The organism is Desulfosarcina sp. BuS5 (assembly GCF_028752835.1).
Taxonomy (GTDB): domain Bacteria; phylum Desulfobacterota; class Desulfobacteria; order Desulfobacterales; family BuS5; genus BuS5.
Genome location: NZ_CP087952.1, coordinates 2,709,430 through 2,907,500, shown reverse-complemented (window position 1 = coordinate 2,907,500; position 198,071 = coordinate 2,709,430). Strand labels below are relative to the sequence as shown.

General features: G+C 40.6%; 184 protein-coding genes, 1 tRNA gene, 4 pseudogenes and 3 riboswitches (1 of these 192 running past the window's edge). Of the genes and pseudogenes, 86 read left to right on the top strand and 103 right to left on the bottom strand.

Annotated elements, in window-relative coordinates:
* The first annotated feature begins 202 nt into the window (after nucleotides 1-202).
* The 3 genes from BuS5_RS14245 to BuS5_RS14235 are packed head-to-tail and all read left to right on the top strand — an operon-like array spanning nucleotide 203 to nucleotide 4,728.
* A complete protein-coding gene (locus BuS5_RS14245; RefSeq protein WP_027353123.1) occupies nucleotides 203-2,887 on the top strand; it encodes a valine--tRNA ligase in 2,685 nt (894 codons plus the stop codon).
* Nucleotides 2,874-3,734, top strand: coding sequence for a carboxylating nicotinate-nucleotide diphosphorylase (gene nadC, locus BuS5_RS14240; RefSeq protein WP_027353124.1), 861 nt, complete (start codon nucleotides 2,874-2,876; stop codon nucleotides 3,732-3,734). The genes BuS5_RS14245 and nadC overlap by 14 nt, the downstream gene beginning before the upstream one ends.
* A 19-nt stretch (nucleotides 3,735-3,753) precedes the next feature.
* On the top strand, nucleotides 3,754-4,728 hold the full coding sequence (locus tag BuS5_RS14235) for a rhomboid family intramembrane serine protease (protein ID WP_027353125.1): 975 nt from the start codon (nucleotides 3,754-3,756) through the stop codon (nucleotides 4,726-4,728).
* On the opposite strand, the gene BuS5_RS14230 is transcribed toward BuS5_RS14235, so the two are convergent.
* Complete coding sequence (locus BuS5_RS14230; RefSeq protein ID WP_027353126.1) at nucleotides 4,725-5,648, bottom strand: GGDEF domain-containing response regulator; 924 nt, start codon at nucleotides 5,646-5,648, stop codon at nucleotides 4,725-4,727. The two genes, BuS5_RS14235 and BuS5_RS14230, sit on opposite strands and share 4 nt — an antisense overlap.
* Nucleotides 5,649-5,923: 275 nt before the next feature.
* On the opposite strand from BuS5_RS14230, the gene lepA reads away from it, so the two are divergent.
* From lepA to BuS5_RS14210, 4 genes are all read left to right on the top strand, one after another.
* Nucleotides 5,924-7,720, top strand: coding sequence for a translation elongation factor 4 (gene lepA / locus BuS5_RS14225; RefSeq protein ID WP_027353127.1), 1,797 nt, complete (start codon nucleotides 5,924-5,926; stop codon nucleotides 7,718-7,720).
* A 19-nt stretch (nucleotides 7,721-7,739) separates the two neighbouring features.
* The gene (locus BuS5_RS14220; protein WP_027353128.1) at nucleotides 7,740-9,029 is read left to right on the top strand and encodes a 3-isopropylmalate dehydratase large subunit; all 1,290 of its coding nucleotides are present in this window, start codon (nucleotides 7,740-7,742) and stop codon (nucleotides 9,027-9,029) included.
* A gap of 13 nt (nucleotides 9,030-9,042) precedes the next feature.
* On the top strand, nucleotides 9,043-9,567 hold the full coding sequence (gene leuD / locus BuS5_RS14215) for a 3-isopropylmalate dehydratase small subunit (protein WP_027353129.1): 525 nt from the start codon (nucleotides 9,043-9,045) through the stop codon (nucleotides 9,565-9,567).
* A gap of 953 nt (nucleotides 9,568-10,520) precedes the next feature.
* A complete protein-coding gene (locus BuS5_RS14210; RefSeq protein ID WP_274427757.1) occupies nucleotides 10,521-11,219 on the top strand; it encodes a hypothetical protein in 699 nt (232 codons plus the stop codon).
* Between the two features lie 494 nt (nucleotides 11,220-11,713).
* Here the strand turns inward: BuS5_RS14210 and BuS5_RS14205 are convergent, their stop codons facing one another.
* The 3 genes from BuS5_RS14205 to BuS5_RS14195 form a co-directional block, all read right to left on the bottom strand.
* Nucleotides 11,714-13,564: an IS1634 family transposase gene (locus tag BuS5_RS14205; RefSeq protein WP_274427756.1), complete on the bottom strand. Its 1,851-nt coding sequence runs from the start codon at nucleotides 13,562-13,564 to the stop codon at nucleotides 11,714-11,716.
* A gap of 728 nt (nucleotides 13,565-14,292) precedes the next feature.
* The gene (locus tag BuS5_RS14200; RefSeq protein WP_027355171.1) at nucleotides 14,293-14,643 is read right to left on the bottom strand and encodes a winged helix-turn-helix domain-containing protein; all 351 of its coding nucleotides are present in this window, start codon (nucleotides 14,641-14,643) and stop codon (nucleotides 14,293-14,295) included.
* A 29-nt stretch (nucleotides 14,644-14,672) separates the two neighbouring features.
* Nucleotides 14,673-15,302 carry a DUF3786 domain-containing protein gene (locus BuS5_RS14195; protein WP_027355170.1) on the bottom strand — a complete coding sequence of 210 codons (630 nt, stop codon included), beginning with the start codon at nucleotides 15,300-15,302 and terminating at the stop codon, nucleotides 14,673-14,675.
* A gap of 176 nt (nucleotides 15,303-15,478) precedes the next feature.
* Here BuS5_RS14195 and BuS5_RS14190 point away from each other — a divergent pair, with 176 nt between their 5' ends.
* Nucleotides 15,479-16,633 (top strand): IS4 family transposase, encoded by a 1,155-nt coding sequence (locus BuS5_RS14190; RefSeq protein ID WP_036019371.1) that lies wholly within the window; start codon nucleotides 15,479-15,481, stop codon nucleotides 16,631-16,633.
* A gap of 34 nt (nucleotides 16,634-16,667) precedes the next feature.
* On the opposite strand, the gene BuS5_RS14185 is transcribed toward BuS5_RS14190, so the two are convergent.
* From BuS5_RS14185 to BuS5_RS14115, 15 genes are all read right to left on the bottom strand, one after another.
* The gene (locus tag BuS5_RS14185) at nucleotides 16,668-16,853 is read right to left on the bottom strand and encodes a hypothetical protein (protein WP_035265680.1); all 186 of its coding nucleotides are present in this window, start codon (nucleotides 16,851-16,853) and stop codon (nucleotides 16,668-16,670) included.
* Nucleotides 16,843-17,331 (bottom strand): type II toxin-antitoxin system VapC family toxin, encoded by a 489-nt coding sequence (locus tag BuS5_RS14180; protein WP_027354330.1) that lies wholly within the window; start codon nucleotides 17,329-17,331, stop codon nucleotides 16,843-16,845. Before BuS5_RS14180 ends, BuS5_RS14185 begins: the two co-directional genes overlap by 11 nt.
* A gap of 323 nt (nucleotides 17,332-17,654) precedes the next feature.
* A complete protein-coding gene (locus tag BuS5_RS14175; RefSeq protein WP_274427755.1) occupies nucleotides 17,655-19,712 on the bottom strand; it encodes a hypothetical protein in 2,058 nt (685 codons plus the stop codon).
* Between the two features lie 1,712 nt (nucleotides 19,713-21,424).
* Nucleotides 21,425-21,500 (bottom strand) — tRNA-Ala (locus tag BuS5_RS14170).
* A gap of 156 nt (nucleotides 21,501-21,656) precedes the next feature.
* Nucleotides 21,657-22,508, bottom strand: coding sequence for an AmmeMemoRadiSam system protein B (gene amrB, locus BuS5_RS14165; protein WP_027354328.1), 852 nt, complete (start codon nucleotides 22,506-22,508; stop codon nucleotides 21,657-21,659).
* Between the two features lie 68 nt (nucleotides 22,509-22,576).
* Nucleotides 22,577-23,449, bottom strand: a complete 873-nt coding sequence (gene sucD / locus BuS5_RS14160; RefSeq protein WP_027354327.1) for a succinate--CoA ligase subunit alpha — start codon at nucleotides 23,447-23,449, stop codon at nucleotides 22,577-22,579.
* A 2-nt stretch (nucleotides 23,450-23,451) separates the two neighbouring features.
* A complete protein-coding gene (gene sucC, locus BuS5_RS14155) occupies nucleotides 23,452-24,627 on the bottom strand; it encodes an ADP-forming succinate--CoA ligase subunit beta (RefSeq protein WP_027354326.1) in 1,176 nt (391 codons plus the stop codon).
* Nucleotides 24,628-24,649: 22 nt separating this feature from the next.
* Nucleotides 24,650-26,662 carry a pyruvate carboxylase subunit B gene (locus tag BuS5_RS14150; RefSeq protein ID WP_027354325.1) on the bottom strand — a complete coding sequence of 671 codons (2,013 nt, stop codon included), beginning with the start codon at nucleotides 26,660-26,662 and terminating at the stop codon, nucleotides 24,650-24,652.
* A 64-nt stretch (nucleotides 26,663-26,726) separates the two neighbouring features.
* Complete coding sequence (locus tag BuS5_RS14145; RefSeq protein WP_035265679.1) at nucleotides 26,727-26,933, bottom strand: hypothetical protein; 207 nt, start codon at nucleotides 26,931-26,933, stop codon at nucleotides 26,727-26,729.
* A gap of 201 nt (nucleotides 26,934-27,134) precedes the next feature.
* On the bottom strand, nucleotides 27,135-28,688 hold the full coding sequence (locus BuS5_RS14140) for an acyl-CoA carboxylase subunit beta (protein ID WP_027354324.1): 1,554 nt from the start codon (nucleotides 28,686-28,688) through the stop codon (nucleotides 27,135-27,137).
* A gap of 21 nt (nucleotides 28,689-28,709) precedes the next feature.
* Nucleotides 28,710-29,693: a methylmalonyl Co-A mutase-associated GTPase MeaB gene (gene meaB, locus BuS5_RS14135; protein ID WP_027354323.1), complete on the bottom strand. Its 984-nt coding sequence runs from the start codon at nucleotides 29,691-29,693 to the stop codon at nucleotides 28,710-28,712.
* Complete coding sequence (gene scpA / locus BuS5_RS14130) at nucleotides 29,690-31,819, bottom strand: methylmalonyl-CoA mutase (RefSeq protein ID WP_027354322.1); 2,130 nt, start codon at nucleotides 31,817-31,819, stop codon at nucleotides 29,690-29,692. The genes meaB and scpA overlap by 4 nt, the downstream gene beginning before the upstream one ends.
* 151 nt (nucleotides 31,820-31,970) lie before the next feature.
* On the bottom strand, nucleotides 31,971-32,375 hold the full coding sequence (gene mce / locus BuS5_RS14125; protein ID WP_027354321.1) for a methylmalonyl-CoA epimerase: 405 nt from the start codon (nucleotides 32,373-32,375) through the stop codon (nucleotides 31,971-31,973).
* Nucleotides 32,376-32,447: 72 nt separating this feature from the next.
* Entirely contained in the window at nucleotides 32,448-33,632 is a 1,185-nt protein-coding gene (locus BuS5_RS14120) for a pyridoxal phosphate-dependent aminotransferase (RefSeq protein WP_027354320.1), read from the bottom strand.
* 143 nt (nucleotides 33,633-33,775) lie between these two features.
* On the bottom strand, nucleotides 33,776-33,988 hold the full coding sequence (locus BuS5_RS14115; protein WP_027354319.1) for a hypothetical protein: 213 nt from the start codon (nucleotides 33,986-33,988) through the stop codon (nucleotides 33,776-33,778).
* 302 nt (nucleotides 33,989-34,290) lie between these two features.
* Between BuS5_RS14115 and BuS5_RS14110 the strand changes: the two genes are divergently transcribed.
* From BuS5_RS14110 to BuS5_RS14090, 5 genes are all read left to right on the top strand, one after another.
* Nucleotides 34,291-35,709, top strand: a complete 1,419-nt coding sequence (locus BuS5_RS14110; RefSeq protein WP_051374886.1) for a hypothetical protein — start codon at nucleotides 34,291-34,293, stop codon at nucleotides 35,707-35,709.
* Between the two features lie 91 nt (nucleotides 35,710-35,800).
* Nucleotides 35,801-36,634: an HAD family hydrolase gene (locus tag BuS5_RS14105; RefSeq protein WP_051374884.1), complete on the top strand. Its 834-nt coding sequence runs from the start codon at nucleotides 35,801-35,803 to the stop codon at nucleotides 36,632-36,634.
* Nucleotides 36,609-37,244, top strand: a complete 636-nt coding sequence (locus BuS5_RS14100; RefSeq protein ID WP_027354318.1) for a paraquat-inducible protein A — start codon at nucleotides 36,609-36,611, stop codon at nucleotides 37,242-37,244. Before BuS5_RS14105 ends, BuS5_RS14100 begins: the two co-directional genes overlap by 26 nt.
* A gap of 5 nt (nucleotides 37,245-37,249) precedes the next feature.
* The gene (locus tag BuS5_RS14095) at nucleotides 37,250-37,876 is read left to right on the top strand and encodes a paraquat-inducible protein A (RefSeq protein ID WP_051374888.1); all 627 of its coding nucleotides are present in this window, start codon (nucleotides 37,250-37,252) and stop codon (nucleotides 37,874-37,876) included.
* A 16-nt stretch (nucleotides 37,877-37,892) separates the two neighbouring features.
* Nucleotides 37,893-40,559 (top strand): MlaD family protein, encoded by a 2,667-nt coding sequence (locus tag BuS5_RS14090; protein ID WP_027354316.1) that lies wholly within the window; start codon nucleotides 37,893-37,895, stop codon nucleotides 40,557-40,559.
* A gap of 696 nt (nucleotides 40,560-41,255) precedes the next feature.
* Here BuS5_RS14090 and BuS5_RS14085 read toward each other — a convergent pair.
* The 4 genes from BuS5_RS14085 to BuS5_RS14070 all read right to left on the bottom strand — a co-directional run bounded on the left by BuS5_RS14085 (nucleotide 41,256) and on the right by BuS5_RS14070 (nucleotide 44,819).
* Nucleotides 41,256-42,572: a transposase gene (locus BuS5_RS14085; protein ID WP_274427662.1), complete on the bottom strand. Its 1,317-nt coding sequence runs from the start codon at nucleotides 42,570-42,572 to the stop codon at nucleotides 41,256-41,258.
* A gap of 110 nt (nucleotides 42,573-42,682) precedes the next feature.
* Nucleotides 42,683-43,843 (bottom strand): EAL domain-containing protein, encoded by a 1,161-nt coding sequence (locus tag BuS5_RS14080; protein ID WP_051375237.1) that lies wholly within the window; start codon nucleotides 43,841-43,843, stop codon nucleotides 42,683-42,685.
* 54 nt (nucleotides 43,844-43,897) lie between these two features.
* Nucleotides 43,898-44,392, bottom strand: coding sequence for a PaaI family thioesterase (locus BuS5_RS14075; RefSeq protein WP_035266759.1), 495 nt, complete (start codon nucleotides 44,390-44,392; stop codon nucleotides 43,898-43,900).
* 121 nt (nucleotides 44,393-44,513) lie between these two features.
* Nucleotides 44,514-44,819, bottom strand: coding sequence for a hypothetical protein (locus BuS5_RS14070; RefSeq protein ID WP_274427754.1), 306 nt, complete (start codon nucleotides 44,817-44,819; stop codon nucleotides 44,514-44,516).
* Nucleotides 44,820-44,994: 175 nt separating this feature from the next.
* Between BuS5_RS14070 and BuS5_RS14065 the strand changes: the two genes are divergently transcribed.
* Nucleotides 44,995-46,114 (top strand): IS3 family transposase gene (locus tag BuS5_RS14065; RefSeq protein WP_245266731.1). Its coding sequence is split into 2 segments (ribosomal slippage): nucleotides 44,995-45,267 and nucleotides 45,269-46,114, totalling 1,119 coding nucleotides; the frame shifts between segments, so codons are not numbered across the junction.
* 234 nt (nucleotides 46,115-46,348) lie between these two features.
* Nucleotides 46,349-46,546 carry a hypothetical protein gene (locus BuS5_RS14060; protein WP_274427654.1) on the top strand — a complete coding sequence of 66 codons (198 nt, stop codon included), beginning with the start codon at nucleotides 46,349-46,351 and terminating at the stop codon, nucleotides 46,544-46,546.
* Nucleotides 46,547-47,009: 463 nt separating this feature from the next.
* On the opposite strand, the gene BuS5_RS14055 is transcribed toward BuS5_RS14060, so the two are convergent.
* The 28 genes and pseudogenes from BuS5_RS14055 to BuS5_RS13920 all read right to left on the bottom strand — a co-directional run.
* Nucleotides 47,010-47,177, bottom strand: coding sequence for a hypothetical protein (locus tag BuS5_RS14055; protein ID WP_157487482.1), 168 nt, complete (start codon nucleotides 47,175-47,177; stop codon nucleotides 47,010-47,012).
* A gap of 283 nt (nucleotides 47,178-47,460) precedes the next feature.
* Nucleotides 47,461-48,054 carry a transglycosylase SLT domain-containing protein gene (locus BuS5_RS14050; RefSeq protein ID WP_035266488.1) on the bottom strand — a complete coding sequence of 198 codons (594 nt, stop codon included), beginning with the start codon at nucleotides 48,052-48,054 and terminating at the stop codon, nucleotides 47,461-47,463.
* Nucleotides 48,055-48,146: 92 nt separating this feature from the next.
* Nucleotides 48,147-49,322, bottom strand: a complete 1,176-nt coding sequence (locus BuS5_RS14045) for an NAD(P)/FAD-dependent oxidoreductase (RefSeq protein WP_027354994.1) — start codon at nucleotides 49,320-49,322, stop codon at nucleotides 48,147-48,149.
* Between the two features lies 1 nt (nucleotide 49,323).
* Entirely contained in the window at nucleotides 49,324-50,574 is a 1,251-nt protein-coding gene (locus BuS5_RS14040; protein WP_027354993.1) for an IMP cyclohydrolase, read from the bottom strand.
* Between the two features lie 72 nt (nucleotides 50,575-50,646).
* Entirely contained in the window at nucleotides 50,647-51,324 is a 678-nt protein-coding gene (locus BuS5_RS14035) for a hypothetical protein (RefSeq protein ID WP_027354992.1), read from the bottom strand.
* 5 nt (nucleotides 51,325-51,329) lie between these two features.
* The gene (locus tag BuS5_RS14030) at nucleotides 51,330-51,800 is read right to left on the bottom strand and encodes an HD-GYP domain-containing protein (RefSeq protein ID WP_084446273.1); all 471 of its coding nucleotides are present in this window, start codon (nucleotides 51,798-51,800) and stop codon (nucleotides 51,330-51,332) included.
* 336 nt (nucleotides 51,801-52,136) lie between these two features.
* Complete coding sequence (locus BuS5_RS14025) at nucleotides 52,137-53,081, bottom strand: IS1 family transposase (protein ID WP_274427753.1); 945 nt, start codon at nucleotides 53,079-53,081, stop codon at nucleotides 52,137-52,139.
* A gap of 279 nt (nucleotides 53,082-53,360) precedes the next feature.
* Nucleotides 53,361-53,993, bottom strand: coding sequence for an HD domain-containing protein (locus BuS5_RS14020; protein ID WP_035265848.1), 633 nt, complete (start codon nucleotides 53,991-53,993; stop codon nucleotides 53,361-53,363).
* 7 nt (nucleotides 53,994-54,000) lie between these two features.
* The gene (locus tag BuS5_RS14015) at nucleotides 54,001-54,963 is read right to left on the bottom strand and encodes a dihydroorotate dehydrogenase (protein ID WP_027354481.1); all 963 of its coding nucleotides are present in this window, start codon (nucleotides 54,961-54,963) and stop codon (nucleotides 54,001-54,003) included.
* A 528-nt stretch (nucleotides 54,964-55,491) separates the two neighbouring features.
* Complete coding sequence (locus tag BuS5_RS14010; protein ID WP_027354482.1) at nucleotides 55,492-56,487, bottom strand: methyltransferase; 996 nt, start codon at nucleotides 56,485-56,487, stop codon at nucleotides 55,492-55,494.
* Nucleotides 56,488-57,040: 553 nt separating this feature from the next.
* The gene (locus BuS5_RS14005) at nucleotides 57,041-57,310 is read right to left on the bottom strand and encodes a type II toxin-antitoxin system YafQ family toxin (RefSeq protein ID WP_027354483.1); all 270 of its coding nucleotides are present in this window, start codon (nucleotides 57,308-57,310) and stop codon (nucleotides 57,041-57,043) included.
* Nucleotides 57,307-57,567 (bottom strand): type II toxin-antitoxin system RelB/DinJ family antitoxin, encoded by a 261-nt coding sequence (locus tag BuS5_RS14000; protein WP_274427752.1) that lies wholly within the window; start codon nucleotides 57,565-57,567, stop codon nucleotides 57,307-57,309. Before BuS5_RS14000 ends, BuS5_RS14005 begins: the two co-directional genes overlap by 4 nt.
* Before the next feature lie 482 nt (nucleotides 57,568-58,049).
* On the bottom strand, nucleotides 58,050-58,961 hold the full coding sequence (locus BuS5_RS13995; protein WP_027354485.1) for a sugar phosphate isomerase/epimerase family protein: 912 nt from the start codon (nucleotides 58,959-58,961) through the stop codon (nucleotides 58,050-58,052).
* Nucleotides 58,955-60,109 (bottom strand): alpha-D-ribose 1-methylphosphonate 5-triphosphate diphosphatase, encoded by a 1,155-nt coding sequence (locus BuS5_RS13990; RefSeq protein ID WP_027354486.1) that lies wholly within the window; start codon nucleotides 60,107-60,109, stop codon nucleotides 58,955-58,957. Before BuS5_RS13990 ends, BuS5_RS13995 begins: the two co-directional genes overlap by 7 nt.
* Nucleotides 60,106-60,810 (bottom strand): phosphonate C-P lyase system protein PhnL, encoded by a 705-nt coding sequence (gene phnL / locus BuS5_RS13985; protein WP_027354487.1) that lies wholly within the window; start codon nucleotides 60,808-60,810, stop codon nucleotides 60,106-60,108. The genes BuS5_RS13990 and phnL overlap by 4 nt, the downstream gene beginning before the upstream one ends.
* Before the next feature lie 13 nt (nucleotides 60,811-60,823).
* Nucleotides 60,824-61,702: an ATP-binding cassette domain-containing protein gene (locus tag BuS5_RS13980; RefSeq protein ID WP_035265850.1), complete on the bottom strand. Its 879-nt coding sequence runs from the start codon at nucleotides 61,700-61,702 to the stop codon at nucleotides 60,824-60,826.
* A complete protein-coding gene (locus BuS5_RS13975) occupies nucleotides 61,702-62,589 on the bottom strand; it encodes an alpha-D-ribose 1-methylphosphonate 5-phosphate C-P-lyase PhnJ (RefSeq protein WP_084446135.1) in 888 nt (295 codons plus the stop codon). The genes BuS5_RS13980 and BuS5_RS13975 overlap by 1 nt, the downstream gene beginning before the upstream one ends.
* Nucleotides 62,579-63,685, bottom strand: coding sequence for a carbon-phosphorus lyase complex subunit PhnI (locus BuS5_RS13970; protein ID WP_027354490.1), 1,107 nt, complete (start codon nucleotides 63,683-63,685; stop codon nucleotides 62,579-62,581). Before BuS5_RS13970 ends, BuS5_RS13975 begins: the two co-directional genes overlap by 11 nt.
* Nucleotides 63,686-64,261 (bottom strand): phosphonate C-P lyase system protein PhnH, encoded by a 576-nt coding sequence (gene phnH, locus BuS5_RS13965; RefSeq protein WP_198012282.1) that lies wholly within the window; start codon nucleotides 64,259-64,261, stop codon nucleotides 63,686-63,688.
* A 76-nt stretch (nucleotides 64,262-64,337) separates the two neighbouring features.
* A complete protein-coding gene (locus tag BuS5_RS13960) occupies nucleotides 64,338-64,739 on the bottom strand; it encodes a phosphonate C-P lyase system protein PhnG (RefSeq protein ID WP_027354492.1) in 402 nt (133 codons plus the stop codon).
* A complete protein-coding gene (phnE, locus tag BuS5_RS13955) occupies nucleotides 64,736-65,521 on the bottom strand; it encodes a phosphonate ABC transporter, permease protein PhnE (protein ID WP_027354493.1) in 786 nt (261 codons plus the stop codon). Before phnE (BuS5_RS13955) ends, BuS5_RS13960 begins: the two co-directional genes overlap by 4 nt.
* Nucleotides 65,518-66,378, bottom strand: coding sequence for a phosphonate ABC transporter, permease protein PhnE (gene phnE / locus BuS5_RS13950; RefSeq protein ID WP_051374983.1), 861 nt, complete (start codon nucleotides 66,376-66,378; stop codon nucleotides 65,518-65,520). The genes phnE (BuS5_RS13955) and phnE (BuS5_RS13950) overlap by 4 nt, the downstream gene beginning before the upstream one ends.
* Complete coding sequence (gene phnC, locus BuS5_RS13945; protein ID WP_027354495.1) at nucleotides 66,308-67,102, bottom strand: phosphonate ABC transporter ATP-binding protein; 795 nt, start codon at nucleotides 67,100-67,102, stop codon at nucleotides 66,308-66,310. The genes phnE (BuS5_RS13950) and phnC overlap by 71 nt, the downstream gene beginning before the upstream one ends.
* A complete protein-coding gene (gene pstS / locus BuS5_RS13940) occupies nucleotides 67,059-68,135 on the bottom strand; it encodes a phosphate ABC transporter substrate-binding protein PstS (protein ID WP_274427751.1) in 1,077 nt (358 codons plus the stop codon). The genes phnC and pstS overlap by 44 nt, the downstream gene beginning before the upstream one ends.
* A gap of 148 nt (nucleotides 68,136-68,283) precedes the next feature.
* Nucleotides 68,284-69,156: a phosphonate ABC transporter substrate-binding protein gene (phnD, locus tag BuS5_RS13935; protein ID WP_027354496.1), complete on the bottom strand. Its 873-nt coding sequence runs from the start codon at nucleotides 69,154-69,156 to the stop codon at nucleotides 68,284-68,286.
* Nucleotides 69,157-69,285: 129 nt separating this feature from the next.
* Complete coding sequence (locus tag BuS5_RS13930) at nucleotides 69,286-69,783, bottom strand: transposase (protein ID WP_051374986.1); 498 nt, start codon at nucleotides 69,781-69,783, stop codon at nucleotides 69,286-69,288.
* A gap of 703 nt (nucleotides 69,784-70,486) precedes the next feature.
* Nucleotides 70,487-70,660 (bottom strand): annotated as a pseudogene (locus BuS5_RS13925) (hypothetical protein); the annotation flags it as partial.
* Between the two features lie 464 nt (nucleotides 70,661-71,124).
* Nucleotides 71,125-72,084: pseudogene (locus BuS5_RS13920) on the bottom strand (IS4 family transposase); the annotation flags it as partial.
* A 687-nt stretch (nucleotides 72,085-72,771) separates the two neighbouring features.
* On the opposite strand from BuS5_RS13920, the gene ltrA (BuS5_RS13915) reads away from it, so the two are divergent.
* Entirely contained in the window at nucleotides 72,772-74,145 is a 1,374-nt protein-coding gene (gene ltrA, locus BuS5_RS13915; RefSeq protein ID WP_036019348.1) for a group II intron reverse transcriptase/maturase, read from the top strand.
* 145 nt (nucleotides 74,146-74,290) lie between these two features.
* Here the strand turns inward: ltrA (BuS5_RS13915) and BuS5_RS20545 are convergent, their stop codons facing one another.
* From BuS5_RS20545 to BuS5_RS13890, 5 genes are all read right to left on the bottom strand, one after another.
* Entirely contained in the window at nucleotides 74,291-74,548 is a 258-nt protein-coding gene (locus BuS5_RS20545; protein ID WP_443112699.1) for a hypothetical protein, read from the bottom strand.
* Nucleotides 74,549-74,719: 171 nt separating this feature from the next.
* The gene (locus tag BuS5_RS13905; protein WP_027355080.1) at nucleotides 74,720-75,586 is read right to left on the bottom strand and encodes a hypothetical protein; all 867 of its coding nucleotides are present in this window, start codon (nucleotides 75,584-75,586) and stop codon (nucleotides 74,720-74,722) included.
* Nucleotides 75,587-75,643: 57 nt separating this feature from the next.
* Nucleotides 75,644-76,273: a VPLPA-CTERM sorting domain-containing protein gene (locus tag BuS5_RS13900; protein WP_027355079.1), complete on the bottom strand. Its 630-nt coding sequence runs from the start codon at nucleotides 76,271-76,273 to the stop codon at nucleotides 75,644-75,646.
* 35 nt (nucleotides 76,274-76,308) lie between these two features.
* The gene (locus BuS5_RS13895) at nucleotides 76,309-77,079 is read right to left on the bottom strand and encodes a hypothetical protein (protein WP_027355078.1); all 771 of its coding nucleotides are present in this window, start codon (nucleotides 77,077-77,079) and stop codon (nucleotides 76,309-76,311) included.
* Between the two features lie 12 nt (nucleotides 77,080-77,091).
* Nucleotides 77,092-77,412 (bottom strand): DUF4465 domain-containing protein, encoded by a 321-nt coding sequence (locus BuS5_RS13890; RefSeq protein ID WP_027355077.1) that lies wholly within the window; start codon nucleotides 77,410-77,412, stop codon nucleotides 77,092-77,094.
* A gap of 966 nt (nucleotides 77,413-78,378) precedes the next feature.
* On the opposite strand from BuS5_RS13890, the gene ltrA (BuS5_RS13885) reads away from it, so the two are divergent.
* Entirely contained in the window at nucleotides 78,379-79,752 is a 1,374-nt protein-coding gene (ltrA, locus tag BuS5_RS13885) for a group II intron reverse transcriptase/maturase (protein WP_036019348.1), read from the top strand.
* Between the two features lie 434 nt (nucleotides 79,753-80,186).
* A riboswitch (cobalamin riboswitch) is annotated at nucleotides 80,187-80,392 on the bottom strand.
* Nucleotides 80,393-81,114: 722 nt separating this feature from the next.
* Here the strand turns inward: ltrA (BuS5_RS13885) and BuS5_RS13880 are convergent.
* The 3 genes from BuS5_RS13880 to BuS5_RS13870 form a co-directional block, all read right to left on the bottom strand.
* Nucleotides 81,115-81,459, bottom strand: a complete 345-nt coding sequence (locus BuS5_RS13880) for a DUF4926 domain-containing protein (RefSeq protein WP_027355058.1) — start codon at nucleotides 81,457-81,459, stop codon at nucleotides 81,115-81,117.
* Nucleotides 81,456-81,680, bottom strand: coding sequence for a DUF6883 domain-containing protein (locus BuS5_RS13875; RefSeq protein ID WP_198012339.1), 225 nt, complete (start codon nucleotides 81,678-81,680; stop codon nucleotides 81,456-81,458). Before BuS5_RS13875 ends, BuS5_RS13880 begins: the two co-directional genes overlap by 4 nt.
* A 455-nt stretch (nucleotides 81,681-82,135) precedes the next feature.
* Nucleotides 82,136-82,837, bottom strand: coding sequence for a PEP-CTERM sorting domain-containing protein (locus tag BuS5_RS13870; RefSeq protein WP_027355060.1), 702 nt, complete (start codon nucleotides 82,835-82,837; stop codon nucleotides 82,136-82,138).
* 141 nt (nucleotides 82,838-82,978) lie between these two features.
* On the opposite strand from BuS5_RS13870, the gene BuS5_RS13865 reads away from it, so the two are divergent.
* Nucleotides 82,979-84,133: an IS4 family transposase gene (locus BuS5_RS13865; protein ID WP_036019371.1), complete on the top strand. Its 1,155-nt coding sequence runs from the start codon at nucleotides 82,979-82,981 to the stop codon at nucleotides 84,131-84,133.
* A gap of 149 nt (nucleotides 84,134-84,282) precedes the next feature.
* Here the strand turns inward: BuS5_RS13865 and BuS5_RS13860 are convergent, their stop codons facing one another.
* The gene (locus BuS5_RS13860; RefSeq protein ID WP_027355165.1) at nucleotides 84,283-84,642 is read right to left on the bottom strand and encodes a helix-turn-helix domain-containing protein; all 360 of its coding nucleotides are present in this window, start codon (nucleotides 84,640-84,642) and stop codon (nucleotides 84,283-84,285) included.
* A gap of 704 nt (nucleotides 84,643-85,346) precedes the next feature.
* Nucleotides 85,347-85,526: riboswitch (cobalamin riboswitch) on the bottom strand.
* A 227-nt stretch (nucleotides 85,527-85,753) separates the two neighbouring features.
* Here BuS5_RS13860 and BuS5_RS13855 point away from each other — a divergent pair.
* Entirely contained in the window at nucleotides 85,754-86,908 is a 1,155-nt protein-coding gene (locus BuS5_RS13855; RefSeq protein WP_036019371.1) for an IS4 family transposase, read from the top strand.
* Between the two features lie 97 nt (nucleotides 86,909-87,005).
* Here the strand turns inward: BuS5_RS13855 and BuS5_RS13850 are convergent, their stop codons facing one another.
* From BuS5_RS13850 to BuS5_RS13840, 3 genes are all read right to left on the bottom strand, one after another.
* Complete coding sequence (locus tag BuS5_RS13850) at nucleotides 87,006-90,134, bottom strand: PAS domain S-box protein (protein WP_051375167.1); 3,129 nt, start codon at nucleotides 90,132-90,134, stop codon at nucleotides 87,006-87,008.
* 471 nt (nucleotides 90,135-90,605) lie between these two features.
* On the bottom strand, nucleotides 90,606-91,247 hold the full coding sequence (locus BuS5_RS13845) for a response regulator (protein WP_027354990.1): 642 nt from the start codon (nucleotides 91,245-91,247) through the stop codon (nucleotides 90,606-90,608).
* Nucleotides 91,244-91,789 carry an ATP-binding protein gene (locus tag BuS5_RS13840; protein WP_027354991.1) on the bottom strand — a complete coding sequence of 182 codons (546 nt, stop codon included), beginning with the start codon at nucleotides 91,787-91,789 and terminating at the stop codon, nucleotides 91,244-91,246. Before BuS5_RS13840 ends, BuS5_RS13845 begins: the two co-directional genes overlap by 4 nt.
* Nucleotides 91,790-92,703: 914 nt before the next feature.
* Here BuS5_RS13840 and ltrA (BuS5_RS13835) point away from each other — a divergent pair.
* The 8 genes from ltrA (BuS5_RS13835) to BuS5_RS20540 all read left to right on the top strand — a co-directional run bounded on the left by ltrA (BuS5_RS13835) (nucleotide 92,704) and on the right by BuS5_RS20540 (nucleotide 99,260).
* Nucleotides 92,704-94,077, top strand: a complete 1,374-nt coding sequence (ltrA, locus tag BuS5_RS13835; protein ID WP_036019348.1) for a group II intron reverse transcriptase/maturase — start codon at nucleotides 92,704-92,706, stop codon at nucleotides 94,075-94,077.
* 160 nt (nucleotides 94,078-94,237) lie between these two features.
* A complete protein-coding gene (locus BuS5_RS13830) occupies nucleotides 94,238-95,494 on the top strand; it encodes a hypothetical protein (RefSeq protein WP_274427750.1) in 1,257 nt (418 codons plus the stop codon).
* A 364-nt stretch (nucleotides 95,495-95,858) separates the two neighbouring features.
* Complete coding sequence (locus BuS5_RS13825; RefSeq protein ID WP_027354208.1) at nucleotides 95,859-96,698, top strand: ATP-binding protein; 840 nt, start codon at nucleotides 95,859-95,861, stop codon at nucleotides 96,696-96,698.
* Between the two features lie 12 nt (nucleotides 96,699-96,710).
* Nucleotides 96,711-97,574, top strand: coding sequence for an ATP-binding protein (locus BuS5_RS13820; protein WP_027354209.1), 864 nt, complete (start codon nucleotides 96,711-96,713; stop codon nucleotides 97,572-97,574).
* 32 nt (nucleotides 97,575-97,606) lie between these two features.
* Nucleotides 97,607-97,969: a NifB/NifX family molybdenum-iron cluster-binding protein gene (locus tag BuS5_RS13815; RefSeq protein WP_027354210.1), complete on the top strand. Its 363-nt coding sequence runs from the start codon at nucleotides 97,607-97,609 to the stop codon at nucleotides 97,967-97,969.
* A gap of 351 nt (nucleotides 97,970-98,320) precedes the next feature.
* Entirely contained in the window at nucleotides 98,321-98,554 is a 234-nt protein-coding gene (locus tag BuS5_RS13810) for a hypothetical protein (RefSeq protein WP_027354211.1), read from the top strand.
* Nucleotides 98,551-98,910 carry a type II toxin-antitoxin system PemK/MazF family toxin gene (locus tag BuS5_RS13805; protein WP_027354212.1) on the top strand — a complete coding sequence of 120 codons (360 nt, stop codon included), beginning with the start codon at nucleotides 98,551-98,553 and terminating at the stop codon, nucleotides 98,908-98,910. The genes BuS5_RS13810 and BuS5_RS13805 overlap by 4 nt, the downstream gene beginning before the upstream one ends.
* Nucleotides 98,911-98,921: 11 nt before the next feature.
* Nucleotides 98,922-99,260 carry a transposase gene (locus BuS5_RS20540; protein ID WP_027354213.1) on the top strand — a complete coding sequence of 113 codons (339 nt, stop codon included), beginning with the start codon at nucleotides 98,922-98,924 and terminating at the stop codon, nucleotides 99,258-99,260.
* Between the two features lie 341 nt (nucleotides 99,261-99,601).
* Here the strand turns inward: BuS5_RS20540 and BuS5_RS13800 are convergent, their stop codons facing one another.
* From BuS5_RS13800 to BuS5_RS13750, 11 genes are all read right to left on the bottom strand, one after another.
* The gene (locus BuS5_RS13800) at nucleotides 99,602-101,056 is read right to left on the bottom strand and encodes a lytic transglycosylase F (protein ID WP_051374846.1); all 1,455 of its coding nucleotides are present in this window, start codon (nucleotides 101,054-101,056) and stop codon (nucleotides 99,602-99,604) included.
* Between the two features lie 63 nt (nucleotides 101,057-101,119).
* A complete protein-coding gene (locus tag BuS5_RS13795; protein ID WP_027354214.1) occupies nucleotides 101,120-101,644 on the bottom strand; it encodes a cysteine hydrolase family protein in 525 nt (174 codons plus the stop codon).
* Complete coding sequence (locus BuS5_RS13790; protein WP_027354215.1) at nucleotides 101,644-103,083, bottom strand: UDP-N-acetylmuramate--L-alanine ligase; 1,440 nt, start codon at nucleotides 103,081-103,083, stop codon at nucleotides 101,644-101,646. The genes BuS5_RS13795 and BuS5_RS13790 overlap by 1 nt, the downstream gene beginning before the upstream one ends.
* Before the next feature lie 118 nt (nucleotides 103,084-103,201).
* Nucleotides 103,202-103,861: a RadC family protein gene (gene radC / locus BuS5_RS13785; RefSeq protein WP_027354216.1), complete on the bottom strand. Its 660-nt coding sequence runs from the start codon at nucleotides 103,859-103,861 to the stop codon at nucleotides 103,202-103,204.
* A gap of 39 nt (nucleotides 103,862-103,900) precedes the next feature.
* Entirely contained in the window at nucleotides 103,901-104,143 is a 243-nt protein-coding gene (locus BuS5_RS13780; RefSeq protein ID WP_027354217.1) for a hypothetical protein, read from the bottom strand.
* A 226-nt stretch (nucleotides 104,144-104,369) separates the two neighbouring features.
* Nucleotides 104,370-105,716 carry a DNA recombination protein RmuC gene (gene rmuC, locus BuS5_RS13775; RefSeq protein WP_051374848.1) on the bottom strand — a complete coding sequence of 449 codons (1,347 nt, stop codon included), beginning with the start codon at nucleotides 105,714-105,716 and terminating at the stop codon, nucleotides 104,370-104,372.
* Nucleotides 105,717-105,987: 271 nt separating this feature from the next.
* A complete protein-coding gene (locus BuS5_RS13770; RefSeq protein WP_027354218.1) occupies nucleotides 105,988-106,464 on the bottom strand; it encodes an acyltransferase in 477 nt (158 codons plus the stop codon).
* Between the two features lie 573 nt (nucleotides 106,465-107,037).
* A riboswitch (cobalamin riboswitch) is annotated at nucleotides 107,038-107,217 on the bottom strand.
* 59 nt (nucleotides 107,218-107,276) lie between these two features.
* Nucleotides 107,277-108,764 carry a glycosyltransferase family 9 protein gene (locus BuS5_RS13765; RefSeq protein ID WP_027354220.1) on the bottom strand — a complete coding sequence of 496 codons (1,488 nt, stop codon included), beginning with the start codon at nucleotides 108,762-108,764 and terminating at the stop codon, nucleotides 107,277-107,279.
* A gap of 20 nt (nucleotides 108,765-108,784) precedes the next feature.
* On the bottom strand, nucleotides 108,785-109,825 hold the full coding sequence (gene waaF / locus BuS5_RS13760; RefSeq protein ID WP_035265614.1) for a lipopolysaccharide heptosyltransferase II: 1,041 nt from the start codon (nucleotides 109,823-109,825) through the stop codon (nucleotides 108,785-108,787).
* 257 nt (nucleotides 109,826-110,082) lie between these two features.
* Nucleotides 110,083-110,268, bottom strand: a complete 186-nt coding sequence (locus tag BuS5_RS13755) for an aldehyde dehydrogenase family protein (protein ID WP_027354222.1) — start codon at nucleotides 110,266-110,268, stop codon at nucleotides 110,083-110,085.
* Entirely contained in the window at nucleotides 110,244-110,393 is a 150-nt protein-coding gene (locus BuS5_RS13750; protein ID WP_157487406.1) for a hypothetical protein, read from the bottom strand. Before BuS5_RS13750 ends, BuS5_RS13755 begins: the two co-directional genes overlap by 25 nt.
* Before the next feature lie 336 nt (nucleotides 110,394-110,729).
* Here BuS5_RS13750 and BuS5_RS13745 point away from each other — a divergent pair, with 336 nt between their 5' ends.
* From BuS5_RS13745 to BuS5_RS13735, 3 genes are read left to right on the top strand one after another with little or no spacing between them, the layout of a single operon-like run.
* Nucleotides 110,730-111,200, top strand: a complete 471-nt coding sequence (locus BuS5_RS13745; RefSeq protein ID WP_027354223.1) for a universal stress protein — start codon at nucleotides 110,730-110,732, stop codon at nucleotides 111,198-111,200.
* Between the two features lie 5 nt (nucleotides 111,201-111,205).
* The gene (locus tag BuS5_RS13740) at nucleotides 111,206-112,012 is read left to right on the top strand and encodes an inositol monophosphatase family protein (protein WP_051374850.1); all 807 of its coding nucleotides are present in this window, start codon (nucleotides 111,206-111,208) and stop codon (nucleotides 112,010-112,012) included.
* A complete protein-coding gene (locus BuS5_RS13735; protein ID WP_198012269.1) occupies nucleotides 112,009-113,475 on the top strand; it encodes a M48 family metalloprotease in 1,467 nt (488 codons plus the stop codon). The genes BuS5_RS13740 and BuS5_RS13735 overlap by 4 nt, the downstream gene beginning before the upstream one ends.
* Nucleotides 113,476-113,491: 16 nt before the next feature.
* On the opposite strand, the gene BuS5_RS13730 is transcribed toward BuS5_RS13735, so the two are convergent.
* Nucleotides 113,492-113,776, bottom strand: coding sequence for a hypothetical protein (locus BuS5_RS13730; protein ID WP_027354225.1), 285 nt, complete (start codon nucleotides 113,774-113,776; stop codon nucleotides 113,492-113,494).
* On the opposite strand from BuS5_RS13730, the gene BuS5_RS13725 reads away from it, so the two are divergent.
* The 8 genes from BuS5_RS13725 (at nucleotide 113,763) to BuS5_RS20535 (ending at nucleotide 121,053) form a co-directional block, all read left to right on the top strand.
* Entirely contained in the window at nucleotides 113,763-114,056 is a 294-nt protein-coding gene (locus BuS5_RS13725) for a transposase (RefSeq protein WP_157487407.1), read from the top strand. The genes BuS5_RS13730 and BuS5_RS13725 overlap by 14 nt on opposite strands.
* Nucleotides 114,057-114,898: 842 nt before the next feature.
* Nucleotides 114,899-115,126, top strand: coding sequence for an AbrB/MazE/SpoVT family DNA-binding domain-containing protein (locus BuS5_RS13720; RefSeq protein ID WP_027354226.1), 228 nt, complete (start codon nucleotides 114,899-114,901; stop codon nucleotides 115,124-115,126).
* Nucleotides 115,116-115,451: a type II toxin-antitoxin system PemK/MazF family toxin gene (locus tag BuS5_RS13715; RefSeq protein ID WP_035265615.1), complete on the top strand. Its 336-nt coding sequence runs from the start codon at nucleotides 115,116-115,118 to the stop codon at nucleotides 115,449-115,451. Before BuS5_RS13720 ends, BuS5_RS13715 begins: the two co-directional genes overlap by 11 nt.
* 39 nt (nucleotides 115,452-115,490) lie before the next feature.
* Nucleotides 115,491-116,567: an ATP-binding protein gene (locus BuS5_RS13710; RefSeq protein WP_274427749.1), complete on the top strand. Its 1,077-nt coding sequence runs from the start codon at nucleotides 115,491-115,493 to the stop codon at nucleotides 116,565-116,567.
* Between the two features lie 52 nt (nucleotides 116,568-116,619).
* A complete protein-coding gene (locus tag BuS5_RS13705) occupies nucleotides 116,620-117,717 on the top strand; it encodes an ATP-binding protein (RefSeq protein WP_274427748.1) in 1,098 nt (365 codons plus the stop codon).
* A 17-nt stretch (nucleotides 117,718-117,734) separates the two neighbouring features.
* Complete coding sequence (locus BuS5_RS13700; RefSeq protein WP_035265617.1) at nucleotides 117,735-119,282, top strand: ATP-binding protein; 1,548 nt, start codon at nucleotides 117,735-117,737, stop codon at nucleotides 119,280-119,282.
* A gap of 343 nt (nucleotides 119,283-119,625) precedes the next feature.
* On the top strand, nucleotides 119,626-120,780 hold the full coding sequence (locus tag BuS5_RS13695; RefSeq protein WP_035265628.1) for an RNA-binding domain-containing protein: 1,155 nt from the start codon (nucleotides 119,626-119,628) through the stop codon (nucleotides 120,778-120,780).
* A gap of 69 nt (nucleotides 120,781-120,849) precedes the next feature.
* Entirely contained in the window at nucleotides 120,850-121,053 is a 204-nt protein-coding gene (locus tag BuS5_RS20535; protein ID WP_027354231.1) for an adenylyl-sulfate kinase, read from the top strand.
* Between the two features lie 189 nt (nucleotides 121,054-121,242).
* Here the strand turns inward: BuS5_RS20535 and BuS5_RS13690 are convergent, their stop codons facing one another.
* Nucleotides 121,243-121,653 (bottom strand): hypothetical protein, encoded by a 411-nt coding sequence (locus BuS5_RS13690; RefSeq protein ID WP_035265618.1) that lies wholly within the window; start codon nucleotides 121,651-121,653, stop codon nucleotides 121,243-121,245.
* A 371-nt stretch (nucleotides 121,654-122,024) separates the two neighbouring features.
* On the opposite strand from BuS5_RS13690, the gene BuS5_RS13685 reads away from it, so the two are divergent.
* The 10 genes from BuS5_RS13685 (at nucleotide 122,025) to BuS5_RS13640 (ending at nucleotide 130,216) form a co-directional block, all read left to right on the top strand.
* Nucleotides 122,025-123,386 (top strand): transposase, encoded by a 1,362-nt coding sequence (locus BuS5_RS13685; protein WP_274427745.1) that lies wholly within the window; start codon nucleotides 122,025-122,027, stop codon nucleotides 123,384-123,386.
* 49 nt (nucleotides 123,387-123,435) lie between these two features.
* Nucleotides 123,436-124,800: a putative transposase gene (locus tag BuS5_RS13680; RefSeq protein ID WP_274427744.1), complete on the top strand. Its 1,365-nt coding sequence runs from the start codon at nucleotides 123,436-123,438 to the stop codon at nucleotides 124,798-124,800.
* 158 nt (nucleotides 124,801-124,958) lie between these two features.
* Nucleotides 124,959-125,213 (top strand): type II toxin-antitoxin system HicA family toxin, encoded by a 255-nt coding sequence (locus tag BuS5_RS13675; RefSeq protein WP_027355119.1) that lies wholly within the window; start codon nucleotides 124,959-124,961, stop codon nucleotides 125,211-125,213.
* Nucleotides 125,213-125,425: a type II toxin-antitoxin system HicB family antitoxin gene (locus BuS5_RS13670; RefSeq protein ID WP_027355118.1), complete on the top strand. Its 213-nt coding sequence runs from the start codon at nucleotides 125,213-125,215 to the stop codon at nucleotides 125,423-125,425. Before BuS5_RS13675 ends, BuS5_RS13670 begins: the two co-directional genes overlap by 1 nt.
* 213 nt (nucleotides 125,426-125,638) lie before the next feature.
* Nucleotides 125,639-125,872 carry a ribbon-helix-helix domain-containing protein gene (locus BuS5_RS13665; protein ID WP_027355117.1) on the top strand — a complete coding sequence of 78 codons (234 nt, stop codon included), beginning with the start codon at nucleotides 125,639-125,641 and terminating at the stop codon, nucleotides 125,870-125,872.
* Nucleotides 125,869-126,180, top strand: a complete 312-nt coding sequence (locus tag BuS5_RS13660) for a type II toxin-antitoxin system PemK/MazF family toxin (RefSeq protein ID WP_051375223.1) — start codon at nucleotides 125,869-125,871, stop codon at nucleotides 126,178-126,180. Before BuS5_RS13665 ends, BuS5_RS13660 begins: the two co-directional genes overlap by 4 nt.
* A 76-nt stretch (nucleotides 126,181-126,256) precedes the next feature.
* Nucleotides 126,257-126,889 (top strand): FAD-dependent thymidylate synthase, encoded by a 633-nt coding sequence (gene thyX, locus BuS5_RS13655; RefSeq protein WP_027355115.1) that lies wholly within the window; start codon nucleotides 126,257-126,259, stop codon nucleotides 126,887-126,889.
* 434 nt (nucleotides 126,890-127,323) lie between these two features.
* A protein-coding gene (locus BuS5_RS13650; RefSeq protein ID WP_245266731.1) for an IS3 family transposase occupies nucleotides 127,324-128,443 on the top strand; the annotation gives its coding sequence in 2 pieces (ribosomal slippage) (nucleotides 127,324-127,596 and nucleotides 127,598-128,443; 1,119 coding nt in all).
* Nucleotides 128,444-128,677: 234 nt separating this feature from the next.
* On the top strand, nucleotides 128,678-128,875 hold the full coding sequence (locus BuS5_RS13645; protein ID WP_274427654.1) for a hypothetical protein: 198 nt from the start codon (nucleotides 128,678-128,680) through the stop codon (nucleotides 128,873-128,875).
* Nucleotides 128,876-129,238: 363 nt separating this feature from the next.
* Entirely contained in the window at nucleotides 129,239-130,216 is a 978-nt protein-coding gene (locus tag BuS5_RS13640) for a putative transposase (protein ID WP_274427743.1), read from the top strand.
* A gap of 131 nt (nucleotides 130,217-130,347) precedes the next feature.
* Here the strand turns inward: BuS5_RS13640 and tsaB are convergent, their stop codons facing one another.
* On the bottom strand, nucleotides 130,348-131,046 hold the full coding sequence (gene tsaB, locus BuS5_RS13635; protein WP_027355031.1) for a tRNA (adenosine(37)-N6)-threonylcarbamoyltransferase complex dimerization subunit type 1 TsaB: 699 nt from the start codon (nucleotides 131,044-131,046) through the stop codon (nucleotides 130,348-130,350).
* A 3-nt stretch (nucleotides 131,047-131,049) separates the two neighbouring features.
* Complete coding sequence (gene lon / locus BuS5_RS13630; protein WP_027355032.1) at nucleotides 131,050-133,461, bottom strand: endopeptidase La; 2,412 nt, start codon at nucleotides 133,459-133,461, stop codon at nucleotides 131,050-131,052.
* A 551-nt stretch (nucleotides 133,462-134,012) separates the two neighbouring features.
* On the opposite strand from lon, the gene BuS5_RS13625 reads away from it, so the two are divergent.
* The 4 genes from BuS5_RS13625 (at nucleotide 134,013) to BuS5_RS13610 (ending at nucleotide 138,773) form a co-directional block, all read left to right on the top strand.
* Entirely contained in the window at nucleotides 134,013-134,501 is a 489-nt protein-coding gene (locus BuS5_RS13625; protein WP_274427742.1) for a hypothetical protein, read from the top strand.
* Between the two features lie 207 nt (nucleotides 134,502-134,708).
* Nucleotides 134,709-136,784 (top strand): putative transposase, encoded by a 2,076-nt coding sequence (locus BuS5_RS13620; protein ID WP_274427741.1) that lies wholly within the window; start codon nucleotides 134,709-134,711, stop codon nucleotides 136,782-136,784.
* A gap of 125 nt (nucleotides 136,785-136,909) precedes the next feature.
* Nucleotides 136,910-137,389: a hypothetical protein gene (locus tag BuS5_RS13615; RefSeq protein ID WP_274427740.1), complete on the top strand. Its 480-nt coding sequence runs from the start codon at nucleotides 136,910-136,912 to the stop codon at nucleotides 137,387-137,389.
* A 301-nt stretch (nucleotides 137,390-137,690) separates the two neighbouring features.
* Entirely contained in the window at nucleotides 137,691-138,773 is a 1,083-nt protein-coding gene (locus BuS5_RS13610; protein ID WP_027355138.1) for an SLC13 family permease, read from the top strand.
* Between the two features lie 104 nt (nucleotides 138,774-138,877).
* On the opposite strand, the pseudogene BuS5_RS13605 reads toward BuS5_RS13610, so the two are convergent.
* The 3 genes and pseudogenes from BuS5_RS13605 to BuS5_RS13595 all read right to left on the bottom strand — a co-directional run.
* A pseudogene (locus tag BuS5_RS13605) lies at nucleotides 138,878-139,141 on the bottom strand (group II intron maturase-specific domain-containing protein); the annotation flags it as partial.
* Nucleotides 139,142-139,557: 416 nt separating this feature from the next.
* The gene (locus BuS5_RS13600; RefSeq protein WP_274427739.1) at nucleotides 139,558-139,878 is read right to left on the bottom strand and encodes a group II intron maturase-specific domain-containing protein; all 321 of its coding nucleotides are present in this window, start codon (nucleotides 139,876-139,878) and stop codon (nucleotides 139,558-139,560) included.
* A gap of 453 nt (nucleotides 139,879-140,331) precedes the next feature.
* Nucleotides 140,332-141,090, bottom strand: coding sequence for a reverse transcriptase domain-containing protein (locus BuS5_RS13595; RefSeq protein ID WP_274427738.1), 759 nt, complete (start codon nucleotides 141,088-141,090; stop codon nucleotides 140,332-140,334).
* 618 nt (nucleotides 141,091-141,708) lie between these two features.
* Between BuS5_RS13595 and BuS5_RS13590 the strand changes: the two genes are divergently transcribed.
* Both BuS5_RS13590 and BuS5_RS13585 read left to right on the top strand, forming a co-directional pair.
* Complete coding sequence (locus tag BuS5_RS13590; protein WP_027354958.1) at nucleotides 141,709-141,909, top strand: hypothetical protein; 201 nt, start codon at nucleotides 141,709-141,711, stop codon at nucleotides 141,907-141,909.
* On the top strand, nucleotides 141,906-142,160 hold the full coding sequence (locus BuS5_RS13585; RefSeq protein ID WP_027354959.1) for a hypothetical protein: 255 nt from the start codon (nucleotides 141,906-141,908) through the stop codon (nucleotides 142,158-142,160). The genes BuS5_RS13590 and BuS5_RS13585 overlap by 4 nt, the downstream gene beginning before the upstream one ends.
* Before the next feature lie 22 nt (nucleotides 142,161-142,182).
* On the opposite strand, the gene BuS5_RS13580 is transcribed toward BuS5_RS13585, so the two are convergent.
* Complete coding sequence (locus BuS5_RS13580; protein ID WP_274427737.1) at nucleotides 142,183-142,779, bottom strand: tyrosine-type recombinase/integrase; 597 nt, start codon at nucleotides 142,777-142,779, stop codon at nucleotides 142,183-142,185.
* A gap of 9 nt (nucleotides 142,780-142,788) precedes the next feature.
* On the bottom strand, nucleotides 142,789-143,064 hold the full coding sequence (locus BuS5_RS13575; protein WP_274427736.1) for a hypothetical protein: 276 nt from the start codon (nucleotides 143,062-143,064) through the stop codon (nucleotides 142,789-142,791).
* 310 nt (nucleotides 143,065-143,374) lie between these two features.
* Between BuS5_RS13575 and BuS5_RS13570 the strand changes: the two genes are divergently transcribed.
* The 4 genes from BuS5_RS13570 to BuS5_RS13555 all read left to right on the top strand — a co-directional run bounded on the left by BuS5_RS13570 (nucleotide 143,375) and on the right by BuS5_RS13555 (nucleotide 148,268).
* Nucleotides 143,375-144,175 (top strand): type IV toxin-antitoxin system AbiEi family antitoxin domain-containing protein, encoded by an 801-nt coding sequence (locus BuS5_RS13570; RefSeq protein ID WP_274427735.1) that lies wholly within the window; start codon nucleotides 143,375-143,377, stop codon nucleotides 144,173-144,175.
* A complete protein-coding gene (locus BuS5_RS13565) occupies nucleotides 144,118-145,146 on the top strand; it encodes a nucleotidyl transferase AbiEii/AbiGii toxin family protein (protein ID WP_084446268.1) in 1,029 nt (342 codons plus the stop codon). Before BuS5_RS13570 ends, BuS5_RS13565 begins: the two co-directional genes overlap by 58 nt.
* Nucleotides 145,147-145,325: 179 nt before the next feature.
* Complete coding sequence (locus BuS5_RS13560) at nucleotides 145,326-146,864, top strand: Fic family protein (RefSeq protein ID WP_027354964.1); 1,539 nt, start codon at nucleotides 145,326-145,328, stop codon at nucleotides 146,862-146,864.
* Nucleotides 146,865-147,605: 741 nt separating this feature from the next.
* A complete protein-coding gene (locus tag BuS5_RS13555; protein ID WP_274427734.1) occupies nucleotides 147,606-148,268 on the top strand; it encodes a hypothetical protein in 663 nt (220 codons plus the stop codon).
* A gap of 133 nt (nucleotides 148,269-148,401) precedes the next feature.
* On the opposite strand, the gene BuS5_RS13550 is transcribed toward BuS5_RS13555, so the two are convergent.
* A complete protein-coding gene (locus BuS5_RS13550; protein ID WP_274427715.1) occupies nucleotides 148,402-149,772 on the bottom strand; it encodes a hypothetical protein in 1,371 nt (456 codons plus the stop codon).
* A gap of 405 nt (nucleotides 149,773-150,177) precedes the next feature.
* On the opposite strand from BuS5_RS13550, the gene BuS5_RS13545 reads away from it, so the two are divergent.
* From BuS5_RS13545 to BuS5_RS13535, 3 genes are all read left to right on the top strand, one after another.
* On the top strand, nucleotides 150,178-150,483 hold the full coding sequence (locus BuS5_RS13545) for a hypothetical protein (protein ID WP_274427706.1): 306 nt from the start codon (nucleotides 150,178-150,180) through the stop codon (nucleotides 150,481-150,483).
* A 309-nt stretch (nucleotides 150,484-150,792) separates the two neighbouring features.
* Nucleotides 150,793-151,800 (top strand): putative transposase, encoded by a 1,008-nt coding sequence (locus tag BuS5_RS13540; protein ID WP_274427733.1) that lies wholly within the window; start codon nucleotides 150,793-150,795, stop codon nucleotides 151,798-151,800.
* 157 nt (nucleotides 151,801-151,957) lie between these two features.
* Nucleotides 151,958-152,659 carry a hypothetical protein gene (locus tag BuS5_RS13535; RefSeq protein ID WP_274427732.1) on the top strand — a complete coding sequence of 234 codons (702 nt, stop codon included), beginning with the start codon at nucleotides 151,958-151,960 and terminating at the stop codon, nucleotides 152,657-152,659.
* Nucleotides 152,660-152,830: 171 nt separating this feature from the next.
* On the opposite strand, the gene BuS5_RS13530 is transcribed toward BuS5_RS13535, so the two are convergent.
* From BuS5_RS13530 to BuS5_RS13520, 3 genes are all read right to left on the bottom strand, one after another.
* On the bottom strand, nucleotides 152,831-153,157 hold the full coding sequence (locus BuS5_RS13530; protein WP_027355181.1) for a zinc ribbon domain-containing protein: 327 nt from the start codon (nucleotides 153,155-153,157) through the stop codon (nucleotides 152,831-152,833).
* Between the two features lie 33 nt (nucleotides 153,158-153,190).
* On the bottom strand, nucleotides 153,191-153,640 hold the full coding sequence (locus BuS5_RS13525; protein WP_027355182.1) for a hypothetical protein: 450 nt from the start codon (nucleotides 153,638-153,640) through the stop codon (nucleotides 153,191-153,193).
* Nucleotides 153,641-154,513: 873 nt separating this feature from the next.
* Nucleotides 154,514-155,587, bottom strand: coding sequence for a hypothetical protein (locus tag BuS5_RS13520; protein ID WP_274427731.1), 1,074 nt, complete (start codon nucleotides 155,585-155,587; stop codon nucleotides 154,514-154,516).
* A gap of 405 nt (nucleotides 155,588-155,992) precedes the next feature.
* Here BuS5_RS13520 and BuS5_RS13515 point away from each other — a divergent pair, with 405 nt between their 5' ends.
* Complete coding sequence (locus BuS5_RS13515) at nucleotides 155,993-156,298, top strand: hypothetical protein (protein ID WP_274427730.1); 306 nt, start codon at nucleotides 155,993-155,995, stop codon at nucleotides 156,296-156,298.
* Nucleotides 156,299-156,544: 246 nt separating this feature from the next.
* On the opposite strand, the gene BuS5_RS13510 is transcribed toward BuS5_RS13515, so the two are convergent.
* Nucleotides 156,545-157,120 carry a hypothetical protein gene (locus BuS5_RS13510; RefSeq protein WP_027354040.1) on the bottom strand — a complete coding sequence of 192 codons (576 nt, stop codon included), beginning with the start codon at nucleotides 157,118-157,120 and terminating at the stop codon, nucleotides 156,545-156,547.
* A 119-nt stretch (nucleotides 157,121-157,239) separates the two neighbouring features.
* On the opposite strand from BuS5_RS13510, the pseudogene BuS5_RS13505 reads away from it, so the two are divergent.
* Nucleotides 157,240-157,544 (top strand): annotated as a pseudogene (locus BuS5_RS13505) (IS4 family transposase); the annotation flags it as partial.
* A 193-nt stretch (nucleotides 157,545-157,737) separates the two neighbouring features.
* Here BuS5_RS13505 and BuS5_RS13500 read toward each other — a convergent pair.
* Nucleotides 157,738-158,079 (bottom strand): hypothetical protein, encoded by a 342-nt coding sequence (locus BuS5_RS13500; RefSeq protein WP_051374799.1) that lies wholly within the window; start codon nucleotides 158,077-158,079, stop codon nucleotides 157,738-157,740.
* A gap of 188 nt (nucleotides 158,080-158,267) precedes the next feature.
* On the opposite strand from BuS5_RS13500, the gene BuS5_RS13495 reads away from it, so the two are divergent.
* The 8 genes from BuS5_RS13495 to recD2 all read left to right on the top strand — a co-directional run bounded on the left by BuS5_RS13495 (nucleotide 158,268) and on the right by recD2 (nucleotide 166,121).
* Complete coding sequence (locus BuS5_RS13495) at nucleotides 158,268-159,524, top strand: multiheme c-type cytochrome (protein WP_027354041.1); 1,257 nt, start codon at nucleotides 158,268-158,270, stop codon at nucleotides 159,522-159,524.
* A gap of 77 nt (nucleotides 159,525-159,601) precedes the next feature.
* On the top strand, nucleotides 159,602-160,969 hold the full coding sequence (nhaA, locus tag BuS5_RS13490; RefSeq protein WP_051374800.1) for a Na+/H+ antiporter NhaA: 1,368 nt from the start codon (nucleotides 159,602-159,604) through the stop codon (nucleotides 160,967-160,969).
* Between the two features lie 149 nt (nucleotides 160,970-161,118).
* A complete protein-coding gene (locus BuS5_RS13485; protein WP_232223059.1) occupies nucleotides 161,119-161,325 on the top strand; it encodes a ferredoxin in 207 nt (68 codons plus the stop codon).
* A 187-nt stretch (nucleotides 161,326-161,512) separates the two neighbouring features.
* Nucleotides 161,513-161,767 (top strand): glutaredoxin family protein, encoded by a 255-nt coding sequence (locus BuS5_RS13480; RefSeq protein WP_027354044.1) that lies wholly within the window; start codon nucleotides 161,513-161,515, stop codon nucleotides 161,765-161,767.
* Between the two features lie 66 nt (nucleotides 161,768-161,833).
* Nucleotides 161,834-162,514 carry a flavin reductase gene (locus BuS5_RS13475; RefSeq protein ID WP_027354045.1) on the top strand — a complete coding sequence of 227 codons (681 nt, stop codon included), beginning with the start codon at nucleotides 161,834-161,836 and terminating at the stop codon, nucleotides 162,512-162,514.
* Nucleotides 162,515-162,797: 283 nt separating this feature from the next.
* The gene (locus BuS5_RS13465; protein WP_027354046.1) at nucleotides 162,798-163,337 is read left to right on the top strand and encodes a DUF4124 domain-containing protein; all 540 of its coding nucleotides are present in this window, start codon (nucleotides 162,798-162,800) and stop codon (nucleotides 163,335-163,337) included.
* Nucleotides 163,315-163,923 carry a D-glycero-beta-D-manno-heptose 1,7-bisphosphate 7-phosphatase gene (gene gmhB, locus BuS5_RS13460; protein WP_051374801.1) on the top strand — a complete coding sequence of 203 codons (609 nt, stop codon included), beginning with the start codon at nucleotides 163,315-163,317 and terminating at the stop codon, nucleotides 163,921-163,923. Before BuS5_RS13465 ends, gmhB begins: the two co-directional genes overlap by 23 nt.
* Nucleotides 163,920-166,121 carry an SF1B family DNA helicase RecD2 gene (recD2, locus tag BuS5_RS13455; RefSeq protein ID WP_084445980.1) on the top strand — a complete coding sequence of 734 codons (2,202 nt, stop codon included), beginning with the start codon at nucleotides 163,920-163,922 and terminating at the stop codon, nucleotides 166,119-166,121. The genes gmhB and recD2 overlap by 4 nt, the downstream gene beginning before the upstream one ends.
* Here the strand turns inward: recD2 and BuS5_RS13450 are convergent.
* From BuS5_RS13450 to BuS5_RS13420, 7 genes are all read right to left on the bottom strand, one after another.
* A complete protein-coding gene (locus tag BuS5_RS13450; protein ID WP_027354049.1) occupies nucleotides 166,083-166,643 on the bottom strand; it encodes a 2-oxoacid:acceptor oxidoreductase family protein in 561 nt (186 codons plus the stop codon). The genes recD2 and BuS5_RS13450 overlap by 39 nt on opposite strands.
* A 2-nt stretch (nucleotides 166,644-166,645) precedes the next feature.
* Nucleotides 166,646-167,449: a 2-oxoacid:ferredoxin oxidoreductase subunit beta gene (locus BuS5_RS13445; RefSeq protein WP_027354050.1), complete on the bottom strand. Its 804-nt coding sequence runs from the start codon at nucleotides 167,447-167,449 to the stop codon at nucleotides 166,646-166,648.
* Nucleotides 167,450-167,452: 3 nt separating this feature from the next.
* Entirely contained in the window at nucleotides 167,453-168,601 is a 1,149-nt protein-coding gene (locus tag BuS5_RS13440) for a 2-oxoacid:acceptor oxidoreductase subunit alpha (protein ID WP_027354051.1), read from the bottom strand.
* Nucleotides 168,570-168,809: a 4Fe-4S dicluster domain-containing protein gene (locus BuS5_RS13435; protein WP_027354052.1), complete on the bottom strand. Its 240-nt coding sequence runs from the start codon at nucleotides 168,807-168,809 to the stop codon at nucleotides 168,570-168,572. Before BuS5_RS13435 ends, BuS5_RS13440 begins: the two co-directional genes overlap by 32 nt.
* Nucleotides 168,810-168,977: 168 nt before the next feature.
* On the bottom strand, nucleotides 168,978-169,886 hold the full coding sequence (locus BuS5_RS13430) for a DUF4338 domain-containing protein (protein WP_035265501.1): 909 nt from the start codon (nucleotides 169,884-169,886) through the stop codon (nucleotides 168,978-168,980).
* Between the two features lie 144 nt (nucleotides 169,887-170,030).
* The gene (locus tag BuS5_RS13425; protein ID WP_051374802.1) at nucleotides 170,031-170,864 is read right to left on the bottom strand and encodes a tRNA1(Val) (adenine(37)-N6)-methyltransferase; all 834 of its coding nucleotides are present in this window, start codon (nucleotides 170,862-170,864) and stop codon (nucleotides 170,031-170,033) included.
* The gene (locus BuS5_RS13420) at nucleotides 170,865-171,161 is read right to left on the bottom strand and encodes a DUF721 domain-containing protein (RefSeq protein ID WP_051374803.1); all 297 of its coding nucleotides are present in this window, start codon (nucleotides 171,159-171,161) and stop codon (nucleotides 170,865-170,867) included.
* A gap of 232 nt (nucleotides 171,162-171,393) precedes the next feature.
* On the opposite strand from BuS5_RS13420, the gene BuS5_RS13415 reads away from it, so the two are divergent.
* Complete coding sequence (locus BuS5_RS13415) at nucleotides 171,394-172,641, top strand: M48 family metallopeptidase (RefSeq protein ID WP_035265503.1); 1,248 nt, start codon at nucleotides 171,394-171,396, stop codon at nucleotides 172,639-172,641.
* An 83-nt stretch (nucleotides 172,642-172,724) separates the two neighbouring features.
* Here BuS5_RS13415 and glnA read toward each other — a convergent pair whose 3' ends face one another.
* Nucleotides 172,725-174,137, bottom strand: a complete 1,413-nt coding sequence (gene glnA, locus BuS5_RS13410; protein WP_027354054.1) for a type I glutamate--ammonia ligase — start codon at nucleotides 174,135-174,137, stop codon at nucleotides 172,725-172,727.
* Nucleotides 174,138-174,761: 624 nt separating this feature from the next.
* Between glnA and glnD the strand changes: the two genes are divergently transcribed.
* The 13 genes from glnD (at nucleotide 174,762) to BuS5_RS13345 (ending at nucleotide 191,009) form a co-directional block, all read left to right on the top strand.
* Nucleotides 174,762-177,374: a [protein-PII] uridylyltransferase gene (gene glnD, locus BuS5_RS13405; RefSeq protein ID WP_027354055.1), complete on the top strand. Its 2,613-nt coding sequence runs from the start codon at nucleotides 174,762-174,764 to the stop codon at nucleotides 177,372-177,374.
* 280 nt (nucleotides 177,375-177,654) lie between these two features.
* Nucleotides 177,655-178,923, top strand: a complete 1,269-nt coding sequence (locus tag BuS5_RS13400) for an ammonium transporter (protein WP_027354056.1) — start codon at nucleotides 177,655-177,657, stop codon at nucleotides 178,921-178,923.
* Between the two features lie 43 nt (nucleotides 178,924-178,966).
* The gene (locus BuS5_RS13395; RefSeq protein ID WP_027354057.1) at nucleotides 178,967-179,305 is read left to right on the top strand and encodes a P-II family nitrogen regulator; all 339 of its coding nucleotides are present in this window, start codon (nucleotides 178,967-178,969) and stop codon (nucleotides 179,303-179,305) included.
* Between the two features lie 19 nt (nucleotides 179,306-179,324).
* A complete protein-coding gene (locus tag BuS5_RS13390; protein WP_084445983.1) occupies nucleotides 179,325-179,867 on the top strand; it encodes an ammonium transporter in 543 nt (180 codons plus the stop codon).
* Between the two features lie 447 nt (nucleotides 179,868-180,314).
* Nucleotides 180,315-181,181, top strand: a complete 867-nt coding sequence (lpxC, locus tag BuS5_RS13385; RefSeq protein WP_027354059.1) for a UDP-3-O-acyl-N-acetylglucosamine deacetylase — start codon at nucleotides 180,315-180,317, stop codon at nucleotides 181,179-181,181.
* Nucleotides 181,182-181,266: 85 nt separating this feature from the next.
* Nucleotides 181,267-181,836: a DUF4390 domain-containing protein gene (locus BuS5_RS13380; protein WP_035265505.1), complete on the top strand. Its 570-nt coding sequence runs from the start codon at nucleotides 181,267-181,269 to the stop codon at nucleotides 181,834-181,836.
* A 67-nt stretch (nucleotides 181,837-181,903) separates the two neighbouring features.
* Complete coding sequence (locus tag BuS5_RS13375) at nucleotides 181,904-184,138, top strand: sensor histidine kinase (protein ID WP_035265519.1); 2,235 nt, start codon at nucleotides 181,904-181,906, stop codon at nucleotides 184,136-184,138.
* 29 nt (nucleotides 184,139-184,167) lie between these two features.
* Entirely contained in the window at nucleotides 184,168-185,334 is a 1,167-nt protein-coding gene (locus tag BuS5_RS13370; protein ID WP_084445986.1) for a sigma-54-dependent transcriptional regulator, read from the top strand.
* 167 nt (nucleotides 185,335-185,501) lie between these two features.
* Entirely contained in the window at nucleotides 185,502-186,059 is a 558-nt protein-coding gene (gene rsmD, locus BuS5_RS13365) for a 16S rRNA (guanine(966)-N(2))-methyltransferase RsmD (protein WP_027354062.1), read from the top strand.
* Between the two features lie 16 nt (nucleotides 186,060-186,075).
* Nucleotides 186,076-186,567, top strand: coding sequence for a pantetheine-phosphate adenylyltransferase (coaD, locus tag BuS5_RS13360; protein WP_027354063.1), 492 nt, complete (start codon nucleotides 186,076-186,078; stop codon nucleotides 186,565-186,567).
* 4 nt (nucleotides 186,568-186,571) lie between these two features.
* On the top strand, nucleotides 186,572-187,408 hold the full coding sequence (locus BuS5_RS13355; protein WP_027354064.1) for a ribonucleotide reductase N-terminal alpha domain-containing protein: 837 nt from the start codon (nucleotides 186,572-186,574) through the stop codon (nucleotides 187,406-187,408).
* Nucleotides 187,409-188,100: 692 nt separating this feature from the next.
* Nucleotides 188,101-189,474: a group II intron reverse transcriptase/maturase gene (gene ltrA / locus BuS5_RS13350; protein ID WP_036019348.1), complete on the top strand. Its 1,374-nt coding sequence runs from the start codon at nucleotides 188,101-188,103 to the stop codon at nucleotides 189,472-189,474.
* Between the two features lie 89 nt (nucleotides 189,475-189,563).
* On the top strand, nucleotides 189,564-191,009 hold the full coding sequence (locus BuS5_RS13345; RefSeq protein WP_051375144.1) for a TSCPD domain-containing protein: 1,446 nt from the start codon (nucleotides 189,564-189,566) through the stop codon (nucleotides 191,007-191,009).
* Between the two features lie 3 nt (nucleotides 191,010-191,012).
* Here BuS5_RS13345 and BuS5_RS13340 read toward each other — a convergent pair whose 3' ends face one another.
* Complete coding sequence (locus BuS5_RS13340) at nucleotides 191,013-191,672, bottom strand: protein-L-isoaspartate(D-aspartate) O-methyltransferase (RefSeq protein WP_027354905.1); 660 nt, start codon at nucleotides 191,670-191,672, stop codon at nucleotides 191,013-191,015.
* 84 nt (nucleotides 191,673-191,756) lie between these two features.
* On the opposite strand from BuS5_RS13340, the gene BuS5_RS13335 reads away from it, so the two are divergent.
* Nucleotides 191,757-192,755 (top strand): potassium channel family protein, encoded by a 999-nt coding sequence (locus BuS5_RS13335; protein ID WP_027354904.1) that lies wholly within the window; start codon nucleotides 191,757-191,759, stop codon nucleotides 192,753-192,755.
* Nucleotides 192,756-193,097: 342 nt separating this feature from the next.
* On the opposite strand, the gene BuS5_RS13330 is transcribed toward BuS5_RS13335, so the two are convergent.
* The 5 genes from BuS5_RS13330 to BuS5_RS13310 form a co-directional block, all read right to left on the bottom strand.
* Nucleotides 193,098-195,203: an RnfABCDGE type electron transport complex subunit B gene (locus BuS5_RS13330; RefSeq protein WP_027354903.1), complete on the bottom strand. Its 2,106-nt coding sequence runs from the start codon at nucleotides 195,201-195,203 to the stop codon at nucleotides 193,098-193,100.
* Between the two features lie 23 nt (nucleotides 195,204-195,226).
* Complete coding sequence (locus BuS5_RS13325) at nucleotides 195,227-195,751, bottom strand: adenine phosphoribosyltransferase (protein WP_232223115.1); 525 nt, start codon at nucleotides 195,749-195,751, stop codon at nucleotides 195,227-195,229.
* 4 nt (nucleotides 195,752-195,755) lie between these two features.
* The gene (gene mtnP / locus BuS5_RS13320) at nucleotides 195,756-196,502 is read right to left on the bottom strand and encodes an S-methyl-5'-thioadenosine phosphorylase (protein ID WP_027354901.1); all 747 of its coding nucleotides are present in this window, start codon (nucleotides 196,500-196,502) and stop codon (nucleotides 195,756-195,758) included.
* 161 nt (nucleotides 196,503-196,663) lie between these two features.
* A complete protein-coding gene (locus BuS5_RS13315; RefSeq protein ID WP_274427729.1) occupies nucleotides 196,664-196,951 on the bottom strand; it encodes a hypothetical protein in 288 nt (95 codons plus the stop codon).
* A 123-nt stretch (nucleotides 196,952-197,074) separates the two neighbouring features.
* A protein-coding gene (locus BuS5_RS13310; protein WP_274427728.1) for an IS1 family transposase crosses the window boundary here: on the bottom strand, nucleotides 197,075-198,071 show its 3' portion. It continues 23 nt past the right edge of the window; the window shows 997 of its 1,020 coding nt (coding positions 24-1,020); its start codon lies beyond the right edge, outside the window — the gene reads right to left on this strand; its stop codon occupies nucleotides 197,075-197,077.

Sequence of the window (198,071 nt, the reverse complement as noted above, 5' to 3'; positions counted from 1 at the left end):
TCACTGCATTATCGTTCAAAACCTTCAGTCGACGGACTATCAGCACGCCTCTCTCAGGTTTGTAACTATATCCTTGTGCCAAATTTTAAAATCGGGTAATTGTTTGAACAATCTATATTAAACTTTTCTCCTTCCTTGTCGTTGTATAAAATGAATATTTTACAAAACCCCTCATTTAAATCTATAGATTCGGGAGAATTCCATGAGTTCTGATTTATTGAATAAAGCTTATGAACCGCATGACGTGGAGAAACGCTGGTATGATTTTTGGGAAAAAGAAAAGCTTTTTGAGGCTTTTGAAAAAAAATTAAAACCTTCATATTCCATAGTCATTCCTCCGCCTAATGTTACAGGTGTCCTTCATATGGGCCATGCTTTGAATATAACAATGCAGGATATTTTATGCAGGTACAGAAGATTGTGTGGTGACAATGTATTATGGATGCCTGGAACGGATCATGCCGGAATTGCTACTCAAAATGTAGTTGAAAAAATGTTACAATCCAAAGGATTAAGCCGTGAACAGCTTGGCAGGGAAAAGTTTATTGAGGCTGTATGGGAATGGCGAAAGGAATCCGGCGGAGCTATTATAAACCAGCTCAAAAGGCTTGGCGCTTCCTGTGACTGGGATCGCGAACGCTTCACCATGGATGAGGGTCTATCTCGTGCGGTGCGAAAAGTTTTTGTACAGCTTTATGAAGAAGGGCTTATTTATAAAGATAATTATATCATCAACTGGTGCCCCAGGTGCGGTACGGCTATTTCCGATCTTGAGGTGGAACACGAAGAGATCAAAGGTTCCCTTTATCATATACTTTATCCTTTTCCAAAAAAATCTGGAGGACTTATAGTTGCAACCACAAGACCTGAGACTATGTTCGGTGATACAGCAGTTGCAATCAATCCGGATGATGAAAGATATACGAATATTCCATCAGATGATGTTATTCTTCCTTTAACAGGAAGACATATACCGGTAATACGAGATACATATGTCGGTATATCGTTTGGCACAGGTGCCTTAAAGATAACCCCTGCCCATGATCCTAATGATTTTGCCATCGGAAGCCGCCATAACCTCCCTTCGATTAAAGTGATCGATGATAATGGCTCAATGACTTCCGAAACAGGACGCTTTGCTGGTATGGACCGTTTTGAATGCCGGGACGCAGTTATTAAAGCTCTTGTGGACGAAGGTTTTATGAAAAAGATAGAGCCTTATAAACATGCTGTCGGACATTGCTACAGATGCAAAACTGTCGTAGAACCTAATCTTTCCAAACAGTGGTTTGTCAAGATAAAGCCTATGGCTGAGAAAGCGATTTCTGCAGTCAGGCTCGGGGAGACCAGAATTATTCCTGATGTATGGACAAAGACATATTTTGATTGGATGGAGAACATCAAAGACTGGTGTATTTCCAGACAGATCTGGTGGGGGCACCAGATACCGGCCTGGACATGCGATAAATGCAGTCATGTTATTGTTGCTACCGATGTGCCTTTAAAATGCCCTGGATGCGGACATGACACCCTTACACAAGAGACAGACGTTCTCGATACCTGGTTCAGTTCCGCCTTGTGGCCTTTTTCCACAATGGGCTGGCCTGATGAGACGGAACTTTTGCACAAGTTCTATCCTACTTCGGTTCTGGTGACAGGATTTGATATTCTCTTTTTCTGGGTTGCCAGGATGATGATGATGGGCATTCATTTCAGAAAAGAGGTTCCTTTTAAAGATGTATACGTGCATGCCCTTGTCAGGGATGAAAACGGAAAAAAGATGAGCAAATCAAAGGGAAATGTGATTGACCCTTTAACAGTAATAGAAGAATATGGTACTGACGCATTCCGTTTTACTCTTGCCGCTTTTGCCGCACAGGGCAGAGACATAAAAATGTCTGAAAAACGTGTGGAAGGATATCGCCACTTTATAAATAAGATTTGGAATGCATCACGTTTTGTTATGATGCATATAAAAGATAGCAATTTTGATAAAATTGAGTTTAATCTTAAAAATTTATCACTTTCCCTTCCCGATAGATGGATAATATCAAGATTGAAAAAAGTGATTCATGAGGTGGCCGGATCATTGGATGAGTACAAATTCAACGATGCGGCGGGCTGTTTATACAGGTTTGTCTGGCATGAGTTTTGTGACTGGTATCTGGAAGCTGTCAAACCCGCCCTTTATGGAAATCAGGGCGAGGAACAGCTTACGGCTGCAATGAGTGTGCTTTGGCGTGTTCTGCATGATACGCTTTTACTCCTTCATCCTTTTATACCATTTGTTACTGAGGAGCTATGGCACAGGTTACCCGGCACGTCGGGTTCGATTATGGCAGCTTCATTTCCATCCAATGATTCTGATGATTACGGTATCGTCAATGATTCTGAGTCCGAATCCAAAATGAATCTGATTACGGAAATTATAACCGGAATCAGAAATATCAGGGGGGAGATGAATATTGCGCCCTCATTTTCTCTTTCAGCCATGGTACAATCGGTTGAACAGGATATTGTTGATACTGTAAATAGTTATAGTGATATTATAATTGATCTTGCCGGTTTGAAAACTCTTTCTGCTTCAGATTTTGTTGAACGCCCGAGCACATCGGTAACATCTGTGGTAAAAGGGGCAACTATATTTATTCCGCTTGATGGAGTGGTTGATTTTAAGAAAGAGATTGAACGCCTGGAAAAAGAGCTTAATAAGCAGACAAAAGAACTAATAACTGTTGTAAAGAAGCTTGGAAATGATGACTTCCTTACCAAGGCTCCGCCTCATATTGTAGACAAGGTAAGAGAAAAAGAACAAGTCCTTCGTGAAAAACAGGAGAAGATTGAGAAGAATCTTTATAGAATCAAAGGGATTCATGATGACAAGTAGTAACAGGTTTTATCATACACTCGATCATCTTATTGAAATATCATTACAGGAAGATATCGGCACAGGAGATATCACCACAGAAAACCTGATTGATCCTGACATAAAAGGCCGTGGGGTTTTGATAGCCAGGGAATCCCTGGTAATTGCCGGTATTGATGTGGCGAAAAGGGTGTTTGAAATTCTGGATTCTGACGTTGAAACTGAATCCAGGTTTAATGACGGTGATTCAGTTGTCGCTCAAGAGGTAGTCCTGTCAGTCGAAGGGAGTTTGCAAACACTGCTGATGGGTGAACGTACGTCTTTAAATTTTCTCCAGCGGCTTTCGGGAATTGCCACATATGTAAGGTCTTATTTGAAAGAGCTGGCCGATAAAGATGTTTGCCTTGTGGACACAAGAAAGACAACGCCCGGGTGGCGCGTACTTGAGAAATATGCAGTCCGTATCGGCGGAGCGAATAATCATCGCATGGGATTATTCGACGGTGTTTTGATTAAGGATAATCATATTGCAGTTTGCGGTGGTGTTAAAAAAGCTGTCGACCGAATCAGAAACCGTATCTCGCATCTCATGAAAATTGAGGTCGAGGTTTCTAATCTCTCCCAGGTAAATGAAGCTTTGGATGCCGGTGCTGATGTTATTATGTTGGATAATATGGATATCCCACAGATCAAGGCTGCGGTTAAAATAATAAACGGAAAGGCAAAAGTGGAAGTATCCGGAGGGGTTACAAAGGAAAACCTGGTAATGCTTGCCAATGCCGGAGTCGACATAATATCTTCAGGTGCGCTTACCCATTCCGCTGGATGTGTGGATATAAGCATGAGAATAGAGGCGGTTAATAGTTAATAGGTAACCGCTACAAAATATGATACCTATTAGAGATACAATATCTTCGAAAAACTATCCGGTTGTTAATAATGTCCTGATAGGGGTTAATCTTTTTGTTTATTTGGCAGGGCTCTTCCATGGCTCCGGGTTAAGCCGTTTTGATTATATATATGGCCTTGTTCCGGCCCGTTATTCCATTCCTCAAATAGCATCCTATTTTTCCTTTGGACAGCAGGCCTTATCATTGGTTTCATTTATGTTTCTCCATGGTGGTTTTTGGCATCTGCTCGGTAATATGTGGACCCTTTATATTTTCGGAAATAATGTTGAAGATCGGCTTGGTCCTTTGCGATATCTCCTCTTTTATCTTATTTGCGGTATGGCATCAGGTATGGCACATTTGATTTTTAATTTACATTCCAATATTCCTGTTATTGGAGCCAGCGGAGCAATCGCCGGAGTAATGGGCGCATATCTGCTTCTCCATCCATACTCTAAAATATTAACATTAATTCCTATAATTTTTATTCCATGGTTCGTGGAGATCCCGGCATTTTTTTTTTTAGGATTCTGGTTTCTTATGCAATTTTTACAAGCAACCGGTGGAGATTCGGCTGCCAGCGGCATAGCATGGTGGGCACATGTGGGTGGTTTTTTGTTTGGGATGCTTTTCTTAAAAGTTTTTCTTTGTTTGCCAGGTGCCGGCGATACCCATGGAATATCCCGGATTACAGCCAGGAAAAAAACTAATAAGCTGCAGGTGATTCGACCTGTCGGTTTTGAAAACGATCCAACCCTTTATGGAACGATTATCATTACACCTTATGAAGCGATTTCCGGAGCATATAAAATGGTCAATATTTCCTGGGGGTTTTACAAAAAATTATTTCGGGTAGTTGTTCCATCCGGAATAAAAGACGGGGGGGTGTTGCGTCTAAAAGGAGAAGGGAAAAAAAATACAGACGGTAAGGCGGGTGATCTTCTTCTTAAGGTGACTATCCAGGAATATTAAATTTGATTATCCGCTTGATCCGACAAGAGGGCGGTAACCAGATTTTTACCATGTTGCTTGGAAATATACATTGCTCTATCGGCTCGTTGTACAAAGGAGGAGACTGTCTCCTGGGGGCTGTATTGGGTAACTCCGACACTTATTGTGATTGAAACCGGTTTTCCGGGTACAGGGAATAATTGTACTGATTTTATTGCAGTCCTTATCCGCTGGCCGACAGTTTCAGCCTCTGCGATGTTGGTTTCAGGCAGGATGATAGTAAACTCTTCTCCACCGTATCTGTATGCCGAGTCCATGGTTCTTAGCAGTGATTTTATTGTACGGCCCATTGTAGCAAGCACTTTGTCACCCTCAAGATGCCCGTATGAATCGTTGTACTGTTTGAAATTGTCAATGTCGAGCAGCAGCAGCCCAAGCGGATGATTGTAACGTTTTGACCTATCAATCTCCAGTTCTATGGCATAATAAAAATGTCTCGAATTATGCAGCTTTGTGAGGCCATCCGTTATTGCAAGTTTTTGCAGTTTTTCAAGGATATGGTTACGGTGTTTTCTAAGTTGTCGCTCTCTTAATACCCTTTTTAACCTGAGCAGCAGTTCTTCTAAACGTACAGGTTTGAATACAAAATCACTGGCGCCTTTTTTTACAGCCTCTTCATAGGAATAATTTTCGCTGTAGCCGGTTATTACAATTATATCAGATGCGTACCTTTTTTTTATTGTATCTGTGAGTGCAAGCCCATCCATCCCGGGCATTTTAATATCTGTTATGACAACATCATATTTTTTATTTTTTAGCAAGTTAATCGCTTCTTCAGCATCTGCCGCCGTTGAGGAAATATATCCGGACAGGTCTATGTATTCACTTAGTTGCTGTCTTATATTAGCGTCGTCATCAACAATTAAAATATATTCGGCCATACTGTATGTTTTTTACTATAGTTGTCAGGCGTGTTGACAGGGTTAAAAATAATCTGCTACAAATAAATTTTCACATAAATAATTTCACTGCCTTATCGTTCGTCGGAGTAGGGGTTCAAGATTTTGCCCCCCTACCCCCTGACCTTGTGAAATTCAATTAGTTTGATAATAGATAGTTTTATAAAGGTATAGCTTTATATAAAGATAATGAAGCGTTGTGTCAAATTAGTTTAAGCTTAATATTCAATTTTATTTTCATGAAGTTAGCAAATTAAATGAAAAACATAAGAAATTTCAGTATTATTGCGCATATTGACCACGGAAAATCGACGCTCTCGGACCGCCTTATACAGGCAACTGATATTGTATCAGACCGGGATTTTAAGGATCAGATCCTGGATACAATGGATATTGAGCGTGAACGTGGAATTACAATAAAAAGTCAATCCGTATGTCTTCCCTATCAAGCAGAAGACGGAAAAATTTATTCATTAAATCTTATAGATACTCCAGGGCATGTCGATTTTACTTATGAGGTATCGAGAGCGCTTGCTTCGTGTGAGGGCGCTCTGCTTTTAGTAGACGCCAGCCAGGGTGTTGAAGCTCAGACACTGGCCAACCTTTATCTTGCGCTGGAACATGATCTTGAGATTATACCCGTGATCAACAAGATAGACCTTCCATCAGCAGATATTGAACGGGTGAAAAGTCAGATTGAAGAGGATCTGGGGCTCGATCCTGAAGCCGCCTTACTGGTGTCTGCCAAAGAAGGTACAGGGGTTTATGATATCCTGGAGGGAGTGGTCAAAAATCTTTTACCCCCGTCAGGAGATTCTGATGCGCCTTTAAAAGCATTGATTTTTGATTCACACTACGATCCTTTTCGCGGCACCATAGTTCATGTGCGTGTTTTTCAAGGGAAAATTAAATCCGGAGATATAATCACATTCATGTCCAATCGTGCGGAACATAAAGTTGAGGAGGTCGGACTGTTCCGATTGGAAAGAATCCCGCAAAAAGAACTTTCGGCCGGTCAGGTGGGATATATTATAGCCGGAATAAAGACTGTAAGCGACACCAGGTGCGGAGACACTGTCACCTTAAAGAAAAATCCGTGCGCAGCTCCGATGGAAGGGTTTAAGGAGACGAAACCGGTTGTTTTTTCCTCAATATACCCTGTGGCATCCGATGGATATGCGGATCTTGTCATGGCTCTTGAAAAACTGAAGCTGAATGATGCCGCACTTGTTTATGAAAAAGATTCTTCAGCAGCGCTAGGGTTCGGTTTCAGATGCGGTTTTCTGGGGTTGCTGCATCTTGAGGTCGTTCAGGAGAGGCTGGAAAGGGAGTATGGTCTTTCTCTTATACTGACTGCGCCGACTGTGCAGTACAAGCTTATAATGACAAACGGATCTGAAATGATAATCGATAATCCTGCTCTTTATCCGGAACCTGCTTCCATAGAATATGCCGAAGAACCTTTTATACGAGCGGCTATTATAATTCCTGACAGATATATGGGTGCAGTCATGCAGCTTTGCATAGACCGCCGGGGTATTAATAAAAATTATCAGTATCTTACCAACAACAGGCTGGAAATGATATTCGAACTTCCGCTGGCTGAAGTTATTTATGATTTTTATGATAAACTCAAATCAATAACCCAGGGATACGGGTCATTTGACTATGATATCATAGATTACAGAAAAGCAGATTTTGTAAAGGTGGATATACTGATAAACTCGGAGCGGGTAGATGCATTATCTAATATAATACACAGGGACAGGGCTGTTGAGCGCGCAAGAGTCATATGTGAAAAATTGCGGGATGAAATACCCAAACAGATGTTCAAAATACCGATTCAGGGGGCGATCGGAGGCAAAATAATTGCCCGCAAGACTATTTCAGCCTTCAGAAAGGATGTCACCGCCAAGTGCTATGGAGGTGATATTACACGTAAAAGAAAGCTGCTTGAGAAACAGAAAAAAGGTAAAAAAAAGATGAAGATGGTGGGCCAGGTTATGATCCCGCAATCTGCATTTCTATCAGTTTTAAAAACCGATAATGATTAAGGAACTAAGGGGACAAATAATGGGAAAAACAGTGGCAGAGAAGATTTTTGCTTCTCATATTATTGATAACCCTTCGGGAGATATCAATGTTATCAGGCTGGATGCTGTATTCTGTCATGAGATAACAACTCCAGGCGCTATTAATGATCTTGTTGCAAGGGGAAAGGATAAGGTGTTTGATCCTTCAAAAATAAAAGCAGTGATTGATCATGTCTCACCTGCTAAGGATTCCAAAACAGCCTTGCAGGGTAAAATTCTTAGAGATTGGGCCAAGCGCCATAAAATCGCAGATTTTTTTGATATCGGCAGAAATGGTGTCTGCCATGCGATTTTTCCTGAAAAGGGATTCGCCCGCCCCGGATACACCATAATAATGGGCGATTCGCATACATGCACTCATGGCGCATTTTGTGCTTTTGCGGCGGGTGTGGGCACTACGGATCTTGAAGTTGGCATCCTGAAAGGCGTTTGCGCCTTTCATTACCCGAAAACTATTAAAATAAATATGACAGGAAGCCTGGGAAAAGGGGTTTATGCAAAGGACGCTATACTCTCAGTAATAAGCATGCTGGGAGTAAACGGGGCCACAAACAGGGTGGTTGAGTTTGCAGGACCCGTTATCGACTCTATGAGTATGGAATCGAGGATGACTTTTTGCAATATGGCGGTTGAGGCCGGCGCAACATGTGGAATATGTTATCCTGACATGACAACCGTTGAATACCTATGGGAGTTTATACAGGATGAGTTCAATTCAAAAGAGGCGGCGCTTGAAAAATATATTGAATTTGCAGCGGATCCGGATGCGGAATACGAACGAATCATCGATCATGATGTAAGTAACCTGGAGCCGCAAGTGACATTTGGTTATAAACCTGACTTGGTTAAAAACGTTCAGGAAATGGAGGGAGAAAAAGTAGATCAGGTCTACATAGGATCATGTACTAACGGAAGAATTGAAGATCTTCGTATAGTAGCTGAAGTAATGAAAGATAATCGGATCAGCGATTCCGTACGATGTATTATTTCTCCTGCCACTCCACTGATATATCAACAGGCCATGGAAGAAGGTCTCATGAAAATATTTATGGATGCCGGAGCATGTATTACAAATCCGACTTGTGGAGCCTGCCTTGGAATGAGCAACGGAGTGCTTGCCGAAGGAGAGGTCTGCGCCTCAACGACCAACCGGAATTTCAATGGTCGAATGGGCAAAGGGGGCATGGTCCATTTAATGAGCCCGGCAACTGCTGCTGCATCAGCCATTGCAGGCAGGATTACAAATTCAAGGCTTTATGCCGCAGAATAATCAGGGGAACGTAATGAAAAATTTTAACGGGAAAGCGCTTTTTCTAGACAGATCGGACATTAATACCGATGAAATTATACCTGCAAAATATTTAACTGAAATATCAAAAGAGAGCTTAAAAGCGTATCTTTTGGAGGATCTTAAACTGGAAGGGTTTGATCCGGCGACTGATCTTGCAGAAAAGAGTGTAATAATAACCAGGGATAATTTCGGATGCGGCTCTTCACGCGAGCATGCTCCCTGGGCTCTTGAGGCTAACGGTATCAACCTTGTTATTGCTGAAAATTTTGCCAGAATTTTTAAACAGAACATGTTTAACTGCGGTATGCTTGCAGTTGAACTGCCATCGGAAACAATAGAGAAAATATTCAAGATGTTCGCAGACAAAGAGAGTATTGTTGAAATCGATTTAAAGAGAAACGCTATCGTTATCAAAGGAGACGGTCAGCAGGAGGAATTCATTTTTTCCATATCCGATTTTGACCGGACACTGGTTGATACAGGTGGATGGGTTGAATATGCGGACTCTAAATATTGACAGAATAAATAAAAAAAATATTATTCTGTTATTCGGCATGATTAGAGACAGGCACGAGTCGAATTAATACTTTATTTTCAAAATTCTGAGGTTCCTTGTTCTGCGGTTCGATATTCAAAATATGTGATCGAAGGACAATCCTCGAAAAGCGTAAACAGGTAAATGAAGGATGCCGGAAATTACGGTTTACCTATGTTAGTACCTTAATCCTGAAGTTCGTGTTTTTTTTTGCCAGAAAATTTATTTTGAAGGGCTGAAAACGTTGGACTCTTTAGCCGGGAATAAAAACGTAGGAGTTTAGAGGAGTTTAGGGACGCCCTTTATATTTACAGTTTTAGGCTTAAGGATCGATGAGATCATAGCCCTTTTATTGTACTACAGACCTCGTACTTTTATCAATATTAATTAGACGCTATGACATCTAATAATCTGAATATATTTATAATTAAAGCTATAGTGTAAAGCTGTATAAAAATTGGACACGGCAATTTTCATGCCATCGTTTTGTTTAAATTAATTCAATAAGTTAGTGGTAAAATTTATAAAAACATTGTCGAACTCAAATACCGGTGCTCTCCCGCTACTACATTGATTATAAACCGAGCATGTTTAATGTTTTAATTGAAAGTTAATATAGCTTTTTGTTACATACTGTTTATTTTTAATTCTGATTTGATGCTTATTTTTAAAACAAGCAAGGACTCATTTCTGCTTCTTGCTACCCAGTTTGGGAGGAAAAGATTATGAGAAAATCATCAGATTGGAATCAACCTTGCCCGAACAAAAATTGTAAGTGCTATGGGCAAGTAAACCAAAGAAATATTAGTTCTATCAGTACTTATATGACAAAAAGTGGTAAAAGGCGTATTTTTAAATGTTCTATCTGTGGCGAAAGATTTTCCGAAACACGTGACACTGCTTTTTTCGATTTAAAAACTGAATAAGAAAAGGTAATGATGACATTGAAGATGATCCTGGTAAATGTTGGAATAAGTGGAATCGCTTTCGTTCTTGGTATTAAAGAGGATACCGTTTTGTTCTGGTTGGATAAAGCATATAAAAACGCAGATGCAATTAACAAAGCGCTTCTCAAGGAACTTCCTGTAACTCATGTGGAATTGGATGAAATGTGGAGCTTTGTCAGGCGAAAAGTAAGTAAAAAATCTGAGAATACGAAACCTGAGAGCAGTCAAGAAGCAGAAGATGGTCGACAATGGATCTGGATCGGTTATGCTCCGCAATTCCGTCTTATTCTGGCTATGGTTGTTGGCCCCAAGACATTTGAAACCGCTCTTTCGCTCATTGCAATGACTGCTGGCATAGTATTGGGAGTTCCCTGCTTCTTTAGCGACGGGTTTAGCTGCTACTTCAATGCTCTGCTTGAATACTACCATGAAATAAAAATCTTCCCAAAAACCGGACAAAGGGGACGTCCGAAAGAGCCTGTTAAAAAGCCTCATTCTGAGTTGGTATATGGCCAGATGGTAAAAGAGAAAAAAAATGGAAAACTCCTCAAGATCACTTACCGCATCAGGTGTGGAGCAGAACGACTTGCTAAACTGGGGTTCAAAATAGGCACCAGTTTCCTTGAAAGATTGAACCTTACCATCAGGCAATCTCTCTCCTCTGAAACGAAAGACTCTTGGCTATAGCAAAAATAGAGAGAACCTTAAAAAACAAACTGTTTTCGTAACCGTTCACGGTTACAAGCGGCATAATTTCCTGTTTATAAATTGAATTTCAGGCCATCAGCGTAAGGCGGGACAGCTACTTTGGTGGATTCGTCGCTTACGCTCCTTAATCCACCCTACGGTTCAAGAGCAACGTAAGTTTGTAGGGTGGATTAAGAGAAGCGAATCCACCGAAACCCGCTGTATTTTTCAACCGTTAACTGTGAACCTATAACCGTGAACGGTTACCTGTTTTCTTTCAAGCATTTTATAACTTTGCTCGTCCACATATGAGTCTCCGGGAAAGGATTTGTGATTCTGAAGAACGTTTTCAAAAAAAATGGAATCAAAAAACTCCAGGTATGGCAGCCGGAATTACTGACCACGTTTGGACGTTTAGAGAACTCTTAACCCATCTTTTTGAATAAAAAAAACAAACACTATAATTACAGTAGGTTACTTTTTTAAAATCTTAGTTATGGCACTACTTTTATTTTTTTGATAGTTGTTTTCATCGTTCTGCCAGGGAGAGAGCTTAACCCTAAAGCAGAATATATTTTCTGTTGTCGTGATTCCGGTCGTGTGCTTTTTCTTACATGCACAACATTATCATTTCGGCACTGCATGGAAACTGTTACTCGATTTTGGCCTGCAAGTTGTTTTCTCAAATCAGACCAGCTACTGTTTATCCCCGTCTTTTTCAATCGGTAACGAATACTATGTATCAAATGGTAAGCGATGACACTGATAAAAATATGACCTGTCACCCGTTTTGTGATTTGGTGAAAAACCGGCCGCATCCCAAGCTCGGATTTCAGTGAACGAAAAACAGCCTCCAAATCCGTTAACATTGTATATGTACGCCATAGCGTAGCTTCATCAAATTCCATATGGGTTGTTCTGAGACAATATACTCCCGGCAAACTATCTTTTGTGTCCGCAAGCGTTTGGCGTGTCCAAAGGATCTTAACAGCGTTGCCATTTTTTTCGTTTTTAGATACTTCTATTTTATAATGCTTTGCAGCCTTGGAATATTGCTGTTTCAGACGACCTATTTTTTCCAGGACTTTATCGTATTTTTTTAGACATCCTTTTTTATGCAAGCCTGACTCAAGTTTGCTGACAGCCTTTTCAAAGCGAATGGTAAAGCGATCATTAATAGCCTGTTCTTTTTTTTCCCGCTTTGTAGAGTGACAATACAACAAAACCTCATCATTTTCTGAGTCAATAATTTTTTGCACTTTTACTGTGCAGTCATTGTCTTGTTTTACCACAACTGCTTCATCTTCATTAAATTCGCGATGATGTTTTCGGCTAACTACAATATATGGATAACTGTTTTCCCTGAGCCATTTAATATTATCTTCAGTGGCAATTCCGGCATCCATTACTATAGTCGCTTTTGAGGGCTTAAACAGCTCTTGGGATAAATTCTTTCTTTCCAAACCAACAATCATTTTTTTTAATGTTGACGGTTCACTTACATTACCCTCAAATACTTTGCTGCGCTTGGGAAAGCCACTGCTGTCCAGCACCAAAGCCAAAGTTACCAGTGGACAATCAGAACGTTTCTCTTTGGAATGTCCGCGTTTCCCCAGCTTGTTTGCTTTACTGCTGCCTTCAAAATAAGTGTTGGTAAGATCATAAAGGGTTATTGTCTCTTGAAATTCAAATAAATTCTTTTCTTGTAAGTATAGATGATTTTCTATGGCTTCCTTATTATTGAGAAGCTGATCAGAGATTTTATACATTTTGTATAGATTAATTTTGTTGAAATCATAATCAATTAATTCACCCAAGCCTGAAACATTCTGGAGCCAGTAATGAGTTGCCAGTTCACTACCTGGTTGACACATACGACCTATTATTGTACCGGTTGCTGCTGCGAGCTGAGGGCCATTGAATCCCAGGGCTTTTAGTTCTTCACCAAGTTTTAAAAAAACAAACGCTTCCAGCGCCACATGTTCACAGCTTACACTGCGTGGCCTGAACATTTCCAGGCTGTCTACATCTACCTCGCGATAATCCGGCTTATTATTTTCAGCTTTATTTTTGTGTTGCGCGTGAATAATCCGGGCTGCATAATTTTGAGCAAGCTCCTCTATTTCTTCAGAAATTTTGAAAAAACTCTGCTGGCCACTGATAATCTCCTGAATGCGTGAAGATAATTCTGGCCATTGATCCCGTGGCAGAGAAAAAGCCGTACCGAGATTAATTAATGTGTGCTGGCTGACTCCCTTTGCAGTTCGTTCGGATTGAACCAATCTATAGGTGTAATATTGTTTGCCATCTTTTCGACTTTTTATTGTGGTTCTTCTAATATACATGTTGCCCAATATAGGCGGATATCAATAAAAAGTCAAGTTATTTTTTTATTTTATGGCACTACACTGGTAAAGCCAGAGCAAATTATTTTTAACCTATTAAAATCATTCAAATTAAATTTTTGAAAATTCTAAAATGAGGCTTATTTTGAGCATTTGCCCATAAAACTCAAAAAGATGGGTTAACTGTAAAAATTGCTACTGATTTATAATCAATGTAGTAGCGGGAGAGCACCGACATTTCTAAATTCATTGAAAAGCTAATTACCGCAATCTTATTATTAACCAAGGAACTGATTTTATTTATACAACATTGATAACTTACTAATAATATTAATAATTTTAAGATTACCTTAAAATCAATGGTACCCCTACGCTTTTTTTAGGGGAGTGTGTTTCATATAAAAACATGCAACAACCTAACCGAACACTACTGAAAAAAAGTGTCTGATTGTTGCAATTTTCGAATTTTTTCAAGTCTTGCTGAAATAATACGCCATCCGTTTACCGAAAAAAATATTTTGGCTTAAAAACGATGCTCAAGTGGAGTGTTTTACATTATAGAATATGATTCGATCTTAAAACCGCTCAATTTAGGTAACTACCAGCTAAAGTATTAACTTTTTGATGCGTCTTGCAGCTAAGCTGGAATCTTTGGCAATTTTTGTTCAACTTATTATGTTTTCGATCCTGAAATGAATTTTAAAACAAATATGGAAATAATGATCTGCTTACCACAGGCAAATTAATTTCTTTCCATTTTCCATTTTGGCCTTTAGCTTTTCCATATGTCTTAGTGCAGCTAATTCTCTTTGCAGATCGTTTAATTTCAAATTAAGCTTTTCTGCAAGATCCTCTGCCTCAATCCCGCCTGTTTCCTCTAATATCTTCAGGATTTTTTCCTGGGTTTCATTTAAAAAGTTTTCTTTATCGGAAAAAGATTTTGCAGTATAAACTGCCCATGGATCACAGATTTTTGCAGGAGAAAGTGCATCCATGTAACAGTCTTCACATAATATCTGACCATGATATTCATATTTGTCGTCGTTTATAATTGTATTTCCACATTTTTCACATTTCATTGTTTTACCTCCTCATATTGTCCATGAACTCATATAAGTGTCCCTTTTGAATTGTCAGTAATCTCAATTAAAAGTTCATAAAGAGACCACCCAATTATAGCGAGACATTCCATATCAAGGTACTTTTCCGCCCTTTTTTCAAAAAGCAGGGAAGTCTGGGCGGGGAATTCATCATCTTCATCGTTAAAAAGCATTAGAATGGGAACCTTTGGCAGGGCATCAAATTTCATTGAAAGCTCATAGGTAAGATCAATATCAGGAGAACAGCCGCCAAGTATTTTGCCTGCTTTTTCAAGCATTCCAAGCCTTCCTGAGAATTTTTTTGCTATTGGCACTTGTGAATTATTGATAAATCCACCGACAAAGGGAGCTGCATCCCTGAAATCTTTATAAGATACCCAATCCTTTTGTGCTGGATCATTTTCAGGGCACAAAAGCATATATTTACACAGCACCACGCTTATTGCATGGGATGGCCTTTTGCCTGAAGGATTTTTAATTCCCTTTGGAGAGACCCTGTAAGAAGACCCGAAAAAATCTATAACAGCTTCATCATTATCGACTTCAATGCCAAGCTGATCTTTGATGGATTTAAAGTCAAGACCGGCAATTTCTGCTAAATAATTTTCATAAATTTTATCAAAGGTTGTTTTATTCATTTTTCCTTAATAAATCCTGTTTATCCATTGCTTTTTCAGTAGTGTCCGGTTAGGTTTTTGCATGTTATATGGGATAAAAAAATTAGAAAAATGTTCATTTTTTACTTGACAAACCAAATAAAAATTTTTTATCGTTTTGTTATAAAATATAATTATAACAAGAAGTTAAGACAAAAATGGACATATTCAATATCCCAAAAAAGAATTTTAATCCCCAATCTCATGCTCGATTTCTCAAACCTTTGCAAAAGATTTTTCCTGACACGCCACAGCTTAAATCCCGAGGTCACAGGCCATTGAAAATGACTTTTGAAGATCAGCTTCACGCACTGATATTTTTCCATCTACAAGAACATGAATCAGCTCGTGATCTTATTCAACACCTTAAAGAAGACGATTTTGCCAAAGAATGTGTCGCTCCAGATGGAGGGATCAGTCGTAGCAGTTTTTCCGAAATTATCAATTCTCGAGGGCTTGAACAGCTTGAATATGTTTTTCAAGCTCTTTGCAGCCAGGCACAAAATGCTTTACCATCAAATTATTCAGATCTCGGTGAACTCGTTTCCATTGATGGATCTTTAATTGATGCAGTTCTGTCCATGTACTGGGCTGATTACAGAAAAGGCGCTAAAAAAGCAAAAGGCCATTTCGGCTTTGATGTCAATCGCAAGATTCCTATAAAAATTCATCTGACAAATGGAAATGGCGCTGAACGCCCCTTTGTCAGGTCTATCCTTACAAAAGGCCAAACAGGAATCATGGATCGGGGGTATCAATCACATAAGGATTTTGATCTTCTTCAGGATGAAAAAAAACATTTTGTTTGCCGCATCAAAGCGAAAACAACAAGAACTATTATCAAAGAGCAGCCTGTTGATCCCGACAGCTATATTTTTTATGATGCTGTGGTTCTTCTTGGCACTCCTGGGGTAAACCAGACCAGAAAGCCGGTTCGACTGGTTGGTTATAAAATTGCCGGTGTCAAATATTTTGTGGCAACTGATCGTTATGATCTTACAGCCGAGCAGGTTGCAACCGTTTATAAGCTTAGATGGGATATCGAAACTTTTTTCAAATGGTGGAAGAAACATTTAAAAGTGTACCACTTGATTGCTCACAGTAGATATGGCCTGATGGTTCAAATCCTTGCGGGGTTAATAACCTACCTGCTTATGGCCATATACTGCCATGAACAGTTTAATGAACCTGTATCAATAAAGAGGATTCGTCAGCTTAGAAATACCATCCAGAACGAATTACGTACTGACGAAAAAAACGTATGGTCTAATAATCTGATTATCAAAGAGCAAATGCTATATGCAAAAACTTAACCGGACACTACTGGTTTTCAGAGACACTTTTTAATCACCTGCATTGTTTTGTAGGGACTACCCGATTGTTCGATATCCTTCTATCGATAATTTTGTAATGCGATTTTTTTTGCCGATTCTTAAGATCAAAGATGATCCGTTTAAGATCATATTCATGTTTCTCCACATAAGCATCCCTATTGCGCCATACTTCGGATATTATCTCGTCTTTATAAATCATTAGATACCTCTATCAACAATTCTAATGGTGTGCAGATTTCAGGGCAAATGTAACCAAAATCCGCGCAAACTTTTCGTATAACAGGCTTCTTTGTCGCATTGTTAATGTGCCTGCAATTCCAAGTTAAAAAATAATCCATTTTTTGCACCGCTGCAACAGCAATATGGATTGCATCGGCTTTTGCAGTAGCTGGCACAGCACGATTTTCAATTAATTTGCTCGCAAGGTCCTCTACCTCATCGTCTATCAAGAGTTCATGAATATCCTTCAACGAATACAATCGACGTTCAGCAGCCTCAGGGTTGCCTGATGAAGCCTCGGCAACAACAAGTTCTGATGTATAAAGATCATAATTCTGTCGGCACTCATCCCACCATTGAGCTGTAATTTGCTGCCATCCAGCTACTATCAAATCCCGGCTTGGCCGGCCGGTTAAATAACTTGGAATCGAAGTTTCGATGTAGACACAACTTTTCATTTGCTTTACACACCTGTATTTTAGGTTGAAATTAAAGGCTACTATAGTACTCCTCATATGACTTGATACCATCTCTAATAATATATAGGTCAAAGAGTATCAAGTCATATTAGGAGTACTATAACTTAAAGTGGGACACTTCTCGCCATTTTGGCTCTATGGCAATTCCAAAATCAAGCAAAAATTGAGGAGTTGCTAACTGGTTGAATTTATAGGCTGTCCCGCCTTAGTTGGTAGCCAAATCGAACGTCGCTAATCAGCCGCGCGGTTTTTTGCGTCGGCTGAATTAGCCTTGTTGGATTTTTTTTCTAATCGATTCACAATTATCCGAAAAACTGATCAACCTTTTTTTCAACGTTGCCAACATAGGCTCGGAATATTTGCATTTCCTCCTTGGAAACATTGTTAGCATGTGCATCTTTACGCATTGTATTGATTTTGTTTAAATTGCCGATAATTTCATTTTTATCTGGGCCAAGGATATTTTTAAAGCAGTCCCAATATTTTGAAATCATCTTTGGTAGATCAGAAAACAGTATTTTAGATTTGTTACCATCAAACAGCTCTGAAAAAGAAAGGGAGTTGTTTTTTGTCTTACGTGGTTTTCCTAACAAATCTAAAACCTTTCTATGAGCAATGGAAGAACCGAAATGAGCCTGAAGTTGCATCCGGCAAAGCGAACGAAGCCTTGGTTCTAAAACATTTCTTCTTTCGGATATCTCCGCCCACATTTCGCTTTGAGTTTGATTTAACTTTTTATACTTTTGCTTTGATGAAAGGAAATCACGGATTGTTTCAATTCGGAAGGTGTAGTTTCCTTCATTTTGTTCTACAATGCCATAACCTATTAAATGATTAGTATATAAAGGTGAAAGGTCAGCAAACTCTTTAAAGGTTTCAATGTCATCAAGAGAAAGATACTTTAACATTTCATATTCATCATTGAAATGATCATGCAGAACGTTCAGGATCATTTCCATAAAGTGGCTATAGTCCCGAATGAATGTTTTTTTTGCTTTTTCATAAACACTTTTATCAATCCGCACTGGGCGTTCATTTTTAGATATTTTGTTGATGACGCTGCAAACGTGTCTAATTAAATATGGATGCCCACCGAAATCCTCAGTGAGCTTCCCGTAGAGAATTTCATCAAATTTCATGCCCATTATTTTTCCTAATCTACGAACCATCTCTCTTGTTTGTGGAACATCAAATCGAGGTATATATTCAAGCGGAATTTGGCCATAAATTGGATTGTCTTTCCCATGGATACTTTCCGTTTCGACGCAAAGAGGATTTGTGCCTACAATTAAATAGGAAAAAGTTTTTGGCAGTTTCTGAAACAATGAACGTAACGTTTGCCAAAAAAATATAAAATCAAGTTCCGTTGTCCAATGTTCAGAAGGTGATACTCCAGGAGTTATATTTTCAATCTCATCAAAGATTAGAAGAATATTTTTTTCACCTAATTCCTTTGACATTTTTAGTATTATATCCTCAAATATTATAGGGGCTTTAGCTTCGGAATAATTATCCTCTGGCTGTAGCCGAACACTCAGTTTGTGCTGCTTTTTTATTTCTGTAAGTACATAGTTCAGAGCTTTGTTCCACCGGCAGCGATGGAAAGCAGGATTCTGACAGTCTATAAAAACTGATACTCCATTAATTTTATTCAGAGCCCTCTGGATGCCAAAGAGCACAGATGTTTTCCCGGTTTTTCGAAGGCCAAATAACCCTGAAACTTGATTGGATCGATGTCTAGTTACAAAACTGTGAACTAAATCATGTCTACCAAAAAAATATAAATCTTTTTTTAAGGGTGCTTCTGATGCAAAAAGATCCCTTGAAAAAAAATGCTTTTTAAACCTATTCCTGAAAAAAAATGAATCATCGATTTTTTCAATTAATTCTTGGTATGCGAAAGGTACTACTATTTGTGCTTCTTGATCATTTTTTAGTAATTCTGAAAGTTTATATCCAACATCGTCATCTTTGCTGACGATAACGCTACATATACGTTCTATCCTGAGGTTTTGGTGGCGGTTAATCGCGAGAGGGATGGCATCTAATGATCTGGGTTCAAATGGCACATAAGGGCTAAAAGTTAAAACAATTTCACGGTCAAGATTAAACATTTCTTTATACATATCTGTTGGTTTCACGAGAATATATCGATATACACTTTTTCCGACTACTAATTCCTTTCCAATACTTGTAATATAAAATTCTTTACCCAACCGCTCGATAATCAATTCTTCGTCATTTGTATAATATTCAGGAATTAATGCATTCGCATATAGGCCGCATTTTTTTACGCATATATGAAATAATAAAACCTGTATAAAATATATATTTAGTACACATATTACGTTTATTAGCAAACTTTTACACCTATTATGATATTAAAGTAAATATGATGCAAAATAAACAATAAACATAGATTCCGTCATGGTCCAAAAGCAAAATTAATTGAATGCCTAGAAGAGGCATTAATTTTTAAGTCAAAAAAGCGGCAATAATTATGCCAAATTAATAAAAAATATTATTTGCTTATTTATTTAAAGGGGGGGGTATCCACTTTACCCCTTATGTTATCATGGATGTATGGATACTCAAGATTCACATCCTGTTGGCGGAATTGATTATCCACGAACATTGCAAGAATTTGATGAATGGTTTGCAAGCGAAAAGGCCTGTCTTGGCTATTTGGAAACGGGTGCAATATGAAAAAGTTATTTTACCTTCGTTCCCAGGCTCTGCCTTACGCACCAAAAGTCACTAAAATATAATACTTTTTATGGGAAGAAGCAGATATAAATAAAATTATTGAGAGCGGTAAAACATATTTCATAACAAGTAGTGTTATAAACCGGCTTTTTTTGTTTGCCCTGCCCGCGCCAGCCGGAATTGTCATTGATTCGTTGAATTTTCTGCAGCAACAGCAAAGAATCAAAATTCATGCCTAGGTTTTAATGGAGATTCATTTTCATCTTGTTGTAACATCTACAAATATATCCAGTGAAATGAGAAAAAATAAATCATATACAGCAAGATCTATTGTCGCTTGACAGAAAGTCAATGGACCGAAATTTTTCTTGGAGCAGTTAAAGTTTTATAAAAAAAGCATAAAAATGCTGATTGGAACTATAGATTTTCAGATAATTACCTGATTTTAAAATTTGACACAAGGCCAGAGGGAGGTAGGGGGTCAAAATCTTGAACCCCTACTTCGATGACCGATAACGCAGTGAAATTATTTCTGTGGAAATCTATATCAGACCTCGTACTTTTATCAATATTAATTAGACGCTATAACATCTAATAATCTGAATATATTTATAATTAAAGCTATAGTATAAAGCTGTATAAAAATTGGACATTGCAATTTTCATGCCATCGTTTTGTTTAAATTAATTCAATAAGTTAGTGGTAAAATTTATAAAAACATTGTCGAACTCAAATACCGAGGTCTATATATAGAGTATATGTAATCGTTCATGGTTACAAGCGGCATAATTTCCTGTTTATAAATTGAATTTCAGGCCATCAGCGTAAGGCGGGACAGCTACTTTGGTGGATTCGTCGCTTACGCTCCTTAATCCACCCTACGGTTCAAGAGCAACGTAAGTTTGTAGGGTGGATTAAGCGAAGCGAATCCATCGAAACCCGCTGTATTTTTCAACCGTTAACTGTGAACCTATAACCGTGAACGGTTACGAGTATATTTACTATAATCCTGTTAAACGAGGGTATGTTGACAAACCTGGGCATTGGAGATATTCCAGCGGCTGTGGCTATATCGGGTTAAAAGGATTGGTGGCAGTAAAACCGCTGATCTAAAAAAGGCAGAGCCTTGTGGTATGCATTCCCCGGCAGAGCTTGGGAATGAGGGAAAAAATAATGCATTTTAAAAACAAATTGGCATCCTTAAAAAGCCCGGATATTTTAAAGCCGATTCTGGAAAGCAGATAAATGGACAAACGTCAGAATCAATCTTTGTGTCCTGTTGGCATTTATCCTGACTTGGGTTTAAAAACGGTTATATCGGGCTTTAAGACTGGTGTGTTTTATGAGGATTTTTGTTCAAGATTTGTGGTGGAGCTGAGGGGGCTCGAACCCCTGGCCTCATGACTGCCAGTCATGCGCTCTCCCAGCTGAGCTACAGCCCCAATCAATTTAAGGAAGTGACTATCAGAGAGGATAGTATGTGTCAATATCTATTTGTACTACTGCCATTGAATTTTTGGAATTTAAAAGAACTTTACACTTTTTTTTAAACAAACCCATCTGTGTTTATCTGTGTGCATTTGTGTCCCATTGCTGTTTTAAAAAAGAATTCCGGCATACCCTACAAAACTGTCGTCCGGTCTTTTGTCATAACTGGTAGCATATGCTGCCAGTTCGGTTTTTTTAACGCCGAGTTGGCGTGCAGCAGAAATAGTTGCGGCTACGGCTCCTGAGCAGCATGCATTGTGATTTTTTTTAGCCTCATTTAGTATTTTTTCCGGGTTCATTGACAGAACAGCGTCGATAAAGATGCGATCATTTTTATTGCGCACCCAGTCTATGGCATCGGGCCCGGTGCCTTTTGGCAAAAAATCGTAGTTGTACCCATAGTGGGTCAGATCTGTAGAGCCGATCAGTTTTACTGAAAGGCCGAGCTTTTGCGCGCTTTTAACAACCTCTCTTCCTATCTCAATGGAACTTTTTGTGGGTGGTACGCCTATGGGAAGAATTTTTACTTTATTAAAAAAGTATTTAATAAAAGGAAGCTGGAGCTCGATTGTATTATCCTGGGAAAAATCAGTCGCTGTTTCTATTTTAAAGGAAAATTTCTTCTCAAGTTTTTTGGCAAGTTCCGCTTCAATCTCTATTTCGCCGAAAGGTGTTTCCCATGTTCCGCCGCTCATAATATAACAGGGAGAGCCAGGGTGCAGGTGCATCCCGAAAATAACAAAAAGATCGGGATGCTTGTCCGCGGAAAGCGCCTGAATCACGCCGCATGCTATGCTGCCGGAAAAATACCATCCTGCATGGGGCACTATTCCGCCCTTTAATTTAATGGCAGAAGTATACTTTACTTTTGCTTCTTTCAGAAATTTATTTATCTCTTTTTCACATTCGGAAGCAGTCTCGGGATACCAGCTTCCGGCAAAAATTGCTTTTCTGGCAGACATGACAGCACCATTTTAGAAATGGGGGATGGTTCCGCAGGAGCGACCACAAGGGGCGCTCCTACTATTTGTTATTTAAATACTTCTGTGCATATTTCGCCCAGAGTGCCCAGATTTTTGCAAACATGGACGCCACAGGCATTAAATGCATCTATTTTAGCCCCTGCCGTGCCTGTTCCGCCGCTGATAATCGCTCCGGCATGTCCCATGCGGCGCCCTGGAGGAGCCGTTAATCCCGCTATGAAACCTACAACAGGTTTAGACATGTTGTTTTTGACGAATTCAGCAGCTTCCTCTTCAGCGGTTCCACCGATTTCACCTACCATGACAACACCTTTGGTCTCATCATCTTTTTCAAAAGCATCGAGTACATCAATGAAATTGGTGCCGTTAATTGGATCTCCGCCTATTCCTATGCATGTTGTTTGACCTATTCCCTGCAGGGTCAACTGATGCACAACCTCGTAGGTAAGGGTTCCGGAACGTGAAAGAACTCCTATAGGTCCGCCGGGTTTGTGCATCGGCCCGGGCATTATTCCTATTTTGCACTCACCCGGAGTAATGATTCCGGGGCAATTAGGTCCTATAAGGCGTGAACTTTTTGTGCCAAGGAAATTTTTGACCTTCATCATGTCCATTATCGGAATGCCTTCTGTAATGGCTATAATAAGGTCGATTCCGGCATCAGCAGCTTCCATAATGGCATCACCTGCAAAAGGCGGCGGTACAAAAATCATGCTGCAATTTGCGCCGGTAGAGGCTATTGCATCTTTAACAGTATTGAAAACAGGGATGTCATCCATTTTCTGGCCGGCTTTACCGGGGGTGACGCCTGCAACTACGTTGGTGCCGTAGATTACGCACTGCTGAGTGTGAAACATCCCTTCCCGGCCTGTTATTCCCTGGACTACCAGACGAGTATCTTTGTTAACGAATATGCTCACTTTTAGTTACCTCCTTTTGCGATCTCAGCTATTTTTTGAGCTGCATCCTTTAAATCGATCGCTGTAATAAGAGTAAGACCAGATTCGTCTAATATTTTTCGGCCCTTCTCAACGTTTGTTCCTTCCATGCGCACAACCACCGGGACGCTAAGCCCCGTCTTTTTTGCCGCCTGCACAACACCTTCAGCCAGCACGTCACATCTCAGGATACCTCCGAAGATATTTATCAGAATCCCTTTTACATTCTTGTCGCTTAAAATAATTTTGAATCCGTTTTCGACCATTTCGGCATCGGCTCCGCCCCCTACGTCAAGAAAATTTGCCGGTTCAGCGCCTGCAATTTTGATAATATCCATGGTTGCCATGGCGAGACCGGCGCCGTTTACCATATTTCCTATATTCCCGCTGCCGCCGAGATTAATATAGTTAAGGTTGTAGTTTGATGCTTCAACTTCAAGGGGATCCTCTTCGTCAAGATCTCTGTATTCAACAACATCTTTATGGCGGAAGAGGCTGTTGCCGTCTACATCCAGCTTTGCGTCGAGAGCTATAACATTATCATCCGCAGTGATCACAAGCGGATTTATTTCAACCAGGGAACAGTCGTAAGTTACAAATAGTTTATATAATTTATTGAGCATGGCGCTGAACTGCTTCATCACGGGAGGCGTCATGTTCAGCCCAAAAGCCGCTTCGCGGCAATGGTAGGCCTGTATGCCCTGAAGGGGATCGATGTAAACCTTGATTATCTTCTCCGGGGTGCTGGCAGCCACTTCTTCAATGTCCATGCCCCCGGCTTCGCTTGCCATTATAACTATCTTGGCGGTATCACGGTCAGGGATGAAACTGAGATACAGCTCCTTGGCAATATTAAGCCCCTGTTCAACAAGAACCTTTTTGACAAGTTTACCTTCCGGCCCTGTCTGGTGGGTAACAAGAGTCATGCCTATTATTTCATCGGCAAGTTTTCCGACCTCTTCATTAGACTGGGCAAGTTTAACTCCCCCTCCTTTCCCGCGGCCGCCGGCATGAATCTGTGCTTTGACAATAACAGGATAACCACCCAGCGTTTCGGCTGTTGTCATTGCTTCATCCGGGCTGAAAGCCACATTGCCTTTGGGTACGGCAATATCGAACTTTCTAAACAACTCCTTTGCCTGGTACTCATGAATTTTCATAGATATAATATCTCCTTTAATATTATTTTATTACACAAAGCATATCGCCTTTTGCAACATTATCGCCGGTTTCACAGTTTATAGATGCAAGTGTACCGCTTATCGGAGAGGGTAGAGCGTTTTCCATCTTCATAGCTTCCAGTATTAGCACAGTCTCTCCTTTTTCCACTGAATCGCCTACCTGTTTTTCAAAGCCTATGACAAGGCCGGGCATCGGAGCCTCTAATGGAGTCCCATCAACAGTCACTGCTTCAGGCTCTTCTGCTTCAGGAGCGGCCGCTGGCGCAGCCGCCGGAGCAACCGCTGGCGCAGCCGCCGGCGCAGCCGGAGCAGCAGCAGCCGGCATAGGAGGGGGAAAAGCCTGCATTTGAGGCGGATAACTTACTACCGGGGCTCCACCTGGTTCATCGACTTTAACCTCAAAGTATTCATCCTCTACAAAAACATTGAATGTCCGCGTATCTTTACCTTGCGGAGGAGCTGGTTTTTCAATCTTTTCAACCAGTTTTCCGGCTTTGGCTTTGGCGATAAGTTCCTCTTCTGCCTTGACCTGTTCCATTGTCCTTGGTTTTACTTCCTCCGGAGGCTCCTCTTTGCCATATTTCCATTCCAGAAATTTTTTGCCTGTTACAGGATAAATAGCGTAAAGAATTTCATCGTCAATATCTTTTGCAAGACCTTTTACATCTTCCTTTGCTTTAGCGAGTTCAGGTTCTATTACCTCAGCCGGCCTGCAGGTAATAGGCTTTTCTCCCCTTGGGTATCCTTTAAGCGCTTTTTTCTGAACCTTGGTGTCTATCGGGACCGCGGTTTTGCCGTAAAGCCCGTAGCAGAGATCTTTTACCTGGCCGGTTATCATTTTGTAACGTTCTTTTTCATCATCAAAGAGAACATTATTGACTGTCTGGATACCGACTATCTGGCTGGTTGGCGTGACAAGGGGTATCTGTCCCAGTTCTTTGCGTACTCTAGGTAATTCCTCAAAAACAGCATCTATTTTGTCGAGAGCGTCCATTTCACGCAACTGATTTACCAGGTTGGAAAGCATGCCGCCTGGTGTCTGGTGGAGCAGCACATTAATGTCTATGATGGAAAGTTTGGTTTCATCCAGCAGGTGCCTGTATTTCGGCACAACATCTCTTTCGAGGATTTCATTGATCTTTGCCAGTTGTTTGATGTTAAAACCGGTGTCCCTGTTTGTGCCCAGGAGTGTCATTACCAGGGGTTCTATAGCCGGATGTGAGGTGCGATAAGCATAGGGGCACATACAAGTGTCAAGGATATCCACGCCCGCCTCTATAGCCTTGAGCTGGGACATGGAGGCCATACCGGATGTGAAGTGGCTGTGAAGATGAATCGGTACGGATATACTCTTCTTTAGCGCTGCTATAATTGCATAAGCGTCATAAGGAGCGATAATGCCGGCCATATCCTTGATGCAGACGCTGTCCGCTCCCATCTTTTCCAGATCTTTGCCTTTTTTAATGTAATAATCGAGGTTATAAACATCTCCGCCAAGCCTTGGTTCGGTCATTGAATAGCATATACAGCCCTGGAAGTGTTTTCCGCATTTTTTTATAATCGGAACTACTGTTTCAAAATTTCGGTAATCATTCAACGCGTCAAAGGTTCTGAAAATATCCATACCGTTTGTTGCAGCTCGTTCAACAAAGGCCTCAGCGACATCATCGGCATAGTTTCTGTAGCCAACCAGGTTTTGTGCCCTGAGAAGCATTGAAAAAGGGGTTTTCTTGATATATCTTTTTAAAGTCCGTATTCTTTCCCATGGATCTTCATTTAAGAAACGGTGCATTGTATCGAATGTGGCGCCGCCCCAGGTTTCCAGAGCCCAGAAACCTACCTCGTCCATAAGCTCGGCAACAGGAATCATATCTTCAGTCCGACCTCTTGTGGCAAACAGGGACTGGTGCCCGTCACGGAAAGTCAGATCCATAATTTTTACCGGGTTTTTTGCTTTTGGTCTGTCTTTGTTGTATTCAATTTTTGTTGTTTTCAGCTGACTATGATCGTCCATATTTAAGTTCTCCCTTTAAAATAATAAAGATATTCTGCAAGTATAGACTTTAAGATAATAATTTTTATCTTAACCTGTGCAAAGCTTTCAACTGCATAAGGTTGCGTAACTGCATCTGCGCATGCCGGCCGCTTATACCCCACGATCTAATGGGAGCCGGAGCCGGGTCAGGTTGAGCGAATACGCCGTACATGGAACCACCTTCTTCCCCGGTCTTAATATAATTAACTACCGCGGCAAGAGCAGCGGCAATTTTTTTTTTGTTTTTCATGTTATCTCCGTTGGATCAAAAATTAATCATATGTCGATAGAAAGCGCCGCCGGATTACATCGTTCCTGAACGAAAACTGCTAATTTTCCCAATTTCTGCGTCAGTCAAAAATTTTAATCCTCAAAATACTTAATGTATTCCTGCGGTTAAAATTTTTGCCTTCCTTGAACTTGAAAAAAATTTCTAGTTTTCGATCGGGCACTACATAGGAATATTGCCGTGTTTTTTAGGCGGCCTCATCTCGCGTTTGGTGCACATGATTTCTAACGCGTCTATGAGGCGGGTTCTGGTTTCAGCCGGCTCGATTACCGCATCTACATGCCCGCTATTAGCAGCGCAGTAGGGATTGGAAAAAAGATCCTCGTACTCCTTGATTTTCTCTTTGCGTTTTGCAACCGGATCATCTGCTGCTTTAATCTCTTTGGCATGGATAACATTTGCCGCTCCTTCGGCCCCCATTACGGCTATCTGGGCACTGGGCCAGGCAAAGACCATGTCCGCCCCCTGGTGTTTGGAACACATGGCAAGATAAGAGCCGCCGTAATCCTTGCGTGTCACCAGCAGAAGTTTGGGTACTGTAGCTTCGGAATAACACCATAGCAGCTTTGCGCCGTGACGGATAATTCCTCCATATTCCTGATCGCTTCCCGGCAGATAACCAGGTACATCCGCAATTGTAAGCAAAGGGATATTAAAAGCGTCACAAAAGCGTATGAACCGTGTAGCCTTGTCCGAAGCATTAACATCGAGGCATCCTGCCAGAAATTTGGGCTGGTTGGCGATAATACCAATGCTTCTGCCGTTGAGCCTGGCAAAACAGACTATTATATTTTTGGCATAGTGCTTATGGGGTTCAAAAAATTCACCGTTATCTACAATCGAAGCAATCACATCTTTCATCTCATAGGTTTTGTTGGGATTATCAGGAATTATAGTATTCAGTTTCGGATCGGTCCGTTTGGGATCATCTCCTGTATCGACAACAGGAGGGTCGTCCATGTTGCTTGAAGGAAGATATGAGAGCAGTTTCTTGATCTGTTCTATGGCATCTTTGTCATCTTCGCAAGCAAACTGTGCTACTCCGCTCTTGGTATTGTGGGTCATGGCTCCGCCCAGATCCTCAAAGGATATATCTTCACCGGTTACTGTTTTGATAACCGCAGGGCCGGTAATGAACATGTAGCTTGTTTTCTTGACCATAAAGACATAGTCGGTCATGGCGGGAGAATATACGGCGCCCCCTGCGGTTGGGCCCATGACTGCCGAAATCTGCGGAATTGTGCCCGACGCGGCCGAGTTACGGAAGAAAATGTCGCCGTAACCGGAAAGAGAATCGACTCCTTCCTGAATTCTTGCTCCCCCGGAATCATTAATACCGACAAAAGGGACACCGGCTTTTAAAGCCAGATCCATAACTTTGCAGATCTTTTTTGCATGCATTTCACCAAGGCTTCCGGCTCTTGAGGTAAAATCCTGGGAATATGCAAAAATCGGCCTTCCATTTACAAGGCCATGCCCGGTTATGACGCCTTCGGCGGGGATATCGACATTCTCCATCCCGAAATTTGTGCAGTGGTGCTTGACAAACATATCGATCTCACGGAATGTGCCGGGATCGAAAAGAGAATCTAGCCTCTCCCTTGCAGTCAGCTTTCCTTGTTTATGGTGCTTTGCAACTGCTTTTTCACCGCCCATTTGCATGATCGCTTTTTCAAGTTCTTTAAATTTCTTAATTTTATCTTCCACTATACCCATTATCTTATTTCCTTTCCTTAGTTAGTGCCCATTCACCAAAGATAGCAACCTGTCTGCAGCAACAGTCGGTGCCAGCGAGCCATTCCCCACGCCCATTTTTATCCCGGGTAAGGCTTTTTTTACTTCAGGATTTTTATGAAATTTTTCTTTAAGTCCCTCCTCAATCAGGGACCGCATCCAGTCAATAGACTGTTTCTTACGATTTGCTTGAAATTCACCTGTAGCGGTAAACTTTTTGCGGTGTTCTAAAACGGTACCCCAGATTTCGTCTATGCCGGTCATTTCAATGGCGCTGCAATTCAATACCGGAGGCGACCATGTTAACGAGGCCGGCCTTAAAAGGTGAAGGGCTGTTTCATACTCTTTTCTGGCCATCCTGGCTTTTTGCACATTGTCCCCATCTGTCTTATTAATGGCCAACGCGTCGGCTATCTCCAAAACGCCTTTTTTCATACCCTGGAGTTCATCGCCTGCTCCTGCAATCATAAGAACCAGAAAAAAATCGACCATGGAAGCTACTGTTGTTTCAGACTGACCCACCCCGACTGTTTCAACAATAATTACATCAAAACCGGCCGCTTCACAGACCAGCATCGTTTCCCTGGTTTTTCTGGCGACTCCTCCAAGGGTTCCTCCGGAAGGTGAGGGTCTGATGAATGCATTGGCAGCAACCGAAAGCTTTTCCATACGGGTCTTGTCGGCCAGAATACTTCCTCCGCCCCTTGTGCTGGAAGGATCCACCGCAAGCACGGCAACGCTGAGGCCTTTTTTCAGCAAAAGCATGCCGAGACTTTCTATGAATGTACTTTTTCCGGCGCCCGGCACCCCTGTGATACCAAGCCGAACGGCTTTCCCTGTATGCGGAAGGAGTTTGTTGATTATGTTCCTTGCCAGCTCCTGATGAGCCGGCAGGGAACTTTCAATCAGTGTAATGGTTTTTGCAAGTAGGCGATTGTTCCGGTCGATGACTCCATGAATATAATCCTGGGAATCTTTGGGTGTCATCCGGTATTCTCAATAGCATTGAGGACATGATTAACAGACTCCGTAATTGCGGTGCCCGGGCCGAATATGCCGACTGCACCGGCATTATAGAGGAAATCATAATCCCCCGGAGGGATAACCCCGCCTACAACGACCTTGATATTCTCTGCATTTTCGTTTTTAAGAGCTTCAATAAGCTGTGGTATAAGAGTCTTGTGGCCTGCCGCCAGGCTTGAAGATCCCACAATATGCACATCGTTCTCCACGGCCATTTTGGCGGCTTCTTCGGGAGTTTGGAACATGGGGCTTATATCCACATCAAAGCCAAGGTCCGCATAGGCTGTTGCAATAACCTTTATTCCCCGGTCATGTCCGTCCTGTCCCATTTTGGTAACCAGTATTCTCGGCCTTCTTCCCTCTCTTTCCATAAATTGTTTTGTTCTTTTTTGTATGGAGGCAATTGTCTCATCATCCCCATACTCGGAAGCATAAGCTCCTGATATACACTGTGTTGTTGCCACATATCTTCCGAAAACTTTTTCCATGGCATCCGAGATTTCGCCAACGGTCGCGCGCGCCCTTGCAGCTTCAATGCAAACTTCAAGCAGGTTGCCGTCCGACCCGGCGCAATTTGTAATCGCTTCCAGGAGATTTTCAACATTTTTGGAATTCCGTTTCGCTTTTATTTCCTTGAGCATGGCGATCTGCTCTTCGCGAACTGTGTTCGAGACCTCAAGCACATCCAGGGAATCCTCTTTTTCCAGTTTATATTTGTTGACCCCTACGATAACATCCTTGCCCATATCGATTCTGGCCTGTTTGCGGGCCGCAGACTCTTCGATTCTCATTTTGGGCATTCCCGACTCAATCGCCTTGGCCATTCCGCCGAGTTCTTCGATTTCAGACATGATCTTTCTGACTTCTTCGATGATCCCGTTTGTAAGAGCTTCTACATAATAAGAACCTCCCATGGGATCGACAACATGACATATCTGTGATTCTTCCTGTACGATGATCTGTGTATTTCTGGCTATTCTGGCTGAAAAATCGGTTGGGAGACCGACCGCTTCATCAAATGAGTTGGTATGCAATGACTGGGTCCCGCCAAGGGTGGCGGACATACATTCAAGTGTTGTGCGTATGATGTTATTGTATGGATCCTGTTCAGTAAGGCTCCAGCCAGAGGTCTGGCAGTGGGTTCTCAGCATGGCTGATTTAGGGTTTTTGGGGTTGAATTTTGATATGATCTCATGCCACAGGAAGCGGGCGGCTCTTAACATGGCGATGTCCATGAAAAAATTCATTCCTATTCCGAAGAAGAATGAAAGACGCGGGGCAAAAGTATCAATATCAAGCCCGGCGCCTATGGCGGCCCGGGCATATTCAAGTCCGTCGGCCAGGGTGAAGGCCGTTTGTAGCACCGAATTGGCTCCGGCCTCCATCATGTGATAACCGCTTATGCTTACCGTATTATATTTAGGCATGTTTTTTGAACAGTACCCTATAATATCCGAAACAATCCGCATTGAAGGTATGGGTGGATATATATATGTGTTGCGTGTAAGGTATTCTTTCAGGATATCGTTTTGTATGGTTCCGGCCAGTTTTTCCTGACCCACGCCCTGTTCTTCAGCCGCCACGATATAACCGGCAAGGATCGGTAGAACCGCCCCGTTCATGGTCATGGAGACTGACATTTTGTCAAGTGGAATCTGGTCGAAAAGAATCTTCATATCCTCAATTGAATCGACAGCGACTCCTGCTTTGCCGATATCACCTACCACCCTGGGATGGTCTGAATCGTATCCCCTGTGGGTTGCCAGATCAAATGCTATGGAAAGGCCCTTTTGTCCGGCCGCCAGATTTCTCCTGTAAAACTCGTTTGACTCCCTGGCCGTGGAAAAACCGGCATACTGACGTATCGTCCAGGGTCTGCCCGCATACATGGTGGCTTTGGGCCCCCGGGTATACGGCGGCATGCCGGGGAGACTGTTCACACATTCAAGCTCTTCAATATCTTCCGCTGTATAAATGGGCTTTACCTTAATTCCCTCCGGGGTGTCCCAGTCAAGGGATTCAAGAGATTTGCCTCTTAATTCTTTTTCAGCTGTTTCCAGCCATTTCTGTTTGTCTTTATGTTCCGACATAATAAGGTGCTCCAATAACAATGAAAAAATATAATTTTATAATATGTTAGCATGTTACAGATTTATTATAAATATTATATAACAAAATATTTTAATATAAAATTCTGTAAGAGTCAATAAATTTGTATGTTTGAAAAACTGCACTTAGGGATTAATCCCTTTCGCACAGTTCAACCAAAACTCCGTTTGTGGCTTTGGGGTGTAAAAATGCCATTCTGGCGCCGCCGGCCCCGATTCTCGCTTTCTGATCTATAAGTTTTATACCTTTTTCTTTAAGTTCGTCCAGAGCTGCGTCAATATTTTTGACTCGGAAAGCAACATGTTGTATGCCTACTCCCTTTTTTTCTATATATTTTGCTATCGGCCCGTCCGGGGAGGTGGACTCCAGTAGTTCCACTTCACTTTCGCCGATTGGGAGAAAGGCGGTGAGCACTTTCTGTGTTTCAACTATTTCTGTGGCTTCGATATCGAGTCCAAGCACGTCAGTCCAGAAGTTTTTACCTTCCTCTATGCTATTTACGGCAATTCCGAGATGATCGATTTTTTCTATTTTCATTTTACTACTGCTCCTTAGTTTATAGTTGTTAACCGTTATGCCACTTTATAAGTTCCTATTCCGATTATTTTTTTATCTGTTGATTTTTTCAATTGCTCTTCTGAATCCGGGCATGGAATTGATAATTGTTTTATCATCCACGCAAAAGGCTATTCTGAAGTGACCGGGTCCTTCAAAGCCGCTGCCCGGGACTGTAAGAATTCTCTCTTTCTGAAGTTCGGTAATGAATTCAACATCATCAGGAATGGGCGTTTTGGGGAAAAGGTAAAACGCTCCCGGGGGGGGTATAAAGTCGTATCCGCAGTCGGCAAGCCCTTCGCATAGAAGTTTTCTTTTTCCGGCATATTCTGAGATGTCGACGCTGATTCCCTGTATTTCCGCAACCACTCGCTGCATAAGAGCGGGCGCATTTACAAAGCCGAGGATCCTGTTTGCCAGGGTCATTCCCTCAACAAGATCCATATTATGATCAGCATCCGGATTAACAGCAATAAAGCCTATGCGCTCACCGGGTATGGAAATATCTTTTGAATATGAAGTGACCATTATGCTGTTGTTGCAGCATTTAAAAATAGAGGGGACTTTAAAATCATCATATACGATCTTTCTGTATGGTTCATCTGAAATAAGATAAATGTTGGTGTTCATCTTTTTTTCGGCCTCTTTTAAAAGAGTTCCGAGCTCAGCAAGGCTTGCTTCCGAATATATTTGACCGGTGGGATTGTTCGGAGAATTAATTATAACAGCCCTTGTTTTTTTTGTAATTGCATCAGCTATGGCGTTTACATTCAGGGTAAAATCCTGATTTGTCGGCGCCGTTTTAAGTATACCTCCATGGTTGCTTGCATAAAAACCGTACTCGACAAAATATGGGGCAGGGGTGATTACCTCATCTCCGGCATCAAGTATCGCTTTCAGTATAACATTCAGAGCTCCGGCAGCTCCGCAGGTCATTATAATATCATCTCCGGTGATGTTTATTTGGTGCTCTTTTGATATGAATGCGGCAATTGAATTTCTAACATGGGGATATCCTGCATTGGGCATATAAGCGTGATCACCATGGCCGGAAATATGCACAATGTTTTTTAGCCTTTCCAGGAATTCTTCCGGGGGATCCAGATTTGGATTGCCCAGGCTGAAATCGTAAACATTTTCCGGCCCATGTATTTTTTTCAGACGGGCTCCCTCTTCGAACATTTTTCGTATCCATGAAGATTGATGCAGAATAGCCTTAATATTTTTTGAAATTGTCATTGATTTTTTTTTCTTTATGTTTTTATAGGTGACATTTTTGATAAGATAAATTATAAAAATATAGACTTACCCTTTAAACCCCAAACAAAACAAGCCCGCTAATAATTAACGAGCTTGTTATGAAAACAAATAATATCAAGTGGTTATTTAGAGATGCCTTCAGCAATATCTTCAATATCTTTAAAGTAGGAGGTGGATAAATTTTCAAAACTTCTAATAACTGTTTTAAACAACTCTTCCCTTTCCTTGAGTTCAGGCTCTTTCTGGTTTACAATACAGAAACTGTTTTTTGCAGTATAATAAGCATTTAAAAGGTTTGATACTATGTTCATTGTCATTAAACGTTTTTCATCCATTCGCTTACCTCCTGAGTTAAAGGTCAATTAAATTAACATATATTTTAATACAATTGTTATGGTATTGGTTTGCGGTTGTCAAGCCAAATATTAATTGTAAAACATCAGGGTTGATTGTAAAATAGAAAAAATGTTTTAAAAAATAAACCGATTTGTATTTATCTGTGTCCCATTGTTGTTTTAAAAGTGTCAACGACAAATGAAAGACGCCAAAAAATACATAAAATTGTATACTGGTTAGCCGGAAAAACGAGAGAATTACTCTTTTGAGCAAGTCTCAATCTATCGTCAGGTGGTGAGTTGTGAAGAAGATAGTTTTTATACATTATCATTTAAGAACAGGAGGTGTGACAACCGTTTTAAGGCAGCAGATAGAAGCCCTTAAAGATGTATGCCAAATGCTGCTTTTAACTGGTGAGCCGCCTGAAATATCATTTTCTGTTGAGGTAGTCCATATCCCTGGGTTAGGTTATTTTGACGGGTCGTCGGATCAGGGTTTTAAGCCCGAAGAGGTCGCGGAATCTGTTATTAGGGCTGTTAAATACAAGTTTAAGGGCAAGTGTGATCTAATCCATGTTCATAATCCGGTTCTTGCCAAAAACGTTAATTTTTTAAGTATATTAAGGCATCTGCAGAAGAAAGGCATAAGACTCTTTCTCCATGTACATGATTTTGCCGAAGACGGCAGACCTTTATTTTATTATAAGAAAGACGAGTATCCGGCGGATTCTCATTATGGTGTGATTAATTCGCGTGATTATGAAATATTGTCAGGGGCCGGCTTGAAAAAAGAGGGACTTCATTTAATCCCCAATATTGTCGACTGCTTTGGGGGTTGCCTTCCTGAAGTTGCAGCAAGCAATATTGCGCTATATCCCGTGCGGGGCATCAGGAGAAAAAATATCGGAGAGGCGATACTCCTGTCGATATTCTTTAAACATAATGAAAACCTCGCTGTTACACTTCCTCCTGCCAGCCCTTTGGATGTTGAGAGCTATTCAGGCTGGAAGGATTTTGTAAGAGAAAACAGGTTGAATGTGCAGTTCGAAGCCGGGTTGCAAAAGAGTTTTCCGGAACTGGTGCAGTCGGCAAGATTTATCATAACAACCAGCATCACCGAAGGTTTCGGCTTTTCTTTTCTTGAACCATGGATGTCAAAAAAAGTCGTGTGGGGAAGAAAGCTGCCTGGCATATGTGATGGTTTTGAGGATAACGGGATAGATCTGGGACATCTTTACACCAAACTGCTTGTTCCTGTAAACTGGATCGGCAGAAAAAATCTGTACCGAAGGTTCAAGGCGGCCATGATGAAAAATATCAACATATACAAGAGCAGGATATATAGTGAAAAGGTGGCGGAATCCTGTGAAAAAATAGTTGAAAACGAGAATATAGATTTCGGGTTGCTTGATGAATCTTTTCAAAAAGATATAATACGTCGTGTTTTGACGGACAGGAAGGATGCGGAGAGATTATTGCTGTTGAATCCTTATATGGCCATTCCGGGAGATTTGCCTGATGATAAGCGGCTTTTAAAGAACAATCTGAAGGTGGTTAAAGAGCGCTATAATATTGCAGCATATAAAGAAAATCTTTTGAAGATATATTCGACTGTTGTAAAAAGCAGGGTGCGTCAGAGGATAAATAGGGATTTTCTTCTCAAAAGTTTTTTAAACCCTGAAGAATTAAGCCTTTTAAAATGGGGTGACTATGTTGAATAAAGAGACGGTATTAAATTATATATCACCGCTCTTACCCGTACCCACATATTTAACCCCGAGCGGAAGGATAGAGCATAAAATTCGTTGCTTCATGTTTGATATTTACGGCACCCTTTTTATCAGCGGGGCAGGGGATATAAGTATTTCACAGGAAAAACCGGTAAAGATGCCGGGGCTTGAGCGGATGCTGAATCAATTTGGAATAGAAAAAAAACCGGAAGCCCTTCGCAAAGATCTTTTCCGTGAAATTGAAAAAAGACATGCAGAATCAAGAAGCAAGGGCGTCGATTATCCTGAGGTTGAGGTAGACCGTGTCTGGATGAATGTTCTGATGAATATTTTGGGGAAGAGTAATCATGGGGAGGATCAACAATCCAAGACCAGGCAATCCAAGATCAGGCAATTCGCGGAATTGTTTGAGCTTATAGTCAATCCTGTATATCCGATGCCTGACCTGGGAGAACTCCTTACAGCATGTAAAGATTCCGGAATTCTGATGGGTATTATTTCGAACGCCCAGTTTTATACACCCTACCTGTTTAACCGGTTTTTCGATTCCGATCCGGAAGGTCTGGGATTTCACCCCGACCTCACCATATACTCATACAGATTCGGATGTGCAAAACCTTCACTATGTCTTTTTCAAACTGCTGCCGCAAGGCTTAAAAGTATGGGAATTGCCGAAGAGTCGGTTCTTTATGTGGGTAATGATATGCTGAATGATATAATGCCAGCAAAAAAAACTGGTTTTAAAACAGCCCTGTTTGCGGGGGATAAAAGATCTCTGAGGCTAAGAAAAGATGAGCCGTTATGCAAAAATATAAAAGCGGATCTTGTGATTACGGATCTTGCTCAATTAATTGATTATATATGCTATCCAAATGATCTAATCAAATTCTATGGAAACCCTAAGCCAAAAGATTGATATATCCGGATTGATCGCCTGCAACGGCTGTGATCTGCTGCTTGAACAGGTTGAAGTTGAGCCGGGGCTTGCTCTATTCTGTCCAAGATGCGGAAAAAAACTTCAGACCCCCAAAAAGAATTCCGTTGACAAAACACTTGCTCTCAGCATTACTGCTCTTCTGCTTTATATGCCGGCCGCTTTCATGCCTCTGATGACTCTCGACACCCTGGGATTTAAAGAGAGCGGCTCCATCGTTGACGGGGTTGTACGGCTTTATGATAAGGGCTATCTATTTGTATCTCTGCTGGTCTTATTGACAAGCCTCCTGTTTCCGCTGATCAAGCTTTCACTCCTTTTTGTTGTTTCCCTGAGCCTTAAGTTGAAGCGCTATCCGGACACTCTTCCTTTGCTGATGCGATCTTTTCACTACCTCGATGAATGGGGGATGCTTGAAGTATATCTGATAGGTATTCTGGTGACACTTATCAAAATGTATCATCTGGCGAATATCCATTATGATCTCGGCTTTTTTTGCTTTGTCGGCCTTTTGTTTGCCACCCTCTGTTCTTCGACAGCCATGGATGAACACCTTTTTTGGGATCTTATTGAGAGAAAAGGGGAAATTTGAAATTTATGGCCAATACCAATCGTCATATTACCGCCCTGGAAGCTGGACTTGCTCTGTGCCGTGATTGCGGCAAACTTCTTCCAATCAATGGGCAGCATGGGGTAAAATCCGGGTTCTGCCCGAGATGCGGGGCAAGGATACATCTCCGGAAGCCTGACAGTATGGTTCGAACCTGGGCGCTGATAGTTACTGCGGCTCTTCTCGCTTTTCCTGCTAATCTGCTTCCTGTTATGCGGGTTGATTATCTTGGAGTGCCTGAGGAATCCACCATAATGGACGGGATCATATATTTTTTTCAAGAAGGCTCTTATGCTATCGGTATAATCATCCTGACCGCCAGTATTCTGGTGCCTCTTTTCAAGATAATAGGGATTAGCCTGATACTCCTTTCAATTCATTTTAAATGGAAAACATGGCTCAGACATACGGCTTTGATGTTCAGGGTGATCGAATTTGTCGGGCGCTGGTCAATGATTGATATTTTTGTTATATCGCTTCTCCAGGTACTTGTTAATTTCGGTTATTTAACATCTGTCGAGGTTGCGCCCGCTGCTACCTATTTTGCCGGTGTGGTGCTGGCCACCATGTTTGCTGCGATCACCCTTGACCCGCGTTTAATGTGGGATGCATAAAAATTAAGGAAACTATATGGAAACTCCCATTATAAAAAGAAAAGGAATATCCCCGATCTGGATTCTGCCGCTTATAGCCCTTATTATTGGGGGGTGGCTGCTTTACAAAAGTGTCCGGGACGCCGGCATCACTATTATAGTTCACTTTGAAGATGCTGAAGGCGTTGCTCCCGGCAAGACCAGAGTGATGTACAAGGGGATTCCGGTAGGCACTGTCCGGGAAACAAAAGTCGATCCTGATATGGAAGGAATCAGTCTTTATATTGAGATGGACAGAGGTACCAAAGACGGCCTGGTGGAAGATACCCGATTTTGGCTTGTAAAACCGCAGATCTCAGCGGGTAGAATAAGCGGTCTGCAGACGATTCTTTCCGGCAGCCATATCGAGGCGAGGCGCGGAGTTTCCCAAATTGCATCCAGAGAGTTCAAAGGCCTGTCCGATCCTCCTCCCGTTAGTGGAAATGCTCCTGGCCTGCATATAAAACTGAAGGCTGACGCTCTACATTCCATCCAGAAAGGATCACAAATTTATTATAAAAATATTTCTGTAGGTTCAGTGCAGGAATATGTTTTAAAAAGCGATGAGAGTGTTCTGATTGATGCTTATATCGAACCGGAATATGCTGGTCTTGTTAAAACGGAAACCAGGTTTTGGAATGCCAGCGGTATAACGCTGAAAGGTGATTTTTCCGGATTTAATCTGCACCTGGAGAGTCTGGCCACCTTGATATATGGAGGGATAGGTTTATATACACCGGAATCAAAGATGGACAGCCCATCAGCCCAAAACGGCCGGATTTTTACTTTGTATCCGGATTTTGACGATGCCGGTTTCGGACTTGATATGTCCCTTCAGCTCCCTTCGGCCGAGAGCCTCAGGGCTGGTGTTACCAAGGTGATGTATCGGGGGTTTGAGGTGGGGCAGGTAGCAGAGCTGAAGTTTAATCAAGATGAAAAATGTACTGTTACCGCCGATATTATCATCAATCCCAATGCGGAGTTTATACTAAGGAAAAAAACCAGATTCTGGGTGGTCAGGCCGAGGTTATCAATCAACAAGATTGAAAACCTGGAGACCCTCGTCAGCGGAGCCTATATAGCCTTAGAGGTCGGTAGAGGTGAATTCTGTAATGATTTTACAATACAGGAGCAGCCGGATTCAGAGGAAGCTCTGATGCCGGGCAGCCGGTTTGTACTGGTGTCTGAAAATGCAAAATCTTTTTCACGCGGCGCCCCGGTTCTTTATAAGGAAATGCATGTAGGTGAGATTACTGGTTTTAACCTTGCTCCGGATGGTAATCATGTTCTGGCAGAAATTTTTATTTATGAAAAATACGTTCAGCTTGTCAAATCCAATTCAATATTTTGGAAAATAGGAGGAATAGACGTAAATGCCGGTCTGGACGGGATCAGTGTTAAAACCGGGACAGTAATATCCCTGCTTGCCGGGGGCCTGGCATTTGCCAACCCAACGACCGGGCATAAGGCTGCCTCGGCAGCACATGAAAAAGATTCTTTTATTCTTTATGAAAGTTACCAGGAAGCCATAGATGCCGTTCCTGCCTTGCAGCAGCAAGGATTGATCGTGCACTTGCAAACGTCAACCCTTAAATCAGTTCCGCCCGGTTCACCGGTTCTCTATAAACAGATCGAAGTGGGTAAAATCACAGGGTTCCATCTTGAAAAAAATGGACATAGCATTATTTTTTCTGCTTTTATTCAAAAAAAATATGCTCATCTTCTTAGAACAACATGCAGGTTCTACAATGCAAGCGGGATAGATATTGAAGCCGGATTCTCAGGCGTTCGCCTGAGGACAGGTTCGTTGAAGAGCATCATGGCAGGAGGTGTAGTTTTTTGGGCGCCGTCTGAAGGGAAAAAGGTTAAGGCGGGCCACAGCTTTAAACTTTATGATGATTACCAGACCGCGCTTGACGCGGACAAAACAGAAGTGGTTATCAGGTTTGCCGAACCTCAAGGTCTTAAAAAGGACGTTGAAATAAGGTATCAGGGTATAACAGTAGGTAAAGTAAAAAAGGTACGATACGGCCATGGAATGGAATCGGTTATTGCCGAGGCCCTCGTAGAGAGTGACGCGGCATCCCTTTTTCGTAAGAATACCCGTATCTGGCTTGTAACCCCTGAGTTCAGCCTGTCAGGAGCGAAGCATCTCGACACTCTGATAAATGGCCCGTATATTGCCATAAATCCCGGACGTGGAAGTCGATGTCTGGATCTTGAAGCTCTGGATGGGCCTCCTCTAATGGAAGAGGTCGAGGAAGGATTAAATATTATTCTCGAAACACCCAGACTTGGTTCTCTGGAAAAAGGTTCTCATCTTTATTACCGTCAGGTTCAGGTAGGAAGTGTAACCGGTTACAAACTCTCCCCCACCGCCCGGAAAGTGTGGGTATATGTAAACATCCGCACACCTTACGATGCCCTTGTCCGGAAAAATACCAGGTTCTGGAATGTGAGCGGAGTCAGGGTAGATGCAGGTATCTTTTCAGGAGTGGATATTGATACCGAATCACTTGAGTCGATCATCGCGGGAGGGATTGCCATGGCAACCCCTGAAAACGACAAGGCCGGCAGTCCGGTTTTGGGGGGACACCACTTTATTCTCCATGAAAAAGCGCATAAAAAATGGCTCGCCTGGAAACCTGAGATTCATCTGAAGTAGGGGGCACAATCTAAATTGAGCGATTTTTTACTCGAGCGCACTTAAGGGACGCGCACTTAGGGGGGACGTCCAACGGAAAATGTCTGTGATTTCCAAAACATGCTTACCCAATATGTTCACCTCCTTGACCTTGAAAAGCTTGCATCCAGGGTGTGTGATCTTATGCAGGTTGAGCCAGCCGAACTTTGTGGGAGGTTGGCCTTTTACATTTACAGTTTTGAAATGATGGTTATTGGGGGAAACTGGTGGGCGCTGGTGAAATGTTCACATTTACGGTTCTCATTGGCCTGGGTGAGTCAATCAGTAAAGCGAGGAGAAACAATAGTACAACGATTCTGAAGCCTAAAACTGTAAATATGGAAATATAAAGGGCGTCCCTAAACTCCTCTACCAACATAACAACCGGATAAAATTGTGGTTCGCTTCGTTCTCACAATCTATCTTTATTCGTTAGGTTTTTTCAATCCAACGGAGTCAGGTAACTATATAGTATCCGCTGAATTTCGATAATAACATAGTATATCAGCATTGTTCATATATTAATCATAGAGAATTTTAATCTAAAATTTTAAGCTCATTTGTGGTATTTTAATTGAATTTTGGTAAAAAACGGCAAATTGTTAACACCTATAGACGCACCTCTCCTATCCGCATATTTTTTAAAATCAACTATTTTTGATAAAATCCTTGTTCGGCTTATGCCAGCCCGAGTTTCATCAGTTTTTTTTCTTCAATCTTTTCTCCCATTAGAAGCTGAATAAACTTTTTAAGATTATAAGCGGTTTGACAAAGCAATGACCATATACGGTCTCCTTCAAATCCTCTATAAAGACTGCATCCAAAACCTCTAATATTTTTTGCAATAGCTATGAAACCTTCTGTTGCTGAACGGGCTTTACAGCAAAAACTCTGTTTTTCTTCGGATACATCTTTTTTACGCCCCAAAAAAACGTTACTGATATTGTCTGCAATTTTAAAATTACCATTGCTTCTGTAACCAAGGTCGGTAATAATATTTTCCGGTTCGCCTTTCATCCGTTTTTTGAACTGTTCGAGTGTTCCAGCAAAAAGCGTTTTATCATTTGGATTACCGATAAAATTTTCAATGGTAATCATGAATCCTTCCCTATTGAAAGTCATTTCCATTGTTGTGCCGAATTCACACTTCGGATGCTCTTTTCCTTTTACAATCGGGCGGGCATCCGGTTCATCAATGGATACAATCCGGTTTTTTATCTGTTTTTTACCTTCGAGTTTTTCTAAGGTTTGTGCTTCAAGAATAGTAAGAATAGCAAACATATTGTCAGCTTTTATTTGTTTTTTCTTTGTGGTCTTTAATGATTCAACTTTTTTATCAAATATTTTTAGAGCAGGAATAAATAATATATTAAATTTGAGTAACCATTCCAAACGGTTTTGTTTTTTGTTCAAAAAAAATTCTCGCCATAATTTTTTTACTTCATTATTGTCCCACCACAAGGAGATTTGATGCAAAACGGCAAATTGTTTCATTTTGTCAAAAGCTTTAAAAATTAAATGTACATCATTTGGATAGATAACGTTATTTTTCAATACGCTTGAATCTATCATAGCATTATCACCCTGTATTATCCCAGCTTTGCGTAGAACCTCAAAAACTTCTTTTTCTATAATTTCAACACCTTCTTCACCTATACGTTTTCGAAATACACATATAGAACTCGGATCCAGGCATGTTTGCAATTCCTCATTTGTGATGTTACAAAAATATTGAATATAGTGGTTTTCTTTTATATGCTTAACCATTTGCCTATCACTTAATTGATAGTATTTTATACAAATCAAAATCGCTGTCATCATCCTGAGAGATTTTCCAAAAGCACCCTGACTGGTGTTATAAAATTTACACAACTTTGTAATCATTTTTTGCCATGGAATTATCCCACGGATAATAACCAATTCCTGAACTGGATTGGTTATATTTGCTTTCACCCATTCATCAGAAAGAACTTCTTCAAAAGTATTTTTTATCATCAGAATACCTCCTATCCTTTTTAGAGTGCTTAAAATACCATTTAGCTGCAATTTAAAAAATGGCATATACTGCTATGGATAGCAAAGCATTTCTTTCATAAAAAAGAAATTCAGCAGATACTATATACAAGAGAGTTCTCACACTCCTGTAGTTTATTGATGAAGTCTTGATGAAATCTGTTAAAATTAATTAATATATCAGCATAATATTGTGTGGTTTCAACACGTTGTTTAAAAATTTCAATAATTTTTTGTGCCTCATCATGAATGCTTAGGTGCAGTTTTTCTAGTTCTTTTACAGATTGGTCAGAAAGACTTTCCGTTAGAAATGTTTTACCCTCTTTATAAAACCATTCTCCAAACATACATTGGTGAGGGGATGGTATTGGTGGAGGAAAAGATATATAGCTTATTTTTTGTAATCTTGACATAACATAGTAAACAAAATCTCTATACCATAAGATATGATCTATAGAGATCATGTGAAGTTTACCCGCTGTACTCCCTGGATAACGAATATCTCTTTTGAGAAAGTCTATAAATTCATCAAGTGGTAACGGTTTACTTATCAAATAGCCTTGTATTATAGTACATCCCATATACTGTAACAGATTATATTGCTGCTTATTATCTACTCCTTCCGCAACAATATCGATTTTCAACAAGTGCGCCATCCTGATAGCTGTTTTAGTGATGAATTTTTTTTTATTGTCGCTTGTGATACCATTTATAAGATTATAATCTAATTTAAGAGTTGAAAATGGGTAATTTGACAAAACGTTTAGTGACGAATAACCTGTCCCAAAATCATCCATAGCAACCCCAACACCAATATCAACGATTCTATTCAGATTGTTCTTAACTGATGGTTTCGACTTGATTAGTTTTGATTCTGTTATTTCTAATTCCAGGCTGCTTGGAGTTAACCTTTTTTCTTTAAGCGCATCAATAATCTCTTGCGACAGCTTGTCAGTCTCCAAGTCATCCGCAGTAACATTAAATGAAACACACAATGGTTTTATTTCGTGAATAAGCTTAATACTACGTTCTAATTTTTTGAATAACTGTAGTGTGATTTCTTTGATTAGACCACTTTCTTCAGCAAGAGGAATAAAAGCACCCGGGGGTATGACTTTTCCATCCGGTTTTATCCATCTAATAAGAGCCTCTGCACCAACAATGTCACCTGTGATTGCTGACACTTTTGGCTGATAAAAATAGTCAAGCTCGTTTTTTTCTAGTGCTTTTTTGATATCTTTTTTTGCTATCATGCGCCTGACCCATTACCCATTTGATTTCAATTTAAGCTATAGATTGTAAGATAATTACCCGATTTTAAAATTTGACATAAGGTCAAAAGTAGGAAGGCGCACGCCAACAACTTCGCCACACGCACAAAGTTGATCTTTTGAAAACAGTTCAACCTGGGCAGTTGATGAACGACCGCACTCTTTTGTTACCCAGCCTCGCAGGGCAAGTTCTCCCATTGGAGTCGGTTTCAGATATTCAATTGTCAATTTTCTGGTTACATACATCACATTCGGTCTGTCTATTACTTCAGGTTTATAATGCAAGATATAATAACCGATGGAAGCCCATATTCCATGACAATCAATTATGGTTGCGATAATACCTCCGTTTACGATTCCTGGAAAAGCAATATGGTATGGCTCGGGCGTAAACCGGCTCACGGCTATATCACCTTCCATGTAACTCTTAAGGTGGAGACCGTGCGGATTATCAGCTCCACACCCAAAACAATCACGACCCGGGGTTTCTCCCGGAATAATGTCCTGCATCGGTTTTTTTAAGCTTATCATAATATATTTCCTTGTATGAGGGGCTTGAAGTCTGAGGTGAGTCCACATAGTCTGGGGTGTCCAAAAACTCAGTTTTGTGGCTACTTTTTTTGCTCAACTTTTGGCCCTATCATGAGTGCGATTAATATCTTGGCACATTGTTGGGGTCATGAAATGCAGCATTAAAATTATCTTCCCCAACCAAATCCCGGCATTCTTTGCACTCCTGCCATATCCCTGAATGGCTGTTATTGTAATGAAAATGACAGAGACTCTCGTGCTCGTGATGATATTGGCAATAATCTCCACCTTTTATAGATGCAAAAGAAGTGTCACAGCAAATCCATTGATCACAACATTTTGTTTTTATTAAAGAAACAGAATCGTTTCCACAAAAGCTACAATGTTTGCCAGGGATTATTTTTGCTTGCAATCTATCATATGTCATTCAGGCACCTTCAATATTTTCAGTAAAATTTGCGTAGACCATAACAAAATGCCGTCAATAATTCAAAATATATTTGTTAGCGGCGGTGTAAAAATGTATAATACTCCCCAAAAACTGGACAGTTGTTTAAGGTGTAAAATGAGTATATCCTGATCAACAAAAAGGAGGCTCATCAATGGGTAAAATTCGAAAAAATTACAGTGCATCATTCAAAGCTAAAGTAGCGCTTGAAACGGTTAAAAAGGAAAAGACGATTTCTCAACTATCTAGTGAATATGGAGTTCATTCAAATCAAATAAATCAATGGCGAAAGCGTCTATTAGAAGAATTGCCCGATATATTTTCAAAAAAGCGTCAAAAAAAAGAAAAAGACGCTGAAGAATTCCAGGCGGAGCTTTACCAGCAAATCGGCCAATTAAAGGTCGAATTGGACTGGCTAAAAAAAAAATCTAACCTTCTCAATTGATATAAAGCGTCAATACATTGAGCCGAATCATTCTTTGATACCGGTAATGCGCCAGTGTGATCTTTTGGGAATAAACAGATCAACCTATTACTATCAATCCTGCAAAGATGAGAGCTATAACCTGGCTCTCATGCGATTGATAGACGAAGAATATACCCGATATCCGTTCTACGGTGTTGAAAAAATGACGGCCGTATTAAAGCGACAAGGGCACACTGTTAATCCTAAACGAATAAGACGTTTGATGCGGCTTATGGGACTTGAAGCTATATATCCAAAACCAAATTTGAGCAAAGCATCAAAAGAGCATAAAATTTATCCATACTTGCTGCGAGGCGTTTCCATTGAGCAAGTTGACCAGGTGTGGTCAACGGATATTACCTATATCCGTTTGAATTCAGGTTTTATCTATCTTGTAGCAGTGATAGACTGGTTTAGTCGGTATGTCCTGAGCTACGAATTTTCAACCACATTGGATAAGGATTTTTGTATAAAAGCCTTACAGGGTGCCTTAAAAATTGCAAAACCTAAGATTTTTAACACGGATCAAGGCAGTCAGTTTACCAGTGATGCCTTTACCGGCGTTTTAAAAAAAGCCGATGTGAAGATCAGCATGGACGGCCGGGGCCGTGCTCTGGATAACATTTTCGTAGAGCGCCTTTGGCGTACCGTGAAATATGAACGTGTTTATCTTCACAATTATGAGACCGTCAGGGAGGCTATTCAAAACATTGGAGAATATTTTGGCTTTTACAATAATGAACGACTCCATCAATCTTTGGATTACCAGACCCCGGCAGAGATATATTTTAAAACTTTTCCAGGGTAATTTCAGAACCACTTTGTATAATTAATTAGAATACCATTAAGTCGTATTGATATTATAAAAAATGTTTCCTGCTGCAAACAAGATAAAAGCGTACTATCCAACACATAATCAGTTGGTAGTAGAGTTTATTTGAATATTGCATAACGCTAATCAAATATATAGCGTATTTTTAGGATGATTTTTTGAATAGCGTTACACTTAATTCAACATGCTATATGTTTTGGAGGTAAAAAAATGAGAGGAGGAAAACGTGCAGGGGCTGGTCGAAAAAAGAAACCAGACCATTTGAAACGAGAGCTTGTGACAATTAGATTACCACAGTGGATGATTTCACAGCTCAAGAGGAATGGTCAAATTGGTTATTTAATTGAGAGTCAATTGGCGAAAAAAGATTTTTTGAATTTGCCGGATGATTACGAAATTGATAGTTAAGATCGGACAAATTAAAGGAAGTAACAGGCAAGATTTATCAGCAATGGTGATCAATGTGAGGTTGTAAAAATAATATATTTTGGTGAATGCCCTATTCAACGTGCGGCATAAGTTATAAACATATTAATATTGAATTTTAACAGTATGTTAATGAGATACAAAAAAGTTATAAACATTTTATCAATAAGTTATGAACATTTTAGAATGGTATTATTATTTATTAAATCAATTAGTTAAGTTGTTTATGAACATTTTTATGATAAACAGAAACATATTTTTTTTATTTACTATTATTTTTTTAATTTTCAGGATTATTTATAGCTCAAAAGCGCACCTTAAAAAACCTTGTTTTTTGTCTTGACAATGGGGAGTACCTTATTATGCCATCGGGAAAACATATGAGCGGAAGAACTATAGGTAGATTGGGGCCAACACCTTCTCTATCACGTAAATATTGTCCTTGCTAAGTGCTTTTGGCAAGTTCATCATCAAAAACTTGAACATCGAGTTTAAGTTCATCAACATTAAAGGGAACAAGCGGGCTTAACCGATGATAGTGCCTTCCTTCATGAATCCAGCACAGTGCGTGTCCCTCAGTAAGCTTTTTGAATTGAGGTGCATCATCACTCAAAAGGATGTTAACAACCGGTAGGTTAAGGGTGTTTTTAAAATTGAAGTTTTTGAGCCATTAGTATGTTTTAGCTGTTAGCTTTTAAAATCAAACGGATAGTTCCTTGAGCCAATAGCTAACGGCTAAATGCTAGCAGCTTTTCGAAAATCTTCGTTTCTTGCATAATGTTTAAATATCCGAAATAGTATCTGTTTTTAGTTTTCGTTCAAGCACTAATTAGTTATTTTTTATAGTTTGTGAAGAATATCAAATATTTTATATGTTTATTCTTATGATGGCTCAACTATCCCTTTTTAAAGATATAATAATATTTCATGACCCTTTTTACATAATTTTCGGTCTCTTTTATGGGAGGTATATCATTATATCTGTTTACCCTTTCAGGTCCTGCATTATAAGCGGCTATTGCCAAAGGAAGCTTTCCGTTAAAACGTAAGAGTAGTTTTTTAAAATAACGCGTGCCTCCCATAACATTTTCCCAGGGGTCAAAAGGATCATCAATCTTGAACTCCTTCAGGTTATTCGGCATTATCTGCATAAGACCCAGGGCTCCCGCCCTTGAAACAGCCATTTTGTCAAAGTTTGATTCCGCCTTGATTATGGCTTTAAGCAATGGAAAGGGGATGTCATGTTTTTTTGATGCTTCCGTTATAAGGTGATCATACTTGTCGGTTGAATGATGTTTGTTTGATTTGCGGGGATACTCTTTAATAAAAAGTTTATAGGATGATGATGTTGGAACATTTGTAAAATGAAGCACTCCATCTCTGTCCGTAAACATAAAAATATCCGCTGCGGCAGGGATGGACAGAACGGATATAATCATGAGAACGCAAAGAGATACGGCGCAGATTATTTTTTTATTGTTACGATGCATATATCCGTCTGTTTCCGAGGGTGCAATATGAAAAAGTTATTCGATTATAAGCATTAATTTGTGTAACTTTTTTGTATATATTACCCTGGCTTTTACCACCCATAATGTCCGGCTCGTGACAATTCAAAAGCTTTCAGCATGCTGATGCCGCCATTTCCAATCAGTCCCGGATTTTTGCAAATCATTCGAAGACCTGTTGATATTTTTTTATTTAAAGTAAAATTTTTTATTTTATCGGGTAGATATTTTGTAAATAGGTTTAACTCCTGCTCGGAAAAATTATAGAACGCTGAACGTCCCTTTAGAATCCTTTTATAATCAGGGAACTTCTTTTTCCAAAATATTTGATATCCGGATAACCGCTCTTTGCTCAAGTCATTAGATTTCAAGGCATTCCCCGCAATTTTCGAAGCAATGCAACCTGATTTCAAAGCAAAATGTGTGCCACCTTCAAAGAGTGGACTTGTGAAACCTGCAGCATCTCCAATAATTAGCAGCCCGGTCGAGAATGTTACAAGCAGCGGTCCGGAAGAAGGGATTTTTCCTCCAAATGTTTTTCGGATCTTTATAATATTAAATTTTTTCCGGCTTATGAAATCATCCAGATTTTTTTTAAGGTCCCCGGTTTTTGTAGAGATCAGACCGACATTGGATGAATTGCCGCTCTTGGGAATAACCCATAGGTACCCTCCGGGAGCAAGTCCGGGCCATAGATAGAACTCTATGAATCCGTCTGTAGAGACCCCCTCTATTTCATACTGAATGCCGGTAATTGTAATCAATTTCCGGTTTATTTTCAGCAGATTGCTGCATATGGAATTTACCCCGGAAGCATCAATCACAAGCCTTGCCCGGACAGTTTCTCCGGAATCAGATCTGATTATCCAGATATTATTTGTTCGTTCAAGATCCTTTACGTTAAAATGGAGACAAAGCTCGGCGCCGGCATTACATGCAGTTTCAGCCAGCCATTGTTCGAATCGATCCTTGAAAAGAACATAACCGGGTTCATAAAGTTTTTTTGCGGAATGATTGGGAAAGATTACCTTTACGCCTTTAACACGCCTGGAGATAGTATGATCGGGGATTTTTAGACCTGTGTTTTCAGCGGCAAAAGATGAGAGGCATTCACCGCAGTGCACAGGGATGCCGACAACGGATTTTTTCTCCAGGATGACGGTGGACAGGCCCTTGCCGGCACAGCCCATGGCGGCTCTGCCGCCGCCTGGGCCTGCTCCGATAACCGCCACATCATAGATTTGATCCATGCTAGTGTTTAAAACTCCTTTGACCGGTATAAACCATGGTGGCATCGACTTCGTTGCATGCTTCTATGGACTGATAGTCATTCCCTGAGCCTCCCGGCTGAATAACCGAAGATATGCCTTCCTTTATACCGACGTCAATACCGTCCCTGAAAGGGAAGAAAGCGTCACTGACCATAGCCGCGCCTTTAAGTCCCCCGTTTTCTTCTTCGGCCCTTGCGTCGGCTTCATCTTTTTTATCTTTATCTTTCAGCTCGTTATAGCCTATTCCATATGTTTCATAAGAGTATCTGTCTGCAAGCTTTCGATAGGCCTTGTCCCGTGCGATTTCAGCTACACCGACCCGATCCTGTTCACCGGTGCCTATGCCCACGGTTGCCAGATCCTTCACGTAAATAACCGAATTTGATGTGATTCCCGATTCCACAAGCCAGCCAAAGAGCATATCTTCATATTCTTTTGCCGTAGGTTCCCTGTTGATTCTGTATATTTTGCCTTTATATTCGGTTTCAGCCGGTTTCAGATCTTCCTGTGACCTGGCTTCTGGAACAAAAGACCATTGGGCTATAATTCCACCGTCGATGAGACTTTTGAATTCCACACATCTTTGCCCCACAAAGGTTTGCAGACGTTCGATATTACGCACCCTGATAATTCTAAGGTTCTTTTTTTTTTCAAAAATATTCATCACACCATCTTCAAAATCAGGAGCGACCACAACCTCGGCAAACTGTTTGCATATTGCTTCAGCCGTGGCCTTGTTAACGGCCCGGTTTAAAGCGATGCATCCTCCAAAAGCAGCAATCCTGTCGGCCATGTGCGCTTTATGGTAGGCATTTTCCAGGGAATCGGACATTGCAACGCCGCAGGGGTTGTTATGCTTTACAATAACGGCAACAGGTTTATCCGTAAAATATCTTAGTATGTTAAGGGAGTTGTCAGTATCGGTCAGATTGGTTTTCCCGGGATGTTTTCCGGATTGCAAAAGTTCTATATCAGAAGCAAGATATTTTCCCGGCTGTATTGTTTCCGTATCACCCAAAACCAGGTTTCCGTTTACAAGCTTGTAAAGAGCGGCTTCCTGCCCCGGGTTCTCACCGTATCGCAGACCTTTTTGCACGGCATCTATGGTCCAGACAACCTTTTCATAAAATAGAGTCTGTCTGTTATCTCCATCAATGAAACTGATCTCCATGTTCGGAGAAAAGTTGTCGTCCATTATTGTTCGGTACATTTTTTTTAAATCTTCGGTCATTTTTTAACTCCAGTTATCAATAAACGCTATTGAGTGTCAGTCCATAAATAGCCATTTATGGGTGGACACTATTTATAAGCTATAACATTGCTTAACATTATCAAAAGATTGAGAGCCAAGATATTCGGCAATAGCGCCGTCATAAACAGCAGTATGCTTAAAAGCCTTTTTTGCCAGGTAAAAACGCTGCTCAAGGGACAGGGAACCCTCATTTTCCTTAATAAATGAAATAATACTGCTGTAATCCGCAGGATCGACCACCGGTGCAACCCTGAGATAATTCTTGGCTGCGGCTCTGATCATGCATGGACCTCCAATATCAATATTTCCTCTTGCCTCCTCCACAACCACCCCCTGCTTCTCTATGGTCTGCTTGAAAGGGTAAAGATTTACCACCACCATATCTATGTTCACTGCGCCGGTACGCGACATATCTTCCTGGTGGGAAGAGTTGTAGGTTTCGGTCAGAAGTCCCAGGTAGATTTTAAAGTCCAGGGTCTTTACAAGTCCGCCCTGGGTCTCCTGCTGTCCGGTATAGTCCGAAACCTGGGTGAGACAAGATCCTGCCCCGGAACCGAGTATTTCCTTAATCCGGCTGTATGTGCCCCCGGTGGAGAGGAATCTTATTTCAGGATTAATTCCGATTAATTCAGGTATAAGTTGATCCAGCCCTTTTTTATCGGAAACACTTATCAGGATATGTTTTATTTTTATAAGATCATCAATTTTTTCAACGACATTTATGCTCATAACAACTACCTTTCCTTTAAAGTGGATAAATATCCATTGATATCCACTTCAGCGATTTGCTCCGGGTCCAAGTATTTTGCTGCGTACTCTTTATATACGCCGCTCTGCAAAAACAAGTCAAACAACTCTTCATCAATATGCCGGTCATTGCGCATGAAGCTCATGATTCGCAGTGACTCGTTCAGCGTTTTAGCTTTTTTGTAAGGACGATCAGATGCCGTGAGCGCCTCGAAAATATCGGCAATAGCCATGATCCTTGCAGGAAAGGACATCTCATTTCGGGTGAGCTTCCGGGGATACCCTTTTCCATCCATAGTCTCGTGGTGAGCGCCGGCGATTTCAAATATATTTGCCATGTAAGAGGGCAGGGGTAGCTTTCCTAACATAATAATGGTTTGTGCGATGTGCTCGTTGATCTTGAACCGCTCCTCTGCTGAAAGTGTCCCTTTACGGGTAGTCCCTACAAAACAATGCAGGTTCGAAAAATCAGCTACTTACAAGGTATTGGGACTGTAATGAGATATCTCCAGTTTAGTGGAAAATTCGTAAGTCCCATCTGCATTGCCGGTGTATTATGGTTATACTTTTTGGCATCCTTCAAATTTAGTTTACACTTTAGTCAAAAACCCTGAAGGTGTTAGACATACCAGCCCAGGGCGTTGCCCTGGGCTGGTATGTAGCGCCCTTTCAGGGCTAAAATGCTTACTCTATCAAATTCATTATAAGGGAAGTCCCTTATCAGTAAATAGTTAATACAATCAAATATCGTTTTCAAAAAGTGTAAACTACTTTTTATGGTTTATGAAGGATGCCTACTTTTTTATAAATTTCTCGTTTTCATTATTAATTCGTATTCGTAAGCTCTTATGAAATTGTATGTAATTATAGTTGAATAAGTTAATCCAGATTACATTACTAAAATTCAGCTTGTTCTTGCAATACCCCAGGGTTTTTCTCTGAAGATAGGAGATATGTTGCCTCAGGGTAAGGTTCAGTCTCTCAATAAATGAGGTGTTTTGGCTTTTTCCGGGGAAATCTTTTACAGTACCTTTTACAAAATATTTTTTAACTGTTACAAGCCGACGCTTTATTCGGCGCTTAACAATTTGCAGGTAAGCATAAGGAATTTCAGACATAATGTTTTCGAGCGCATTTTTGTAAGCCGCTAATTTATCTGTAGCGACCTTTAATATATTATCTTTTCCCCATTTGCCCAACTTTTTAATGCCCTTTACTAAACGGTTTGCAGTGTAAGTTGTTCTTGAACCCAACTCGAAACCGATCCAGAATTTTGTTGTGGATTCAAGAGCGATAAAAACCCATAATTGTTGACTTTTATTTTTAAGGTAAGACCATAGTTCATCCATCTGGAGAAATACAATGGTAAGCCCGATAGTAAAACAAAGAAATAGGTGAAATTGCTGGCCTTTTTGCCCAATAGCTTTTTGCCATTGTTCAATTGTCCTTCGATCTTTTTGAAGTACATCGGCAATTGCATCAGTGCCAAGGCCGTAAAAGTTTAGCTTTGCCGTTTGCTCATATTCTTTAAAACTGCCATGCTTTCCAAAAAGATCGGAATATCCTGTTTCTGAGAATCTATGTTTGCCACCATTGCAGTAAAACATTTGTCTTGGCTCAAAATCGGATTTTGTTATGTAAACTCCATCCTTGGCGATTTTGTTCTCGGTTGATTGATAATATTTGCAGCTTTTCCCGGGACAAAAAAGTGTTAGGGCTGTATTTGCTGTATTTTGCATGGTTGCGATCCTTTGAATAGAGTTTTAACCATGCTTCTACAAAATATATTGCTTTTGGTCTATAACAATCTTAATTTTTAGTAAAAATCTTTTTTATTCATGTTTTCAGAGACACTTTTTAATCACCTGCATTGTTTTGTAGGGACTACCAGAATATCAGATTCACTTAGTCAATGTTTAATAAAGAGCCCTAATGGGATTCCCTATCCATTGATTGTGAAATGTGCATACCTATCAAGCGAGCAATAACCACAGCCAGATAAATTTGGCCGATAACGGCTACCTTTTCCCTTCATACTCCTTTAAAAACTGTTCGAAAAAATTTTCCATAAACCGGTGTCGGGCTATGGCAATCCTCATCCCTGTTTGTGTCAGCATTCTATCTTTAATTTTGCATAGTTTTACTTTAAACTCCCTGTATCCGGTATCGTCAATTGAATATGGTTTTACATCATCAACCGCAATATCCGGACTGTGCAGTCTGGCGCCTAGTTCCCCGGCAAACAGGAACACCCTGGCTACGCCTACTGCTCCGATGGCGTCTATTTTGTCCGCATCGAAAAGCACCCTGGCTTCTATTGTAGCCGGCGCAACGGTTCCCCTGAAACGGTGTGATTTAATTGAATGGATTATATTTTTTTTCCGGTCATCTGAAATAGGCAGAATATTTATAATGGGCCGAGCCATGGCAGCTCCTTTTTCCGCATGGCATACCGCGCCATTAGAGGAATCCTGCAGGGCTCTTCCGATATCGTGGAGATAAGCGGCGCTTAAGAGAACGTCCATGTCCGCCCCCTCGACCCCCCCGATACGTTTGCATAAACCTGCAACACGCAGGGTATGATCCCAGTCATGGCTCCCCCTTGCTCCCTGAAATTTTTTTTTGGCTGCGTGTATTATAGTATCCAGCATCTATAATTTATCCGTCCTGATGCGCAATTCCCGTCAATTCCGATATTGGAACACCCTTTTGTTTAACAAATTCTTTTATTCCCTTGTAAATATCCGGAAAAAGATCGGGATTGACAAACCAGGCCGTGCCTATCCCAACGGCGCTGGCGCCGGCCATAATATATTCGATTACATCCTCCCATCTTGAAATTCCTCCTATGCCGATAATAGGTATCTGCCTGCTACTGCATTCAGAAATTTTTGAAAAACATTCATAAACCATATACAGGCCTACGGGTTTTATGGCGGGCCCCGAAAGACCGCCTGTTTTGTTGCCCAGCAAAGGCCTGGCAGTGTAAATGTCTATAGCTGTTCCACGAAGCGTGTTTATCATGGCAAGAATATCAGTGCCTCCGTTAATTGCGGCGCGCGCTGGTATTGTTATGTCTGTGATATTCGGGGTCAGTTTTGTAATAACAGAAATCCTGTCATCTACATTTTTTTTTACTATATTTACTATCCGCTCAACTATTGCGGGGTCGGTTCCGAATGCGATCCCGCCTTTTTTAATATTCGGGCAGGAAAGATTGACTTCTATCGCGGAAATTATTTGATTAATATCGTTATCACAAAGATAGGAAGAGAGAACGCCGAATTCTTCAATGGAGTCCGCCGATATATTAACTATTACAGGTAGCTCAAAACTAAGCAACCCTGAAAGTTCGGTTTTTACAAAAAACTCCGCCCCTTCGTTCGGGAGGCCGATTGCGTTGAGAATGCCGGAATCGGTCTCCACAATCCTGAATTCAGGATTCCCTTCTTTAGCCTTAAGGGTAACCCCTTTTGTAATAAATGCGCCCAGGGAAGAGCGGACTTCAGGGCTGTTTTCCAGGACATCAATCTCATTCCCATGCCCTGATGTTCCGGACGCAGTCATTAAGGGGGTTTTCAGTTTTAAATTATTCAAAGAGACTTGAAGCATGTTTTCCATGATTTTTCCCAGCAGGTTTTTCCCGGGTCGAACATAGGTCTATCAGTACAGAAGCGCGAGTATTCTTCCCGGTTATTCCTTTGAATCGCCAGGATGCAGGATTTTCGAGGTTCCCAAGAGGCGCCGGCATCTTTACCCGTTTGCCTTTATTGATATCTTTTAGCTAATTGGGACCTGTGCCGCCTGGAATAAAGGATAAGAATTTATTTTCAGATAATTAATGTAGATGAAAAGCTATAAATCCAATAAGGATTCAAATACCTGATACCCATAGGACTGTCAAGTCGGATATTTACATGGAATCGACTGGGAATAAAGGCTGTTGAGTATAGAGCACCTGTTTGCCCGAAAGTGTTTATTCTTAAAAATAAGCCTGGTATAGATTGTCAGATAATTACCTGATTTTAAAATTTAGCACAAGGCCAGAGGGAGGAAGGCGTATTGTAATACTCCGACGACCGATAACGCAGTGAAATTATTTATGTGACAATCTATAGTAGTACCTTGAAAGGGCCGATCCTCAGTTTCTTAAACCATACCAGAAATAATTCCTGAATCATTGAACCCCTGGAAGGGCACACGTCGAAGCTCCCGCACGCCTGCACTTGAAAGCATATCCATAATCTGCTTTTCGGAATAGGACCGACCGGAAGGCGTATTCAGAAGCATGTTCAGGGAAAATAGCGCGGGGAAGACCGGGCCATCCATGGTGTCGTTCAATATGAAATCGTGGACAAGGATTATACCCCCAGGTTCCATGACGGAAACGGCCTTTTGCAGTATGGTTCGGCAGGATTCCGGACCTTCTGCATGGAGGATGTGCGAAAGCCAGACTACGTCATAGGATCCTTCAATCTTGTCCAGGAGATAATTGCCCTCAACGAATCGTATTCTATCGGTCAAATTGAATTCGAGAATAGTTTTTTCGGCAAAGGGTCTAGTTGGTGGCAGGTCGTAAATCGAGGCTTTAAGTTGTAGATATTTCATACAGAAATGAATGGCGTATGTCCCTGGGCCGCCACCTATATCGAGAAGGTGATTGCAATTGGATAAATCGATTTTTTCAGCTACCTTGGGCGCTACGTTACTGGCCACGTTGAACATACCCATCAGGAAGTTTTCAAGCTGTTCTTTGTCATTCAAAAATTCCCGGTCTTTGACGGGGAGACCGCTCCGGACCGCACGGGAAAGCTTAACCCAGACATCTGTGAGATGCTTATGGTGCATAATAATGTAACCGATGTACTGTCGAGAGTCTTTGGACAGAAAAGATTTACTGAAAGGAGTGTTGAAGTATTTCCTGCCGGTTTTTGAAATGAGTTTCAATGCGGAAAGGGCGTTCAGGAGCATGGACAAGCCCCGTTCGTCCGCATTGATTATTCTTACGATCTCTTCGATGTCGTACTGTCGGTCACCCAGAATCGTGAACAGATCGAGTTCTATTGCTGAATGAAGAGTAGATGCAGCCCAATAACTTCCGGACGTTTCAAGGGCCATGGCCGGGGTCCACTCGTTTGTATCCATATATCCTCCTGATAAGTTGACCGTGAGCTCCGCTACGCTACGCACACGGTCAACTTATCGCCGGCTGTCGAGTTCCTCGAACGTCCTTGACAGGTTCCGCTCACGCTCCACCTATCAAGGGCGTTCGAGCCGACTGCGATTCTCGACACTGAATGAAAAAAAACCGCCTTTTTCATTCAGTGCCTGCGATTCTCGCGGCTCAACAGCCGGCGTTATTTTTATATCTTATTGGTTATACCTTATAGTTCCGTTTTGTAAGCGGGGCATGGAAGGTTGGGGACGCCCTTTATATTTACAGTTTTGAAATGATGGTTATTGGGGGAAACTGGTGGGCGCTGGTGAAATGTTCACATTTACGGTTCTCATTGGCCTGGGTGAGTCAATCATTAAAGCGAGGAGAGACAATAGTACAACAAAAGGGCTATAATCTCATCGATTTTTCAGCCTAAAACTGTAAATATGGAAAGATAAAGGGCGTCCCAAACTCTCCTCTAAACTCTCCCTTAACCCTTTACCCGCCGCTGGTTAGCTCGTTGTTCGCTACCGTCATTTATCACTTTTTGAATAGCTCAGAATGGGAACCAGTTCTTTCTAAATACAAATCATCGTCTGTGATTTGATAGATGAAGATCCAGTCTGGTTCAATGTGGCAATCGCGGTGGTTTTTCCAGTTTCCAGATAATTGGTGGTCTTTATACTTTGGTTCCAACAATTGACCTGCAACCAATTTTTTGATGACAACCCTTAATTTATCAAGATCTTTATTTTGTTTTTTGATCCTTTTATAGTCTTTTTTAAATTGAGTTGTGTAATGTAGGTTCAACTATCAAGCTCCTGAAATAATGCATCAACAGAGTCAACTTTATGAAGTTCATTTCCATTTTCAGCGTCTCTAAGTGTTTTAGCTGTAACCTCATTCGGAATTTTTATTTCAAAAGGAATTCCTTTATGTAACGTTATTTGTGAAAGGTACATTGAAATAGCCTCTGACATTGATATATTTAATGTTTTTAATATCATTTGGGCATTTTGTTTTATCTCGGGATCTACACGGGTTTGAATTGTTGCTGTTTTTGCCATAGCTTTCTCCTACTTATGGGGCTATATGTATTGACAATACCATTACAATAAATATACATCTTATTTTTAAAATTTCAAGAACTTTTTTATTGCGTTGTAATATCAAAAAGTTGGGCCGTATTTGGGGACATCCATTGGAATATTGGTTGCCCCAACAGAAAAAAATCTTTGAGGGGCTGGGGATATCGCTTAAAGAATTGCCCAGGCGGTTGGAAATGAGCTCTCCGTCCTGAAGGTGGAGGTTGGGGACGCCCTTTATATTTACAGTTTTGAAATGATGGTTATTGGGGGAAACTGGTGGGCGCTGGTGAAATGTTCACATTTACGGTTCTCATTGGCCTGGGAGAGACAATAGTACAACAAAAGGGCTATAATCTCATCGATTCTTCAGCCTAAAACTGTAAATATGGAAATGTAAAGGGCGTCCCTAAACTCCCCTTTACTGAAGATAATACAACCTGTTTAAAGTGCCTAATCATTCCTTAACCCATTATTCTTCTTATGTTATCCGCCGACTCTTCAATATCATAAAAATATCTGCTGCGAAGCTCCATTATGAGCGCCCCTTTGTAGGAATCGATATACGTTGAAAGTATTTCCCTGATCGGAATATTTCCCCATCCAACCGGCATGTGAGAATCTCCCCGTCCAAAAGGGAGCTGAAATGTTTGAATCTTTTCATAATGATAAACAGCTCCTCCAAAATTATCATGAATATGTGTATGTGAAATAAGATTTTTTATGCCGGAAACTTCCTTAACAGGATCGAAATGATAAAAATTTGCCGCCATATTAAGATGACCGATATCGAGTATGATTTTGACATTTTTTTTATTTATTCTTTCTACCTGTTCCTTTAAAGGGGTAATTTTTTCCGCATAACAATAAGGGCTGTGGAAAAGATAAGGTCTTGCATTTTCAAGACAAATTATTACTTCAGGATATTCATCAGAAAGCTTTTCCAATGCCTCGGCTTCAATTTTCAGAAGTCTTTTTTTTTCATCAGCCGGCAAATTACGTATTTTATTAATCGGAAATTTTTCTTCAGGAATAAATCTGCCTGAATGGTAAACAAGTATTTCAGATCCGATTTCTGCTGCAAATTCAAGGCTTGCCCGAAATACATCAAGATGCAGAGTAAAATTTTCCCTATCCATAAGATTAAGAGGATTTGGGGAATGTATAGTATATCTGAAATCAAAATCACTTAATATTTCTTTGATTTTCCCAACTTTTTTTCTGTTCAGCCTGCCGTTCATAACAGCATCAAGGCCATGAACAGGCAGCTCAACATAATCAAGGCCGATACTTGCAAAATGTTCAAGGTCATTTTTAAATTTATTCAGATTTCCGTCTACTCTTACATCATCTATTTTGCTTCCTATATTTAACATGTTGAAAAAACCTCCTTACCTGAGACAAATGTTTTTAAAATTCGAGGTATCTCGCCCAGTGCATCAACCAGAAGAATATCTGCTTCTTTTCCCTTATCCAGTGATCCTGTATGATTTATAATCCCTGCAGCCCTAGCAGGATTGATAGATACCATGTTAACAGCCTCATGCAGGGGAAGAATATTTAATTTAAAGATGGTGAAAACCGCATGAAGAAGTGTCATGGGTGCGTAATCAGAAGCAAGAATATCTCCATATCCCGCCATAATAGCTTTTCTTGCATTAAGGTTCTGTGTCTGGGATATTCCTCTTAAAACATTGGGAGCGCCTAAACAGACATGAAACCCTTTATCCAGTGCAGCTTTAGCTGTTTTCTGATTTACCGGAAATTCCGATATGGTTATGCCCATTATTTTTAACCGATCTATTTTGTCAGTTGTATCATCATCATGGGACGCCATGGTAATTTTCAGAGACCGGCAAAGATTTGCAAGATAATCCATATTAGATTTCTTTTTATCTTCGTTTGCAATTTTTTTATCAATAATTTTTATAATTTCAGCTTCATTTTTTTTGTAAACATTCCCGAAGTAGGCTTTAAAAGAGGCTTTTTTTTTGAATTGCCCCTGACCGGGAGTATGATCCATAAAAGATAGAAGATTAATTTTTTTTGCTTTTAAACTATCCTCAAGATAGGCAACTGCTTTATGATCGGTTATTTCAAATCTTGCATGAACCCTTACATTTATGCACATCAGGGCTTTAAGACGATTTATTTCATTAATAACGTTTGCAGCCATTTTATTGGAACGAACCCCTATTTCACCCTCTGCAAAGGAGATAGCATGAAATATAGTAGTCACCCCGCAAGATGCAAGTTTTTTATCCAGTTCAAGCAAAGCGATATTTATCGGAAAATAAGTATTGGGTCTTGGTTCAATTTCTTTTTCCAGGGCATCACTGTGAAGATCTATAAAACCTGGTAAAAGATAAGCTCCTTTAGCATTAATTCTGTGCATGTTTGATTCTATTCTGCCCTTAATAATTCTGGAAATAATTCCATTTTCGACCTTACATGAGCCTTTTTCCACTATTCCGGCCGGAGTCGAAATCGAGGCATTTTCAATAATAAAATTTTTGTTTTTCATAAACCAGCCTCTGCTGTAACGTTGTAAACTTTATCTGTAATTAAATTCATAATTTTTGTGTCATGAAAAATGCCGATTATAGCTGTTCCCTCCTTTTTAAGCTCCTCAAGAACCTCTATGACTGCGGCAATAGATACTTCATCAAGAGATGCTGTCGGTTCATCAAGTAAAAGAAGTCTCGGCTTTTTAATAACACCCATGGCAATATTTACTCTCTGCTGTTCTCCTCCACTGAAAGTACAAGGGTACGCATCAAAGAGATGAGAAGGTATTTTCAACATTTCCAGTATTTCGGCTGCTCTTTTCCTGGCATCTTTTTGTGAAACACCATTTTGCAAAAGGTTTGAGGCAACTATATCAACAGCCCGTATTCTGGGAATAATATTTAAAAATTGCGAAACATAGCCAATCTCGTTTCTTCTTAAGGATAAAATTTGATGATGAGCCAGCACAGTAAGATCAACTTTACCGTATTTTTTCGATTTGTACCATATTGTACCTTTTGTAGGAATATATGTTTGGTATATACACTTTAAAATAGAACTCTTTCCGGAACCGCTCGGGCCTGACAAACCCAGTGATTCACCTTCTTCAAGATCAAATGTAATTTTACTGCATCCTTGAATAGTCTTCTCTTCAAGTATATGGATGTTAAATATCTTGGATAAGTTGAGGACATTCAATATTTTATTTTGATTCATATTTAACTGTTCCTTATAATTGAGATCTGACAAGAAGTTGTGTATAGGCATGCTGCGGATCTTCAAGGATCTGATCTGTCAAACCTTCCTCTACAATCGTCCCATATCTCATAACGATTGTCCTGGTGGTAAGAAGTCTGATAACACCAAGATCATGGGAAACTACGATAATAGACATACAAAACTCCATCTGAAGATTTCTTAAAAGGTCAAGCACCCTTGCCTGTACCGAAAGATCAAGGCCGGTAGTAACTTCATCAAGATACAGCACAATGGGATTATTAGACAGGGCTTTGGCAATCTGGACTCTTTGCTGCATTCCTCCGCTGAAATTTTTTGGGGGCTCATCCATTCGGGAAACAGGAATTTCTGTTTTATCCAAAAGCTCGGAAGCTCTTTTTCTCATTTCAGAAATATTTCTGTGGCCACTGTTAAGAAGTTGCTTAACAATATTTCCGCCTGAACTTATATCCATTATTAAACCAAGATGAGGGTTTTGATATACAATACTCATAATTGCATTTTTTACCTGCCTTTTTTGAAATGGATTGAGATTAAGAAGGTTTTTGCCGCAAACTTCTTTTATAACTCTTCTGCTGTTTTTGCTGATTGCAGTTTTATGATTGCTGTTATTGATATATATTTCTCCGTTTGATGCTTTTTGATCAAAACATAAAAGCCTTAGCAATGTACTTTTGCCTGATCCGCTTTCTCCTACAATTCCAAGAATTTCATCAGGAAAAAGGTCAAAGGAAACATTGCATACAGCAGCCACTGTTCCGCATTCAGAACATATATTACTTTTTATATTAGAATCATCAGAATCAAGACATGCAATACAGCCATTGCCAAAAAATTTTGTCAGTTTCCTGACCTTTAAAACAGGTTCCATTATCTGCACCTTTTGTTACAATATCCGGTATCTGAGCAGAGATATGTCCTTTTGCCGGTTTCATCATCAATAATTTCATCAAGAAATGTTTCTCTGCTTCCACATTTATTACAAAAAGCCCCCTTAAAGTCTTCTACCCTGAATTGATAATCATCAAATTCCAGCGGTTTAACCTCTGTATATGGAGGTACTGCATATATTCTTTTTTCTCTTCCTGCCCCAAAAAGAAAAAGTGTTTCCGACATATTTAATTTAGGTATATCCCACCTTGGGATAGGGCTTGGATCCATAATATATCTTTTGTTAATCATTACAGGATATCTTGCTCCTATGGTTATTTCTCTGTATTTAACAATATCTTCATAAAGATACAGCCACATGCGGCTGTAGTCGGCTTCAGCATGCATTTTTCTCGTTTCTGTTTCTGAAGGTTCTATTGTTCTTAGGGCTTCAGGGTAAGGTACCTGTAAAATAAGAATCTGGTCTTTTGTCATTCTTTCTTCAGGAATTCTGTGCCTGCTTTGTATAATGGTTGCTGTTTTGGTGTTAGTGGTAATTTTTACCCCTGTTACCCGATTTATAAAATTTTTTATATTGACTGCATTCACACTTTCATCACAGCCCTGATCAATCACCTTGAGCAGATCATCGCTGCCGATTAAAGACAGGGTTATCTGTATCCCACCTGTACCCCATCCTTTGGCAATTGGAAGTTCTCTTGAACCAAACGGAACCTGATATCCAGGAATTGCCACAGCTTTTAAAATCTTGCGTCTGATTTCTTTTTTGACATCTTCACCGATAAAGGCATAATTATATCCTTTTAGTCCTTTTTCTTTTTCAGGGGTATTTTCATTTTGCCTGTTTATCCAGACATTAAGTTTCATTCTTGATTTCCTCCTCAATACTTTTTAAATCCCTGGATTTTCTGAGCCGGTCAAGATCAGATTGAAACGTAATATAATGTGGCAGCTTGTAATGAGTGCAAAACCCCATTGATTCTATGCCGTCAATATGCGAAAGAACAAATTCCTGATCTTCGGAAATCATTCTGGGTTCTATTGTATTCATGGCTCTATCTAAAACAGCCATGGAGATTGCCTTTACTTCATTATGTCCAAAACAAAGCCCATAGCCGAGAGTAAATTTTGGCAGTCCGTCTTTTTCAACAAATTTTGCAATAACCTCTGCTTCCGTTACTTTGATTTCCCCTACGAGATATGGTTTGCCTGTATGGGGATGTTTAATTTCTACAGGAAGATATCCGACTCTTAATTCTCCAATCGTAGGATGAATATCTCCATAACCTCTCATATTGGAATAGGCTAAAAGTAAAAGTCCGCCGGTTTCCCCTCTTGCCATGGTCTGAAGGGCAGCACTCCTTTTAGCTGGAAAAGAGATAGGCTGCCTTGTAATATCATCTATATCTTCTTTTTTGCTGTTTCCCTTTTTAGCGGCAATAAGTCCCTCTTTTCGTAATATTTCAACAACTTTGGGAAATGATTTGGGAACAGGGTCTACAAAAGGAAGATCCTGAAAAATATTTTTGATATACTCTGTTCTTAATTTTTTTGAATCTTTTAAAAGATTAAAATCAAGAAGCCTGAGCGTATAATCACTTGTAGGTCCAAGTACCTGTCCCCCAGGTATCTCTTTAAAAGCAGCAGATATCCGTCTTATAACCCTCATTTTCTTTGTTGTTTTCGGCAGTGTAAAACCGTTCATCGGCAAGGTTGTTCTATATGCCCTAAGCATAAATGATGCCTCCAGGCTATCTCCTGCTGTCTGTTTTATGGCAAGGGCTGCAAGATCCGGAGCGTATAAGGCTCCTTCTCCCATAACCCGATCTACACAAAAATAAAGTTGTTTTTTAATTTGTTCAATCTCAATCGGATTTGATTCATTTTTAATTCTTTCAAAAGCAAGAAATTTATTTGCGTTTTTAATTGCTTCTTCTCCACCTTTTACACCCACATAACCCATTTATTTCACCTCTATTTCTGTTGATCTTGGAATGCATGCTACATTGCCATTAAAATCGGCAAAAATAGAATCCACACCCAAAGGAAATTCCGAATTTAGTTTTTTAATAAAAAAAAATTCTTTTTCCGATATCCCTTTTATATGTAATATGATTTTATTTTTTATCCCTGGACCTTTTAACTCAATATTTACTTCGGCGTCATCGCTGTTATTTAATCCCTTAACTAAATAAATCAGCGTGGATCCTTTATCAGGATATTCAAGTGGTCCTCTTTTTGCCTTTTGTATCAGGCCATTGCTGCAGCCTGACAAAATAATAATAAAATCAGCATTATTTAAATCTGAAACATGGGCTCCTGTTTGCATTTTGATCTCTTTTTCAAGCTTTTTGTTTTGGTCATTCAATGCACAAAAACTGACTTCATGATCAAGAAGAAGTTCTAAAATCGAAAATAAAGACCTGTGAGAGTTATTTTTATTATTTGTATCAAAAAAGGTTGTTATATATGGAAGCATATATAATTGGCCAGGATGACTCATTGCATTTAAAATTACTTTAAAATTTTTTTGCATCATAATTTTTTTATCCATATCCATTTAAAAACTACAGCAGTAAAAAAATGAGCAAAATATACTGCCATGAGATTTTTTATTACATTATTTCAAAATTTACCTTTGTAGATGCTGCAAGAAGATTTTCTCTGTTTTGTTTTGCCTTAAGTTTTTTTTCAGCATCTAAAAGAAAAAGGTTTATTTTTTCAGCATCAGAACTTTCCCCCTTTTTTAGTATTGCGTCCACTCCGGCCACAGCAAGCGCCCTCTCCGGGTCATCACCCATAACCATGGCATATCCATCGTTTCCATGATAATCAACCTCGGTTTCAGTAATAAGGATTTCTCCAAGATTAAATAAAACCCCGAACGAATCTTCAACCCGCATCATAATAAGTTTTGCTTTTGGGGGATTGATAATAGTTAAATCATTTGATGGAAGCATTTCAAAAAGGCATTTTATTTGCCTGGCACCAAGATGTATTAATATATCTGTTTTCATTTTATTTTTTTCCTTAACCATCCGGAAAAATGGTCTATTAAAAAAATGGTTAATAATATAAACAAAATAATGCATGCAGACTGATTATAGTCAAACAACCTGAGTCTGCAATACAGCTCCATTCCGATGCCGCCGGCGCCTACCAGTCCGAGTACGGAAGAAATGCGTACATTACGATCAAAAATATAAAGGGTGTAGCCAATGGTCTCCCTCATTATATTGGGCCATCCGGCAAACATGACCTGCTGCTGAAAATCTGCCCCAACAGCAGAAAGGGCTTCATAAACTCCGGCTGGCACCCGATCCAGACTTTCGGAAAAAAATTTGCCAAGAAATCCGCCTGTGTGAAGACCAATAGCAAGTATTCCCGGCAGAGGACCTAGCCCGAATGAATTGACAAAAATAAGAGCAAGTAAAAGATCCGGCATGGCCCGCATAAAATTTAAAAGTTCCCGTGATACATGATAAACTACTCTATTTGGTCTTAAAGCCTTGGAAGCAAAGGGAGCTATAATAAATCCCGTAACAAAAGCCATAACGGTTCCCCAATAAGCAATTGCAATGGTTTGAAACATTAAGACTGCATATTGCTGCCATTCTGAAAAATCCGGCTTTCCATAACGACTGCAATACTCCGAAATATCCTTATAACTCCATATCAGAGTCTGAAAATTAAGCTCCAGATCACGAATAATAAAAAAAAGGATAAGTAAAGTTAAAATTCCCCAGATCCACTTGTAAGTTGCAGGCCGCTCCGGAAGTTTTAAATGACTTGATATCATGATTTACGCTCCTTTGTTTTGCCGTGAATTACTTTTGCTCGCAGATAAACTGAAACCCGGTCCAAAAAAGTCACAAGTAAATAAAAGCTTAATGCAATAAGAATAATGCGGTTATAGTTGAAAAGACGCATTGACATCAGCATTTCATAACCAATACCGCCAGCGCCAACCAAACCGAGAATAGCAGCAGCACGGAGATTGTGATCCAGCATATAAAGCAGAGAACTAATAAAATCAGGCATAGCCTGAGGTAGCACAGCATACCAGGTTACCTGCAGATTACTTGCTCCATGAGCCTGCACACCTTCAACAGCCTGCTTGCCGACCACTTCCATGCTTTCAGCAAAAAACTTACCCATAAAGCCTATGGTTACAAAAGCAAGAGCCATAACACCAGGCAATGCACCCAATCCCAGAGCAGAGACAAAAATCATAGCCCATACAAGCTCCGGCAGCGCTCGTATAGCGCTTAATAGATTACGGGCAAAACCGGATATAAACGGATGTGGTGAAGTATTGCGGGCAGCCAGAATTCCTATAGGGAAACTGATCAGCAATGCAATGGCTGTAGCAAGAATTGTCATCTCAATCGTTTCTAGCATTTTTTTCAGAAGTGTGGTCAAAAAAGGCCAATCAGGTTCTACTAATAAATTACGTGTAAAATCCCAAAAAGGACCAATAGAATAAAATATTCGTAAAATACTGAATTCTACGCTTGAGGAAGATAAAATCAGTATTGAAAAAACAGTTGTAATAATTAACACAATTGAGATAGCGGGTCTGCCGTTAGAGGTTGGCCACTGCCAGCCTTTTTGTGTTGTTTGCTCTCTTGTAAGTATGGTTTTGGGTTTTGCCATTATAAATCCCTGAAATAATATTTTCGGTTAATTGATCCGGTTTTTCATTAAAAACTATTTTCCCCTGATACAATCCGATCACCCGATCTGAAAACTGCCTGGCCAGACTAAGCTGATGCAAATTGGCTACAACCGTTATTCCATCTTTTACTGATATTTCTTTTAAAATTTTCATAATTTGTAATCCTGCTACAGGATCAAGACTGGCTACCGGTTCGTCTGCAAGGATAATTCTGGGCTTCTGGGCAAGCGCACGTGCTACTCCCACTCGCTGCCGCTGTCCACCTGAAAGTTTATCAACCCTGATCCAGGTTTTATCTATAAGGCCGACACGCTTAATGGCCATGGCAGCCACCTGAATATCCGTTTTGGGAAAAAAGTAGAAAAGGCTTGGGAGGCAACGCAATCTGCCAAGACAACCGCTTAGCACATTGGTCATAACGCTTAATTGTTCAACAATATTAAAATGCTGAAAAACCATTCCTACCCGCCTGCGAATTTTTTTTACATTTGATTCAGAAATCTCAAGACCATCTACTATAACCTTTCCCTCTGAAATTTTTTCCAGACCGTTGATCAGCCTTATTAATGTTGTTTTCCCGGCACCGCTTGCTCCTATTACAGATACAAATTCACCTTCCTGAATGCTAAGATTAATTTTTTCAAGCGCTTTGCACCCATTAGGATATGTTTTGCCGGAATCGTATAATTCTATGATTGACATTAAGACTACTCCTGAATAGCGTTTTAAGACCCAAAAGGTCTGTATCTTGCAGTAAATAAGATTTTATTTTTTGAATAAACTGATTTGATATATTACCTTCAATAGGCAGATAGTGTAATTGCCTGGTGATTTTTTTTCCTTTTTCTCCATAACACCATGTTAAAAAATCGATTAAAGCTTTAGCTTTTTTTTCGCTTTTTAATGTTTTATGAAGCAGTATGTAAGTGTAGCCGGTAATTGGCCAGCATTCTTCCCCTTTAAGATTTATTAGGGAAAAAGTATCTGTTTCAGACTGATTTTCAGCACTTTTTACAGCCGCAGCATAAAATGTCTGAATAGAAGGATTAACTGACCGGCCGGAACGATTAATAAGGCTTGCGCAGGCAATCCCCGCTTTTTTGGCATAGGTGTACTCCACAAACCCTATTGCCCCTTGTGTTTCTATTACCTTGCGAAGTACTCCTTCGTTTTTTGAAGCGCCTGTGCCTGTCGGCCATATAATACGATCGCCAGAGCCGGGGCCGGTTTTCCATGTGGAAGATACAGAATTGAGATATTGAGTAAAAAGCCAGGCAGTCCCCGATCCATCTGAACGAAATACCACGGCAATACTTCGTTCAGGCAAACGCAGATTTGGGTTTAGCTTTTTAATCTCAGGATCATCCCATTTCGTAATTCTGCCCATAAAAATATTAACCAAAACCGGCCCTGAAAAGACCATCTCTTTATTTATAATTCCTGGCATATTTATCACTACAGCCACCCCGCCAATCAATACCGGGATCTGAATCAAATCTTCCTGCTCTAACTCTTCAGCAGATAGAGTTATATCTGAGGCTCCAAAATCGACCTTGCCAGATTTGACAAAACGTATACCTTCACTGGATCCTACTGATTTGTAGCGAACTATCACAGGGTTCCTGCTGCTGTACTCAGCAGACCACGCCCGATATACAGGGGCAGGGAAAGATGCACCTGCTCCTGTGATCCTGTTTGAAGCCTCATGCACCTGACAGCCTGAAATAATCGGCAAAAAAAATGCTAATATAAAAAATAAAAATCTGGTCATGATAAACATAGAGAGCCTTTTATTTCCCATTATAAAGATTTCAGGTTAAAATTATCGGCCGCATGATTTATTCCTCTGCGGCGGATAATTTAATTTATTCAACAGGCTGTTTTTACTTCAGAATATCTTTTTTGCGCAAATTCAATTGCTTAGCCAAATCCCGAATAATTTCATAATCCGGAGGTGCTGCTGCATCATATCGAATCAATTCACCATAACCGGTTACTTTTATTTCATAATGAGCATAAAGAACAGCGTCACGAATTTTACGTTTTAAGTCTTTATCAATATCTTTGCGATAAGCCAGTGGTGAACCTGGCAGTGGATCGGAAAACAGCAAAATGCGATTTGTTTTATCGGTAATCAAACCTTTTTTTATCATTTTATTGTAAGTAATCTCATTGGTTGCACCTGCATCAATAGTTTTGTTTTTTACTGCCATCACAACTGCATCATGCGACCCGGCATAGGTAAATTTACCAAAAAAATTCCGCGGCATCTTGCCGGTCTCTTTTTTTATCAAATAAGCAGGCACAAGACCGCCGGAGGTCGAAGCAGGATCCACAAAAGCAACGCTTTTTCCTTTTAAATCATTTAATGTTTTTATTGTTGAATCAGCCGGCACAATAAAACAACTGCGATAACTAGATTTTCCTGTTGACTTGCGCACACCAACGGCAAACGCCTCAGCGCCTGCCTCCTCTTCTGCCAGAAAATAGGAAAGAGGGCCAAACCAGGCAATATCAATACGTTTTTTGCGCATGGCTTCTATTACACCGGTATAATCCGTAGCCGTAAAAACTTTGATAGGCATGCCAATCCTTTTTTCCAGATAGATCCGCATCGGTTCAAATTGCCGCACCATCTCTTCGTTGTTTTCAACCGGTATCAACCCCATCACAAGTGTGCGTGCCATGGTTACGGTACTTAATCCTAAAATTACAATTAATGTCAGGGTGACAGTCAAAATTAATTTAGCTCTCATTTTATTTCTCCTTTTTTAAATTTATGTTCATCATTTTTATAATGTTATGTTCAACTGAACGCGAACCGAACGAAATCGTGTTACAGCATATTCTACCGGCTGATCATCTTTAACACTTACGTTTATGCTTTATTGAGTACAACATTGCGGTTGTTCTTGTTTTTTGCTTTTCGTTGCTACCGGCTTTTTTTGCTTTGGCTTTGGAAGCATCTGTTCTATCAACATTGGCCATGAAGTTCGTTTTTTGACATCCAGCAATGAAAGTGTTTGGAAGGCAATCCCAGGAACTGCACGTGAGTAGATGGAAGAGAAAAACCTGCCAAGACCAAAGGTTTTCTTGCCTGACTTGGTTACGGTTGTGGCATCACCAGCAATAAGAATGATTCTTGATTTTTTTAAAAATGTTTTTGCTATCGCCCAGTTGAGTGAACACCAAGGGATATTTTTTGAAAAAAAACGTTGTACCGTACGATAGCTCCCCCCTTTCTCAGTCCAGCGACTGATGCTCAGCATGGTAATCCTACCTGTCATCATCAGCAAGGCTTGACTGATAATCAGAAAATGACGGTAAGTGTTTGCGTCAAGTAAGGGGTGCATACAAGTTAAAAGCGTGGTAATTTCATTCATGAGCAGTTCTTCCTTATAATATGCTTTGTAATGATCGCATATCATGACACAACAATTGCTCATTTTTCATCCCCAACTAAATTTTAGTTTGGCGAAGGTATTGAATATCGATCAACAATATAATTCATATATACATCTCCATGTGTTAAAAATAATATAAAAGCTGAAAGTTAGCGTTTGATTAGCTTTATGTTAAAAAAAAGTTAAAACTGATGAGGATGCAGCTCGATTCTATTGTTTTGCCTCAGACGGAATTGGAGTTTTCCTTAAAACATATTATAGATACATGCAGATGAATTGATACTTGACAAAGCCATTTATAAAGCTAAATGCGCAAGAATCAGACTGAAAAGTGGTATCAATTCAGTTGCATATATCTATAGTTGAAATACATGGAGGAAAACGAAATGGCAAAAAAACGAAAGGATTACACGCCAGTGTTGATTACCACATAATCCTGGCATAAATTTTCTGATTATTTTGAACAACTTCAAAAATTATCACATTAAAAGGGTGTTGCAAAGATTGCTATTATCGGTAGTTAAAACAAATAGTTACGCCATAATGGAAAAATGGGGTTTTTCTGGGTTAACTAATTGATTTTATTATCAAAGTTTTTTTACTTTGCAACACCCTTATTAAATTACCCTTTTCAGGGAATTAAATTTTACCCGTCATATCTGTAATTAATCTTGAACGATGTTCAGGTAGATTCAACCAACCGTTTTGCCCGTTGAATGGTCCTTTTTAAATAAGCCTCTTTTCTTTTGATGCCGGTATGATTTTTCCAGTCGATTCTTTGATCCAGTAACCTGCTTCGGACATCATTTTCACTTGCTCCCCTTCTAAATAGAGCCATGGAATAGGCAAAATCCGTAGCAGATTCGTCGCCATGGAAGGTTGGGGACGCCCTTTATATTTACAGTTTTGAAATGATGGTTATTGGGGGAAACTGGTGGGCGCTGGTGAAATGTTCACATTAACGGTTCTCATTGGCCTGGGTGAGTCAATCAGTAAAGCGAGGAGAGACAATAGTACAACAAAAGGGCTATAATCTCATCAATTCTTCAGCCTAAAACTGTAAATATGGAAATGTAAAGGGCGTCCCTAAACTCTCCCCTAAACTCTCCCCGTAGGGGCAATCCCTTGTGGTTGCCCGATACTGCTTCGGTCTTCAATGCCTTCTCTGTCCTTAACCCTGAACCTGTGAATGGTTACTAAAATTTATAGTTTAGGTGATGCTATACCAAAATAGCAATATAGTCCAAGTTTTCTGTTAATCCTTATGATATAGAAAATCTAAATCATGCTGAATTATTAAATAAACCCAGTAGTGTCCGGTTAAGTTTTTGCATATAGCATTTGCTCTTTGATAATCAGATTATTAGACCATACGTTTTTTTCGTCAGTACGTAATTCGTTCTGGATGGTATTTCTAAGCTGACGAATCCTCTTTATTGATACAGGTTCATTAAACTGTTCATGGCAGTATATGGCCATAAGCAGGTAGGTTATTAACCCCGCAAGGATTTGAACCATCAGGCCATATCTACTGTGAGCAATCAAGTGGTACACTTTTAAATGTTTCTTCCACCATTTGAAAAAAGTTTCGATATCCCATCTAAGCTTATAAACGGTTGCAACCTGCTCGGCTGTAAGATCATAACGATCAGTTGCCACAAAATATTTGACACCGGCAATTTTATAACCAACCAGTCGAACCGGCTTTCTGGTCTGGTTTACCCCAGGAGTGCCAAGAAGAACCACAGCATCATAAAAAATATAGCTGTCGGGATCAACAGGCTGCTCTTTGATAATAGTTCTTGTTGTTTTCGCTTTGATGCGGCAAACAAAATGTTTTTTTTCATCCTGAAGAAGATCAAAATCCTTATGTGATTGATACCCCCGATCCATGATTCCTGTTTGGCCTTTTGTAAGGATAGACCTGACAAAGGGGCGTTCAGCGCCATTTCCATTTGTCAGATGAATTTTTATAGGAATCTTGCGATTGACATCAAAGCCGAAATGGCCTTTTGCTTTTTTAGCGCCTTTTCTGTAATCAGCCCAGTACATGGACAGAACTGCATCAATTAAAGATCCATCAATGAAAACGAGTTCACCGAGATCTGAATAATTTGATGGTAAAGCATTTTGTGCCTGGCTGCAAAGAGCTTGAAAAACATATTCAAGCTGTTCAAGCCCTCGAGAATTGATAATTTCGGAAAAACTGCTACGACTGATCCCTCCTCGTGCCAAGATAAATCCGAATCGTTGGGATAAGACACAAGGTCTTTGAAACTCGATATTGTTACCAAGTGGGTGCTCGGGAAACGGTTTGTTTCCTTCATCTCTGCAGGGCTTGCTCTGGCATTGATGTTAAGATAGTCCCACCTGACTAAAGACTAACCAGCAGGTCAGTAGCGAAGTCCACAGGTAAACCCGGTAACGGGAGTCTGGAGCTGGACGGAGCAAGATTGCAGGCTCTGTATTGAGCCCCGAAAAATGTATGGTTGTGGTCATTGTGATAATCCTGCTTGCAGGAAAAAGCCGACGCTTTGGAGACAGCGGAAGGCAGCAGTCCTGAATATGCTAAGGCAAGTATTCAGGACACCACCGGGGTCTTAGACCAGGGCATGTACTCAAAGGGGTAGCTCGGGAACTTGGGAGACCCGGATGTTTCCTTGGGTAAAAAGAACGGTAACAGGAAATCCAGCGCAAGCGAAATCCCGGCGTTGCATAGGAATGTCCCGCCTTGCAACGAGTCTGCCATTGGCAGAAACACAAACATTAAAAGATGGGCGATACAAGGTATCAGGGGAGGATAGCGAAGAGCGAACGAACCTGAGATAAACATTCGGAAGTCTTAGCAGATCATAGTACCGATGATTAAGAATTGAACTATCTTGATCGGAAAGGTGGGGAAGTGATGCCCAAGCGACCCACTGCAGGGAAGGTGAAGCAGGGTATAACGTTTTTTTGGCAGGAATTATGGGAGATACACAGATGTCACAAACCATATCAACAAAAAGCCGAGAAATTGCAAGAACGGTCGCTTGCAATTCCAGACCGATAGAATGGGGACAACCACCGGTGTTAACAGGTGGGTCATCCCTTATCAAAATCGAGCTGCTTGCTCAAAGTAATCCTGAACTGGTATTTACATCAGTAGTCCATCGGATAGACTTTGATTTACTGAAACAATCCTTTCGTAAAATTCGGAAAAGCAAATCTGCAGGAGTGGACAAGGTTACGGCAAAGGAGTATGCCGAAAATCTTGATCAAAACCTCTATAATCTGTATGAACGACTGCGGAGAGGACAGTACGTTGCGTCTCCTGTAAAGCGTATCTGGATAGACAAGGAAGGAGGGAAAAAGCGTCCAATTGGCATACCTGTACTTGAGGATAAAATTGTCCAGAAAGCAGCAGCAGCCATATTGAATGTCATATTTGACAGGAATTTTTACAATTTTTCCCATGCATTCAGAAAAGGTCGGAGCCAACACATGGCAATCAAAGATTTACGTGAGCAATGCTTGAAGCAGAATATCAGCTGGATAGTAAGCGCAGATATTACAGGACTATTTGACAATATTAATCACGAGTTACTTAAAGACATGATACGTCGGAGAGTAAGTGACGGCGGAATGATTCGCCTGATAGGGAAGTGGTTGAATGCAGGCGTAATGGAGGAAGGCAACCTGACGTACTCTGAAACGGGCACTCCACAGGGAGGAGTAATTTCCCCTGTGCTCAGTAATATCTTTCTTCATTATGTTTTAGATGACTGGTACGTGAAAGAAGTGATCCCCCGGATGAAAGGGAGATGCTCCATCATACGCTGGGCGGATGATTTCATCCTCGGGTTCGAGTATGAAAAAGACGCATTGCGTGTCATGGATGTATTACCCAGGCGGTTCGAACAGTTCGAGCTGTCACTTCACCCGGAAAAGACAAAACTGATTCGATTTTCCAAACGCATTAGCGGAAAGGGAAACGGGACGTTTGATTTTTTAGGGTTTACATTTTACTGGTCAAAATCATTAAAAGGGTACATGGTAATAAAGAAAAAGACGGCAAGAAAGCGTTCAAGCCGTTTTATGAAGAGAATATGGATATGGTGCAAGGATAACCGTCATAAGCCAATGGCCGAGCAGTATGAGATTCTTTGCAGTAAACTGCGAGGTTTTTACCAGTACTTTGGAGTAATAAGTAACTACAAAGTGCTGGAAGTTGTGTTTGAATATACTGAGAAAGCATGGCGTCGATGGTTAAGCCGAAGAAGTCACAAGGGCGAAGTAATGTTCGAGGACTTGCGCACAACATACCCACTGCCATTACCCAGAATAGTCCATAATATTTGATGCCGTAAGGGCTGCAAAGTTATACGCCAAACGGGGTGTCGCCTGTTTGGTTGATAATCCGGTAAAAAGGATTTGAACCGAGGAACCGTATGAGGGAAATCTTCACGTACGGGTCTGTAGGGGGGGCGTCGGGTAACCGATGCTCCTACCTGGAATCTGGAGCGACACATTCTTTGGCAAAATCGTCTTCTTTAAGGTGTTGAATAAGATCACGAGCTGATTCATGTTCTTGTAGATGGAAAAATATCAGTGCGTGAAGCTGATCTTCAAAAGTCATTTTCAATGGCTTGTGACCTCGGGATTTAAGCTGTGGCGTGTCAGGAAAAATCTTTTGCAAAGGTTTGAGAAATCGAGCATGAGATTGGGGATTAAAATTCTTTTTTGGGATATTGAATATGTCCATTTTTGTCTTAACTCCTTGTTATAATTATATTTTATAACAAAACAACAAAAATTTTTATTTGGTTTGTCAAGTAAAAAATGAACATTTTTCTAATTTTTTTATCCCATATAACATGCAAAAACCTAACCGGACACTACTGTGGGAAAATAATAATTATTACTTAAACAAATATTATTTCAGGAAAAAATATTTCCGGCTGCCTATCAGGCCAATCATGCCTGAAACAAGCAGCCATACAGCGCCGGGAATCGGAACTGCCGCAACATCGGAAAAGGCATCAATTTCGCCGCCTGAAAATCCTGAAACACCTTCTACTTTAATATATTCAATCCACTCATAACCGGATTCCGCCAGATCAAATCCGGTGCCGCCGGCAGAACCGGCATACAGGGCCATTGCATCGACTGAAGCACCGGCAGTCATATCAGCAAGGGTTAAGCTTGGATCGACCGGCAGGGCAAAATCATTTTCCACCTCGTCTGTCCAGCCGTTGCCGGTTGAATCCCACAGAGCCTGATCCCATTCCCACGGATTGGTTGGATAAAGGGCGTCGCCATAGGGTCCATCATTATAAGTGTACCAGTCAGTGCCGTCCTGGCTAACGGAAATTTTTAGAGGTTCGGCAAAAAGTCCGCTGGCTAAACCAAAACTTCCGTGGTCGGTAGTATCAGAGACATATCCACCGCCGCCGATGTAAAAAGCATTGCCATAAGCGATAAAATCAAGGCCGTAAGGGTTGTTCGGGTCATCCATAACCTGGTGATCAAATTTTACAACAGCCCAGTCGCCTTCATCAAAGGTGGTAATATACCCATCGCCCCAGGACGGTTCAACGATACTTATGTGGTCAGTGCCGGATGGCCATCCTTGACAGTATTGAGCCGGTTTCCCCAGGAGATCATTCGGGTCATTGTAGGGCCCTGAGCCGTCAAGACTGGCTGAATTACCAACCAGTGTTGTGGCAAAAATATCGGCATAAGCATTTCCGGCCATCAACAGGACAGCTATCATGCATAGTGTAAATTTTATTAACTTCATAATCATTTCTCCTTAATATTTTTCCTTAATTTATAATTGAAAACTCAAAATTCAAAATTAAATCCTGCTCCGTCGCCTGATTCCGACCAGACCGAGAATGCCCGAACCAAGCAGCCAGACCGCGGCGGGAACCGGAACAGCCGGAATATCCAACTGGTCATCAGCATAATCAGGCAAAGAACCAAAATACATGATGGCATTGATCCCTTCGTATTGGCCGTCAACAAGAAGCTCTACATCAGTTCCACCGCTATTAAAATCCCACTCGGAGTCTCCCCAGGTACCCCATCGTGCATTGGAATCGCTTGTACTGGCAAGATTCCAACTGCCTTCCTCAATGTGCATATGAACCTCGTTGTCGTCGACGTCGTCATAAGCGATATTCATTACAAAGCCGCCGCCGTAGCCGGTGGAGACGGCCAGGATGCCTGCATTGTGAAAATCATCGAGCATCTCCGATTCGTATTTGGCGCCATCCCAGCGGTATCCGAATGCGTGGGACTCAGATACGGTGTCCACGCCATTGTCCAAACGGTTCCAGTCGACAACCAGGATCGTTTCATTTGATCCAGTACCCATCCATGTTTCAACATCCACCAGGGTTCCATTGAAATCGTAGGTTGCCGCATGTGCTGCCGTACCGATCATTAACAGGCAAAAAATACTAAAAATTTTTACGGTTTTCATTCCACTATTCCTCCTTATTCTTTTAAGTTGCAATTTTACGGCTTATACTTTTTTTGAAGCCCCAGCATACAGAGTAACCCGCTGCCTATCAGCCAGATTGCGCCCGGTATCGGCACGGCATTCATAACGCCTATGGCATCAAGGTCAACGCCTGCGCTGCCGCTCGTGGGATACGGGTCATAAATTACGTCCCCGGAGGTGTCAAGATATGTTCCGTCACCTATAATATCGAGAATTTTTACATAGCCTATGTTGTTAAGATCAAGCCCTGTAATTCCATCGAGTTCGGCCAGATCAAACGGGGTGCCGTAACCCTGTTTATATTTACTCGCAAGGCCGGTTATGTCGGTAGGGTCAACGCCTCCAAAACCACCTACCGGACCCGATGTAAGAGAATCATTATCAAACCTGAAAAAATCTGTTCCGTTTGATGAAACCTCAACATAACCAAGTTCCAGAAAAGTGTCGTTAAACGAGTTTTCAAATACGGCAAAATCATAGCCCGCGCCGTTGCTGATGGCGCTGCCGAATGTCATGGTGATTTCACCGCCCCGGCCTAAAGAGACTATATCGAAAGATGTCCCCACAGCTTTGCCGATAGCTTTTTCAGGTGTTTGCCATGTTAAATCAACATTAGTCCCAACAACATAATTTTCCCAGCCGGTTGCCCAGGATACAAAAGATGTATCATCCATATGAATGGCAGTAGAGCCTGTCTGGCCTGCGGCCGGTGCATACGGCCCCGCGAATGCGGTTCCGGCTGTAAAAACAAGAATAAGCAGTACAAAAAAGAATTTGGTTTTCATTTCAAAGCCTCCTTAAAATTTTTTCCTCTTAAAGCCGACAATGGCCAGCATGGCGGAACCAAGCAGCCGGATTGCCGCCGGAACCGGCACGGCATTCAGATTGTCCATGGCAAAATAAGCCGGCATGTTCATGCCGTACGCGCCTACATCGGATGATGAAAGGGAAAATTCAAGACCGATAACATCTCCAAGGCTGGTCAGATCTATCCATGTCCAGCCGTCCAATATGTAATCATCAGCACTGTCGGCAAAACGGAAATCCGCCAGGAAAAAATCGACTGTTCCGGATCGACTGTTCCGGATCGACTGTTTCGGTATAATTTGCCTTTGCATCTATATCCTGTTTTGCAAATCAGTTCAGTTTTTCACCTCCTTTTTTTATAAAGCATGTTTTAAATCAGGCCCGCAAAGCAGGCCTTGGTTAAAAGTAACCGTTCGCACTTCCAAACTTATCTGTGTTTATCTGTGTGCATCTGTGTCCCATTATTTCATCACTTGTAACAAAACAAAAAGCCGGGCCGCTGAAATATAATGAAATTTCGGCAACCCGGCTTCTCCTCGTGCCAAGATAAATCCGAATCGTTGGGATAAGACACAAGGTCTTTGAAACTCGATATTGTTACCAAGTGGGTGCTCGGGAAACGGTTTGTTTCCTTCATCTCTGCAGGGCTTGCTCTGGCATTGATGTTAAGATAGTCCCACCTGACTAAAGACTAACCAGCAGGTCAGTAGCGAAGTCCACAGGTAAACCCGGTAACGGGAGTCTGGAGCTGGACGGAGCAAGATTGCAGGCTCTGTATTGAGCCCCGAAAAATGTATGGTTGTGGTCATTGTGATAATCCTGCTTGCAGGAAAAAGCCGACGCTTTGGAGACAGCGGAAGGCAGCAGTCCTGAATATGCTAAGGCAAGTATTCAGGACACCACCGGGGTCTTAGACCAGGGCATGTACTCAAAGGGGTAGCTCGGGAACTTGGGAGACCCGGATGTTTCCTTGGGTAAAAAGAACGGTAACAGGAAATCCAGCGCAAGCGAAATCCCGGCGTTGCATAGGAATGTCCCGCCTTGCAACGAGTCTGCCATTGGCAGAAACACAAACATTAAAAGATGGGCGATACAAGGTATCAGGGGAGGATAGCGAAGAGCGAACGAACCTGAGATAAACATTCGGAAGTCTTAGCAGATCATAGTACCGATGATTAAGAATTGAACTATCTTGATCGGAAAGGTGGGGAAGTGATGCCCAAGCGACCCACTGCAGGGAAGGTGAAGCAGGGTATAACGTTTTTTTGGCAGGAATTATGGGAGATACACAGATGTCACAAACCATATCAACAAAAAGCCGAGAAATTGCAAGAACGGTCGCTTGCAATTCCAGACCGATAGAATGGGGACAACCACCGGTGTTAACAGGTGGGTCATCCCTTATCAAAATCGAGCTGCTTGCTCAAAGTAATCCTGAACTGGTATTTACATCAGTAGTCCATCGGATAGACTTTGATTTACTGAAACAATCCTTTCGTAAAATTCGGAAAAGCAAATCTGCAGGAGTGGACAAGGTTACGGCAAAGGAGTATGCCGAAAATCTTGATCAAAACCTCTATAATCTGTATGAACGACTGCGGAGAGGACAGTACGTTGCGTCTCCTGTAAAGCGTATCTGGATAGACAAGGAAGGAGGGAAAAAGCGTCCAATTGGCATACCTGTACTTGAGGATAAAATTGTCCAGAAAGCAGCAGCAGCCATATTGAATGTCATATTTGACAGGAATTTTTACAATTTTTCCCATGCATTCAGAAAAGGTCGGAGCCAACACATGGCAATCAAAGATTTACGTGAGCAATGCTTGAAGCAGAATATCAGCTGGATAGTAAGCGCAGATATTACAGGACTATTTGACAATATTAATCACGAGTTACTTAAAGACATGATACGTCGGAGAGTAAGTGACGGCGGAATGATTCGCCTGATAGGGAAGTGGTTGAATGCAGGCGTAATGGAGGAAGGCAACCTGACGTACTCTGAAACGGGCACTCCACAGGGAGGAGTAATTTCCCCTGTGCTCAGTAATATCTTTCTTCATTATGTTTTAGATGACTGGTACGTGAAAGAAGTGATCCCCCGGATGAAAGGGAGATGCTCCATCATACGCTGGGCGGATGATTTCATCCTCGGGTTCGAGTATGAAAAAGACGCATTGCGTGTCATGGATGTATTACCCAGGCGGTTCGAACAGTTCGAGCTGTCACTTCACCCGGAAAAGACAAAACTGATTCGATTTTCCAAACGCATTAGCGGAAAGGGAAACGGGACGTTTGATTTTTTAGGGTTTACATTTTACTGGTCAAAATCATTAAAAGGGTACATGGTAATAAAGAAAAAGACGGCAAGAAAGCGTTCAAGCCGTTTTATGAAGAGAATATGGATATGGTGCAAGGATAACCGTCATAAGCCAATGGCCGAGCAGTATGAGATTCTTTGCAGTAAACTGCGAGGTTTTTACCAGTACTTTGGAGTAATAAGTAACTACAAAGTGCTGGAAGTTGTGTTTGAATATACTGAGAAAGCATGGCGTCGATGGTTAAGCCGAAGAAGTCACAAGGGCGAAGTAATGTTCGAGGACTTGCGCACAACATACCCACTGCCATTACCCAGAATAGTCCATAATATTTGATGCCGTAAGGGCTGCAAAGTTATACGCCAAACGGGGTGTCGCCTGTTTGGTTGATAATCCGGTAAAAAGGATTTGAACCGAGGAACCGTATGAGGGAAATCTTCACGTACGGGTCTGTAGGGGGGGCGTCGGGTAACCGATGCTCCTACCTGGAAAAATGAGACCCTGGGCATTCCTGAGTCCGCCTCACGGCGGGTTGGGCTTTATCGATTTCAATACTGCAAATTTTTAATGGGAGGGATGTCAGGAAAAACGGTAAGAATCGATACCCTGGGCGGGCGCTGTTATATAAGGTATCTTTTCCTGCCGCTCCATCCCTCGCCGGAGTTTGTGGCAGTTACAGGTTTTAAGATAAAGATTTTGGGTGCGTTATCGGTCGTCGGAGTATTATAATACGCCTTCCTTCCTCCGGCCTTCCCAAAATTATTATCTTAAAGCCTGTGAGATACAGATCAGATATCCTGACTTTCCCGGTCCGGCCGCCTTCCCATCCGTAATATAAGGATAGTGGCTTAAAATGGACGGACTCTGATTCCGTTTTACACGGAACCGGGATTTACAGTTGCGGGGCAGCAACGGATTTTCACCGTTTTCCCTTTTCTGCATCAACAATTTTTATTCACAATACATCAACAAAAAATAAAATACTTGGACTATATTGCTATTTTTTTAATTATTTTTTAAATTTAAGTCACCATACACCAATAAAAAATGAAATACTTGGACTATATTGCTATTTTTTTTTTTTTATTTTTTTTATCTTCAGGCAGAGTCCGGGAACGAAGGTTCCCATCTTTCAGGGTGGGAACCCCCATATGGTATGCATTCCCTCGCTGGAGCAATGGGAACTAAAAAAACTGATAAGCTGTGAAGAATGTCTGAACTGTGATTTGTATGATTAAATGATGAGCTATGATTTGGAAAAAACAGGAAATACGAAATGGGGACAAAATAACTTCCACAAGTAGGCGCGTAGTTGTGGACGTTATTTTTTTGCCGAACCCTTAGGACTCACTCAAAAATAACTTCACATTTTGGCATCTCAGCTTCAGGCTGTATTTGCACGATCCTCATTACGCAAAGTCCTCGAAATAGCTTGCTATTCCTGCGGCTTTGCTCAATCGGATCGTACAACTTCAACCTAAATCTGAGCGCCAATTCTGTAAATTTATTTTTGAGCGAACCCTTAGGATCGCAAATGAAATAACTTGAACAATATTATTTGTCTTTTGGCCCATCTGCTGTGTTGCATTAAAAGCCGAATACTTCGAGTATTCAACCTTTAATGCGCCTTGCAGATGAACCAAAATCCTTCATAATCTTTGTCCAATTTATTTAACCTCCGATCCTTAGCCCTCGTTTCTATGTAGCTATGTTTTCATAACTGGCGGACTGACAACTCCGTACAAACAGAAAACGTGCAAAATCCAGAACTTCTTTTGCCGCATCATCGGGCAAACCGGCAACCAGTACCGAAGCTTGTTCCGCAATTGGAATCCATTGCCGGGTTTCCGCCCGCCATACAACGATAAAGTGTTTTGTATGCATGGCTAAGAAATCAAGAGTTTCTCCCTCATCATCGGCAAATTCGATTTCGTAAGCATCATTGCCGTGACAATGAACAACCGCCCCCCGCACTCCGGCACGCAGGTTTTTTTCAGGGATGTCTATTATAATTTCGACTATATCTCCTATATCCGGTCTCATATTTTTTTCCTTACATAAAGTGTTACGAGATGAGCTTCCCTGATTTCGGAAGTTACGATCCATCCTGTTTTTACGACAGCGCACCGACCTTCCATTCCTTTGACGGTAATATCCGCCGTATAACGTTTTCCGAATTTATCCTCGCTGTGAAAAGTGACTTCGGCATGCATGGCTCCGCCTTCAAGTTGACGAAGCAGAGATGTGTAATTTTTTTGGGTCATAGCGGATTATTATGGAGATTCTATTTATTGAGCATATACTAATTCAACTTATGCCATTAGGTATGTATTAGCTGTTCATCATGGATTACCACACTAATCCGTTATGAACCTGTTTTAAGAAGCTGGATTAAGAAACCAGTTGGGGCAATCCTGTGCCAAAGGCTGCTGTGTCGATATATAGATTTCCACATAAATAATTTCACTGCGTTATCGGTCGTCGAAGTAGGGGTTCAAGATTTTGAACCCCTACCCCCCCTGGCCTTGTGCCAAATTTTAAAATCAGGTAATTATCTGAAAATCTATAGTAGGTTTGGACGCAGAAATGATACCTGGGCATGTAAACACCAAGAGAAGCAGGGAAGAGGGTGGGCAAAGACAATTTTATCCCCTTCCAGGGGTTATTTCAAAACCGGACCCTCCGGATCCGGTTTTTTATTTGCATTATAAATCAAAAACTAAATTTTTCTTCTCAGTACGATAAGACCGATTAAACCAGAGCCGAGAAGCCATAGCGCGCCCGGGACAGGAACTATGTCATATTGACGCACACCAAACTGCTTGCACCATTGATCCTCTTCCAGGCCGTTTATCTCCATTGTAAAGTCAAAAGTCACCCATTCATTTAAATCGACATAGTTTTCAAACGTTGGATCATAAAAATCCAATAAACCATCACTGAATTCCCAATTAGGAAAAACATCGCTCCCAGCGGAGGTTATATTGATATTTTCATCAATCCCATTGAAGTCGGAATCATAAAATTCGAATCCATATCCGACAATTCCCGGATCTTTATCAAGCTTACTTTTTACTTTAAATGTCCAATCTATGGTAAGGGTTCCGTCAGCCGGCGGCCAAAAGAGAGTTGTGACTCGTGAATCAAAAAAATTACCCTTTTTATTAACTGTAAGCGTGGCACAATCCTTTATAGGGGCATAATGGGGTTTATTTGCCAGTTTTGGCACGGTGGTAAGAGGCACCTCTCCTGGTTCAGCCAGTCTTTCCCATACTTTTAAACTAGATAGCCCTGTAGGCCATTGAAAAGTTATTCTATTTTTATCAAATCGATCAAGGTCCCTTATTGTGGTTAAGCTGTAATCTCCAAATGCCGGCCCTACCTGCATCATAAAAAAAACGAGAACAATACTGAGACCCACTCAGTAGTGTCCGGTTAGGTTTTTGCATGTTATATGGGATAAAAAAATTAGAAAAATGTTCATTTTTTACTTGACAAACCAAATAAAAATTTTTTATCGTTTTGTTATAAAATATAATTATAACAAGGAGTTAAGACAAAAATGGACATATTCAATATCCCAAAAAAGAATTTTAATCCCCAATCTCATGCTCGATTTCTCAAACCTTTGCAAAAGATTTTTCCTGACACGCCACAGCTTAAATCCCGAGGTCACAGGCCATTGAAAATGACTTTTGAAGATCAGCTTCACGCACTGATATTTTTCCATCTACAAGAACATGAATCAGCTCGTGATCTTATTCAACACCTTAAAGAAGACGATTTTGCCAAAGAATGTGTCGCTCCAGATGGAGGGATCAGTCGTAGCAGTTTTTCCGAAATTATCAATTCTCGAGGGCTTGAACAGCTTGAATATGTTTTTCAAGCTCTTTGCAGCCAGGCACAAAATGCTTTACCATCAAATTATTCAGATCTCGGTGAACTCGTTTCCATTGATGGATCTTTAATTGATGCAGTTCTGTCCATGTACTGGGCTGATTACAGAAAAGGCGCTAAAAAAGCAAAAGGCCATTTCGGCTTTGATGTCAATCGCAAGATTCCTATAAAAATTCATCTGACAAATGGAAATGGCGCTGAACGCCCCTTTGTCAGGTCTATCCTTACAAAAGGCCAAACAGGAATCATGGATCGGGGGTATCAATCACATAAGGATTTTGATCTTCTTCAGGATGAAAAAAAACATTTTGTTTGCCGCATCAAAGCGAAAACAACAAGAACTATTATCAAAGAGCAGCCTGTTGATCCCGACAGCTATATTTTTTATGATGCTGTGGTTCTTCTTGGCACTCCTGGGGTAAACCAGACCAGAAAGCCGGTTCGACTGGTTGGTTATAAAATTGCCGGTGTCAAATATTTTGTGGCAACTGATCGTTATGATCTTACAGCCGAGCAGGTTGCAACCGTTTATAAGCTTAGATGGGATATCGAAACTTTTTTCAAATGGTGGAAGAAACATTTAAAAGTGTACCACTTGATTGCTCACAGTAGATATGGCCTGATGGTTCAAATCCTTGCGGGGTTAATAACCTACCTGCTTATGGCCATATACTGCCATGAACAGTTTAATGAACCTGTATCAATAAAGAGGATTCGTCAGCTTAGAAATACCATCCAGAACGAATTACGTACTGACGAAAAAAACGTATGGTCTAATAATCTGATTATCAAAGAGCAAATGCTATATGCAAAAACTTAACCGGACACTACTGAGCTAATACATACCTAAGGCGGGCTAAACGCCCGCAACCCAACTCTATGGGTGTTGAGTATTGAGAATAAAGATACGATCTTGCTTTCCTCATCACCCACTACTCAACACGCAACTCTTAGTGGGGGTGGGGATCATTATTTCGATAATAACCTGGAATCCATGATGAGCCTTTTTTTAAAGCAAGACGGGCTGGTTCCCTCGATTTTTTTGAAAACCCTGTTGAAGTATGAGACATCGTTAAACCTGATGGAAAAACAGACATCTGTTATGCTTATTTTTTGTTGCAGGAACATGTTTTTTGCTTTTTCAATTCTTTTGTGATTGTGATAATTTTTGAAGGTTGTGCCGGTAACCGACTTGAAGGTTCTTGCAAAATAAAATTTACTCATGCCGCTCTCTCTGGCAACTTCGTCAAGTGATAATGGCATTATGCAATGAGTATCGATAAAATTAACGGCTTTTGCGATATTAATTTGTTTAACGTGTGTTTGCATTGTGTGCTCCTACTTCGTTCACCCCTTAATTTTTTGTCGCTTGTAACAAAAAAAAGCCGGGTTGCTGAAATATGCAGAAATTTCGGCAACCCGGCTTTTTTTGATAATGAGCTTTCGGGTATTCCTGTTTCACCTAAGGGGCTCACTAAAAAATAACTAATTCGGTATTTTATTTTTGAGTGAGCCTCCAATGGTTATTCGGGCTTTATCGATTTCAATACTATATTATTTTTTAATTAATTTTAGGGCGTGCTGGTTGCAGCTTTGGAGGTAACAGCCTCTATATAGATTGTCAGATAATAAATTTCACAAGGCCAGGGGGAGGAAGGCGTATTGTAATACTCCAACGACCGATAACGCAGTGAAATTATTTATGTAACAATCTATACCTATGAAAAAACCGGGCGAAGAGAATGTATCGGTTAGTTGCCCGGTTTTTTCGGTAGGAGATCCGGTGGCATTCCGGCTCGCCTTGCGGTGAAAGATGCTTTGAGGGATGTCAAGAAAAAGTTTTTGTCATTTATGCTGAGGCGGATAAAATATATTGCTATGTGTAAGCATAGTGAACAAGCACCCCATCCCTCGTTAAACGTTCGGCAGGGCAGTTTGTTTTCTCCAAAAAAAAATCCCTGAACCGAAATTAATCGATTCAGGGATTACCCTTTTTTATCCTTGAATTTTTTTGCTAACCCTTGGCCACGAGGTTTGCATCTGTTACCCAGGTAGGTCTTCTGGCTTACGGATCAACCTACTAATTGCGCCTTCCCAACAATTTGTTAGTGGCATTGTGCAATTTTCGTCCCCGATTACAGCGACGGGCTCGCCCTCGATTTTAACGAGGTTCCCTTTTATGCTTTATGAGCACCTGAATAAATATTTTTTATTTTTATAAAAATAAAATGATGAAAAAGTAAAGTCAATCTCAGTAGTGTCCGGTTAGGTTTTTGCATGTTATATGGGATAAAAAAATTCAGTAGTGTCCGGTTAGGTTTTTGCATGTTATATGGGATAAAAAAATTAGAAAAATGTTCATTTTTTACTTGACAAACCAAATAAAAATTTTTTATCGTTTTGTTATAAAATATAATTATAACAAGGAGTTAAGACAAAAATGGACATATTCAATATCCCAAAAAAGAATTTTAATCCCCAATCTCATGCTCGATTTCTCAAACCTTTGCAAAAGATTTTTCCTGACACGCCACAGCTTAAATCCCGAGGTCACAGGCCATTGAAAATGACTTTTGAAGATCAGCTTCACGCACTGATATTTTTCCATCTACAAGAACATGAATCAGCTCGTGATCTTATTCAACACCTTAAAGAAGACGATTTTGCCAAAGAATGTGTCGCTCCAGATGGAGGGATCAGTCGTAGCAGTTTTTCCGAAATTATCAATTCTCGAGGGCTTGAACAGCTTGAATATGTTTTTCAAGCTCTTTGCAGCCAGGCACAAAATGCTTTACCATCAAATTATTCAGATCTCGGTGAACTCGTTTCCATTGATGGATCTTTAATTGATGCAGTTCTGTCCATGTACTGGGCTGATTACAGAAAAGGCGCTAAAAAAGCAAAAGGCCATTTCGGCTTTGATGTCAATCGCAAGATTCCTATAAAAATTCATCTGACAAATGGAAATGGCGCTGAACGCCCCTTTGTCAGGTCTATCCTTACAAAAGGCCAAACAGGAATCATGGATCGGGGGTATCAATCACATAAGGATTTTGATCTTCTTCAGGATGAAAAAAAACATTTTGTTTGCCGCATCAAAGCGAAAACAACAAGAACTATTATCAAAGAGCAGCCTGTTGATCCCGACAGCTATATTTTTTATGATGCTGTGGTTCTTCTTGGCACTCCTGGGGTAAACCAGACCAGAAAGCCGGTTCGACTGGTTGGTTATAAAATTGCCGGTGTCAAATATTTTGTGGCAACTGATCGTTATGATCTTACAGCCGAGCAGGTTGCAACCGTTTATAAGCTTAGATGGGATATCGAAACTTTTTTCAAATGGTGGAAGAAACATTTAAAAGTGTACCACTTGATTGCTCACAGTAGATATGGCCTGATGGTTCAAATCCTTGCGGGGTTAATAACCTACCTGCTTATGGCCATATACTGCCATGAACAGTTTAATGAACCTGTATCAATAAAGAGGATTCGTCAGCTTAGAAATACCATCCAGAACGAATTACGTACTGACGAAAAAAACGTATGGTCTAATAATCTGATTATCAAAGAGCAAATGCTATATGCAAAAACTTAACCGGACACTACTGAGTCAATCTTTTTGTTTATTTTTTTTTTATTACGGAATTAAACTTTTTTCAGAAAACTTGTTTTTTTATTTTTTAGTCAATATTCTATTCAGACGTTGTAGCTGATAGGTCAGTTATTTCGTCCCCGTTCCCTAAAACCTCCTGGAGAATTTTATTAAGTTCCTGCATCTGGTACGGTTTTACAATCGCACCGCAAAAGCCATAGTCCGAATAATTTGCCATTATTGGATCATTAGAGTAGCCGCTGGAAACAAAGATTTTCGCCCCAGGATTAATGGATAGAATTTTTTTAACAGCTTCCTCACCTCCCATACCACCGGGAACTGTAAGATCCATAATAATAAGATCGGCCTGTATCCCTGCGTCCAGATCTTTTCGATACATATCAACGGCTTCTGCTCCATCGGTTGCCAGTTCAATTTCATAACCTAATCTGGTAAGCATGGCCTTTGCTATTTCCCGTATCATCTCATCATCGTCCATGATCATTATTTTTCCCTGCCTTTGTGCTATATGTCCGGTTTTTTTTATAGGAGGAGCAGAGATTTGATTTTTGGACGCAGAAAGATATATTGAAAAGAGAGTCCCTTTCTCCGGCTTTGATTCGACAGTGATATAGCCTCCATGCTGCGTGATAATTGAATGGCAGATTGCAAGCCCTAGTCCGTTTCCAGTTTGTTTGGTTGAAAAATAGGGGTCGAAAATTTTGTCAATTATTTTGTTGGGGATACCTGCCCCGTGGTCTTTGATAGTGACTACTATATAACTGTCTCCATGTAGGAATGGGAAATTCTGATGGTGATTAAGTACATTTTCGCATCGGATATCAATAACACCACCCTGGGGCATCGCATGGGCGGCATTAATGATAATATTTTGAATCACCTGGCTGATCTGTCCGGGATCTATATCAACGGGCAAGAGATCAGGTGCAAACCAGGTATCACATCGGACATTACTGCCCCTTAATACAAATGAAGAAGAGTCGGTGATAATTTCGGCAATTGAAGTAGTTTTTAGTACCGGCTCACCCCCTTTGGCAAAAGTCAACAGTTGCTGGGTAAGATCTTTGGCCCGCAGAGATGCTTTTCCCGCTTCAGACAACAGGGCGTAGGTCGACTCATGGGGATCTGTGTAGTTAAGGGCCAGATTAATATTGCCAAGTATAGCGGACAGTATATTGTTAAAATCGTGTGCAATACCGCCGGCCAGAACCCCAAGGGATTCCAGTTTTCTGGCTTTAAGCGCTTCCTGCTCCAACCTTTGTTTTTCCGTTACATCTCTGAAAACAAGAACAACTCCTATTGTATTGCTTTTGGCGTCAAGAATCGGCGCACCGCTGTCAGCAATGCTTCGCTCCTCACCATCCCTTGCAATCATAATTGTATGATTGGCAAGCCCGATTACCTGACCGCTGCTTATAACTTTTGTAACTGGATTCTCACAAACCTTCCTGGTATGTTCATTTATAATGTGAAAGACCTCATCCAAAGGCCGCCCGGCAGCCTCTTTGTTGCTCCAGCCGGTAAGGTTCTCGGCAACCTTGTTCAACAGGACAATATTCCCGGAGATATCAGTGGTGATTACGCCGTCGCCAATGCTTCGCAAGGTGACTGCCAACTGTTCTTTTTCTTCAGCCAGCGCCTTTTCCGCTTGTCTGCGGTCGTTGATATCCCTGACCACTGCAATAACATAACGCTGGCCGCTGAACTCGGTGTATCTCAGGGCCACCTCCACCCAAAAAAGAGTATTGTTTTTTTTTCTGGCCAGCCAGTCAAAAGTCTGGTGGTTTTGCAATACGGTGCTTTTGACTTTTTTCACGGCCTCTTCCGTGGTATAGGGGGGGGCTCCGGCACTGACACTTCCAGCATCTATCAGGAGCGCTTCCTCATAGCTATAACCATACATTTCAAGCATCCCTTGATTGACATCAAGAATTTTACCTGTGTCGGCATCATGTATAAAAATAGCGTCGCTGGGGGCATTATATATTTCCCGATATCGTTCTTCTCCGGCCTGAAACTGTTGGTTGGCTGCCCGCAGGTCATCAATGTTTTGTTCCAGCGCATTTCTTGTTTTAATCAATTTTCTCGTCATTTTGTTAAAGGCAGCAGCAAGAAGACCGATCTCGTCTTTATCTGATTCTTCGGCCTGCTCTCTAAAGTTGTCATCGGCAATATTGTTCGCTACCCTGGTAAGTCTGACGATGGGCCTGGTAACGCTTTTGGCAAAACAGAATGATAAAAATAGTATTAACGATACTCCACCCGTAAGTATACAAAAGAACATAGCGTTCATCTTGGCAAGTGGTGCAAAAGCCTCTTCTTTGTCTATTTTGACTACTATTCCCCAGTTCATGTCTTCGATGTATCTGGTGGCGGCAAGAACAGGAACCTGACGATAATCGGTTTTATCTGTCAGCAGCATACCTTTACCTGAAAAAGCCTGATTTATTGGTATATGAATATTGTCCTTGGTAATCGTCAAGCGGAGCGCTGCCTGCCGGTCAAACCGGGTTGGCATGACAAAAACAGTGTCACCATTTTTGTTTTTTGCAGCCAAAATGGTCTCGCCAGTCTCTCCTAACCCAGTGTAATCACTGATAGCTGTGATCATATTGTCAACTTTGGCATCGATGAAAATCACTCCCAAAAATTTGTTTTCCAGGTAGAGTGGTCCGGCTATCTTTAGGGAAATATTTTGGTCCGCATCAAGATAAAACAGATCGACCCTATTACCCTCCCTGGCACTGGCAAAAAAATCTTCATTGCAATTTTCTCCCTCTATCCTGGATGGACCGCTTGAGGCAACCAATACCCCATCCGGAGAGTGAACGCAGATATATTTGAAATCAGTGATGGATGCCTGGGCATCACGAAGTATTTTGTTCATTTTGAGCTGATGTTGTTTGCCAGCACTTGTCAGGAATTGATCAAGAGAGAGGCGCATCTGGGTTCGGCTGGCTACAAGCCTTAGCCTTTCAGAGTTCTGCTCGACAATATCCTTTATCCTGTGTTGTTGGATGGAAGCTACGGACTCAAGATGATTTAAAATATTATGTGACAGCAGCTTCTTTACACTGATGTAGAAAATAATATTGGTAATGATCAGTAATGGAAGAGACAGCGTAAGTAAGGCGAGTATTAATTTGTTATGGATTGTCATTGGAAAAATTGATGAGGCCTTTTTTTTGGAAGAAATTTCTTTTGCCATGGTCGCTATCCTTGACGCTGAATGTCTGGCATGAAATGCGCGTTTCAGCGCGTCGGTTCCATGTCCTGGTTCAAGTAAGCCGCTGCAATGAAGTTTTAGTATCTTAATATTTATATATTAAGGGAAAAATAGAACATTTTTAGAGCTATAGAGTGTCACATAAATAATTTCACCGGGTTATCGGTCGTAGGAGTAGGGCTCAAGATGTTGAACCCCTCATTCTTCATCTGGCCATGTGCCAAATTGCAAACAAATTGTAAGCAAATTTTACAATAGGGTAATTATCTGACAATCTATGCCTCCTTTTGAGGGTTCCCATTTTTGGCGTAGTCTCAAGAAGGAGGTATTCATGAAAAATTATCAAAGTCAATCACATGTAACGTTGAAATGCAAGTATAACAGAGTTTGGTGTCCAAAATATCGGCAAAAAAAGCTGTATGGAAAATTGCGGGGTTGTCTTGGGGAAATAGCTTATGGGGTTTCCTTGCTAAAAACCCACTTTTCAACCATTCCCAGGACTAAATTTCGTTTGATCGGCTTAGTCGTATAATCGTTCATGCCCGCTTCAATACACATTTCCCTGTCATTCTGCATGGCATTGGCGGTCATGGCCACAATCGGGATATGTTCCGGCCGGGCTGATATTTGATTACCGGCACCTTTCGAATTCGATTTATTATTTCCCCCGGCAATATTTGCTTCCCAATTGCGAATCTCCACTGTTGCGTCAAGCCCATCCATTTCAGGCATCTGCATATCCATGAAAATAAGATCATATTTATCCGGAGAAGCAGTAAATTTATCCACAGCCTGGCGGCCGTCGTGCGCCACCTCCACCTGGCAGCCTGCCTTGGTCAGCATCATTTTGGCCAGTCTCTGATTCACCGGGTTATCTTCCGCCAGCAGGATAGACGCAGAATGCTTTATCTCTTCCCGGGCGAAATACTCGGTTATTATCTTATCTTCTTTATCCTTTTCTTCCTTTGATCCCAAAGATCCTGCCAGCATCTGGTACAGTTTTTTCCGGCGGACGGGTTTGCTTAAAAAACCGTCAAAACCGGCTTTTTCACATTTTTCAGCATTTCGTTCCATAAGAGAGGAAAGGGCAATCATGGGCAGCTTTTTAATAGCAGATTGTTGATTGCGGATATTATAAAATTGCGAATTATCCTGGCTACTTCATACCCGTTCATTTCCGTCATATTAATATCAGATATGCAAAGATCAAACGGTTTTCCGTTTTCCAGGCTCTTTTCCAGGGTGGCAAGTACGTTTCGGCCATTTGTCAGAGCTACCACCTGCATGCCGGCCGATTCTAAATAGTGAGTTAATATTTCAAGATTTTTGAGGTTATCATCAATGATGAGCAGACTTTTACCGGCAAGCGGCATTGGAGTAGTTCTTTTCGATTCTCTGCCTTCAACTTTTTTAAGCCAGGCCGTAAAGTAAAAGGTACTCCCTTTATGCTCCTCGCTTTCCACCCGGATATCTCCAGACATCAGGCCGGCGATCTGTTTACAGATCGACAACCCCAAGCCTGTACCGCCGTATTTCCTGGTAGTAGAACCATCCGCCTGTTGAAAGGTCTCAAAAATCGTATCGATCTTATCTTCCGGTATTCCTATACCGGTATCGATGATCTTTGCAAGCAACATAATTTTTTCTGATTATATCGGATTTAGGGGAGCCTGATAATGAGTAGCGTAACTGGTTGTGATTAAAACATAAACATGCATAACATGTTGATATTACAAAAGATATTTTTGACTAGATTTTTTTTCAATAATTTTATATGGTTAGAGACAAATCCACTCCAAAGGAGGTCTCTTCGTGCCAAGATAAATCCGAATCGTTGGGATAAGACACAAGGTCTTTGAAACTCGATATTGTTACCAAGTGGGTGCTCGGGAAACGGTTTGTTTCCTTCATCTCTGCAGGGCTTGCTCTGGCATTGATGTTAAGATAGTCCCACCTGACTAAAGACTAACCAGCAGGTCAGTAGCGAAGTCCACAGGTAAACCCGGTAACGGGAGTCTGGAGCTGGACGGAGCAAGATTGCAGGCTCTGTATTGAGCCCCGAAAAATGTATGGTTGTGGTCATTGTGATAATCCTGCTTGCAGGAAAAAGCCGACGCTTTGGAGACAGCGGAAGGCAGCAGTCCTGAATATGCTAAGGCAAGTATTCAGGACACCACCGGGGTCTTAGACCAGGGCATGTACTCAAAGGGGTAGCTCGGGAACTTGGGAGACCCGGATGTTTCCTTGGGTAAAAAGAACGGTAACAGGAAATCCAGCGCAAGCGAAATCCCGGCGTTGCATAGGAATGTCCCGCCTTGCAACGAGTCTGCCATTGGCAGAAACACAAACATTAAAAGATGGGCGATACAAGGTATCAGGGGAGGATAGCGAAGAGCGAACGAACCTGAGATAAACATTCGGAAGTCTTAGCAGATCATAGTACCGATGATTAAGAATTGAACTATCTTGATCGGAAAGGTGGGGAAGTGATGCCCAAGCGACCCACTGCAGGGAAGGTGAAGCAGGGTATAACGTTTTTTTGGCAGGAATTATGGGAGATACACAGATGTCACAAACCATATCAACAAAAAGCCGAGAAATTGCAAGAACGGTCGCTTGCAATTCCAGACCGATAGAATGGGGACAACCACCGGTGTTAACAGGTGGGTCATCCCTTATCAAAATCGAGCTGCTTGCTCAAAGTAATCCTGAACTGGTATTTACATCAGTAGTCCATCGGATAGACTTTGATTTACTGAAACAATCCTTTCGTAAAATTCGGAAAAGCAAATCTGCAGGAGTGGACAAGGTTACGGCAAAGGAGTATGCCGAAAATCTTGATCAAAACCTCTATAATCTGTATGAACGACTGCGGAGAGGACAGTACGTTGCGTCTCCTGTAAAGCGTATCTGGATAGACAAGGAAGGAGGGAAAAAGCGTCCAATTGGCATACCTGTACTTGAGGATAAAATTGTCCAGAAAGCAGCAGCAGCCATATTGAATGTCATATTTGACAGGAATTTTTACAATTTTTCCCATGCATTCAGAAAAGGTCGGAGCCAACACATGGCAATCAAAGATTTACGTGAGCAATGCTTGAAGCAGAATATCAGCTGGATAGTAAGCGCAGATATTACAGGACTATTTGACAATATTAATCACGAGTTACTTAAAGACATGATACGTCGGAGAGTAAGTGACGGCGGAATGATTCGCCTGATAGGGAAGTGGTTGAATGCAGGCGTAATGGAGGAAGGCAACCTGACGTACTCTGAAACGGGCACTCCACAGGGAGGAGTAATTTCCCCTGTGCTCAGTAATATCTTTCTTCATTATGTTTTAGATGACTGGTACGTGAAAGAAGTGATCCCCCGGATGAAAGGGAGATGCTCCATCATACGCTGGGCGGATGATTTCATCCTCGGGTTCGAGTATGAAAAAGACGCATTGCGTGTCATGGATGTATTACCCAGGCGGTTCGAACAGTTCGAGCTGTCACTTCACCCGGAAAAGACAAAACTGATTCGATTTTCCAAACGCATTAGCGGAAAGGGAAACGGGACGTTTGATTTTTTAGGGTTTACATTTTACTGGTCAAAATCATTAAAAGGGTACATGGTAATAAAGAAAAAGACGGCAAGAAAGCGTTCAAGCCGTTTTATGAAGAGAATATGGATATGGTGCAAGGATAACCGTCATAAGCCAATGGCCGAGCAGTATGAGATTCTTTGCAGTAAACTGCGAGGTTTTTACCAGTACTTTGGAGTAATAAGTAACTACAAAGTGCTGGAAGTTGTGTTTGAATATACTGAGAAAGCATGGCGTCGATGGTTAAGCCGAAGAAGTCACAAGGGCGAAGTAATGTTCGAGGACTTGCGCACAACATACCCACTGCCATTACCCAGAATAGTCCATAATATTTGATGCCGTAAGGGCTGCAAAGTTATACGCCAAACGGGGTGTCGCCTGTTTGGTTGATAATCCGGTAAAAAGGATTTGAACCGAGGAACCGTATGAGGGAAATCTTCACGTACGGGTCTGTAGGGGGGGCGTCGGGTAACCGATGCTCCTACCTGGAAACCATATGGGAAAAGCAGATACAGGATCCACTACCCAGAATAATAAAACCATATGTTTGCCCTTTTTGCAAGAGGTCTATAACGATAACATCCGAAACGCTGCTGGTTTTCGCAAATGCATTGACGAGTACATTGCGTCGAATAATGAGTTGTTCCCCCCTGAAATCACCGGGGGATACCGGATGAAAGATTCTTACTATTCAAAAAAGCAGTCCATTATGGTCCGTCGGATTGAAATTGCGGGCACCGCCTATACGATACGCCCCTCGTTTGTAACGCCATATATGGCAGGAATGACAGATGAAGTCGAAAAACCCCTTTTCCTGAGAAAATTCAATGTTCCTTTCTGGGCATTGAGTTATGTTTTCGGCAGAGATCCGATGTACTGGTATCGGTTGGAACAGGCTCTGGGACGCAACAGCATTGTCGGAACAACCGTCAGAGACGCTGACGATATCCCCGATCATTTGGCAGCCGATGAGAAACATACCTGGATCCTGGGTGATAAGGTTTATGTTGCCACCACGGTTGGCGACGAATGTATTCTTGGTGCATCCATAGCCGGCGATGCTGGAGAGCAATCTTTGCGTAATGCTTACCAAGTATTCAAAGATGAAGCGCAATGCTTAAAACCGGACTACACACCCACCACAGTCAACATGGATGGGTGGCAGGCCACGCGAAACGCCTGGAAATTTCTGTTCACCTCTGTCGTTATCATATGTTGCTTTTTGCATATTTTCATCAAGATACGCGACAGGGCCAAAAAGAAGTACAAAGACATTTTCACTGAAGCCCCCTCAAAACTTTGGGACTGTTATCATGCCGAGAACAAGCGGTCATTTTCACAACGAGTCAGAAGACTTGTAGAGTGGTGCAAGAAAAAGGAGATGCCAGCCGTTATTTCAAAGCCCATCGCAAAGTTACGCAAGAATATTGCTGAATATAAAGTGGCTTATGAACACCCGAATGCCCATAGAACCAGTAATATGGTCGACCGGCTGATGCAAAGAATGGATCGTCACCTGTTCAGCGTCCAATATTTTCATGGTTCCATGGCCTCAGCCGAACTGAGCATCAGAGGTTGGGTTCTTATCCAGAATTTTGCGCCCTATAATCCACGTACCGTAGAAAAACTACATGGGCTAAAAAGTCCGGCTGAACGGTTAAACAAGTTCAGGTACCACGATAATTGGCTGCACAACCTTTATGTTTCGGCTTCTTTGAGGGGCTATGGTAGGCCTCCCCTAAATCCGTTATAATGAGAATAAATTGGATAAAGATTATGAAGGATTTTGGTTCATCTGCAAGGCGCATTAAAGGTTGAATATTCGAAGTATTCGGCCTTTAATGCAACACAGCAGATGGGCCAAAAGACAAATAATATTGTTCAAATTATTTAATTTGCGATCCTAAGCTTTTACGGCGGCAATCGCCGTAATGGTTAAGGAACGAGGAGGAAATAAAAAAAACTTTTCAAACCCAAAATTCAAATGCAATCAGTATGCCAAAAATATAGCGGCTTAAAGTATAAAAACTACTTGACGAACAAGGGATTGCTGTTTAAATTCATTATAAGCATATACTCATAACAATTTTATAACCAATTTTCCGGGAGAGATAAAAATGATTATAACTATAGCCAGCGGCAAAGGAGGCACCGGAAAAACAACGGTTGCAACCAATCTTGCCATATCCCTGGCTGACAAAGTTCAACTTCTTGACTGTGATGTTGAAGAACCGAATGTTCACATTTTTTTACGAACTGAGCCGGTATCAAAAGAAACCGTCCGCACAATGGTCCCCGAGGTCGATTCCAGGCTTTGCACACATTGCGGTGAATGTGAAAAAATTTGCCGATTTTCAGCCATAACCCTGATTGGCGAGACCATTATGACTTTTCCGGAAATGTGTCATAGTTGCAAAGGCTGCCTGATGGTTTGCCCTGAAGGAGCAATTAAGGAATCATCCAGGGAACTTGGAGAAATTTTAATTGAAAATTCGGAGGGTGTTGAACTTGTATATGGGAGGCTGCGCGTTGGAGAAGCCATGTCGCCGCCACTGATCGAAAAAGTAAAGGAGTATATTAACAAGGAGATGATTGCAATTATCGATGCTCCTCCTGGAACATCCTGCCCTGTAATTGCGGCGCTGAAAAATTCCGATTTCGTTTTACTTGTAACAGAACCGACGCCCTTTGGCTTAAATGATCTGGCACTGGCGGTAGAGGCCGTTCGTACCATGGAACTGCCGTTTGGAATAATTATTAACCGATGCGATTCAGGTAATGACGGGGTTCTCCAATATGCAAAAAAAGAAAATATACAGATAATGATGGAAATTCCGGATCGCCGTGAAATAGCTGAAAATTACTCCAAAGGCGTGCCGATGGTAAACGGTATGCCTGAAATGAAAGAATTTTTTAAGGGACTTTATTCAAAAATAGAAAACCGGATTCGGCATTAAGGAAACTCAACCATGAAAGAACTTACAATAATAAGCGGTAAAGGCGGTACAGGTAAAACAAGCATAGTGGCGTCTTTTGCCTCCATTGCAAAAAATACAATTCTTGTTGACGGGGATGTGGATGCTGCGGATCTGCATCTGGTGCTGCCTCCTGAAATAAAAAAGGAAGAGGATTTCAAAGGCGGACATATTGCAAAGATTAACCCTGATATTTGTACAAGCTGTGGTGAATGCACGGACCGATGTCAGTTCCATGCGATCAGCGATGATTTTGTTGTAGATCAGATTGCATGCGAAGGATGCGGGGTTTGCGTACATTTCTGTCCGGTTGAGGCTATCGATTTTCCCCAGAGAACCTGCGGTAGATGGTTTGTTTCAGACACAGCATGCGGCCCCATGGTTCATGCCAGATTGGGTATTGCCGAAGAAAATTCCGGCCTGCTTGTCAGTCTGCTGCGCCGGGAAGCAAAAGAAATAGCAGAACAAAAGGGTCTTGAAACAATTATTGTCGACGGTCCTCCCGGTATAGGCTGCCCTGTTATTGCGTCGGTAACAGGGACAAGCGCTGTTCTAATAATAACGGAGCCTACCCTCTCGGGAATACATGACATGGAAAGAGTGGGGGAACTCACAGCCTTTTTTAAGATTCCAGCCATGGTATGTGTTAACAAATATGATATTAACCCTGAAATAGCGGATCAGATCAAAAAATACGCTGATGAAAATAAGATAAAATATATAGGTTCTATTCCGTACGACAGTGATGTTACTGCCGCAATGGTTGCTCAAAAAAGCCTGGTCGATTTTTCAGAAGGAAAAGGGGCCCAGGCAATGCTAAAAGTATGGCATGAAGTAGAGAACTTCATGGATCTGTAGTATGCAATATTATTTATAAAAAAGGAGAAGCTATGAAAATTGCAGTCACATCCACAGGTAAAGACTTAAACTCGGATCTTGACCCCCGTTTTGGAAGAGCCGCATATTTTGTTATTGTAGATTCCGAAACGCTTGAATTTGAAGAAGTAGAAAATACGCAAAATTTAAACCTTCCACAGGGAGCCGGAATACAGGCAGGAAAAATAATAGTAAACAGCAAGGCCGAGGTATTGATAACAGGAAATTGCGGTCCTAAAGCATTTAATGTGCTTAATCAGGCTGGCGTTAGGATTGTAACCGGAGCAAAAGGGAATGTCATAAACGCTGTTCAGCAGTACAAAAACAATGAGCTTAAAATATCTCAAGAGGCCAATGTTGAAGGTCACTGGGTGTAAGAAAAGCCATTGCAAGGTTCATAATGCGCACCCTGCAATGGCTTAAAATTGCGAACTTATTTTTGCGCAAAAAATGGGGTCAAGTCTATGTTTGACCCTTGATGATAAAAGAGAAGAGTTAAACATTGATTTTGTCTTATCAAAAGAGAGTTTCGAGGCTTAAAAATATAACTGGAAAACTAAAAACATACATTTAAAAAGCAGATCAATATTAATAAGGGTCAAACGTGACCCCATAACTTCCATGACCTCCCTCTCAATTAACAAATTTTCCATTGACTTCCATTGTTTTAGTGCCTACAATTGGTACGTAATATAGGGTTCAATATTTGGCATTATAAAGGAGGCCGTATGCAACAGGCGAAATTTAGTGTTAAAGAGGCACAAGCACATTTTATAAATAATTTTAAAGCTTATGGGTTTAAGGATAAAAGTTCTTTGGTTCGAACGGCTATTGACCATTTTAAAAATAAATTGGAACTTGAAAATCTAAAAAAATCCGCTGAATTATATTCTGAAATTTATTCTGAAAATGATAATTTAAAAGAATTGACTGAAACAGCCCTATCTGGATGGCCAGAATGACAACATTGAAAAGAGGTATGATTATTGATGTAAATCTTGATCCGACGCAAGGTTCAGAAACGGGGAAAGTCAGACCATGCATAATTGTAACCAATGATGTTTATAATGAAAGAGTCCCTGTTATTCAAGTTGTTCCAATTACTGAATGGAGTGCAAAAAAAATTCGAATAAAAACCAATGTTGAACTTTATCCTTCACAAGATAATGGCCTATCAAAAAAATCCGTAGCAGATTGTTTGCAAACACGTCCTATTGATCATCGTCATAGGATGGTAAGAATTCGTGGAAAATTGTCCCATTCTAAGATACGGGAAATAAATCAAGCTTTAATAATTATTTTTGAACTTAATTTGTAGCTGTAATCGCCATGGAATTCGGGGGACACCATACCTATTTATTGTTGACTATAAATTGCCATTATCCTCTGAAAGGCTATGGCAAGAATAGCAATAATAGTGGCACCGGGGATGCCACATTATATCACTTTTTTCCGATAAGTACTATATTGCCTAAATTTGTTGGCACATTAAAGAATTGGTGGGACGAGATTCTCAATTATTTTATCGAGAGAGTAAGCAATGGCTATGTTGAAGGGCAAAATAATGCTATAAGAAATATAATCCGTAGAGCATTCGGATACAGAAATTTTAATAATTTTCGATTGCAGGTGTTTGCAGAACTTGGTTCTCACACTAATCCGCGATGAACCTTAAATATTAACCCCGACCCATTAATTCCTCTTGGTGAAAACGATGAGATGATTTTAATTGGCACTGCCGACGCAGAAAAGTGCTTTTTTGATAACTATTATCCTGGAGAAAGGCGGGACATCCTTAAATAACTTGAGAGTCTAAAGCCACAGGCTGTTAAGCCTATCCATATCTGGTAAAATGGAACTATAGGGCAATTCCACTAAAAGCTTGATTGAAAAAATATTAAACATTGAGCTCTTCCGGAGTGGAGTTCTATGTTGAAAGGTGAGAAACCATTGCCCGTGAAAATGGGTTGCAATTAATCGAATAAGATTTTGTTACTTTTTTACCAACGTCACTCTTCAAATTTTTTCTGTTCACTCGCCAGTCGATACGCAGTGAAATATTTGTAAGCGTTCCGGACATATTGCACAGTCTCCCGCCCGATACGTTTTGCCGCAATCATTTCTACATTCCGGAACCAAACCTTGGGATTGAATCCTGACTCGGCAGCCTCTCTTTGGAGTCGGTTTACTTTGGCAGGTCCGGCATTATATGCTGCCAATGAGAAGAGTGTTTGATCGAGTTCACTCATTTCAGTATTGCTGAAATAGTGGTTTCGTAAAAAAGATAGATACTTGGCTCCGGCGTGGATGTTATTTTCCAGTTTCCATATATCCGTGATCCCTATTTTAGGATCAGATGCGGTTGTAGGGAGTAACTGCATAATACCGATTGCGCCGGACTGACTTATAACGCTATTGTTAAGCTCTGACTCCTGATATCCCACAGCAGCCAGCATCAACCAGTCGAAGTCATACTTGTCACCATATTTTTTAAATAGCCTGATGAGCTCCTTGAACCTGGCTTTTTCCGCATCGTCCATTGAATTATGGATCCACTTATTCTGCTTAAGATATCGTTTTAAGATGATATTTCCGAACAGGGTTCCCTTTTTATGTCCGGCCGTAAATTCGTTGATAATCTGTTGCAGTTTTGGGCTCTGCTTGCGAAAAGCCCATGCAATTTGTCCTCCGGAATTTACGTAAATATGCTTGTGCACCTTAATATTATCAAAGATTCCGGCCCAAAATTTTGCTTTATGGCTGTCTACAATGGTCATGGGAATAAGACCGGCGTTCACCATCTCCAGCAGATCGCTGTCTTCAAGGTTTTCATCGGCAGATACGATTTTTATTTCAGATTTTTTGGAATTCAGGAAAGATTCATTGAGATTTAAAAGATGTTCGTAATAGCTGCTGGAACGGCGTATGTGTATCGTTTTTCCCGCCAGGTCGTCTACTGATTTAATGGGTGATGAATTTGGGCCTGTAACCAGGGTTTCCTTTATTCCACTTGCAAATGGAATCGAAAAATCAACCTGTTCGGTCCTCTCCGGAGTTATGGTATAATTAGAAGCAATGATGTCACCCTTTCCGGCGAGCAGGGCCGGGATTAACTGGTCTCGTGTGACTGGAATAAACAGTATATTTATTTTGAATGTCTTTTTATCCAGTTTTTTGTTGATGAATTTCTCAAACTCCTTCAGGATGTCATGGGATATCCCCCGCTGTATTCCGCCGTCGAAAAAATAAAACATCCTGTTAAACGTAACCAGCGCGCGTATCTGATTACGTTCGGCCATTTCATCAAAATCACCATACCATGTTTCAAAGGATTTAAAATCATCTAAAGAGACTTCTACCTTTGGTAAGTTCTCTTCAACATCCAGACAGGAAGGCAACGCGATCACAATCCAGAAGAATAATAAAAACATCAAGCTGTAAAGTATGTTATGTTTTAAATGCATTCAAGCGGCATCCAGCTATAAATTTCGGGTGGCATAAATTAAATTATAAGGTTCGTTCGGGTATCATTTTAAGATAGTTGCCCCATAAACCTTATCCATTCTCTTTAAAGCAAATTCATGAAACTCCCGGTCAAAATCCGCCACGCCCTTTGCAGGAACAGAAACCCTGTAATCTCTATTGGCAAGTCCGCCCACAGTATCCATTATACAGATAGAAGTGCATACCCCGACAACTTCAATATTCTCTACTTTTTCTTTTTCTAATATTATAGATAAATCCGTATTGAAAAATCCACTATATCTGTTTTTGGGAATAATCGCTTCTCCAGGTTCAGGTTTGAGTTCTTTAATGATTTGATTTCCCCAGGTACCTGTTATACAATGCCTCGGAAATCTTGCAAATTCCTTGTCATCTTCAGCATGAGAATCTTTCAGATAGAGAACCAAATCACTATTTTTTCGATATATATTAATACGTTTTTTAATAAAAGGAATTATATCCCTGGCATGTTTGCCTAAAAAAAGCGCACCTCCTGCATCTATGAAATCGTTCAGCATATCAATAATAATCAAAGCTTTTTTTGCCATTACAACCCTCCATCGAGCAGCCTCTCATGTATATTATCAAAACCGCCGTTTGACATAATGAGTATAAGATCCTTTGGTTTTGCTTCTTTAATCAGGAAAGCGATTATCTCTTCTGTGTTTTTAAAGTAGTATGCGTCCTTGTTGCGGCTTTTTATATCCTCCACCAGCTTTTTTGATGAAAATCTATCGTCAGAAGGTATCTTGTTGAGTAACGGCGGCTTGCGTATGCAAATAATATCGGCAAAATCAAAAGAAAGAGGATAAACATCCTGAAAAACTTTACGCATACTTGAATTGGTTCTAGGTTCAAATACAGCAATAACCCGCCCATCAGGATAATATGGTTTTACGGCCTTTATTGTCTCCCTTACCGCAGTGGGGTGATGGGCAAAATCATCCATAACCGTGATGTTGTTTTTTAAACCTCGCACTTCCTGACGCCTTTTTATTCCCTGAAATGTTGCAACAGCTTTTTGGATAATCTCAAGAGGTATATGCAAACTATGGGCAATCGCTATGGCCGCCGAAGCATTAAGCAGGTTATGCTCTCCCATCAGCCTGGTTTTAAAGGTAGTGGCTTTGCCTCCATGTTTCAAGAGTCTGAATTTAGTCCAGGGAGGATCAATCTCTATATCAGCCAGACGCCATCCTGATGATTCTTTTTTACCGTACTTTTCCAACCGAAATTTTCCATTAACCACAAGGGTATCAATATTAGCATCATTATCAAAGACGAATAGACTGCTTTTTGAAGAAATAGCATCCAAAAAAGTTTTGAATGTCCGTTTTACATGATCGAGATCTTTGAAAATATCCGCATGATCGAATTCTACGCTTGTGAGGATGGTCATGAGTGGGTCGTAGTGTAAAAATTTGGCTCCTTTATCAAAAAATGCCGTATCGTATTCATCACCTTCTATTACTATATACTCCCCTTTCCCAACACGATAATTACTCCCAAAATTTTTCAGGATCCCGCCAATTATAAAGGAAGGATCCCATTTGCTTTCATAACGGCCGGCCTCATGAAAAATCCAGGCAATAATTGAAGCAGTGGTAGTTTTACCATGGGTGCCGGTAATCAGAATCGTTTTCTTTTTTTTGGCAAAAATATTTCTAACGGCCTGGGGCATGGAGCAAAAAGGGATGCCCATCTCCATCATTTTTACTGCTTCGGAATTCTCACGTCTTACAGCATTACCAACAATAACAAGGTCCGGTCCGTATGATAGGTTCTCCGGGCTAAATCCATCAGATAGATTGATACCTCTGGCTGAAAGAAAAGTGCTTATCGGAGGATATACTTTTCTGTCTGACCCTGTTATGGCAAAACCTGCATCCTTAAGCATGCAGGCCAGAGCACCCATGCCTGTGCCGCAAGCCGCGATAAGATGTATGCTCTTAAGATGATCCGGTATATAATTTTTATTTAAATCCATATATCTCCATTTTTTAATATAGGCTTTAATATAATGATTTTGGGAAGGTCAGAGGGGGGGAAGGCGTATTATAATACTCCGACGACCGATAACGCACCCAAAATCATTATATTAAAGCCTATATTAAACCTTCTTCCTGGAAACTACAATAACCACGTTTTGATACAATAATATGATCAAGAACACGTATCCCAAGAATCTCCGCCGCATCGACAAGCTGTTTTTGCGCCAACGTATCTGCTTTACTGGGTTTTAAATCACCGGAAGGATGGTTATGAGCAAATATGACTGCTGATGCCCTGTCTTTAAGCACATCGGCAAAAACCTCACGGGGGTGGATCTGACTGCTGTTGACCAGGCCTATGGTGACTATTCTTTTTTCAATAACTTCATTAGCCCCGTTAAGGGATATGCAGACAAAATGTTCCTGATTTTTTTTGGAAATATCGGCCAGCAGGGGGAGCGCATCTGCTGCGCTTGATATTCTTAATCTATCTTTAGCCAGGTATCGTCGGGTAAGTTCAAGGGAGGAGAGTATTTGGGCGGATTTTGCAAGCCCCATTCCGTTTACTGAAGAGAGGTGTTCAAGGGACAGAGCACCTTTATGCTCCCGGATAAGTTTTACGACGGCCCGCGCAATTGAAACAACATCGAATCCCCTCCCTCCGGATCCTATAATAGCCATTACAAGTTGTTCATCAGTAAGCGCTGATGCACCTTTTTCCCGCAGCATTTCACGCGGCCGGTTATGTTCAGGTATCTCCTTGATCGATTTCATAAGCGGATTATACTTGGGGCTCGCTCCGGCAGTAAAGATTTAAATACGTTTATCATCTTCACCTTTACGGCGTCGGATAACTTTTCCTGAGCCGGGGGTACTTTTTTTTCGTTTTTTTGAGGCCTGTTTTTTTATGCTTTGTTCTATCAGAAATTTAAGCTGTTCTTCAATATTTTTTCTTCTGTCCTTTTCGCTTCGTCTTTCCGGGTATTCATAAAAAATAATGCTTTGCCTGCGATCCCTGCCGTTGCGCCTTTCTTTTTCAAGTTTTTCTACTTTCATAAGGTTTTTTACATGGTTGTTGAATGATTTAATATAAAAATCTGTTTAAAGGAGACCGGACCAGTATAAACTATCAAAGCCCGCTGCCTGACAACTATCTTTATATCGGACATTAAACGAAAAACCTTAACCCGAATTTTTCATAAAGAAATTATTTTTGGTTTCAGATAATAACAATACTGTTACATTTATGATTATTCATTTCAATAAACAGGGGTAGTTCCGACTATTCGGCCGCCTTTTCAACAAGCTCTTTAGGCAAATCTTTTCTTGCTTTTATGCCGAGTGCTTTCAGCGCCTCTGTTCGTTTTATTAAATTACCCTTTCCGCTTGCAAGCCGGCCGTGAGCATAATCGTACGATTTTACTGCTTTTCCCAAATGTTTCCCCACATCTTCCAGGGCTTCGACAAAACCGGCAAATTTATCATACAGGTCACCGGCTTTGTCTGCAATTTCAAGTGAATTCCGGTTCTGATATTCATAACGCCAGACACTTTGAATAGTTCTGAGGGTGGCCAGGAGCGTGGATGGGCAGACCAGGATAATATTTTTTTCAAAAGCCTTGTTAAATATCCCCCTGTCCTGTTCCAGGGTGGCAAGAAAGGCGGCTTCAATCGGGACAAACATCAGGATAAAATCGAGAGAGCGCACTCCTCTAAGCTCTAAATAATTTTTAGTGCTCAGGCTTTTGATATGCGTACGCATGGAATTAATATGCTCTTTAAAGGCACGAGCCCGATCCTGATCGGTTTCAGCAGTATAATAGCGTTCGTAAGCGTTCAGAGATACTTTGGAGTCGATAATGACGTCCCGTCCTTCCGGCAGGCGGACGATAACGTCCGGCTGAAAACGTTTGCCGTCATTATTTTCCAGACTGACCTGAACATCATATTCCCTTCCCTTACAAAGGCCCGAATCTTCCAGCGCCCTTTCAAGAATAATCTCGCCCCATGTCCCCCTTGTTTTACTGTCTCCCTTTAATGCCCTGGTCAGGTTAACCGCTTCTTTACTTATGAGCTGATTAAGTTCTCTCAGATTTGTGATCTCATGAAATAATGAGACTCTGTCTCTCGATTCCTTATCATAAACATCCTCAACTTTTTTTCTAAAACCCTCTATCTGTTCCCGCAACGGTTGCAGGATATCATTCAAATCGACTCGATTCCGGGTGGTAATTTCTTTACCCTTTGTATCAAATATACGGTCTGCCAGAGAGCTGAATTCCATCATCTGGCTTTTCTTGGTTTCGACCAGTAGGGCTATTTTTTCTTCCGACTGCTTTCGTTCCTGATCAAGCAGTGTTTCAAGATGGGAAATTCTTGTTTGGAGTTGTAAATTTTTTTTTTCTTTTTCGGCTAAGAATCGTTCAGCCTTCTCAAACCGCTCTTTATGTTCCGCTAATGCATTCTCCCGGAATAAAAGCCTTTCCTGGATAACAGCTTTTTCGAGATCAGCTTCAGCTTTTGCTCTATCATATATAATGCTTTCACGCTTTTTCGATAAAAGCCATGCAATTGTGCAGCCAAGCACTATTCCTATTAAAATTAGTAAAACCTGGTAGATCAATTCCATATCCTACATTTTGCACCTAAAACTATGTGTTTTTTGAATTAGATATACTATATGTTGTGTTCTGTTCAACATAGACCATAATATAGGGGAAGGTAAATTATCAGCACTTTTTCAGCAGAAAGATACGATAATTAATTTATGCAAGATGTAGACAATAACTTACCCATATACCACAACATGTTGTCTTATTTAAGTGTGGAATGTAAGCCATATGGTTCATAAATTAATATTTTGAGTTTAGGCACGAGTATGCAATCGGTTTTTCAATATTTTATCTTTTTTTTAATATTTTTGCAGGGTTTCCTGTTACTATGGTGTCAGGGGGAACATCTTTGGTGACCACGGCCCCTGCGCCGATCAGCGCCCCCTCCCCGATGGTTATGCCGCACATAATCGTGGCATTGCTCCCTATGGCAGACCTTTTTTTTACTATGGTAGGGGTGCAAATCCAGTCTTTTTCGCTTTTCAATGATCCATCCGGGTTCACAGCGCCAGGATCTTTGTCATTTATGAACATGACGCCGTGGGCGACCATAACCTCATCCTCAATCACAACTCCTTCGCATATAAAGGTGTGGCTCTGGATTTTGCACCGCTTGCCGATGGTTACATTTTTTTGGATCTCCACAAAGGCGCCGATCCTGGTTTCGTCCCCGATTTTACACCCGTAAAGATTAACAAAATTATAAATAGTGACATCTCTCCCCAGTTTGACGTCCGGGGCGATAACATTGATATTATTTTGCATGGCATTTTATTTCCTGTAAAAGAATTAGCAACGGTTTCTATAGCATAGGGTAGCATTGTGTTGCTATTTTTGTATAGACTTCCCAAGGTGTTAAATAAATATATTTTCTTTGAATTTAATTCTTATACTTAAGTTATCATCAGAATACAAAAGAAATTCTTGGGGGGGTAATAGGGAAAAAGATGAAGGAGGCGCACTGATAGTACGTAGACGGAAGGTTTTGATCGATAACGCAGTGAAATTATTTATGTTGAAATCTATACCTATGAAAAAACCGGGCGAAGAGAAGATATCGGTTAGTTGCCCGGTTTTTTCGGTAGGAGATCCGGTGGCATTCCGGCTCGCCTTGCGGCGAAAGATGCTTTGAGGGATGTTAAGAAAAAGTTTTTGTCATTTATGCTGAGGCGGGGAAAACATATTGGTATCAGCATAGTGAACAAGCACTCCATCCCTCGTTAAGCGTTCGGCAGGGCAATTTCTTTTCCCCAAAAAAAAACCCTGAATCGAAATTGATCGATTCAGGGATTACCCTTTTTTATCCTTGAATTTTTTTGCTAACCTTTTTCCGCGAGGTTTGCATCTGTTACCCAGGCAGGTCTTCTGGCTTACGGATCAAACTATTAATTGCGCCTTCCCAACAATTTGTTAGTGGCATTGTGCAATTTTCGTCCCCGATTACAGCGACGGGCTCGCCCTCGATTTTAACGAGGTTCCCTTTTATGCTTTATGAGCACCTGAATAAATATTTTCTGTAGAAATATAATGATGAAAAAGTAAAGTCAATCTTTTTGTTTATTTTTTTTATTACGGAATTAAATCCTTAACTGCATTATGCGTGTGATAATATCATCCACTTCAACGGCGCGGGGGTCGGTCAGGGTGTCCACATGAACAATGCTGCATCTGTTGGGGCCGTGCGCGCTCCAGCGCCTGATGAAACGCATGTTGTTGGAACCTGCAAATATTGTCAGGCAAGGTGTCCCAAGCGCTGCGGAAATATGCTGGCAAGCGGAGTCATAACCTATGAATTCCTCGGACATTGCTATTAAGGCGGCTATCTCTCCTATGCCGCTCTCTATTCCTATTACACCCCAGTTAATCAGCTCTTTTTTGGTTGAGCCGAATGTTGAGTGCCGGGTGGGGTATCCCTGCTTGTCTATTTCTGCGATAAGAGCGTTGATAGATAATGTCTCCTGGTCGCCGAACCCTTTATCCAGCAGGATAACCGTATTCGGTTTTTGTAAAAGAGTGATCAGAAGTTTTTTTTCAAGGTTTTTACCGACACTTTTACGTGAATTGCCGCCTACTCCAAAATTAGCCACAATGATGTTTTCTGCTCCGTTATTACGAAGATCGTTGAACAGTTTACCTGATACCTGAAGGTATTCATCAGGTATCCATACTTTGGGAAAATTAAACCCCATGTTATCCGTAATATCATCAAGCCATTTATTAGTCAGTTCAACCATGGACATTTTTTTGTTAAAGGAAGTGTCGGACCTGCTGTCGAAAAAAAAATAATTATTTTCAGGAATCAGCGGCAGTACTCCCAATTGCGACAGGCGTGAATCAGGATCTATCAGGGCAATATTATCCAGATGAACAGATGCAGTCTCCCGGTCTATAATCTCAAGAACCCGGTGCCAGCTCGAAAGACGCGGCATAAGACCGCCTTTTCTGGAATATGAAATTCCTTCAATTCTGATATTTGAATTTGCCCCGTAAACTTCTTTAAGCTTGCTGTTTCCTATAAGAACTATTTCAGCATCGGGATATAGTTCTGCCAGGCGCTGTATAACAATGCTGGTTATGGCGACATCCGCTCCGATGGTAACACGTGACAGAATGAGTATTTTTTTAATAAAGCCTTTATTTGCAAGTTTGTTTCCGTTCAGCCTGATACTGTTTATCCGTTGCAGCATATCATCATCAGAGTGAATCATGAATTTTTTAAGCCGGTTATTGAGTTCATTGCCTTCGGGAATTGTTCTGCAGAAAGAGATGACCTGGGTCATGACCCGATTGTAGGTTTCTGTTTGAAGAGTTTCAAAGTCATCGCATAGTCTTTCTATGATTATTTCAAAAAGAGCCTGGGTGCCAGGATTGTTAAGCTGGGGATTTTTTGAAAAAGTCATCATTTCACAGAGCAGGTCTATGAAATCTTCTTCATAATGACAGTCCTTCAAGTAGAGATCCAGGAATGAATATGCTATTTGCCGGGACAGCCGGACAAGATTTTCGGGCCTGATATTTTCTTTTTTCAGCTCAGACCATTTTTTTCTGTATGATGAGTCAGGCATAGTTTGAAATTGTGAATTGATTATTTTTGACGGTTCATTAATTGTTTGGCTGCTTGAAATACATCCTCGGGGCTTATGAGCAGCATACATTCATGCCCTTTTGGACAAACCGGTTTATGGCATGGAGAGCAGTCCAGTTCTTTTCTCAAAACAACAGTTTTTTCGAGATTGGTATTTGTATATCTGTGATCGGTGGGCCCCATGATCACAAGTACAGGCACATCAAGCGCTACGGCATAATGCCTCGGCCCTGTGTCATTTGTAATCAGAAGCGAGCAACCCTGTATGAGATATTTCAGAAGGGCAAGATCGACCTTGTCCGGTCCTGTATTTATTATTTTTGCCGAAGACTCCTTTATTATGGTTTCGGCTATGATATCCTCTCCCGGACCTGCAAATAATAAAATTTTGCAGTTCCACTCTTCTGAGAGGAGTTCAGCCAGCCTTGCAAAATAAACGGGAGGCCAGCATTTGGAGGAACCGAATTTTGCCCCGGGATTTATGCCGATGAGCATGTCTTTTTGTTTTATCCCATATTTTACAAAAAGTCGTTCTCCTTTTTTTTTCAATGTCTCTGAAATAAAGAGAGCGGGTCTTACGGCAGCAGAAATATCCAGCCCCAGCCATTTGCAAATTTTCATATAATAGTCCTGCATGGGCATGGGCAGGTATCCGTTTTTATCAGACACCGGTGCGGGACCGCCGGTCAACAACAGGGACCTGCCTCCCCGACGGTATCCTAATACTTTTTTGGAGAAGCCGAGTCTGGCAAGCAAGGCAGATCTGAAGGAGTTTGGCAGAAGTATGGTAATGTCCGGTTTGATGCTGCGTATTTCTATCAAAAGTTTAAAAAAACCTGCAATTGTTTTATCATTGCAGGGGATTAAATGATCAAACCAGGGCCCGTCTTCTATTACGCCTTTGACATATTTTCTTACAACACCGGTAATTGTTGCATTCGGATAATTGCTGCGGATAGAATCGAAAAAGGGTATGGCCATGACAACATCGCCGACCCAGTTTGGGCAGAAAATTATTATGTTTTGCTTTCTCTTAATCATATCTGTTTTTCGATTCGATAACAGAATATTTATACTTTAACAAGTATAAGTTACTATTATCCATATGTAAGGTCGTTAATTACCATCAACTTCTCGATGCTCATTTCATGCATGGCAGGGCCGATGCCTTCCACACCAAGTCCTGACTCTTTGTTTCCGCCAAAAGGCATCCAGTCCACACCACGCTTCAGGAAGGCCGGCCTGGTAAAGAATATTTACCAGCTTTCTGCAAGAAAGGGGTGTTGCGGATGATGGTTTTACAATGACAGGACATCCTGAATTGCCACTTTAATTCCGTTGACGGCGCGGTCAATCTCTATTTTTGAATCAACAACAGGTTTACCACCCTCCAAGGCAGCCGTTTTTGCCAGTTCCGGAGAACGTTTTTTTATTAATTCAACCGCCTTTTTAAATATTTTTATGCGCTGATAGGGGGAAGCCATGCAGAACGATCTTTGTACAGGCTGTAGGATTCATCCAGTATTGATAATGTCTCACCTTCACTTGTTTTGTCAAGTTCCTCGATTAGATATTGATCATAAGGGTTTAAAACCTTTATTATTTTCATTTTACACCCCCTCAGTATAAGGTACAAGTTTTGCGCCGGAATTCCTTTATAGATTATCGGTCAAAACCTTCGGTCGACGTACTACCAGTACGCCTTTTCAAGATTTTTACCTCTATCCTTGTGCCAAATTTTAAAATTGGGTAATTATTTGACAATCTATAGCAGGGTATTTGCCAAAAAAGTATTGTATTAAACCTTTTTTATATTTAAAAGAGATTAGGTGCTGTATGGAATTATTGCAAAACATATTATTTTGTGAGCGGATAGTTTTCTGGAGGTTGTAAAGTAAAAAATATTTATGAATTAGGAATTAGACTTTTAAAAAGGAGGGTAATTATGAATAATAGACTGCTGGTAGCATTTGATGATTCGGAAAACGCCATGAGGGCGGTGGAGTTTATTACAAAATATTTCACTGCGGATCACAAAATAACACTCTTTAATGTGCTTCCTGATTCTGCTGTTTTATGCGCTATAAACAGCCCGGAATTGACCCCTTACTTTTTATCTCAAAAGAGTTCTTTTTGTATCCTTGAAGATAAAAAAAAGGAACTTATTAAGGAAGCAATGAAAAAAGCTGAACAAAAACTTATAACGGCCGGTTTTGACAAAAAAAACATTAAACTGAAAGTTGAAAACAAAAAAATAGGCATTGCAAGAGATCTGATCGCTGAGGCTCAAACCGGTTATGATGTGGTGATACTGGGAAGAAGAGGTCTTTCCGGAATCAAGGAGTTCCTCATCGGAAGTGTTTCACAAAAAGTACTCCATTCGGTAAAGGGTGTCTCGGTTATGATAATAAATTAGGGATTATGATAGAAAAAGCAAAAAAAGCGGCACGTGAAGCCGGAAAAATTTTATTAAAACATTTTGGCAATGTTCCACAGTCGGCTGTTCGGAAAAAAGCACGTAATGATTTTATCAGCTTTGTTGACGAGAAATCTGAAGAGACTATTATAAAGATTATCAGGTCGGCATTTCCTGACCATGCAATTCTGGCCGAAGAGGGCGGCGCTTTTGAAAACGACAACCCTTATCGCTGGATTATTGATCCCCTTGACGGAACAACTAATTATCTTCACTCTATTCCTGTTTTTGCCGTTTCTATTGCTCTGGAGTATAAAAATAGTTTGATCGCGGGCGTTATTTATAGTCCTTTGTCCGATGAAATTTTCTGGGCGAGTAAGGGTGAAGGGGCTTTTTTTAATGGCCGATCCATTTCAGTATCCGGGACTTCAATACTTGAAGAAAGTTTTATCGCTACCGGGTTTCCTTTTAAAAACAAGGAATTGTTATCTGATTATCTTGAAGTTTTTAAAAATATTTTTCAAAAATGCATAGGGGCAAGAAGGATAGGCACCGCTGCCATAGATCTTGCCTATGTTGCAGCGGGCAGATTCGATGGGTTCTGGGAAATCGGCCTTAAACCATGGGATGTGGCGGCAGGTGCAATAATTATAGAAGAGGCCGGTGGAATAGTAACAAATTTCTGGGGTGGATTTCAATATCTGAACAATCCATATATAATCGCCTCAAATGGCAAGATACATAAAGAGATGGGCGAGATCATAAAGCAGGTTTTCCCTTCTGCGCCTTGCGCCGATAAGTTTAGCAAATGAAACGATTTATTAAATATATATATATGCTTTTCATACTGTTGGTTTTTTGTGGGTGTGCAGTTAATCCTGTAACTGGAGATCGCGATTTTGTTTTGATGAGCGAAGCTGAAGAGATTTCCATCGGCAGGCAATATCACCCTAAAATTCTCAAACAGTACGGTAAGTATCATGATCCTGCTTTACAGGCATATGTGTCTCAAGTAGGGAAAAAATTGGCGTCTTTCAGCCACAGGCCGGGACTTGTGTACCGCTTTACAGTTTTAGACTCCACTGATATTAATGCGTTTGCCTTGCCGGGTGGGTATATTTACATTACCAGGGGGCTCCTGGCTTACATGAATACTGAGGCGGAACTTGCAGCGGTACTTGGGCATGAAATCGGCCATGTTACGGCCAGGCATGGTGTGCGTCAGCAAACAGCAGCCACTGCGGGAAATATAGGTATGACAATAGGCCAGATTCTTGTGCCTGAATTGCGCAATCAGGCTGCTTCCAATCTATACGGTCTGTTAAGCGGTGCTTTTTTAAGCGGATACGGCAGAGAGCATGAACTTGAGGCGGACGGGCTTGGGGCCGAATATCTGGCCAGGGCCGGTTATGATCCTCATGCAATGATAGATGTCTTAAAGATTCTAAAAAGTCAGGCTGAATTCAGCAGTGAGATTGCCAAATCCGAAGGCCGGAAGATTCAGACTTATCATGGCCTGTTCGCTTCGCATCCCGATAATGACACCCGGCTGCAGAATGTTATAAACAACAAAAGACTGCTTTTTTCGCGGAAAAATCATTTGAAGGACGATAATAATTTTCTTGCCATGCTGTCAGGGCTTACCTTCGGGGACAGCGCTGCAGAAGGGATTAGACGGAAAAATAAATTTTACCACAGGGAACTTGGATTTGCCGTTTACTTCCCAGAGGGATGGATTCTTAAAAATCGTCCCGACAGCCTGCAGGGATTTGCTCCAAAAGGGAAGGCCAGTGCTCTCCTTACCTTGCAGGATATAAACAAGCTTATTACTCCCAGGGAGTTTTTAACAGAAAGACTAGGTTTTAAACAACTCACCAACGGAAAAAATATAAAGCCGGCAGGGCTGAACGGATATACTGCTTTTGCAGAGATTAAGTCCTCTGTCGGGATGCGCTATGCCAGGGTCTCTATTATTTATTTTAATGACAGGGCATATATATTGATCGGCATTGCAAAAGATATGCAATTACAAAATAATATAAACGATAATATGCTGAAAACAGCCTTAAGCTTTCACCCTTTAAGCAAAAAGGAAGCTATTCTGGCAAAACCTTTAACCATTCAGCTACAACGCGCAACAACATCCACCACATACAGAAAGCTTGCCCGAGAATCACGTTTGCCGGGGTATGCGGAATCTCAACTCCGTTTATTAAATCATCAGTATCCAAAAGGAAAACCTGTGCCAGGCAAGATGCTTAAAGTTGTACGTTGAAGTTCCACTTTTTGATTTAATCCTTAAAACAATATTTGGACATTAAACAGATTACTCCAAGGCAGATCAGCAGAATATATAATGGCATTGTTATAATATAGTCTGCTGCGGTTTTAACGAAATCGACCGAGATATTATTAATCCAGCTCAAATTATCAGGGTCGACCAGTTTTTTTATGGTAGTTGCTTCTTGGACGGCTCCCGTACTCAATGTGCCCATCAGAGTCGACAGTTTCTGAAATCCGACCGTCAGCAGACCGCCCAGGCATAATGCCAGTCCCAGCAGGGTGAGTTTAGACATAAGATTCTCCTCAATTATTCCAAAGTATCGTCAGAAAGTATTCTACGGCAAAATGCGCCGGAGAGTCTGCCGAATTCTTCGGGAATTGTGTAAAAAAAAGGGGTGGAATTACTCGAAGGCCATGCCGAATCACATACATTTGTGTCTTAGCATTTCACCTAAACAGCAGTGCCTGAACGAAAACTATCATGTTGATAAAATAATTATTTCCAGCTTTTTTCTAAACGAAGATTTAAAGCGATTAGCTTTTAGCTCTAAAAATGTTCTGTTTTTACTTTAACACCTAAAACTTCATTTAAATAAATAGACAATAACCCCTCGTTTTATTATTGATTAATAAGGTTTTTATTCAGGCACTGAAATTCCATAAAAATCCATCGTGATTTGATGAAACAAAAACGAATAACAGGGATGCATTTTTTGGGCCAAAGGCTATTGAGCAAATTCGGGGGACACCATACCTATTTATTGTTGACTATAAATTGCAATTATCCTCTGAAAGGCTATTGCAAGAATAGCAATAATAGTGGCACCGGGGATGCCACATCATATCACTCAAAGAGGAAACAGACGGTTAGTAACCTTTTTTTCTGATAAGTGAACGGTTCCCATATTCCTTTTCGGCTTTTTTTATAGCGGAGGCCAAGGCTCCAGAAGTCCCTTTTTCAATTTCATGAGGTACATGAAAGCAATCAGATGAATGGTGTGCGTTTAAACCCTTTATTGTGTGGTTGATTAATCCTTTCCCTTCATCGCCGTAAAGGAAAGTGTGTAGGCTTCAGAATCATCCTGTATAGATTTCTGAGCTTCTTCAATGAGGTAAGATACCGGTCCAAAATTTTTTTTCAAAAACATTTTTTTCAGGTTTATCAATCATAACGCCTCCAAGGTAAAAGTTTGCGCTATGATTAAACTATAAATCAAAATTTTTGTTTGCGGAAAAGATTTGTTGTAATTTCAATAGGTTGTTGTATGGTCGCACAAAAGATATATTCGGCAAAAAATGTGCCGAATTTTTATGCAATCACCCTGCGGGGATGGACCATTCCTGTTGACAAAACAAGCCGCAGGGAATATCTTTACCGTAAAGAGTAAAGATTAGGAATTAAAGAGGTGAACCGAATGCAACATGTGAGCAAACTATCTACAAAAGGGCAGGTAACCATACCGGCGGAACTAAGGAAGGCTATAGGTATAGAACCGGGCGATATGGTAGCCTACGAGTTGCAGGGGAAAAGTGTAAAACTTAAAAGGGTCGAGCCGTTTGACGCAGCTTACCACGCAGCGGTGTCAAAAACCCTTGAAGAGTGGAACAGCCCTGAAGATGAAGAGGCCTTCAATGATTTGTAGTCGATATGATGTGGTTACAGTCCTTTTTCCATTTATTGACAGACCTAAAACGAAAAAACGCCCTGCGGTTGTACTCAGCAACAAAGAATTTAACAAAAGCAACCACACAATTCTTGCTATGATAACTACTAAAAAAGAGCCGGCATGGCCGGGAGACTTCCAAATTAGCGATTATACAGATGCCGGATTAAGACTTCCATGTCTGATCCGTTTTAAGTTTTTCACGCTTGATAACAGGTTGATGCAAAAAAAAATTGGGCATTTAAGCGAAAACGATTCAACTCAAATAGCAAAACATCTATCTTCTTATCTGACGGCGTGCTGAATTTTGATGTAATTCTGTTAAAGAATAGGGGAAACCGGGATGATTCAATTTAAGATAGATATTTCTTTCATAAACAGGGAGAGAGAGATGACCGAGTTGCGAAATTATCTGGAAGGCCAACCCAACGCCATTCTTTTTTTGTACGGTCCCAAGTCGTCCGGCAAAACTACCCTGATGTATCGACTGTTCGAGCAAATGGAGGCCGAAAAGAAGTATAAGATCAATTTTCTCAACCTGCGTGAGGTTTTTTTGACCACGTATGATGATTTTATTGATGCCTTTTTTAAATCAAGCAGCTCGGGAAATGGCCTGAAAACCGGTACCCGGAGGCAGTACAGCCTATTCGGCCTATTCAAGCTTGACGCTTTTACCGAGAAGATGCTTAAGAAACGTCAGGAAGACCCCTTTCCGGTTATAAAACGGGAATTTCAGCGTCTGCTCAAAAAGGGTATTCAGCCAGTGGTCATTATCGATGAATTCCATAAACTTGATGGCCTCTATCTGCCGGACAAGCAGAAAAGGCTCATGGTGGAATTAATGAATTTTTTCGTGGCCATGACCAAGGAAAGTCACCTATGCCATGTGATCATCGCTTCGTCGGATGCTTTTTTCATCGAACAGGTCTATGTAAACAGCAAGCTCCGCAAGACAAGTGAGTTTATGAAACTGGATTATCTTGAGAAGGAGGATGTCCTTGTCTGGCTTCGGGATATAAAAAAATACAACCAGGTTCAGGAGTACACTCTTGATGAGAAGCAGATAGAGACAATATGGGATACGGTTGGGGGCAGTGCCTGGGAAATTTATTATATTCTAAGAAAACTATTGCTGTATTCCCTGGATGCCATAGCCTCAAAAATCAAGCGGGAAAAGGTGTCTATGATCGCCGACTGGACATTTGGTGATGAAGCCCGTAATTGCCTTTTGCGTCATTTTAGAAAACAACCGATCCGCAAGCTTGCAGAACTTGCAGGAACCGGCAAGGATCTCCTGGGGCAGGCAGTCAAGGACAATATTCTGTATTACGACCCGGTAGACGGAATTTACGGCATTCAGGGCAAGAGCCTGGAATGGGGAATCAAAGGATATTTCGAGGAGACGGAAAAAACCGACTGAACATCCAATGCGAGCTTTGACGCTGTTGGTTTAATGAATAGGGAAAATCAAGATGACACAGTTTAAGATAGATATAACTTTCATAAACAGGGAGAGAGAGATGGCCGAGTTGCGAAATTATCTGGAAGGGCGGCCCAACTCCATCCTTTTTCTATACGGTCCCAAATCGTCCGGCAAAACTACCCTGATGTATCGACTGTTCGAGCACATGGAGGCCGAAAAGGGGTATAAGATCAACTTTCTCAACCTCCGCAAGATTTTTTTGACCACGTCTGATGATTTTATCGATGCCTTTTTTAAATCAAGCAGCTCGGGAAATGGCCTGAAAACCGGTACCCGGAGGAAGTACAGCCTTTTTGGTCTTTTCAAGCTTGACGCTTTTACCGAGAAGATGCTTAAAAAACGTCAGGAAGATCCTTTTTTGGTCATGGAGCGGGAATTTCAGCGTCTGCTCAAAAAGGGTATTCAGCCAGTGGTCATTATCGATGAATTCCATAAACTTGATGGCCTCTATCTGCCGGACAAGCAGAAAAGGCTCATTGTGGAATTAATGAATTTTTTCGTGGCCATGACCAAGGAAAGTCACCTATGCCATGTGATCATCGCTTCGTCGGATGCCTTTTTCATCGAACAGGTTTATGTGGACAGCAAGCTCCGCAAGACCAGTAAATTTATGAAACTGGATTATCTTGAAAAAGAGGACGCCTTTGCCTGGCTTCGGGATATAAAAAAATATAATCAGGTTCAGGAATATACTCTTGATAAACAGCAGATAGAGACAATATGGGATACGGTTGGCGGCAGTGCCTGGGAAATTCATTCTATTCTTGAGGATTTGTTTCAATATTCCCTGGATGCCATCGTGTCAAAAATCAAGCGGGAAAAGGTGTCTATGATCGCTGACTGGACATTTGGTGATGAAGCCCGTAATTGCCTTTTGCGTCATTTTAGAAAACAACCGATCCGCAAGCTTGCAGAACTTGCAGGAACCGGCAAGGATCTCCTGGGGCAGGCAGTTAAAGACAATATTCTGTATTACGACCCGGTAGACGGAATTTACGGCATTCAGGGCAAGAGCCTGGAATGGGGAATCAAAGGATATTTCGAGGAAGTTATTTCATCCTTGTTCCTAAATAATAAAAAGGGATAAAAATCTGAGTTAACATTATGAAAAAACTCCCTATCGGCATACAAACATTCAAAAACCTGATCAACGAGGGGTATCACTACGTTGACAAGACATCATTCGTTCACGACCTCGTAACAAAAGGCAAGTATTACTTTCTCTCCCGGCCCCGCAGGTTTGGCAAAAGCCTCTTTTTGAGCACCCTGAAGTCCGCCTTTTCTGGTGAAAAGGATCTTTTCCAAAGACTTTTCCTTAAAAATAACTGGGATTGGAGTGTAAAATATCCCGTGGTGCATATCAGCTTCGGCTCCGGCGTATGTAAAAGCGTGGAAGATATTCAGGTGACTTTTGATGAAATTTTATATGATCACACGAAAAAGTATGGAATCCAATTCGCAAAGAAAAGCCGTAAGGGGAGATTCGGAGAACTGATACAGCTTCTCAATGAAAAATACAATCAATCTGTAGTTATTCTGATTGATGAATACGACAAGCCGATTCTTGATAATATTCACGATAAAACAACGGCCATTGCAATTAGGGAAGAACTGAAAAATATTTATTCCGTCATCAAGGACAGCGACCCCTACATCAAGTTCGTTTTTATTACCGGAGTATCCAAATTCAGCAAGGTTTCCCTTTTTAGCGGTCTGAACAACCTTGAGGATCTTACACTGGCGGTGCGGTATTCTTCCATTTGCGGTTACACCCGGAAGGAACTGGAAACAGTATTTGTCGATTACCTTGAAGGTGTGGATCTGAATGAAGTCAGAAAATGGTACAATGGATATAGCTGGTTAGGTGAAGAGGTTTATAATCCTTTTGATATCCTTCTATATTTGAGAAACAAGGATTTTCGGAGTTACTGGTTTGAAACTGCTACCCCCACATTCCTCATCAAATTACTTGAGACGGGACAATACTATATCCCTGATCTCTACAATCTGAGCGCGGGCGAGGAGATTATCGGCAGCTTCGATGTGGATAATATCAAAGTCGAAACACTCCTTTTTCAGGCCGGATACCTGACGATCAAAAACTTGCAACAAATCGGTGCTTTTCGTCGTTACGACTTGACGTATCCCAATCTCGAAGTGGAATCCAGTTTGAACAACTACATTTTGAGTGCCCTGGTTGAAGACCACCTTGCAAAGACCCGAAATCAATCCTCGATTCTGGATGCATTGCAGGCTAATAATTTAAACAAGCTCAAGAACACTATACACGCCTTTTTTGCCTCCATACCAAACCAGTGGTATCGCAAGAACAGGATTTCTAATTATGAAGGCTATTATGCCTCGATCGTGTACTGTTACTTTGCTGCGCTGGGTCTGGATACAATTCCGGAAGATTCAACGAACCATGGCATGATTGATCTAACCATCCGATTTAACGGCAGGGTGTATATCATCGAATTCAAAGTGCTGGAACTAACTGCAAAAGGAAACGCTCTAAGCCAAATCAAGGCAAAAAGATATCATGAGAAATATTCAGGAAACGACATCTATCTGATCGGAATTGAATTCAGCAGCGAAGATCGGAATATCGTTAATTTTGAATGGGAACGGATATTGGCTGAAGCGAAATGAAATACAAAATGACCTATTTTTTTTGTAACCGTTCACGGTTGTCGGTTCACAGTTAACGGTTTAAAAACATACCATACTTGAGATTTAAACTGAAAGGGGGGGGACTTTTAGGTGCCGGTTCTTCCGGATTTATGCTTCTTTTTGTTCCACCTGAAAAGCAGCGGCAGATCAAAGATGTTCTGCCAGGATATCTCCATGTTCCGTTTAAATTTGAAAGCAAGGATCAGGGGAAATATAAAAAAGGTACGCGGAACCCTAAGCAAATACCCATAAAGAGCAATAAGTTATACTTCAACGATGCGCATTTAATTTTGAAAAAACATGGAATTAGGATTAAATGACAATGGAAATACAAAAAATATTGGCACTAATCAGCCAGGGTGAGAATTCATCAATCGAATTTAAATCAGGAAACGTAAGACCGGAGAGTGTTGCTAAAGAGATGGCTGCTTTTTCAAACAGTTTTGGAGGAACCCTTTTAATCGGAGTTGAGGATGATGGCATTATAAGTGGAATTAATATGGAAAAGATTGACCAATGGCTTGCGAACATTGCACGAAACAATGTAATACCTGCAATTTCACCGGACATCAGCATTGAGAATATAGAAAGCAAAAAAGTTGCTGTTGTAGAAATACCCAAGGGGATGAATAAACCCTATCAAACGATTGACGGAAAATACTATATAAGGATTAGCTCTACAAACAGAACAGCAACAAAGGAAGAGTTAAGCAGACTTTTTCAGCAGGCAGGAATAGTTCATTTTGATTTGTCACCTGTGGAAGGAACGGAAGGAAAGGATCTTGATTTGCTTAAGGTGAACGACTACTGGTCAACTTGTTACGATATCAATTTTATTTCACTCGAAAAACATGAACAACAGAAAATATTAATAAACTCAGACATTATTGTTCCTTTTGAAGGAGAAAACGTAACAAGTGTTGGTGGTTTACTTCTTTTTGGAAAACAGCCCCAAAGACGATTACCTCAAAGCTCTATTAAAACTGCTATTTTTAAAGGGGAGGATATTACTGATGATATAATTGATAAAAAAGAGATTATCGGGGTTTTACCTGAAATAATTGATAATACGGCATCGCTTATCAATATTTTTTTGCCAAGAGCTTCAATTGTAAAAAAGCTAAAAAGAGAAGAGCAAATTCTTATACCTGTCAGAGTAATCAGGGAAGCGCTTGTAAACGCCGTTAGTCATCGGGACTATTCAATTATAAACAGACATACAACAGTATATATATTTAGCAACAGGATTGAAATTACATCTCCAGGTAAAATAGCAAATACTCTTACGCTGGAAAAAATCAAAGTAGGCAATTCTGCTATACGGAATCATTTCCTGGTAAAATATCTTGATAACATGAGATACATAGACGGTCTTGGTAGAGGTATTCCCATGATTATCAAAGAAATGGGAGAAAGGGCTATCTTTGAAGAAATAGGAGAACTGTTTCGCGTTACTTTTTTATTTTGTAAAGCTTAAGCTAAATAAAATTAGCCAGGGAAAGATGTTAATATGTGCAGACAAAAAAATAAGTATAAATAGAATTGTTTGTTTTGCCAAATAAATCGTCTGTGTTTATTAAAACGTGACCCAAAAGGTTTTTACAAAAAAGCCGGCGAAGGCAAAATTACCAATATGACAGGTATCTCTGATCCTTATGAAGAGCCGGAACACCCTGATTATATTATTGATACAGACAAACTTGATTTGAAGCAATGTGTGGATAAGGTGATCAACTTTTTGCTAAAATAGGGTTTGATTATGAAGATGTGAAAACAGCAGGATTGGAGAATCCGGTGTGTCCCAGGCATGCAGACGTATTAAAGATAAAATAAGAAAAAACAAAAAGCGTGAAGGAAAAATTTCAAAGATTGAAAAAAAGATAAAAGCGTGAAGAATGAAGACCTGACCCCTATGTCTTTTTCGGACAGGCTCATGGGTTTAAATAATGCCGAGAGATTTCAGAAATGCTCCAAGCACTCCGAGGATGGAAATGCTTATGGCAATAGTAAACATCCGAAGGGTAAAATATCTTTGCTTTTCATCTCTGTGATCCAATTTATCTCCTAAACGATCAATCGAAGCAATAATTTGTTCAAAACGTTTGTCTCCTTGTTCAAAGCACTTGTCCATATCCGATTTCATATCATCAAAGCGTTTGTCGACCTGTTCAAAACGCTTGTCGATATCACATCTGAAATCTTTGATATCACTTCTAAAATCATCCATCTGGCTTTGCATGTGGTCAAAGCGCACCTCAAAGTATTTGGAGGTGGGGATGATGTTGGCCACCAGGACATCCATGGTTTTTTTGTCCAGAGTCAAACCTTCTTCGATTTTTTCTTCAGGCATATAAATCTCCCTTTTTTACCTTTACTTAATAAATAATACACCATTTCACTGATTATGGCAATATTATTTTCTATTCATCTCATGTTAAGGGTGTTGCAAAGATTGCTATTATCGGTAGTTAAAACAAATAGTTACGCCATAATGGAAAAATGGGGTTTTTCTGGGTTAACTAATTGATTTTATTATCAAAGTTTTTTTACTTTGCAACATCCTTATGTTGTCGACCCGACGATTTTTGCGTCAAAATTTTGACTTTTTTTTTGGCTTTAAATATTGCTCAAGTTTTCGAAAAATAATAGTAGACAAAATTAACAAAACGTGTCAAAATAGTTTGGTTTATTTTTTTCTCACATATACATCAAGGAGAACAAATGAAAATTCCATGTGCCAAACGGCTTGGTTTTGTTGTAAGTGGTCTCTCTTTTCTTCAACCCGCACTGACGAATGCCCAGATGTATGACTTTACCTTGGTTGCTACAGCATTAATATTAGGGTCACGTCTACATCTTACTGAAATTAGCTGTATGTTGCTGAAAGAGAAAGCAGTGAGCACACTTTCCTATCTTTTTTCGAATGCAAAAATTTGTACAGATGAATTGCAAATGCTCTATTTGCTTCAGACACTCAACACATACAAAATTTCTCATGGCTATTTCATCATAGATGATACCATGAAACATCATACCAAATTTTGTAAATGGATTCATGGTGTTTTCATATTGTTCGATCATGCACTTGGAACCAATTTAAAAGCAACTTGCATTGTTTTCCTCTATTATAGTGATGGGGCACTTATCAAATTCCCCATTGCTTTTCGAGTATATCACAAGGGAACCGGTACTCTTATGCCTTGGCAACGCGGTAAACGGTGTGACTGCATAACCAAATATGATCTTGCAGTAGAAATGATGGAGTGGGCCATATTAAAAGGGTTTCCAAAGTGTATTGTTCTTGCCGACTCCTGGTTTGGAATATCGCCATTTATCAAGGAGCTTAATCGGCTTAATCTTGACTATGTGCTTGAGATAAAAGCTAATCTCAAGATAAGAGAATCATGCAAAGAACCAAAGTTAACTCCAAAGGGACGATTAGCAAAATATCAATACGATCTTGTTGGATTAGCAAAATATTTTGAAAAAATAACAACCTTTGTTCGTTGTGGATTTCCTGCCGACCCGGAAACAGGTCAAAAGGAAAAAGCACTTTACATAACCAAGGCTTCAACAGTTCGCTTGAATGCCATACCTGGCAAACATCGAATAGTTGAAAGTCACGACCCTGCCACTCAAACCATCAAGTATCTCCTCACCAATTGTCTCACCTGGGAAGCCACCAAAATCATTTCTGTTTATAGCCACCGCTGGGTTATTGAGGAGTTTTTCAAGAATGCAAAGCAGTTGTCCGATATGGAGGGAGCCACTATCAGGAGTGAACAAGGCGCAACACTAGCGTTGTACCTGGTGTCCTGGATTGACTTCCTCCTCCATTTGGAGAATTACAAGCAATGCACTGTTGGAAAACTGCCAAAGGAACCATTAACGATTCCTTCAATAGTTCGCCGAGCGCAAAACGAAAATTTGGAAGCGTTTGTCTTGCGAGTACAATCCGATGAGGATTTCGTTAACAAACTGGTTGAATTCAGCAGGGCTAACATGAACCGCAATCGTAAGAAATACAAAGAGTTAGTTGTTATTAATGGGGATATTGCTGCTCCTATGAAAAAGGCCGCATAGCAAAAAATATGCCAGATGCCAATTTTTACAGGAACTATTTTTCGAAAACTTGAGTAAATTGCCTCCAAAAAGAGATGTTTGGCAATGGTTCTATGCAGCTTGTAATTTACGATTTTCCACATCTCTTTGTAAATTATTTTTTAAGCAACAGCTTTTAGGCGGATTGGTCAGTACCTGTATATGGTTTGCAGATGGGCATCTGCTTCCATACACAGGCAGACGAAAAATTCATCTTGCCTTTAATACACAGCGCAAAATGATGATGCCGGGACAAACAAATATAGTTACATGCGATGAAAGTGGTCGTATTGTTGATTTTCAGATTCAAGAAGGAAAAGGCGATCTTAAAACTCATATTGTCGAACTGAAAAAAAAATGGGCCAAGGAACTTACAGAGCCTCCCATCATGGTCTTTGACAGAGAAGGGTATGGCGCTCCATTTTTTAACTCTCTTATTGAAGATAAAATTCCCTTTGTTACTTGGGAAAAACACGTTGATTCAAAAAAACTCAAGGAGTTAGATGATGATTGTTTTAACGAATCCTTTGAGATGAACAACAAAAAATACCGCATTTTCGAGGGTGAAAAGACCTTCACCCTGGAGGAAAATGGTAAAACTAAAACCTTTGAACTCAGGAAAATTTATCTTTGGAATCAGACCAGCAACCGTCGGACATGCTGTCTTGCATGGGATGACGGCAGACCTATAACTACTCTTCAATGCGCACAAGCTATATTGAACCGCTGGGGTGCCTCTGAAAATACATTTAAACACCTCCATGACAGGCATCCTTTTCATTATCACCCCGGCTTTAAAACATTAGATAGCGATAAACAGCTTATAGCAAATCCTGCTATCAAATCCATTGAGAAAGAAATTAAGACCGTACGTAAAAAGCTTGATAAAAAGCATAAAAAAAATTCAAGGACTAAGGAAGTTTTAAACAAAGATGGCTCAAGGCGCGAAAACAGCTTGAAAGCCTGTTTAGAATCAGGAATAAGCCAGTTAGAGGCAGAGCTCACAAAGCTCCTCAATGAGAAAAAACAACTGCCTGAAAAGGTGGATGTTTCTACTCTTGAGGATTATAATTCCTTTAAGAAGATTGATAATGAAGGAAAAAATCTTTTTGATTTTGTTACAGCTTCATTATGGAATGCGCGTAAGGATATGACTGACTGGTTATTGTGTCATTACCCGAATGAAAATGAATATGTGGACTTGTTTTATGCCATCACTCAGTCTCATGGATGGATCAAATCTGAAGCAGACAGAGTGGTTGTCCGATTGGAGCCTCTTCAACAACCAAGCCGCCGAAAAGCGCAGGAACAATTTTGTAAAAGATTGAATGCATTAAGCGCCTATATTCCGATTGGAAAAATATTACAGATTGAAGTTGGTTCGTCACCTATTTAAAAGGAAAGTGTCCAAAAAATTATGCTTAAAATGCTATTTTTTTCCGAGGTCTGTATTAAGACTTTTATGGAAAAATTATCTCTCATTGATGTTGGAAATCGCTCAACTTAGATAATAACTAAATTTGTAGATTGCTTTTGAATTAGTTGACAATTATTATGAGCAAATACGACAAATTAGTCTTTAAGATACGCATAGGTATGAGCGATGGTAATATCGCCTTTACTGATTTGCTTAACCTGTTGAAACATCTTGGGTTTGACATGAGAATCAAAGGAAGTCATCATGTTTTCAGGAAGGATGGTGTCATAGAGAAGGCCAATTTGCAGAAAGAAGGCAACAAAGCAAAGCCCTATCAGGTTAGTCAAGTGCGCAATATTATAGTCAAATACAAATTAGGGGGTAATGTATAATGGATAAATATGAAATTATTATTTACTGGAGTGATGAAGATCAAGCCTTTGTTGCTGAAGCTCCAGAGCTTCCTGGTTGCATGGCTCATGGCGATACTCACGAAGCCGCACTAACCAACATCAAAACAGCGATGGAACTTTGGATGGAAACAGCAAAAGAGTTTAATGACCGTATTCCTGTTCCACAAGGCCGTCGTCTTGCTTTTGCCTAAGCTGTAAAGGGCACCGAACAAGTCATTTTAGTCTGAAGGCTAAAAGCTGCTGCGCTTTGAATGGTTTTACTTTTTATTATTTTTTGAGCTTTGTGAATGGCCTTGGCTTCGACCCGCCGCCGCTCGATTCTACGTTGGGCGAATAAATAGGATTGACATGACCCTTAATGTGGATTATTATAGTTATAAACATCCACATTATGGAGGTGCAATATGAGAACCGTACAGATGACCCTCGATGATGATCTTGTCAAAGCGGTCGACTGCGTTTCTAAGCAACTTCGGACCAATCGTTCTGCTTTTACAAGAAAGGCACTTCGTGAGGCACTTGCCCGCCACAATCTTGAGCAACTGGAGCTTAAGCACCGCAAAGGATACGAACTTCATCCCGTTGGTGTCGATGAGTTTTCAGTTTGGGAAACAGAGCACGCTTGGGGTGACGAATGAAACACGGCGAAATACGCTGGTATAAATTCGTTCGGCCGGATAAAAAAAGACCCGTCCTTATACTAACACGCGATTCAGTGTTGGAATACCTTGGTGAAGTAACCGTCGCTCCCATTACAACTACGGTTCGCAATATACCGTCTGAGGTTCTTCTTTCGAAAGCCGACGGCATACATCGGGATTGCGCTATCAACTGCGATCACTTGCAGACTGTTTCGAAGGGTAAAATCGGATCATTGATAATTTTTTTATCTCCGGCAAAGATGTTTGAAGTGGGGCGAGCAATCCGCTTTGCCCTAGATTTTTGAATCAAGAAGGCCAACCTGTTGGGACGGTTTTTCTACCGCATCCAAAATCAAATTTGTCAAAAAAAGGAGATCAGGTTTGAGAATTATATCCCCAGGCCATGAGATACTCTTTATACAGGACGGAGCATCTATTTTAAAGCAGATTGAGGCCGCCGGGCGGACATGTTACAAATCAGAAAACAAAATTACTGCTGATTCCGCCGCCGGATTTGTGAAGAGTATTATTAAATCAGGGCATCATAGCGTTGTTGAACATATCAGCATCTCTGTCCGTTTTATATGCGACAGGGGCATCACCCATGAGATTGTCCGTCACAGACTGGCTGCTTACAGCCAGGAGAGCACCAGATATGCCAACTACTCAGAGGACAAGTTCGGGAATGAGATTACGGTTATAAAACCATATTTCTGGTCTGAGGGTTCTGAAGAATATTTGGAATGGGAAACAGCCATGAAGAATGCGGAGCAGAGCTATTTGAAGCTGCTGCAAAACGGCGCCAGACCCGAACAGGCCCGGAGCGTACTGCCCAACAGCCTGAAGACCGAAATTGTCATGACCTGCAATTTAAGGGAGTGGAGACATGTTCTGGCTCTCAGATGTTCCAAAGCATCACATCCCCAGATTCGGGAAATAATGCTTCCTCTGCTGGCGGAATTCCATGAGAAGATACCGGTATTGTTTGATGACCTTTATGATAAATATCTATGAAAAAGATATGAACATAACCCTTGTTTTCCCGCCTTTTTATCTATAATCTTCCTCCGTTGAGGTTGATTAACCTGGCCACCAGCGTAGATAATAGTGCTCATAATGTGTAACCGTTCACGGGCAATAATCGTTTTGAGTTTAAAATTTAATATCTAACCGCAAATTTTTTTAAGAAAAATTTTGCGTTCCAGTGCCTGATGGTTTATAGTGTCAGGAATGGAATCAGTCATAACATATCGGAGGCGATCAGTCACCAGGCAAAATATAGCGACCGTCAGGCGGATTATTGAATCACATCCTGACAAAAGCAGACGCTTCATTTCTCAAGAAGTCTGCAGGGAATGGAACTGGAGACTATAATACTCCCCAAAAACTGGACAGTTGTTTAAGGTGTAAAATGAGTATATCCTGATCAACAAAAAGGAGGCTCATCAATGGGTAAAATTCGAAAAAATTACAGTGCATCATTCAAAGCTAAAGTAGCGCTTGAAACGGTTAAAAAGGAAAAGACGATTTCTCAACTATCTAGTGAATATGGAGTTCATTCAAATCAAATAAATCAATGGCGAAAGCGTCTATTAGAAGAATTGCCCGATATATTTTCAAAAAAGCGTCAAAAAAAAGAAAAAGACGCTGAAGAATTCCAGGCGGAGCTTTACCAGCAAATCGGCCAATTAAAGGTCGAATTGGACTGGCTAAAAAAAAAATCTAACCTTCTCAATTGATATAAAGCGTCAATACATTGAGCCGAATCATTCTTTGATACCGGTAATGCGCCAGTGTGATCTTTTGGGAATAAACAGATCAACCTATTACTATCAATCCTGCAAAGATGAGAGCTATAACCTGGCTCTCATGCGATTGATAGACGAAGAATATACCCGATATCCGTTCTACGGTGTTGAAAAAATGACGGCCGTATTAAAGCGACAAGGGCACACTGTTAATCCTAAACGAATAAGACGTTTGATGCGGCTTATGGGACTTGAAGCTATATATCCAAAACCAAATTTGAGCAAAGCATCAAAAGAGCATAAAATTTATCCATACTTGCTGCGAGGCGTTTCCATTGAGCAAGTTGACCAGGTGTGGTCAACGGATATTACCTATATCCGTTTGAATTCAGGTTTTATCTATCTTGTAGCAGTGATAGACTGGTTTAGTCGGTATGTCCTGAGCTACGAATTTTCAACCACATTGGATAAGGATTTTTGTATAAAAGCCTTACAGGGTGCCTTAAAAATTGCAAAACCTAAGATTTTTAACACGGATCAAGGCAGTCAGTTTACCAGTGATGCCTTTACCGGCGTTTTAAAAAAAGCCGATGTGAAGATCAGCATGGACGGCCGGGGCCGTGCTCTGGATAACATTTTCGTAGAGCGCCTTTGGCGTACCGTGAAATATGAACGTGTTTATCTTCACAATTATGAGACCGTCAGGGAGGCTATTCAAAACATTGGAGAATATTTTGGCTTTTACAATAATGAACGACTCCATCAATCTTTGGATTACCAGACCCCGGCAGAGATATATTTTAAAACTTTTCCAGGGTAATTTCAGAACCACTTTGTATAATTAATTAGAATACCATTAAGTCGTATTGATATTATAAAAAATGTTTCCTGCTGCAAACAAGATAAAAGCGTACTATCCAACACATAATCAGTTGGTAGTAGAGTTTATTTGAATATTGCATAACGCTAATCAAATATATAGCGTATTTTTAGGATGATTTTTTGAATAGCGTTGCACTTAATTCAACATACTATATGTTTTGGAGGTAAAAAAATGAGAGGAGGAAAACGTGCAGGGGCTGGTCGAAAAAAGAAACCAGACCATTTGAAACGAGAGCTTGTGACAATTAGATTACCACAGTGGATGATTTCACAGCTCAAGAGGAATGGTCAAATTGGTTATTTAATTGAGAGTCAATTGGCGAAAAAAGATTTTTTGAATTTGCCGGATGATTACGAAATTGATAGTTAAGATCGGACAAATTAAAGGAAGTAACAGGCAAGATTTATCAGCAATGGTGATCAATGTGAGGTTGTAAAAATAATATATTTTGGTGAATGCCCTATTCAACGTGCGGCATAAGTTATAAACATATTAATATTGAATTTTAACAGTATGTTAATGAGATACAAAAAAGTTATAAACATTTTATCAATAAGTTATGAACATTTTAGAATGGTATTATTATTTATTAAATCAATTAGTTAAGTTGTTTATGAACATTTTTATGATAAACAGAAACATATTTTTTTTATTTACTATTATTTTTTTAATTTTCAGGATTATTTATAGCTCAAAAGCGCACCTTAAAAAACCTTGTTTTTTGTCTTGACAATGGGGAGTACCTTACTTATTGAAGATAAAATTCCCTTTGTTACTTGGGAAAAACACGTTGATTCAAAAAAACTCAAGGAGTTAGATGATGATTGTTTTAACGAATCCTTTGAGATGAACAACAAAAAATACCGCATTTTCGAGGGTGAAAAGACCTTCACCCTGGAGGAAAATGGTAAAACTAAAACCTTTGAACTCAGGAAAATTTATCTTTGGAATCAGACCAGCAACCGTCGGACATGCTGTCTTGCATGGGATGACGGCAGACCTATAACTACTCTTCAATGCGCACAAGCTATATTGAACCGCTGGGGTGCCTCTGAAAATACATTTAAACACCTCCATGACAGGCATCCTTTTCATTATCACCCCGGCTTTAAAACATTAGATAGCGATAAACAGCTTATAGCAAATCCTGCTATCAAATCCATTGAGAAAGAAATTAAGACCGTACGTAAAAAGCTTGATAAAAAGCATAAAAAAAATTCAAGGACTAAGGAAGTTTTAAACAAAGATGGCTCAAGGCGCGAAAACAGCTTGAAAGCCTGTTTAGAATCAGGAATAAGCCAGTTAGAGGCAGAGCTCACAAAGCTCCTCAATGAGAAAAAACAACTGCCTGAAAAGGTGGATGTTTCTACTCTTGAGGATTATAATTCCTTTAAGAAGATTGATAATGAAGGAAAAAATCTTTTTGATTTTGTTACAGCTTCATTATGGAATGCGCGTAAGGATATGACTGACTGGTTATTGTGTCATTACCCGAATGAAAATGAATATGTGGACTTGTTTTATGCCATCACTCAGTCTCATGGATGGATCAAATCTGAAGCAGACAGAGTGGTTGTCCGATTGGAGCCTTTTCAACAACCAAGCCGCCGAAAAGCGCAGGAACAATTTTGTAAAAGATTGAATGCATTAAGCGCCTATATTCCGATTGGAAAAATATTACAGATTGAAGTTGGTTCGTCACCTATTTAAAAGGAAAGTGTCCAAAAAATTATGCTTAAAATGCTATTTTTTTTCCGAGGTCTGATGTTATAAAATAATGAAGGATTCGATGGTTGTCAATAATTTCTGTCAAAACCTTCGGTCGACGCACTACCAGCAAGCTACCGGTTGGATCTCATTTTTTCCGCATCGGATGCTCTTATATAGCTTGGCACCAGCGGGTGTGGTTCTGTAGAGTATTTTTTTTGCAGTTGCTCCATTCCGAGCCGTGCAATCGTCGATGCTTGAATGGTATTTTGCAAGAAAGAGGGAAAAATTGCCAGGTGCCCAAGTATCCCTTTTATTTTTTGTTGATACAGGAAGGCTCCGTTTCCGATAAAAAGAGCATGCCCATCTATATCGGAAACTGTTTGTTCAGGAGTCATAACCGTTTCAGCAGACTCTTGTTTTACAATGCTACAGTTAAATCCTGATGCGGATACAGAGTAACGTGCGCTGTAGACCTCACCTCTGCGTGCATCAATCATGGTGCAGACATGCCCTGAAAAAGAGGATTGCGCAGCTAAGGCAGCCAGGCTTGATATACCGGCAACCGGTTTGCCTGACGCTGCCGCAAGCCCTTTGATTGAACTTATGCCTATGCGGAGTCCGGTAAATGTTCCCGGGCCTTTGGTAACTGCGAATCCGTCTATATCGTTCATTTTGAGGCCGGCCAGGTCAAGCCCCTTTTTAATCATCTCCATCAAATGCCTGGAGTGGGTCTGGCCGCTGATAAGGGTTTGCTCACATAGAAGATTCCCGTTATCTATTAAGGCAACGCTGCAACTCATTGTCGCAGTATCTGCTGCAAGTATCTTCATCTATTATTTGTTATTGCTTGTTTTTTTTGTTTCGTTTTTTTCTTTCTCTAAAACAATCGAGAGAGCCTCATCCATGTTTTTTACGGAAATGAATTTTATTTTTCGTTTAACATTTGCTGGTAATTCTGCGATATCCTTTTTGTTTTTTTCCGGAATTATAATGGTATTGATTCCGGCCCTCAAAGCGCCCAGCGCCTTCTCCTTTAGACCCCCTATCGGGAGAACCCGGCCTCTTAAGGTGATTTCCCCTGTCATGGCTATATCTTTATTTAAAGGTTTGCCGGTTGCGGATGAAATCAGGGAAGCGGCCATAACAATTCCTGCTGAAGGCCCGTCTTTTGGTATGGCGCCGGCTGGAACATGTATATGTATATCAAGATTTTCGAAGAAATCTTTTTCAATGTCCAAAGATTGCAGATTTGCCTTGGTATAACTAACGGCGGCTCGTGCGGATTCCTGCATAACATCCCCAAGCTGTCCGGTTATTATCAGGTCACCCTTGCCTGATATCAGGGAGGATTCAACATATAGTACCTCTCCGCCTACCTGGGTCCAGGCAAGCCCTGTGGCCAGACCTACCTGGCTCTCTTCTTTGTCCATTTCAGGATAATATTTATGCAATCCAAGATACTGATGCAGGTTGTTCTGTGTAATCTGAAAAAGTTTTTTTTCTCCCTCTGCTATTTTACGCGCTATTTTGCGGCATATTTTTTTAATTTCACGTTCCAGGTTTCTCAAGCCCGCCTCCATGGTGTATTCCTGTATTATTTTGAGCAGAGCACCGTTGCTTATGGAGAGGGTTTTCGGTGTAAGGCCGTTCTCGGTGATTTGACGGGGGATTAAAAACTTTTCTGCTATAATTTGTTTTTCTTCTTCAGTATATCCTGTAAGATTAATTACTTCCATCCTGTCAAAAAGGGCTGAGGGGATTGTATCGGTTATATTTGCAGTGAGGATAAACATTACTTTTGAAAGATCGAAGGTAATGTTCAGATAGTGATCGCTAAATTCCGAATTCTGTTCAGGATCGAGAGCTTCCAGCAATGCGGAGGAAGGATCACCACGAAAATCCGCCCCTATTTTGTCGATTTCATCCAGCATGAAAACAGGATTATTGGTGTTGCACTGCTTTAAGCCTTGTAAAATACGGCCTGGCAGCGCCCCAATATATGTGCGTCTATGACCTCTGATTTCCGCTTCATCCCGTATACCGCCAAGAGATATTCTTATGAACTTGCGTCCCATTGCCTTGGAAATAGCCTGACCCAGAGAAGTTTTGCCGACACCTGGAGGCCCGGCAAAACAGAGAATCTGCCCTTTGGACTGGGGGTTAAGTTTTTTGACACTAATATTTTCCAGAATACGGTTCTTGATTTTTTTCAGACCATGATGTGCTGCGTTTAGTTCTTCTTTAGCTTTTTTTATGTCAAGATTGTCTTTAGTCGATTTGCTCCAGGGCAGTTCGACCAGCCAGTCCAGATATGTCCGAATAACAGATGATTCTGCGGAATCAGGATGCATCAAAGAAAGACGCTTTAACTCTTTCTTAGCCGCCTTGCCGGCTTCGGAAGGCATTTTAGCCTTTTTGATTTTAGTTTTATATTCGGTTATTTCCTTTGATTTGTCATCGCTATCACCAAGCTCCTTGTTGATTGCTCTAACCTGTTCTCTTAAAAAATAGTCACGCTGATTCTTGGATATCTCAACTCTGACATCAGACTGTATTTTAGCCTGCATGGAAGAGAGTTCAAGTTCTCTTGAAAGGAATTTGTTGATTTTTTTAAGACGTTTAACAGGATCGACAAGTTCAAGCAGACTTTGAGATTCTTCAATTTTCAATTTTAAATTGGATGCAACAAGATCGGCCAGTTTGCCTGGAGATTCAATACTCTCCAGGATAGAACTGATATCGCCTGAGAATTCATCCTTTAATTCTATTATCTTTTCGGAATGCTTTCGCACACTACGCATTAGCGCTTCTATAGGGATAGTGATGTTCTTGACAGGCTTTTCAAAAATTACTTCCGATTTAACACGATAAAAAGATCTTTTCCGTACATATTTGATTATTTTTGCTTTGGCGATTCCCTGGATCAGAGCTTTAATCCTGCCGTCAGGAAGCTTAAGGATACGCAGAATTCTGGCAATAGTGCCTATAGTGTACAGGTCATCCGGCTGTGGGCCTTCTTTCAGGTGTTGTTTTTTTTGTGTTACAAGAAGGATAAAACCGTCTTTTGCAACAGCCTCATCAACAGCCCGTATCGATATGCTGCGCCCCACAAAAAGCGGGAGCAGCATATCCGGAAAAACTACAACATCCCGAACGGCCAGTAGTGGTAGGAGATTGGGTAAGTCAATATCTTTTTCTTCTTCTTCGAGCAAGCTAATCAGATCGTCGTTGTCAGCTTCAGCCATTGTTACTCCTTAATTTATTACAGAAAAAATATTTTAAGACAGACTTATAAAGGGTGTTGTAAAGATTGCTATTATTGGTAGTTAAAACAAATAGTTACGCCATAATGGAAAAATGGGGTTTTTCTGGGTTAACTAATTGATTTTATTATCAAAGTTTTTTTACTTTGCAACACCCTTTTATAATATAAAACATTTATTATTTTTGCCAAGATCAATATTGATTTTTTTATGTATTTTATATAACCAGCATGCCTTGTCGGGCACAACAAAGAACTAAAACTCCGATATAAGGATCGAAAAAAAATGCATTTTTTTAAAAAAAATTCAACATATTGATTTTGCACCGCGTTTTTTAATTTGCCATACAATGCTGTTCTCAGGCGCTCAGGAGGGCGTGAGTGCACAATCATATACAAACCAGGGAAGGGGTATGCGTCAAATAATAAAAACGCCTCTATGTCAAATAAAAATCGTCCATAACTAGTTGAAATTATTGAGGATTTGATGACCTCCCATTTGACATGCCCTCCGATTTGTGCTTAATATTTTGCATGGCTTCGAGGGAACAATTACAAGACACACTCTGTAAACGACTTTTTTGGCACACCGCAGAGCGGAATGACGGCAAGGTTGCAGACTACCTTTTTCATCGCCACGAAATGGACGTGGTCTATGCCATGGATGAGGCTACCTTGTTTAATTCCTTCTTCAATTATCTGCAGGACATTGAAGTATTTCCTTTTCTGGAACACCTTGATCCAAAAAATCAACAAAGAAAAAATGTCCCTTTTGCGCAGATACTTTTTGTTTACTTAATGAAAGTCGTCGGATCCATCAAAAAAATGGATCAAATAACCGATTTATTGCTCACTGATGAACTCCTTATGAGCATGTGCGGCTTCAATGCATATCAGGTAAAAAATGGGAGCTGTAAGCGGGGCGAAAAACTTCGCAAGACTTATGTGCCTGCATTCAGAGGTGCTTTATGTGTCGATACGGTTGCCAAACACATTGTCCAGACCTCGGAACGTACAAAGTGAATAGAAATGCGTAAAGCCTTATTATTCAGGTAGTTAGACTATTCTCCAGTAATTTATTGGACAAGCATAATGTTGGACATTCATATGTTTAACCTATTTTATTTTAACTATTTCTTTTATTTAATGTAAATTTATTTTGTAAAAAATATTTTTTTGTGATACCTTATTAAAAATTCACATTGCGTACACCACATTAAGGTATCAATTATGCAAAAACAACTATTTCCAGATATACCAAAGAAAAAAAACGATAACACCAAAATGATTGGCGCAAATTTGTCGTTGGTTTTTAACAGAAGAAATAAGCACATGATTACCCTTAAAAACCGCGATATCATTGTTAAAAAGGTTGATATTTCTGACAAGCCGGCAAAAAAAATATTTGTTGTTGATGCCGTTGAATTGGGTGCGAATAAATCTTTATTGGCTGGTGCCCTTAATATTAGCAGACAAACGATACACAATTACATTGAGAGCAAAAAAAAATTTGGGACAGAAGGCTTATTGGGTGGATATAATCCCAAAATGGGCAAAAATCTTGAACAACATCGCAAGAGCACGCAGCACAAACGCATACAGGGCACCAAGGCTGTCATTCTCGCTAAAGAGAGAAAAGCTAAACGATTAGAAAATCAAAAAAAACAGCAGGAGCTTGATTTTGAATTCGGCGAACAACTTGTTTCAAAAGACGAACAACCATTTAAGAGCCTTCATGATTGGAAATTCACTCGTTTTGCAGGGATATTCCCTTATCTAATTGTTTTAATTAGTACAAATCAATGGCTTAAGCTGATAATGGGTTATTTTGGTTCTGCCTATAAAATATTTTTAGTTTTCTTGTTGATGGTCGCCAATAATATCAAATCCATAGAACAACTGAAAAATATTAACCAGAAAGAAGCGGGGCTTATTTTGGGCCTCAATAAATTGCCTCCAAAAAGAGATGTTTGGCAATGGTTCTATGCAGCTTGTAATTTACGATTTTCCACATCTCTTTGTAAATTATTTTTTAAGCAACAGCTTTTAGGCGGATTGGTCAGTACCTGTATATGGTTTGCAGATGGGCATCTGCTTCCATACACAGGCAGACGAAAAATTCATCTTGCCTTTAATACACAGCGCAAAATGATGATGCCGGGACAAACAAATATAGTTACATGCGATGAAAGTGGTCGTATTGTTGATTTTCAGATTCAAGAAGGAAAAGGCGATCTTAAAACTCATATTGTCGAACTGAAAAAAAAATGGGCCAAGGAACTTACAGAGCCTCCCATCATGGTCTTTGACAGAGAAGGGTATGGCGCTCCATTTTTTAACTCTCTTATTGAAGATAAAATTCCCTTTGTTACTTGGGAAAAACACGTTGATTCAAAAAAACTCAAGGAGTTAGATGATGATTGTTTTAACGAATCCTTTGAGATGAACAACAAAAAATACCGCATTTTCGAGGGTGAAAAGACCTTCACCCTGGAGGAAAATGGTAAAACTAAAACCTTTGAACTCAGGAAAATTTATCTTTGGAATCAGACCAGCAACCGTCGGACATGCTGTCTTGCATGGGATGACGGCAGACCTATAACTACTCTTCAATGCGCACAAGCTATATTGAACCGCTGGGGTGCCTCTGAAAATACATTTAAACACCTCCATGACAGGCATCCTTTTCATTATCACCCCGGCTTTAAAACATTAGATAGCGATAAACAGCTTATAGCAAATCCTGCTATCAAATCCATTGAGAAAGAAATTAAGACCGTACGTAAAAAGCTTGATAAAAAGCATAAAAAAAATTCAAGGACTAAGGAAGTTTTAAACAAAGATGGCTCAAGGCGCGAAAACAGCTTGAAAGCCTGTTTAGAATCAGGAATAAGCCAGTTAGAGGCAGAGCTCACAAAGCTCCTCAATGAGAAAAAACAACTGCCTGAAAAGGTGGATGTTTCTACTCTTGAGGATTATAATTCCTTTAAGAAGATTGATAATGAAGGAAAAAATCTTTTTGATTTTGTTACAGCTTCATTATGGAATGCGCGTAAGGATATGACTGACTGGTTATTGTGTCATTACCCGAATGAAAATGAATATGTGGACTTGTTTTATGCCATCACTCAGTCTCATGGATGGATCAAATCTGAAGCAGACAGAGTGGTTGTCCGATTGGAGCCTCTTCAACAACCAAGCCGCCGAAAAGCGCAGGAACAATTTTGTAAAAGATTGAATGCATTAAGCGCCTATATTCCGATTGGAAAAATATTACAGATTGAAGTTGGTTCGTCACCTATTTAAAAGGAAAGTGTCCAAAAAATTATGCTTAAAATGCTATTTTTTTCCGAGGTCTGTACAAAGAGTGCAAAGAATTTTTAAAAAATATCCCTCAAAGCTCTCAAGTACGTATCGGTTTTATTACCTGGATGGAAAAACAATTAATAGTCGCTGAATCATTGGGCATGGGCAATACTGGAATGCCTATTTGTTCTGATAATATTGAATCCCTGTTTGGACTTGGTAAAACACATGGTACAGGAGAAGTAAAAGATGCAAACCGAATTGCACTTCGTTTACCGGCTTTTTGCGGATCTGTGAATAGAGAATCCGTTCGGATGGCAATGGGCGTTACAGTAAAGGAACAACAGGAAGTTGAAAATAAGTTGTTGTCTTTAACTCGGCAGCGCCGAAAAATTTTACCAACCCCCGGAAGCCTTACAGATAGTTTGTCAACTGAGTTTGACTGTGGTTTAACTCTTCTACCGGTGCCAAAAAATGATGAAAAATCAAAAGATGTAACTGATATTACAGCAAATTTTGAACAATTAGGTGGGCCCGTAAATAAGTTTACAAAACAACCTTATGGGCCCAATAATGCCGAATATAATAACCGTGCCGCAGCTTAATAAGCATTTGTTTAACCACATTCAAATATAAATAATGGGTATTATCAACATGTTAATGCTTTGTTTATAAATGGAACAAATTGACATACATAACTTATATTCTGAAGGGGGGGCCAAATCCTGAGCAAGCTAATTATGGGGATTTAGACACCTCAGTCCAGCTCCTTGCCCCGGCGCTTGCGCCGGAACAAGGAGCTTGACCGGACACCGTAAACCGCACAATCAAGCTACGCTTGCTTGTGCGGCCCCCGGTGCCGGTCAGCACCGCGATTAGCCCTCATACTAGAAAATGGGAGTATTGTTGAAGAATCAAGCAACATTCATTGATTTTATTTTGAAAGAATGGCTGGTAATTGCATCTGGCGTTGGTTTGGCTCTGACGGCTTTTTATACAAAACGGTTTCCAGTCTACTCAATCAATGAAATGCAAGTGTTGTTCATCCTGTTTGCATTGTTTGTTGTAGTGAATGGCTTACAGAAAACTGGATTCATATTACAAATCGCTCAAAACATAGAAAAAGGAAAAGCCATACCATTAAAATTGGTGCTAACAACTTTTTTTCTGTCTATGTTGGTAACAAACGATATTGCTTTAATAGTCATTGTTCCGCTTACGTTATCACTTAACATCAATCGAAAAGATATTCTGGTAATTTTGGAAGCGTTAGCCGCCAATTCAGGTTCTGCATTTACACCCATTGGTAACCCTCAGAATCTTTTCATTTATTGGTTCTATGATGTCCCTCCTGATACATTTATAAAAATAATTGCTCCGTTTTCTTTAGTTTTTCTTGGGTTATTAATCGTTTCTTCTCTTTTTGTTAAGGTGCGAAACGATTTACAAAAAAGACAAGCACAGAAAATCAATAAAAAATCCTATATTTACGGGGTGTTGCTTGTTATTGTTCTTCTAACAGTCTTTCATGTTCTTCCTGTTTTGACTGGGGTTGTTGTCATCCTTTTTGCGCTCATATTTGACCGAAAAGCCCTGCGCGTTGATTACGCATTACTTTTCAGCTTCCTGTTCTTTTTGGCTATTGCTGACAATCTAAGGGCTATACTGGCTTCTGAAATAAGCCATTCAGAGCATATTTTTCTATTATCAGCTTTAGCAAGCCAAGTCATGAGCAATGTTCCAGCAACGTTATTGTTTGCAAAATTTACATTGAATTGGCAAGCATTATTATGGGGTGCAAATGCAGGTGGGTTTGGTAGCTTATTTGGTTCGTTGGCAAATCTTATAGCCTACAAAATATACGTTACACATGAAGATACAAATAATACAGCTATCTTTACTGCAAGATTCCTTATAATGGGCTATGTGGCATTGTTTGTATCAATAGGTTTATATTTTCTGTTGCATCGAGCAGATGCCGTGTTGTGACTTGTCAAAGGGCTATAGGGATAGGGACGCCCATTACTAAGCGCCCCTCCCACAGCACCGTACATACGGATCGCGTATACGGCGGTTCGGCTGATCAAGAAGGTTCAATTTCCAGGCAGGAATAATCCTTTATAGAAGAAATATTCTTTTGGCAGAGCAATAACCACCCACTTAACTCTGCTCATATGCCAGTGTTTCTTGCGGGCATTCCCGCAACTTACAGCCTGCCTATGAGCAATTCCAAGTTTTTCCAGGTTTCGCACTTTCGTTCTTGGGTTCTTCCACTGTTTCCAGACAATACACCGTAGTCGCCTGATTATCCAGCTATTCAAGGCTTTGAATATATACCTCGTTTCAGTAAGGCGGTAATAATTCCACCATTGTTAAGTTGCACATTATTCTGGCATTAATTTCCTAATTAAATTGACCAAACTTAGATTTTTTCATTTTATTTGAGATAAATTTTGTTACATTTTTTACTGTTTTTAAAACTTTTTAAAAGACACACCCCCCCCCTTCCAAGGGGTAGAGGGGAAAGAGTCATAGATTTTGGAATTTTCACACTAATTGATATATTTAGGTTCAATTAAGTTTACATAATAATGTACTTTGCGACAAAAACGAACGGCATGCCAAAATATATTAAGCTTTTTTTTTCTTTCTTTCATCAAAGAATTCGGGATTGAATTACTCAAAATGATGAGCCAAATAAAATGAAAAATTTTTAAACTGGTCAAATTAATTTGAAAATTTTCCCCTTTTTTTGTTCAATTTATCGTGAAACTTAACACCATCCTCTGAGGTACAAATTCAGTTTCTCTATTATCTGATTCAGGCTTTTCCCGCAGTTGCGGTCGGTCAGTTCACGGATTCTTTCTTTAAAACGTTCTATTGTCTTTGAATGAATCCTGATCTTTGTCTGATCATACATGCTGAGGAATGTGAACCCAAGAAATTTGCGCAGCCACGGACGGCTGACAGCACTTTTCTCTTCGTTTACCTTGAGTTTGAGTTTTAAGGTTATAAATCCCGTAATACTCTTTTTCACTCTTTCGGCAGATTTATTGCTTTTACAGTAAATCATAAAATCATTGATAAGATTCAAATACTGTAACGCTTTTTTTCGAGGTCCTTTTTAAGGTAGGATCTTTATCTTTTGTGAAATCAGTCGGTTAGAAAAATATTGCAAAAAGGAAGATTTGCAAAATATTGTAACGATCAAATAAAATTTCATTTTTAGCCATAGAGCGCTAAAATGAAAAACATAAGGCAGTTAATATTTATCCAATGAAATAAAATACTTAGGAGTAATTAATGCGGCTACAAAAAGAAAATGTCTCCAATTGGAGACAAAGTGCAAATCCTGTAAATTTAGCTTTTTCGAATTTTTTCGACAGATAACATGTTATTTTGATCGTTGCAAGTATAATTTCAAAAGCCGGGTAATGCGGCGGGATAAGCTGGGTACTTTTTTAAATTTCAGCTGGATAAGCGGCGGGATAAAATCCAGCCAAGGCGTTACATTATTTTGTCATTGATTCGGGGGTAAGGCGTTACACTATTTGAATCTTAGCAAATCATCGGCATATCTGACAAACTTATGTCCTCTTGCCTCCAATTCCTTATCCAATTCATCAAGTACTATGTTGGAAAGTAATGGTGATAGAGGCCCTCCTTTCGGAGTCCCTTCGTCAGAGTAGTTAATAACTCCGTTTATCATTGTTCCGGCTGTCAGGTATCTGCGTATTAATTTCAATACTCGTTTATCCTGAATTTTTGTTGCCAGTCGGCTCATCATACGGACATGATTAACTCTGTCGAAAAATTTTGACAAATTCATATCGATAACATGTTTATACCCATCCAGCAGGTAACTCTTTGCCTGTAGTACAGCATCACGTTGTGATCTTCCCGGTCTGAATCCATGGCTGAATTCTGAAAAGGTCGGATCCCATATCTGTTCTACGATCTGAGCTGTTGCCTGTTGAATAAGTCTGTCCAGAACCGTTGGAACGTCAAGCAAACGCACTCCTCCGTCCGGTTTATCGATTTTTTTCCTCCTAACCGGAAATGGATTGTATTTACTGTTTAGCAAATCTTCCCTGATTTTGGGCCAGTGCCGTTTCAGGTATCCGCCAAGTTGATTAACTGTCATGCCATCAACTCCAGGGGCACCTTTATTGGCACGGACTCGCTTTAATGCTCTAAACATATTTCTCCGTTCAATGATTCTTTCCATGAGCCGGAGACTACCTCCCAGACTTTCGGCAAACTGTGACGCTGCGAACATTTCCAACTGCTGTGGCGCTATGTTCATAAGTACACATCTCCTACTTATCGTTATCATTTACCCGTACCATTCGGTGCGGGCACCGTTCAGGCCTTCGCCGGGGTGAGTCCTTCGTGGTATCCACGGCTCGTTTCTCCTACGGCTACTATGCCCTCTGCTGACTTCTCCCATGCGGTCAGAGCAGGTTGCCCTGTTCTCAGCCAAAATTCCGTCGCACGCGACTTCTCAAAAGGCATATGGAAGACCTCCCGGGGTAAACACATGTCTTTCAATACGTGGGCGCCGAGTATACGGACAGAGCTTATAATGGATAGAGGACTTTGCCTTGTGTTGCAGGCTCGTCCCACTCATGCACGCCTGACTCGATTTCTGTTCGTCACCCCGTACTTTCGCGGTACCCTGCCTCAGCAGGGCTACTGCCTTCCGAAGCACCGTCACCGATACCCCGTTGTAATACCGCTACACCCTTCGCCTCCATCCGGCTGGGTCTAAGACTTGTCAAACGATTTACTGCATGATACGTTTGACTCACTTTTAAGAACATGTGCCGTGCCCGGCACACAACAAGGCTTTTGCAGCGGAGCGCAAAACGCGCGCGCCCGCTGAAAAGAAGCGATTATGGCAGAAAGAAAGTGAGGTGAAATTATGATGTTGGTTCAACAAATAAAAAAAGAAATAGCTGAATTACCTGAAGTGCAACTTAAAGAATTTCGATCATGGTTTGAAAAGTTTGATGCATCAGAATGGGACAGGCAATTTGAGAAAGATGTGGCTTCAGGGGAACTTGACGGCATTGCCAACAAAGCCGTGTCGGATTTCATGAAAGGGAATTTTAAAAAGCTATGAATCATTTCAGCTCCCCTTCTTTTTGGAAAGAATACGAAAAGCTCCCAAAACATATCAAAGAATTAGCAGATAAAAGTTTTGAGATTCTCAAAGAAAACTCGATGCATCCATCATTACATTTTAAAAAAGTTGGAAATTACAGATCAGTGCGAGTAGGGAAAAAGCATCGTGCCGTTGCCATCGAAATGGAAGAGGGGTTGTTATGGTTCTGGATTGGGACTCACGCTGGATATGATAAGTTGCTGAAATAAACTACAAAAACGGAATCGTCCTTCAAATCTCATTCATTAAAAACTCATTAACCTCATTACTCGTCAACCCCAAATATCGCATAGTAACAGCCGGACTGGTATGATTAAACCGTTTGGCCAGAACCTCAAACCCCACCCCGAACTCTGTCCTCTGGATATACCCGAATGTTTTCCGCAAGGTATGAGCCCCATAATTGCCGGAAAGATTAATTTCCCCTGTCCATTTTTTAACCAGGGCATTGACCGACTGAATCGTAAGCGGCTTTTTTGTCTTCCGGCTGGCAAAAAGATATTCCCCGTTATCTATCCCGGCACCCTCCAAAAATATCTGCAAGGCTTTGTAAGCAGTTTTGTTAATCATCAGGATATTATTCTTCCCTGTTTTGCTCTCCCGGATCGCAATCGACTGGCCCGGCCTTAAATTTTTAACATCCCTAACCTTCAGTTTGAGAAGATCCCCTGCCCTGAGCCCGTTATTAATTCCCAAAACAAAAAGAAGATAATTCCTCGGATTATCCATTATCAATTTTTTAATAGATTTGATATGCCCAAGGTTCCTGATCGGCTCAACTGTAATCCGGCTTCCTTTTGCCGGATGGTTGGGATTTTTTATGCTCAACGCTCTTCCTTACTTTTTTGCAAAATTATATTTGAGTTTCGATTTCCGGTTTGGATTGGTTTTCTCCTTTACTTTCCTGATATAAAATTTTTCAGCCTGCACAAAATCGTCAAACTTCCAAATCCGTTTATCCAGGGTATATTTTTTTGTCCCGCTCTCTTTTCTTACCAGATATTTTCCCATCAGCGATTCCAGCCAAACTTTATAATATGCCTGCCTGGCCGTGTCGGCCACAAGATGATCAAATTTAATGGTGCTTGGTTCAAAAAGATTTAACTGAATCATAATCTTAACTATATAGCATAAAAATGATATAAAGTTAAGATATTTTTTTAACAAATTTTTCCGTAAATGAAAAAATAGAGGTTAAATTATCGAAATCATTAAAGATGCAGGTTTCCCCCAATCTTAACTTTTACTCAAAAGTTAAGATTGGAGAAAATTTGACACAAGTGCGGGGTGGTACTAAAAAAATATCCCTATCTCTTGCTCATCTGTCAAAAATTCTGCGAACAATTATTTGACAAACATGCGGGATAATCGTAAATTATTTACAATCAAATCGACATGAAGTCAAATAGACTGGGTTATGAAATTGAGAGAATTTCTATCACAACACGATGTGTTTACGGTAGGGGAGTTGGATCTTTTTCTCTCTGAGAAGGGTTCCGGCAAGCCGAGTACCCGTAAAGCGATTCTGACATACTATCGAAAACAAGGCCGAATAATACCTGTTCGACGCGGATTGTATGCGGTTGTTCCTTTTGGCTCTTTACCTGATTCAAGCCCGGTTGATCCTTATCTTTTGACCGCAAAAATAACCAAAAATGCTGTTCTTGCTTACCATACCGCTCTGGAATTCCACGGAAAAGCATACTCGGTTTACACAAGACTGCACTATTTGACCACCCGGAGGGCTCTCCCTGTCAGGTTTCGGTCTTATGAAATCAGGGGGGTGCCCGTGCCGCGATCGCTTCGTGCTAAAGGCAAGGAGATGTTTAGTGTCGTCCGGCACAAACGTTCCGGAGTAAAACTGCGTGTAACCAGCCTTGAAAGAACCCTTGTAGATGTGCTGGATCGGCCGGAATTGACCGGAAGTTGGGAAGAGATATGGAGGTCTCTTGAATCTGTGGAGTTTTTCGACATAGACCAGGTTTTCGAGTATGTCTTGCTTTTGGAAAACGCGACTACCGCCGCAAAAGTCGGATTTTTCCTGGAACAGCATAAGGAAACCCTGATGATTGATGATGTCCACCTGAAACCTTTGCGTAAGTTCTGTCCCCAGCGGCCTCATTATCTGATAAGCAAAAAGCGCCGAGGTGGCCGATTGGTTAAGAAATGGAACTTGATAGTTCCGGACGAAATACTGAATCAATCCTGGGGAGAAGTATTGTGATATTTTCAGCATCAGAGATTTTACCGGTTGCGGAATCAACTGGTTTCAGGGCCGATGTAATCGAAAAAGTATTCCATCTGCTAAACCTGTTGAACTTGTTGAATTCGCATCCTTTTCTCAAAGGGAAATTAGCTTTGAAAGGTGGTTCTGCATTGAACCTGTTTGTGTTCAATATTCCACGGCTGTCGGTTGATATTGATCTTAACTATATTGGCGTGGTCGAACGTGAGGAGATGCTGGCGGATCGTCCCAAAGTAGAGCAGGCGGTTGGCGCGGTGTTTTACAGAGAAGGATTTACTGTCAAAAGAATACCGATTGAACACGCCGGGGGAAAATGGAGGCTGAAGTATCAAAGCTTTACAGGACAGTCAGGCAACCTTGAAGTTGATCTGAACTTCATGTTCAGGCAGCCACTCTGGGAAGTGCAATCTGTCGATTTTCGTGCCATTGGCGACTTTCGGGCCAGAAATATTCCCGTTCTTGACATTCATGAACTTGCTGCCGGAAAGCTGGCCGCTCTGTTCGCCCGGCACCAGGCACGGGATCTATTTGATACTCATCAATTGCTCTGTAACGTTAAACTGGATCAGAAGCGTCTGCGTACCGCGTTTGTCGTCTATGGGGCGTTGAATCGAAAGGATTGGCGGACAATTTCTCTAAAAGACGTTGCTTTTGATCCAGAGGAGTTAAAGCGAATGCTGATTCCCGTTCTCCGTGAAAATTTTGTCTCCGGCGGCGAAAATATTTCAATGTTTGTTCAGCGCCTGGTGAGTGAATGCCGGGAGCAGCTTGCAGTAGTCTATCCTTTGTCTGCGCAGGAAATGGAGTTTCTCGACCGCATCCTTACCAAGGGGAAAATAGAGCCGTCATTCTTAACAACAGATGCAGACGTGCAGGATCGTATTACGCGGAACCCGATGTTGCTCTGGAAGGTTGTGAACGTCCGTAGATACTTCGGTATTGGAGAATGACCAAACAATGACCATTGGGTAAGTCAGGATATCTTTAGCTCAGGGGTTGTTGACAGCGTTTTTAGTTTTTCTATGTAATTAATATTCATGAACTTATTACTTTATAATTGATTTTCATGGACAATAATCGTTTTTCATGCCACTATGGGTAAAAAAAATTTAAAAAGTAATTCACAAAAATGGTAATTTATAATCAAAATTCACGGCGCGCAACTGTTTTTCATGGTTTTTCAGCTTTGAAGGAGGGGTACAGTTTAGCCGGATATTCTGCATTAATTTCAGCACATGGTTTGAAAGTGCCTGTTCCCGATTTTCTATGTGCCATAGGCACGAAACATAAAAAATATGATCATGAGCGCTGGCATATTTTTACACCGCGCCATAAACCGCAAGACACACTTTATGGGCATTTGATCTTTGCGCTTAAATATGAGGGCGTTGATCTGGCTGTTCTCAATGCATTGTTTCAAAAAATTGAAGCCAGAGAAATTCAGGTAATTATTCGTACAGAACCAACGGGCAGCTATAGCCGAAGACTGTGGTTTTTGTGGGAATGGTTGCGTGATGAGCAACTATATATTGAAGACGCAACAACAGGAAACTTTGTCCCTCTTATTGATAGCAAATTACAATATGAAGGAAAGTCGTATTCATCCAAGCGACATCGGGTTCGTAATAACTTGCCGGGGACGCGTAATTTTTGCCCTTTGATCCGAAAGACGAAAAAACTTGAAAAGTGTATTGGCGAGAAGCTATCAGAAACAGCCATAAAAAATATCGGCCAGACTCACCCCGATCTTTTAAGCCGGGCTGCTGCTTTTCTTTTGCTGAAAGATTCAAAAGCTTCTTATACAATCGAAGGCGAAACCCCTCCACACAACCGAATAGAGCGATGGGGACGGGCGATAAGTGAAGCTGGGCAGCGGAAACTCAGCATTTCAGAGCTGGAGTATTTACAGCAAATTGTTATTGAAGATAATCGCTTTATAAAAGCAGGGTTACGAAAGGAAAGTGGTTTTGTTGGTGAGCATGATCGCAGCACGGGTATGCCCATGCCCGATCATATTTCCGCTCGCGCTGAAGATTTAAGCACCTTGTTATCAGGTCTTATCGATACATATGAGCTTCTTTGTAAGGATGATTTTGATGCTGTTTTATTAGCCACTATACTTGCCTTTGGTTTTGTTTTTATTCATCCCTTTGAAGATGGAAATGGCAGGATTCACCGCTATTTGTTTCACCATGTCTTGGCTGAAAAAGGTTTTGTCCAGAAAGGATTAATATTTCCGGTATCCGCTGTTATTTTGGATCGGATAGAAGAATATAGAAAGACATTGGAGCATTTTTCAAAGCCAAGGCTTGATTTTATCGAATGGCGACCAACAGAAAAAAACAATGTTGATGTTCTAAACGAGACTATCAATCTATATCGTTATTTTGATGCAACGAAACAGGCCGAGTTTTTCTTTGAATGCGTTGAAGAAACTGTAAATAAAACGCTTCCTGAGGAAGTTGCATATCTTAAAAAATATGATATTCTTAATGAATTCATCAAAAACTATATTGATATGCCCGATAAACTTGTTGATTTGCTCATACGCTTCCTTACTCAAAACGATGGAAAGCTATCAAAACGTGCAAGTGAAAAAGAATTCGAAAAACTAACCGATAGTGAAATTCAAGCGATTGAAGAAAAATACGCAGAGATTTTCGGTTAGAAATTATCAAAGCAATTCTGATTTTTTTGCCCACATTTTTGTCTGACTATGCCACATCAAATAAATCTAAAAGCTATTTCAGCTTTTCTATTCTTCCAACAGACACAATTTCCTTTACCTCGTTGATTTGGTGCTACAATAAAATATATATTTTATGACACCATAATGACATGTCGTTGATTTTGTGCCAAATCTAATCCGCTAAAAAAAAACATAAAACATCCAGAATAAAACTTCATATCCCACAAACCAAAAACTTTTCGATTTTACGGCCTGAAGGCAGACCATAAAATTTGACGGCCATTCTATTATATACAGACCTCGGAACGTACAAAGTGAATAGAAATGCGTAAAGCCTTATTATTCAGGTAGTTAGACTATTCTCCAGTAATTTATTGGACAAGCATAATGTTGGACATTCATATGTTTAACCTATTTTATTTTAACTATTTCTTTTATTTAATGTAAATTTATTTTGTAAAAAATATTTTTTTGTGATACCTTATTAAAAATTCACATTGCGTACACCACATTAAGGTATCAATTATGCAAAAACAACTATTTCCAGATATACCAAAGAAAAAAAACGATAACACCAAAATGATTGGCGCAAATTTGTCGTTGGTTTTTAACAGAAGAAATAAGCACATGATTACCCTTAAAAACCGCGATATCATTGTTAAAAAGGTTGATATTTCTGACAAGCCGGCAAAAAAAATATTTGTTGTTGATGCCGTTGAATTGGGTGCGAATAAATCTTTATTGGCTGGTGCCCTTAATATTAGCAGACAAACGATACACAATTACATTGAGAGCAAAAAAAAATTTGGGACAGAAGGCTTATTGGGTGGATATAATCCCAAAATGGGCAAAAATCTTGAACAACATCGCAAGAGCACGCAGCACAAACGCATACAGGGCACCAAGGCTGTCATTCTCGCTAAAGAGAGAAAAGCTAAACGATTAGAAAATCAAAAAAAACAGCAGGAGCTTGATTTTGAATTCGGCGAACAACTTGTTTCAAAAGACGAACAACCATTTAAGAGCCTTCATGATTGGAAATTCACTCGTTTTGCAGGGATATTCCCTTATCTAATTGTTTTAATTAGTACAAATCAATGGCTTAAGCTGATAATGGGTTATTTTGGTTCTGCCTATAAAATATTTTTAGTTTTCTTGTTGATGGTCGCCAATAATATCAAATCCATAGAACAACTGAAAAATATTAACCAGAAAGAAGCGGGGCTTATTTTGGGCCTCAATAAATTGCCCCCAAAAAGAGATGTTTGGCAATGGTTCTATGCAGCTTGTAATTTACGATTTTCCACATCTCTTTGTAAATTATTTTTTAAGCAACAGCTTTTAGGCGGATTGGTCAGTACTGGGGTGTCTAAATCCCCATAATTAGCTTGCTCAGGATTTGGCCCCCCCTTCAGAATATAAGTTATGTATGTCAATTTGCTCCATTTATAAACAAAGCATTAACATGTTGATAATACCCATTATTTATATTTGAATGTGGTTAAACAAATGCTTATTAAGCTGCGGCACGGTTATTATATTCGGCATTATTGGGCGCATAAGGTTGTTTTGTAAACTTATTTACGGGCCCACCTAATTGTTCAAAATTTGCTGTAATATCAGTTACATCTTTTGATTTTTCATCATTTTTTGGCACCGGTAGAAGAGTTAAACCACAGTCAAACTCAGTTGACAAACTATCTGTAAGGCTTCCGGGGGTTGGTAAAATTTTTCGGCGCTGCCGAGTTAAAGACAACAACTTATTTTCAACTTCCTGTTGTTCCTTTACTGTAACGCCCATTGCCATCCGAACGGATTCTCTATTCACAGATCCGCAAAAAGCCGGTAAACGAAGTGCAATTCGGTTTGCATCTTTTACTTCTCCTGTACCATGTGTTTTACCAAGTCCAAACAGGGATTCAATATTATCAGAACAAATAGGCATTCCAGTATTGCCCATGCCCAATGATTCAGCGACTATTAATTGTTTTTCCATCCAGGTAATAAAACCGATACGTACTTGAGAGCTTTGAGGGATATTTTTTAAAAGTTCTTTGCACTCTTTGTAGGTTTTCATATTCAAGCCTTGAGCTTTAAGAATTTCCTGGCTTTTTAAAAGAGGAGATGCATCACGAAGAAATCGCTTGATAAACTGTTTATATTCAGGAAGTTTACCAAGATAATTCCTAAGTTTTGAAACTACAGAGTCCTTTGAAACTCGCCCCCGTGGTGAGTGCTTAAGAACCATTTCAGCCCATTTCACCATTCGATGAATATTCATGAATCGAGCTTTTGTCGAAACCTTTGGGGGTGCAAAAAATGCAAGTACTGTTTGCTTAAATTTTTTTGAGGCTTGTCCGCAAGCAGAGATAAAACAGTCATACGAAGGATGTTTTGTATATTCTTTTTTTAATAGATTGGCAACAACATGAGAAATATCATCAATGGAGAAACTTGAAAATCCTCTTTCATTTAGGAGTCTGACACCTTTCATGAGGTCCATTCCTCCGTCTTTCAAATATGCAGCAGGTTTTCCGGTGATGAGAATCACCTTTTGTAAAAAATTTGCAATGGATTCTCCAGTCCATGATTTCGCCACTGAAATTGCTACACAATTGATGTTTTCAAGAGTTGGAGCACCTTCATGATTTTTAAAATGATCAGTTCTAAGCTCCAAAATAGCAAGAATTTTATCAGCTCCCAATGCTATTGAGGTATCTATCATCCAAATAGCACCATTTACAATCTTATCCATATCAAAAGAAACAGAAGAAAGCCCTTTATAGTTCCAGATTTTTGATAGTGAATATCTGGTGACCCAGTTAATGATCGTTTGAGGGCACGGTGTTTTGGTTATCCCAAGGTATGCTTGTAAAATGCCAAACATCCTTGATATTGCTCTGAATCCAACGTGTCCGACCAAAAATAGGCGTAAAGAAATAAAAATCAATTCCTCCTTACTATTAACCGACAATGTGTTCTTTTTACGTTCTTGTTCTAATTCTTGTCTATTTTTCCGGAGTTCAGACTTGTATTTATTTCGTTCATTTTTAGTACGTTTCAGCTCAGCTTTCTGATACTTAATTATACGAGTACGATCAACTGCTTTGTCTTTCCAGGCAGTTCTACTTTTTTTAATTTTGAAACTTTACTCATAGCAATAACCATCTTTTTGGTTAAAATATTTGAATATATAGGGAATAATAATTTTTTTCAATCAGCAATTTTGAATTATTGACGGCATTTTGTTATGGTCTACGCAAATTTTACTGAAAATATTGAAGGTGCCTGAATGACATATGATAGATTGCAAGCAAAAATAATCCCTGGCAAACATTGTAGCTTTTGTGGAAACGATTCTGTTCCTTTAATAAAAACAAAATGTTGTGACCAATGGATTTGCTGTGACACTTCTTTTGCATCTATAAAAGGTGGAGATTATTGCCAATATCATCACGAGCACGAGAGTCTCTGTCATTTTCAGTACAATAACAGCCATTCAGGGATATGGCAGGAGTGCAAAGAATGCCGGGATTTGGTTGGGGAAGATAATTTTAATGCTGCATTTCATGACCCCAACAATGTGCCAAGATATTAATCGCACTCACGATAGGGCCAAAAGTTAAGCAAAAAAAGTAGCCACAAAACTGAGTTTTTGGACACCCCAGGTCAGTACCTGTATATGGTTTGCAGATGGGCATCTGCTTCCATACACAGGCAGACGAAAAATTCATCTTGCCTTTAATACACAGCGCAAAATGATGATGCCGGGACAAACAAATATAGTTACATGCGATGAAAGTGGTCGTATTGTTGATTTTCAGATTCAAGAAGGAAAAGGCGATCTTAAAACTCATATTGTCGAACTGAAAAAAAATGGGCCAAGGAACTTACAGAGCCTCCCATCATGGTCTTTGACAGAGAAGGGTATGGCGCTCCATTTTTTAACTCTCTTATTGAAGATAAAATTCCCTTTGTTACTTGGGAAAAACACGTTGATTCAAAAAAACTCAAGGAGTTAGATGATGATTGTTTTAACGAATCCTTTGAGATGAACAACAAAAAATACCGCATTTTCGAGGGTGAAAAGACCTTCACCCTGGAGGAAAATGGTAAAACTAAAACCTTTGAACTCAGGAAAATTTATCTTTGGAATCAGACCAGCAACCGTCGGACATGCTGTCTTGCATGGGATGACGGCAGACCTATAACTACTCTTCAATGCGCACAAGCTATATTGAACCGCTGGGGTGCCTCTGAAAATACATTTAAACACCTCCATGACAGGCATCCTTTTCATTATCACCCCGGCTTTAAAACATTAGATAGCGATAAACAGCTTATAGCAAATCCTGCTATCAAATCCATTGAGAAAGAAATTAAGACCGTACGTAAAAAGCTTGATAAAAAGCATAAAAAAAATTCAAGGACTAAGGAAGTTTTAAACAAAGATGGCTCAAGGCGCGAAAACAGCTTGAAAGCCTGTTTAGAATCAGGAATAAGCCAGTTAGAGGCAGAGCTCACAAAGCTCCTCAATGAGAAAAAACAACTGCCTGAAAAGGTGGATGTTTCTACTCTTGAGGATTATAATTCCTTTAAGAAGATTGATAATGAAGGAAAAAATCTTTTTGATTTTGTTACAGCTTCATTATGGAATGCGCGTAAGGATATGACTGACTGGTTATTGTGTCATTACCCGAATGAAAATGAATATGTGGACTTGTTTTATGCCATCACTCAGTCTCATGGATGGATCAAATCTGAAGCAGACAGAGTGGTTGTCCGATTGGAGCCTCTTCAACAACCAAGCCGCCGAAAAGCGCAGGAACAATTTTGTAAAAGATTGAATGCATTAAGCGCCTATATTCCGATTGGAAAAATATTACAGATTGAAGTTGGTTCGTCACCTATTTAAAAGGAAAGTGTCCAAAAAATTATGCTTAAAATGCTATTTTTTTCCGAGGTCTGTACTTGAGAATTTTAAAAAATATTATCCTAAAATTACTGTTAAATGTGTATTGGCTGACGCTTTATACGGTTCAAAAGAATTTATGAATGGAGCCTCTAATATTTTGGGAGGAGTGCAAATTATCAGCCAATTAAAGTCAAATCAAAATATACGATACAAAGGTAAAAAAAAGACAATTACGGATTATTTCAACATGATTAACAAAGGTGTAAATTGCACCATTCGTGTGCGAGGCGGTGAAAAAGTCAATGCAACAGTGAGCAGTGCCCGCCTTAAGGTTGATGCACACGATGGCAATGTGCTTTTTGTGATAGCTCTTAAATATGAAGGGGAAGATGAATACCGTTACTTAGCTGCCACTGATGTGAGTTGGCGCACAGTTGACATTATTCAAGCATATTCTTTGAGATGGCTTGTAGAGGTTTTTTTTGAAGACTGGAAGCTTTATGAAGGATGGGGACAAGAGGCCAAACAATATGACGAAGAAGGATCAAGCCGAGGCCTGATCTTGAGTCTGTTGCTAGACCATTGCCTCCTCCTTCACCCTGAGCAGGAGGCCTGCATAGAGAACAAAACTCCCGTGTTTACCGTGGGAAGTCTGCAAAGAAAAACTCAAATGGATGTTTTGATGGAATGTGTCAAATCTTTGCTGCAACAACAAGATCCCGGTGAAAAACTTAAAGAAATGGGCCAAGTTATCAAAAAAGTTTTCCGACTTATGCCATCGGGAAAACATATGAGCGGAAGAACTATAGGTAGATTGGGGCCAACACCTTCTCTATCACGTAAATATTGTCCTTGCTAAGTGCTTTTGGCAAGTTCATCATCAAAAACTTGAACATCGAGATTATAGAATACGATTCGATCTTAAAACCGCTCAATTTAGGTTATAATAAATTTCAATACACGTACACTTACATAAAGCCGCGACGTAAGCCCGTCGGTGTTTACTGATTTGTTCTGCCTGTCGATCATTTCATAGTCCTTCAATTAGCTTGTAATACTCCTTGATAGTACGAATTGATTCCATCGTGGCTTGGATCAATATCCAACTGAGAACAAGGATTCCTATTGTGAGTCCGATCTTCCATGCCCACGTCATTTTTGGATGCCACCAAATCAGGGGCAACGCCAGAGGCCCCACACAACATAATGCGATAATAATAAAGGATTTTCTGAAATACCACTGAACCTTTTCCTCTGCAAAGCGTGGTTGGTTGTAGGCATCCAAAAACTCACCGCAGTGTTTACACTTAATAGCGTCGGCTTGGATTTCTTCAGCGCAGAAGGGACACTTTTTCATTGTCATCTCTCTTTCTTGGTAGAACGACCGGCATCAGCGGCGCGAGGCACGAGCGTCCGCCTGCATGCCGTTGTTCGCAGTTGCTTTGTTTTCCGATATGAATTGTCTGATTCCAACAATAAGGGACATTAGCGAAATTCCAAGCATGAAGGCCTCCCAAACAGCGGTATGCAACATAGCAGACTTGACTTTATGCCAATTGTTGAACCGGACCTTTATATCTTCCGGCACCAGCTCGTAACGTTTGCCCTGTTCGTCGGTTGCTGACAACGAACCTCTGTCGAGATGTTCTTGTAACAAATCTCCATTCACGAACAGCTCGAAATTGTGTCGGGTCGTAGAAAGCGGCAATGCCATTGACTTGGGTGTCCACCACATATCCTTGTTGCCCCATGCTATCCGTCCATATTGAATGCCAAAGTTAGCACCAACAACTAAAACTCCGATAATGCCGGCAATAAGGAATCCGTTTATCTTGCGCATTATGTCCTCCTTTTCCTGCGAACGACTGAACTCACCTGCCGCCAACACAGCGGAGCACTGAACCTTGAAAAATCACCTGCTTTAATGCGGTGCAGAGCCTTTCAAAAACCGCCGAGCTGTTGGCGGTCAGGTGAAGTGTTTGGTTGTGTGCCGGGCACGGCACATGTTCTTAAAAGTGAGTCAAACGTATCATGCAGTAAATCGTTTGACAAGTCTTAGACCCAGCCGGATGGAGGCGAAGGGTATAGCGGTATTACAACGGGGTATCGGTGACGGTGCTTCGGAAGGCAGTAGCCCTGCTGAGGCAGGGTACCGCGAAAGTACGGGGTGACGAACAGAAATCGAGTCAGGCGTGCATGAGTGGGACGAGCCTGCAACACAAGGCAAAGTCCTCTATCCATTATAAGCTCTGTCCGTATACTCGGCGCCCACGTATTGAAAGACATGTGTTTACCCCGGGAGGTCTTCCATATGCCTTTTGAGAAGTCGCGTGCGACGGAATTTTGGCTGAGAACAGGGCAACCTGCTCTGACCGCATGGGAGAAGTCAGCAGAGGGCATAGTAGCCGTAGGAGAAACGAGCCGTGGATACCACGAAGGACTCACCCCGGCGAAGGCCTGAACGGTGCCCGCACCGAATGGTACGGGTAAATGGTTGTGGTGAGTATGGATGAGTTACTTATTTGCATACTGCAGCAGGAGCTGAAATGCCAATAGCGTACGAATTCTGAAAACCCGGTAAAATCGGTGGGATTTTTCACACCCGATTTTATCTTTACCAGCCGAACCGCCGTATACGCGATCCGTATGTACGGTGCTGTGGGAGGGCTCCTCAGTGATGGGGAGTCCTATCCCTATATGCTGTCTGATAATATTAGCGGCGATAAACAGATCCGCAAAAAGCCGGTAAACGAAGTGCAATTCGGTTTGCATCTTTTACTTCTCCTGTACCATGTGTTTTACCAAGTCCAAACAGGGATTCAATATTATCAGAACAAATAGGCATTCCAGTATTGCCCATGCCCAATGATTCAGCGACTATTAATTGTTTTTCCATCCAGGTAATAAAACCGATACGTACTTGAGAGCTTTGAGGGATATTTTTTAAAAGTTCTTTGCACTCTTTGTAGGTTTTCATATTCAAGCCTTGAGCTTTAAGAATTTCCTGGCTTTTTAAAAGAGGAGATGCATCACGAAGAAATCGCTTGATAAACTGTTTATATTCAGGAAGTTTACCAAGATAATTCCTAAGTTTTGAAACTACAGAGTCCTTTGAAACTCGCCCCCGTGGTGAGTGCTTAAGAACCATTTCAGCCCATTTCACCATTCGATGAATATTCATGAATCGAGCTTTTGTCGAAACCTTTGGGGGTGCAAAAAATGCAAGTACTGTTTGCTTAAATTTTTTTGAGGCTTGTCCGCAAGCAGAGATAAAACAGTCATACGAAGGATGTTTTGTATATTCTTTTTTTAATAGATTGGCAACAACATGAGAAATATCATCAATGGAGAAACTTGAAAATCCTCTTTCATTTAGGAGTCTGACACCTTTCATGAGGTCCATTCCTCCGTCTTTCAAATATGCAGCAGGTTTTCCGGTGATGAGAATCACCTTTTGTAAAAAATTTGCAATGGATTCTCCAGTCCATGATTTCGCCACTGAAATTGCTACACAATTGATGTTTTCAAGAGTTGGAGCACCTTCATGATTTTTAAAATGATCAGTTCTAAGCTCCAAAATAGCAAGAATTTTACCAGCTCCCAATGCTATTGAGGTATCTATCATCCAAATAGCACCATTTACAATCTTATCCATATCAAAAGAAACAGAAGAAAGCCCTTTATAGTTCCAGATTTTTGATAGTGAATATCTGGTGACCCAGTTAATGATCGTTTGAGGGCACGGTATTTTGGTTATCCCAAGGTATGCTTGTAAAATGCCAAACATTCTTGATATTGCTCTGAATCCAACGTGTCCGACCAAAAATAGGCGTAAAGAAATAAAAATCAATTCCTCCTTACTATTAACCGACAATGTGTTCTTTTTACGTTCTTGTTCTAATTCTTGTCTATTTTTCCGGAGTTCAGACTTGTATTTATTTCGTTCATTTTTAGTACGTTTCAGCTCAGCTTTCTGATACTTAATTATACGAGTACGATCAACTGCTTTGTCTTTCCAGGCAGTTCTACTTTTTTTAATTTTGAAACTTTACTCATAGCAATAACCATCTTTTTGGTTAAAATATTTGAATATATAGGGAATAATAATTTTTTTCAATCAGCAATTTTGAATTATTGACGGCATTTTGTTATGGTCTACGCAAATTTTACTGAAAATATTGAAGGTGCCTGAATGACATATGATAGATTGCAAGCAAAAATAATCCCTGGCAAACATTGTAGCTTTTGTGGAAACGATTCTGTTCCTTTAATAAAAACAAAATGTTGTGACCAATGGATTTGCTGTGACACTTCTTTTGCATCTATAAAAGGTGGAGATTATTGTCAATATCATTACGAGTACGAGGGGCTCTGTCATTTTCATTACAATAACAGCCATTCAGGGATATGGCAGGAGTGCAAAGAATGCCGGGATTTGGTTGGGGAAGATAATTTTAATGCTGCATTTCATGACCCCAACAATGTGCCAAGATATTAATCGCACTCATGATAGGGCCAAAAGTTGAGCAAAAAAAGTAGCCACAAAACTGAGTTTTTGGACACCCCAGAATTGATGTAAGTAGAAAAATAATCAAACAGCTTTTCAAAAAACATGGCTATGTGAAACGTAAAGCCCAAAAGGTGATTGGTATAGGAACCTGTAAATACCGCACGAGCAGTTCGAGATTATCGCAAGATTGAGAGCTGAGTATCAGACTGCCGGCAATCCAATAATAAGCGTTGATCATGCGCGTTGCGCCATCCAATATGCCAGGTCCCGAATTGTTTTAACGTCAAGTTCTATGCCATTTCTGAGAAGTGTATCTTTCGCTTCTTCAAAAGAGCAGGCGGCAGCCACTGTTGCCCCTATTTCGGAAATCAAACCTGGAGTGCAATGATCATATATTCCAAATAATAGAAGACCTGGGTAAAAGCCCTTGTTTCGTTTTTTCTTTCGGGCACGCCCTTTTTTTTTACCAATGCAATAGAGCGTATGAACCAGAATACATATTCCGCTCTTGGTTGTAATCACAACATCCCGGAACCCCTTGTTTGTCACCTTACATGGCAGATTTTTTGCTAACTTTCTACTATCGTCAATAACCTGTTCAGAGTCCAACGACTTCTGGATTTTATGCTCAACAAGTACAGCTTGTAACTGTGTAGTTAATTCGAGAACTGTTTGCTCAAAAGTTTCAAGATCCTGAGATGTTTCAAGAATCTGATCATCTTCCCATAGTTTATGAGACATTTTAAAAATTGCTTTAATTGGGGCTGGAAAATTAGTAATATCTTCTTGAGAGCTTAACTTGTGACTCATAATTGAACTCCTTTATAGGGTATAGGGTTTTTCAATTATGAAATATCGCGTTAAGCTTCGTTTGTCTCGTACTTTTTTATTTTTATTACATTTTCCCACTTTTTTGGATTGCGCCCATTGCAACTATTTATAAGCTCCGGTGGGATATTGAAACTTTTTTAAATGGTGGAAGAAGCATTTAAAGGTGTACCACTTGATTGCTCACAGTAGATATGGCTTGATGGTTCAAATCCTTGGCGGGTTAATAACTTATCTGCTTCTGGACATATACTGCCATGAACAGTTTAATGAACCTGTATCAATAAAAAGGATACGTCAGCTTAGAAACGCCATCCAGAACGAATCGCGTGTCGGTGAAAAAAACGTATGGTCTGATAATCTGATTATCAAAGAACAAAAGCTATATGCAGACCTCGGTATTTGAATTCGACAATGTTTTTATAAACTTTATTTCTAACTTATTGGATTAATTTAAACAACACGATGGCATAAAAATTGCCGTGTCCAATTTTTATGCAGCTTTACACTATAGTTTTAATTATAAATATATTCAGATTATTAGATGTCATAGCGTCTAATTAATATTGCTAAAAGTACGAGGTCTAATATGCAAAAACCTAACCGGACACTACTGGCTTTTTTTTATAAAACTTTAACTGCTCCAGGAAAAATTTCGGTCCATTGACTTCCCGATAATCGACAATAGATCTTGCTGTATATGATTTAATTTTTCTCATTTCACTGGATATATTTGTAGATGTTACAACAAGATGAAAATGAGTCTCCTTTAAAACTCGGGCATGAATTTTGATTCTTCGCTGTTGCTGCAGAAAATTCAACGAATCAATGACAATTCCGGCTGACGCGGGCAGGGCAAACAAAGAAAGCCAGTTTATAACACTGCTTGTTATGAAATATGTTTTACTGCTCTCAATAATTTTATATCTCCTGCTTCCCATAAAAAGTATTATATTTTAGTGAGTTTTGGTGCGTAAGGCAGAGCCTGGGAACGAAGGTAAAAAACATATCAGGTTTGATGCAATTACCCCGCGCCGTCTGCAATAAAAATTGACTATTGTGATTAACAATGTTATTTATTTTTGAGGAACATTTATTCCAAATGTCGTAACATTATCAGGATAATATAATGAAAAATTATTATTTGGTTTGTTTTGCTACGCTGATTGCTGTTTTGTTTATGACGCCTCGGGTGTCAGCCGATGATGGAGAAGTTTGTGTAAAGTGTCACAAAGCGGTTACCCCTTTGCTGGTTAAGGACTGGCAGAGTAGTGAACACAGCGCTAATGATGTTTACTGTAATGAGTGCCATGGATCGGATCATAAAAGTAAAAAGACTGTTCATCTGGTCCAGTTTCCTGACGAGGCTACCTGCGGAGACTGTCATGAGGAGCAGTTCGAACAATTTGCAAAAGGAAAACATAATTTTGGCTGGACATCTCTGAATGCTCTGCCGATTATCCATCTGGAGCCGGATGAGCTCATGGAAGGTGGCAAAGGCTGTGGCGGCTGCCACAATATGGGTATCAAGTCTGAAGCACAGAAAAAGGAGTTGCGGGATAAAGGGTATTGCTACCGGAATAATTCCTGCGATGAATGTCACACCCGGCATACCTTTTCCAAAAAGGAAGCTCAGGATCCCAAGGCATGTCAGACTTGCCACATGGGATTTGATCATCCCCAATGGGAGATGTATGAAAGCTCAAAACATGGTGAAAGATACCATATGAAAGAAAGGGGAAGATTACCAAAGGATGCTGCCGCTCCAACCTGCCAATTCTGTCATCTACCCAACGGTACCCACACCAACAAGGTGGCCTGGGGTTTTTTGGGTGTGCGGCTGCCCTTGCTGGAGGATAAACAATGGGCTGCCGACCAAACCACAATCCTCAAGGCGTTGGGTGTCATGGATCCTGATGGCAAACCTACCGGCCGCCTTGGTGCTGTAAAAGCCGTCGACATGGTAAGGTTAACCGAAGAAGACTGGCAGTCTGAACGGAAAAAGATGATCAAAACCTGCAAAAAATGCCATTCTTCAAAATACGCCCTGGGAGAACTTGCAAAGGGTGATCAGATGATTAAAAAGGCGGACCGCCTAATGGCCGAGGCTATAAATGCTGTGGCTGCCCTTTATAAAGACGGTATTTTGAAGAAACCGAAACACTACGCGTATGCTTATCCCGACTTTTTACATTTTTATCAGACCGGCGGTTCTCACATAGATCAGGTGTTGTTTACAATGTACATGAAACATCGGATGCGGACCTATCAGGGAGTTTTTCATGCCAATCCGGATTACGCTTATTGGTACGGCTGGGCAGCCATGACAAAGGATCTGGATCAAATCAAGGAAATGGCGGAATCTTTAAGGGATAAGCCTAAGTGAAGCGGTAACGGCAAAAATTACAATAGCGATAAGTGAAGTCGCTTACTTTTTCAACACGGCTGAGACAAAAAAATTATATGATGCTCAGTAAATACCAACCAATCCGTAATAGCCTTATAGCCGATCAAATTTTTAGGCCGGCTCAATCCTTCTTCAAAAATGAAGCCTCCAGTAGTCTATTATTGCTTTTATCCACCATCGTAGCGCTTGTCTGGGTTAATTCCTATCTTGCTGAGACGTACCATCATCTCTGGCACACCAGATTTTCCATAGCCATAGGTGACTATAGCGTAACCAAAACTCTTATCCATTGGATCGATGAAGGCCTAATGACCTTCTTTTTCTTTACCGTAGGTCTGGAGATCAAGCGGGAGATTCTTGTGGGTGAGCTCTCATCTCCTAAAAAAGCTCTTCTCCCTGTAATCGCAGCGCTTGGTGGAATGATTGTTCCCGGCGCCATCTATTTTGCTTTTAACTTCGGCACTCCCACTGCAGGCGGCTGGGGCATACCCATGGCCACGGATATAGCCTTTGCTCTTGGTGCCATTGCCGTATTCGGCAAAAAGTTACCGGTTGGCTTGAGAATATTTCTGTCCGCCTTTGCGATTGCCGACGACTTGGGGGCAGTACTAATAATTGCCCTTTTTTATACCCAGGAAATCGTTTGGCATTACCTTTTAGTATGTATTTTTTTCGTTTTTGCACTCGCTTTAGCCAATTTCTTCTGGATTAGGTGGACACTACTATATGTTCTCATAGGTCTTGGTATATGGTTTGCGATACTCGGTTCAGGGATACACCCGACCGTCGCCGGGATCGTGGTTGCAATGTTTATCCCGGCCCGGGGCAAATACGATACCGACCGATTCGTTAAAAAGGTAAAAAAGCTTATGGGAGGTTTCCAGTGTGAGGATCAGAGCTGTGGATATTCTATACTCCTGGATCGGGACCATCTGGATGCTGTCCATGCCCTGGAAGTGGCGTGCCACGATGTTGAGACACCCTTGCAACGGATGGAACATGCTTTACACCCATGGGTTGCTTTCCTGGTACTTCCATTATTCGCCCTTTGCAATGCAGGGCTATCGTTTCATGGATTGTCAATTGCAGACACTGTCGTACATCCTCTTGCCCTTGGTATCACTCTTGGACTATGCGTCGGCAAACCACTCGGTATCACTCTCTTTTCTTATATTGCTGCCAAAGCTGGAATAGTCTCCTTACCCGAGGGTGTAAGTTGGTCCCATATCCTGGGTGTTTCAATGCTTGGAGGTATAGGCTTTACCATGTCTTTGTTCATATCCGGGCTATCTTTTCCTGATCCGGATTTGTATAACTTGTCAAGACTTTGGATTTTTGTAGGATCCCTTTTAGCGGCTTTCGCAGGATTGCTCTTGTTGGGAGTAACTTGTGCTTTGTCGAGAAATAGTGAACAGCAGGCATAAGTTAAGCTCTCTGCAATACCATTTTTAATGTATCTGTTAACGGCATCTAAACCCTAAGCCTGGAGAGGCTAAAAGCGGTGCAGCCAAGTATGAATTTGAACTGGAAGAATAAGCGGGGTAACATATAAAACCCATAAGAAAGGTAATGATTGAGTAGAATTGTTTTGAAAGTACCGGTGGTTGAGCTTAGCGAATGCGTTTTATGCGGAATCTGCATCGAAGTAACGCCTTCAGTTTTCAGGATTAATGAGGCAGGTTATGTAGAAGTTTGTGAGCTGACAAACTATCCTGAATCCGAGGTGGAAGAGGCGATCAAGAACTGCCCCCAGGATTGTATCACCTGGGAACAAATTTAAACCTATAGATTTTCACATAAATAATTTCACTGCGTTATCGGTCGTCGAAGTAGGGGTTCAAAATTTTGAACCCCTACCCCCTCTGGCCTTGTGCCAATTTTTAAAATCGGGTAATTATCTGAAAATCTATAACCGCCTGACAGGCTTGCGGTATGCGGGTTTATTAATAAGGAGGTGAGGAAACACCATGGCAAAAAAAGTGAAGATATATACCACGTCAACATGCTCCTATTGTAAAAAGGCGAAAGAGTTTCTTTCCGAAAAAGGAGTCGAGTATGAAGCCTATGATGTCGCTGCGGACAGCGAAGCACTAAAAGAAATGAGGAAGATTTCAGGAGGCGCCACATCTGTGCCTGTGATATCTGTCGGCGGCGAGGTGATGGTCGGCTTTGACGGTGATCATCTGGAAAAGTTATTGAATAGTCCCGATCAAGGGTCTTGAAGATAAATGGCGGAATAAATGGATATTGCAAAACATACTTGATTTTATGATTAAAGGAGTCCAAGAATGAATCCCACGGTTTTATATAAGCTTAGCTATGGTCTTTACTTGATAACTTCAACAAAAGACGACAAAATCAACGGGCAGGTCGCTAATGCCGTTTTTCAGGTGACGTCTGAACCCCCTACCATTGCCATAGGTATTAACAAACAGAATCTTACCCATGAATTTATCTCTTCCAGTAATCTGTTCGGCGTCTCCATTCTTGCCCAGGATGCCCCGCTTAGCCTGATCGGCCAGTTTGGATTTAAGTCGGGAAGAGAAGTTGATAAATTCGCTGATATTAATTATCGGAAAAGTGAGACAAATGTTCCGGTGATTTTGGATAACACGGTGGCCTATCTTGAGGCAAAAGTAATTAATCAATTAGAGCTGACGACCCATACCCTGTTTATCGGTGAAATGACGGCGGCTGAGGTGCTAAAAGACGGGGAACGGATGACCTATGCCTATTACCACCAGGTAAAACGGGGTACAACCCCTAAAACCGCTCCGACCTTTATTCCGAAGGTTAAAAAAACGGCATCATTACCCAAATATCAATGCTCTGTTTGCAGTTATGTTTATGATCCTGAAAAAGGAGATCCGGGCAGCGACGTTGCACCAGGCATAGCCTTTAAGGATCTGCCGGACGACTGGGAGTGCCCAATATGCGGAGCGGGTAAAGATATGTTTGAACTTTTATAGGTCTGGAAATCTATAACTTACCTAATTGGTGCCCGAACGAAAACTATCTATCATGTTGATAAAATAACTATTTCCAGCTTTTTTTTTAAACGAAGATTTAAAGCGATTAGCTTTTAGGTATGTATTAGGTATGTATTAGCTCTAAACATGTTTTATTTTTCCTTTAACACCTAAAACCTAACACCTAAAACTTCATTTAAATAAACGAACAATAACACCTTGTTTTATTTTGATTAATAGGGTTTTCGTTCAAGCACTAATTGATTATAATGAGGGAAATCCCATGAAACTTAGACTTTTTATTATATTAATCGCTTTATTATTCAGCACTGTTGGTGCATTTGCAGAATTTTACAAGTATATTGACAAGGAAGGGAATATTTTTTTTACGGATAATTTAAGCGAAGTGCCTGAGAATCAAAGACCCGGGGTTATAGAATATGGTGAGCCTGAAAAAAAAACCGAGTCATCTAAAGAATCCGGGTATGCTGAAGAGTCCGCAGAAATTCAGCCCGAGGAAGATGGGCCTCTTGATAATACAAGTAATGATCCTGCCGCAAATTTGAATAATAGAAAAAATGCATTGGAACAAGAATACATTCTTTTGAAAAAGGAGAATGCAGAACTTGCGAACACCAAAAAAAATCTTAAAACCAAAGCGCAGGTTGAAAGCTATAATAAAAAGGCTTTATTGATAAAAGAGAAGATTGAAAATTATAAAAAAAATAAGGCTGAATTAAACGCCGAGATAGAAGAATATAATAAATCTATACAAATGGATAAAGAAGACAAAAAAAATAATGACGCAAAAGCCGATTATTAAAGGATTGACTTCATCGAGGCCTATTAAAAAGATTGCTTTTCTGGACAGGGATGGCGTTATAAATCATGATTCACCGGACTATATTAAAAGCTGGCCTGAGTTTCAGTTTTTGCCTGGCAGTATTGAGGCCGTCAAGCGGCTGACGCTAAACGGATTTATTGTTTTTATAATAACAAATCAGTCTGCAATAAACAGAGGCATGATATCTAAAAAAGGTCTCGAATATATTCACAGCAGGATGATGCGGGAAATTGAAAAAGGTGGAGGACTTATCAATGATATTTTTTACTGTCCTCATATGCCCGAAGACCGATGCCGATGCCGTAAACCTGAACCGGGTCTGATTTATATGGCTCAAAAAGCATACAAGCTTGATATCTCTTCCGCCGTAATGGTGGGCGACAGTTCCAAAGATATCGAATGCGCTGTTAATGCCGGGTGCGGACTGAATGTTCTGGTTAGAACCGGCAACGGAAATAAAGCTGAAGAAACTCTTATAGAAAAAAATATTCGCCCGGATTTTATCGCAAAGGACCTGTATCATGCAGTCAACTGGATTATCCCCCATTATACCAATATAATATGACATCGCTAAATATTACATCTCCAAATTTGACATCTTTGGCCGGACATCTGGAACAGATTACCTATTTCAACGCAGAAAACCACTATACGATCGCAAAATTCAGAACAGAGAAGATTAATAATCTTGTAACCATCATAGGTTATCTGCCCTGTGTGAATCCCGGAGAAGCCCTGGAAATAAAAGGTTTATGGGAAACAAATCCAAGGTACGGAGAACAGTTCCGGATAGAAAGCTTTGAAGTTACGCTTCCGGCAACGGTTGACGGCATTAGAAAATATCTTAAATCAGGTTTGATAAAGGGCATAGGCTCTGCTCTGGTCGAGAGTCTGATAAGCCGGTTTGGAGAGGATACACTTGAGATAATAGAAAAAAAACCTGATAGACTGCTCGAAATTGACGGAATAGGAAAAAAAAAGGCGGCAATTATCGGCAGGGCCTGGGAAGAACACCATGCAATACGAAGACTGATGATTTTCCTTAGTGAGCATGGCTTAAACGCATCATTAAGTGCTAGAATTTTAAAGAAATACGGCCGTGATGCGGTGGATCTTATCTGTAAAAATCCCTATTGTATGGCAACAGAAATCGATGGCATAGATTTCCATGCCGCTGATCTCATGGCCATAAAACTCGGTATGCCTGCAAACTCTCCAGAGAGAATTAAAGCTTCTATTCTTTATTTTATTGAAGGGGCTATAAAAAATGGCGATGTTTTTGTTTTTGAGGAGAGGCTTATAAGTGGTTGCAACAGGCTTACAGGCGTTGAAACCACTTTAATCAATGATAGCATGGCAGAACTTGTGAAATCCGGGGATATTGTTATTGATGAACCGGTTAAGGATCACGACTGCCGGGCAGTCTATTCAAAAATAATTTACCAGGCGGAAAAAGGCGTTGCCGAAAAACTTAAAGCGCTCTTATCCGTTCCGGTTATGTTTCAGGATATAGGTCAGGATATAATAACAGCAGAAACGCTTAAAAGACTTTCCATAAATCTTTCACCGGACCAACTTGCAGTAATTGAAGAAATCATTGCCCACAGGATTGCTGTAATCACCGGAGGACCGGGGACAGGCAAGACTACTCTAATCCGCGCCATTACCATTGTTTTTGAAATTCTTGGAAAAAAGATTCTCCTTGCCGCGCCAACCGGCCGAGCTGCAAGACGTTTATCAGAAGTTACCGATAAAAAGGCGGCCACTATACACAAAATGCTAGGCTACAACCCGTCGGATGAATGTTTTGAAAAAAATAGGGACAATCCTCTAGAAGCAGATGCGCTGATTATAGATGAAGCCTCAATGGTAGATATAATCCTGATGTTTCATATTCTTAACGCAATCCCTTTAACTTCAGTCCTGATAATAGTTGGTGATGTTTTTCAGTTGCCGTCAATAGGGCCGGGCAATATTTTTTCAGATATAATCAAATCCGGGATCATTAAAACATTTGAACTGAAAAAAATTTTCAGACAGGCCAAAGAAAGCCAAATAGTTATTAATGCGCATAATATTCGTAATGGCAAGCAGCCTGATTTAAAAGCGGAAAAGGTGCATTCAGAGTTCTATTTTATAGAAAAGGAAAACCCTGATTCTGTTGTGGAAACAATTCTGGAATTATGCACAAAAAGAATCCCTGAAAAATTTTATCTCCATCGTCTTGAAGGAATTCAGGTAATTACCCCAATGCACAAAGGAAAAGTAGGGACCATAAATCTCAACCAAGTGCTTCAACAGGCTCTTAACAATAACACCCTCTCTGTGGAGAACAGGGGCACCATGTTCAAGGCCGGCGACAAAGTAATGCATTTAAAGAATAATTACCAAAAAGATGTTTTTAATGGCGATATCGGAATTGTTGATTCAATCGACAAAGGGCAAAAAAGGGTCTTTGTGAAGTATTACGAAAGAATAGTAGAATACGACTTCACGGAACTTGATGAGCTTACACTATCTTATGCTATTTCTGTTCACAAGTCACAGGGGTCGGAATATCCTGCCGTCATCATCCCATTAATGACCAGCCACTATCCCATGCTTCAGAGGAACCTGGTCTATACCGCCATAACCAGGGGAAAGCGTTTGGTAATAATTGTCGGTATGAAAAAAGCTTTGGGAATCGCGCTTAAAAACAACAGACCGACGGAACGGCTTTCGTCTCTATATGAAAGGCTGATTCGGCCGCGTGTCAATGCATAACTCAATACCCAGTTCAAGAGCTTTCCTGTTTATGGCTTGGAGAGCAGGCGAAAATTTCGAGCTAAGCACCTTCATGACCGAGTCAGGTTGTACGATTTTCGTTAACCCGATTATAACACCCAGCATACATATATTAAAAACAATCGGTTTGCCGATCTTTTTAAGTACTGTTTCGTAAATTGGGAGTTCCACCTGATTAGCGGATACCCTTCTTTCTGTTTTTACGTATTTCGTATCTGTAAGGAGCAGCCCGCCCGGCCTGATTATGGAAGAATATTTATTGTAGGACTCCTGTGTCAAGCATACAAGCAGATTGGGTTCGGTAACCTTGGGATAATATATTGTTGAATCCGCAATTATCACATCGCTTCGAGCAGCCCCGCCCCTTGCAGCAGGACCGTATACTTGAGACTGAACAGCATTAAGATTCTCATGAAGTACGGCGGCTTCAGCAACAAGAATAGCAGCGGTTATAACTCCCTGCCCTCCGGAACCTGTAAAAACCAGTCTGCTTCGTTTCATAATCAACTCCGGTTCTTTGCTATTTTAATAATTTTATCATACTCTTCACAGTATTCAGGCAGTTTCTTTTGAACAAAAATACCCCGTTCAATCAGATCCGGATTCTCATCTTTAGCCTTTGATCCTTTGGGTATGGTATTATTTTTATAGAACTCCATCATATCTACAGCGCTGCCGGCATTATTTTTTCTCCCAAAGTACGTCGGACATTGGGAAAGGACTTCAACCACGGAGAAGCCCTTGTGCAGGATGGCCTTACAAAATATATTTGTAAGCTGTTTAACATGATAGGTGGTTGAGCGTGCCACAAATGTCGCCCCGGCAGCAACAGACAGCTCTGCTATATCAAATCCGTGATCTATATTATAATACGGGGCGGTAGTGGCTTTGACGCCATATCCCGACAAGGGTGAAAACTGCCCCCCGGTCATTCCGTAGATGCGGTTATTCATTACGATTGCAGTAAGATCAAGATTACGCCGGGCTGCATGTATAAAATGGTTTCCACCTATGGCCAAAGCATCACCATCACCCATGGGTACTATAATATTCAGCCCAGGACGGCTCATTTTAACACCCGTGGCAAAGGCAACGGCCCGGCCGTGGATAGTGTGTAGAGTATGAAAATCGACATATCCCGAAATTCTGGAAGAGCACCCTATTCCGGAAACAAATACAATATCATTTTTACTTAAACCAAGTTTTTCTATGGCTGTAAGCAGGCTGTTTAGCACTATGCCGTGCCCGCAGCCAGGGCACCAGATATGCGGAAAGAATCTTGCCCTGATATAATCTTTGACTCCCATAAATTATACTCCCCGGCCCTGGATGATACGCATTATTCCGGTTATATCAACCGGTTTTATAAGAACCCCGTCGATACGATTTGCCAGAAATACGGATTCAGGATTATCCACCGCTTGTTTTACTCCGGCAAGAACCTGCCCCATATTCATCTCAACAACAATAATAGTTCTTGCTTTGGCGCATTTTTCCCTAACAAGCCCGTGTGGAAACGGCCATAAAGTCTTAAGTTCCAAAAGGCCCACGCGCTGCCCCTCGCGCCTGCTTGTTTCCACTACATGATGGGCTGATCTTGCTGCAGAACCATAAGCAATCAAAATAGTTCTGGCATCGTCAAGGTGATATTTATTGCACCTGGTTATAACATGCCTGTCATTCTGTATTTTATCAACAAGATGCCTGATGAGATCATGAACCAGCCTTGGGTTGTCTGACGGAAAGCCCCACATATCATGATAGAGCCCGGTAACATTGTAGCGGTGGACCCCTCCAAAGTCCGACATGGGAATCCGGCCGTCTTCCCTTGGGAAATAAGGATGATAGTCCACGCCTTCTTTTAGAGATGTTCTCAGCCTTTTAACAAGTGGAATTTCTCCATCTTCAGGTACCACAAGTTTTTCCCGCATGTGACCGATAACTTCATCTAGTAGAAGTATAACAGGCGTTCTGTAAGTTTCGGCCATATTAAAGGCATCAACAGTGATACCAAACAGATCCTGATGGCTGGAAGCTGTGAGAGTAATAATGGCGTGGTCGCCGTGAGTGCCCCAGCGTGCTTGATTAACATCCCCCTGACTGACATGGGTGGGATTGCCTGTGGAAGGGCCTCCCCTCTGGACATTGACTATTACAGCAGGGATTTCCGCCATTACAGCATAGCCCAAAGCCTCCTGCATCAGGGAAAAACCGGGCCCACTGGTGGCGGTCATCACTTTATGGCCGGTCAAAGATGCACCTATTATTGCGCACATGGACGCAATTTCATCCTCCATTTGCAAAAATTTGCCACCTTGTTGAGGAAGTCTGTAAGAGAGATGCTCGGCGATCTCTGTGGAAGGCGTGATCGGGTAACCTGCAAAAAAATCAAGCCCCGCGTACATAGCTGCCTCCACACAGGCCTCATTACCCTGAACGAATTTTATCTTCCCTTTCATTAAAATTAACCTTTTTCACTTCAATAGCAAGGTCGGGGCACCTTAATTCACAAAGTCTGCAACATATACAATCGTCCGGTCTGGCTGCAGAAACCTTTGCATCAGAATCAAGCTCCAAAACATTTTTCGGGCAGAAATGTACACATATACCGCATCCTTTACACCAGTCCCGGTTAATTATATGCTCTTTTAATTCAGGCCTCCCCATATTGATATTCCTTGTCTCCATTATTCTTCGATAGCATAACTGAAACATCCGTATTCATTTTGCCGGTTAATGTCAATAAGAATTAAACGAATTCTATTCTGTCTTGAAACCATCAAGCCGATCTATGCTTCTTGATATCTTCGCGATTTGGAGGTCTGCTGAGGTTGCTCATATCATTCTCCCAACAAGTTTTTCCGAACAAAGTATATCACGAAAATTTTTTGCCAGCGGTTTTACTAATATTTTCTTGGGTGTGGTGCTGTAGCTCTTGCCCTTTCGAACAAGACCCTGGCCGGTTGTCAGCCCCAAGTATTGCCAATTGGCCGCATTGTAACAGGTGCCTTGATAATGAATCGGATCTACAAAAGTCTCCATTAATACCGGAGAATACCCCCAATTCTCTTGCCAGTGTGTACTTATTTGTCGGTTGATTTGACCAAATACATGGCTGGCAAGATTTTGAACCCGTACCCATGGAAAAATCAAAAACCGCGAATTATTAATGACCCAGGCCAGATTGTTCAAACGTTGCTTTTCCGTCCAGCCTATCCAACTGTCCCTTGTACCCATGGATTTTGCTGCACCGGAAAATAGGATACAACCTAATCTACCAAGCTCGCTTGTAATAAAATATCGCAGCGTATACCCAAAGGGCCTATTGTATCCCAGGTAATGATAACGTGATACATATTCTTTCCATAGCGCTGCAACATCTTTATCTTTTACAATCTCCAGTTTAACTGGACATAACTCCTTGAGGTTGCAAGATATTTCAGGCTGGGGCCCTGTTTTGTCGGTTATTAAAATTTTTTTTTTAATTGTATATTTGGATTTTATCCGCTTTTCAGGAAGTTTTAAAAAACCCTGGGACTCCAGTTTTTCCAATAACTTAAGACTGGCATCCACCTTGTTGGTTCCTGATGCTCTATACCATTGCAGGTTTTCCGCTATTGTCTGCGCCAACTCTACACGGCTTAACCGCTGGAACATACTAACGGTTTCCTTTATATCCTCAAGCTCCTGAACTGTGATTTCACGACCGCAGTGGGTAATAGATGTGATTTTTTTTTTAAGCATAGACTCTCATCCCTATGATAATACGTCAACCAAAGGCTTTGACCGATAATTCAGTGAAATTAAGGGAACTGGAAGGAAATAATCTACGCATATCGTGCAGAATTTTTGTTCGTCTTCAAGGCGTGGTAACAGTTGCATAGTGAACTATACAACTGTTACCGCAACGTAGAAGACGAACAAAAGGGCAAACAGGATGCGTAGATTATTTTCTGTAAGTTCCCTAACTGTTTTAAAATCTATAAAATCGCGCATCTTATAGTTATAAAGACCAGTTATCTCAGCAGTATATTTACCGTTATTTTGATAAATTACTAAAGGTGGGCCTGTTATTATTCCCGGGCGGCTTCCTTTAATGCCTTTCAGAAGAATAAGTTTGGCCTGCTCATGACCTTTTGAATGCACCATCCTGATATATTTTGGTTCAATATCGTATGATCTCATTACAGTCAACATATCGACCATACGTTCAGCAGGATATACTACAAAAAATTTTCCTGAAATATTCAGAAAACGATCTGCGGTTTTTATCAAATCGTTTAAGGTAGCTTTTATTTCATGCCTTGCCACGGCCTTCTGCCGATCAGGATTTATCCTTCCGGAGTCGACCTTTCTGTAGGGAGGATTACTAACAACTATATCAGCAGGGCCGGATATCATATTTATTTTCAAATCTTTCATATCAGAACATAAAATGGCAACCTGATTCTCCATCCGGTTCTCTTTGATATTTAAATCAGCCAGCTTGGCCAGTTGTTCCTGAACTTCTATTCCATATACTTTGATGTCAGGATAACTATCAGTCAATATCAACGGAATAATGCCGCATCCTGTACCCAGATCCACTATTCGGTCACCTCTTTCCGGTCGAACAAAACCAGCCAGCAAGACTGCATCTATTGAAAAACGATAACCGTCTCTATACTGTTTAATTGTAATATGGCCATCATAAAAGGAACCGGTAGTAATGTCGTCGGTCATCTATACCGGGCCTATTCTAAAATTTATATCTTCAACCAGTCTTTTACCGAAAAAATCATTTATCGATTTAATAATATCTTTTTTCAAAAATTGTAATTGCTGGATCCATGCCGAATCCGATACGTGCACAATTAATATTTTTTTTCTAAATGCAGCAGGCTTGGAATCTTTTGCAATCACTTCGCCGACGAGATTTGCCCACATATCCCAAATCTCAAAAATTCCGTTTTCAATCTCACTTCGACAAGAGAAAAGCACCTCATTTATAAAGCTTCCTATATGCACAGGTTTCTTCATGCAGCCTCCTACAGATTTCCACGTAAATAATTTTACTGTATTATCGCTAAAAACCTTGTGAAATTAATTATATGAAAATTTATAAATCATGTGTTAAAGATATCTGGATATCTTAACATTGAAAAAGAATTAAAAAAAGATTAAAAAATAAATTTTAAATTGTAAACATAAAAACTTGGAAGCAACAACTCATAGGAAGTGTCCATACCCTCTTAGGGCACTATGAAAATATATGAATTTAATAGGTTATATCGTTATAGTTGCCATAATAACAGATTGTTTGCTTCACGGTTTTGCAGATCTGTTAAACCTTAAAATGTTAAGCAACAAAATTCCCGATGAATTTGTCGGGATATATGATGAAAAAGATTACAAAAAATCACAGGAATATCTTAAAACAAATACTAAATTCGGGTGGGCGACTTCTTTCTTTGACTTGATCACCATTCTTGTTTTTTGGTTTGGAAAAGGTTTTCTTTTTCTTGATAATATTGTCAGATCTTTCGATTTAAATCCTGTCGCGACCGGTCTTATATATATGGGAATACTAATTTTATTCAAGTCTCTTTTAGGTTTGCCATTTTCTATATATTCAACTTTTGTTATTGAAGAAAAATTCGGATTTAACAAAACAGGATGGAAGACATTTATTATGGATTTAATCAAAGGAGTTATTATCTCCATACTTTTAGGAGCGCCCCTGATTGCCGGAATACTACTTTTTTTTCAATACGCAGGAGATTATTCATGGCTATATTGCTGGGTGGCTGTTGTAGTTTTTATTTTATCTGTTCAATTTATAGCGCCAACTTATATTATGCCTTTATTCAACAAATTTAAAGAGATAGAGGACGGAGAACTAAAAGATTCTATAGTCTCTTATTCCAAAAAGATAGATTTTCCTCTTAAAAAAATTTTTATTATGGATGGATCAAAGCGTTCAGGCAAATCGAATGCTTTTTTTACCGGATTCGGTAATAATAAAAGAATTGTATTATTTGACACTCTTGTTGAACAGCACTCGGTTTCGGAACTTGTATCTATACTTGCACATGAAATGGGACATTACAAAAAGAAACATATATTAAAAAATATTATTATAAGTACAATGCAGATTGGTATAATATTTTTTCTATTGTCAATATTTATATCTTATCAGCCTCTTTTTGATGCATTTTATATAAAGGAAAAATCTGTATATGCAGGATTGATTTTTTTTGGAATGTTATATTCTCCGATAGGTTTTTTTACCGGAATATTCACGCAGTATATTTCGAGGAAAAATGAAAATGAAGCTGACAGGTTTGCGGTAGAAACAAATGAAAATATCGACTCTATGATTAATGCTTTAAAAAAATTATCCGTTTATAATCTTTCCAATTTAACACCTCACCCTTTTTACGTTTTTCTGAATTATTCGCACCCGCCGGTACTGGAAAGAATAAAGCCCTTAGCCAGCTATAGACCGTCACATACATAATTTCACCGCAAAGAGCGCATGTTCCAGTAGGGGTTCAAAATTTTGAACCCCTACATTGCTTTTTGCGTCCTTTTCAAAAATTATTATATATCATAATAGAGATAAAACTCATGTGGATGCGGGCGCAGTCTAACGGCATCGACCTCGTTTGTAGTTTTATATTCTATCCATTTTTCAATAACGTCCTTTGTAAAGACATCACCTTTCAACAGGTATTCGCAGTCCTCATCCAGTGCAGCAAGGGCCTCATCTAACGAAGCAGGCGCTGATTCAACCTTTGCAAGCTCTTCAGGGGGCAGATCATATATATTTTTATCTAACGGATCACCTGGGTCGATTTTGTTTTCAATACCGTCTAATACAGCCATGAGAATCGCTGAAAACGCCATGTAACCGTTACAGGATGGATCCGGAGTTCGGAATTCCAGACGTTTAGACGCTGGTGCACTTGAGTACATCGGTATCCGTACCGCAGCGCTTCTGTTACGACTTGAATAGGCCAGATTTACAGGGGCCTCAAAGCCCGGCACAAGTCTTTTGTAGGAGTTTGTGGTCGGATTTGTAATAGCACAGAGTGATTTGCAGTGCTTAAGGATTCCGCCAATGCCATATAGGGCTTCCTGGGATACGCCTGCATATTTATCCCCGGCAAAGAGCGGCTTGCCATCTTTCCAGAGACTAATATGGGTATGCATCCCCGTGCCGTTATCCTCAAAGATCGGTTTAGGCATAAAAGTGACGGAATGACCGTGTTGATAGGCAACATTTTTTAATACATATTTAAACCATACCAGCTGGTCCCCCATCTGGACCAGTGGTTTGAATCTCATATCTATCTCACCCTGACCGGCAGTAGCAACTTCATGGTGCTGGCATTCTACGTCTATCCCGAGCTGTTCCAGGGTTAAAAGCATCTCGGTTCGAAGATTTTGAAACTTGTCCAGTGGAGGTACCGGAAAATAGCCTTCTTTATGTCTGGGTTTATAACCTAGATTAGGAGCCTCGTCTCTTGCGGTATTCCAGTTCCCCTCTATTGAATCGACTTCATAGTATGAAACGTTTCTTCCGGATTCAAAACGGACGTTGTCAAATATAAAAAATTCAGCCTCCGGGCCGAAATATGCCGTATCTCCTATTCCGGTGCTTTTCAGGTATATTTCAGCCTTTTTTGCAATATTGCGTGGATCCCGTGTATAAGGTTCTCGTGTAATCGGGTCTGCTATGTTGCCTATCATTACTAATGTGGGTTCATCAAAAAAAGGATCCATTTTGGCGGTCGTCGGGTCAGGGATCACGAGCATATCGCTATCGTCGATCGGCTGCCAGCCGCGGATACTCGATCCGTCAAAGCCATAACCGTCTTCAAAGTTCGATTCATTCAGTTCACACATGGGAACCGTAAAATGTTGCCATATGCCTGGAAAATCCATAAAGCGTATATCAAAAACCTTCGCACCGTTTTCCTTGGCCATCTTCAAAACTTCTTCCGGTTTCATAAAAATCCTCCATAAGTTAATTACAATTACTGATATGCAAAAAATTAAATTTTACAATAAAGTAAAAAAATGTTGCAGTAAACGCGCCAAAAGGACTATTGTAGATATCTATTTGATATTGCAATAAAAAATATATATGGAGCTCGTAAAAATTTTTTAAATATATACGTTTATGTAATATGTGTATTAAATAAATTACATTATTGTATTTTATTTTTTTACCAATTTTCCCCGCCGGTCTTCTATAAAATAGGGCGCTTATCTATTTAAGGAAATATAAATATGCAACTTAATATCATTTTATGTGACAAACTTGTAACTTTTTTAAGTTTATATTCAGGACAAATATTGAGAACTATAGTGCATACTGTAAATCTTGATACTGTTTATACAGATTTTTGGCAGTAAACATGCGTCACAAGTTGCTTTCTACGAGTATCAAGATTTACGGGACACGCTATAATTGAATTGATGTAAGTTAATACTCTTATTTGTATTGGCACGGCTATTGCGATTCATTCAAATAAAAATCAGGGCATGTTGCCGCAGATACAATTGGTGGCTGCGCATGCTTATCCTTTTTTCATATGCCTGAATTGATACAAAAAAATAAAAAGAATTTAAATGTTTACGATTCAAAAAGACTTTAAAAAAAAAAAAAAGCAGCTCATTGCAAATTTTTTAAAGGGCAATGAACCATATTTTCTTAACAAGCATTCAGATCTTCTTGATGATTACTTCTGCGAATGCTTTAAAAAAAGCATGGTCGGCCCCAGCATGAGCATCAATAAAAATCCTTATGCCATATTGGCCATTGGAGGCTACGGACGTCAAGAGCAGTCCATACATTCGGACGTTGACCTTCTTTTACTTTTCAATAAAAAGATACCTGAAAGGGCTGAGGAACTGATCAGGGAAATCCTGTATCCTTTGTGGGATGCCGGTCTTGATATAGGCCATGCCACCAGAACTATAAAGGATTGCCTGACACTCTCCGGACAAAATTTTGAGGTTTTAACTTCGCTTCTGGATGCAAGATTTATATGCGGCATGTCGAATCTTTATTCAGAACTGCAGATTCAGCTAAAAAACAAAATCATTGTAAAAAAATCTAAAAAAATAACAACCTGGCTCATCGAAAGCAACCAGGCCAGACATATGCGTTTTGGCGACTCAACCTACCTTCTCGAACCTAATCTAAAGGAGGGACAGGGAGGGTTAAGAGATTATCATACCATGCTCTGGACTGCCAAAATAAAAACGGATTTAAAAGAGGCAAGAGATATGGAACGTTATGGTTTTTTGTCTTATGACGAATTTCAGGCCCAAAGAGAAGCTCTTTCATTTATATGGATAGTTAGAAACTGGCTTCATTATCTGTCAGATCGAAAAAATAATCAACTGCATTTTGAATATCAGCTAAAAATCGCCGGTCTTTTAAATTTCAGCAAGCTCAACGGGCAACAGCCGGTTGAGCTATTTTTAAGTGAGCTGCATGGACATATGGAACTTATTAAACAGCAGCATTTGATGTTCCTGTATGAATTGGGATATACAAAAAGGCCAAAAAGAAAAAAAACCACAAAAACCCGGGCAAAAATTGAAGGCCTGGAAATTATACGTGACAGGCTTCATTTCTCTTACCCGGAGGCTATTCTCAATTCGCCCATTCTTTTAATAAAAATTTTTGAAGAGAGTGCGCGTCTTAAAATTCCCATAAACCCTGAGGCAAAACGGTTTATCAAGGAATTCGGCTATCTGGTTGATGCTGACTTCAGGACTTCCCCTTCCGCTTTAAAATCATTTGAAAGAATATTAATAACATATGCGCCCACATTCAACGTATTGAATGAAATGCTTAACACTGGTTTTTTATCGCACTATCTGCCTGAAATAAATGGAATAATTAATAGAATACAGTACGACGAATATCATCTTTACCCTGTGGACAAGCACTCCTTGCGGGTTGTCCAGACAATTAAAAAGTTCGGGAAGAATGAAGATCCGACCAATGATACGTTATGTACGGAGATATACTCTGAACTAAAGAATCCCAGATTGCTCCTTTGGGCCGCCCTGCTGCACGATATAGGCAAGAGTGAAACCGGAGGCGGGCATGCTAAAAGAGGGGTGGCCATTGCACATGGAATTCTTAATCGAATCGGCTACAACAAAGAGGGCATTGAAACAATCTCTTTTTTAATTGAAGAACATCTGCTTCTTGTCCAAACAGCGACCCGAAGAGATATTTATGATGAAGAGACTGCTATATTATGCGGGCGAAAGATACAGGATGAGGAGCGTTTGAAAATGCTGTACCTGCTCACTGTTGCAGATTCGATTTCTACAGGGCCGAAAGCTTGGAACGAATGGACGGCATCACTTTTAAGAAGTTTTTTTATTAAGACGATAAACATACTTCAAAAAGGTGAGCTTGCAACAAATGAAGCCGTGGAGATTGTGACCCGAAAAAAAGAAGAGTTGCTCTCTTCAGCCTCAAAGGAGACTGAAATAGAATGGCTTGGTGATCTGTACAATGTCATGTCGCCCAGATATAGGCTATATACGCCTGCCGAAGATATCCTGGAGCATGTGCGTCTTTACAAAAGCATGGAGGAAGCTGATTTTGTTTGGGATATAAAAAAGCCCGGGGACCCTGATACAAGAACAGTAACGACTTGCGCCAAAGACCGGCCCGGTTTGTTTTCAAAGATTGCCGGGATATTTACTTTAAACGATTTGAATATTCTTGATGCCCAAGTATACACATGGCGTAATAATACAGCGATAGATATTTTCAAGGTAACAGCGCCTCTGGATAAGATTTTTGAAAATGAAAAATGGGAGAAAGCCAAAAAAGACCTGGGCTATGAATTATCCGGCAAAAGCGATTTTACAAACAGGCTGAATGCGAAAATGGATGAAAATCGTTCTGAAATGCTAAAAAAATCTAACGGTATGCTCAACAGGCCCAATAAAATAATAATCGATAATAAAAGCTCAAGTTTTTATACAATCATCGAGGTTTTTACTTATGATTTCACCGGATTGTTATTCGGCATCACAAATGCTCTCTTCAAGAGCGGTCTCGATATATGGATAGCTAAAATCGCCACAAACGTGGATCAGGTGGTTGATATTTTCTATGTAAGGGATTTTGACGGATTAAAGATCGACTCACCCGTTCAGATGGAAAGTATAAAAAAGGCCATAGAAGAAATGCTACCGAATGTATAATCAGATTTTAAGTTTTAAGAAATACACCACTTAACACTGTTTTATTTTGATTAATGGAGTTTTCGTTCGGGAACTAAATAAGGAACGAGGACGAAATAACTTCCCCAACTATACATCACAGCTTCAGGCCATCTTTGCCCGATATAAAAGTATAAAAATCTTGAAATAGCTTGCTATTCCTGCAACTTTTATACTTTTAGATCGAACAAACCTAACCTAAATCTGTGCGCCTACTTGTGGAAGTTATTTCGTCCCCGTTCCTAAGGAGGAATAAAAAACAATGAAATTTAGAAGTATGTTTTTAGCAGCTATTGCAACACTGATCCCTTTTTCTTCGGCTTTTGCCGAAAAGGATGTGTTAAACACCGGGGATACTTCATGGATGTTTGTCTCCACAGCGCTTGTAATGGTTATGACGCCGGCCGGTCTTGCTCTTTTTTATGGTGGCATGTCAAAGTATAAAAACCTTTTAAACACCATTGCAATGACTTTTGTTGCATATTGCCTGGCAAGTATCATCTGGGTGATGTGGGGTTATACGCTTTCATTCGGTTCGGATAAAGCTGGCCTTATAGGAGGCTTTGACAGCCTTGAAGGCTCTATTCCTGCTTATACATTTATCCTGTTTCAGATGACATTTGCGTGCATCACCGTAGCCCTCGTGCTTGGTTCCATAGTCGACCGGATGAAATTTTCAGCATGGATTATCTTTACAATTTTATGGATAACTTTTATATATTGTCCCGTAGCACATTGGGTATGGGGTGGAGGATGGATGGGCACTCTGGGTGCTCTCTATTTTGCAGGAGGAACTGTTGTCCACATAAACGCAGGTGTTGCAGGCCTTGTCCTTGCCATAGTTATAGGAAAACGTATAGGCTATGGTAAAGAAGCCATGTTCCCGTCCAGCGTAACCTTGACGGCACTTGGCGCTGCGCTTTTATGGTTCGGCTGGTTCGGATTTAACGCAGGCAGCGCACTAGCCGCTGACGGGATAGCGGCTTCCGCTTTTCTGGTAACCAATACCTCGGCAGCTATTGGAGCCCTTGCGTGGATGTTCGCAGAATGGTGTCATACAAAAAAGCCCAGGGTGCTGGGTATTGCATCCGGAGTCGTGGCAGGACTTGTTGCAATAACGCCGGCCGCCGGATTTGTGAATCTATCGGCCGCTTTGATAATAGGTCTGGTTGCCGGAGTGTTCGGTTTTTATTCTGTTGTAATTCTCAAACACAGGCTCGGTTATGATGATTCACTCGATGCATTCGGGGTGCATGGCATGTGCGGCGCCTGGGGCGCCTTGGCAACCGGGCTTTTTGTCAACCCTGCTATTACCGAAGGTGCATCCGGATTGTTTTATGGAAATCCAAAACAGCTATGGATTCAAATTATTTCTATCGCAGCCACAGCCGCCTTTACAGCTGTCGGCACAATTATAGTAATCTATGTAACTCGCTTTTTAACCGGAGGCCTTAGAGTCGATAAGGATAGTGAAATAGAAGGCCTTGATAATTCAATTCACGGAGAGAGAGCATTTGAAATAACATTTTAATTTTAAAATTGCTTTTAGATATTATTAATCAGGAGGAACAATAATGAAGAAGGTTGAAGCTATTATAAAACCTTTCAAACTTGATGATGTAAAAGAGGCTCTGAATGAGATTGGCATACAGGGTATGACCATATCCGAAGTAAAAGGTTACGGCAGACAGAAAGGTCACAAGGAGATTTATAGAGGAGCCGAATATGTGGTCGATTTTATACCTAAAATTAAAATTGAAATAATAGTCGATGCTCCTGCTGCAGACCAGGTTGTGGAGACAATTCAAAAAGCGGCAAACACAGGAAAAATCGGGGATGGAAAAATTTTTATTCTTCCGGTTGAAGATGTCCTGAGAGTGCGAACCGGAGAAAAAGGCAAAAATGCGATATAAAATGGAGCATATATAATCGATTCAGGAGCAACAGCATGGATGCTCACTTCCACAGCCCTGGTACTTCATATTCCGCAAAGCGACCTCCCTGGGTTTTGTTTCCGGCATACTGGCAGGTCTGGTTGTAATTACTCCTGCCGCAGGTGTCGTGCAGCCTGCCGGCGCCATACTTTTAGGAGCGTTATCATCTATTCTCTGTTATTATGCGCTTCAGGCAAAAATAAAATTCGGTTATGATGACAGTCTGGATTATTTTGGAATACACGGTATAAGCAGCGGCCTGGTAGTTCTTCTTTTGTTCTTTTTTATCCGTCCAAGCTGGATGCGGAGTGCGGCTGAAGCAGCAGGGGGCAAATGGTCGGCAGTGGATCAGTTCCTGATACAGCTTCAGGGCATAGGGGCAACCATAGCACTGGCTGCTGTCGGCACATTGGTAATCTATTTTATTGTCGAAAAGAGTGTAGGTTTCAGGATAGATGAACAGAAAGAAATGGAAGGGCTTGACAAGTCACTGCATGGCGAGCATGGATATGGCCTTGTACATTCGGATCTTGTTGGTTAAAGATCGATTTTCGTGTATTCCCATGTAAATAAGTTTTTACGATTTTTTTACATTTTAGGATAAGATGTGGAAATTACTTCCTTCACGTTCCTTACATTCATCCATCTATAGATTTTCAGATAAATAATTTCAATGCATTATCGGTAAAAAACTGGAGGAAGCGTACTCCCAGTACGCTTCCTCCAGTTTTTTCTATATACTTGTGTCAAATTTTAAACCAAATTTTAAAATTGGGTAATTATCTGAAAATCTATATCTTAATCTGCATTCAATGGGTTTGTGACGTTGCCGTATTATAAAAGTAATTTCCCTTGCTATTCAATTATTTTTACCATAAAAGATATCAAAAAAGTAGCTATTTCTTTTTACAATAATCTATAAATGAGACTTTGAAAAAATGCTCAATAGGGATATTTTGCAAAGATCTCGAAACAGATATATATTTTAATGATATTATATACTGAACAGAGAACCGTTGAGAACCCGATAGCTTGTTCCGGCATAGGTGTTCATTCCGGCAAAACTGTTAACATAACCATTAAACCGGCTCCGGTTAATTACGGCATAAAATTTAAAAGAATAGATCTTCCTGACAATCCATGCATATCGGCAACATTTAACATGGTGGTGGATACAAGCCTGGCCACTGTAATTGGGCATGAAGGGTTTATAGTTTCTACCATTGAGCATCTTATGGCGAGCCTGGCAGGCTTGTCTATAGATAATGCCCTTGTTGAAATTGATTCTTACGAAGTCCCTATTATGGATGGCAGTGCTGGTCCCTTCACTACTTTAATACAAAAAACAGGGATTAAAAATCAGGGCGCTCCAAGATCTTTTTTTATAGTAAAAGAGCCTATTAAATTAGAAAAAGACGGTAAATCCGTAAGCATATATCCTGCTTCATCTTATAAAATAACATATACTATAGTTTATGATCACCCATTGATAAATACACAGACATATTCAATCGATATTAATGATCGGAGCTTCGGGCAAGAAATAGCAAGCGCCAGGACTTTCGGTTTTTTGCATGAATATGAATATATGAAACATTACGGTCTGGCTGCCGGGTGCTCCCTGAATAATGTTATTGTAATAGATAAAGATAATATTGTTAATGAAAAAGGTCTACGTTTTAAGGATGAATTCGTAAGACATAAGATTCTTGATTGCATCGGAGATTTTTCTCTTCTTGGAATGCCGATCCTGGGGCATGTTGTGCTACATAAGGCAGGACATGCTTTCAATCATGCTTTTTTGAAAAAATTTTTTACTGAAAAAACATTTTGGGAAACTTGCACAATCCCTTAAAAAACATCTCTGGCTGGGCTACCAACAAAGTAGCGCACAAATGAATTGTTTTCCAGATTCAGCAACATATACCTGTCTGTTATAAATGATAAAATTAATTCATAAGCAAACCTTGGCAGTCCTGTGCAGCATTATATTTTTTTTTAACGCTCCGGCCGTGGGTCAGGAAGCAAAACTGACCGATCTGGTTGTCAGCAATACACGCGACAACCTGATAATCTATTGTAAAACCGAGGGAGCCTTCACGGAAAAAATGGAGAAGGCAATTATCAGTGGCGTGCCTGTCTCTTTTTCTTTTTTTATAACACTATATGAAGTTAGAAATCTCTGGCCCGACAAAAAAGTTACTGAAAAAAAAATAACTCATTCTATTAAATACAACAATATGACGAAAGAATATACAATTACTCGGTCACTGGAATCAGGGACACCTATAGTTACCAAAACCTTTGAAAAAGCTCAAAAATTAATGTCCGAAATTGATAATTTTATCTTGATTCCGCTTAACCGTTTGAAAAAAGGCAAACAGTATCAAATAAGATCCAAAGCCGAACTGATGAAGATGACCCTCCCTTTTTATCTGCATTATGTACTTTTTTTTGTCGCTATGTGGGACTTTGAAACTGAATGGCATACAATAGATTTTATCTATTAAAATTAACATGAGACCTTTGCAAAAAGGGGCGTTTTGCAAAGGTCTCAACATCATTTCTGCCATAATTATGAAGATTACCAGATCCAAAATAAAAAAACCTGTCATATCTGATGAAGAGCGAAAAAGACGTAAACGTGAATTTGTTCTTATTATTATAATAATTACTATCGTTGCGCTTTTAACTTATGTTGAAAACAGGATAATACATTTTGGAGTCGATTTTCCTATTTCAAACACAATCCTGATGTTTATTCTGATAAACATCAATCTGTTGTTGCTTATCTTGTTGATATTTCTTGTTTTCAGAAACTTGGTAAAACTTATTTATGACAGGAAAAGCAAAGTGATGGGTGCAAAGTTACGCACCAGACTTGTGGTGGCATTTATATCCCTGACACTTCTGCCTACCATTGTTCTTTTTTTCTTTTCCATTAATTTTATTACCACCAGTATTGAATTTTGGTTTAACGTTCCGATTGAACAGTCGCTTGAAAACTCACTGAACGTTGGCCGGCATCTATACAAACACATTGAAGAAAATAATCGGTTTTTTTTAAAAAGAATCTCATATCAGATAAAAAAAAGAAACCTCCTAAAACCGCCGTTAAAAAAAGCTCTCTCAAATTATATTGAAGTTGTACAAAAATCCTTTAATTTTCAAGCTGTTGAAGTCTATAAAAAAAATTTCAATCGTATTACCTATTCTATCGGCGACGAACTGAATGGATTGGAGATTACAGAGATCTCCGGAAATAATCTCCAGAAATATATAGATTCTGAGGAAATCAGCTCGTTTTCCGAAATAATCGATACTGGTGAATTAATCAGAACAATAGGAAGAGTGCCATTTGGATCTAACTTAAAGGATGTGCAAGGTTACATAGTTGTCGCAATCCTTATCCCACCTGCTCTTGCAGAGAATATGTCATATATTTCAAGAGGTGTCGAAGAATATAGACAAATAAAACTTTTAAAAAAGCCTGTTCAGATTACTTATTATATCGCGCTTTCTATAGTAGCACTGCTTGTTGTATTTTGCGCAGTATGGTTTGGTTTTTACATGGCAAAATCTATAACAATACCTATTATGGATCTTGCAGAAGGAACCAGAAGGGTTGCTGAAGGTGATTTGAGCTTTACAATAGCTCTATTTGCGGATGATGAAATAGGCAGTTTGGTTGATTCATTTAACAAAATGACAAGAGACCTGAGAATGAGCAGGGAACAGTTGGAATTTTCAGCCAGCAAACTGCGCGAGCAGAATCTTGAAATTGAGAAAAGACGACAGTTCATGGAAATAGTCTTAAAAAATATTTCCGCCGGTGTAATAACTCTTGGCGCCGGCGGCTTGATCTCTTCCATCAACAAATCGGCTGAAAAAATGTTAAATATTCAATCTGAAGAAATTATAAGTAAAAGTTATAAAGAGCTGCTAAAGGAGGCTGAGCAAAATCATTCTGTTAATATTATAGAAAAAATTGCAGATCCCCGCGGGGATTCCATCGAATTCCCATTACGTTTAACCATAAACGGAAGACCGCGTAGTTTTATGGTGCATGTTTACGCAATTAAAAGCGATGCCGGAATTCATATGGGGAAGGTAATGGTTTTTGATGATTTGACGGAGCTGGAAAAAGCACAACGCATGATGGCCTGGCGCGAAGTGGCCCGAAGAATCGCTCATGAGGTAAAAAACCCATTAACCCCCATAGCCCTTTCTGCACAACGGCTTAAAAGGAGATACGCAGACAAGATAGATGAGCCTGTATTTGAAGAATGCGTCACCATGATAGTAGATAATGTGGCAATGATAAAAAACCTTGTAAATGAATTTTCCATTTTTGCCAGATTTCCCACTGCAAATCCAGCTATTTGTGAGTTCCAGCCCATTATTGAAGAGACCATATCTCTATACAGGGAGGGGCATGAATATATAGATTTTAAAATAAATATTTTTGATGATATACCAAAACTTAACCTTGATAGACAACAAATAAAACAGGCGATGATTAACCTTGTCGACAATGCAGTTGCTGCCGTAAGGGGAAAAGGAGAAATAAGAATTACTTTAACCTATGACCCTATCCTGAAGATGGTCAGGTTAGAGGTAGCCGATAATGGAAATGGTATTTCCGATGAAGAGAAGACACGTCTGTTTGAGCCCTATTTTTCGACTAAAAAAGCCGGCATTGGTTTAGGACTTACCATAGTAAGCACCATTATTTCTGATCATAATGGCATGATCCGTGTGCAGGATAATCACCCCCGGGGTGCTAAGTTTGTGATTGAACTGCCGGCGTAAATAAATATTTTTGTAAAGGAATTAATTTTATGTTTCCATCTATTTTAATTGTTGATGACGAGCCTTCCATATTACAATCCTTAAGCGGACTTCTCTCTGATGAAGGCTTTGATGTTTTAACGGCCTCTAACGGATATGAAGCTTTAAAGGTGATAGACTCGGAATCTCCGGATCTTGTTCTTCTTGATATTTGGATGCCGGGTATTGATGGTATTGAAACGCTGAAAGAAATTAAAAAGGACAATCCCTTTATTCCGGTAATTATTATTACAGGACACGGCACAATAGAGACGGCTGTGAAAGCAACCAAGCTTGGCGCATTCGATTTAATTGAAAAGCCCCTTAGCATAGATAAGGTTATAGTAAATATTAACAACGCATTAAACTTCAGGCGTCTTGAAGAGGAGAACAGGTTCTTAAGAAAAAAAACAATAGAAAAATTTTCAATAAGCGGGAACAGCCCATGCATAGAAGCCTTGAAAAAACAGATAATGATTGCAGCGCCGACCGATGCCTGGATATTTATAACCGGAGAAAACGGAACCGGTAAAGAACTGGTGGCCCGTACCATTCACCAGTTAAGTTCACGTGCAGCACAGCCCATGGTTGACGTCAATTGTGCGGCTATTCCGGAAGAATCGATAGAAAGTGAACTTTTCGGCCATGAAAAAGGTGCCTTTACGGGCGCAACATCAAAAAAAAGGGGGAAATTCGAACTGGCCGGCAATGGAACAATATTCTTTGATGAAATAGGCGATATGAGCTTAAAGACACAAGCTAAAATCTTACGAGTTTTGCAGGAACAAAAAATTCAGCGTGTGGGAAGCAGCAGAATACTCAGTATTGATGTAAGAGTAATAGCAGCCAGCAATAAAAACCTTGAAAATGAGATTGAAAAGGGCAACTTCCGTGAAGATCTATACTACCGTCTTAATGTTATCCCCATGGAAGTCCCGCCCCTTAGAGATCGTTCTCATGACATCCCGGAACTGGTCGGCATATTTCTTGATGTTTGTGCCGAGCAGAGTCGCACAAAAAAAAAAAGAATATCAAATGCGGCCATTGAGGTATTAGCTGCTTATTCATGGCCTGGCAATGTCAGGGAGCTGAAAAATCTTGTTGAGCGGCTTGTGATAATGACTGATGGTGACTTAATAGATATTTCCGATATACCTTATTCGATAACAGCTAAATAATAATCTAAGTTAAGCAATTAGCTGTTAGCCTTGAAAAATCAAGGTATTACATCAGTAAGAAATAACACCCAATGGGTAAAAATTTGTAATCGCAAAACATCTTGTAATCATTAAGCTAACAGCTAACAGCTAACAGCTAAAAGCTAACCGCTCAATTCAGATAATAAATGACATTAAGAATAATAGGCGGCAACCTCAAGGGAAGAAGGCTTGCAGTTATGCGCGGTAGTGTAACAAGGCCTACGGCAGACCGGTTGCGTGAAGCGATATTTAATATTCTTTATACTCGGATACATGGAGCTGTAGTACTCGATCTTTTTGCGGGCACCGGGGCTATGGGTATTGAAGCTTTAAGCCGGGATGCTGAATATGCGGTGTTTATCGACAATAATAGAAGTGCATGTTCTGTCATAAAAAAAAATATAACCTCTTGCGGAATCGAGGATAGCACTACAATAATAAAGCGCAATGCGTTAAAAAGATTAGATTGGACAAAATCCATAAGGCCATGCTTCGATATTGTTTTTATTGATCCTCCTTATAACAGGAATTTTATTAAACCTTCACTGAAAAATCTTGTAAAAAGCCGCTTATTGAAAAAAGAAGCATGTATTATTGTTGAACATTCGGTTTCGGAGTTTATCCCGGAAGAGATTGAGTCATTCATCACCATAGACCAAAGAAAATATGGAAAGAGCATGGTTACTTTTTTGCAATATTCTTGAAAGGAGAAATCAATTTATGAAGAGAATAGCTGTATACCCGGGTTCATTCGATCCTGTAACTAACGGTCACATAGACATGATCAAGAGGGGTCGAAGGCTTTTTGATAAAATAGTAGTTGCTATTCTTTGTAATTCTTCAAAAAAGGCTTTTTTTACAATTGAGGAACGAAAAACAATGCTGGAAATCAGCCTCGAAGAGGTAACAAATATTGAAATAGCCTCCTTTGACGGGCTCCTTGTCGATTATGTGGTTAAAAGGAAAGCAAATGCCATTTTACGCGGAATGCGCGCTGTATCAGATTTTGAGTATGAGTTCCAAATGGCGCTTATGAACCGGAGTCTTAACAGGAACATACAGACTGTTTTTCTGATGTCCGGATTAAGATGGATATTTACAAGTTCATCTATAATCAAGGAGGCTGCGCGTTATAACGGCGACATCAGTAATATGGTGCATCCGTTTGTCGAAAAAAAATTAAAGGAAAAATTCGGTTTCAGCAATCCGTAAAAAAATGACAATATCACTTTCACAAAATGCAAAGGCTGTGTTAGAAAAAAGGTATTTCAAAAAAGACAGCCATGGCAAAATTATCGAAACACCCTCTCAACTTTTTGCAAGGGTCGCAAAGGCTATAGCTGTAGCAGATGCTATTTTTGATAATAAGGCGGATATAGAAAAAACAGAAAAAAAATTTTTAAAAATAATGTCGAACATATGGTTTTTGCCGAATTCGCCGACCCTTATGAATGCCGGGCGCCGGTTAGGACAACTGGCAGCATGTTTTGTACTTCCCATAGAGGATTCAATGGATAGTATATTTGAAACTCTAAAACATACTGCCTTGATCCACAAAAGCGGAGGGGGCACAGGTTTTTCCTTTTCAAAAATACGACCTGCCAATGATCTCGTTAAATCAACCGCAGGTGTTTCAAGCGGCCCGGTCTCATTTATGTCTGTTTACGACATATCAACCGAGACTGTTAAGCAGGGAGGGACCCGCAGAGGTGCCAACATGGGAGTTTTGCGGGTGGATCATCCTGACATCGAGGCATTTATACAGTCAAAAACCGATCAATGCACATTAAATAATTTTAACGTATCTGTCGCCATAACCGAACAATTCATGGACGCCCTTGAAAGAGATTCGGAGTATGACCTTGTTAATCCGCGTACCGGCAATCCTGTTGGATCAATGCCCGCAAAAAAAATTTTTGATATGATTATTTATTCTGCATGGCTGTCCGGTGAGCCGGGAGTAATTTTTATCGATCGTATCAACGAGAAAAACCCGACCCCTTTTCGTGCCAAGATAAATCCGAATCGTTGGGATAAGACACAAGGTCTTTGAAACTCGATATTGTTACCAAGTGGGTGCTCGGGAAACGGTTTGTTTCCTTCATCTCTGCAGGGCTTGCTCTGGCATTGATGTTAAGATAGTCCCACCTGACTAAAGACTAACCAGCAGGTCAGTAGCGAAGTCCACAGGTAAACCCGGTAACGGGAGTCTGGAGCTGGACGGAGCAAGATTGCAGGCTCTGTATTGAGCCCCGAAAAATGTATGGTTGTGGTCATTGTGATAATCCTGCTTGCAGGAAAAAGCCGACGCTTTGGAGACAGCGGAAGGCAGCAGTCCTGAATATGCTAAGGCAAGTATTCAGGACACCACCGGGGTCTTAGACCAGGGCATGTACTCAAAGGGGTAGCTCGGGAACTTGGGAGACCCGGATGTTTCCTTGGGTAAAAAGAACGGTAACAGGAAATCCAGCGCAAGCGAAATCCCGGCGTTGCATAGGAATGTCCCGCCTTGCAACGAGTCTGCCATTGGCAGAAACACAAACATTAAAAGATGGGCGATACAAGGTATCAGGGGAGGATAGCGAAGAGCGAACGAACCTGAGATAAACATTCGGAAGTCTTAGCAGATCATAGTACCGATGATTAAGAATTGAACTATCTTGATCGGAAAGGTGGGGAAGTGATGCCCAAGCGACCCACTGCAGGGAAGGTGAAGCAGGGTATAACGTTTTTTTGGCAGGAATTATGGGAGATACACAGATGTCACAAACCATATCAACAAAAAGCCGAGAAATTGCAAGAACGGTCGCTTGCAATTCCAGACCGATAGAATGGGGACAACCACCGGTGTTAACAGGTGGGTCATCCCTTATCAAAATCGAGCTGCTTGCTCAAAGTAATCCTGAACTGGTATTTACATCAGTAGTCCATCGGATAGACTTTGATTTACTGAAACAATCCTTTCGTAAAATTCGGAAAAGCAAATCTGCAGGAGTGGACAAGGTTACGGCAAAGGAGTATGCCGAAAATCTTGATCAAAACCTCTATAATCTGTATGAACGACTGCGGAGAGGACAGTACGTTGCGTCTCCTGTAAAGCGTATCTGGATAGACAAGGAAGGAGGGAAAAAGCGTCCAATTGGCATACCTGTACTTGAGGATAAAATTGTCCAGAAAGCAGCAGCAGCCATATTGAATGTCATATTTGACAGGAATTTTTACAATTTTTCCCATGCATTCAGAAAAGGTCGGAGCCAACACATGGCAATCAAAGATTTACGTGAGCAATGCTTGAAGCAGAATATCAGCTGGATAGTAAGCGCAGATATTACAGGACTATTTGACAATATTAATCACGAGTTACTTAAAGACATGATACGTCGGAGAGTAAGTGACGGCGGAATGATTCGCCTGATAGGGAAGTGGTTGAATGCAGGCGTAATGGAGGAAGGCAACCTGACGTACTCTGAAACGGGCACTCCACAGGGAGGAGTAATTTCCCCTGTGCTCAGTAATATCTTTCTTCATTATGTTTTAGATGACTGGTACGTGAAAGAAGTGATCCCCCGGATGAAAGGGAGATGCTCCATCATACGCTGGGCGGATGATTTCATCCTCGGGTTCGAGTATGAAAAAGACGCATTGCGTGTCATGGATGTATTACCCAGGCGGTTCGAACAGTTCGAGCTGTCACTTCACCCGGAAAAGACAAAACTGATTCGATTTTCCAAACGCATTAGCGGAAAGGGAAACGGGACGTTTGATTTTTTAGGGTTTACATTTTACTGGTCAAAATCATTAAAAGGGTACATGGTAATAAAGAAAAAGACGGCAAGAAAGCGTTCAAGCCGTTTTATGAAGAGAATATGGATATGGTGCAAGGATAACCGTCATAAGCCAATGGCCGAGCAGTATGAGATTCTTTGCAGTAAACTGCGAGGTTTTTACCAGTACTTTGGAGTAATAAGTAACTACAAAGTGCTGGAAGTTGTGTTTGAATATACTGAGAAAGCATGGCGTCGATGGTTAAGCCGAAGAAGTCACAAGGGCGAAGTAATGTTCGAGGACTTGCGCACAACATACCCACTGCCATTACCCAGAATAGTCCATAATATTTGATGCCGTAAGGGCTGCAAAGTTATACGCCAAACGGGGTGTCGCCTGTTTGGTTGATAATCCGGTAAAAAGGATTTGAACCGAGGAACCGTATGAGGGAAATCTTCACGTACGGGTCTGTAGGGGGGGCGTCGGGTAACCGATGCTCCTACCTGGAACTTGGAAAAATTGAAGCCACAAATCCCTGCGGTGAGCAGCCCCTGCTGCCATATGAATCCTGCACCCTCGGTTCCATAAATCTATCCGCAATGATCACAAAAAACAGATTAGATCTTAACCGCCTTAAAAGAACGGTGCATGATGCAGTTCATTTTCTTGACAACGTCATTGAGGTTAATAAATATCCCCTTGCACGTATCGAAAGAATGAGCAAAAGCACAAGAAAAATCGGACTCGGCATTATGGGGTTTGCAGATATGCTGGTACAGCTTGACATACCCTATGATTCTGATGAGGCTGTTAAACAGGCCGAAACGGTTATGTCTTATATTTTACAGGAATCCAGAAAGGCATCTGCCGGTCTTGCAAAAAAACGGGGTAATTTTCCAGGTTACAAGGATAGTATTTTCAATCACCCTTCAACTCCGTATATGCGCAATGCCACTACTACAACAATCGCTTCGACAGGTACCATAAGCATTATTGCAGGCACATCAAGCGGTATAGAACCGATTTTCGCTTTAACATATGCGCGGCATGTGCTTGATAAAAAAAAGCTTATTGAATTACATCCCATTTTTGTTGAAAAAGCAAAAAAAGAAGGGTTTTTTAACGATGAACTTGTGAAGGCTATTTCCGAAACAGGTTCCATACAGCAGGTCGACAAGATACCATCTCATTTTAAAAAAATATTTGTAACATCCCATGATATTTCAGCCGAATGGCATGTAAAAATTCAAGCTGCATTTCAAAAATTTACTGATAATGCAGTTTCCAAAACAATTAATCTTTCTTTTGATGCAACACCTGAAGATATTGAGCGAGCCTATCTATCAGCATACCATAAGGGCTGCAAAGGTGTAACTATATATAGATACGGAAGTCGTGACAGGCAGGTGCTGAATATTGAAGCTGTCGCCGGGGGAGCGGAAACAATCGCGCCCAGGCCGAGACCGGCGCGGACACATGGCATTACGGAACGTATCAGCACCGGGTGCGGCAAACTTTATGTTACAATCAATTATGATGAAAAAGGCATGTGTGAAGTATTTGCCCAGATGGGCAAAACCGGAGGATGTGCTTCTTCCCAGATAGAAGCCGCCGGCAGGTTAATTTCCCTGGCCTTGCGCTCAGGTGTTAAAGCAGAAGCTATAATAAAACAGCTTACAGGAATCAGGTGCCCTTCACCGGCATGGCAGAACGGCAAAATGGTACTCTCATGCCCGGACGCAATTGCCCAGGTTTTGAAAGGTCTGTCAGGTTCGAATCTTGTTGAAAAGAACCCTATGATTGGTGTCTGCCCTGAATGCGGCGGCTTATTGGCGCATATGGAAGGGTGTCTTGTTTGTCATGCTTGCGGGTTTTCAAAATGCAGTTAAAATCTATTGTTTATCCCAGCCGTGTTCGCCCACAAGCTTGACAAATCTGCATCCTCCAAGATTAGCGGTATGTATGCCGTCCTGATCCCTGTAGAGCTTAATCAGTTTCTGGGAAAAACTAGCTCCCACAGGTAAAATCATGCGGCCGCCAACAGCAAGCTGATCAACCAGGGTTTTTGGTATTTTAGGAGCGCCGGCTGTAATTATGATTGCATCAAATGGACTTTCGTCTTGCCAGCCCGTGGTTCCGTCAGAATATTTTGTGATTATATTGTGATAGCAGAGTTTATCAAAAAGTTTTCGCGCTTTTATATAAAGAGAATTTATCCTCTCTATCGTATAAACCCGAAATACAATTTCAGCAAGTATTGCGGCCTGATATCCTGAGCCGGTTCCTATTTCAAGGACCCGGTCACCTTTATTCAGCTGAAGAGCCTGGGTCATTTCTGCAACAATATACGGCTGCGAAATGGTCTGCTGTTCTCCTATGGGAAGAGGGAAATCACCATAGGCCTGATCCATCAAGGCTTCACTTACAAACATGTGCCTGGGCACATTGCGCAAAGCAGCTATAACCTTGGGATCGCTTATGCCGCGGGATACGATCTGTTTCTCAACCATGTTGTCACGCAGCCGTTTATATAACAAAGTTTCTTTTTCCATTTTAGCTCAGTTAGCAGATCGACCAATTTGCGTCAAGCATTTTACGCTTGAAAATCAAGAAGCTACGCTGGTAAAATAAGATAAATGAATACGACAAGACATCTCATTATATCTATCTTGATAACTATCATAATAACGGCTTCCGGTACTATAGGATATATGATGGTCGAGGGCTGGAATTTAGCTGATTCAATCTATATGACTGTTATTACTATATCTACGATAGGTTATGGAGAAATACATCAACTCCATGAATCCGGGCGCATCTTTACAATTTTTCTGATTTTTTTTGGTGTAGGTTTAAGTCTGTATGTTGCCGGTGCTTTAGTGCAATTTATAGTAGAGGGCCAAATACGAACCATCCTTGGGAGGAGAAGATTGGACAAACGGATAAAACGTTTAAAAAATCACTATATTATTTGCGGCTATGGCCGGATTGGGAAGGTCATTTGCGATAGCTTAAGAAAAAAACCGTTCAATGTAGTGGTGATCGAAAAAGATAAGGAGCTAATCCCGTTTATGGAAGAGGATGGGCTGCTTTATATTACCGGGGACACGGTTGATGAATCAAACCTGCAAAAAGCCGGAATAGACCGGGCAAAAGGGGTTATAGCAGCGCTTGCCACAGATGCCGACAACGTTTTCCTGGTATTGACTGCCAAACAGCTTAATCCCGAAATTTTTATTATTGCCAGGGCCAGCAGTAATGACGTTAAATCAAAACTCATAGCAGCAGGAGCCGAGATTGTTGAATCGCCATATGACATGGGCGCCGAGAATATGGCGCAAAAAATTATAAGACCGACAGTGACCAGCTTTTTAGATCTGGCACTTAAGCATCAGCGTAAGGATATACAGATGGAGGAGATCCCGGTATGTCCTTCATCACCCCTGGCGAATGTCATGTTAAAAGATTCGGGTATAAGGCAGGAATATAATTTGATAATAATCGCCATAAAAAAAGCAGACGACAGAATGTTGTTTAATCCTTCTTTTGAGACAAAAATTAAAGCCGGTGATACCCTTATCGCTGTAGGAAAAGACAAAAACCTGCAACAGTTGGAAAAAGCGCTGAATCCTTAACTCATCTTAACTATCTGATAGTTAAAATAAAAAATTGGTCAACAACCAATATTTTTTGGTGGATTCGCTTCGCTTAATCCACCCTACAAACTACTAACTTTTATATAAAATTTTGGTCTTAATCATCGTTTCGGCCACAGACGCCTTGGAACATCGTATGAGCAAAGTTTTAAGTGTTACGTGGTGTATTTCACATTGCCAGCCGGGCTGCATTTGCTAAAACTCCCTGGCCGAAACGATGATCAAGGCCAAAATTGTAGGATGGATTAAGGAGCGTAGCGACGAATCCACCAAAGTTAACAATATCAAGCAGTTATTCAGTTTGTAAATTTCTGATAAAGATTATGCGGCCTTGCCTAATTCAGTAACGGCTGTTTCATCCGCAGTTTTTTTATAACATATAAGCCCGCATTGCAGGCACCTGGCGGCTTCTTTGCGGGCCATTTCTTCGGAAAAGCCCTTTTCCAGTTCCTCCGTTGCTCCCGGATCCGGTGTGGAGCTTAAAGGCATAATTACTCGCGAAACAGCCTTTACAGCTTCAAGATGATTGACATTTTGAATTAAAGATTGGGGTGTAACCAGATTTTCCGGAACCGAAACCATGATCCCGTACAGAATTTGGTGAATGGAAGCCGCAGCGCGTCTTCCGGCTGCGATGGCTTTTATGGCAGCGCTATAATCGGTCAGCGTATCTACATCTGAAAAAATGCCTGTAAAGCTCTTATCGGCAGATGTTTTATAGGGCTCAACGCCTTTCCATTTAATCGGCAAACCAGTTTGCGGTTCCGCATCATCCTCTTTATTCGCATCAGCATTAGAAAAAATAAATTCAGGCAGGCGGCCTGATGAAACAATTAAATTATGCGCTGGAATAATTTTCTTTTTCATACTGTCAAGCTCGGTATATTCCAGTTCCAGAAGATTATCATATTCACCTGAAATTCCGCTTATGCCGACATTAAATATTATCTTTACAGCTTTTTCCTTTTCAATTTTTTCCAGCTCAGCAGCATTGATCTTGCAGGCCTTCCTTGTTTCTCTGAAAAGAATATTGATTTTTTCAGCGCCGAGTTTCCTGCATATCCTTGCCGCCTCAAAGGCAAGTTCTGCACCCCCTGATATTACAACATCGGTTTTGCACGAAAATCCACCTTTGCCATCCCGGCCTGATTTAACTACATCCAACAAAAGAGAAACGCCTGGTATAGCCTCAACAAAATCATTGCCCAAGTCTTTATCGGAGCTTTTGGCGGAGCCTCCGGCAAGCCGGCTGTCCCAGCCACCTAAAGCAACAAAAACAGATTCAAACCCATCCTTGAGAAGAGACGCGACCGAAAAATCATTGCCAAGAATTTTATTGGTTTCAACCGTTACACCCATTTCCAACACACCGTCAATATCCCAGTCAAGGATATCCATTGAAAGTCTTTGCCGGTGAATGGCGCTGCGCATGAGTCCGCCCAATACATCGGAGGCCTCAAAGACTGTCACCTGGTGGCCAAGACGGGCGGCAAAAAATGCTGTTGAAAGGCCTTCAACTCCCCCGCCTATAACGGCAATTTTACGCTCCGTATCAGGCGCTTTATACGGCAGAACCCTTTCTCCATTTTTCCTTTCAAAATCTGCAACAAAGCGCTTAAGGAAATTTATTGCAACAGGCTCATCTATATATTTACGCCTGCAATCATCTTCGCAGAACCTGGGGCATATTCTTCCTATAACAGATGGAAACGGCAGCCGTTCCTTGATAACCTGTACAGCCTTATGGTAATCGCCCCGGTTGATCTGTTTTATATATTCACATATGTCTATTCCGGCCGGGCAGGCTCTCTGGCAGGGGGTTGTACACATCCCGGTGGTATATTCACGCAAAATACGTCTTGTAACAGATAAAAGATTAATAATACCTTTGGGGCATGTCCGCTCACAGGCCCCGCAGCCGGTGCAGCGCTTTTCATCAACCACAGGCAAACCATCCGGCCCCATTGAAAGAGCGCCGAACTGGCAGGCCTTGACGCAGCTTCCGAGACCAAGACATCCTATGGAGCATACTTTCATGCCTCCGCTCAAAAGAGCCGCGGCCTTGCAGTCATTCAAACCGTCATAAATATACTTGATATCAGCATCCTTAACTCCATAGGTGCAACCCAAGCTCGCAATATCAGGCTCTTTTGCCTCGACCTTCACGCCCAAAATTTCGGCTATCGCTTCTGCAACTTCAGGCCCGGCGGCAACACATGAATTAGGAGCCGCCTTTCCTGCTACAATCGCTTCGGCATTGGAGCTGCAGCCCGGCATCCCGCAACCCCCGCAGTTTGCACCGGGAAGCGCATCTTCAACCGCAAGGATTAAAGGATCAACATAAACATAGAAAATCTTTGATGCAGCAGCCAATACCACGCCGATTACAAGACCCAAGCCTCCCATTGCCACCAATGCGTATATCATATTTCAACTCCTAAAGGGCTGTTTTACTCACCCTCGAATTCAGTTAATGCAAATATTTTTTGACCTTTTATCTTTTCCCTTCCCTTCAGATCCGGAAGCTCAACTATAAAGGCACACTCTAATATCTCCCCGCCTAGTTTTTCGACCAGATTTACAGTCGCGGCAATTGTGCCGCCGGTGGCTATCAGATCATCCACTATGACAACCTTTTCATCCTTTTTAACGGCATCTTCATGCATTTCAACAACATCTTTACCATATTCCAGCGTATACTCAGCGCTTATGGTTTTATAGGGCAGCTTTCCTTTTTTTCTAACAGGCACAAAACCGGTATTGAGCTTATACGCCAGAACCGCGCCAAAAATAAAGCCTCTTGCGTCTATCCCTACAACCTTGTCTATATTCATAGACTTGTAACGATCGTAAAGCAAATCACAAGCCGCCCGTAAGGATTCAGGATCCTGCAAAAGAGTCGTTATGTCTCTGAACATAACACCCTTGACCGGCCAGTCAGGCACGGTTCTTATGCTGTTTTTTATATTTATCATAGTTTCACTCAATCCTGGGAATAACTCTTTTTAAAAGTTCTATTACTCGGTCTGCATTATCCTTAAAAACTCCAACGATCTCCGCCCAGGTTACATGCTCTTCATCCTCTTTCCAGCAATCATAATCGGTGGACATGGCAACAACAGAGTAAGGAATACCGGCCTCATTGGCCAATATAGCCTCTGTAGCCACAGACATATTAATAATATCTGCTCCCCAGATTCTGAACATCTTCGACTCGGCGATAGTAGAAAATCTTGGACCCTCAATTGTAATCACAGTCCCCATTTTATGTACCCTGAAACCGAGTTCTTCTGATGTTTCAAAAAGAAGCTTCCTAAGTTTGGCATCAAACGGTTCCGCCATAGGTGTGTGTGCGGCTCCGTTTTCAAAGGAGTCATTAAATGTAATAATTCTGTGTCTCGTAAAATCTATAAACTGATCTATGATGACAAAATCGCCCCGGCGGATTTCCTCCCTGAGGCTTCCGCAGGCGGTTGTGGCAATAATATGCGTCACGCCCTGGTCTTTCATGGCATGAATATTTGCCCTGTAATTAACCTGGGTCGGGCTGAAATTGTGTTTTTTACCATGCCTGGCCAGAATAAGGACCTCAACACCGTCAATCCTGCCGGCTGTTAAAGGAGAAGCGGGGTTCCCGTAAGGTGTATCGACATTAATTTCTATTGCACCATGGAGTATTTCCGGATCATCCAGACCGGAGCCCCCAATAATTCCTACTTTAATCATTTTTGCCGTTATGAAAATATAATATTATTCAATGAGATTTTAAATTTTTTTAAAATTGCCAGATACGATAAATTATGTCAAGTTTTTTCCCTGTTTACCTAAAACTCCGATATAAGGTATGTGGCGAAGATATGTCGGCCGCAAAAAAAACTTTATTTTTTTTAGGATTTTTTATCGTGCACCAGTTCAGTGTACTTGGCGTAGATTTGGTCTCGAGTGATATTGAGTTCTTTTTCCGTATCGCGCACAGAAACATTTGCCAGCATGAAAACTTCATGTGACGGGAAGATGCCAAAGTAGTCGTCTGCAAAGACAATCAATTTGTTCCGATTGATGACCTTAAGCTTTCGGCGGTACATCTGCCAGGTGCCTGGTTTGCCCAATGCTTCCAATTTAAGTTGATCTTGCTGCCATTTCAGGAAAGCAGTAGTGAGAGCTTTCATGGCCATGGTCATATATGCTTGAACATAAACCCCTTCCTTTGTTTTCTTAGGCGGGTGTTCAAAGTGCCAGTTTTGTTTAACCTCACGGAAGGGTAGTCCCTACAAAACAATGCAGGTTTGAAAAATCAGCTACTTACAAGGTATTGGGACTGTAATGAGATATCTCCAGTTTAGTGGAGAATTTGTAAGTTCCATCTGCATTGCCGGTGTATTATGGTTATACTTTTTTATAAATTTCTCGTTTTCATTGTTAATTCGTATTCGTAAGCTCTTATGAAATTGTATGTAATTATAGTTGAATAAGTTAATCCACATTACATTACTAAAATTCAGCTTGTTCTTGCAATACCCCAGGGTTTTTCTCTGAAGATAGGAGATATGTTGCCTTAGGGTAAGGTTCAGTCTCTCAATAAATGAGGTGTTTTGGCTTTTTCCGGGGAAATCTTTTACAGTACCTTTTACAAAATATTTTTTAACTGTTACAAGCCGACGCTTTATTCGGCGCTTAACAATTTGCAGGTAAGCATAAGGAATTTCAGACATAATGTTTTCGAGCGTATTTTTGTAAGCCGCTAATTTATCTGCAGCGACCTTTAATATATTATCTTTTCCCCATTTGCCCAACTTTTTAACGCCCTTTACTAAACGGTTTGCAGTGTAAGTTGTTCTTGAACCCAACTCGAAACCGATCCAGAATTTTGTTGTTGATTCAAGAGCGATAAAAACCCATAATTGTTGACTTTTATTTTTAAGGTAAGACCATAGTTCATCCATCTGGAAAAATACAATGGTAAGTCCGATAGTAAAACAAAGAAATAGGTGAAATTGCTGGCCTTTTTGCCATTGTTCAATTGTCCTTCGATCTTTTTGAAGTACATCGGCAATTGCATTAGTGCCAAGGCCGTAAGAGTTTAGCTTTGCCGTTTGCTCATATTCTTTAAAACTGCCATGCTTTCCAAAAAGATCGGAATATCCTGTTTTTGAGAATCTATGTTTGCCACCATTGCAGTAAAACATTTGTCTTGGCTCAAAATCGGATTTTGTTATGTAAACTCCATCCTTGGTGATTTTGTTCTCGGTTGATTGATAACATTTGCAGCTTTTCCCGGGACAAAAAAGTGTTAGG

Bases quoted from the DNA above. Each gene is read 5' to 3' on its own strand.
- ltrA (WP_036019348.1), top strand. From the start codon at position 72,772: ATGGGAGATACACAGATGTCACAAACCATATCAACAAAAAGCCGAGAA.
- BuS5_RS14000 (WP_274427752.1), bottom strand. From the start codon at position 57,567: ATGGCAAAAACAGCAACAATTCAAACCCGTGTAGATCCCGAGATAAAA.
- BuS5_RS13545 (WP_274427706.1), top strand. From the start codon at position 150,178: ATGACATATGATAGATTGCAAGCAAAAATAATCCCTGGCAAACATTGT.
- glnA (WP_027354054.1), bottom strand. From the start codon at position 174,137: ATGAAACCGGAAGAAGTTTTGAAGATGGCCAAGGAAAACGGTGCGAAG.
- BuS5_RS14230 (WP_027353126.1), bottom strand. From the start codon at position 5,648: ATGGCCGAATATATTTTAATTGTTGATGACGACGCTAATATAAGACAG.
- radC (WP_027354216.1), bottom strand. From the start codon at position 103,861: ATGAAATCGATCAAGGAGATACCTGAACATAACCGGCCGCGTGAAATG.
- BuS5_RS13625 (WP_274427742.1), top strand. From the start codon at position 134,013: ATGGCTTCGAGGGAACAATTACAAGACACACTCTGTAAACGACTTTTT.
- BuS5_RS13435 (WP_027354052.1), bottom strand. From the start codon at position 168,809: ATGGGGAGGCCTGAATTAAAAGAGCATATAATTAACCGGGACTGGTGT.
- BuS5_RS14190 (WP_036019371.1), top strand. From the start codon at position 15,479: ATGGACATATTCAATATCCCAAAAAAGAATTTTAATCCCCAATCTCAT.
- BuS5_RS13830 (WP_274427750.1), top strand. From the start codon at position 94,238: ATGGGAAAAGCAGATACAGGATCCACTACCCAGAATAATAAAACCATA.
- BuS5_RS13475 (WP_027354045.1), top strand. From the start codon at position 161,834: ATGAATCCCACGGTTTTATATAAGCTTAGCTATGGTCTTTACTTGATA.
- BuS5_RS13325 (WP_232223115.1), bottom strand. From the start codon at position 195,751: ATGATAAATATAAAAAACAGCATAAGAACCGTGCCTGACTGGCCGGTC.
- BuS5_RS13510 (WP_027354040.1), bottom strand. From the start codon at position 157,120: ATGAGTCACAAGTTAAGCTCTCAAGAAGATATTACTAATTTTCCAGCC.
- BuS5_RS14235 (WP_027353125.1), top strand. From the start codon at position 3,754: ATGATACCTATTAGAGATACAATATCTTCGAAAAACTATCCGGTTGTT.
- phnE (WP_051374983.1), bottom strand. From the start codon at position 66,378: ATGGCAAAACCCAAAACCATACTTACAAGAGAGCAAACAACACAAAAA.
- phnL (WP_027354487.1), bottom strand. From the start codon at position 60,810: ATGAATCAAAATAAAATATTGAATGTCCTCAACTTATCCAAGATATTT.
- BuS5_RS14180 (WP_027354330.1), bottom strand. From the start codon at position 17,331: ATGAAAAGTTGTGTCTACATCGAAACTTCGATTCCAAGTTATTTAACC.
- BuS5_RS13780 (WP_027354217.1), bottom strand. From the start codon at position 104,143: ATGAAAGTAGAAAAACTTGAAAAAGAAAGGCGCAACGGCAGGGATCGC.
- BuS5_RS13500 (WP_051374799.1), bottom strand. From the start codon at position 158,079: ATGGGAAGCAGGAGATATAAAATTATTGAGAGCAGTAAAACATATTTC.
- BuS5_RS13740 (WP_051374850.1), top strand. From the start codon at position 111,206: ATGATAGAAAAAGCAAAAAAAGCGGCACGTGAAGCCGGAAAAATTTTA.
- BuS5_RS14090 (WP_027354316.1), top strand. From the start codon at position 37,893: ATGGAAACTCCCATTATAAAAAGAAAAGGAATATCCCCGATCTGGATT.
- BuS5_RS14060 (WP_274427654.1), top strand. From the start codon at position 46,349: ATGAGAGGAGGAAAACGTGCAGGGGCTGGTCGAAAAAAGAAACCAGAC.
- BuS5_RS14085 (WP_274427662.1), bottom strand. From the start codon at position 42,572: ATGATAAAAAATACTTTTGAAGAAGTTCTTTCTGATGAATGGGTGAAA.
- BuS5_RS13585 (WP_027354959.1), top strand. From the start codon at position 141,906: ATGAATCATTTCAGCTCCCCTTCTTTTTGGAAAGAATACGAAAAGCTC.
- BuS5_RS13660 (WP_051375223.1), top strand. From the start codon at position 125,869: ATGAAACACGGCGAAATACGCTGGTATAAATTCGTTCGGCCGGATAAA.
- BuS5_RS13595 (WP_274427738.1), bottom strand. From the start codon at position 141,090: ATGAACATAGCGCCACAGCAGTTGGAAATGTTCGCAGCGTCACAGTTT.
- BuS5_RS14205 (WP_274427756.1), bottom strand. From the start codon at position 13,564: ATGTATATTAGAAGAACCACAATAAAAAGTCGAAAAGATGGCAAACAA.
- lepA (WP_027353127.1), top strand. From the start codon at position 5,924: ATGAAAAACATAAGAAATTTCAGTATTATTGCGCATATTGACCACGGA.
- BuS5_RS13845 (WP_027354990.1), bottom strand. From the start codon at position 91,247: ATGATTGCCCTTTCCTCTCTTATGGAACGAAATGCTGAAAAATGTGAA.
- phnH (WP_198012282.1), bottom strand. From the start codon at position 64,261: ATGATGCAAAAAAATTTTAAAGTAATTTTAAATGCAATGAGTCATCCT.
- BuS5_RS13565 (WP_084446268.1), top strand. From the start codon at position 144,118: ATGGAACTTGATAGTTCCGGACGAAATACTGAATCAATCCTGGGGAGA.
- BuS5_RS14150 (WP_027354325.1), bottom strand. From the start codon at position 26,662: ATGGACGATCATAGTCAGCTGAAAACAACAAAAATTGAATACAACAAA.
- BuS5_RS14245 (WP_027353123.1), top strand. From the start codon at position 203: ATGAGTTCTGATTTATTGAATAAAGCTTATGAACCGCATGACGTGGAG.
- BuS5_RS13340 (WP_027354905.1), bottom strand. From the start codon at position 191,672: ATGGAAAAAGAAACTTTGTTATATAAACGGCTGCGTGACAACATGGTT.
- phnE (WP_027354493.1), bottom strand. From the start codon at position 65,521: ATGATATCAAGTCATTTAAAACTTCCGGAGCGGCCTGCAACTTACAAG.
- BuS5_RS13540 (WP_274427733.1), top strand. From the start codon at position 150,793: ATGGTCTTTGACAGAGAAGGGTATGGCGCTCCATTTTTTAACTCTCTT.
- BuS5_RS14070 (WP_274427754.1), bottom strand. From the start codon at position 44,819: ATGACATATGATAGATTGCAAGCAAAAATAATCCCTGGCAAACATTGT.
- amrB (WP_027354328.1), bottom strand. From the start codon at position 22,508: ATGTCTGCCAGAAAAGCAATTTTTGCCGGAAGCTGGTATCCCGAGACT.
- BuS5_RS13980 (WP_035265850.1), bottom strand. From the start codon at position 61,702: ATGGAACCTGTTTTAAAGGTCAGGAAACTGACAAAATTTTTTGGCAAT.
- BuS5_RS13905 (WP_027355080.1), bottom strand. From the start codon at position 75,586: ATGAAGTTAATAAAATTTACACTATGCATGATAGCTGTCCTGTTGATG.
- BuS5_RS14195 (WP_027355170.1), bottom strand. From the start codon at position 15,302: ATGAATAAAACAACCTTTGATAAAATTTATGAAAATTATTTAGCAGAA.
- BuS5_RS13800 (WP_051374846.1), bottom strand. From the start codon at position 101,056: ATGCATTTAAAACATAACATACTTTACAGCTTGATGTTTTTATTATTC.
- ltrA (WP_036019348.1), top strand. From the start codon at position 188,101: ATGGGAGATACACAGATGTCACAAACCATATCAACAAAAAGCCGAGAA.
- BuS5_RS13730 (WP_027354225.1), bottom strand. From the start codon at position 113,776: ATGTCTAAACTCACCCTGCTGGGACTGGCATTATGCCTGGGCGGTCTG.
- BuS5_RS14050 (WP_035266488.1), bottom strand. From the start codon at position 48,054: ATGCATCGTAACAATAAAAAAATAATCTGCGCCGTATCTCTTTGCGTT.
- nhaA (WP_051374800.1), top strand. From the start codon at position 159,602: ATGATGCTCAGTAAATACCAACCAATCCGTAATAGCCTTATAGCCGAT.
- rmuC (WP_051374848.1), bottom strand. From the start codon at position 105,716: ATGGAATTGATCTACCAGGTTTTACTAATTTTAATAGGAATAGTGCTT.
- BuS5_RS14040 (WP_027354993.1), bottom strand. From the start codon at position 50,574: ATGACCGAAGATTTAAAAAAAATGTACCGAACAATAATGGACGACAAC.
- BuS5_RS13520 (WP_274427731.1), bottom strand. From the start codon at position 155,587: ATGTTTGGCATTTTACAAGCATACCTTGGGATAACCAAAATACCGTGC.
- BuS5_RS13420 (WP_051374803.1), bottom strand. From the start codon at position 171,161: ATGAAGAAACCTGTGCATATAGGAAGCTTTATAAATGAGGTGCTTTTC.
- BuS5_RS14100 (WP_027354318.1), top strand. From the start codon at position 36,609: ATGGAAACCCTAAGCCAAAAGATTGATATATCCGGATTGATCGCCTGC.
- BuS5_RS13335 (WP_027354904.1), top strand. From the start codon at position 191,757: ATGAATACGACAAGACATCTCATTATATCTATCTTGATAACTATCATA.
- BuS5_RS13590 (WP_027354958.1), top strand. From the start codon at position 141,709: ATGATGTTGGTTCAACAAATAAAAAAAGAAATAGCTGAATTACCTGAA.
- BuS5_RS13815 (WP_027354210.1), top strand. From the start codon at position 97,607: ATGAAAATTGCAGTCACATCCACAGGTAAAGACTTAAACTCGGATCTT.
- BuS5_RS14145 (WP_035265679.1), bottom strand. From the start codon at position 26,933: ATGAAAAACAAAAAAAAAATTGCCGCTGCTCTTGCCGCGGTAGTTAAT.
- BuS5_RS13790 (WP_027354215.1), bottom strand. From the start codon at position 103,083: ATGGATTTAAATAAAAATTATATACCGGATCATCTTAAGAGCATACAT.
- BuS5_RS13820 (WP_027354209.1), top strand. From the start codon at position 96,711: ATGAAAGAACTTACAATAATAAGCGGTAAAGGCGGTACAGGTAAAACA.
- BuS5_RS13395 (WP_027354057.1), top strand. From the start codon at position 178,967: ATGAAGAAGGTTGAAGCTATTATAAAACCTTTCAAACTTGATGATGTA.
- BuS5_RS13400 (WP_027354056.1), top strand. From the start codon at position 177,655: ATGAAATTTAGAAGTATGTTTTTAGCAGCTATTGCAACACTGATCCCT.
- ltrA (WP_036019348.1), top strand. From the start codon at position 78,379: ATGGGAGATACACAGATGTCACAAACCATATCAACAAAAAGCCGAGAA.
- BuS5_RS13495 (WP_027354041.1), top strand. From the start codon at position 158,268: ATGAAAAATTATTATTTGGTTTGTTTTGCTACGCTGATTGCTGTTTTG.
- BuS5_RS13345 (WP_051375144.1), top strand. From the start codon at position 189,564: ATGAGGGAAATCTTCACGTACGGGTCTGTAGGGGGGGCGTCGGGTAAC.
- BuS5_RS13930 (WP_051374986.1), bottom strand. From the start codon at position 69,783: ATGAATGAAATTACCACGCTTTTAACTTGTATGCACCCCTTACTTGAC.
- BuS5_RS13810 (WP_027354211.1), top strand. From the start codon at position 98,321: ATGCAACAGGCGAAATTTAGTGTTAAAGAGGCACAAGCACATTTTATA.
- BuS5_RS20540 (WP_027354213.1), top strand. From the start codon at position 98,922: ATGGAATTCGGGGGACACCATACCTATTTATTGTTGACTATAAATTGC.
- tsaB (WP_027355031.1), bottom strand. From the start codon at position 131,046: ATGAAGATACTTGCAGCAGATACTGCGACAATGAGTTGCAGCGTTGCC.
- BuS5_RS13415 (WP_035265503.1), top strand. From the start codon at position 171,394: ATGAATTTAATAGGTTATATCGTTATAGTTGCCATAATAACAGATTGT.
- BuS5_RS14015 (WP_027354481.1), bottom strand. From the start codon at position 54,963: ATGGAAAACATGCTTCAAGTCTCTTTGAATAATTTAAAACTGAAAACC.
- BuS5_RS13525 (WP_027355182.1), bottom strand. From the start codon at position 153,640: ATGCGCAAGATAAACGGATTCCTTATTGCCGGCATTATCGGAGTTTTA.
- BuS5_RS13515 (WP_274427730.1), top strand. From the start codon at position 155,993: ATGACATATGATAGATTGCAAGCAAAAATAATCCCTGGCAAACATTGT.
- rsmD (WP_027354062.1), top strand. From the start codon at position 185,502: ATGACATTAAGAATAATAGGCGGCAACCTCAAGGGAAGAAGGCTTGCA.
- BuS5_RS13765 (WP_027354220.1), bottom strand. From the start codon at position 108,764: ATGCCTGACTCATCATACAGAAAAAAATGGTCTGAGCTGAAAAAAGAA.
- BuS5_RS13480 (WP_027354044.1), top strand. From the start codon at position 161,513: ATGGCAAAAAAAGTGAAGATATATACCACGTCAACATGCTCCTATTGT.
- BuS5_RS13770 (WP_027354218.1), bottom strand. From the start codon at position 106,464: ATGCAAAATAATATCAATGTTATCGCCCCGGACGTCAAACTGGGGAGA.
- mtnP (WP_027354901.1), bottom strand. From the start codon at position 196,502: ATGATTAAAGTAGGAATTATTGGGGGCTCCGGTCTGGATGATCCGGAA.
- BuS5_RS14045 (WP_027354994.1), bottom strand. From the start codon at position 49,322: ATGGATCAAATCTATGATGTGGCGGTTATCGGAGCAGGCCCAGGCGGC.
- BuS5_RS13880 (WP_027355058.1), bottom strand. From the start codon at position 81,459: ATGAGACCGGATATAGGAGATATAGTCGAAATTATAATAGACATCCCT.
- BuS5_RS13990 (WP_027354486.1), bottom strand. From the start codon at position 60,109: ATGAAAAACAAAAATTTTATTATTGAAAATGCCTCGATTTCGACTCCG.
- BuS5_RS13755 (WP_027354222.1), bottom strand. From the start codon at position 110,268: ATGGCTTCCCCCTATCAGCGCATAAAAATATTTAAAAAGGCGGTTGAA.
- BuS5_RS13620 (WP_274427741.1), top strand. From the start codon at position 134,709: ATGCAAAAACAACTATTTCCAGATATACCAAAGAAAAAAAACGATAAC.
- BuS5_RS20545 (WP_443112699.1), bottom strand. From the start codon at position 74,548: ATGGACATATTCAATATCCCAAAAAAGAATTTTAATCCCCAATCTCAT.
- BuS5_RS13550 (WP_274427715.1), bottom strand. From the start codon at position 149,772: ATGTTTGGCATTTTACAAGCATACCTTGGGATAACCAAAACACCGTGC.
- BuS5_RS14105 (WP_051374884.1), top strand. From the start codon at position 35,801: ATGTTTGATATTTACGGCACCCTTTTTATCAGCGGGGCAGGGGATATA.
- BuS5_RS13900 (WP_027355079.1), bottom strand. From the start codon at position 76,273: ATGAAAACCGTAAAAATTTTTAGTATTTTTTGCCTGTTAATGATCGGT.
- BuS5_RS13710 (WP_274427749.1), top strand. From the start codon at position 115,491: ATGATTCAATTTAAGATAGATATTTCTTTCATAAACAGGGAGAGAGAG.
- BuS5_RS14140 (WP_027354324.1), bottom strand. From the start codon at position 28,688: ATGGGTATAGTGGAAGATAAAATTAAGAAATTTAAAGAACTTGAAAAA.
- lpxC (WP_027354059.1), top strand. From the start codon at position 180,315: ATGATATTATATACTGAACAGAGAACCGTTGAGAACCCGATAGCTTGT.
- BuS5_RS13330 (WP_027354903.1), bottom strand. From the start codon at position 195,203: ATGATATACGCATTGGTGGCAATGGGAGGCTTGGGTCTTGTAATCGGC.
- BuS5_RS14210 (WP_274427757.1), top strand. From the start codon at position 10,521: ATGATGACATTGAAGATGATCCTGGTAAATGTTGGAATAAGTGGAATC.
- BuS5_RS13850 (WP_051375167.1), bottom strand. From the start codon at position 90,134: ATGGCAAAAGAAATTTCTTCCAAAAAAAAGGCCTCATCAATTTTTCCA.
- BuS5_RS13375 (WP_035265519.1), top strand. From the start codon at position 181,904: ATGAAGATTACCAGATCCAAAATAAAAAAACCTGTCATATCTGATGAA.
- BuS5_RS13440 (WP_027354051.1), bottom strand. From the start codon at position 168,601: ATGAAAGGGAAGATAAAATTCGTTCAGGGTAATGAGGCCTGTGTGGAG.
- BuS5_RS13890 (WP_027355077.1), bottom strand. From the start codon at position 77,412: ATGCAAAGGCAAATTATACCGAAACAGTCGATCCGGAACAGTCGATCC.
- BuS5_RS14075 (WP_035266759.1), bottom strand. From the start codon at position 44,392: ATGATAAGCTTAAAAAAACCGATGCAGGACATTATTCCGGGAGAAACC.
- BuS5_RS13670 (WP_027355118.1), top strand. From the start codon at position 125,213: ATGGATAAATATGAAATTATTATTTACTGGAGTGATGAAGATCAAGCC.
- BuS5_RS13855 (WP_036019371.1), top strand. From the start codon at position 85,754: ATGGACATATTCAATATCCCAAAAAAGAATTTTAATCCCCAATCTCAT.
- mce (WP_027354321.1), bottom strand. From the start codon at position 32,375: ATGAAAATAGAAAAAATCGATCATCTCGGAATTGCCGTAAATAGCATA.
- BuS5_RS13970 (WP_027354490.1), bottom strand. From the start codon at position 63,685: ATGGGTTATGTGGGTGTAAAAGGTGGAGAAGAAGCAATTAAAAACGCA.
- BuS5_RS13430 (WP_035265501.1), bottom strand. From the start codon at position 169,886: ATGCTTAAAAAAAAAATCACATCTATTACCCACTGCGGTCGTGAAATC.
- BuS5_RS13750 (WP_157487406.1), bottom strand. From the start codon at position 110,393: ATGAAAATAATAAAGGTTTTAAACCCTTATGATCAATATCTAATCGAG.
- meaB (WP_027354323.1), bottom strand. From the start codon at position 29,693: ATGACACCCAAAGATTCCCAGGATTATATTCATGGAGTCATCGACCGG.
- BuS5_RS13640 (WP_274427743.1), top strand. From the start codon at position 129,239: ATGGGGAGTACCTTACTTATTGAAGATAAAATTCCCTTTGTTACTTGG.
- BuS5_RS14095 (WP_051374888.1), top strand. From the start codon at position 37,250: ATGGCCAATACCAATCGTCATATTACCGCCCTGGAAGCTGGACTTGCT.
- BuS5_RS14220 (WP_027353128.1), top strand. From the start codon at position 7,740: ATGGGAAAAACAGTGGCAGAGAAGATTTTTGCTTCTCATATTATTGAT.
- BuS5_RS14115 (WP_027354319.1), bottom strand. From the start codon at position 33,988: ATGGATGAAAAACGTTTAATGACAATGAACATAGTATCAAACCTTTTA.
- BuS5_RS13875 (WP_198012339.1), bottom strand. From the start codon at position 81,680: ATGACCCAAAAAAATTACACATCTCTGCTTCGTCAACTTGAAGGCGGA.
- BuS5_RS13745 (WP_027354223.1), top strand. From the start codon at position 110,730: ATGAATAATAGACTGCTGGTAGCATTTGATGATTCGGAAAACGCCATG.
- BuS5_RS14025 (WP_274427753.1), bottom strand. From the start codon at position 53,081: ATGCAAAATACAGCAAATACAGCCCTAACACTTTTTTGTCCCGGGAAA.
- BuS5_RS13840 (WP_027354991.1), bottom strand. From the start codon at position 91,789: ATGTTGCTTGCAAAGATCATCGATACCGGTATAGGAATACCGGAAGAT.
- BuS5_RS13720 (WP_027354226.1), top strand. From the start codon at position 114,899: ATGCAACATGTGAGCAAACTATCTACAAAAGGGCAGGTAACCATACCG.
- BuS5_RS13615 (WP_274427740.1), top strand. From the start codon at position 136,910: ATGGAAAAACAATTAATAGTCGCTGAATCATTGGGCATGGGCAATACT.
- BuS5_RS13465 (WP_027354046.1), top strand. From the start codon at position 162,798: ATGAAACTTAGACTTTTTATTATATTAATCGCTTTATTATTCAGCACT.
- BuS5_RS13865 (WP_036019371.1), top strand. From the start codon at position 82,979: ATGGACATATTCAATATCCCAAAAAAGAATTTTAATCCCCAATCTCAT.
- BuS5_RS13370 (WP_084445986.1), top strand. From the start codon at position 184,168: ATGTTTCCATCTATTTTAATTGTTGATGACGAGCCTTCCATATTACAA.
- recD2 (WP_084445980.1), top strand. From the start codon at position 163,920: ATGACATCGCTAAATATTACATCTCCAAATTTGACATCTTTGGCCGGA.
- BuS5_RS13645 (WP_274427654.1), top strand. From the start codon at position 128,678: ATGAGAGGAGGAAAACGTGCAGGGGCTGGTCGAAAAAAGAAACCAGAC.
- BuS5_RS13355 (WP_027354064.1), top strand. From the start codon at position 186,572: ATGACAATATCACTTTCACAAAATGCAAAGGCTGTGTTAGAAAAAAGG.
- nadC (WP_027353124.1), top strand. From the start codon at position 2,874: ATGATGACAAGTAGTAACAGGTTTTATCATACACTCGATCATCTTATT.
- BuS5_RS13380 (WP_035265505.1), top strand. From the start codon at position 181,267: ATGATAAAATTAATTCATAAGCAAACCTTGGCAGTCCTGTGCAGCATT.
- BuS5_RS13995 (WP_027354485.1), bottom strand. From the start codon at position 58,961: ATGTTAAATATAGGAAGCAAAATAGATGATGTAAGAGTAGACGGAAAT.
- BuS5_RS13825 (WP_027354208.1), top strand. From the start codon at position 95,859: ATGATTATAACTATAGCCAGCGGCAAAGGAGGCACCGGAAAAACAACG.
- BuS5_RS13805 (WP_027354212.1), top strand. From the start codon at position 98,551: ATGACAACATTGAAAAGAGGTATGATTATTGATGTAAATCTTGATCCG.
- phnC (WP_027354495.1), bottom strand. From the start codon at position 67,102: ATGTCAATCATAGAATTATACGATTCCGGCAAAACATATCCTAATGGG.
- lon (WP_027355032.1), bottom strand. From the start codon at position 133,461: ATGGCTGAAGCTGACAACGACGATCTGATTAGCTTGCTCGAAGAAGAA.
- sucC (WP_027354326.1), bottom strand. From the start codon at position 24,627: ATGAAAATTCATGAGTACCAGGCAAAGGAGTTGTTTAGAAAGTTCGAT.
- BuS5_RS13675 (WP_027355119.1), top strand. From the start codon at position 124,959: ATGAGCAAATACGACAAATTAGTCTTTAAGATACGCATAGGTATGAGC.
- BuS5_RS13735 (WP_198012269.1), top strand. From the start codon at position 112,009: ATGAAACGATTTATTAAATATATATATATGCTTTTCATACTGTTGGTT.
- BuS5_RS14020 (WP_035265848.1), bottom strand. From the start codon at position 53,993: ATGCTGGATACTATAATACACGCAGCCAAAAAAAAATTTCAGGGAGCA.
- BuS5_RS14185 (WP_035265680.1), bottom strand. From the start codon at position 16,853: ATGATTTATAAAGACGAGATAATATCCGAAGTATGGCGCAATAGGGAT.
- BuS5_RS13665 (WP_027355117.1), top strand. From the start codon at position 125,639: ATGAGAACCGTACAGATGACCCTCGATGATGATCTTGTCAAAGCGGTC.
- BuS5_RS13795 (WP_027354214.1), bottom strand. From the start codon at position 101,644: ATGGCAAAAAAAGCTTTGATTATTATTGATATGCTGAACGATTTCATA.
- BuS5_RS13530 (WP_027355181.1), bottom strand. From the start codon at position 153,157: ATGAAAAAGTGTCCCTTCTGCGCTGAAGAAATCCAAGCCGACGCTATT.
- BuS5_RS14010 (WP_027354482.1), bottom strand. From the start codon at position 56,487: ATGGATACAAACGAGTGGACCCCGGCCATGGCCCTTGAAACGTCCGGA.
- BuS5_RS14200 (WP_027355171.1), bottom strand. From the start codon at position 14,643: ATGAAATGTGAAAAATGTGGAAATACAATTATAAACGACGACAAATAT.
- BuS5_RS13315 (WP_274427729.1), bottom strand. From the start codon at position 196,951: ATGGCCATGAAAGCTCTCACTACTGCTTTCCTGAAATGGCAGCAAGAT.
- coaD (WP_027354063.1), top strand. From the start codon at position 186,076: ATGAAGAGAATAGCTGTATACCCGGGTTCATTCGATCCTGTAACTAAC.
- BuS5_RS13425 (WP_051374802.1), bottom strand. From the start codon at position 170,864: ATGACCGACGACATTACTACCGGTTCCTTTTATGATGGCCATATTACA.
- BuS5_RS14120 (WP_027354320.1), bottom strand. From the start codon at position 33,632: ATGACAATTTCAAAAAATATTAAGGCTATTCTGCATCAATCTTCATGG.
- BuS5_RS14035 (WP_027354992.1), bottom strand. From the start codon at position 51,324: ATGAGCATAAATGTCGTTGAAAAAATTGATGATCTTATAAAAATAAAA.
- gmhB (WP_051374801.1), top strand. From the start codon at position 163,315: ATGACGCAAAAGCCGATTATTAAAGGATTGACTTCATCGAGGCCTATT.
- BuS5_RS13705 (WP_274427748.1), top strand. From the start codon at position 116,620: ATGACACAGTTTAAGATAGATATAACTTTCATAAACAGGGAGAGAGAG.
- BuS5_RS13685 (WP_274427745.1), top strand. From the start codon at position 122,025: ATGAAAATTCCATGTGCCAAACGGCTTGGTTTTGTTGTAAGTGGTCTC.
- BuS5_RS13975 (WP_084446135.1), bottom strand. From the start codon at position 62,589: ATGAAACTTAATGTCTGGATAAACAGGCAAAATGAAAATACCCCTGAA.
- BuS5_RS13575 (WP_274427736.1), bottom strand. From the start codon at position 143,064: ATGATTCAGTTAAATCTTTTTGAACCAAGCACCATTAAATTTGATCAT.
- phnD (WP_027354496.1), bottom strand. From the start codon at position 69,156: ATGAGAGCTAAATTAATTTTGACTGTCACCCTGACATTAATTGTAATT.
- glnD (WP_027354055.1), top strand. From the start codon at position 174,762: ATGTTTACGATTCAAAAAGACTTTAAAAAAAAAAAAAAGCAGCTCATT.
- BuS5_RS13450 (WP_027354049.1), bottom strand. From the start codon at position 166,643: ATGAAACGAAGCAGACTGGTTTTTACAGGTTCCGGAGGGCAGGGAGTT.
- waaF (WP_035265614.1), bottom strand. From the start codon at position 109,825: ATGATTAAGAGAAAGCAAAACATAATAATTTTCTGCCCAAACTGGGTC.
- scpA (WP_027354322.1), bottom strand. From the start codon at position 31,819: ATGTCGGAACATAAAGACAAACAGAAATGGCTGGAAACAGCTGAAAAA.
- BuS5_RS13895 (WP_027355078.1), bottom strand. From the start codon at position 77,079: ATGAAAACCAAATTCTTTTTTGTACTGCTTATTCTTGTTTTTACAGCC.
- BuS5_RS13690 (WP_035265618.1), bottom strand. From the start codon at position 121,653: ATGCCTGAAGAAAAAATCGAAGAAGGTTTGACTCTGGACAAAAAAACC.
- BuS5_RS13715 (WP_035265615.1), top strand. From the start codon at position 115,116: ATGATTTGTAGTCGATATGATGTGGTTACAGTCCTTTTTCCATTTATT.
- leuD (WP_027353129.1), top strand. From the start codon at position 9,043: ATGAAAAATTTTAACGGGAAAGCGCTTTTTCTAGACAGATCGGACATT.
- BuS5_RS13960 (WP_027354492.1), bottom strand. From the start codon at position 64,739: ATGAAAACAGATATATTAATACATCTTGGTGCCAGGCAAATAAAATGC.
- ltrA (WP_036019348.1), top strand. From the start codon at position 92,704: ATGGGAGATACACAGATGTCACAAACCATATCAACAAAAAGCCGAGAA.
- BuS5_RS13560 (WP_027354964.1), top strand. From the start codon at position 145,326: ATGGTAATTTATAATCAAAATTCACGGCGCGCAACTGTTTTTCATGGT.
- BuS5_RS14080 (WP_051375237.1), bottom strand. From the start codon at position 43,843: ATGATAGCAAAAAAAGATATCAAAAAAGCACTAGAAAAAAACGAGCTT.
- BuS5_RS13445 (WP_027354050.1), bottom strand. From the start codon at position 167,449: ATGGGAGTCAAAGATTATATCAGGGCAAGATTCTTTCCGCATATCTGG.
- BuS5_RS13860 (WP_027355165.1), bottom strand. From the start codon at position 84,642: ATGCAAACACACGTTAAACAAATTAATATCGCAAAAGCCGTTAATTTT.
- BuS5_RS13695 (WP_035265628.1), top strand. From the start codon at position 119,626: ATGGAAATACAAAAAATATTGGCACTAATCAGCCAGGGTGAGAATTCA.
- BuS5_RS13700 (WP_035265617.1), top strand. From the start codon at position 117,735: ATGAAAAAACTCCCTATCGGCATACAAACATTCAAAAACCTGATCAAC.